Raw genomic sequence first — 213,776 nt, forward strand, 5'->3', positions numbered from 1 at the left:
CCTTCAGGCCGAAGCGGCTGCCCGCCCACACGCCCGTGACCATCTTGAAGGCCGAGTGGCCGCCTGTAGTCGAACCCAGCGACGTCGAACTCGACTGATAGCCGATGCCGTTATCGATAATGCCGTATAGCGTCACGCTGCTCTGTGCGAATGCGGGCGCCGCGGTCGCCAGCGTCGCGCCGATTGCCAGCACCGCCTTGACGCCTGTGTAGTACTTCTTCTCCATCTGTATCCCCTCCTGGGCGTGGTTATTGATGTTGATGCGTGGTGGCTTCGCGTCGCGCTCCGATGGCAGCGCGGCGTATTCGTTCATTCAATCGATCACGCGTTCACCGTGGCCGCGAACTCGCGCTCGAACACGAGCAGTTCGCGCGCTGCCGCCGCGACGGCAGCGTGATGCTCGACCGGCGTCGCGCTAAGCAGCGGCAGCATCGAACCCATGTCGGCAATGCCCGTGAACGTGACGGCATCGTGCAACACGCGGATCAGCGAGATGTTGTCGCGCAGCGTTTCGAGCGGCATGAATGCGTCGTAGAGACGTTGTGCATCGGCGGCACGGCCTTCTTTCGCGGCGGCAAGCAGACCCATTACGGCATGCGAAGCGATACACCCGCTGCCGGTTGTCCACGCAGCAAGGCCGAAGTCGCGCACATGCGTAAGCGCGGGACGCTCGCCCATGCCGGAGATCACGCGCGACGGGCTCACGCTTTCGAGCAGTCGGCGCAGATAAGGATCGTTCGACGGGTTCTCGCGCACGATTGCGTACTTGACGGCGATCAGCGTGCCGCGATCGACGAGTCGCGCCAGTGTGTCGACGTCCACGTAGTCTTCGCTCTTGATATAGAGCGTGAGCGGGATGCCCGCTGTGTCGGCGATACGCGTGAGACCCGCTTCGACGCCCGCCGGCGTCGTGAAGCCCGACAAGGGCAACACCATCGCCGTGCGGTACGACGTTTGCGCGAGGATGCGCGCCTCGTCGAGCATCTTGCCGTAGTCGGGGCCGATAGCAGGAATCACGCGCGTGCCGGGCGCGGCGCTCGCGGCGAGCATGTCGAGCAGTTCGCGGTACTCGCTGACAGCCACGTGATAGAAGTTCGCGTTCCCGCCGTACAGCAGCGTGCGCACGCCACCCGCTTCGATATGGCGGATCAGCGTCTGGTTGGCTTCGACATCGAGCGACAGGTCGGCGCGGCGCGCGAGCGGCGGGACTGCCATCACGGTCGACGCGAACTCGCGCTCGACGATCTGCGACTCGTTCATAAGATCTCGTGGGTCGGATGGGTGGCTGACAAGCCAGAAAGCTAGCACCCGCGTCGCGATGTTGTCAAACAACCTTTTGACGACTTAGTGTTTTCCATGAAATCGTTTGACAACAGTTCGGGCATACCCCGACTTGCATCGCCACCAAAGGTCACATCCGGGTAAATTGGAAGACCGGCAGCAAGCCGCATCGAAAGGAGACAGATGATGATCAAGTACGCACTGTTCGCGCGATTCGAAGCGAAGCCCGGCAAGGAAGCCGACGTCGAAGCCTTCCTGCAGAAGGGACTGGAACTGGCGAACCAGGAAACCACCACGCCGATCTGGTTCGCGTTGAAGATTGCCGAGCGCACCTACGGCGTGTTCGACGCGTTCCCCGACGAGGCCGGCCGCCAGGCGCATCTGGACGGACCGATCGCGACGGCGCTGATGGGCGTTGCAAACGACCTGTTCACGGGTCCGCCGCAGATTGGCCGCATCGACGTGCTCGGCATGAAGAACACCCTCGGCTGACCATCAACACAAATAAAAGGAGACCAACCGATGGCCATACGCATCGTTCTACTCGGATCGGAACGCGCGCCAGATGAAGGCGTGCGCATCGGCACCGTGCGGCGTCCGCCGCGCGGCGTGCCGAAAGCCGAATTCGGCAGCCGCAATTACTACGACGTCTGGCTGCCGACGCTATCGCCCACGCCGGAGCTCGTCAGCGAAGCGCTATCCGCTCAAACCGATGCCGAGTGGAAAGCGTTCGTGCGCAAATTTCGCGCGGAGATGAATCACGGCGACGCGCCGAAAGTGCTCGACACGCTCGCCGCGTTGTCCGCCACCGCGAACTTCTCGGTGGGCTGCTATTGCGAGCATGAGAACCGCTGCCATCGCAGCGTATTGCGCGAACTGCTCGCCGAGCGCGGCGCGACGATCACATAACGCGTGATCGTTGAGAAAGGCGCTCAGGCAATCGCCCCGCCGCCGTCGACCAGCACCGTCGAGCCCGTCGCATAAGGCGTCGTCGCCAGATAGACGATCGCGTTCGCGACGTCTTCGGGCTGGCCGACGCGCCGTGCGGGCAAGCGGTTGGCGGCGCCTTCGAACATGCTGTCGCGCGCTTCGTCGGAGAGCTTCGACCAGAGCGGCGTTGCGATCAGTCCCGGCGACACCGTGTTCACGCGCACGGGCGACAGTTCCAGTGCAAGACCGCGTGCCAGCGCTTCGAGCGCGGCGTTGATCGCGCCTTGCAGCACGGACGTCTTGCTTGGCCGCACGGAGAGGAAGCCCGAGACGAAAGTCAGCGAGCCGCCATCGGCGATCTTCGCGGCGCGCGCCACGCGGTATGCGCCCCAGAACTTGCTGTCCATCGCCTTCTGCGCGTCTTCGAGCGGCAACTGGCGCACCGGGCCCGACGGCGTCTGCGCAGCCGAAATCACCACGTGATCGAACGCCTGCTGCGCGGCGAAGAATGCGTCGACGGCTGCGGCATCCGTCGTGTCGAGTTCAGCCGTCAACACGCCGTGACCGATTTCCTGCGCCGCCGCCGACAGCTTCTGCGCATTGCGCGACGCAATCGTCACCTGCGCGCCGAGCGCGGCGAACGCCTGCGCCGCCGCGGCGCCAATACCCGAACTGCCGCCGACGATCAGCACGCGTTTCGATTGAAGCGAATTCATGTCCATCTCCTTGCCAGAAGTGAGTGAAGAGACTGCGCCGTTACTTCGCAACGACGCCAAGTTGCTGCAGGAACGTCAGGTTGTCTTCGAGGTGCCAGTTATCGGCAATCCGGCCGTTTGCGACGCGGTAGATATCCGTCGCGATGAAATCGACCGTCTGGCCTTGCCCCTGCACGCCCTTGAACTGGCCCGTGAAGTGGCCGTGAAAGCGCAGATGCACGACAACGCGATCGCCCGCCACCACCATCTGCTCGATGTCCGCCTGCAGGTCGGGCACGGCGCCGCGCACGAACTTCGACGCGGCAAGCGGCCCTTCGATGCCCTGCGCGCGGCCCGGCGGCAGCGTGCGGTCAGTGAAGTCCGGCGCGAGCGCGGCGCGGGCCAGCGCTTCGTCGCCCGTGCTCCAGAACGTGTCGTAACGGCGCGCCGCGAGAATCTGCGCGTCGCGCTGCTGCTTCGGCAGGCCCGGATCGACGGTGATGTGCTGCGGCTGGACGAGCGAACCGGCTGTCGCGGCAGCAAAGACCGGCGTGGCCGCAATCGACACGACAGCCAGCGCGGCGGACAGCGCACGGCGCAACAGGGAAGCGAGACGAAACGACATGATGGGCTCCTTGAAGAAAAACAAAGCATTGATTGATGTGTATGCTAGTCTTCGCGCTACGGAAGAAATACCGCTTCCAGACTGATGAATCCTTTCCTTTTTGAGAAGAATGAGCGACACCCGGATCGACAACCTGCCCGCGCTGATTGCGTTCTCCCGCGTGGTATCGGCGGGCAGTCTGTCGGCGGCTGCGCGAGAAATGGACCTGCCGCTGTCCGTGATCAGCAAGCGGCTCGCGCATCTGGAGAAAAGCGTCGGCGTGCGGCTGATCCAGCGCACCACGCGCCGCCAGACGCTGACGGAAGAAGGCGCGCTGTTTCATGCGCGCGTCGTGCGGATACTCGATGAGATCGAACAGGCGGAATCGCTGCTGTCGCAACGCCGCCAGGAAGTGAGCGGCCTGTTGCGCGTGACGGCGCCCGGCCAGCTCGGGCGCCAGAAAATCGCGCCGCTGATCGCCGGTTTCCAGCGGCTGCATCCGCAACTCACCGTGCAACTGGAACTGACGGACGCCGTTGTCGATCTGGTCGAAAGCGGCTTCGATCTCGCGATCCGCTTCGGCAGTCTCGCGGATTCCTCGCTGATTGCCCGCTCGCTCGCGCCGAACTTTCGCGTGCTGTGCGCGTCGCCCGCGTATCTGAAAGCGCATGGCACACCAAAGCATCCGAACGATCTGACCGCGCACCGCTGCATCCTGATCGGCGACCAGCGGCGCGCCGAATGGCGTTTCGAAGGCGATGAAAGCATCGCCGTGCGCGTCGATGCCGCGATCGTCACGAACGACGGCGAAGCCGCGCATCAGTTCGCGCTGGCCGACGCGGGCATCGCCGTGAAATCTATCTGGGACGTTGGCGACGACATCCTCGCCGGCAGACTGCGCCGCGTGCTGCCACAGCATTCGATGTCGGCCGCGCCGCTGCATGCGATCTATCCGCATAGCCAGCATCTCGCGCCGCGCGTGCGCGCGTTCGTCGACTATCTGCGCGAGCGGCTTGTACAGGCGTGGCGGTGGGAGGCGCTGTAGGCCGCGCAGGTCGACGCCACACAGCGCCGCTGCTTGATGATTTCTTCATGATCCGTCGATAGCGCGAACCTCGTGCGGCTCGCACCATGTCAGCAGCGAATCCCGCCACGCACCGCCGCCAGGCTCAGAGCGATGCGCCGCCTCCGGCTTCGCCTTCCGGCCAGTCACCGCTGACCGTCCCCGCACCGTTTCGAAGGAGTCAGATCATGAAGACGCTTCGCATCGCGGCGACCTGCGCGGTCGCTCTGTCAGTGGGATACGTTGGACACGCGTGGGCTCAGGATCAGCCCGCGACCGCGCCGGGCGCGCAAACGACGCAGGATGTCGGCGGCATGCCCGATGCGTCGGTAAGCCAGTCCGGGCGCGCGATGGGCGAGACTCGCGCCGACGTGTATCAGGATCTGCAGCGGTTCAGGCAGTCGGGCGACCAGCAGCGCCTGAACAGCAGCCTCTATCACGGGAAGTAAGCGTTGCGTACGGCGCGCCGCAACTGAAACGCGGCGCGCTTCAATAGCCGATCCGCTTCTCGACACTCCTGAATTTTCCCAGCGACCGATAGCGGCTGAACCACGGATTCGTACGCAGCTCGCACATGCGCGGCGAGCGCTCGGCCAGCGACACCTCGAGCCAGCGGAACATTTCGTCGGCCTGTCCCAGCCTTGCGTAAAGCTCCGCGAACAGCAGCGGCGACGTATAACGCGTCTGGCGCCGCGCCTGCAGATCCTGCAGATACCATTGCAACACCTTGTCGTAACCACCCTCGTCCCAGGCCGCGCGCACGCTTTGCGCACGCGTGAATTCGTTGCAGCGCGTGAGGGCGTCGACGGTGGCCTCGATGGCGCGCGGATAATCGCCGCGCACCTCGAACGCAATGGCGAGCAACTGATACACGAGCGGCGAACGGTTGCCATGCCCCGCGCTCAGATAATCCCGCGTGACTTCGTCGTAACGTCCCGACTGCACCAGACCAAAAATGCGCGAGCCTTCGAAACCGAGCGGATCGGCCCGTTCCGCGCGTTCGAACTGCGCGCGCCCTTCGGCTTCACGACCAAGCACGAGCAGCAGCCGCGCATACAGGCGACTCGTTTCCGCATGCTCGGGGTTCAGACGCAGCGCTTCCAGAAACTCTTCCTCCGCGCGCCGCCAGTCCCAGTCGTAGAAGTAATGCACGCCGGCCAGCGCCTGATGCGCTTCAGGCAGGCTGCTGTCGAGTTCGAGCGCGCGCAGCGCCGTTTCACGCGCGCGCGGATAGCCTTGCGACGAAGCATAGAACCCATGTGCAGCCGTGCCGCCGAACACGTTCGACAGCCCGACATAGCCGAGCGCATAACCCGGATCGTGCTCGACCGCCTCTTCGAAGTAGCCGCGCGCGCGAATGAAATCCTCGTCGCTCAGCGCGTGATGCGCGGCGAAGCCCGCGTCGAAATGCACGCGGCGCGTCCAGAAATAGCGGCCACGCAGATACGCATCGTGCGCACGCGGATCGATGGGCAGACGGCGCGCAAGCTTCAGTTGCAACTGCTCGCCCAGTGCCGGCGACACTTCGCGTGCAAGCGCCGCGCCTACTTCCATTTGAATATCGAGCGCACCCTTCGCGACAGGCTCATATGCGTGCCGCCACACCTGCACCTGATCGAAACAGCGGATCAGTTGCACGAGAATGCGCAGGCGCCCGCCATCGCGCGTGAGCGAGCCTTCCAGCACGTAATCGACCGAAAGCTCGAAAGCGATCTCCGCAATGCTCTTCTTCGCGCTCCGGTAGTGCGCCGCCGTCGTGCGCGCCACGACGAGGACACGATTCGCGCCGTGCGTGCCGATGTTGGCCGAGGTCTCGTCGGCGAGTGCATCGCAGAAGCCGTCGAGCGCGGGGTCGCCCGTCTGGTTGCCGAATGGCAGCACCAGCAGCCGGGCCGCCACGGACGGTTCGGGCGATGCCTCCACCGCCGCCGTCCGGATGCCTTCCAGCCGGTAGCCCTTGCCTTTGACGGTCAGCAGATAGCGCGGTTCGTCCGGGTTCTCGCCCAGCGCGATGCGGATCTTGCGAATCGCCGTGTTGATGCTGTTGTCGGTCTGCCGGTACGCGTTGCCGCCCCACAGCGCGCGCACGATATCGGCGCGCGTCACCAGTTGGCCCTTGCGCGACACCATCAGGATCAGCAGTTCCATCGGCAGGCGTTCGAGACGGATCGGCTCGCCGCCGCGGCGCAACGCATAGCGCCCGATGTCGAGTTCGACGTCCGCGATCCATACGGAATCTGAGGGTTCCATGTCCGCTCCTGCCACCACATGCCGGGATCCCTGCCTGCCGCGCTACCGCACGCGCTTCATGCCGAAGGTCGATGCCAATGCGATCAGTGCGCCCGCCAGCATCGCAAGCGCGGGCGCGAGCGTCCAGTGCAGGTCGGCGACGAGAAAGCTCACGGTGAGCGGCGTCAGGCCCATCGTCACGGCGAGGCCGACGTTCATCGCGGCCGCGACGCCGCTAAAGCGCACATCGACAGGAAACAGTTCGGCGATCGCGCAACCAAACGTCCCGTTGATCAACGAGGCAATCGCCCCCGCGATGAAGAACAGCAACACGAGATTGGCGTGCGCGTGCGCAATGGCGATGAAAAACACCGGCGCAAACAGGGCTGTCAGCACAGCACCCGCACGGAACACACGGCGGCGGGAGAAGCGGTCGCCCGCTGCCGCCGTCAACGGAATACAGGCGGCGATCGCGACCACATAGAGCGTCTGCGCCCATGCCACATCGCTGGCACTGCGGCCGAGCGCCTGCAGCCAGCTCGGCATGTACGCGATGAACAGTCCGCCCGTGACGCCTGTCATCACGCCCGCGCCGGTACCCGTGACGACGGCCGCAAGGTGATGACGGAACAGCACGGCAAGCGGCTCGCGGTGCCGCCGCGCGATCGCACGCGCGTATTCCGCCGATTCGTCGAGCCTGCGGCGCAGCGCGAAGATGCCCAGACCGCAGATTCCGCCCAGCAAAAACGCGATCCGCCATCCGAACGCATCGATCTGCGTCATATCGAGCAGCAGATGCACTGCGAGATTCACGCCCGACGCGAGCAACAGCGACAGGTTGACAGCCACGAACACGAAGCCGCACATCAGCCCCGGATGCGCGGCTCCCGTCTCAATCGCATAGACGAGCGCGCCCGGCAACTCGCCGCCGAGGCACAGGCCCTGCACAAGACGCAATGCAAGCAGCGCGACGGGCGCGGCAACGCCAAGCGCGGCATATGAAGGAAGCATTCCAATGGCGAGCGTCGCGAGCGCGGCAACGAGCGCGGACGACATGAAGACAACGCGCCGGCCGTACTTGTCGCCGAGCCGGCCGAGAAACAGGCCGCCCAGCGGACGCGACAGATGACCGATGGCGAGCACGGCAAACGACAGCGTGGCCGGCGCGAGCCCGATGCCGGGCGGAAAGAACGCACGCCCGATGTGCTGCGCAAAGAAACCGTAGATGACGAAATCGAACACTTCGAGCGCGCCGCCCGTGCTGGCGACGAAGATCGTCCAGCGTTGGCGTGCGCCCAATGACGCCGACGGCAGCGAAAGCGTATCGTCGAGCATGACAACTCCAGATATCGCCGTGCACATCGGCTACGCCCGTTCCGCGCAGATCGACGGGGCGGCATTTCGCGGTCGACACCCGGCCAGAGTGTGTTTCCGACGGCGCATGCAGTGTTACGAAACATTCTGGGCGACAAAACCGCCCGCGCATAGCCTTCTTATGCAATTTGCAACAGCGCTGCGGCGGCCTGGGCATTTTCCCGCAGATCACGCGCAAAGCTCGCGAGCCCGCGTCGGCCATAGCCTGACAAGCTGCAGCGTGTCCAGTCCGTCGAAACCCTGATCGCCCTTTACTGGTAACCACCTGGCCTCGCTTTCAAAACGACGATCTGGCACAGGTTTCGCAAGCTTTTTGGGATAATGCAACGCCCGGGAATCAATTAAATTCCAGCTAGTGTCGGCGCAGACCGTCCGGATGCTCGTCATCCGCTGCGCCGCCTCACACCATCCACACCGGAAGAGTCATCGACAATGGCCACAGCGACGCCCCGCACCAGCGACACCACCCTGCTCGACCCGAAGCACGCGGCCCGATTCACGCTCGGCAACCGCATCATGCTGAGCTTCGGCGCGCTGTTCGTGCTGATGCTGGTGATGGCCGCGATCTCCTGGTCGCGGCTGCACGTGATGGACGACGAAGCGCTCAGCATGGGCCGCGACTCAGTGCCCGGTCTCTATCTCGCGACGACCTTGCGCGCGTCGGCCAACGAAGGCTACGCGACGCTCGAACGGGCGCTCTTCGTCGATAGCACCGATACCGCGATCCGCCACGATCTGGAACGCATGCCGCAGGCGCTGCAAAAGTTCGATCAGGTGTCGGCCGAATATCAGGCGACGCTCTATCGCGACGCGGACCGCGAGCACTTCCGCGCCTTCCGCGCCGCCTGGGACCAATACCTGCCGCAACTGAACGAAGCGATGCGCCTCGCGCCGACCTCGAAGGCCGACGCGCAGACCCTGTTCGTCAAGCTCACGCCCGCATGGGACAACGTGATCCGCTCGGCCAACGAACTCGTCAACGAGAACCGCACGCAGGCCGACGAATCCGCGAAATCGATCCGCGATTCGGTGACGGGCACCGAGATCACGCTGGCGGCGGCGCTCGGCGTCACGCTGCTGGTCGCGCTCTACACCGGTTTCTCGCTGTATCGCGCGATCACGGTGCCGATGGCGAGCCTCGTCGACGTGCACAACGTGATGCGCACGGGCAATCTGACGCAGCGCCTGAAGCTCGGTCGACGCGACGAATTCGGCACGCTCGAAGACGGCTTCAACCGGATGGCCGAGGAACTCAACAGCCTCGTCGCGCAGGCGCAGAAGTCGTCGCTGCAGGTGACGACCTCCGTGGCCGAAATCGCGGCGACGTCGAAGGAACAGCAGGCGACCGCCACCGAAACGGCCGCCACCACGACGGAAATCGGCGCGACTTCGCGCGAGATTTTCGCGACCTCGCGCGATCTGCTGCGCACGATGAACGAAGTGTCGAGCGTGGCCGAGCAGTCGGCGACGCTCGCGGGCGCAAGCCAGAGCGGCCTCACGCGCATGGAAGACACGATGCGCAGCGTGATGGAAGCAGCCGGTTCCGTGAATGCGAAACTCGCGATCCTCAACGAGAAGGCGGTCAACATCAATCAGGTGGTCGCAACCATCACGAAGGTTGCCGACCAGACCAATCTGCTGTCGCTGAATGCGGCGATCGAAGCCGAAAAAGCGGGTGAATATGGCCGCGGCTTTGCTGTCGTCGCGACGGAAATCCGCCGTCTCGCGGACCAGACAGCCGTGGCGACTTTCGATATCGAACAGACCGTGAAGGAGATCCAGTCGGCCGTGTCGGCGGGCGTGATGGGCATGGACAAGTTCTCCGAGGAAGTGCGGCGCGGCATGCGCGACGTGCAGCAGGTCGGCGGCCAGCTGTCGGAGATCATTCACGAAGTGCAGACGCTCGCACCGCGCTTCCAGCTCGTCAACGAAGGCATGCACACGCAGGCGACCAGCGCCGAGCAGATCACGCAGGCGCTGTCGCAACTGTCGGAGGCCGCGCAGCAGACGGCGGAATCGTTGCGCCAGTCGTCGCAGGCCATCGACGACCTCACGCTCGTCGCGAACCAGCTTCGCACGGGTGTGTCGCGCTTCAAGATCGAAGCGTGATGCCGATGCGCACGCGCGACAGCCACTGATACCGCGATGCTCTTCCTTCTCTTCGAACTCGACCGCGACCGCTATGCGCTCGATGCCGCCGACATCGTCGAGGTGCAGGCGCTGACGGCTGCAAAGACGATACCGGGCGCGCCTGCATGGGTGGCGGGCGTGGTCGAGCGGCACGGCGAGCCCGTGCCCGTGATCGATCTCGCGCAACTGGCGCTGGGCCGTCCTTCGCAGCAATGGCGCTCGACGCGGCTCGTGTTCGTGCGCTACCACGACGCGCGCGAGCGGGTCAGCGGCGACGCGCCGGCGCGGCTGCTCGGCGTGATTGTCGAGCGCGCGACGCAGACGCGCCGCATCGAACGCGCGCAATTCGCCGATAGCGGCATCGCCACGCCGCATGCGCGCTGGCTCGGGCCCGTTGCAAGCGACGAACTGGGCATGATCCAGTGGATCGACGTGCAGCAGATGCTCGACGACGACGTCAAGGCGCTGCTCTTCCCGCAACCCGAACCTCATCCGCGATGAACGCCGCGAACGCTTTCGTACCGCGCTTCGAAGCCTGGCTCCTGCGGGAGACGGGTATCGACGCGTCGTCGCTCGGCGTCAATGCGCTGGAGCGCGCCGTGCTCGAACGCGTGCGCGTGACGCGACTGAACGCGTCGGCGCACGACACCAGCGTTGCCGTCGATCCCGCCGACATCGAAGCGTACTGGCAGCAACTCAATCTGGCGCGCGACGAGCGGCAGGCGCTGATCGAAACGCTTGTCGTGCCCGAAACATGGTTCTATCGCGACCGCGAGGCGTATGTCGCGCTGGCGCGGCTTGCGAACGAGCGGCTCGTGCGCGATCCGATGCATGTGCTGCGCGTGCTGAGCCTGCCCTGTTCGACGGGCGAGGAACCGTACACGGTCGCGATGACGTTGCTCGACGACGGCATCGGCGAAAACCGCTTTACCGTCGATGCATTCGATATCAGCGCACGCGTGATCGAACATGCGCGCGCGGGCATCTACGGGCGTAATTCGTTTCGCGGCCATCCGCTCACGTTTCGCGACCGGCATTTCACGGCGCGGCAAGACGGCTGGCAATTGAGCGAGCGCGTGCGCGGAACAGTTCGCTTTTCGCAGGCGAATCTGTTCGATTTGCAGGCGGGCGCGCAGGCGCCGTATGACTTCATTTTCTGCCGCAACGTGCTGATCTATTTCGACCGCGAAGCCCAGGACCGCGCGATCCGGCTGCTCGACGCGAATCTCGCTGACGGCGGCACGATTTTCGTCGGCCCCGCCGAAACCGGCCTGATGATGCGCCACGCGATGACCTCGGCGCGCATTCCGCTCGCGTTTGCCTTTCGCCGCAGCACGGCCGAAGAAACGTACGCAGCGCGCGCGGTCAGGCCGCTGTCGGCCAGCACGGCAAGCGTCACAACGCTAAGCATGAGTTCGCCTGCTTTCGCAGCGGCGTCGCGCGAACCCGCCAAACCGGCGCCGGCGCCTGCCGCCCGCCGCGCATTCGCGCCGCCAGCGCCGCCCACGCGCGCGCAACACGCCGCACGACCGGTCATCGAGCAGGCGCCGCCATCGCAACCCGCCGCTGCAAAATCGCTCGATACCGCGCGCCGTCACGCCGATGCCGGCGAATTCGACGAAGCCGAGCGCCTCGCGCACCAGCATGCGATCGTGCATGGCCCGAACGTCGACGCGTTCTATCTGCTCGGCCTGATTGCCGATGCGCGCGGCCGCAGCGCCGATGCTGCCGATTTCTATCGCAAGGCGCTCTATCTCGATCCGGCGCATTACGAAGCGCTCACGCATCTGGCAGCGCTGCTCGACATCGGCGGCGACCGCGCGGGCGCGCAGAACCTGATGCAGCGCGCGCAACGCTCCGCAGCGCGCGCGGCGCCTGCATCGACGGAAGAGTCGCAACGTTCACGAGGCTTCCATGCTGCACGACGCTCCTGATTCTCCAAGCGTGTCCGTGCGCGTCGACGACTGCTGGAACCGCATCGGCACGCGCGGCGACAACACGTGTCCGCGTCTTGTCGAACATTTTCGCTGCCTGAACTGTCCCGTCTTCGCGGAAGGCGCGGCGCGGCTTCTGGACCGCCCATTGAGCGATGTAGATCTTGCGCGTCGCACGGATTCAGGCGCAACGAGCGCGACCACGCGTGAAGCGTCCGCTGCGATGCAATCGGCCCTCGCCTTTCGCGTCGCGGGCGAATGGCTTGCGCTGCCGACGCGCGTGCTGCGCGAAGTCGACGATATCCGCGCGATCCATTCGCTGCCGCATCAGCGCTCGCGCGCGGTGCTCGGCGTCGTCAATGTGCGCGGTGCGCTGACCGTCGCGGTGTCGCTCGGCGAACTGCTGAACATGGACCGCGCCGCCGACACGACGCAGGCCGCGCGCAACGGCTACGCGCGCATGCTGGTCGCCGCGCACGACAGCGAGCCCGTCGCGTTGCCCGTCGATGAAGTCGAAGGCGTGGTCCGTTACGCTGAAAGCGATCTGCTGCCCGTGCCCGCCACGCTCGCGCATGCCACCGCGTCGCATGCGCGTGGCGTGCTCGCATGGCACGGCGGCACCATCGGCCTGCTCGATCCCGCGCGGCTATTCGACTCGATTGCACGGAGCCTGCGATGACAGACGACGATCTGAGCCGCCTGTCGCTGCTCGAGCTGTTCCGCGAGGAAGCCGCTGCGCAAACGCGCGTGCTGTCCGACGGGCTGCTCGCGCTGGAACATCGTCCAACCGATGCCGCCGCGCTCGAAGCGTGCATGCGTGCCGCGCATTCGCTCAAGGGCGCGGCGCGCATCATCGGCTTGCAGGACGGCGTGGATATCGCACATGTGATGGAAGAGTGCTTCGTCGGCGCGCAGCGCGGCGAACTGAACTTGACGCCGGCGCATATCGACGTGCTGTTGCGCGGCGTCGATCTGTTGTTGCGCGTGGGCGAAGCAAAACCGGATGCGCCCGTCACGCGCGCCGATATCGATGAGTTTGTGCGGCGGATGTCATCGCCCGTGAGCGCCACGCGCGAGCCGGGCGTTCGCGACGCAGCGCCCCTCGATCCGGATGTAGACGTGTATGCGCAACTGCAGGCGCAGTTGCAGGCCGAAGCGCTCGAGCAACGCCAGGAAGCGCCTGCAATCGAACCGCCCGACGCGGTCTTGCAAACTGAAGCTCATGCGGGCACACAAGCCGCCGCGCGACACCCCGACCGCATGCTGCGCGTGCGTGCCGCCAATCTCGACCGCGTGCTGAGCCTGTCGGGCGAAGTGCTCGTCGAATCGCGCTGGCTCAAGCCGTTCGCGACGTCGATGCTGCGCATCAAGCGCACGCATCGCGATACGTCGCGTGCGCTCGACGCGCTCTACGACACGCTCACCGGGCATCTCGACGACGCCGCGCTGTCGGCGCTCGCGGACGTGCGCACCGCGCTCAACGCGATGCAGCACACGCTCGGCGCACGCATCGACGAACTGGATCACTACGACCGCAGCAGCTCGAACCTCGCGCAGCTGCTGTACGACGAAGCGCTGCAATGCCGGATGCGTCCGTTCGGCGATGCGACGCATGCGTATCCGCGTGTCGTGCGCGATCTGGCGCGCTCGCTCGGCAAGCGCGTGAAGTTCGAAATCGTCGGTACGTCGACGCAGGTGGACCGCGACATTCTCGATATGCTCGATGCACCGCTCGGCCACCTGCTGCGCAACGCAATCGATCACGGTATCGAAACGCCCGACGAACGTATCGCGCGCGGCAAGTCCGCCGAAGCGCAGGTCACGCTCGAAGCGCGCCATAGCGCAGGCAAGCTGCTGATCAGCGTGAGCGACGACGGCGCGGGCATCGATCTCGAACGCGTGCGCGCGTCGGTGATCCGCCGCAAGCTCGCCGACGAAGACACGGCCGCGCGTCTGTCGGAACAGGAACTGCTCGATTTTCTGCTGCTGCCGGGCTTCTCGATGCGCGAGCAGGTCACCGATGTATCGGGGCGCGGTGTCGGCCTCGATGCCGTGCATGAAATGGTCAAGGCCGTGCGCGGCGCGGTGCGCATCTTCAGCGAACCGGGCCGCGGCTCGCGCTTCGTGATGCAGTTGCCGCTGACGCTCTCAGTGGTGCGCAGCCTGCTCGTCGAAGTGGGCGGCGAAGCGTACGCGTTCCCGCTCGCGCACGTGCGCCGCACGCTCGAACTCGCGCGTGCCGATATCGACATGCTCGAAGGCCAGCAGCATTTTGCGTTCGACGGCAAACCCGTTGGCCTCGTCACCGCGCATCAGCTGCTCGGCGCAGCGGCAGGCGCTGAGCAACGGATACGCGAATCGGTGTCCGTCGTCGTGATCGGCGATGAACGCGAAACGTATGGAATCGCCGTCGACCGCTTTCTCGGCGAGCGCATGCTCGTCGTGCAGCCGCTCGACGCGCGCCTCGGCAAGATTCGCGATATCGCGGCGGGCGCGCTGATGGAAAACGGCGACGCCCTGCTGATCGTCGATGTGGACGACCTGCTGCGTTCCGTCGACAAGCTCGTGCGCGGCGGCCAGCTTGACCGGATCGGCCGCGCGCAGGGTGTGGCCGCGCGGCAGCGCAAGCATGTGCTCGTCGTCGAAGATTCGTTGACGGTGCGCGAACTCGAACGCAAGCTGCTGGAAAAGCGCGGTTACGCAGTGACGGTCGCCGTCGACGGCATGGACGGATGGAACGCACTACGCGGCGGCAGTTTCGATCTCGTGGTCACGGATATCGACATGCCGCGCATGGATGGCATCGAACTCGTCACGCTCATCAAGCGCGACCCGCTGTTCAAGCCCGTGCCCGTGATGATCGTGTCGTACAAGGATCGCGACGAAGACCGCCGGCGCGGTCTCGAAGCGGGCGCGGACTACTATCTCGCGAAGGGCAGCTTCCATGACGAAGCGCTGCTCGATGCCGTACGCGACCTGATCGGAGAGGCATCAGCATGAACATCGGCATCGCCAACGACCTGCCGCTCGCCGTCGAAGCGCTGCGCCGCGTGATCGCGCTGCGCCCCGAGCATCGCGTGCTGTGGGTCGCCGCCAATGGCGAAGAAGCCGTCGATTTCTGCGCCGCGCAGACGCCCGACGTGGTGCTGATGGATCTGATCATGCCGAAGATCGACGGCGTGGAAGCGACGCGCCGCATCATGGCGCGCACGCCCTGCCCGATCCTGATCGTGACGAGCAGCGTCGGCGCGAATACGTGGCGTGTGTACGAAGCGATGGGCGCGGGCGCGCTCGACGCCGTCGATACGCCGACGCTCGGCGGGCGCGGCATCGGTGAGGCCGCGCAGTTGATGCTGCAGAAGATCGACCAGATCGGCCGGTTAGGCGACAAGCCGTTAGCGCCGCGCCAGACAGCCGTTGCGCCGCTCACGCGACATGCGCAAAGGCTGGTGGCAATCGGTGCATCGGCGGGAGGACCGGCCGCGCTCGCGACCGTGCTGGGCGGCCTGCCCGCGGGCTTTGCCGCGCCCATCGTGATCGTCCAGCATGTCGACAAGGTGTTTGCCGACGGCATGGCCGAGTGGCTCGACGGACAGACGCCGCTGAAGGTACGCACGGCGCGCGAAGGCGAACAGCCGGACGCGGGCGTCGCGCTGCTCGCGGCCACCAACGATCACATGCTGATGACACAAAACGGCACACTGCACTACACTCGCGAACCGGCGGAATTGCCCTACCGTCCTTCCGTCGATGTGTTCTTTCACAGTGTTGTCGAGCATTGGCCCGGCGAAGCACTCGGCGTACTGTTGACGGGCATGGGCCGCGACGGCGCGATCGGCCTGAAAGCGATGCGCGCGAAAGGCTACGACACGATCGCGCAGGACGAAGCGACAAGCGCCGTCTACGGCATGCCGAAGGCAGCCGCGACGCTTGGCGCCGCGCGCCGGATTCTGCCGCTGGGCGGTATCGCGGATCAACTCGCCGCTTTCGCGCGGCGCTGAGCTATCACGCGACGACACGTTCAACGGCAAACGGAGCATTCGATGCAAGGGTGGCACGCAGTCAAACATAGAGACAACGCATGACCAGCATTTCCGACAGGGGTACGCACATGGACTTCGATCAAATCGGGGCACGGGACCAGGGGGGTTCCACATCGACGTCGGCCGACCGCGCGAACGCCGCGCTCGACGCTGCACGCGCCGCGCTGGAAACGGCCGCGCTGTCGGATGTGCCGATCATGGTGTTGCTGGTCGACGACCAGGCGATCGTGGCGGAAGCCGTGCGGCGCGCGCTCGCGAATGAAGACGGCATCGACCTGCACTACTGCGCGAGCGCCGACGAGGCGATCCACGCGGCGACCCACACGCGTCCCACGGTGATCCTGCAGGATCTCGTGATGCCCGGCATCGACGGCCTCACGCTCGTCAAGGCGTACCGCGCGAATGCGAATCTGCGCGACGTGCCCATCCTCGTGCTGTCGACGAAGGAAGAGCCGACTATCAAGAGCGCGGCCTTCGCGGCGGGCGCGAACGACTATCTCGTCAAGCTGCCTGACCGGATCGAACTGGTCGCGCGGATCCGCTATCACTCGCGCTCGTATGTGAACCTGCTGCAACGGGACGAGGCGTATCGCGCGCTGCGAGAATCGCAGCAGCAACTGCTCGAAGCGAATCTGGAACTGCGCAAGCTCACGCAGTCGGACGGGCTGACGGGCCTGTCGAACCGCCGCTATCTCGACGAATATCTGAACGCCGAATGGCGGCGCGGCATGCGCGCGCAAACGGAAGTGTCGATGCTGATGATCGACGTCGACAACTTCAAGCCGTACAACGATACCTACGGCCACGTTGCGGGCGATGAAGTGCTCAAGACGATCGCGTCGACGGTGGAAGGTTGCCTCGGGCGGCCTGGCGATCTCGCTGCGCGCTTTGGCGGCGAGGAGTTCGCGGTCGTGCTGCCGGGCACGTCGGCGGGCGGCACGCGGCTGCTCGCGGAAAAGATCCGCCTCGAAGTGGAGGCGCTGCGCATTCCGCATGCGGGCTCGTCGTCGGGACAGTATGTGACGATCAGCATTGGCTGCGCGACCCAGGTGCCGGCGCCCGATGCGCCGATGACGACACTGATCGAAGCCGCCGACCTTGCGCTGTATCGCGCGAAACGTGACGGGAAAAACCGCGTGGCGGCGACGGAAGGCGGCAGAAGCGAGGCGCGCGCGACGACCGGATAATGTGCCCGGTTAGCGTGAACGCGCTAGCCAGGTTTGCCGTCCGCGCGTGGCCGCAGCAACGGCAACGCGTAGGCGCCGGCATAGATCGCGAACGCGGCGATCCAGCAAGCGCCCGCACTCCAGATCCACAGTTGATAGTGGCCCGGCGCAACGAGCGGGCCGAGTATCCGCAACGCGGAGCCGAGCGTGACGAGCGCATAGCTGGCTACATCGCGTGTATCGGCGACGAGCGGCCTGCCTGTGTGACCGCGCGCCGTGCGCGTAATCATTGCGATGATCGCGCCGCCTATAACGCCCGCTGTGAATGCATGCATCGCGACGGAGTGGGCAACCCAACCGAGCGCATTGAAGGCCATCAACGCGAAGCCAACCGGCATCCACGCGTAGGCGATGTGAAGAATCAGCAAAATCGCCGGGCCGCGCACCTTGTACGAACGCCAGCCGATCAACCGCGCGCAATGAATCGCGCATGCCGCGAATGCGAGTGTCGCAACGATGGCGTGCGGCAACGCGGCTGCATCGGCGAATAGCGCGGCTAGCGTCAACGGCGCCGCGCTCCATTCCACCAGCTTCCAGCGTCGCGTGACAAAACCCGGAATTGCATTCGACGTGAACATCGGAATCACACGCGCACCAATCACGCTGACCAGCAGTACGACCATGCCCGCTGCCGCGTATAGACAGCGCAGCGCGAGATCGGGACGTCCTGTCTGCACCAACGCATGAAACGCGATATTGAACGCGGCGAACGTCAACAACACAGGCACCAGAAAATAATTGCGCCGATTGCCCGCCTTGATCAGCACGCGCAGCAGCACGAACGCGACGGCAGGCAGAAACGCGCTATCGATCAGCGCAGCGGGTACGGCTGGGCCGCTCCATACCATCACGCGTGCAGCGAGCCATAGCAGCGCGAGCGCGGCGAGCGTGCGTGGGCTTGTCGTCTGCATGCCTGTCCACGCGCGCACTGCCGTCAGCAGAAAACCCGCGACGATCGATGCCGCAAAACCGAACACCATTTCATGCGCGTGCCAGGCGATGGGATCGAGCTTGAGCAGATAGTTGCCCGTCAGCGGCACGCCGGCGAGCACGAGCAGCCATACGCTCAGTGCGAGCGCGGCGAAGGCAGCGCCTGCCAGGTAGAACGGACGGAAGCCGAGGTTGAGCAGCGCGAAGCGTTGTGCTGGGCGGTAGCGTCCGGGTGGCGGTACGAAGGTCGCGCGGGGTTCGGCGGGTTTCATGAGTGGCTCGGCTGATGCGACATTGGTCTAGTCATGCCAATGCAGGGTCTGTGCCAATGCCGAATCCGTTGAGGGACGGCCGTTCGATGGCCGCGTGAGTCGATTTCACCAGAGTCGATTTGACTGGCAATGGAGTCAAAGCAACCCATAAAAAAACCCGCCGAAGCGGGTTTTTTTATTCATCACCGAGCATTGATCAAAGACTTAAGGACCGAGCGTCGCAATCACCTGACTCTGCACGATACCTTCCTCGACAACAACCGTAACCTTCTGCGGCTGCGCGTTCGATGAATGCGCATTGGCCGCGATCAGCGCAGCCGTCAACACGAGCTGCCACCAGGGCACCGACTTTTGCATGACATCCTCCAAAAGGGCAAAAGCCCAAAATAGCGAGATGTCGTTTGCCGCTCTATCGGCCCATTCCTAATCGGCCGCGCACAGCGTGCGATGAATTGTCGCGCGTGCCCACATAACACCAGTCACGCCGACTCGCGCTCCACCACACTGAACCCGACATCGACGAATGCGCGTTCATGCTCGCCGTTCAATCTGTCGAGCAGCGCTCGTGCGGCACTCACACCAATGCGCGTACCGTCGACGCGCACCGTCGTCAGTTGCGGCGTCGTTTCCGTCGCGAAGTCGAGATCGCCGAAACCGCAGATCGCGAGCCGCGACGGCACATCGAGGCCCATGCGCTTCGCCGCGCCGAGTGCGCCGATGGCAAGCAGATCCGAGCCGCAAAACACGGCATCGACATCGGGCGCTTCGTGCAGCAGTTGCGGCAATGCGGCCTTGCCTGTCGCCACCGAGCTAGGCGGCGCGACGATCGTCTCCGCCACATTCGTGATGCCCGCCTGCGCGAGCCGCTCGCGAAAACCCGCACGGCGCGCGAGCGCGCGCACGTCGCTCGCCGACATCAGCGCAGGCCTTTTCGCGCCGCGCGCCAGAAAACGCTCGGCCACCGCGACGCCAATCTCGTAGTGGGAAAAACCGACCAGCATATCGATGGGCGTCTGTGTCATATCCCAGGTCTCGACGACGGGAATACCGACGTTGCGCAAGCGCTCGCGCAACGAATCCGTATGCGCGACACCCGTCAGCAGCACGCCCTCGGGACGCCGGCTCAGCACCGTATCGAGCAGCGTCTCTTCGTTCGTATCGCTATAGCCGCTCAACGCGAGCAACACTTCATAGCCCGCGCGCGACATGGTTTCGCTGAACACCTGAATGGTCTCGGAGAACAGCGAGTGCGCGATGGTCGGCACAATCGCCGCGATCAACCTCGAGCGCGCCGACGACAAGCCGCCCGCAAGTTTGTTCGGCACATAGCCGAGTTTTTGCACGACCTGGCGCACGCGCTCGAGCGTTTCGGGCGCAACGGAAGCGGGATTGTTGAAGACGCGCGACACCGTGATCGGCGACACACCCGCCTGCGCTGCAACGTCCGTGATGCGCAAGCCCTTCGGACCGCCTCGCGTGCGACGCGCGGGCGTGGCGCTGCCCGGTAGATCGATCGGTGCGTCGGTGGGTTTGGCGGTTGGCATAGGTAAATGGACGGGTGACGTTGCGCGGCTATTGTAGCCAAAGGCTACTCGGTGACTGGCGCGCCGTTCACGCCCTGCGCGATGCGGCCGCTGCGGCGCAGAACGAACGTCGTCACGAGCGCGAAAATCAGCATGCACGCCGCGGGTATCAGCATCGGCGCCTGCGTGCTGCCCGTTGCCTGCTTGACGAACGGCACGAGATTCTGCGCGATAAAGCCGCCGATATTCCCCAGCGAGTTGATCGCAGCGATTCCCGCCGCGGCGCGCGCGCCGAACAGGAACTTCGGCGGCAGCGTCCAGAAGCATGGAATCAGCAAATACATGCACGGCGCGCCAAAGCACAAGGCAACGAAACGCAACGTATTGGTCGGCATGAATACCGACGACAGAAAGAACACCATGCCGAGCAGCGCCGACGCCAGCATCGCGATGATCGCGCGATTGCCCGCACGCAGTTTCGACGGCAGCCACGCGAGCACGATCGTCGCCATCAGCCACGGAATGATGTTGAGAAAGCCGTTGGTCGTGTTGCTGACGCCGAAGCCTTTGACCAGCGTCGGCAGCCAGTAGCTCACGCCGTAGACGGAGATCGACAGCATCATGTAGTAGAGCGCCATGCCGATCACGCGCGGCTCCGTGAGCACGCTCAGCAAGGTCGAGTGAGTCGCGGCGCTTTTGCGTGCCTGCGCGCTTTCGCTGTCCAGCGTGCGTGCGAGCCAGTTCTTTTCTTCATCGGAAAGAAACGTCGCGGCGCGCGGTGACGCGGGCAAACAGAACAGCACGACGAGCGTCAGCAGCACGGACGGAATGCCCGTCACGACAAACACGAGCTGCCAGCCTTGCAGTCCGAACAGACCGCCTTTGTCGAGCAGCCACCCGCAGATCGGCGCGCCGACCATGTTGCCCAGACTGCTGCCGACCGTGAAGTAACCGAGCATCCGCACGCGATGCCGCTGCGGAAACCACAGCGTCAGGTAATAGATCACACCGGGATACAGCCCCGCTTCCGACGCACCCAGCAGAAACCGCAGCACATAAAACATCGTCGCGTTCTGCGTGAACGCGAGCAGGATCGTCACGACGCCCCACGTGAACATGATGCGCGCCATCCACTTCGGCGCGCCGTACTTGTGCAGCAGTACGTTGCTCGGCACTTCGAAAATCAGATAGCCGATAAAGAACAAGGAAGCACCGAGCCCATACGCCACTTCCGACAGCCCGAGGCTGCCCAGCATCTGCAGCTTCGCGAAGCTGATGTTCGAGCGGTCGATATACGCGACCAGATACAGCACGCCGAGCAGCGGCATGAGCCGCAACGCGAGGCGATTGATGAGGCGCGATTCGTCGATCGCGGAAGTGACGGTGTTCACGGTGTCTCCCGGGCCCGGCTGCGTGCGCGCGGGCCTCGTTGTGCTGGTTGCGGTCGTGACGTTTCGGACAACGCGGCGCGCGTTCGCGTTACTTCTTCTGCGCTTCGCGCCACGCCTTGTAGGCAGCCAGCGTTTCCTCGTTCGGCGGATACGTGCCGCGCAGCGGACTGCCTTCGGCGACACGCTGCTGGATGAACACTTCGAGCTGCTCCTGCTCGGTCGCATCGCGCGCGACTTCTTCGGCCATTTCCTGCGGCACGATCACCACGCCGTCCACGTCCGCAACGACGATATCGCCCGGATACACGGGCACGCCGCCGCAAGCGATGGGCACGTTCATATCGACGGCATGATGCTTCGCGAGATTCAAAGGCGCGCTCGCGCCCGCACACCAGATCGGCAGACCGAGCTCGGAGATCGTGCCGCTGTCGCGCACGGCACCGTCCGACACCATGCCCGCCACACCGCGCTTCGCGAGCCGCAGCGCGAGAATCGAGCCCACCGATGCCACCGTGCGGTCGCCACGGCAATCCTGCACGAGCACACTGCCGGGCGGCGCCGTTTCGACCGCCTTGCGTTGCGGATGATCCGGGTTCTGGAACACGCCGACATGATCGAGATCTTCACGCGCCGGAATATTGCGCAGCGTGAACGCGGGGCCGACCAGATTCGGCGCGCCCGGAGCAGGCTTCACGAGCGGCGCGACGCCTTGCAGGAACACGTTGCGCAGGCCGCGCTTGAAGAGTTGCGTGGTCAGCGTCGCGGTGCTCACGTGACGCAGTTGTTCGAGCGCTGCGGCGCTCACGGTCGTTTCGGATGCGGTCATTTTCGGTTGGCTGTGTCGTGCTACGCGTTAATGGATTTCCGGCTCGTTGCTGTCCGCTTCGCTGGCAACGGACGTCGTCAGTTTTTCTTCGAGGAAATCGAAGTCGCAACCCTTGTTCGCCTGAGTCACGTGCAGTTGATGCATCACGCCGAAGCCGCGTTCGAACGGACGCTTCGGCGGTTTCCACGCTTCCTTGCGCGCGGCGAGTTCCTGATCGCTGATCTCGAGATGCAGACGGCGCGACGCCACATCGAGTTCGATGATGTCGCCGTCCTTCACCAGTGCGAGTGGCCCGCCGACGAACGATTCAGGCGCGACGTGCAGCACACACGCGCCGTAGCTGGTGCCGCTCATGCGCGCATCGGAAATGCGCAGCATGTCGCGCACGCCCTGCTTCAGCAGTTTCTGCGGAATCGGCAATTGGCCCCATTCGGGCATGCCGGGCGCGCCGACAGGACCGGCATGCTGCAGCACGATCACCGAATCGGCGGTCACATCGAGTTCTTCGCTATCGATACGCGCCGCCATGTCGTTGTAGTCCTTGAACACGACGGCGGGACCGCGATGCTTCAGCAGATGCGATTCCATCGCGGCGGGCTTGATGACCGCGCCATCCGGCGCGAGATTGCCCGTCAGCACCGCGAGACCATCGCGTTCGACGAGCGGATTGCCGCGCTTGCGGATCACGTCGTCGTTGAAAATCTCAGCGCCTGCGATGTTGTCGCCAAGCGTCGAACCGTTCACCGTCATCTGCGTGCCGTCGATCAGTTCGCCCAGTTCGACCAGCAGCGCGCGCAGACCGCCCGCGTAATAGAAGTCCTCCATCAGATACTGGCCGGCCGGACGAATGTTGCCGAGCACGGGCGTCACGCGCGCCAGTTCGTCGAAGCGCGCCGTCGTCAGATCGATGCCCGCGCGGCGCGCGACGGCCACGAGATGCACGATCGCGTTGGTCGAACCGGACATCGCGAGCACGGTGGTGACGGCGTTATCGAAGGACTTCGCGGTGAGAATGTCCGACGGTTTCTGGTCGGTCCACACCATCTCGACGATGCGCTGGCCGGTCAGAGACGCGTACTGCGCGTGACGCGAATCGGCGGCGGGAATCGACGAGAAACCGGGCAGCGTGAGGCCAAGCGATTCCGTTGCGCTCGTCATCGTCGAGGCGGTGCCCATCGTCATGCAATGTCCCGGCGAGCGCGCGATGCCGCTCTCGATGCCCTTCCATTCGTCCTCGGTGATCTTGCCCGCGCGCAGTTCAGCCCAGTATTTCCACGTGTCCGAACCGCTGCCGAGCGTGCGGCCGTTCCAGTTGCCGCGCAGCATCGGCCCGGCGGGCAGATAGATGGCCGGCAGGTCCATGCTGATCGCGCCCATCAGGAGGCCCGGCGTGGTCTTGTCGCAGCCGCCCATCAGCACGCAGCCGTCGAACGGATACGACTTCAGCAGTTCTTCCGTCTCCATCGCGAGGAAGTTGCGGTAGAGCATCGTGGTCGGCTTCTGGAAAGGCTCGGCGAGCGTCATCACGGGCATTTCGACGGGAAAGCCGCCCGCCTGCCAGATGCCGCGCTTCACTTCCTCGACGCGCTGCTTGAAGTGCGTGTGGCACGAATTGATTTCGCTCCACGTATTCACGACGGCGATCACCGGCTTGCCCATGTAATCCGACGAGTGATAGCCCATCTGCGCGGTGCGCGAACGATGGCCGAACGAGCGCAGATCGTTGACGCCGTACCAGCGGTAGCTGCGCAACTCTTCGGGCTTCTTGCGATTCGAGGACAAATCCGTCTCCTTTGGTAACGCTATCATTTCCGGCCGCAAAGACCCGCGGCGGGACGTGTCGATTGGGTCTCGCCATGACGAAACAGCGATGGGATGAACGGATGGTAGCGTTATCATCGCGCCGCGTGTGCCAGGGATAGTACGGAGACGCAGCGGGAAAACCGAGTGAAAAGACGCGCCGGGCGGCGTCAGACTTCTTTGGTATCGAAGACGAGCAGTTCGACGCCCGCCTGCGCGAAATTCTGCAGATCGGCGGTCGTGGCGGCCGCTTCGGGCGTGCCCATTGCCTGCTGCAGCGAGTCGAAGCTGTCGAAGCTGAGAATGGCGGCGAGCGCATAAGGCGACTCGCCCTTCGCGCTCGCTACCGGCCCGACACTCACTTCATAGCGGCGCAAGCCGGGGATCGACTTGGCGAGCGGCACATGTTTATCGAAGTAATGGGCGTCGAATGCGGTGCGGTCGGCTGGGGTCTTGTAGAGCGCGATGAGCTTTGCCATGTCAAACCTCCTCTAACGGACGTTCAATGCAATGCGGCCTGATGCGGATTCAACAGCCCAAGGATTCTACGCTCGACATGTGCAACCGCTGTGTCGAAGGGACGCGTTTCACGTGGCGCTGTCTGCTAGCTCGACGGCCTTCGGCGCAATGCCCACCAGCCCGCCAGCACCGTAAAGCTGACGACCAGCAGCACCATCACCCAGAAGCCGTGCTTGTTCTCCGCGAGCGGCACGCCGCCCACGTTCATCCCGAACAGACCCGCGATGATGTTGATCGGCAGCGCCAGCACCGTGACGATGGTCAGCGTGAACAGCGTGCGGTTGGTCTGCTCGTTCAGGCGCGCGGCGATCTCTTCCTGCAGCAGCTTGATGCGTTCCGCGAGACCCGACAGGTCGCCGAGCACCAGCGAGAACTCTTCGGTCGAATCGCGCAAGCCTTGCACGTCGGCGGGCGCGAGCCAGGCGGGCGGCCGCACCAGCAGACGGAAAATCGAGCCCGGCTCCGGCGCGAGCAGCCTTTGCAGCCGCACCAGCACGCGGCGCATCGCGCCCAGATCGCGGCGGCTCTGATACGCGCGCTGCGACAGAAAATGATCTTCGATGCGGTCCACTTCGACGCTCGTGCGTCGCACGATCTCGACCAGCAGATCGGCCTGATCGCGCAGCAGATGAATCAGCAGCTCGGCCACGCTATCGAAGCTCTCGCCGTTGCGCACCGACGCGCGCAGCCGGTCGACCGAGCGCAACTGCTTCAGGCGCGCGGTGATCATGATCCGCTTGTGCGTGTAGACCCACAGCGTCGCGATTTCGGAAGGCGTCTGCTCGAAGTCGTACATGACGTCGTTGACGACGGCGAACAGCGCGCCGTGCTGATGTTCGATCCGCGTGGAATGCGAGCCTTCGCGCAGGCCTTCGAAAAAGGTTTCGGGCAGATCGAGGTGCGTGCGGATCCAACGCTCGCTCGATACATGCGCGAGGTTGAAATGCAGCCAGAGGAATTCACCCTGATGCGCGGCCGACGTCTTCGTCTCGTTGTGACATTCGGCGAGCCACTCGGCTGCCGAGTCGGTATCGACGGGCGAGCCGGGCTTGTCGGGTGCAAAACGGAATCCGCAAACGAGGCCGGAGCGGTCGGCCCCATACGTGGCGGGCGCCAGGTTCAGAGTCATGTGCGTTTCGAGGTCAAATCCACGAAAGCGCCATTCTGACATGCGTAAGCGGCAGAAGCGTTACGTGACAGCCGCTTGACGTTTATTTGTCGATGCTTTGACGGCTTTTTGACAGGTTCATGCGCGAGCTTCGACTCCAGCTTCGCGATGAACCTGTCGGCGTGCACCGTTACTTATGCAGCAAATCCGCCGTCGATCGTGAGGCTTGCGCCCGTCACGAAACCCGCTTCGGGGCTGGCGACGTACGCGACCATACCGGCGATTTCATCCGGCGTGCCGTGACGCGGAATCGCCATCAGACCATGCAGCGACGCCGCGAAGTCGCCCGCTTCCGGGTTCATGTCGGTATTGGTCGGGCCGGGCTGCACGTTGTTCACGGTGATGCCCTTCGGACCCAGATCACGTGCAAGACCTTGCACGAGACCCAGCAGCGCCGACTTGCTCATCGCATACACGCCGCCGCCCGCGAACGGCATGCGGTCCGCGTTCGTGCTGCCGATGTTGATGATCCGGCCGCCTTGTCCCATATGCGCCAGCACTGCCTTGGCCGCGACGAACACGGCGCGCACGTTGACCTGTACCGTCGCGTCGAAGTCTTCGAGCGAGAACGTGTCGATCGTGCCGAGGCGCAAGACGCCCGCGTTGTTCACCAGAATGTCGATCTTGCCGAGTTGACGCGCGGTTTCGTTGATCGCGTTCGTCAGTGCTGCTGCATCCGCGACATCTGCTTTCACGGCAATCGCACGGCCGCCCGCCTTTTCGACGCTCGCAACCAGTTCGTTCGCGCCTGCCGCCGAGCTGTTGTACGTGAAAGCGACCGTTGCGCCTTCGCTTGCCAGCCGGCGAACCACCGCCGCGCCGATGCCGCGTGCGCCGCCCGTTACGAAAGCAACCTTGCCTTGCAGATTCGAGTTCATGTTGTGCTCCAGTGGGTTTGTGTTGATCAGGTGATGCCAGTATGGCGGGCGGATTACATCACCGGTAGTATCGAATCATGATCAACAGTTTCAACCATTGGTATAAGCTGAGCGCTTCGACAACGGCCGTCCCGGACACTAAATGGAAGCGCTGAACCTCATCGAATCGTTTATCCAGACGGCCGAAACGGGCAGTTTCTCGGCGGCGGCGCGGCGTCTCGGCCTCACGCCTGCCGCCGTCAGCAAGAACGTCGCGCGGCTCGAGGCGCAGCTTGGCGTGCGGCTCTTTCACCGCAGCACGCGCAAGCTCACGATGACGCCCGGCGGCGAGCAGTTCTGGGCCGATGCGAGCGGCCCGTTCACGGGTCTGCAGGACGCGTTCGCGCGCGCCGCGCAGCATGACGGCAAACCGTCGGGCGTGCTGAAGGTCAGCATGGCCGTCGCGTTCGGGCGCGAGTATCTGGTGCCGCTGCTCGGCGACTTTCTGGCGCGCTATCCCGACATCGTGCCCGACTGGCATTTCGACAACCGCGCCGTCGACCTGATCGCGGGCGGCTTCGATGCGGCTATCGGCGGCGGGATCGAACTGACGCAAGGCGTGGTCGCGCGCAATCTGGCGCGGCCCTGCGTGATCGTCGCCGCGGCGCCCGACTACATGGCGGGCCGGCCGCTGCCCGCACATCCGTCCGATCTCGCCGAACTGGACGGCATTGCGCGCCGTTCGGGCAACACAGGACGCCTGCGCGCGTGGACGCTGCGCAATCAGGTCGGCGAAGAAGCGCTCGCCGAATGCCGTACGCGGATGATTTTCGACGATCCCGAAGCAATGGCCCATGCAGCGCTGCAAGGTCTCGGCATCGCCTTCCTGCCGACGCCGCACGCGGCGCCGCACCTCGAAAGCGGCAAACTGATGCGGCTGTTGCCCGGCTGGCATGCGGAAGTCAGCCCGATCACGATCTACTACCCGAACCGCACGCTGCTGCCCGCGAAGACCCGCGTTTTCATCGATTTCATCGTCGAAGCTTTTCGCGACGCCCGCCTCGCGTCGCGCCTGAACGCGCGCTGAGCCGCCTGCTCCGCACAATCCATGACAGGGTTTCCCTGTACGCAAGCCCACGCGACATTGGTCGATATATCAGGTGGAGACATGCGCGCCGCATCCACGGACGGCGTGCCCACATTTCAAATATCGCCCACGTAGCGAGGCGTCCGAATGGTGAAGCTGAGTTTTACCCAGAAGCTGTGGCTGCCGCTCGTCATCAGTCTGTTGGCGTTGTTGATGGTATCGGTGTCGGCGGCGTATCTGTCGCGCGAGACACGGATCGAGGAACGCAAGAACGACCTCGTGAATGTCGCGCATGTCGGGTTGTCGCTGGTGCAGGAGTATGCGGCGCTCGCGCAGAGCGGCAAGCTCAGCGATGCGGACGCGCGCAAGGAAGCGCTCGCCAGGCTGCGCGATATCCGCTACGGCGAAGACGGCTACTTTCTGGTGATCGATTCGACGCCGCGCATGATCATGCATCCGATCAAGCCCGCGACGAACGGCAAGGATCTCGCCGGCACCGCCGATGCGGACGGCCGCCATCACTACGTGACCTTCGCGAAGGTCGCGCAATCGGCCGAAGGCGGTTTTGTCGATTACGTGTTTCCGCATTCGCGCCCGGCGTCCGCTTCCGGACCGGCTGAAGCCGTCGACAAGATCGGCTACGTGGTGCGCTACGCACCGTGGGACTGGATCATCGCGACAGGCGCGTATGTCGACGATATCGACGCGGCGTTCATGCGCTCGCTGTATCTGATCGGCGGGGTGTTCGCGGGCATTGCCCTGCTGCTGGCCGCGCTCGTCGCCGTGACCAATCGCAGCATCCAGCGCACGATAGGCGGCGATCCCGGCTACGCGGCAGACGTTGCGAATGCGATTGCCGTCGGCGATCTCACCGTGTCGATCGATACGCGCCGCGACGACGAGCGCAGCCTGCTGCGCGAAATGCGCCGCATGCGCGACACGCTGACGGACACGATCCGCGCCATCAAGCAGGCCGCCGATCACGTCGCGACCGGCGCGCGCGAAATCGCGAGCGGCAATGCGAATTTGTCCTCGCGTACCGAAAATCAGGCCGCGTCATTGCAGGAAACGGCGGCGAGCATGGAGCAGATGACGTCGATGGTGCGGCAAACGGCCGAGAATGCGCGCACCGCGAGCGAGCTTGCCGAAAGCGCCGCGCAGATTGCAAATCATGGCAGCGAAATGGTCGGCGAAGCCGTTTCGACGATGCGCGATATCTCGACGGAATCGCAGAAGATGGTCGAGGTGATTGCGGTGATCGAGAGCATCGCGTTCCAGACCAATATCCTCGCGTTGAACGCCGCCGTCGAAGCAGCACGCGCGGGCGAACAGGGACGCGGTTTCGCCGTCGTCGCGGGCGAAGTGCGCACGCTCGCGCATCGTAGCGCGGGCGCCGCCAAGGAAGTGCGGCAACTGATCAGCCGCGCCGTCGACAAGGTCGGCAATGGCGCGGGCCTCGTCGAACGCACGGGTTCGACGATCCAGCAGGCGCGCGACGCGATTGCGAGCGTCACGGGCGTGATGCAGGAAATCGCCGCGGCGGCCGCCGAGCAGAGCGCGGGTATCGATCAGGTGAATCTCGCCGTCACGCAGATGGACAGCCTCACGCAGGAAAACGCCGCGCTGGTCGAACAGGCGGCGGCTGCCGCGCATTCGCTGACCGAGCAGGCCGGGCGATTGCAGACTTCTGTCGACGCGTTCCAGGTCGCTGAAACCGTCTGATGTGTTGCGTGTCTTTCCCGCGCGGATCTGGTTTGACCAGTTTGGGCTAAACCGCCTGGACTCAGGCCTGACGGTCGCGAATACTGCGCACGAAGTCGATGTGCGTGTGCATCGCCGTGCGCGCTTCTTCGGGACGTCGCGTGCAGATGGCGTCGGCCACCGCGCGATGCTGGATCAGTAGTTGCCCTGATTCGGCCGGACCTTGCAAACGCACGTCCGTGCCACTGATCGTGATGTGTTCGCGCAGCATGCCGAGCACGCTCGTATGCAGGTGCAGGAACATCGTGTTGTGTGAAGCGAGTGCGATTGCATCGTGCAGCTGCGCGTCGGCGACGGCTTCACTGTCCTTGTCGTCGCATGCGTGCGAGCGCTCCAGCTCGCGCATCAACGAACGAATCCGCTTGATGTCCGCCTGCGTTGCGCGCATGGCCGCGAAATACGCAGTTGCCCCTTCCAGCACGCGGCGAAATTCGAGAATGTCGTCGCGCAATACCGGGTGATCCGCAACCAGTTGCCCCCACGGCGACGCAATGCCCGCGCGCAACTGCTCCGTTGCGAATACGCCTGCACCTCGCCTGCTCTGCAGCAGACCTCGCGCCGCGAGCCGCTGGATCGCTTCGCGCACCGTGTTGCGCGACACGTCGTACTGTTCGGCGAGCGCGCGCTCGGCGGGCAGGCGTGACGCCGGCGGCCACGTGCCGTCGAGCAACGCCGTTTCCATCTGGCGCATCACGCGCTCGACTGCGCCCCGCTCTCTCGTCCCTGTCGCCATGTCCGTCACCTCGTGCGTCGGTTCTACCGTAGTGGTCCAACCAATTTGTATTGTCGCGCACATTTCGGAATCATGCGTCAACGATTCAAGCGATCCGCGCAGCCGCTTCCATAGCGGGCGGCGCACAAAGCGGACGCATTCTGGAGCGAGATATGAAGGAAAGGCAATATCCGGCGGCCCCACGCGATGTCTATCTGTTCGCGACCTGCCTCGTCGATCTGTTCGTGCCCGAGGCCGGGCTCGATGCGGTGAAGCTGCTCGAACGCGAAGGCGTGGTTGTCCACTTTCCTCAGGAGCAAAGCTGCTGCGGCCAGCCCGCATATAGCAGCGGCAATCCCGAACAGGCCCGCGACGTTGCGCGCGCTCAACTCGATCTCTTTTCCAACCCCTGGCCGGTGATCGTGCCGTCGGGGTCATGCGCAGGCATGATGCGCCACCACTGGCCGAAGCTCTTCGCCGATGATCCCGTCATGGCGGAAAAAGCGCATGCGCTCGCCGGGCGCATCTACGAACTGAGCGAATTCCTGCTGCGCGTGTTGCACATCGATTTGCCCGCCGTGAGCGATGCACCTGATGAGCGCGTCGTGCTGCACACGTCGTGTGGCGCGCGGCGTGAAATGGGTACGCGCGTGCATGGCGTCGAACTGGTCGATGCGTTGCCGGGCGTCACACGCATCGAGCATGAGCGCGAATCGGAATGCTGCGGTTTTGGCGGCACGTTTTCGCTGAAGCACCCGGATATCTCCGGCGCAATGGTGCGTGACAAGATTGCGTCGGCGTGTGCGACGGGCTGCGAGCGCATCGTATCGGCCGATTGCGGCTGCCTGCTGAATATTGGACATGCGGCGCGTCATCAGGGCGCGCCGATCGAAGTCGAACATATCGCGAGTTTCCTGTGGCGCCGCACGCAAGGCACCGGCGCGCAGAACAAGGGAGGCAAGCGATGAACGCGCGCGAACGCATGCTCGGACGCCTGCGCGCTGCCGCGCCTGCTGCTGTTTCCAGCGACGCCCTGAAGCAGCTCGATGACAGCATCGATCTGCATTACGACAGCCGCCGCGTCACGCAGCCTGCGCAGGCGCTGATCGAATCGATGCAATCGGCGCTCACCGCGTCGCATGCGGAAGTATTTCGCGCGTCGGAGCGCACGTGGGCCGCCTTGATCGCGCAACGCTTGCGCGAGTCGAACGTGAAGCGCCTGCTGCTCGATACCTCGCTCGCTGAAGGCGCCGCCTTGCAACAGGCACTGCCCTCTTCCGTGACCGCTCGCAACTACGATCAGCCGATCGAAAACTGGAAGGCCGAACTGTTCGAAACGATCGACGCCGGTTTCACCGTCGCGCGCTCGGGTCTCGCCGCAACGGGTACGCTGATCGTCACGCCCGACGCCGGCTCGCCACGCACGATGTCGCTGGTGCCGCCGCTGCATATCGCGCTCGTCTACGCGCATTCGCTGCACGCGGATCTGCACGCCGCGATGCGTGCGGAGCACTGGCAAGCGGGCATGCCGACGAATCTCGTGATGATCTCCGGCCCGTCGAAGACGTCCGATATCCAGCAGACACTCGCCTATGGCGCGCACGGTCCGCGCGAACTGTGGGTCGTGATCGTCGAACCTCAGACGGATGAAAGCGCGGCCACGCACGGAGACGCAGCATGAACGCCACACCGATGCACTTCGTGCCATCGCAAGACTTCAAGGCACGCGCCCGCGCCGCGCTCGATGATCCAAAACTGCGCAGCAGCTTTCGTGGCGCGATGGACTTCCTGCAGACCAAGCGACGTTCGCAGTTTCCCGACGACGACGAATTGCAGCATCTGCGCGATCTCGGCGAAGCGGTGCGCCGTCATGCGCTGTCGCGTCTGCCAGACCTGCTCGTGCAACTCGAAGAAAAACTCACGGCACGCGGCGTACACGTGCATTGGGCCGAAACGGCTGCCGACGCAAACGCGATCATTCATGGCATCGCGCAATCGCATGACGCGAAGCGCGTGATCAAAGGCAAGTCGATGGCGAGCGAGGAGATCGAGCTCAACCATTACCTCGAAGCACGCGGCATCGACTGCATCGAATCGGATATGGGCGAGTACATCGTTCAACTGGCGCACGAAAAACCCTCGCATATCGTGATGCCCGCGATTCACAAGACAAAGGCCGATATCGCTGAACTCTTCGAGCAGCACATTCCCGATACGCGCTATACCGAAGACGTCGACGAACTGATCCAGACAGGACGCCGTGCGTTGCGCCGTGCGTTCGTCGATGTAAACATCGGACTGTCGGGCGTCAACTTCGCAGCCGCCGATACAGGCACGCTGTGGCTCGTCGAAAACGAAGGCAATGGACGCCTCTCCACCACCGTACCCGATGTGCACATCGCGATCATGGGCATGGAGAAAGTGGTCGAAAAGCTGTCGCATATCGTGCCGCTGTCGAGCCTCTTGACACGTTCCGCTACGGGACAGGCGATCACAACATACTTCAATCTGATCACCGGACCACGCTGCGAAGGCGAACGCGACGGTCCGCGTGAAATGCACGTGGTGCTGCTCGACAACGGCCGTACGCAAGCCTACGCGGACGAACAGTTGCGCGCGACGCTGCAATGCATCCGCTGCGGCGCGTGCATGAATCACTGTCCTGTGTACACGCGTATCGGTGGACACGCGTATGGCACGACGTATCCTGGGCCGATCGGCAAGATCATTTCGCCGCATCTGCTCGGCCTCGACGAAACGGCCGACCTGCCGACAGCATCGAGCCTGTGCGGCGCATGCGGCGAGGTGTGCCCGGTGCGCATTCCAATTCCCGAACTGCTAGTGCGTCTTCGCACCGAAGCGAACCGCGATCCGCATGAAGTCGTCGCGCATCCGCTGCGTGGACAGGGCGCGAAGTTCAGCCGCGAGGAACAGTTCGTGTGGCGCTTCTGGAGCGGCGCGTTCGCGCATCCGCGCGCTTACCGGATGCTGAGGTGGGCCGCGACTCGTTTGCGTGCATTCGCGCCGAAGAACCAGATGGGCTGGACACGCCATCGCGAGCCGCTAAAGCCCGCAGCGCGCAGTCTGCATGACTTGATGCGCGAACGCGGCCAGCCCGAGTAACGCGCTTTTATTCCCGGAACACACACGTGCATCGCCGTCAGCGGCGATGCACCGGGTGCGGCTGCGCGCCGCCTACAAGAATTCATTTCACGCATTTTCGGAGGAGACCGACATGCACCCGTGGTATCAGACCTATCTGCCCCTCGGCAGCCTCTGGCTATCCGCGCTCGCGGCCAGCATCCCCATCATCTTTTTCTTCGTCGCGCTGGCGGGACTGCGTTTGAAGGGGCATGTCGCGGCAGCGGGGACGCTTGCGCTGTCGCTCGCGGTTGCAATCTTCGCGTATCGCATGCCGGTTCCACAGGCGTTCGCAGCGGCGGGCTTCGGCTTCGCGTACGGCATCTGGCCGATTGCGTGGATCATCATCACGGCCGTGTTCCTGTACAAGCTGGTCGTGAAGACGGGCCAGTTCGACATCATCCGCGCATCGGTGCTTGCGCTGACGGATGACCAGCGTCTGCAAATGCTGCTGATCGGCTTTTCGTTCGGCGCGTTTCTCGAAGGCGCCGCGGGCTTCGGCGCGCCCGTCGCGATCACGGCGGCATTGCTCGTTGGTCTCGGCTTCGATCCGCTGAAGGCGGCAGGAATGTGCCTGATCGCGAACACGGCACCCGTGGCGTTCGGCGCGATGGGCATTCCCATTATCGTCGCGGGCCAGGTGACGGGCATCGACCCGTTCCTGATCGGCGCGACGGCGGGCCGTCAGTTGCCGCTGCTCTCGCTCGCGGTGCCGTTCTGGCTCGTGTTCATGATGGACGGCAAGCGCGGCCTCAAGGAAACGTGGCCGGCTGCGCTCGTCGCGGGCGGCAGCTTCGCCGTCACGCAATACTTCACGTCGAATCACATCGGACCTGAACTGCCGGATATCACGTCGGCGCTCGTCAGCCTCCTCGCACTCGCGTCGTTCCTGAAAGTCTGGCAACCGCGCCGTGCCAATGATGCGGCACGCGGCACCGTCAGCGGCGGCGCTGCAGCGTTGTCGGGCTTCGGCGGCGGCTTCGGCGGCGGTTCGAATGGCGCTGGTGGCGTGAGCCGCCGTGCTTCGCCATATACGCTTGCGCAGACCATCCGCGCGTGGGCGCCGTTCGGCATTCTGACGGCCGTCGTCACGGTATGGAGCCTGCAACCGTTCAAGGCGCTGTTTGCGGCCAAGGGCGCGCTCGCGTGGACCATCCTCAAGTTCAAGGTGCCCGCGCTCGATCAGCTCGTGATGAAGACGGCGCCCATCGTCGCGACGCCGAAAGCCTATGAAGCCGTGCTCAAGATCGATCTGCTTTCCGCGGTCGGCACCGCCATCCTGGCAACAGCACTGATCTCGATGGTGCTGCTGCGCGTGAAGCCGCGCGACGCGCTGGTGACATTCGGCGAAACGGTGAAGGAACTGCGCCGCCCGGTACTGTCGATCGGTCTCGTACTGTCGTTCGCGTTCGTGGCGAACTACTCGGGCATGTCGTCGACGCTTGCGTTGCTGCTCGCCGGAACGGGCGCGGCCTTCCCGTTCTTCTCGCCGGTGCTCGGCTGGCTCGGCGTGTTTCTGACGGGTTCGGATACGTCGTCGAATGCGCTCTTCTGCTCGCTTCAACATACGACCGCGCATCAGATCGGCGTGTCGGACACCTTGCTCGTCGCGGCCAATACGACGGGCGGTGTGACGGGAAAGATGATCTCGCCGCAGTCGATCGCGGTTGCCTGCGCTGCGACAGGTCTGGTCGGACGCGAGTCGGAACTGTTCCGCTTTACCGTGCGGCATAGCCTGCTGTTCGCGGTGATCGTCGGTTTCATCACGTTGCTGCAGGCTTATGTGCTGACTGGCATGTTGCCTGGCTGACGCGCTGTTTGCACGACGACTGATGAACGCCCGCTTTTTCAGCGGGCGTTCTTGTTTATTCGCCCACGAACCACGTCTTCAACGTCGCCGCGCCCGGCTTCAGCTCGATCGACTTCGGATGCACGACGTAGTACGCGGTCTTCAAAGGTAGCGTCAATCCAAACGGATCGATCAGCGATTTCGCCGCTGTTTCAGCCTCTGTTAAGACTGCGCTCGTCAGCACGACGCCCTGCCCGCGCACGGCGGCTTCGATGGCCATCAGCGACTGATCGAAATGAATCCCCGCGATCGCATCGATCTGTCGCGCGGACAGCTTGCCGAACTTTCTGAGCCACGTGGTCCAATGCGGATGCAGCGTGTTGTGCAGCAGCGTCGCACGCTGCAGATCGTCGGGGCTTTTCAGCTTCAGGCGCTTCGCGTACGACGGGCTGCAATAGACGCGCGCCTCGTCGGGATGCAGCAGTTGCACGTCGAGTTCGGGCGCATTGCCGTCGAAGTAGCGCACGGCCAGATCGATCGACTGCAATTCGAAATCGACCATCGCGGTGGTCGTATTCAGTTCGAGCGCGATGTCTGGATGCACGATCAGAAATTCCGTCATGCGTGGCGCGAACCATTTGGCGGCGAAACTGGGCGGCATCGATACGCGCACGCCCTTGCTCTGGTTCTCGCGCATGCGACGGCTCGCGTGGATGATCTGCGCGAGCGCGGGTTGAATCTGCGCATAGTAGGTGCGCGCTTCATCCGTCGGCACGATCTGCCGAACCTGGCGCGCGAATAGCGCAATGCCTAGCCATGCTTCCAGTTTCTGGATCTGCTGGCCGACTGCGCCGGGCGTCACGTTCAGCTCGTCGGCGGCTGCAGAAAAACTGTTCAATCGCATCGCGGATTCGAACGCAACTAGCGCTTTGAGAGGTGGCATGGCGGACATGAAATAGTTTTTCTGCACTATCGACGAGAACAAATCGTTTGTACCGCATCTGTGCGCGCCGCACAATCGGCGCATCGTTCTCGCACCGGATAGTGTTTGCCATGAATCCCGCTTATCTCGCGTTCGCGCTGCTCGGCCTGATCTGGGGCAGCAATTTCCTCTTCATGAAATGGGCCAGCGTGCTGATCTCGCCCTCGCAGATCGTGTTCTTGCGCGTGCTGTTCGGGTTTTTGCCGTTGCTCGTGTATGCACTGGCCACGAAGGCCTTGTCGTGGAAGCACTTGCGCCACGCGCATCATTTCGTCGTGATGTCGCTGCTCGCGACGACTGTCTACTACTATGCGTTCGCCAAAGGCGCGTCGTTGTTGCTGTCGAGCGTCGCTGGCATGCTGAGCGGCGCGATTCCGCTGTTCTCGTTCGTCTGCGCATGGGCGCTGTTGCGCGCAGAGCGGCCGAGCGGTCGCATGATTGTCGGCGTCGTGTGTGGCTTTATTGGCGTGCTGATGATCGCGCGCCCATGGCATGGCGCGGTTGCGAGCGTGAATCTGAGCGGGGTTGCGTATATGGTGGCAGGTTCGTTGAGCGTGGGCTGCTCATTCGTCTACGCGAGGCGCTTTCTATCGAAGCTCGACATGTCGCCTGTCGCGCTGTCGACCTGGCAGATTGGCTTTGCGTTGTTGACGATTGCCTGCGTGACACCATTTGGCGGCATCACGCAGATCACGCACGAAGCACGCGCGGCTATCGGCATCGTGCTCGGACTGGGACTGCTCGGCACGGGCCTGGCGTATATCCTGTACTACTTCATCGTGCAGCGGCTCGGCGCGCTGGCGGCGTCGAGCGTCACGTATATTCCGCCCGTCGTCGCGTTGAGCATCGGTGTGCTGTTTGCGCATGAGCCGATCCGTCCGCTCGATCTGCTCGCGATGCTCTGCATTCTCGGCGGTGTGTTCCTGCTGCAAAGCGGCCGCAATCCGCAAAAGACTGCGACCGTCGCGCGACGCACTGCGTAACGCGTCAGCGACCGCTCAGGTCTCGCTCCACATACGCAGCAGGTTGTGATAACAGCCCACCAGCGTGCGGCGCGCCGCTTCATCGCCGTTCGACGCATTGAGCCGCTGGATCGCGCCGTCGAGATCGAACAGCATCGCGCGTTGCGTATCGTCGCGCACGAGGCTCTGCGCCCAGAAGAAACTCGACACGCGCGCACCGCGCGTCACGGGCCGCACCTGATGCAGGCTCGTGCCCGGATAGACGATCGCGTGCCCGGCGGGCAGCTTCACTTCCTGCATGCCGAAGGTGTCTTCGATCAGCAGTTCGCCGCCGTCGTATTCGTCGGGCGGCGTGAGAAACAGCGTGATCGAAATATCGGTGCGCACGCGCACGCCGCTGCCCGGCACGAGGCGGATCGCGCCATCGACATGACTGCCGAAATGCATCCCGCCTTCGTAACGGTTGAAGATGGGCGGATACACCTTGTTCGGCAGCGCAGCGCTGATGAACAGCGGATGACGCTCCAGCAACGCGATGATCCGGTCGCCAAGGTCCAGCGCGATCTGCGAGCCTTCCGCGATCTGCTGGTTGTGCTTGACGGGCGCGCCCTGGTAGCCGGCCGTCGCGCGGCCATCCACCCATGCGTCGCTGGCTTCGAGCGCCGCGCGCATCGCGGCGGCTTCGGCGGGACTCAGTACGTCCGGAATCGAGACAATCATCGTTCAACGTTCCTGCATAAGCGGCAGCGCCGCGCGCCTTCCCCGCTTCATGCGGGAAGGCGCGCGGCGTGCCGTGGGCTATCGCTTCAGGCGATCAGAAGAAACGATAGTTTACCGTCGCGAGGAACGTACGGCCGTAACCCGGCACCGCGCGTCCGCCGTCGGACGGAATCAACGCGTCGTAGTAGTTCTTGTCGGTCAGGTTCAGCACGTTGATCTGAACGTCGTAACGCTTCGCGTGATACGCAGCCATTGCATCCCAGCGCGTGTAACCGCCGACCTGCACGAAGTTGTTGTTCGCCGCATAACGCGAGGACATATAGGTCGGACCGCCGCCGATCTGCCAGTGCGGCGTGAAGTCATACGTCGTCCACAACGTGAGCGTGTTGCGCGGCGTATTGGCGGGCGTTTTGCCTTGCGTGCCGTCGAAGGCTTGCAGGATCACGCCATCCATATACGTATAGCCGCCGAACACCTGCCACTTGTTCGTGATGTGACCGGCAAGACCCAACTGATAGCCGCGCACGCGGATATCGCCGTCGAGCGTGTAGCTGCCGTCCGGGTTCGCGGTACGCGCATTCGTCTTCTCGATGTTGAAGAGCGATTGCGTAACCGACAGCCCGCCGCCGAGCAGATCCCACTTCGAGCCCACTTCATACGACTTGTTGTGCTCCGGCGGCAGGTTCTGCTGGCCGTTCGTGAGCGTCAATGCTTCGAGCGACGGATCGAACGAGGTGCCATACGACACGTAGTACGACTGCCAGTCGGTCGGTTGCCAGATGACGCCGCCGCGCACGCTGGTGAAGAAATTCGTCTGCGTTGCGTAGCTGGGCAGGTTGATCGAGTTGTGGATCGACGCTTCGTAGCGGTCCCAGCGCACGCCGCCCACCACCTTCCAGTGCTGGCCGATCGACACCGTATCGTTCAAATACACGCCCACGCCGTTCGCGCTCGATTCAGCGAGATTGGTCGCCACTTCCTTCACGTTCGCGGGACGCGTCGTGTACGGCGGGTCGATCAGCGGCACCACGCCGATCGTATTCGACGTCATGCCCGGCGAAGTCGCCGTGAAGCTCTGGTTGCTGTACGTTTCGTGGCTCAGATCGACGCCGGCCAGCAGGTCGTGTTTGATCGGCCCGGTGTTGACTTTCCATTCGACATCCGTCGAGTTGTAGACGGAGTGGTCGTTGATGTTGCGGTCTTTACCCTGCAGCTTCACGAACAGTTTCGACGGATCGATGTTCGTGAAGTTGCCGTTGGTGAGCGCAGTCGACGTCGACAGCGGGCCCGTCAGCACCGAGGCCGCGTTGGTCGCGCGTGCTTCCGTGCTGTAGTGGCTGAACTGCGTCTGGTTGCGCAGCGTCAGGTCGTCGTTGAAGCGATGCTTGATGCGCGCGTTGAACGTCTGCACGTCCTGGATCGTGCGGTCGTCGGTGTAGCCGTAGAACGTGCCGCGATTCACAGGCGCCGGATGGCCATTCAGCGGCGGAACGCCGTAGTCGGGCTGATCGCGGTTGTGCTGGATCAGCGCGGACAGCGTGATTTCCGTCGGCGTGCCGATGCCGAACTTCACTTCCGGCGCAACGCCGTAGTCCTTGTTCTTCATCACGTCGCGCGACGAGCCGAGGCTCTGGCCGAACGCGTTGATACGGAACGCGGAAGTGTCGGTGATCGGCGTGTCGAGGTCGACCGTGGTGCGGTAGCGATCATGCGTGCCGGCCTGCACGGAGACATCGGCGCGCTTTTTCAGCTCCGGTTCCTTGCTGACCTGGTTGATCACGCCGCCCGTCGAGCCGCGTCCGAAGTACAGCGACGACGGGCCGTACAGCACGTCGATCGACTGGAGGTTGAACGTGTCGCGATAGTACTGGCCGCGATCGCGGAAACCGTCGAGGTAAATGTCCGTGCGCGCCGAGAAGCCGCGCAAGTTGATGTTGTTGCCGATCTGGCCGCCTTCGGCTGCGCCGATCGTAATGCCGGGCACGTTGCGCAGCGCGTCGGAGAACGAGCTGGCAGCCTGCGATTCCAGCACGGCCTTCGGAATAACGGTGACGGCTTGCGGAATATCGCGCAACGCGGTCGGCACCTTGGCGCCGACGCTGGACGTGTCCGCCTGGAAGTCGGTTGAATTATCGGCCTGGCCCGTCACCTTGACGGTCGGCAACGTGCTGCTGGGCTGGCTGGCGGAGGGCTGGCTGGCGGGAGAACTGGACGGATCGGCTTGTGCAACCTGTGCTGCCGGTGCGGCTGGCGTCGTCGTTTGAGCGTAGAGCGGCGTCGCAAAGACGGCCATGACGGCCGCTGCGAGTGGCGTTGTTCGAAGCATCGCGATTCCCTGTCGTTGTAACTGATCTTTTTCTTGGTGCAACGGGCGCAACCTGCCCGTCCGGTACGCGCTGTGACGCGAACCGCCCCGCCGTGCCTGCGTCCCCGGCTGGCCCCTTCTAAATGAGAATCGGTATCATTACATGAACGGTAATGGTTCGCAATCATGCGTAAGGCATGTGTGGTCTTTGCGCGTCATTCTTTTAAATGACGATTGGCTTTCTATAAATGCATTAACGACGCCTGTTTATTGGCTTTTACGGATTTAACTCAGTCGAATAAAAAAACGGGCGGCGTCTTTCGACACCGCCCGCTTCAACTTCCCGCTGTTTCAGTCGACCGCTTAGCGCACCTTGCCTGCCTTCCACGCTGCGAGCAGCTGGTCGTATTTGACCGTTTCGCCCTTCGGCTTTTCATTCGCGAGCTTCTTCCACGGAGCATGTTGATCCGACAGCCATTTAGCCGGATCGCTTTCCGGATTCAACTCTGGCGCGCACACTTTCATGCCCGCGCGCTGCAAGCGGCCCATCACCTGATCCATTTCCTTCGCGAGATTATCCATTGCGGCTTGCGGCGTCTTTTCGCCGGCCGCTGCCGTCGCGACGTTCTTCCACCACAGTTGCGCCATCTTCGGATAGTCAGGCACGTTGCCGCCCGTCGGCGTCCACGCAACGCGCGCAGGACTGCGATAGAACTCGATCAGACCACCGTATTTGTCGGCGTTCTTCGTGAAGTAATCGCTATGAATGTCGGAATCGCGAATGAACGTAAGACCGACAATCGACTTCTTCAGCGATACCGTTTTCGATGTCACGAATTGCGCGTAAAGCCATGCGGCAGCACGCTGATTCGCGGGCGTCGACTTGAAGAAGGTCCACGAGCCAACGTCCTGATAGCCGTTCTGCATGCCGTCTTTCCAGTACGGGCCATGCGGCGACGGCGCCATGCGCCATTTCGGCGTGCCGTCCGCGTTCGTCACGTTGCCGGGCTTGAGCATCGACGCCGTGAACGCCGTGTACCAGAAGATCTGCTGCGCGATCTTGCCTTGCGCGGGAACAGGGCCGGCCTCACTGAAGGTCATGCCGGACGCTTCCGGTGGCGCATATTTCTTCATCCAGTCGACGTATTTCGTGGTCGCGAACACGGCGGCCGGACTGTTCGTGCCGCCGCCGCGCGACACGGATGCGCCGACAGGATGACAGCCGTCCGGCGTCACGCGAATGCCCCATTCGTCGACGGGCAAGCCGTTCGGAATGCCTTTGTCGGCTTCGCCAGCCATGGAGAGCCATGCATCGGTAAAGCGCCATCCGAGCGACGGATCTTTCTTGCCGTAATCCATGTGACCATAGACTTTCTCACCGTCGATGGTCTTCACTTCATTCGTGAAGAAGTCGGCGATATCTTCATACGCCGACCAGTTCACCGGCACGCCGAGATCGTAGCCGTACTTCGCCTTGAACTTGTCCTGCAGATCCTTGCGAGCAAACCAGTCCGCGCGGAACCAGTACAGATTGGCGAACTGCTGGTCGGGCAACTGATAGAGCTTTTTATCCGGCGCGGTCGTGAAGCTAGTGCCGATAAAGTCCTTGATATCGAGGCCTGGATTCGTGTACTGCTTGCCCTCGCCCGACATGTAATCCGACAGCGGCATGATCACACCATAGCGATAGTGCGTACCGATCAGATCCGAGTCGGAAATCCAGCCGTCATAGATGCTTTGACCGGATTGCATCGACGTTTGCAGTTTTTCGACGACATCGCCTTCCTGAATGATGTCGTGCTTGACCTGAATGCCCGTGATTTCCGTGAATGCCTTGGCAAGCGTCTTCGATTCATACATGTGCGTGTCGATCGTTTCCGACACCACGTGAATTTCCTTGACGCCTTGTCCCTTGAGTGTCGCAGCCGTATCGATGAACCATTTCATTTCGTCCATCTGTTGCTGCTTGGACAGCGTGCTCGGCTGGAATTCGCTATCCACCCACTTCTGCGCTTCGGGCGTGCCCGCCAAAGCAGCGTGATTCGCACAAGCCCCCGCGACCACTCCTGCCACTGCGAGCGCGACGATCCGTCTCCTGTGTTGCATGGTCTTCTCCTGTGTCTCCACACCCCTTTGGATCATCAGCCGGTTTCCGCCCGGGGTATCAACGGAACCGGTTTGTTCTATTGCCTTATCCCTTCCACATGATCGCGAGCAGCACGAGGACGGAGGCTGCGAAACCCGGCCACGCGCTCGCGCCTTCGCCGCTGACTGCAATCCATGCGAGATTCACATACGCAGCCGTCAATAGCCCGATAAAGAGCCTGTCGCCGCGCGTCGTCGCAATCGGCAGAAAACCCTTGCGTTCGATGGTCGGCGTGCGCAATTCCCACAGCGTCATGCCTGCCAGCATCATGACGACGCAGCCAAAGAAAATCGCGACTTCGGGTGTCCAGTACATCCACGTGAACATCACACTCTCCCCATCGCAAAGCCCTTCGCGATGTAGTTGCGCACGAAGTAGATGACGAGCGCGCCGGGAATGATCGTCAGCACGCCTGCCGCCGACAGCACGCCCCAATCCATGCCCGCCGCCGATACCGTGCGCGTCATCACGGCGGCGATCGGCTTCGCATTCACGGTAGTCAGCGTGCGCGCGAGCAGCAGTTCGACCCAACTGAACATGAAACAGAAGAACGCCGTCACACCGACGCCCGCCTTGATCAACGGCAGAAAGATCTTGATAAAGAACGCGGGAAACGAATAACCGTCGATATAAGCGGTCTCGTCGATTTCACGCGAGACACCCGACATGAAGCCTTCGAGAATCCACACCGCAAGCGGCACGTTGAACAGCATGTGCGCGAGCGCCACGGCGACATACGTGTCCATCAGTCCGACACTCGAATAGAGCTGGAAAAACGGCAGCAGAAACACGGCGGGCGGCGTCATCCGGTTGGTAAGCAACCAGAAGAACATGTGCTTGTCGCCGAGAAAGCGATAGCGTGAGAACGCATAGGCCGCCGGTAACGCGACGAGTACCGACATCACCGTATTCATCAATACATAGACAATCGAATTGATGTAGCCCCAGTACCACGACGGGTCGGTGAAAATGATCTTGAAGTTATCGAAGGTGACGTGCTTCGGCCAGATCGAAAACGCCGACATCGTTTCTTCGTTCGTGCGCAGTGAAATCGACAACATCCAGTACAACGGAATCAGCGCAAACGCGATATAGACGAGCAATACGAGTGCGCGTATCCAGCGGCGGTCATCACGCATTGTCGTCTCCCATCGTTGCAGCACCGCCTTTGCCGACACGTTCCATCCAGTTGTAAAGAATGAAACACAGCAACAGGATGATCAGGAAGTAGATCAGCGAAAACGCCGCCGCAGGTCCGAGATCGAATTGACCGACTGCTTTCTGCGTCAGGTACTGGCTGAGAAAAGTAGTCGAGTCGCCGGGGCCGCCGCCGGTCAGCACAAACGGCTCCGTATAGATCATGAAGCTGTCCATGAAGCGCAGCAGCACGGCAATCATCAGCACGCCACGCATCTTCGGCAACTGGATATAGCGGAACACCGCAAAGCGGCTTGCACCGTCGATCTCCGCTGCCTGATAAAACGCGTCGGGAATCGCGCGCAGACCCGCATAACAGAGCAATGCAACGAGCGGAGTCCAGTGCCAGATATCCATCACGAGCACAGTCACCCATGCATCCGTCGGACTTGCCGTGTAGTTGTACTCGACGCCAATGCTATTGAGCGCGTAGCCGAGCAGGCCGATATCCGGACGGCCGAAGATCTGCCAGATCGTGCCAACCACGTTCCATGGAATCAGCAGCGGCATTGCCAGCACCACGAGTGCCGCCGATGCACGCCAGCCCGAAGCGGGCATCGCGAGTGCAAGCCCGACGCCAAGCGGAATTTCAAACAGCAGCACACACGCCGAGAAAATGATCTGACGGCCCAATGCGCCGCGCAGATCGGGGTCAGTCATGATGTTGCGAAACCACTCGGTGCCGACAAACACATGCTGAGTCGGGCTGATGATGTCCTGCACCGAGTAATTGACGACCGTCATCAGCGGCAGGATTGCGGAGAACGCAACGCAGATGAACACGGGCACGACAAGCAGCCACGCCTTCTGATTGAGCGGCTTCATCGCGCGCCCCCTGCGGCCCGCACTGCGACGCGTTCGTCGTTGCTGAAATAGACGGTTTCAGGCGCGGCAACGCGCAACCACACAGGGCCATCTTCGACGCGCAAGTTCGGCTCCATCTTTGCGTTGAATACATGACCTTCGCAGTTCGCGGTCACGAGCTGATAGTTGCCGAGCTGCTGCGCGCGCGTGACTTGCGCGCGTACCGCGCCCGCCTCGCCATCGCTTGCGAGCCGCACGAACTCGGGACGAATGCCCAGCTTCAGATCGCCTTGCGTGCTCTTGAGCGTCGCGAGCGTATTTGCATCGACGGCGACGCGTTGCGAACCCAGTCTGATCGCGCTGTCGTCGAGACTCACCGGGCACAGATTCATCCCCGGACTGCCGATGAAATACCCCACAAATGCGTGATCGGGCCGCAAAAACAGCGCTTCCGGACCGCCCTTCTGCACCACGCGCCCATTGGTCATCACGACCACTTCATCGGCGAATGTCAGTGCTTCCACCTGATCGTGCGTCACGTAGATCAGCGTGAGCTTCAATTGCTGATGGATCTTCTTCAGCTGACGCCGCAGCATCCACTTCATGTGCGGGTCGATAACGGTCAGCGGCTCGTCGAACAGAATGGCGGCGACGTCCTTGCGCACGAGTCCGCGTCCGAGTGAAATCTTCTGCTTCGCATCCGCCGACAGGTTGCTCGCCTTGCGCGGCAAATCGCGCGCCATATCGAGGATGTCGGCCACTTCATGCACGCGGGTACGCACTTCTGCCGCGGGCAGGCCGCGATTGCGCAGCGGAAACGCGAGATTGTCGAACACGCTCATCGTGTCGTAGATCACGGGGAACTGGAACACCTGCGCGATGTTGCGTTCGCGCGCACCTTGCGTGGTCACGTCGCGCCCATTGAAAAGGACTTTGCCTTCGGATGGCGTCAACAGGCCCGACACGATATTGAGCAAGGTGGACTTGCCGCAACCCGACGGCCCGAGCAACGCGTAAGCGCCGCCGTCTTCCCACACCATGCTCATCGGCTGCAGCGCGTAATCGTCGAGCGATGCAGGATTCGGACGATAGGCATGCCCGAGGTTCTGAAACTCAATGCGCGCCATACGCCACCTCCTGCACCTTCGGCCGCGCGACCAGATTGGCGTCCGCGCCGAACACGAACAGTTCGTCGGGATCGATATAGACATCGAGCTGGGTGCCCAGCTCGATCTGATGCACGCCTTGCAACTGCGCGACGAGATCGATGCCACCATTGCGCGTGTGCAGATGCAGATAGGTTTCCGAGCCGCTCAGCTCGGCGAGTTCGAGCAGACACGGCACGGCGATCGAATGCGCGTTGCGCGGCGCGAGACGCAAATGGCCAGGCCGGATTCCGATCCTGCAACTGCCTGTGCCGACCGCTGCCTGCGCGGCGCGGCGCACAGGCACATCGATGCCGATGGGCAGACGCGCGTCGCCGTTCTCGAGCAGCTCGCTCGTCAGCATGTTCATGGGCGGATCGTTGAACACAGCGGCAACATCGACGTTCACGGGTGCGTTGTAGACGTCGAGCGTCGGTCCGAACTGCAGCACGCGGCCCTTGTCGACGACCGCCGTATAGCCGCCCAGCAGCAGCGCTTCGAGCGGTTCTGTAGTCGCGTAGACGACCGTGGTCTTGCCATCGGAAAAGAGCGTCGTGAGTTCGGCGCGCAATTCTTCACGCAGCTTGTAGTCGAGGTTCACGAGCGGTTCGTCGAGCAACACGAGCGACGTGCGTTTGACGAGCGCGCGCGCCAGCGCGCAGCGCTGCTGCTGACCGCCCGACAGTTCTCCGGGCCGCCGGTCCAGCAGATGCTCGATATGCAGCTTCGACGCGACCTCGTTCACGCGGCGGCGTATTTCGTCCGCGTCTGTCTTTTGCAGCTTGAGCGGCGACGCGATGTTGTCGAACACCGTCATCGCGGGATAGTTGATGAACTGCTGATAGACCATGGCGAGGTTGCGCTGACGCACGCTCACGCCCGTCACATCCTGGCCGTCGGCGAGCACGCGTCCCGTCGTCGGCCTGTCGAGTCCTGCCATCACACGCATCAACGTGGTCTTGCCTGCCTGGGTCGGACCCAGCAGCACATTGATCGCCCCCGGTACGAGCCGCAGGTCGACGCCGTACAGATGCGTCAGCCCGCCCGAAACGACGGTGACCCGTTCCAGTTCCAAAACCAAATTGCTCTCCTTTGTTCGATGCTTCTGATGCAGCTTGCTTTTGTTCTGCTTGTTCTTTATTCAACTGCGGCTTCGACGCAAATTCAGATGCTTTGGTACGGCTACAGCAATGCTGCCGTTAGTGCGCTCGTGGCGCTAACAGGCACCGGGCGGCGCGAATGCGCGGTCCGGTTTGCTGACGAGAGGCAGGGCAAGGGATAGCGCCGCAAGGGCGCGGGAGAAACTGTTGTCGATCCATTGTCCCGTTGGTTTTTATTCGGGTACTTCAAAAACAGGCCATACGGCCGATGTTCAAAAATGAAATCAAAACAACAGCAACAATGTTCTCTTTTGTTCGTTTACGTTTAAATCGGGGTTAACCATACAAAACACGAACAACTGCCATCTACTGTACTTACGAACAGTAGAACAATCTATTACGCATTCACCCGTCTTTACTTACGCAACGCAAGTTGGCGGTCAGCGTAACAGAAGAAACGAACATGCCGATTCGTCCGGCACCAGCCTGTACAAGCCGGAACACCGTGCCATTGATGCGCGCAATTTAATCGCATGCGTTTTATCTGTTGCCCAACGAAAAAAGCACCTTGCTTATGATCTGGCTCACGCGTGTATGTCGCGAACGCGTTGGCAGATCATGTGAACTTCGCTAACCATGCCGTTCGTTAAACGACGCTATTCGCGAAGCACTCCATCCGTGAATGCGTTCAGAAAATGCCTTGTTTCATGGGCTTTTCTCACGCTTCGCTTTGTCGCCAAAGGAACTTTGAATAAACCCGCATGCATGCGGGTATACGTTAATTTGTACGCGACGATCATCCCCGTTTACTGAATTGAAAAACCAGGTCGTCCGAACTACTTTGATCAGACATGATCAAGGGGTTCGGACGTTGTTTGTCCGTACCGGAGGTGTAGCATGGCGAATCTGTCCAGCAGTGCAATCGACGAACTCAAAGCTCTCACACGAGGCCAGGTCGTATTGCCCGGCGACCCGACGTTCGATGAAGCACGCAGCATCTGGAACGCGATGATCGACCGCCGCCCCGCGATCATCGTTCGCTGCGCGGGCACAGCCGATGTCCGGCGCGCCGTCAATTTCGCGCGAGACAACCAGTTGCTGCTCGCCGTGCGCGGCGGCGGCCACAATATCGCGGGCAGCGGCGTGTGCGAAGGCGGCATGCTGCTGGATCTATCCCAGATGAAATCCGCGCGCATCGATCCCATTGCGCGCCGCGCCTATGTCGAGCCGGGCTGTCTGCTGCGCGACTTCGACCATGAGGCGCAAGCGTTCGGCCTCGCGACGCCGCTCGGCATCAACTCGACGACGGGCGTTGCGGGCCTCACGCTCGGCGGCGGGTTCGGGTGGATCAGCCGGCGTTTCGGCATGACCGTCGACAACCTCATTTCCGCCGACGTCGTCACGGCCGACGGCAACCTGATCCGCTGCAGCGCCGAATCGCATGAAGATCTGTTCTGGGCAATCCGCGGCGGCGGCGGCAACTTCGGCGTCGTTACGATGTTCGAGTTCCAGTTGCACGAACTCGGCCCCGAAGTCTTTGGCGGCCTCGTCGTGTTGCCAATGGAACAGGCGCGCGACGCACTCGTCAAATACCGCGCCGCGGTCGAAACCTGGCCCGACGAACTGACGGTATGGGCCGTCGCGCGTTTCGCGCCGCCGCTGCCCTTCCTGCCCGCCGACGTGCACGGCAAGCCGATCATCGCCTTCGCCGTCTGCTATACCGGGCCTGTCGCGAACGGTCCCGCCGTGGTCGAAGAAGTACGCAAGTTCGGCACGCCCTACGGCGAACATCTCGGGCCGATGCCGTTCACCGCGTGGCAACAGGCCTTCGATCCGCTGCTCACGCCTGGCGCGCGCAACTACTGGAAGTCGCACAACCTCGCGACCCTCGAAGACGGCCTGATCGACGCGTTCGTCGATGCCATCGGCAAGTTGCCGTCGCCGCAGTGCGAAATCTTCTTCGGCGCCATCGGCGGGCAGACGATGCGCGTTGCGCCCGACGCAATGGCTTATTCGAACCGCGACGCGAAGTACGTGATGAACGTGCACGGGCGCTGGACGGAAGCCGCCGACGACGAGCGTTGCATTGGCTGGTCGCGCGCGTTCTTCGACGCATCGGCGCCGTTCGCGCTCGGCAGCGTGTATGTGAACTTCATGACGGAAGAAGAATCCGCGCGCGTCGGCGCCGCTTACGGCCCGAACTACGCGCGGCTCGTCGCGGTGAAAGACCGTTACGATCCGCAGAACCTGTTCCGGCATAACCAGAACATCAAGCCTTCCGCGATGGCCTGAGCGCTACAACCAGCGTGCCGGATAGCAACCGCCAACGCGTTGCTATCCGGCACGGCCGTTTCAATGCCCGCCTCACCCATCCTGCGCTGCACTGCGTCACGCAGGAAATCCGGTATCGTGCACGCTAACGACATCACCCTTCCCGCACGACACACCATGCCGCGCATGCGCATCGCCTTGCTGACGATCGTTGCCATGTTCGCCTTCGCAGGCAACTCGTTGCTGTGTCGCGTCGCGTTGAAGGGCACATCGATCGATCCCGCGACGTTTACCAGCGTGCGCATCGCGTCGGCCGCCATCGTGTTGTGGCTGATTCTGCGCAGCCGCCGCGCGTCGCAGCCGGTCGCCGGAAACTGGCTCTCCGCCTTCGCGCTGTTCGCCTACGCGGCAGCGTTTTCATTTGCGTACGTGTCGCTCGCGGCAGGCACGGGCGCGCTGCTGCTGTTCGGCGCAGTGCAGGCGACGATGATCGGCTATGGGTTCTCACGCGGCGAACGTCTGCATCTGCTGCAATGGACAGGCCTCGCCTGCGCGCTCGCGGGTCTCGTTGGTCTCGTATTGCCTGGCGTGAGCGCGCCGCCTCTTCTCCCGTCGCTGCTGATGCTGGGCGCGGGCGTCGCGTGGGGCGTGTATTCGCTGCGCGGCAAGCGCGCTGCCGATCCCACGGCAACCACAGCCGGCAACTTCCTGCGCGCGATTCCGTTCGCGGCGGCCGTCAGCCTCGCGATGGTTGCGCATACATCGATCGACAGAATGGGGCTGATTTTCGCGGCGATTTCAGGTGCGCTGACCTCGGGCGTCGGCTATGTAATCTGGTATGCCGCGCTGAAAGACCTGAAGGCTGCCACAGCCGCCAGCGTGCAACTGAGCGTGCCGCTGATCGCCGCCGCCGGCGGCATCGTGCTGCTCGGCGAGCCGCTGACGGCGCGCCTCGCGCTGAGTTCCGTCGCGATACTCGGCGGCATCGCGCTCGTGATCGCGCGCCGTTAAGCGCTCCTTATAGGGCTAATCCCAGTTTCGCCGCACCACCGATATATCCGGTAGAATACATCGATCGTTCGAATCGCAGGAGATACGGGGTGGCCAGCACACGTCGCCATGCGCAAACGGATGCGCTATCCGGGAAAATCAGCACGCTCAAGCCGCTGTCGGGCGACGTGCGCGCACAGCAGATCCGCGATGTGGTCGATGCGTTCAGACGTCTGCGCAGCAGCGTCACGCGCTTCGTACAAATGTTTGCGGCTGCGCGGGACGCCGCGCTGGCGGCAGACGATCTGTCCGCCGCTTCGCTGCGCGAATTGCTGTCGATGCTGGCAAGCGAGGCGCAGGCTGCCCGCTTTGCAAGGCTGCGCGAACTGAAAATCGCAATCCGCCAGGCTCGGGTGCTCGAACGCACGCGCGACGCGGTGTTTTCCGAATCGTTCAGCACCGACCCGAACGCGATGCGCGAGACAGTGACCGCGCTTGAGCGCGTCGACGCGATTCTCGTCGGGCTGTGCGTCGAACACGTGCTGGAGCGGCATAAGCCCGCGCCGCCGCGCACGGTGACGCTCAAACCCGCGCCGCTGCCCGCGCGACGACGCCAACCCGAACCGGTGCACTGATTCTGGCGCCAGTCCGCATTCGATATATTCGATGGTATATTTCGATTATCCGTTCGCGCATCCACCCCGGTCCGTCGTCATGTCCGGATAGAGGTCATCATGCACGCTCCGCCCTTTCGTCTCGCCCGCACGGGCATCGATACGTCCCTTAGTTCCGCTGGCCGCGCCGATCCCTGCTGCGCGCCGTCGAAAGCGCAACTCGCCGATCTGAAGCGACGCACACGGCTTGCCGAACTCGACGCGCACCTGCATTGCTCGATCATCGGCACCTGTCTGAGCACGCACGAATTGCGCAAGCTCGTGCCGAAGTTCACCGACCTCGACCGTCAGCGCGCCACCGACCTCGAAATTCACCACACGGCTGTGGAACTCGCGATCGAAGGCGGCGCCGGCGGCAAGGCACTGCAAAAAGCGCTGGATGAGCGCTTTTCAGGCGCGATCCGTCTTTTCGACAAGGCGAAAGATCCCGACGCTGTGCTCGCGCTGTGGAAAGACGCGCTCAAGAACGGCGACATTCCGCCCGCCTACTGGGCGTTGATGACCCATCCGCAAACGACGATGAGCGTGCGTCAGGCCGCGTTCGGCGACCTGCACATGCTGTCGCATCTGGTCGGCGCCGCGAATCGCGCGGACATTCGCCGGCTCGTCGCGCTGGAAGAAGAAAACGCATCGTTGCGCGCGAAGATCGATCGCCAGCAAGGCCGTCTGCAGGAGATGAGCCTGCAGCGAGACGCCGCCGCGCATGAACTGGAAGCGCACGCCGCGCACGCAAAGGCGCAGGATGCCGACAGCGACGCCGAGCTGCGCGCCGAAGTCCATCAACTGCGAGAAGCACTGACGGCGCGCGACGAACGTCTCGCGCTGCACACGAATCGCCGCGAGGCAGCCGAACAGCGCGCCGCCGCCGAACAGGAAAGCACACGCGCGCTGCGCGCACGGCTCGACGACATGGATGCGCTGGTGAAGACGCTGCAAGCGGAAGCCAGCGCGCTGGAACGCACGCTGCAGGCCACCGCGGGCGACGATCCGTCCGAACGTTCGGCATCGCTCGCCATTCTGGAGCGCATGCGCATCGTCTATGTGGGTGGACGGCCTGGATCGAACGCTGCGATCAAACGCATCGTCGAAACGGCGGGCGGCGAGATGACCGTGCACGACGGCGGTATCGAAGATCGCAAGGGCATGCTGGCGGCGGCATTGCCGGGCGCGGACATGGTCGTGTTTCCCGTCGATTGCATCGACCACGACTCGATGAACATGCTCAAGCGCGTTTGCGAGCGCGGCCACATTGCATGGTATCCGCTGCGCACGGCGAGCGTCGCGAGTTTCGTCGAACTGATCGGGCGGCTCAACGCGGATGCGCAGACCAACACGCAATCAGGCGGCGCCCCGCGCTTCTGCCTGCGTCACGGCTAGCCGCACTTCAATCACGACCCGAACTAACGCCGCACCATTTTTGTGAGCGCGGCGATATCGTCGGCGCAGGCGGCATACGCCTGCGCCTCGATGCCGCGATAGAGCCGGATAATTTCCTCGCCGACAGGCGTCAGCGCGCTGCCGCCGCCACTCTGGCCGCCATGCTCGGACACCGTCGCGGGCGACTTCAGCGACCGGTTCAGCTCATCCATCAATAGCCACGCGCGCCGGTACGACATGTTCAGACTGCGCGCCGCCGCCGAAATCGAACCGTGCTCGCGCACCGCTTCGAGCAGCGCGACCTTTCCCGGTCCGAGCGCGATCGTGCCTTCCTGCTGAATGCGCATTCTGAAGCGCACCTCGGGCTTGGGATGTGCCGATGTCTTCATGTTGTTTGCCGGTTGACTCATGCGCGCAAGCATACACGATGCCATACGCGGTATTTCAATCGGCACTTGCACCAGTACGACGCAACTCAACGCAGCGCGAACGCACAAAGCCCCTTCGTCAAAGCTCCAGTACGCGCGCCACGATGCCTGCCAGCCGCTTCACATGGCGCGGCGCGGGCAGGATATCGGCGGCCGAGAACAGAATGGGCGCGCCTTCGTCGACGGAAATCGGTTGATCGCCGCGCTCGAACGCGACCAGCACGCGTTCGCCGATGGGCGTATTGAACAGTTCATGCCACGAAAACGTCACGGCATAACCGTCGTGCGCATGCGCGATGAAAATGGTCCGCTTGAAATCGCCGGGACTGTCGTTGCGCAGGCCCGCCATGTCGATCAGGTCCTTCAGCAGCACACCGCGATACTGATCGACCTTGCGGATGAAGCGGTTGGTCGTGTAGCAGCGCAGGTCGAAGGGATCGGCCGTGACGCTCGCGTGCTGCCGCAGATCGTCGAGCGTCACTTGCATGGGGCGCAGGAAAGCGCCCGCCAGCATGACGGCGCCCGCCGTCGTCTCCTGCAGCGGCAGCGCCGCCGAGCCAGTCAGTCCCATCTTCCATCTCCTTGCGTTGCGGCGGCCCGCACGATGTATCGGTGGATATATTACGCTGCTCGCGAGCCGGCTGCCGAAGGGAAACGCTGCATAAACGGCATACTGGACGGCTTATGACACACGCGACTGGCAAGCGCGTTGCGCGCCTGCAGCACGGGTTGTCCCTGGTGGATTGCGCGGTCTGGCACTGCAGTTGCTCGACTCCATGAGGAGCAAGCACATAAAACAGGGAGCCGCCATGAACATGAACACGATCGGATTGTCGCAGCGCATCGAGGAAATCGAACTGGCCCTCATCGGCACCTTCGAGTCGCCGAAAGCACCGACCGTCAGCGCTTACCAGGAAGGCGACACGACGTATCTGACGCTCTCGTGGGTGGTCGAAACAGGCCGCGAAACCGGGAACGATGCAACACTCGACGCGCGCTGCATCGCGACACTCAGGCTGGGCGAGGCGCAGATAAACCGCTACTCGGCGCTGGACACGGACAAACGTCACGTCGTGCAGGACCGGCTGCGAGATCTCGTGCGGCAGCACGTCGTCGCATCCCGGGCGCAAGCCCATTCCACCGACAACTGTTCGATCGAACTCGACGTTGCGGACGCGATCTTCGACGTACCCGACGAACCGTACGGCATGCCTTGAGCCGTCAAGGCGTCAAGGTAAAGCCCCGCACGCCACGCCGCTTCCGGTCCCGCCGGCGGGACAATAGACTATGCTAACGCGCGAGCCTGTGCGCTCGCGCCGTTCCATCCAGGTCTATTGCCCATGAATTCGACTCCCGACGATACCCCGCGTCCCGCCATGCGCGCGCTCACGCCCCTCGAAGCCCGCGTGCTGGGCGTGCTGTTCGAAAAGCAGCACACCGTACCCGACACGTATCCGCTGTCGCTCAATTCGCTTGCGTCGGGCTGCAATCAGAAAACCTCCCGCTCGCCCGTGATGAACGCCAGCGAAGCCGAGATTCTCGATGCGATCAACAATCTCAAGCGGCTTTCCCTCGTGTTCGAGGCGAGCAGCAGCCGCGTGCCGCGTTTCGAGCACAACATGGAGCGGGTGCTCGGCCTGCCGCGCCAGTCGGCGGCACTGCTGACGGCGCTGCTGCTGCGCGGCCCGCAGACGGCCGCCGAATTGCGTCTGGCCACGTCCCGCCTGCATAGCTTCGCCGATACCTCGTCCGTCGAGGCGTTTCTCGACGAACTCGCCGCCAACGACCCGCCGCGCGTCGTCAAGCTGCCGCGCACGCCGGGCGAACGCGAGAGCCGCTGGATGCATCTGCTGTGCGGCGAGCCGTCGCCCGAACAGTTGCGCGGCGCCGCACTCTCCGACGAGCCGCTGCCGCCCGGCGAACTCGAAGCGCTGCGCGCACAGCAGCGCGAGTTGAGCGAACGTGTCGAGCGGCTCGAAGCGCTCGTCACGCATCTGGCGGGCGAACTCGGCGTTTCGCTCGACGATCTGAAGGGACGCCTGTAGCCACACCTGTCGGGCGGCTAGCTTGCGCTTTCTTTGGCGCCAACCCCGTTCCCACCCGCATGCTCAAGCGCCGCGTGTCCTTGCGACACGCGGCGCCCGGGCAGACAATCCATCGCCGGAAGGTTGCTAAGCGCCCGCAACGAATGCGACGATGCGGTTTGCGCGCGAGCCGGCGCCATGGCGCGCCACGCTTTGCCATGCATCTCGCAACGCCTTCCGCGCGTTACCGCTGTGCCTCTTACGCGTTTCACTGTGCCAGGAGACTGACCGATGAACGAGCACGACGACCCCAATCTGCCCACTTCTGCCGACCTCCCGGCCGACGACCGTCCCGACGATCCCGAACGCCGCCGCGTCCTCACCGGCATTGCGGCCGCGGGCCTCGGCCTTGCGCTGGCAGGCTGCCAGTCGGTGGACTCGACCGCAAACGCGGCGCCGCGCAGTGCAGCCGACGCGCGCCTCGACGCCGCCTTGCATGATCAGGTCAAACGCATCGTCGTGATCTACGCGGAGAACCGCAGCTTCGCGAACCTGTATGGCAACTACCCCGGCGTGCAGTATCCGCTGTCCGCCGTCACGCCCGAACGCTTCGTGCAACTGGATCGCGACGGCACGACGCCGCTCGCCACGCTGCCGAAAATCTGGGGCGGGCTCGTCCCGCAGGCGCAGGAAGTGGACGGCACGCGCTATATGATTGCCGAGCGCGATATCGTCGGCTTGCGCAACCAGCCGTTCCATCTGACGGACGCGCATGGCGCGCCGCTGCCGAACAGCGTGATCACGCGCGATCTCGTGCATCGCTTCTATCAGAACCAGATGCAGATCAACGCGGGCCGCAACAACCAGTTCGCCGCCTGGGGCGATTCGGGCGGCCTCGTGATGGGCCATTACCGCAGCAGCGGCGAGTCGCTGAAGCTGTGGGCACTCGCCCAGCAGTACACGCTGTGCGACAACTTCTTCATGGCCGCGTTCGGCGGTTCGTGGCTGAACCACATCTTCCTGATTTCGGCCCAGGCGCCGCTCGTGCCGGGCATCGGCAACGGTCCGGGCAAGAAGCTTGTCTCCGTGGTCGACGGCGACGACCCGGCGGGCACGCGGCTGAAGCAGGCGCCCGACTCGCCGAAAACCGCGCTAGAAGGGCCGCCCAAGTTCGTCAACGACGGCCTCTTCACGCCCGACGGCTACGCGGTCAACACGATGGCGCCGCCCTATCAGCCGAGCATGATCCGGCCCGCCGAGGGCGGCGACCCCGCGCTCGCCAATCCCGCCGACCCGAAGGTGCTGCCGCCGCAACACTATGCGACCATCGGCGACCGGCTGAGCGACAAGGGCGTCGACTGGGCGTGGTATTCGGGCGCATGGCAGTACGCGCTCGATCATCGCGACACAGGCGCCGTGCCCGACTTCCAGTATCACCATCAGCCGTTCAACTACTTCGCGAATTTCGCGCCTGGCACCGCGGCGCGCACGCGGCATCTGCGCGACGGCGGCGTCGGCGACGATGCGTCGACCAACCGCTTCATCGCCGATATCGATGCGGGTCGCCTGCCCGCCGTCACGTTCTACAAGCCGCAGGGCAATCTGAACATGCACGCGGGGTACGCGGACGTCGAATCCGGCGACCGGCACATCGCGAATGTCATCGAGCATATCCAGCGCGGGCCGCAGTGGCAGAACACCGTGATCGTCATCACGCATGACGAGAACGGCGGCTGGTGGGATCACGTCGCGCCGCCCAAAGGCGACCGCTGGGGACCGGGCTCGCGTATTCCCGCGCTCGTCATTTCGCCGCTTGCGAAGAAAGGTTATGTCGATCACACGGTGTACGACACGAACTCGATCCTGCGCCTGATCAGCCGCGTGCATGGGCTGGCGCCGCTCGATGGCATCGTCGTGCGCGACCGCGCGTTCACGCAGAACGGGCTCACGCCGATCGGCGATCTGACAGGCACGCTCGATCTCGCCTGATCCGACGGGCGATCAGGCATCAAAGGAAACCCATGTTTGTCGTGTACTGGCTGGAAGAAGGATCGTCGCCGGCAACCGCTCGTTTCGAGCGGTTTGCCGACGACGCAATGACCGAGGCGCTCGCGTTCACCGAAACGCTGCGCAAGCAGCAGGCTGCCGGCGACGACGTGAGCTTCGTCACGCTGTGCAGTGAAAATCCGCGTTCTGTCGGCCGCGCGGGTGCAGCCGATCCACCCGCCGATTACGCGTGGAAAAAGCGCCGTCCGTGATGGCGAAAAGTACAAACGGCCGCGCGCTTGCGAAAACACTTCGCCACAACACATGAACAAAGAGTCATAGCGCGAAACATTCAGGATTCCAGAGCCATTCGTTTCCGCGATAGGCACGCTGCCCATCGCGGCTCATGCATCACAGCACGCTCGCTTCGCTTAATTCAGCGCGTTGGCTTCCAGCAGCGGGTCCAGACGCCCTGCCGTTTCAAGCGCGTTCAGATCGTCGAAGCCACCCACATGCGTTTCGCCGATGAAGATCTGCGGCACGGTACGACGCCCCGTGCGCTCCATCAACGCAACAGCCGTGGCGCGATCGTTCTGCACGTTGATTTCCTTGTACGACAGCCCCTTGTTCGTGAGCAGCGCTTTGGCAGCGTGACAGTACGGGCAAGTCGGTGTCGTATAGATCGTGATGGCGGACATGGTTATCTCCTTGAGCGTTATCGGTTGAGGTGAGTTACTGACCGCGGTAGACGTCGTCGAACGACGACGAAACGTTGGACAGCGAACGGTCACGTGCCACGCGGAAGCCCGCATCGGCGCTACCGTTCGTCGACGGACCATATGAAGCGGCGATCACGTCATGCGACCGGTGGAACACGTGCGGCGCAGCGGCGGAGTAATTGGCCGGCTCCGGATAGCTCGTATCGCTTTGCGGATACTGGCCGGATTGCTCTGCGGCGATCAGTTCGGCGCGAACCTGCGCGCGCGTCGCCGACGATTGCGCCTGAGCGTGGCTGGCAAGCGGCAAACCCAGTGCCGCCGCGAGAACGAGAGCTTGATAAACGCGTGTCATGTTGAGCACCTTCGAGAAGAGTTGCCGTCGTCGACGGGTTGGCTCAACTGTAGGCGCGCATCCCGCGACCGTTAATGTCGGCGCGTCTCATGAAGATGCTCGATCGGCTCACCGGGCGGTGGCGCAATCACGGCGCGAGCGTAGGTGGGATCTCGGCGCGATGGCCGGAAGCCTTGTGAGGCAAGGCATTGCGCACGACGCACGCGGCCTCGCCGTGAAGCGCGGCAGTGTGCTGTGCGGATTCTGAAATTCTCTATTGCTCTGCGTCGGCAGGCGTTTCGTCCTCGGACGCATCCTGTGCAGTCTGCATATGACCGCCCGATGCGCGCCAGCGCGCGGGCGTCACGCCGATCTGCTTCTTGAACACGCGCTGGAACGCCGCTTCCGACTGATATCCGACCGTTTCGCCGATATCGCCCACGGGCGTCGTCGATTCGAGCAGCATGCGGCCCGCGATCGTCATGCGGACTTCCGTCAGCACGTCGGTTGCCGAGCGCCCGATCGCTTCCTGGAACTGCCGCACGAAGGTCGCACGCGACATGTTGCACAGCGCGGCGAACTGATCGAGCGTCCACGGCTTGCCGGGCGTTTCGAACATCGCCGACACCGCCGCCTGCAGGCGCGGACGGCCGGCCAGCGCGAGCAGCCCGTGCGGCGGCTGGGTAGCCTCGCTGGCAAAGCGCAGCGTCAGCGCGAACAGTGCCGCCGACAGATGATTGACGAGCGTCTCGCTGCCGGGGCATTCGTCGGCGGCTTCCTCGCGCATCAACTGGATCAGGCGGGCCAGCCGCGAGCCCGCGACGCTTGGCGCGCCGTCGATGCCTTCGCTGCTCACCGGCGGCTCGCCGTTCGCGCTCGTGCGCGCGCCGCTGCGCACGACCAGCCGCGACGGCAAGTGATCGCGCAAAAGCCGGTCGGGCACGGCGCCGAGCAGAAAGCGGCCACACAGGATATCGACCGAATCGCCCGTGCCGCTGTTCTCCGCGACCGTCAGCATGATGTTGCGCCGCTCCGTGACGGGCACCGGTTGCGCGCCGCTGCCGTCGTGGATGCGATGCGGGCTGCCCGTCGGGAACACGATGATGTCGCCCGCCGCCAGCTGCTCGGGCGGCCCGTTGCCGTCTTCGAGCACCGCGCGCCCGGACAGCAGCACGTGATACGGAATTTCACGCACGCCCGCGGGGCCCTCTTCGATTGCCCACGGTGCGCCGAAGTGGCAGCGAACATCGACGCGGCCACTGACGGGCATCAGCGACAGGAAACGGCTTAGAAGATCCATGTGAGCCGCCGGTTGAGGCGCGGGTTGAGCCGATTAAGCATGTTTTTGAATCGTTCGAGGATTAGCAACGGGAAGCCGAAACCGTACATTGGAACCGTGCAATGCAAACCGATTCTACTGGACGGCAGCGGCACGCGCGGCACAGCACGCTGATTCCGCCGCCCGCCCGTCCGAACGAGGAAGATCATGAAGACGCTTCATATCGATGTTGCAGTGATTGGCTCGGGCAGCGCGGGCCTACCCGCCTTTCGCGCCGCGAAGGCTGCGGGCGCGAGCGTGGTGCTGATCGAGGGCGGCGCTTACGGGACGACCTGTGCGCGCGTCGGCTGTATGCCGTCGAAGCTGCTGATCGCCGCTGCCGAAGCCGCGCATGCCGCGCGCAGCAGTGCGCCGTTTGGCGTGCATGTCGATGGCGCCGTGCGGATCGACGGACGCGAGGTGATGGCGCGTTTGAAGCGCGAGCGTGACCGCTTTGTCGGCTTCGTAGTGGAATCGACGGAGAACATTCCTGCGGAAGAACGGCTGATCGGCTACGCGCAGTTTATCGACGACAACGTGCTGCAGGTTGGCGAGCACACCCGCGTGCATGCGAAGCGGATCGTGATCGCGACGGGTTCGTCGCCGTATGTGCCGGCGATGTACCAGGCACTCGGCGACCGCGCGATCGTCAACGACGACGTGTTCGCATGGGACGACCTGCCGCGCAAGGTGGCGGTGATCGGCGCGGGCGTGATCGGGCTGGAGCTGGGTCAGGCGCTGGCATGGCTCGGCGTCGACGTGACGATGCTTGGCGCGCGTGGCCGCGTCGGCCCGTTGAGCGATCCTGCGATCAAGGCATACGCACAGAACGTGTTCAAGGACGTATTCCACTTCGAGCCGCATGCGCAGGTGGAAGCCGCGACGCGTGACGGCGACAGTGTGCATCTGCGCTATCGGGACAGCGCCGGCGAGTTGCGTGAAGACACGTTCGACTATGTGCTGGTGACCGCGGGACGTCGTCCGAACATGGACAGGCTGGCGCTGCACAACACGACGCTGGAAGTCGATGCGCGCGGCGTGCCGGTGTTCGATCCGCTGACGTTGCAGGCGGGCAAGCACCCGGTGTTCATCGCGGGCGATGCGAACGATGTATTGCCGCTGCTGCATGAAGCTGCTGACGAGGGCCGTAGTGCGGGCGAGAATGCCGCGCGGTATCCCGATGTGAAGCCGCTGGTGCGTCGTGCGGCGATTTCGGTGGTGTTCTCGGAGCCGGGAATTGCGATGGTGGGTGCGCGGCATGCGGATCTTGCTGCCGGGTCGTCTGTGACGGGCGAGGTCAGCTTCGAGGATCAGGGCCGCAGTCGCGTGATGTTGCGCAATCGCGGGCTCATGCATGTTTATGTGGATCGCGGTACGCGGCGGTTTCTGGGTGCTGAGTGGATTGGGCCGGATGCTGAGCATATTGCGCATTTGCTGGCCTGGGCGTTGCAGATGGGGCTTACGGTTGATGCGATGCTTGCTATGCCTTTTTATCATCCTGTAGTTGAGGAGGGTTTGCGGACCGCGTTGAGGGATGCTTTGGGGGCGCTGGCGCGTGGGTGAATTTCGGGTCTTGTGTGTCTTGCGACGCTTTAAGTGGTTTGCTTTTGGTTTCGCTGGCATCCGCGATATGTCTTGCCTGCTTCAAGCGTCGCCCCTGTGCGGGGCGGCACCTACTTTTCTTTGCCGCGGCAAAGAAAAGTAGGCAAAAGAAAGCCGCTGAACACCGCTAATTCTTGACCTTTACCCACGGGCCCCCAACGGCCCCGTCCTGTTCGCGGCATCGCTCTTATCAATGCCCGGTGTACGCGCTTCACTCCGGACTGAAAAACACGGTCGGTGTCGTAAGAGCGCTGAGGTGTGAAGCACTACGGCCTACACACAGTTTGCCACCTGGGCGGCGCAAACCATTCGCTGCCGTTGGCTGCGCTACGGGTGATTGAAGTGGGTGAGGCGCCTAGCCGAAGCGCTGGCAACGGGCATTGAACGGAGCGGTTGCCATGTGAAGTGGAGGAACTGTTGGGGGCCCTCAGGCGGTGGTCAAGAACGGGCGGTGTTAGCCCGCTTTCTTTGCTTACTTTCTTTGCGGCGGCAAAGAAAGTAAGTGCCGCCCCGCACAGGGGCAACGCCTGAAGCACCAATAACAAAACGCGGATGCCAGCAAAAACACAAGCAAACCACCCCAAAGCGTCGCAGACAACAAACCCGAGAGGTTTACACATACTCGCCCCCTGCGCTAAGGTGAACAAAAGCCCACCGCGCCCTCGCCCCGAGACCTCAAATGGCTGACACCGACAACGACCTCCAGCAAAAAAGACCGATCGCACCGCAACAATTCTCCCTCGACGTGCTACTGGAAAAATACGCCAAAGGCGACGAAGTCACTGCCGACGACGTCTACCGCCGCGTAGCCCGAGGCGTCGCCATGGCAGAGCCAGAAGCGCTACGAACAGCCATCGAAGCCCGCTTCACCGAAAACCTGCAAAACGGCGCACTCGGCGCCGGCCGAATCATGAGCGCTGCCGGCGCAGGCATCGCCGCAACCCTGATCAACTGTTTCGTGCAACCCGTCGGCGACAGCATCCAGGATGTCGATGAACAAGGCCTGCCCGGCATCTACGTCGCGCTGCTGCAATCGGCTGAAACCATGCGCCGCGGCGGCGGGGTCGGTTACAACTTTTCGGCCATCCGCCCGCGCGGCGCGCGAGTGAAAACCACCAGTTCGTCGGCTTCGGGACCCTGCAGCTATATCGACGTGTTCGATGCGTCATGCCGCACCGTCGAAAGCGCCGGTTCGCGGCGCGGCGCGCAGATGGCCGTGCTCGACTGCACGCACCCCGACCTGCTCGAATTCATCGAGGCCAAACATTCGAAAGGCCGATGGAATAACTTCAACGTGTCGGTGGCCGTCACCGACGAGTTCATGCGCGCCGTCGAAAACGACGACATGTGGCAACTCGTGCATCGCGCGGAACCGACGCCAGCCATGCGCGCAGCCAACGACATGCACCAGCGCGAAGACGGCATGTGGATCTACAGCGAACGGCGCGCAAAGGAAATCTTCGATCGCATCATGCGTTCGACCTATGACATCGCGGAACCGGGTGTCGTGTTCATCTCGCGCATGAACGACGACAACAATCTGCGCGCCGTCGAAACGATACGCGCCACCAATCCCTGCGGCGAGCAGCCGCTGCCGCCCTACGGCTGCTGCAATCTCGGCCCGCTGAACCTGACGCGCTTCGTGATCGATCCATTCGCGCAACGTCACGGCAGCACGCCGTCGTTCGACTGGGACGCGCTCGCGCAACGCACGCGCACCCACGTGCGCTTTCTCGACGACGTGCTCGACGTCACGCTCTGGCCGCTGCCGCAGCAATACGACGAATCGCGCGCGAAGCGCCGTATCGGCGTCGGCTTCACCGGGCTCGGCGATACCCTCGTGATGATGGGCCTGCGCTACAACTCGCAGGAAGGCCGCGACTTTGCCGTGCGCATCGCGCGCCTGATGCGCGACGAAGCGTATCGCGCATCCGTCGAACTCGCGCGCGAACGCGGCGCGTTCACGCTCTTCAACGCGAAGCATTATCTGGAAGAAGGCACGTTCGCGTCGCGTCTTCCCGATGACATCAAGGACGCCATTCGCACGCATGGCATCCGCAATAGTCACCTGCTCTCCATCGCGCCGACCGGCACCGTCAGTCTGGCCTTCGCGGACAACGCGTCGAACGGCATCGAACCCGCGTTCTCGTGGACCTACACGCGCATGAAGGTCATGGCGGACGGCAGCCGCGAACAGTTCGCCGTCGAAGATCATGCGTACCGGCTGTATCGGGAGCTGGGTGGCGATGTCAGTCATCTGCCCGATTATTTCGTCAGCGCGCTCGAAATGTCCGCGCGCGATCATCTGGACATGATGGCGGCCGTGCAGCCGTATATCGACACGTCGATTTCGAAGACCGTCAATGTGCCCGCCGACTATCCGTTCGATGCCTTCGAAAGCCTCTATTTCGATGCATGGAAAGGCGGCCTCAAAGGGCTTGCCACCTACCGGCCGAACGACACGCTCGGCGCCGTGCTCAGCGTGAGCCCGGAGCCCGCCGCCACGCCCGACGACGCGCTCACGGAAGCCGATCTCGACCCGCTGCGCATTGCAATCGATCATCGCCCGAAAGGCGAACTGCCCGCGATCATCGAGAAGGTCGAGTATTTGACGGCTGCGGGAAAGAAGTCGCTGTATCTGGCCGTATCGTTCATCGAGGTGACGGGACGCGTCGGCGGCGAGGAGGTGACGATCGAGCGGCCGATCGAGTTCTTCATTCCCGCCGGCCAGCGCGACGAATCGCAGCAATGGATCACCGCGACGATGCGTTCGCTGTCGCTTGCGGCGCGCGGTGGTTTCGTCGCGCGCAATCTGCAGGATCTGCGCAAGGTGTCGTGGGATCGCGGACAGGTCAGGCTCGGCGAAGTGCAGCGCATGGACGGTCATCATTCGCCGCGCTGGCACGATTCGGAAGTCGCCGCGCTCGCTTATGCGCTGCAGCAGATACTGCATCGGCGCGGCTTTCTCGACGCGGAAGGCAACCAGGTGCCGTCGCGTCTGCTGGCACGGCTACCGCGCGGTCTGACCAATCCCAATGCATCGACGGCAGACCATGCGCTCTCGGCTATCGAAGACAGCGGGTCGGAACAGCACGGCGCGCAGGAATTGCGCACCATGCATGGCCGAAAATGCGGCAATTGCGGCGCAAACGCGGTGATACGCAAGGACGGCTGCGATTTCTGCACCGCGTGCGGGGAAATCGGCGCGTGCGGCTAAGCGTCCCCTGAACCCGCAGCTGACTGATTCAACGCCCTTCTGCCGTTTCGCCTCGCAGCGTCATCACCGCGCTGGTGACGCTTGCGACCAGCTTGCCGTCTTCGCGCTGGATATCGCACTGGTAATGGCTGAGCGTGCGTCCGCGATGCGTGGGCCACGCGTGCGCGCGCAGTCTCGCCTGCCACACGGGACGCAGGAACGTCGCCTTCAGATCGATACTGGTGAAGCTCTCACCGGGCTCCATCAGCGTCGAATGCGCGGTGCCGATGGCGGCGTCGCCTAGCTCGCATAGCATCCCGCCGTGCACGGTGCCTTGCTGGTTGCCGTGCATCGCGGCATCGGCGTCGAATTCCAGCACCGCCCGAGCCGCCCCGATCTCGACGATACGAAAACCCAACAGCTTCGAAATGGCGGTCGGATAGCGCATATGCGTGACGTCTGCCGTCGTCAGCCGGCCATCGAGTTGACGTTGCAGATAGTCCAATACGGGTAAATGCCGCGGCACTTTGTCGGTCATACCGGTGTCTCGCTCTGGTGAATGACCGCAGCGTAGTCCCGTACACTAGGACGATCAAAAAATTGTCCCAGGTACAGTCGATGCCCCGCTCTCCCGTCGCCGCAATCGCCGAAACCCTTGCCGCCGGGATCCGCAGCGGCAAGCTGGCGCCGGGCACGGCGTTGCCCACGCATCGGCAGCTCGCCGCACGTCATGGTGTGGCGATCGCGTCCGCCAGCAAGGTCTACGCGCAACTCAAGTCGATGGGCCTCGTGATCGGCGAGACGGGACGCGGCACCTTCGTGCGCGACCGCCCGCAGCAGCGCGAGTGGGACAGCGGCGACGAGGCGAGGCTGAGCGCCAGTGCCGTCGATCTGTCCTTCAACCATCCCACGTGGCCCGGGCAGGCGGACCTGTTGCGTTCGATGCTGCGCGAGCTGGCGGCATCGGGCGATCTCGCCGCGCTGATGCACCAGCAGCCGCCCGGCGGCCGGCTGCACGAACGGCGCATCGTGGCCGCCTTCCTCGCGAAGCAGCGCGGCATACAGGCGGAGGCCGATCGCGTGTTTCTCGTCAGCGGCGCACAGCAAGGACTCGACATCGCCACGCGCGCGTTGCTGGCTCCGCATGACGCCGTCGCCGTCGATGCCTTGACGTACCCCGGTTTCAGGATGCTGGCCAGCTTGCAGCGACTGACGCTGCGTCCCGTGCCATGCCTCGACAACGGCCCGGACCTGGACGCGCTCGACGCGCTGTGCCGCCGCCACCCGGTTCGCGCGATCTATACGATGCCGACGCTGCACAATCCGCTCGGCTGGGTGTTGACGAATCGACAACGCGGGCGTCTCGTCGACATCGCGCGCCGTTACGACTGCCTGCTGATCGAAGATGCGGCGTATGCGTACCTCGATCCGAAAGCGCCGCCCGCACTGGCCGCGCTCGCGCCCGAGCGCACGATCCACGTCTCCAGTCTGTCCAAGAGCCTCGCGAGCGGTTTGCGCTTCGGCTATGTCGTCGTCCCCGATCACTGCGCGGGACGCATCAAGGCAGCGATACGCGCCAGCTACTGGAGCCTGCCCGGCATCGTGACGGCGATGGCCACGCGGTGGATGACGAACGGCACCGTGGCGCGTCACGAAACGCGGCTGCGACGCGAGGCGCGCAACAGGCAGACGATCGCGCGCGAAGCATTCGACGGCATGCGGATCGTCGCGCATCCCACGTCGATGTTTCTCTGGTTGCCGCTGCCCGAAGACCTGCGCATGGACGCGATCGCCACTGCGCTGGCGCAGCGCGGCATTGCGGTATCGAAAGCCGAGGCCTACGCGGCGACCCGTCACGCTCCACATGCTTTGCGACTCGGTCTGAGTTCGGTGCCGTTGGAGCAGCTTCGGTCCGTGTTGATGCAGGTGCGCGAAACCATCGAGCGGTTTCCGATCTAGCGCGCCATCGCGCGCAACAGGCACGCGCATGGGTGCAGGAACAGGGCTTGCGCGGCGTCAGCCCAGCGTCTTTACGGGCGTGCCCACGCGCAGCCACAGGCCCATGAACGCGTCCCTTCCATCGCAATCGCCAGCCGCCATCACCGACGAACCGCGCATGCCGTCCGCGCGGAGCCCGCGCAGCACCGCATGCCTGAAACGGGCGGCCCGATTACTGAGGCTGGTGTAATACCTGATATGCCAGCGCCGACGGTTGAATAGACTACAGGCGACTGTGTTTTTCCCATATGTTTGCCTGCCCACCATATCGGGCAATCGTCAGAACTAAAATAATTTATTCATGCCTTAATCGATAAGGCTTCTAACAATCAGGGTGGCCGGTGGTGTGATCAGATTTGACGTCGGTTGGATAACGCATAAGACGCGCCGCAATCCGGTGAAATGGATTGCCGGTGTGTTATTGCTTCTGTCGGCCGGCATGTCGTTCGCGAATGACCATCTGCATATCGCGCCAGAAAGGCACTCTCCGTTTGTTCTCTTTTATTCCTATCCCGTCATCACGACAGTGGCTTATGCGCCACAGCGGCACGTGCACCGTTATGTCGTGAAGAACACCAGTCAGTTGGGTAATTCCGCCTATGCCGGCGCCGATAACGACAGGATCACGCCCGGCAAGCAGCGGTATCGGGTTGGACATGCGCCGGGCAATCCGTATCTCGCGCCGCTGGAAGGTGTGCAGGTCGGGCAGGCGCCCGCATTACCCGCATACGGCTTCGGTCTTCCGTCCGACCCACAGAGTGTCCCGCCCGTCGCTGCCAGCGACGACGACTGGAGTTTCAGGGCCAATCCGCTGCTGAACCTGAATCACGCGCATGAGCGAGGCGCGACGTTTTCGATTCGGCACGATTTCTAAACGCCCACTCCAATGAAAAAAATGCTGCGTTCCTAACGAGAGGAAACGCAGCATTGTCCACAACAGCGACAGAGGAGACTTCGACCTGCTACCTGCTCGATGCGAACCACCCGTTTCGCATCACGCAGCCTTCAGCAATCCATGCGGATCGAGAACGAATTTGCGCGGCGCGCCGCCGTCGAACTGACGATAACCCTCCGGCGCGTTATCCAGCGAAATCACCGTCACGTTGACGATATCCGCGATCGGCAAACGGTCCCACAAAATCGCCTGCATCAGATTGCGGTTGTACTTCATCACGGGCGTTTGCCCCGTGTGGAGCGAGTGCGACTTCGCCCAGCCAAGGCCGAAACGAATCGACAGACTGCCCTTGCGCGCCGCCGCATCGACTGCGCCCGGATCGTCGGTGACATAAAGACCAGGAATGCCGATTGCGCCAGCCACCTTCGTGATATCCATCAGCGAATTGAGCACCGTGGCGGGCGCTTCCTCGCGCGAACCGCTGCTGCCGTGGCCGTGCGCTTCGAAGCCCACGCAGTCCACTGCGCAATCCACTTCGGGCTTGCCGAGAATCTGCGCGATCTGCTCGCCGAGCGTTGCGTCCTTCGACAGATTGACCGTCTCGAAGCCGACCGCGCGCGCGTGCGCAAGCCGCTCTTCATTCATGTCGCCGACGATCGTGCACGCCGCGCCGAGCAACCGTGCCGATGCAGCCGCTGCCATGCCGACAGGGCCAGCGCCTGCGATATACACCGTCGATCCCGGCTTCACACCCGCCATCACGGCACCGTGATAGCCCGTCGGCAGAATGTCGGACAGACACGTGAGGTCGCGAATCTTTTCCATCGCGCGATCGCGGTCGGGGAACGCCAGCAGATTGAAGTCGGCATACGGCACCATCACGTATTCGGCCTGACCGCCGATCCAGCCGCCCATATCGACGTAACCATAAGCGCCGCCCGCGCGCGAAGGATTCACATTCAGGCACACGCCCGTATGCTGCTCCTTGCACGTCTGGCAGCGGCCGCATGCGACGTTAAATGGCACGGACACGAGATCGCCGATCTTCAGCGTTTCCACGTCGCGGCCCACTTCGATCACTTCACCCGTGATTTCGTGCCCTAAAACAAGGCCGACTTCCGCTGTCGTGCGGCCGCGCACCATATGCTGGTCCGAGCCGCAGATATTGGTCGACACCACTTTCAGCACCACGCCGTGGCCGATCGCGCGTCCGCGCGGATCGACCATCTTCGGGTAATCGATCGGCCGCACTTCGACCTTGCCTTGTCCCAGATACACGACACCGCGATTGCTGCTCATCGTCTCGTCTCCATGTTGGTCTGAATGCGCAAAAAGGCGCTGAGTCGAGGTTAGTCCCTTTGCCCCGTGGCCCAATGTTCAAAAACCGACACGTGTTTTCCCCAAACCGACACGACCGGTTCGAGCGGTTTTTGTTGATTGATCGTTCAATAAAAAAAGACTAGAGTGACGGCTTTCGGGAGCATTGCGAGCCACCATGCCCAAAGTCGGAATGCGCGAAGTGCGTCGCGCGCAGCTGATCGACGCCACGCTTCTCACCATCGACCAGGCCGGTCTGTCGGGCACGACGCTCGCCTCCGTGGCGCAGCGCGCGAACATTTCGACGGGCATCGTCAGCCACTATTTCGGCGACAAGGACGGCCTGCTCGAAGCGACCATGCGCCATATCCTGCGCGACCTGTGGGCCGCCACCACGCGCCGCCGCATTGCAGCGAAACCCCAGCCGCGCGCGCGTTTGCGCGCCATCGTCGCGGCGAATTTCGATGTCTCGCAGGTCAGCGGCCCGGTGATGAAAACGTGGCTCGCGTTCTGGTCCGAGAGCATGCACGAGCCGTCGCTGCGCCGTTTGCAGCACGTCAACACGCGGCGCCTCTATTCGAATCTGTGCGCCGAGTTCGCGAAAGAACTGCCGCGTGCTGCGGCGCGGCGGGCCGCGAGTGGCCTCGCCGCAATGATCGATGGTTTGTGGCTGCGTGGCGCGCTGTCCGGCGATCCATTCGACACCAAAGCGGCACTGCGCCTCGCCAACGATTACATCGACCTGTTGCTCGCGCAAAGCGCGTCATAACACGCCACACCCGCATTTCAAGGAGAAACCCGGATGCCTGCCTACGGCCTGCAACGTCTCTACATCGGCGGTGAATACGTCGACGCCACCAGCGGCGCCACGTTCGACACCTTCGATCCCGCCACGGGCGAGCCGCTCGCCACCGTCCAGCAAGCCAGCGAAGCCGACATCGACCGTGCCGTGCAATCGGCGCGCGAAGGCCAGCGCGCGTGGGCCGCGATGACCGCGATGCAGCGCTCGCGCATCCTGCGCCGCGCGGTCGAACTGCTGCGCGAGCGTAACGACGAACTCGCCGAACTCGAAATGCGCGATACAGGCAAGCCGATTGCCGAAACGCGCGCCGTCGATATCGTCACGGGTGCGGACGTGATCGAGTATTACGCGGGCCTTGCGACGGCCATCGAAGGCCAGCAGATTCCGCTGCGCGCCGAGTCGTTCGTCTACACGCGGCGCGAGCCGCTGGGCGTGACGGCAGGCATCGGCGCATGGAACTACCCGATCCAGATCGCTTGCTGGAAGTCCGCTCCCGCGCTCGCCACCGGCAACGCGATGATCTTCAAGCCGAGCGAAGTCACGCCGCTGTCGGCGTCGAAACTCGCGGAAATCTATATCGAAGCAGGCGTGCCGCCCGGCGTGTTCAACGTCGTGCAAGGCGACGGACGCGTTGGCGCAATGCTTAGCGCGCATCCGGGCATTGCGAAGATTTCGTTCACGGGCGGTGTCGACACGGGCAAGAAAGTGATGTCGATGGCGGGCGGTTCGTCGCTGAAGGAAGTGACGATGGAACTCGGCGGCAAGTCGCCGCTGATCGTATTCGACGACGCCGATCTCGACCGCGCCGCCGATATCGCCGTCACCGCCAACTTCTTCAGCGCGGGACAGGTCTGCACGAACGGCACGCGTGTGTTCGTGCATCAAGCGGTGTTGAAGGCGTTCGAAGACCGCGTGCTCGAGCGCGTGAAGCGCATTCGTATCGGCAAGCCGTCCGATCCGTCGACCAATTTCGGCCCGCTCGCCAGCGCCGCGCAACTGGACAAGGTGCTTGGCTACATCGAAAGCGGCAAACAGCAAGGCGCGCGACTCGTGCATGGCGGCGCGCGCATCAACGAAGGCGATTACGCGCGCGGCCAGTACGTGCAGCCCACGGTGTTCGCCGATTGCCGCGACGACATGAAGATCGTGCGCGAAGAAATCTTCGGCCCGGTGATGAGCATTCTCAGTTTCGCCGATGAAGACGAAGTCGTCGCGCGCGCGAACGACACGATTTACGGCCTCGCGGCAGGCGTCGTGACGGAGAACCTGTCGCGCGCGCATCGCGTGATTCACCGGCTCGAAGCGGGCATCTGCTGGATCAACACCTGGGGCGAGTCGCCTGCCGAAATGCCCGTGGGCGGCTACAAGCAGTCGGGCGTGGGCCGCGAGAACGGCATCACCACACTCGAGCACTACACGCGCATCAAGTCCGTCCAGGTCGAACTGGGTCAATACCAGCCCGTGTTTTGAGGGAGCGCAGCATGGCAGCCAAAGAGTACGACTACATCATCATCGGCGCGGGTTCGGCGGGAAACGTGCTCGCCACGCGTCTGACGGAAGACCGCGACGTAACCGTGCTACTGCTCGAAGCAGGCGGCCCCGACTACCGCTTCGATTTTCGCACGCAGATGCCTGCCGCGCTCGCGTATCCGCTGCAAGGTCGCCGCTATAACTGGGCCTACGAAACGGACCCCGAGCCCTTCATGAACAACCGCCGCATGGAATGCGGGCGCGGCAAGGGTCTGGGCGGTTCGTCGCTGATCAATGGCATGTGCTATATCCGCGGCAATGCGCTGGACTACGACGGCTGGGCCGAACGAAAAGGCCTTGAAAACTGGACCTATCTGGATTGCCTGCCGTATTTCCGCAAAGCCGAAACGCGCGATGCCGGCGCGAACGATTATCACGGCGGCGACGGCCCCGTGCATGTGACGACCAGCAAGCCCGGCGTCAATCCCCTTTTCGAAGCGATGGTCGAAGCGGGCGTGCAGGCAGGCTATCCGCGTACCGACGACCTCAACGGCTACCAGCAGGAAGGCTTCGGTCCGATGGACCGCACGGTCACGGCGAACGGCCGCCGTGCGAGCACCGCGCGCGGCTACCTGGATCAGGCGAAACCGCGTCCCAATCTCACCATCGTCACGCATGCGACCACGGATCGCATCCTCTTCAGCGGCAAGCGCGCGCAAGGCGCGGTCTATCTGGACGGCGACGCGCGCATCACCGTGCATGCGCGCCGCGAAGTGCTGCTGTGCAGCGGCGCGATCGCGTCGCCGCAAATCCTGCAACGCTCGGGCGTCGGCCCCGGCGCATGGCTGCGCGAACTCGACATTCCCGTGGTGCTCGATCTGCCCGGCGTCGGACAGAACCTGCAGGATCACCTCGAAATGTACATGCAGTACGAGTGCAAGGAGCCCGTGTCGCTCTACCCTGCACTGCTGCTGCGCAATCAGCCTGCCATCGGTCTCGAATGGATGCTGAAGGGCACGGGCATCGGCGCGAGCAATCATTTCGAGGCAGGCGGCTTCATCCGCACGCGCGACGACGACCCGTGGCCGAACATCCAGTATCACTTCCTGCCCGTTGCGATCAACTACAACGGCACGAATGCGATCAAGATGCACGGCTTCCAGGCGCACGTCGGCTCGATGCGCTCGCCGAGCCGCGGCCGCGTGAAGCTGCGTTCGCGCGACCCGCGCAAGCATCCGTCGATTCTCTTCAACTACATGGCCGAAGCGCTCGACTGGCGCGAGTTCCGCGACGCGATCCGTATCACGCGCGAGATCATCGCGCAGCCTGCGCTCGATCGTTTCCGTGGACGCGAACTGAGCCCCGGCGCCGAATTGCAGAGCGATGCGCAGATCGATGCGTTCGTGCGGGCGCGCGCGGAAACCGCCTACCATCCGTCGTGCTCGTGTGCGATGGGTTACGACGACATGGCTGTGGTGGATGGCGAAGGCCGCGTGCATGGTCTCGAAGGACTGCGCGTGGTCGATGCATCGATCATGCCGCGCATCACGACGGGCAATCTGAACGCGCCGACCATCATGCTGGCCGAGAAAATCGCCGACCGCATTCGCGGACGCACGGCGCTCGCGCGCTCCACCGCGCCCTACTATGTGGCGAACGGCGCACCGGCGCGCGGCGCGAAGCACGTTGCGCACGCACCGGTACAGAGCATGGCGGCACACACGCATTAAGGGAGGCTGTGCGCCATCCGTCGATGGCGCACACGTTCCATCCCAATGCCGAATCTGTTCTATGTGACCGATTAATGGCGGCGTCTACTGGAACGAGCCGGACCGCGAAGCGCTCACGCTTCGCGGACACAACCGGTCTCTTCCAACATCCATCTGAGGATGCCATGCCGACCACTGCTACGCCGTCCGCTTCTTCATCCGCCAAACGGCCCAGCGCCGCCGCGCGACTCGAACGCCTGCCGTTTTCGGGGTATCACCGCACCATCTTTCTCATCATCGCGATTGCGTTCTTCTTCGATTCCGTCGATCTCGGCACGATGACCTTCGTGCTCGGCTCGATCAAGACGGAGTTCGGTTTATCGAGCGCAATGGCGGGCCTCGTTGCGAGCGCCAGCTTCTTCGGCATGGTGGTCGGCGCGGCCGTCGCGGGTCTGTTCGCGGATCGTTTCGGAAGGCGCCCGGTGTTTCAGTGGAGCATGGTGCTGTGGGGCGTCGCGTCGTATCTGTGCTCGACGGCGCAAACCGTCGATGCGCTGATCGTCTATCGCGTGCTGCTCGGCATCGGCATGGGGATGGAGTTTCCGATCGCGCAGACGCTGCTGTCCGAATTCGTGCCGACCGCTTCGCGCGGACGGCTCGTCGCGCTGATGGACGGCTTCTGGCCGCTCGGCTTCATTACGGCCGGTGTCGTGTCGTTCTTCGTGCTGCCGCATTTCGGCTGGCGCACCGTGTTCGCGCTGCTCGCCATTCCAGCCGTGTTCGTGCTGATCGTGCGGCGCATCGTGCCCGAATCGCCGCGCTGGCTCGAACATCGCGGACGTCTGGCGCAGGCCGATGCCGTGCTCGGCCAGATCGAAGCAAAGGTCATGAAGTCCAAAGGTCTCGGTGCGCTGCCCGCGCCGTCACTGCTCGCCGATCCCGTCGCGCCGTCGAAGCACGGCGCGTTCCGTGAAATCTGGAGCACGGCGTATCGTCAGCGCACGATCATGGTGTGGGCGCTGTGGTTCTTCGCGCTGCTCGGCTTCTACGGCCTGACATCGTGGCTCGGCGCCCTGATGCAGCAGGCGGGCTTTGCTGTCACGAAGTCGGTGTTCTATACCGTGCTCATTTCCCTTGGTGGCGTGCCGGGCTTTCTGTGCGCCGCGTGGCTCGTCGAGCGCTGGGGTCGCAAGCCGACATGCATTGCGTCGCTGGTCGGCGGCGGTGTGATGGCGTATGCGTACGGTCAGACAGCTTTGCACGCTGACAGCGTGACGCTGCTGATCTGCACGGGCCTCGCGATGCAGTTCTTCCTGTTCGGCATGTGGGCCGTACTCTACACGTACACGCCTGAACTCTACGGCACGGGCGCGCGCGCCACGGGCTCCGGCTTCGCGTCGGCGATTGGCCGCGTCGGCTCGCTGATCGGCCCGTACGCGGTCGGCGTGGTGCTGCCAATCTTTGGACAAGGCGGCGTGTTCACGCTCGGCGCGCTGTCGTTCGGCGTGGCCGCGCTGGCCGTGTGGGTGATGGGCATCGAAACGAAAGGCCTGTCGCTTGAAACGCTCGTTTCGCATGCCGATGACGAAACGCCCGCATGGCGCGTCGCCGCCGACGACGCGCGTTGACGCCTCACTGCCACGCGCTTTCCAGATGCTGTAGCGGGCTTACCCGCGCGTAAGCCTGTTACAGCCGCACATCGCATCAGCACGGCATGTTTTCGCGCCTTGTGCAGCACGCGCCGCGCTCGCCACCGCCTTTCGCTACTGTCAGACCTGTAACCGCGTAACGTGATGAAACACACCCGTAGTCAAACTGTCGCGTCATCCCATTAGCATGACCGGACTGATCGCTCACTTGTCCACGGAGGTGTCCTGATGTTGAGCCCTCACGAACTCGCGACGCTCATGCTGTTGCATAGCAGTGAACGCCGTATCGAATCGCTCGACCCGGATGTACTTGCATTGCGCCACTACGAGCTCGTCGAAGTGCACGAGCTGCGCGGCGGCATTGCCGCATTGCAGATCAGCGCGCGCGGGCGCGATCTGCTCAAGCGGCTAGGAAGGGATACCGCGCGCTGAGTAGCAGCGCGCGCTGGATGGGTTTATCGCCGGCGCGTGGCGACTGTGTCGACGGCAGGTTGCCGCTCGCTGACCACGTTGTACATGCTCATGCGCACCGTGATGTGCATGCCGTTCGCGACGAATTTCGACAAGGGCTCCGGCCTGGGTCGCGCTTCGGGTGCGATATGCGGCACGTCGTCGTACGGGGTGCGAGCAGGTTCTACCTGCGCAGCAGGCTGGGCTACCGTGACAGGCCGTTCGGCCAGCGCCACATCACGCTCATCGCGTTCGTCGCGTTCGTCGTGCAGGTCGGCGGCGCTATCGTCGCAGCTGTCGCTCACGATTCTGTCGTTGACCACGGGCAGTTCCGCGTCCGCCAGACTGTGCGCCAATGCTGGTTCGCGCCACATCGGCTCGGCATTCACGTCCGCCTCCGTCGAATGACGCGGCGACATGTCGATCCATTTGGGCAGATCGGCGAGATCCATGATTGTCAGCTTGCCGCCATAGACCGCGCCCGTGTCGACGTTGATCACGTTGTCTTTCGCGGTGACGACGGATACCGGCGTATGGCCGACGATCACCGCCGTCACGTTGTCGATCCGTCCCGGCGCGTGCGTCTCGCCACGGACACTGTGGCGCGCCTTGTCCAGCAGGCTGCGCAGCGTATTGCGCGACGGCGCGGGATGCGGCTGATACGTCTTCCAGCGTGTGCGCGACCAGATGGCCTTGCGGCGCGTCTTGCCGTCCGCCCGTTCTCTTTCGATATCGGCAACCAGCCGGTTCCAGTCCGACACGGGCGAATCCGCGTGGACGATGCCGACCAGCCCGTGCTCCGTTTCGATCTCGATCAGATATGGCAGCGATGCCATGTAGGCAGCAATCGCGCCGACCCATTGCCGGTCCTCGGCTCTGTCGAGCAGCCAGTCCGCGCCGTTGCCCAGCAGCGCAAGCGCCTGCTCCTCACCCGCATGCCAGCGCACGATCGAGTCTTCGTGATTGCCTTTCACCGACTTGATGCCGTATTGCTCCACGGCCTCCAGCACGCTATCCGATTGCGGGCCGCGATCGACGAGATCGCCGACGGCGAACAACCGGTCACGTTGCGGATCGAAGTGACGCGCCTCCAGCTCCGTGCGCAGTTGCGCGAAGCAGCCGTGGAGGTCGCCAACGACGAAGTCACGTCCCAGGTCGTTGCGCGGATAACGGTGAACGGCGCGATAGGGCTCTGTCATGGTTCAGGCAACACAAAAAAACTGCATGGACGGAAAAAAATAATCCGCAAAAAAATCGAAAATAAATCAGTGAAAGAAATCGGGGCAGATAAGCGTTTGTGTTTAAAACGCGCGCGCCTGTATCGCTGACGGCAAGCATAGCGCGCCGAAGTGTGACAAGGTGCTACACAAAAAAGGTTTGTGTAACCATTCGTGAGACGAATTCAGCGCCGCGCTTCAAACAGGAAGCCGGCGACCATTTCCGCGCTTACGCGGAATCCACGCGTAACGCTGCGGGGGGATCCAGCGGCCGCCTGACGGGTGACGCCAGCATCCGCGCCAGCAGTACCTTCGAGATGCCCAGCTCCAGCGCGGCGGCTTCAAGACTGCCCTGATTTCGCGCGACGGCCAGTTCCACCGCGTGCCAGTCCGGGATGTCGTCGGTGTCGTCGGCCGCTCTCATCAGCGGAATGCTTTCCATCTGGTCGAAACCCAGATCGTTGGCCGTAATCAATGGACCTTCGCTCGCAACGATCGCGTGCCGGATGCGATTGATCATCTCTCGCACGTTCCCGGGCCAGATGTGCGCGTCGAATGCTTCCCACGCACAGACGGAGAAACCCTGAACGCCATGACGCGAATCGGAGCGAAAGCTTTTCAACAGATGCGCCGCCAGCAGACGGATATCCGGACCGCGCTCGCGCAGCGGCGGAATGGTGATCGTATCGGGCGACAGCCACGAGAAAAGACGCGCATGCAGACGATGCTCGTCTGCCGCGCGCTGCAAGTCGATATGTGTCGAGCAGATGATGCGCACATTGCGGATGCCTTTGTCGAGCACATCCGCGAGACGCTGCTGGGTGGACAGCGGCAGTTCGCAGATGCCATCGATATACAGTGAGCCGCCTTCCGCCATCTCGAGACGGGAACGCTGATTGCCCTCTTCGACTTTCTTCTCCTCACCGCCCAATGCCCCGAACAATTCAGCCTCTACGCGCTCCGGTGCGTAAGCCGCGCAATCGATCGACACGAACGGTCCTTCGCGGCGCGACGAACCCAGATGGATCGACGATGCAGTCAGTGCCTTGCCACTGCCCGATTCGCCGATCACCGTCACCGGCCGTTCATGCTCCGACGCATTGCGTATTGCCGCGCGCACGTCGCCCATCGCTGCGCAAGCACCGATCATCGCAAGCGAACCCGTGCTCGCGCTCATGTATTCGCTCGTCTCGCCCGCCGACATGTCGTACGCACGATCGAGTTCCTGCGCGATTGCCTCGGCAGCAGCAGGCAGCCGGATGTAGCTGACACACCGCGTACGCACGATGCGGCCGATCTCCGGATCGCTCAGATGCGCGTTCGTCACGACGGCCACCCAGCTGACGGCTGCGCTCGCCCGCGTCAGCTCATCGACTTCGTTCAGATCTGCAGGAATGTTCAGTGACGGAAATTCAATCAGACCTGCGGCCCGATCGTTCGCGAGCATTGCCGCGCCCTGCCGTTCGCGAATATCGATGCAGCGGATGCGCCATTGCAGCGACGGCAGATTGCCATCGAGACATGCGCGCTCGGGGTTGCATACGTGATAGAGCCGTTTCAGATTGACGTTCATCGTGTGACCGGTTGACCCGCCTCGAATGATCGAACAAGTACCGACTGCTTCACGCCCCCCGTACAACGTCCGCGATCGGTTACCGAAAAAGTAATCGCATCATCTCTCCATCGACCCGTCGGGTTGTTACCGTTTGAAAACATCCACACCCGGCCGTTGGTAGGCGATCAGTTGTAGAAGTTGAGTGAAGATATCGCGCGAGCCGCGCTGCTGATTGCGATGGAAGGGTAACAACAGGGAACCTGGGGGGCGTTGCATCGTTACGCGAGTAACGATCCTTTACATTCGACATGATTGACTGTGGCGTGCGGAACACATCGGTAATTTACGGCACTACGTGCCGACTTGATTTTCCCTGTTCTCACGATGAATAACGACAAAAGTACCTTATTTTAAGGGGCCATTTCCAAAAGAACCGGAAACGACGGACAGGCCATGATGAATAGCGACAGCATTACCGAGGCCGTCAGCAGACAGAAGGCGTACATCACGGGATGCAATGCTTAAGGAAAGCTGATGCGAAGCGTGCGGCTACGTGTAGATGAAAGAACCCAGTCAAGTTTTCTACCCAGACGTTTGCATCGGGGCGGTTCCCAATTCCGAAATCACCACGACTCATCAGGTTGCGCATTCAATGATTGTTCGATTGCATGGCGGTCAGAGCACGCAGCAGCCGAACGGGACTCACGGGCTTGTGCAATACAGAGAAATCCTTCAATGCCGTGGCCTCGGGCTCAGGCGGCCCACCTTTATTCGTCACGAGCACGACCACCGCGGAACGGCCGCTGCGTCGTATCAGCGTGTCGCGGATGGCATGCAGATTCCGCACATCGGCGTGTGCGATCGTTGAAGCGTATTCGCACAGCACGGCGTCGAATGCAGGGTCGTGCTCGATCACACGCACTGCATCTTCCACAGTCTGCACACGCTGCATCACCCATCCGAGGCGGTTCACGCAGTCATCGGGAATGAAGGCGCCTTCGCCGGCCAGCAAAATGCGCCGCCCTACGCTTGCCGCACGCGCAACAACGACATGGCGCGCGCTTCCGACGCCGTTGGTCGCCTGACTCGCATCGCCAATGCGCACCCAGAAGCGAAATGTCGTTCCGCGTCCTGGCGCCGAGCGCATCTTCAGTTCGCCACCCATCAGCCCAACGAGCCGGCGCACCGTCGCAAGACCCAGTTCCCGGTGCAGAAGCGCATCACCTTCGGCACTCGCGTCACGATTCAATCCGCTACGGATGCACGCCTGTTCACCGGGCGAAAAACCGGCGCCTGAATCGCGGACTTCAATGTATCCCCCTTCGCGCTGCCCGGCCCGCCTGAAGCCGATCCACACGCCGCCCGCGTCCGTATAACGAATCGCATTCGAAGCTAGATTGTCGAGGATCCGTTCGAGCAGCAAAGGATCGTGATAGATGACGACGTTCGTCGGTGCAATACGCAGCGAAAGCCCCTTCGCTGCCGCAAGCGGCCGCCAGGCGCGGTCGATCTGGTCGAACAGTTCGGATACGCGGAAATGCACTCGCGCCACCGAAGTACGTGCGCTTTCGACCTGGGCGAGATCCAGCAGTTGATCGAACAGGCGGTTCGCGGTTTCGACGCGCTGCGCAATATGTCTGGCCACATGCGCGCGCAACGCGGGCGTAGCAGGCGCGCCGTTCAATGTCGCCGCGAGCAGTCCTACGGCGTGCAGCGGCTCGCGCAGATCCCGGCAAGCCGTGCTGATGGACTGGCTTCTCGCTGCGCTGACCTGATCGACGATCTGCATCTGCTGCGCCAGCAGCGTTGCCATATGCTGCTGGTCCACCCTTGCTTTCATGACGCGCGAATAGATCCTCCGATAGCCCCACGCGTATAGCCCCACAAGTACGCCGACGACGCCGCACACGAGCCCGAGTGTTTCCCAGTCGACACCCGGAATGTGCAGGTACAGGCGCATGGTGGGCAATAGCACCCATGGAATCGCGCTGAGGAAGTTGAGCATGTCGAACCCCGTCGACATGAGCAGCACCATCGCGATCACGGACAGCAGTACCGTGTGCACCAGCGGAAACCCAGCACCCGGCGCACCGAACGCAAAGCCAACGGATAGGCCCGATGCCCCCGCGAGCATCGCGCTGCCGATTGCGTGGACTACGATCCAGCCACGAGGCGACAACCGCGCGGGAGCGTGGCCATGCCAGAGCCAGAACGAAGCAGCAGCACAGATCGCGATTGCGTAGAAGACCACCCACACTACGAATAACCGCGGATCGGGCGTGTTCGCCCAGTAAAGACTGGCAAGTACCGCCACTGCCAGCAAATGGGTCATGACGTTGAGACGATCCAGCGTGAACAGGTCGCGTGCGCGATCGTCGTCGATGGCATGCTGGATGGAGTCGTACGGCATCATGCTGCCCCTTTCACCCCCTCGATGGAAACCGACGAATCACCAGTTTCCATCGAGCATCTTCTGACTATTGCTGATGATGACCGTCCAGCCCGGCTCTGCCGTACTGCTGCGCGTGGCCTCAGAGAGCCCCGGTTGCGGCTCCGCTCCAGCACCATGCGCGCGCGTGATCGACTCCAGCAGGCTCAGCGCACTATAGAAGCTGCGATCCACCTGCAGGGTCCAGCCATTCGTCTCGCTTGCCTTGCGCGCCTGTTCCAGCGCGTCATAGATCTGCACGGGAAACTTCACCCCCGTCGATTCGATCCTGATCATCAACGTGCGCGCCCGCAGAATCTCCTCGTGCACGGGCGCCTCCATAACCGCCCCGGGTTCGCGAATCCGCTCCACGCGCCCTGCCTGTGCTTCGTCTCGCGGAGTCAGGCTCAGCACCTTGTGCAGGCGTGACAGATCGGGGAACAGAGCGCGCATGATCATGGACCTCGTCGTGTGATTGGCACGACTCCATGCTGCTCGCCCGGGACTTTCGAAAAAACCGGCTATGCCGGGGGAAATTCACGTCCAGACGACGGTACCCAATGAGTCCCCCACTAATGGGGGATAGTAAACCTTGCCGCTACGCGTACCATGGTCATCACGGGAGACATTGCCATGGATATTCAGTACTTTCAGCACGTGCTGCTCGTCGAAGACGAAGGCCTCACGCGCACCGCGATGAAGAGCCTCATTCTGTCGTCGCAGCCGACACTCGACATCGATGAAGCAGGCGGTTTCGAGAATGCGGTCGAGCGGCTGCAGAGCAAGGCATATGACCTGATCTTTCTCGACTTTCACCTGGGGCCAAATCACACCGGTATGGATCTGCTGCACTGGTTGCAGGAAAACGAAATGGCCCTGCACGTCGTCATGCTGTCCGCGCAGGACGACCGCGAAACGGTGCTGGACTGCATCAAAAACGGCGCGGGCGGTTTCATTTCGAAGGCCAGCGAAGGCGGCAGCGCGGTATTCCGCGAAGCAATCGAAACCATCCTCGGCGGCCGGGTCTATCTGCCCAACAGTGTGCTCGGCAAGGGCGGCCATACGCCACAGCCAGCCGCACCGAGCAAGGGCGTCCCCATCGATTCGCTCAACCTGCCGCCGCGGCTCGCGCAAACCCTGCGTTTCGTGCTGCAAGGCCTGTCGAACAAAGCGATCGCGAGAAAGATGGACATCTCGGAGAACACCGCGAAGGAGTACATCAGCGACCTTCTGAGCCGCTTCAATGTCGCCCGGCGCACGTTTCTGATCGTCGAAATGGCGCGCCGCGGTATCGAGATTTCTCCGCCGCAAAATGCCGTGGCCTAAACACCCATCCGGCGCCCTTCTGTCAATTCCAGCATGCGCGCGGCCAATTCGTCTGCGGAAATCGGTTTGCTGAGCACGTAGCGTTCGGGCAACGTGCCCGCGGCCGTCGCCGTCGTCTCGCCGGTGATCACGAGACATGGCACGGGCCGCGTCAAGCGCGTGCTCAACATCCGCACCACGTCATGCGCAGTCGAAAACTCCGGCAGGCGGTAATCGCTGATCACCAGGTCGGGCAAACGCTCGACCGTGTCCAGCAGCGCATCGAACTCCGCGAGTGAACGCGCCGACTCGCACAGCACACCCCACTGCACGAACAACGCATTCATCGAAGCCCTCACCAGGCCGTCGTCCTCGACCAGTATCACGTACAGGCCGCGCAGCAATGCCCGCGACGGCACGAGTTCGACGAGCGGCGCAACGGCGTCGCATCCCGCAGGCGATTCGACGGCCGGCAGACGCACCGAGAAACGCGAACCATGTCCCACGACTGACTTCAATTCGATCCGATGTCCCTCCAGCAACGACACCACCGCGTTGACGATCGACAATCCCAGTCCGAGCCCCTTCTCGCGGTCGCGCTCCGGATTGCCGATTTGCACGAACGGTTGAAAGATCGCGTCCCAATGCTGCGAAGCAATGCCGATACCGTTATCGACGACGTCGACGCGCACGTAATTGGGCGTGCGCACCACGCCGACAATGACCGTGCAGCGGCCGGTTTTCAAAGGGTCCGAATATTTGATGCCGTTCGAGATCAGATTGCTCAGCACGCGCGGCGCCCAATCGGCATCGCTGCGCACTAGCGCTCTCTTCTGGTCGATGCGGCGTGGTCTGTACCGCAGCTTCACGCCGCAACTTTCGGCGAAGGGCGCCAATTGCTCGATGCTTTCTTGCGCAACGGCGTCCAGATCAATGCAGGAGTAGTTCGGCTTGACGTGACCCGATTCGAGCTTGGACAGGTCGAGCACGGCGTTGAACAGTCTGGCCATGAGCACGGACGCCTTGCGTGCTTCGCCGATCAGCTTGACCGACTCGTCGAGATCGCGCTTGTCGAGCGCCTCCCCGGCCGCTGCGAGAAAGAGGTTCAACGCATGCATCGGCTGTCGCAGATCGTGGGCGGCCGCTGCGAGAAAACGCGATTTCGCCTGACTCGACCGCTCCGCATCTTCGCGCTGCTGTTCACGCAGTGTGATCAATGCATCCGACCTGTCCTGCTGGTCTCGCCTCGCCCGCTCGAGATCCTGGTGCTTTTTCGCCAGTTCTGCGTTGGCGCCTTGCAAGGCATCGTTGCTGTTCGCAAGCAGACGCACGGCGACGAAGCGATCTCGTACGTGCCGCTCCTCACTGACGTTGACGCTGTAGCCGAGTAGAGCGACGTTCAACAGATAGAACATTCCCGCAACGAAGTTGTCGGCTTCGAGCGACTGGGTAATGAGTTGCGCGGCAACGATCAGGCAGATGACGACCGTCGTGAGCAAGAATGTCGCTTTGGCACGCAAGCGAAGAAAGCCGAACAGGTAGAAGAAAATCAGATAGAAGCCAACAAAGAAGTGCGTGAAGTTCACCGGTCGCGGCGCAAGTATGGTCTGCACCAGAAGGCACATGCACATGCCCGCGAGACCCGTCAGCAAGATCCGGTGTGCGATCGCATCCTTGTCGAACTGAAGCCTGAAGGCCAGCACAATGCCGACGCCGGCGACGAGCACGCCGAGGCATCGAAACGCAAATATCTCTGGAAAATACGGGCGAAACACTTCGTTCGACTGCGCGAGATTGATTTCCCACCAGCCAAAGCATGCCCAGATGAGCGTGCCGAGCACGAGCGCCGCGCGGCGAAACTCGGCGAACCGTCGACCGTAGTCGATGGTGAATTCGCGTTCGACTTGCGGATCGTCGAAGCGAGCCGGCCAGAACATCAGTTCGGCAAGCATCGCGCCCGCTGCGCGAAGTGCGGGCCAACGCTCGATGACCTTTGACCGGGACGCTGACGGCAACTTGAACATGTTCATCGCATTCCGCCGTTGCAGGCTGGCGGCCCTTGGTTTCAAGGCACGCGAGCCGGATCAATCGAGGTTCATTCTAGGCTTCGTTTAATGTCTAAACAATCGGCTTGCACGCCGGGCTTTTCCGAACCGAAACAATGACCGCGATTGACAACAAAGTCGGTTCAATGACTATGTTTTCCTCAAACGCTTCACGCCGGTTCGGCGGCGGGCTTTCTCTTTCGCGCGAAGCTCGACCACAATCGGTTGCATGTTGAAAAGGCGGTCGCTGTGGCCGTCCAATGCAGAAATGCAATAGAAGGTTTTTTCCGCAGCGGTCGTGAACGTCCCCGAGCCAAGGAGAAACAGGAATGCCAGAGCATGCACCTAAACGCGTTGCCGTCGCCGTGCAAGGCGGCGGAGCACATGGCGCCTTCAGTTGGGGCGCGCTCGACCGGCTGCTCGAGTATGTCGAACAGGGAAAATTGATCATCACGGCACTCAGCGGCACGAGCGCGGGCGGATTCAATGCCGCGTTGTGCGCGTACGCCCTCGGCTTTGACAAGAACCAGGCATCGCTAGCCAAGAACGCGAGGCAATTGCTTAGAGAATACTGGATGGCCGACGCTGCAGATGCACCGTTTAGCGCTTACTCGGCGACAGCGAAACTATGGCACGACACATTCAACAGCTGGAATATCGACAGCTCACCCACCAGCATTCTTTCCGCGGTGAACAATCAGATCTGGTCGCCTATCTTCTATCTGCAATACGACTGGCTCGCCCAGGTTCTCGGCAACAAGATCGACTTCGATAAACTCCAAAGGCAGACAGAACCACCCGAGTTGTACATTGCAACAACCAATATCACGGCAGGTCGACGCGACATCTTCGCAAAGAGTGCGGTGACACTCGATGTACTCAAGGCATCCGCGTGCATTCCCCAATTATTCCTGCCCGCAAAGTACGAGAACAATTACTACTGGGATGGCGGATTCATGGGCAACCCCGCTATCACGCCTCTGATTAATCATTCGAGCGACGTGGTTCTCATCCAGCTCAATCCCTTCTCCCGCGACACGCCGCCATACACCGCAATGGAGATCAATAACCGCGTCAATGAAATCACGTTCAATTCGTCACTGGTCCACGAGATCAACGCTATTTGCGCGGTCAACAAACTGATCGACTACTTCGATGCTCTGGCGAAGACCAGCGACGCGGCAGCGCAAGCGGCGAAACTGTTGCCCGTCAACCGGGTCCGTCTCACGCGGATCACCAACGAGCCATTTATGCGCAGACTCGGCTATGCATCGAAATCGGTGATCGTGAAAGACTTTCTGCTTGATCTCTACAAGGAAGGATGGACGGAGGCAGGAAAGTGGTTCGACGCTTCGTATTCATCGCTCGCAGACACCGAGCCTGCGCCGCGTCCGGCTATGCCCGCGGCAACCGACACGAAAAAGCCCGGCTTCCCGGCCGATATCCTCGATACGCTTCTGAGCCGGAAGAACATTATCCGAAAGCGTCACACGGCAAATTGAGTGACGTTCTTTGCCGAAGCTCGACGTCAAAAGCGATAGCCCACACGCAGATAGGTGACGATAGGATCGAGCGTAAGCTTCGACTCGGCGCGCCGTGTCAACGTGCCGATCGGCGTCTGCGACTGGGTCGTGAAGGTTCCGGTCGTGCTCATCGGAATGTACGAAACCGAAAAGCCCGCGAACCAGTGTTCGGAAAATGCATACGTGAACCCGACGTTGAACACGGGCGCCCAGACTGTGCTCGCTTCAACCGTGGTCGGTCCGCCGAGCACCGTGGACTCGAATGTCGCGTTCGTGATTTGACCATCGCTGAACGATGTTCGCGTGACGCCAATGCCGAGATACGGCCTGAATCTGGCTTGGGGTTCAAGGAAAAAGTATTTAAAGAGCAGCGTCGGGCTCCACTGCTTCACCGTGCCGACCTTGCCGAATCGCGCGAATGATCCTGTACCGCTGACGTCGAAATCAGGTGGAACCCCGATTTCGAATTCCGCAGCGATATGGCCCGTGAAGAAGTACCCGGCAGTAAAGCCGATGGTGTCCGAACTGGAAATCCCCGCACCCGTGTTCGGAACCGTAATATTGACCGGATTCCCGCCTACGGATGTGATCTTCAGCGGCGTGCTGCTGTCTTGCGGCGCGAAATGAAACCAGCCTGTCGTCACGTAGATGCTGCCAGCTGTTTGAGCATGGCTTGCGGTCGATAAGGTAATCGCAAGCACACATGCAGCGGCGATTCGAGATGCCTGCATGCTGTACTCCTCCAGAACGTGTAACGCCTCTTTTTCACTTCTTCTACGCAGGCTTGATGTGGCCTCTCTGATTGTGAGTGTCTTGCGTCGCGGTGAAGATCTTCACCATCTGGAATTGCTTTCTCTGTCACGAACTCCTTTACAGGATATGCGACAGAAAGGACATCAAAAAGGAAAATAGCCTCGACATGCATCATCTGATTTTTATGTCGATTTCGACACTTATTGACGTGGCTTTTTCAATTCAACGAGGCAGTCCTCGTTCTCGGCATCGCCTTTGTGCGCTACCGCGCAGAAAGTAATTCGCGGCCACAACCATTCACTATATTTACCTGATGGAGGAGCAAACCACGTTCCTTCTCCGCGAGAGACGCAACACTGATCAGGAGGACGTATCGTGAGCAAGACGATCATATTCTGCTCTGATGGAACCTGGAACGGTCCCGGTGGCGACAAGGACGACACCTCGCCGCCGAGCAATGTCTGGAAGCTCTTCCTGCACCTGAAAGGAGAACTCGACCACGACAGCCTGCTGCAAGCGTCCGAGCAGGAAAAGACGCTCGCGGGCGAAGGCGGGCAAGTCGCGAAATATATCCATGGTGTCGGCAGTTCGATCGGCCCGCTCGACAAGATCTTCGGCGGCGTATTCGGAAGCGGAACAATCGAGCGCATTGTTCGCGGTTATACGTTCGTGTCGCGGAACTACCAACCGGGCGACAGGATCGTCCTCGTCGGTTTCAGCCGCGGCGCGTATACAGCGCGAGCGCTGGGCGGCCTGATCACCGACATGGGACTGTTGAACCCGGCGGCGCATGACCTCACCGACAAGGCGCTCGCTTACCGCCTTGGATCGATGGCGTGGAGCGAACATCGCGCGAAGCGTGTGGACGATCGGGTGGCGGCACAGAACGGAAACAGATCGCTTGTCGACAAGCTGTCGGACGTGCTCGATGGACTGCCCCGTTTCATGTCCGGCAAGCTGTCGCAAAACGAACTCGTTCCTGCCCAGGACGGCATTCTCGCGATAGCCGTGTGGGACACGGTTGGCTCATTGGGGATTCCGCTTTATGTCGACCATGACGACGACCGCGTCGACGTATTCCGGTTCGCCGATACGAATCTGAGTGAGAAAGTCCAGTTCGGCTTCCATGCGATCAGCCTCGACGAACAGCGCGGCGACTTCGTGCCGACGCTGTGGACGCCTCGCGACAATGTGCGCCAGGTGGTGTTCCCAGGCGCGCACTCGGACGTGGGCGGCGGCTATGAAGCCAGTGGGCTCAGCAACGGCGCCCTGCGCTGGATGGTGTCCTCTCTGAGCAAAATCGGGGTGCTATTCGACGATTCACAGGCGCTTGCCGCGGACAATCCTGCCGATGTGGGACATCGGCCTTGGGCCAAAGGCGTTTTCGAGTTCCGTCCGCGTGGCCCGCGGACAATTCTCGAAGACCCCGCCTATGCCGGCAAGCTGCTATTTCATAGTTCGGTGAAGTCGCGGCTCGCGGCCAGGCCATCGACGTGGGATCCCACTGACGGGTCATCGGAGTACGTGCCCACCGTGCTGGGCACCGTCATCGGTACAAATACGGCGTGGGAAGCCTGAGCACACGCATGCTCAATCCCTGACGGGCGCATGCGCCCGTCGGCCATTCACTGCGCCGGTTCGAAACTCCAGCTCCCCTCCACGTCGATCACCGTCTTCACCGAGTTCGCGAGAAAACAGGCATCGTGCGCGAGATGGTGCAGATGCGCGAGCGCTTCATCGCCCGGCGCTTTCGTCCCTGCAAACGCAACGGCGGGTTTCAGCACCACACGCGTGACGACTTCCTTGCCCGCGTCGTTCTTCGCCATCGTGCCTTCGGCCTCGTCGCGATACGACGCGACGACATAACCTTCTTCAGCCGCAATCGACAGAAACCACAGCATATGGCAGCTCGACAGTGCCGCGACATAGGCCTCTTCGGGGTCCACACCTGCAGGATCGGAAAACGGCACGCGCACGACATGCGGCGAACTCGACGCGGGCACGACCGCGCCGCCGTCGAATGTCCATCGATGTGCGCGGCTATAGCGGTTGTCGGTGAACTTGCTGCCGTTGCCGCTCCATTCGATCAGCGCCGTATGCTTTGCCATGCGCGAGAGTCCTCGTGATGTAAGAGATCAGATAGGCGTCAACACGTCTTCGCCAGCGAAGTACCGTGTCGCATTCGTGATGAAGTTCCCGACGGACGCCGCGATCGCTTCCGGCGACGTGCCCGCCACATGCGGCGTGAGCACGACGTTGGTCAGATGCAGCAGCGCCGCGGGCGGCGTCGGCTCGCCTTCATACACGTCGAGACCTGCGCCTGCAATCGTGCCTTTTTCAAGCGCTTGCGCAAGCGCCGCCGTATCGACGACGCTGCCGCGCGACACGTTCACCAGAAAGCCCTTCGGCCCCAATGCCTCGAGCACGGCGTGATCGATCAGATGCTGCGTGCCCGGACCACCCGGCGTTGCAACGACCAGATAGTCGCTCCAGCGCGCAAGTTCTTGCAGATCGCCGAAGTAGCGCAACGCGACGCCTTCGCGCGGCTTGCGGTTGTGATAACCGACTTCGATATCGAAGCCGGCCGCGCGCCGCGCAACCTTGTGCCCGATATTGCCGAGTCCCACCACGCCGAGCCGCTTGCCCGAAACAGAAGGCCGCATGGGCAATGCGTCACGCCAGATGCCTTCGCGTGTCGCGCGATCGCGCTGCGGCACGTCGCGCACGACGGCGAGCAGCAAGGCCAACGCGTGATCGGCGACGCAATCGTCGTTGGTGCCGGCGCCGTTTGCGAGTACGATGCCGCGCGCTTTCGCATGCGATGCCGCAATGTTTTCATAGCCTGCGCCAAGCGCGCTGACGAATTCGAGCGCGGGCATCTGATCGATCTCACTGGCCGTGAGACCTGTGGTGCCATTGGTGAGCACGGCACGGATCGTCGAGCCTTGCGTTGCGATGGTTTGAGTGCGTGTTTCGTGAGTGGGAGCGTAGTGAATATCGAACGATGCTGCGACACGCGCGCGACTGTCGTCGCCAAGTGGAATCAGTACGAGCAGGGAAGGTTTCATGACATCGACGCAAGCGGAGGATGGGAATGCTGCAATGAAGTACCGAACGCGCAGTGTAGCAACAAGCCCGCATTGCCGCAGCGCCGATCGTCATGATTGCGCAGCCCACTGCGCGAGTGTCGCGATCGTGTTGATGTTGCGCGCGGTACCCGTCTTCGCGGCAGGTATTTTCAGCTTCGTCTTCGCCATGCCGTCGCCGTAGTGAACGTAAATTTCGTGCTTGCCGAGCGCGACCTGTTCGTTCTGCTGCCCCGTCACGTGCGCGAGCGTATCGGCGGGCGGCGCCGCGTCGAGAAAGATCGCCACCGTGCGATTGGGCGCCTCGCCGCGAAACGGATTCGCATCCAGTACCGCAGCCATTTCCTTGCCGGTGCGGATCAGCACGCCCACCGTTTTGCCTGCATAGGCCTCGAGGCAGCTTTCGAGCGCCTTCTGCACAGCGCGTTTCGCAAGCGTGCTGTCAAACACGACGTTGCCGCTCGCGATATACGTACGCACATTCGTGAAGCCCGCGGCTTCGCACATGCTGCGAAGCTCGGCCATAGGAAGCTTGCCTGTGCCGCCGACATTGACGGCACGCAACAACGCAACATAAGTGGTCATGTGCGGATTGAAGAGTCGCAATGGTTCGATGCTACCGCATCGACATTGCAGCGATCACGCCGGGCGCCTCTTGTACTGCGATACGGCCCGGCGTCGAAACGCATCAGTGCGCGCCGCCCCGCTCGCTGTCGAGATTCGCCATCTGCGCCGCCGCATACCGGTCACCCGCTGCTGCGCCCTTCGGCACCGCCTGTTCGATCGCGGCAAGCTCACGCGCATCGAGCGTCACATCGAGCGCGCCGAGCGCTTCCGTGAGCCGGTCGCGCCGCCGCGCGCCGACCAGCGGCACGATGTCGTCGCCCTGCGCTGCGACCCACGCAATCGCAATCTGTGCAACCGAGACGCCCTTGTCGTCGGCGACCTTACGGAGTGCTTCGACGAGCGCGAGATTGCGTTCGACGTTATCCCCCTGAAAGCGCGGGCTCACGCCACGGAAATCGCCCTTGCCCGCCGAGTCTTTCTGCCAGTGTCCGCTGATCAGTCCGCGCGACAGCACGCCGTAAGCCGTGACGCCGATGCCGAGTTCGCGCAACGTCGGCAGGATGTCGTCTTCGATGCCGCGCGAAATCAGCGAGTACTCGATCTGCAGATCGCAGATCGGCGTAACGGCCGCCGCCTTGCGGATCGTCTTCGCGCCGACTTCCGACAGGCCGACATGCCGCACATAGCCCACCTTCACCATCTCCGCGATTGCGCCGACCGTCTCTTCGATCGGCACGTTCGGATCGAGCCGGGCCGGACGATAGATATCGATATGTTCGACGCCCAGACGTTGCAGCGAGTACGCGAGAAAATTCTTCACGGCGGCTGGCCGCGCGTCATAGCCCATCCAGCCACCCGCCGCATCACGCATCGCGCCAAACTTCACGCTGATGAGCGCGTTGTCGCGCCGCGACGCCGGCGCGCTCCTGAGCGCTTCGCCGAGCAGGATCTCGTTGTGGCCCATGCCGTAGAAGTCGCCCGTATCGAACAGCGTAATGCCCGCTTCCAGCGCCGCGTGGATCGTCGCGATGCTCTCGGCGCGATCGGCCGGACCGTACATGCCCGACATGCCCATACAGCCAAGGCCGATTGCCGAGATCGCCGGGCCTGTCTTGCCGAGTTGCAGTTGCTTCATCTGAGTGCTCTCCGTGGATTCGTTGAACCGGTTGGTCCGTCGCGTTGCGCGACGCTTGAGACGCAGTATCCGCGCAAAGCGACCGTGCGATAATCCCGTTCAATCCGAATGCCCTGTGCGGAATATCGAACAATGGTCGAACCCGATCTGGCCGATCTGAAAGCCTTCGTCGCTGTCACCGCCGCGCGCGGCTTCCGCCTTGCGGCGTCCACGGGCGGGCTGTCGGCGTCGTCGCTGAGCGAAGCGGTCAGGCGTCTCGAACAGCAACTGGGCGTGCGCCTGCTGAACCGCACCACCCGCAGCGTCACGCCGACGGAAGCCGGCCAGCGCCTGTTCGAGCGGCTCGCGCCCGCGTTCGGCGAAATATCGACCGCACTCGATGCGATCAACGTGTTCCGCGACAGCCCGACAGGCACGCTGCGCCTGAACGTGCCGTCAATCGCCGCGCGCAAGATCCTGCCCGCGTTGATGTCGCGTTTTCTGGCCGGGCATCCCGGCATCACCGTCGAGGTTGCGTCGGACGACACCTTCGTCGATATCCTGGCGGCCGGTTTCGACGCGGGCATCCGCTACGACGAGCGGCTCGAGCGCGACATGATCGCGATCCCGATCGGCCCGCCGATGCAGCGCTTCGTCGCCGCCGCCTCGCCCGCCTATCTGAAGCAGCACGGCGAACCGAAGCATCCCGATGAACTGGTGCGCCACGCGTGCATCGGCCACCGCTTCACCAGCGGCGTGCTGGCCGTGTGGGAATTCAGGCGCGGCGACGAGACTGTGCGGATCGTGCCGAACGGGCCGCTGATTGCGTCGGTGGTCGACATGCAGCGGCGCGCGGCCATCGACGGTCTCGGCATCGTCTATTCGTTCGACGAGTTCATCCGCCCGGCGCTGGACGACGGCACGCTCGTGCCGATCCTGCGCGACTGGTGGCAGTCGTTCACCGGGCCGCGCCTCTACTACGCGAGCCGCGAACACATGCCCGCGCCGCTGCGCGCGTTCGTCGACTTCGTGCTGCGCGACAATCGCAGCCGCGAGGCGCCGTGAATCGCTTCGGGTGAAAGAAGGCTCAACGCCGCTTGCCGTACTTTTTCCAGTATCCGAACGTGTCCTCGTGACATTCGATATCGAGTTCCGACACGCGCGCATGCAGCCGCTCCTGCGCGTCCTGCACGGCGAGGTTATAGATTACCGGCCCGATTTCCTCGACGAAGAAGCTGAGCAGCGCGCCCGCCTGGATGTTGCCGATCGGCTCGTCCATGTTCTCCGCGAAATAGCGTTGCAGCGAAGCGATCGCTTCGCTGCGCACGTCCTTGTCCAGTTCAATTGCCATGCCTGTTCATCCCAACGTGGTCTGCACCGGTTGATGCAGCATTGCGGATGAAACAGCAAAGCGGCGCATCCCGCAAGGGCGCGCCGCTTTCGAACCCTTCTCCGGACTTCAGCTATTGATGAACGCAAGCAGGTCGGCGTTGACCTTGTCGGCTTCCGTCACGCACATGCCGTGCGGCGCGCCTTCATAGATCTTGAGCGTTGCATTCTTGACGATCTTCGCCGACAGCTTGCCTGCTGCGTCGATCGGCACGATCTGGTCGTCGTCGCCGTGCAGGATCAGCGTCGGCACGTCAATCTTCTTTAGGTCTTCCGTGTAGTCGACCTCGGAGAACTCGCGGATGCACAGATACTGGCCGTGGATGCCGCCTGCCATGCCCTGCGCCCAGAACGCGTCGATGGTGCCCTGCGCGACCTTCGCATCCGGCCGGTTGAAGCCGAAGAACGGCACCGCGAGGTCCTTGTAGAACTGCGAGCGGTTATCGGCGACGCCCTTGCGGATGCCGTCGAATACGTCCATCGGCAGGCCACCGGGGTTTGCTTCCGTCTTCAGCATGATGGGCGGCACCGCGCCGATCAGCACCGCCTTCGCGACGCGCTTCGTGCCATGCCGGCCGATGTAATGCGCGACTTCGCCGCCGCCCGTCGAGTGGCCGACCAGCGTCGCACCCTGGATATCGAGCGCATCGAGCAGCGCGGCGAGATCGTCGGCGTAGGTGTCCATGTCGTTGCCCGCCGACGGTTGGTCCGAGCGGCCATGTCCGCGGCGATCATGCGCGATCACGCGAAAGCCGTTCTGCAACAGGAACAGCATCTGCGCGTCCCACGCGTCCGCGTTGAGCGGCCAGCCGTGAGAAAAGACGACGGGACGGCCCGAGCCCCAGTCCTTGTAGTAAATCTGCGTGCCATCCTTCGTGGTGATCGTGCTCATTCAGTTTTGCTCCTTTTGGGTGGTAACGCATGAAGCCGCCGTTGCGGCGGCCGGATCAACGGACTACGAGTGGGGCATGGAGCGACTGCCTGACGGCTCACTGCACGGGCAACCGTCGCTTCGAGAATCGACAGGCATGGTACAGCGCGATTAAACATCCTTCAGATGAGGGGGCCCCATCACGAACGTGCGGACGAACGGACGCGCAGCGCGATCCGTCAGGATGCGCTGCGCTTCATGTTCCCGGACTTCGGGATGCCCGCAACGGATCTGCGCGGTGCGCCGCTTCAATGCGCTTCGCGCGGCTGCGCAGCGGCGACGGGCGTTTCCTGCGCGACGAGCGTCGGTGTGGCAGCCGCGTCGCCCGTTTCCATATCGTTGTGGTGGGAAATGACAGCCTTGACGCCCGCCTCCGCCGCTGGCGTCGCGACATAGGGAATAAAGGCCGAAACGGCGACGACGATGATGTAGGCAAACATGACGATCCCCTGCTTCGTAGCATGGAGAGAACGCACCGGCAGGCCGGCGCGCTGCAGACTGATCGTCGCCCGCTTCACGGCGAAGCGCGTCGAACGCCTCGCCGGAAAACACGTCTTCCTCGTATTGCACTGGCCGCCCGCGTGTCGTGCCGCGATGCGTGCTCACATGGCCAATCCGCGAATTGCGTGTACCCTCCGAACAGAATTCAGTGACTTGTATGAAGCTTCGCACCGATATAACCGACGACCGGTTAATTCGATTCGTAGGGCATGGAAATGCGAAAGTCAACTTGTCGGGCGGATCGCATGTGGCGCCCGCTATGTGATGGCGGATTCGATCGATGACAGCGCATCCATTACCCGTCGTGCTGTTCGGTGCATTCGACCGGCACAACTTCGGCGACATGCTGTTTGCCCATGTTGCCGGGCGGATGCTTGCGGGGCGCGACGTGCATGTCGCGGGACTGGCGGCGCGCGATCTGCGTGCCTATGGCGGGCATGACGTGCAGGCGCTCGAGCACTTGCACGAACGTGCGGTCGACCTGTTGCACGTCGGCGGAGAGATTCTGACCTGCGATGCGTGGGAAGCCGCCGTGATGCTGCAATCGAATGATGACGCACAGCGGATCATCGCAACGCAGCAACACGACCGGTATGGATGGGCCCAACACACGCTCGGCACGCGTGAGCTCGCGCCGTACGTGCTGTCGAAGGATCGCTGGCCGCACGCCGCGCGCGTGCTGTTCCATGCGATCGGCGGCGTGAACCTCAATGAACGCGACAGCGCCATGCGCGACGAAGTGCTCGCCAAACTCGCCCATGCGGACGCGATCAGCGTGCGCGATCTCCACACGCAGGCGCTGCTCGCGCAGTCGGGCATCGAAGCATCGCTTGCGCCCGATTGCGCGGTAATGGTCGCCGAACTGTTCGGCGACACGATCCGCAGACACGCCACGCAGCAGGCCGTCGCCCGCATCCGCGATGCCGCGCCGGACGGCTATCTCGCCGTGCAATTCAGCGCCGACTTCGGCGACGACGCGACGCTTGCGCAGATTGCCGCGCAACTCGACGAGGCCGCCCACGCCCATCGATTCGCAATCGTGTTCTTCCGCGCGGGTGCCGCGCCATGGCACGACGATCTGGCGTGCTTTGCTCGCACGGCTTCAATGATGCGCGCCCCGTCCGTTCATCTGTTCAATTCGCTGAATATCTGGGACATCTGCGCGCTGCTTGCGTATAGCTGCGGTTATATCGGCAGCAGCCTGCATGGCCGGATCGTCGCGATGGCGTACGCCCTGCCGCGCGTCAATCTGCTGCACGACGACGATTTCGTGCGGCCCTGCAAGCAGACCGCCTTCGCGCAAACTTGGGAAGACACGAACACGCCCGTTGCCGTGCGCGTGCGGGAAATTGCGGCAGGCATAGACGCCGCCTTATCCGTCGAACGGGCCGCGCTGAAGCAGACTGCCACGCGGCTCGTCGCGCAATGCCGGGCCGCGTTTCAAACAACTGTTTCAGCGCTCGACTGACGCCGTGCCGCGATACGCGCAGCAGCTTTGCTCGCCATGCCTGCAGAATCGCGGCGAGTTGCCGTTATAACGGTTGCGACCGCATCCGTCGCGACGCTGCCGGGCGCCCGGGATTTTCTCCAGGCGCGAACGGCACCGTAGAATAGCGAGAAATTCGACTCTGGACCCGTCATGCCCAATCAGCCTCGCCCGCGCACCACAGCCGACGACGACTCGGAAATGTTCGATCTCGCGCCCGTTGCGCTCTGGCTCGAAGACTTCAGCGGCGTGAAGGCGCTGTTCGAAGACTGGCGCGCGCAAGGCGTGACGGATCTGCGCGCGCATATCGGCGACGACATCAAACGCGTGGCCGAATGCGCAAGCCGTATCCGCGTGATCAAGGTCAACCGGAAAACGCTGTCGCTGTTCGAAGCCGCGGATTTCAGCGCGCTGACGGACAACCTGTCGGCCGTCTTTCGCGACGACATGCTCAAGACACACCTCGAAGAACTGTGCCAGCTGTGGTCCGGCCAGCCGCACTTCACGAGCCAGACAGTGAACTACACGCTGGGCGGCCGGCGCCTCGACGTGCTGCTCAAGGGCCAGGTGCTGCCCGGCCATGAAGAACGCTGGGACCGCGTGCTGGTATCGACGGAAGACATCACGGAACTGGAAGGCGCGCGCCATCGCGTGACGGCCGCCGAGCAATACGTGCGCGGGCTGTTCGAGTATTCGCCCGTGTCGCTGTGGGTCGAAGACTTCAGCGCCGTCAAGCGCCTGCTCGACGACGCGCGTGCGGCGGGCATCTCCGATTTCCGCACCTTCACCGATGTGCACCCCGAGTTCGTCGACCGCTGCATGGCCGAGATTCACGTGCTCGACGTCAACCAGCACACGCTCGACATGTTCGGCGCGCCCGACAAAAAGACGCTGCTGTCGCGCCTGCCCGAAGTGTTCCGCGACGACATGCGCCCGCATTTTCGCGAGCAGCTGATCGATCTGTGGGACGGCAAGCTGTTCCAGCAGCGCGAAGTGCTGAACTATTCGCTCGACGCGAGCGAAGTGCACGTGCATCTGCAGTTCTCCGTGCTGCCCGGCCACGAGCGCACGTGGGATCTCGTGCTCGTCGCGCTCACCGACATCACCGCGCGCAAGAAGGCCGAGGCGTATCTGGAGTTTCTCGGCAAGCATGACGTGCTGACCAAGCTGCGCAACCGCTCGTTCTATGTCGACGAACTGAACCGGCTCGAACGCAAGGGGCCGTTCCCCGTCACCGTCATCATGGCCGACCTCAATGGCCTGAAGCGCGTCAATGACCAGCTCGGCCACGCCGCGGGCGACGCACTGCTGCGCCGCGCCGGCGAAGTGCTCGCGAAGGCGATGGAAACGCCCTTCAACGCAGCGCGGATCGGCGGCGACGAGTTCGCGATCCTGCTGCCCGGCACCGACGAACGCGGCGGCGCCACGATGATGGAGACGATCCGTCAACTCGTCGATCTGAACAACCAGTTCTATCCGGGCTCGCCGATCAGCTTCTCGATGGGCATGGCGACCGTGCAGCGCGGCGAGCGGATCGAAGCGGGCGTGCAGCGTGCGGATTTGCTGATGTACGAGGAAAAGCGCGCGCACTACACGTCGCAGGAAGCGAACGGCGTGCAGAAATAAGCGCGTTCAGTTTTTGACGGGCACGCCGTAAGCACTGACGATGCGGCGGTCCTGCTCGGCTGCGGAAAACAGCTCCCATTCGAGTCCGTTCACATCGACATTGCTCGAATAGCCTTCGACATCGTCGTCTTCGAAGCCGACGTGACGCAACTGCCCTGCTTTTTCAGGCTTTTCGTTGATCGAGAAGTTGAGCAGATCCGTGCGCCACATCGCGTACTGGCCAGCCACAATGGCCGTGGGCTGCTGCCCGAGCCGACGGCTATAGTCTTCAATCGATTCATCGAGATTCGCAACGGCCAGCGCGATGTGAAAACGCTTCATGATGGTGGGCTCCGCAAGTTGTTTTTACAGACTGCGCAGCCATCGTAATCACTGCGCGCTGACGTAGCCAGATCAGCAATTATGCTGGTATCGGCGTTACCTGCCTCTACGGATTTCGATCTGCAAGGAGCCGCTTCTGATGCTTTCCCACGTATTTATCGGCGTCAACGATTTCGAGCGGGCATTTGCTTTCTATTCGGCTGTACTCGGCGAGCTAGGCCTCACGCTGAAGTTTCGCGAGGACGAGAGGCTGTGGGCCGGATGGATGACGCCGGGCGTCGCGCGCCCGCTGTTTCTGGTCGGCAAGCCGTTCGACGGCGCGCCGGCCGTGGCAGGCAATGGACACATGATCGCGCTGCTGGCGGCGGACCGCGCGAGCGTCGACCGCGTGCATGCAACAGCACTTGCGCACGGCGCCACGTGCGACGGGCCGCCCGGGCTGCGGCCCGAATATCACGCGAATTACTATGGCGCGTACTTTCGCGACATCGACGGTAACAAGCTGTGCGTGTGCTGCCACGACCCGGCGTGAGGCCGTTCTAGTTCGTCGTCACGTACTTGCGCGCGATCGCGGCGGCCCGCTGCGGCTGCGGCAGCACGACGGGGTCGAACGTGCCGCGCATGCGCTTCACTTCATCGACGGGACTCAATCCGAACAGACGCTTGAATTCGCGGCTGAACTGCGACGCGCTTTCATAACCGACGCGCGCCGCCGCCGCGCTCGCGTTCAATCCGTCCTGCACCATCAGCAGACGCGCGTGATGCAGGCGCGTCGTCTTCACGTACTGCATCGGCGAAGTCGACGTGACGCTCTTGAACTGCGCGTGAAAGACCGCGAGGCTCATGCCCGATTCGCGCGCGAGCGTTTCGACGTCGAGATCGCCGTTGTACTCGGTGTGAATGCGCCGCAAGGCCTTCGCGATTCGCCCAAAATGGTGCTGATGCGTGAGCGCCGCGCGAATCGCGTCGCCCTGCACGCCCGTCAGCACGCGGTAGCAGATTTCACGCACGATGGACGGCGCGAGAATGCGTGCGTCGAAGGGCGAGACCAGCGCTTCGAGCAGACGCAGCACGGCATCGCCGAGCGGCTGGTCGAGCGGCGTCGAATAGATGCCGCGCGGTTCGCTATCGACTGCGCCGTGCGTTTCGTTGAGCAGCATCAGCAACTCGGCGACCATCGTCAGATCGACGCGAATCGAGATGCCAAGGAACGGCTCGTCGATGCTCGCTTCCGTCTCGCATTCGAACGGCAATGGCACGGACAGCACGAGATACTGCTGCGCGTCGTAGATATACGCGTGATCGCCCAGATAACCGCGCTTGCGCCCCTGGCAGACGATCACGATGCTCGGCTCGTACATCACAGGGCGCCGTGGCATCGGATGATTCGCGCGCAGGAACTTGACGCCGTCGAGCGCTGCGTCCGTCATGCCTTCGGCGGGCGCGAGCGTGCGCAGCAATTCGACCATGCGCTGTTGCGGCGTGCTTGCTGCGAGCGATGCGTCTGATGAAAGTTTTGTGTCTGACATGATGAAATCCAGTCGGCGAAAACATGCATCGCCAGAGAATATGGCTTGAAATCTAGCATTAAATGGCCTATAGCGGACGCCGCCAGGAGAATTAGGCAAGCCTTCAAGACGTTCAGGTATTCCCTGGGGCGCGCTCGCTCCCTAACATGGGAACCCTGTCGCAAAGCCCGCTTCCTGTCCGCGACCCACCGTCCACCGCCTCGCACGAGATTGGCGAACCACGCGTTGCCGCTTGCAAGCGGCTTTCACGCTTTTCGGACGGACCACACGCCGGACATTCCGCGCGCCACGGCGCACGACAGATTCATCCGCCGCGCAGGCTCGCCGCGCGGCGCCTCGCGCAATTGCATCTACAAGCTGGAGCACCCATGTCCACGACCTACGCCTATGCCGCAACCGACGCGCAATCGAAACTCGCGCCGTTCGAATTTCAGCGTCGCGAACTGCGCGAACACGATGTACAGATGGAAGTCCTGTTTTGCGGAGTCTGTCACTCGGACCTGCATCAGGCGCGCAACGAATGGAAGAACACGATTTTCCCGGTCGTGCCGGGCCATGAAATCGTCGCCCGCGTAACGGACGTTGGGCCGGATGTGACCAAGTACAAGGTCGGCGATCTCGTCGGCGTCGGTTGCCTGGTCGATTCGTGCCGCACCTGCGCAAGCTGCCAGGAAGGCCTCGAACAGTATTGCGAAAACGGCTTCGTCGGCACGTACAACGGCAACGACAAGCAGACGGGCGCGGTCACGTACGGCGGCTACTCGACGCAACTCGTGGTCGATGAAGAATTCGTGCTGCGCGTGCCGGAAAATCTCGACCCTGCTGGCGTCGCACCGCTGCTGTGCGCGGGCATCACGCTGTATTCGCCGCTGCGCACGTGGGGCGCGGGGCCGGGCAAGAAGGTCGGCATCGTCGGCCTGGGCGGCCTGGGTCACATGGGCGTGAAGATCGCACACGCGATGGGCGCGCATGTCGTGCTGTTCACGACGTCGGCCTCGAAGATCGAAGACGCGAAGCGCCTCGGCGCGGACGAAGTGGTGATCTCGAAGAACCCGGCGGAGATGGAAGCACATGTGAACAGCTTCGATCTGATCGTCAACACGGTCGCGGCGCAACACGATCTGAATCCGTTCATCAATCTGCTCAAGCGTGACGGCACGCTGACGCTGGTAGGTGCACCAGAGCACGATCATCCGTCGCCGCAGGTGTTCAACCTGATCATGAAACGCCGTCGTCTGGCGGGCTCGCTGATCGGCGGCATTGCTGAAACGCAGGAGATGCTGGACTTCTGCGGCAAGCACGGCATCACCTCGGAGATCGAGATGATCAAGATGCAGCAGATCAACGAAGCGTATGAGCGCATGTTGAAGAGCGATGTGAAGTACCGCTTCGTCATCGATCTCGACTCGCTGCGCAAGTAACACCGGGCAGCAGGACCCAAACCGCTTTACCCCTTCCTTCCAGGCCGCGCAGCACGGCGGCCTGTCCCTGCTCCCCGCCTTGCATCACTCGCTGTATGTGCCATACCGGCGCGCCTTCCTAACGGGACGAGGTGTGCCGGCGTGTTTTCCGCTGGTTCGTCTTTTTCAGGAATGTCCCGTCTTCTGGAGAGTTCCGTGATCGATCGTATCCAGGCGATGCGCACGTTCATGCGTATCGTCGATACCAATAGTTTTACCCGTGCGGCCGAGTCGCTGGAGATTCCGCGCGCGACTGCAACGACCATTGTTCAGAATCTTGAAGCGCTGCTTGGCACGACATTGCTGGTGCGCACGACGCGGCGTCTGAGCCTGACAGCCGAAGGCGCGGCGTATTACGACCGCTGCGCGCAGATACTGGCCGACATCGACGAGATGGAAGCGAGCCTGCGGCAGACGCTCGACAATCCAAGCGGGCGTTTGCGGGTGGAAATGCCTGGCGCGGTGGCGACTTCAATCGTGCTGCCGGCGCTCGATGATTTTCATGAGCGGTATCCGGCGATCGATCTCGCGATTGGCGTGAGTCATCGCAATGTCGACCTTGTCGGCGAGGCTGTGGATTGCAGTATTCAGCTTGGTGAGTTGCCGGATTCAGGTTTGGCCGCTAAACGGCTCGGGACGTTGGAGCATGTGACGTGTGCCAGTCCGGCTTATCTGGAGCGCTATGGGATGCCTGAGAGTCTCGATGATCTGTCAGGGCATGTGGCCGTGAATTGCATGTCGATGATTACCGGGCGCGCTGTTGACTTTGATTTTGATGTTGCGGGGAGTCCGTTGACCGTCAAGGTCAATGGGTTTATCAAGGTCAGCGATGAACATGCTTATCTGACTTGCGGGTTGCAGGGGCTTGGCTTGATTCAACCTGCGAGGATTGCTGCTCAGGCTTTGCTGGATCAAGGTTCGTTGCGGGAAGTGCTGCCCGAATGGAAGCCTGTGCCTATGCCGGTTTCTGTTGCTTATGTGAAGGGGCGGCGCGTTTCGCCCAGAGTTCGGGCGTTTGTTGATTGGCTTTCAGAGTTGTTTGAGCATCAAGGGCATGTGCAGGCGGATATTTCTCGGATACGCCAATTGATGCGGGGAGACTTGCATGCCGCGTGATGGCGCTTCACATTTCACGACATTTTTTTTCAATCTGCTCCTGACTCGATGCTAAAAGCCAAATCTCCAGGCAACAGAAGGAGACTGGCTTTATGGCAATCCCATTGCATCTATGGCTGAAAGACGAAAGCGGTGCCGAAATCCGCGGATCAAGTCAGGTAGCGGAACGTGAAGGAAGTATCGAAGTACTGAGCCTCACGCACGGCATACACGCTGATACAGACCACTCAACCGGCAAACTGATGGGCGGGAGGTCGCACCGCCCGCTAACCATCGAGAAGGAGCTTGATCGTTCTTCACCGCTGCTTTACATGGCAATCGCGCGTGGTACGACCTTGCAATCTGCCGAGCTCAAGTGGTATCGCATCAATGATTCGGGACGCGAAGAAGAGTACTTCAACATACTATTACGCCACGTGAAGATCGTCTCGGTCACTCCAAAGGTTCTTAATATCAAGGAGCAGGCGTCAGTCCATCGCAATCACTTTGAAGTTGTCGAGTTCCGTTACGGGGAAATCACGTGGTGCTATCTCGACGGAAATCTGAAATTCAAAGACGCATGGAACCTGGTTTGAGGGAGACAACACAATGCCCGTACGCTGTACGTTCTCACTCAATAATCAGGAAACATCGGATCTGTACTGCTCTGGATACGGCACAGTCAAAGCATTTTCTGGCACGGGGCGCGGGCGCGACAATCCAGAAGCCACTGCGACGCCTGATGTCGGACCTTTGCCTCGCGGAACCTATTACATCGTCGACCGGCAGTCGGGCGGGATGATGGGATGGTTGTACGATTGGGCCGGTGAACACGGAATCGGCACGGCGGACCGCTCTAGATGGTTCATGCTCTGGAATCCGAACGGTGGTGACACGACCAACATCAACGGAGTCAAACGAGGTTCGTTCCGGCTGCATCCGCGGGGGCCGCTTGGTCTGAGTCACGGTTGCATTACAGTGGTGTATCCGCCCGATTACGAATCATTAGCGCGATATATTCGCGCGCGACCGCCCGAGCTTCCCGTACCGGGCTCGGCATTCCGTGCGTACGGCACGCTGGAGGTCTGGTGAGACGACTGTTGTTCCCTGCAGTTTTTTTGGCTTGCAGCTGCGGCGGTGGCTGGTTGCTGGCGTGCATCGTGACATCGTTTCCGTTTGAAATGCCGGTACCGCTTTACTACTTGATCCGTCGCTCGATCGCTATCACTGGCTTTGATGCGCTTGATAATCCCGAGGACATTCAAACTCTTGGACTGTTGTGGCTTATCGTCTCGTGCTGGGTATTTGTTGCTCTGGTCGGGTGGCTTTTTTTGCTGCTCGTTCGGTGTTGGCGAAGGCGGTGAATTTGACGTCAGCGTTGCGGGGTTTTTGGTTTTGGGTTTTGGGTTTTGGGTTTTGGGTTTTGGGTTTTGGGTTTTGGGTTTTGGGTTTTGGGTTTTGGGTTTTGGGTTTTGGGTTTTGGGTTTTGGGTTTTGTGCTGGCATCCGCGTGATGTTTTGCCTGCTTCACGCGTTGCCCCTGTGCGGGGCGGCACTTACTTTCTTTGCCGCCGCAAAGAAAGTAAGCAAAGAAAGCGGGCTAACACCGCCCGTTCTTGACCTCCGCCTGAGGGCCCCCAAAGGGTCCTCTCCTTCAAACGGCGTCCTGCCATTCACTGCCCGTTGCCAACGCCTTGAATGGGCGCCTCACCCACTTCAATCACCCGTAGCGCAGCCAGCGGCAGCGAATGGTTGATGCCGCCCAGGTGGCAAACTGTGTGTCGGTCGTAGTGCCTCACGCGTCAGCGCTCCTACGACACCGATCGTGCTTATCAGTCTGGAGTAGTGCGTGTACGGCGCGACAGCCGACACACAGTTTGCCGCTATAGAACGTGGGCAATTTGATCGCGCTCGCCGAGACGCGGGAGTGTGAAGCGGGTGATGAGCCAATCCGAAGCGTTGGCAGCGGGCATCGAGAAGAGCGCTGGCGGGGACAGGACGGGGCAGTTGGGGGCCCGCGGGCAAGAAGAAGAACTGGCGGTGTTCAGCGGCTTTCTTTTGCCTACTTTTCTTTGCCGCGGCAAAGAAAAGTAGGTGCCGCCCCGCACAGGGGCGACGCGTGAAGAACCGATAACAAAACGCGGATGCCAGCAACAGCCCAAGCAAACCAAACCTACCCTCGCCCATACCTCCCAACCCGAGCGCGAGCCTCGCCAACTACTCTAGCGAGAGCATCCGAACTCATCCGCGCAGCAACACCCCGCACATACTCATGATGGCGAACATCAAGCACAGCCTCAAGATACTGCGCCTGCAAATAGCGAATCAAAGCAATCCGCCGATGCCCAAGCGCGATACTCTGATCAAGCAATGCAACGGCAGCGGCCGGATCGCCAGCCACATAAGCCTGCTTGACCAGTTCAGCCGTACGCGTCCGCGACATAGCGACAATTCAGCCCAAAAAAGAACCCACACGATGCGCTTCAAAATCGCCCCGCGTCCACTCCAGCTCAATTCCGATGCGTCGAGTGCCCTCACGAATCTTCGGCTTATACAAAGCCAGCGTAATAGCATCGAGTGCCGGCCACTCTTCAAACGATAAACAGGCAATCTCGACCGCTAACGTCTCCAGCAATCGCGTATGCGGCTTCCCGGAAAGAAACTCACTCACGCGATTGCAATACCGCTCGTAATCGATCATCGCATGCGAACCCTCTTCCGAAGGCTCGCACCGATATGCAAGACTCGCGTCGATCACAACCGGCTGCGGCGCAAGATGCTCATGCGCATGAATCCCGATGCGCGTCGACACCACAAGCTCATCGATAAACACACGCCAGCCTTTCCCTCGCAACGAAGAAGGCCGCACATACGCCGCTAATGGCGCCTCGAACGGCTTCACGACATCAGCGGCTCAGCCGCGTCGAGCATGATGCGAACGAAGTAGTCGGCAAAGCTGCGCCGCACGACGATCTCGTACGTATCGTCGGAAACGGGCACCAGCACGATCGACGCCTTGAAATAATGGCTCTGCGCGCATTGCCCCGGCGCGAACATGCGCGGATGCAGATCGAGCGGACAACCACGCGCAATCACGTCGCGCACCTTCTCGCCGCTCACTTCGAGCACCGTCCAGCCGCTGCCGATATCCACGGCGGAAGCAAACTGGCCATTTAAAGCCGCGACCAGCTTGTCTTCAGCGACAGGCGCCTGGCCCTGCTGCGAGCGCACCAGCCATTCATCGGGGCCAAGCCACAGCACGTCATAACCATTGCCGCGCGCAACCGTATTCGGCTTTGCGGGCGGACGGCAACCCGTCACGCTTTCGACGGCACCGGCAAACGCCGCATCACGCACATCGCCACGCAGATTCACGAGATCGCAAAACGCCTTCTCGCGCAGATGAAACTTCTTCGACGGCGCAGCCGCGTGCTTCTTCACCAGATCGCCGACGCCGACGAGGGGCGATTCCTGCCACGGTTGACCCGCCACCCGGTTAGCGACAGCCGACGTTGCGCCCGGTGCATTGTTCCTTGCTTCATTCCACATGTTGACGCACTCCTTCGGTGTCGTAGAAAACGGGGCTGGCGATCTTCGCGACGATCTGTTTGCCGCTCGACAGCGGAATCGTCACGCTCTGCCCCATCTTGTTCAGGCCGCCCTTGACCACGGCTAGCGCAATCGAACGATTCAGAATCGGGCTGTAGTAGCTCGACGTCACATGCCCGAGCATCGGTGCCGTGTCGCCCTGGAACGGTCCAGCGACGATCTGGCTGCCCTCGGGCAGCACGAAGTTCGGATCATCGGTGAGCAGGCCGACGAACTGCTTGCGGCCTTCCTTCGCGGTATCCGAACGCGTCAGAGAACGGCGTCCAAGGAAGTCCTTCGACTTCGCGACCAGCCCGCCCATGCCGAGATCGTGCGGCGTGACCGAGCCGTCCGTATCCTGGCCAACGATGATGTAGCCCTTCTCCGCGCGCAGCACGTGCATCGTTTCCGTGCCGTACGGCGTGATGTCGAACTCCGCGCCCGCAGCCATCAGCGCTTCCCACACCGCGCGGCCCATGTTCGCGGGCACGTTCACTTCGTAGGCCAGTTCGCCCGAGAAGCTGATGCGCATCACGCGCGATTTCACGCCGGCCACCGTGCCGTTGCGATACGACATGAACGGGAACGCTTCGTTGGCGAAGTCGATGTCGCTGCACACCTTTTGCAGAACCTTGCGGCTCTTCGGGCCAACCACGGCGAAGGTCGCCCAGTGATCGGTGACGGACGCGAGACGCACCTTCATGTCCGGCCATTCCGTCTGCAGCCAGCGTTCCATCCACGTCAGCACGCGCGCCGCGCCGCCCGTCGTGGTCGTCATCATGTAGTGCTGGTCGGCGAGGCGCACCGTCACACCGTCGTCGAACACCATGCCGTTCTCGTCGAGCATCAGGCCATAGCGGCACTTGCCGACTTCGAGCTTGCTCCACGGGTTCGTGTACATCCAGTTCAGCAGTTTCGCCGCATCCGGGCCCTGAATGTCGATCTTGCCGAGCGTCGATGCATCGAGAATGCCAACGCTGTTGCGCACCGCGAGAGATTCGCGCTTCACCGCCGCGTGCAGATCTTCACCGCTCTTCGGGAAGTACCAGGGGCGCTTCCAGTTGCCGACGTCCTCGAACATCGCGCCGTTCTCGACGTGCCATTCGTGCACCGCCGTCTTGCGGATCGGGTCGAGCAGATCGCCCAGTTCGCGGCCCGCGAATGTGCCGAAGGTCACAGGCGTGTAGTTCGGGCGGAACGTCGTCGTGCCCGTTTCGGGAATCGTCTTGCCGAGCGCGTCGGCGAGAATTGCCATGCCGTTGATGTTGCCGAGCTTGCCTTGATCCGTGCCGAAGCCCATCGCCGTATAGCGCTTCACGTGCTCGACGGATTCGAAGCCTTCACGTGCAGCCAGCAGAATGTCCGCTGCCGACACATCGTTCTGGAAGTCGACGAACTGCTTCGGACCGCGCGACGCTTCCGTGCGGCTGCCAACCAGCCACAGCGGCTGCAACGGCGACTCGACGACTTCCGCGACCTGCGGCACTTGCGGACGCGTCACCGCATAACCAATCGATTTCACCGCTTCGACGCCCGCATCGACTGCGAGACGCAGACCGCGCGCCAGGCTGAATTCGCCCGCTGCCGCGCCGATGCTCGTTTCCGGCTGCATGCCCTTGCCCGGCACGAAGCACGACTTCGAGTCGTTCCAGTGCGCCTTGCCGCCCGATTGCGCGAACAGGTGCAGCACGGGGCTGAAACCGCCCGACATCGCGACGAGATCGCACGGCAGATCAGCCTGCTTCGCGCCCGTCTTGCCGTTCGCATACCCGACCACTTCGACCGAACTCACGCGCTGCTTGCCGTGCGCCGTCATCACGGCTGCGTTGTTGATGACCTTGACGCCATGACGCAGCGCCGCTGCCTGCAATGCGCCACTGCCCTTCGCACGCGGATCGACGACAGTAACCGTCGCGCCGCATGCCTTCATATCGAGCGCGCATTGATAGCCCGCGTCGTTGTTCGTGAACACGACGGCATTACGGCCCGGCAGCACGCCAAAGCGATGGATATACGTCGACACAGCCGACGCCATCATCACGCCCGGCAGATCGTTGTTGCCGAATACGATGGGACGCTCGTGCGCGCCCGTCGCGAGAATCACGCGTTTGGCGCGGATCTTCCACAGCAGTTCGCGCGTGCCCTTGCGCATCGACACGGGCAGATGCTCCGTCAGACGCTGCGTCACCGTGACGAGGTTGTGATCCTGATAACCGAACGCCGTGCTGCGCGACAGAATCTTCACGTCGGGCATGCGCGAGAGTTCGGCTTCCATCTTCTCAACCCAGCTCAGCGCCGCACGTCCGTCGATCTCGCTCTTGCACGACAGCAGGCTGCCGCCCAGTTCGCGCTGATCGTCGACGAGAATCACACGGGCGCCGCTCACGGCTGCCGCGTGTGCTGCCGCGAGGCCCGTCGGCCCGCCGCCGACCACCAGCACGTCGCAATGCGCGAAGCACTTGTCGTAGCGGTCGGCATCGCGCACTTCAGGCGATTTGCCGAGACCCGCTGCTTCGCGGATCTTCTCTTCGTACTTCGGCCAGAACTTCGCCGGCCACATGAAGGTCTTGTAGTAGAAGCCCGCGGGCATGAAGCGCGAGAACTTCTGGTTGATCGCCATGCGGTCGTTCTCGAGGCTCGGCTCGGCGTTCACGCTCGTGGCAACCAGCCCCTGATACAGCTCGATTTCCGTCGCGCGTGCATTCGGCACCGTGTACGCGCCGCGCTCCAGCTGCACGACGGCATTCGGTTCCGCGACGTCAGCCGTGACGATGCCGCGCGGACGGTGATACTTGAAGCTGCGCGCAACGAAGTGCACGCCGTTCGCGAGTAACGCGGACGCAAGCGTGTCGCCCTGAAAGCCCTGATACGTGCGGCCGTTGAACGTGAAGGTCAGCGGAATCGCGCGGTTGATGCGCCCACCGGCGCCGAGTCGGTTCTTCTGGCTCATTGCTTGTTGCCCTCGTTGACGTCGCCGGACGTGAGACCGTTCTTGAAGGTCTCGTAACCCTGAATCTGATAGCTAACGGTATCGCGCGTCGCCATGAACCAGCGGCGGCAGCCCTGCGTGTGCAGCCATTGCTCCTTGTGCACGCCGCGCGGGTTCTTGCGCATGAACAGGTAGTCGCCCCACTCTTTGTCGGTGAGCGCGTCGGTGTCGAGCGGACGTGCGATGTCGGCCTCACCACCGCAGTTGAATTCGGATTCGGCGCGCGGCCCGCACCACGGGCATTCGATCAGCAGCATGTTGAGTCTCCCTGTGGATTTAATGGGCCACGGCAGCAGCGCCGTGTTCGTCGATCAGATGGCCGGTGTAGAAGCGGTCCAGCGAGAACGGCGCATTCAGCGGATGCGGTTCGTCCTTCGCGATGGTGTGCGCGAACACCCAGCCCGAGCCCGGCGTCGCCTTGAAGCCGCCCGTGCCCCAGCCGCAGTTGAAGTACAGACCCTTCACATCCGTCTTGCTGATGATCGGGCAGGCATCCGGCGATACATCGACGATGCCGCCCCACTGACGGTTCATGCGCACGCGCGAGAACACCGGGAACATTTCGACGATCGCTTCCAGCGTGCCTTCGATAATGTTGAAGCTGCCGCGCTGGCCAAAACCCGTGTACTGATCGACGCCCGCGCCGATCACGAGATCGCCCTTGTCGGACTGGCTGATGTAAGCGTGCACCGCGTTCGACATGATCACCGTGTTGACCACCGGCTTGATCGGCTCGGACACCAGCGCCTGCAGCGGATGGCTTTCGAGCGGCAGGCGCACACCGGCCATGTCGGCGAGCGTGCTCGTGTTGCCCGCTGCGACGACGGCGACTTTCTTCGCCTTGATGAAACCCTTCACGGTATCGACGCCCGTCACGCGGCCGCCATCGCGGCGAATGCCCGTGACCTGGCAGTTCTGGATGATGTCGACACCTGCCTGGTCCGCGCCGCGCGCGAAGCCCCATGCCACCGCATCATGTCGCGCCACGCCGGCACGACGTTGAATCGACGCACCCAGCACCGGGTAACGGCTATTCAGATTGATCGTCGGCTCGATTTCCTTGATCTGCTCGGGCGTCAGGAACTCGGCATCGACACCATTCAGGCGGTTCGCATTCACGCGACGCTCGGTGTCGCGCACGTCCTGCAGCGTGTGCGCGAGGTTCAGCACGCCGCGCTGCGAGAACATCACGTTGTAGTTGAGGTCTTGCGACAGACCTTCCCACAATTTCATCGCCTTCTCATACAGCGCCGCCGACTCGTCCCACAGATAGTTCGAACGCACGATCGTCGTATTACGCGCCGTATTGCCGCCGCCAATCCAGCCCTTCTCCAGGATCGCGACGTTCTTCACGCCGTGTTCCTTCGCCAGGTAGTACGCGGTCGCAAGACCATGCCCGCCGCCGCCGACGATCACCACGTCGTATTCCTTCTTCGGTTCCGGGCTTCTCCACTGTCGCTCCCAGTTCTCGTGATACGACAACCCGTTGCGGAACAGACTGAAAATCGAATAGCGGCTCATCTTGCAGACCCCTTCGTCGTTGCCTTGCTGGTTTCCATTAACATTCGATGACGTTCACGGCGAGACCACCGCGTGACGTCTCCTTATATTTCGTTTTCATATCGGCGCCCGTTTCGCGCATCGTCTTGATGACGTTGTCGAGCGTCACGTAGTGCTGGCCGTCGCCCTTGAGCGCCATGCGCGACGCGTTCAGCGCCTTGATCGCGCCCATTGCGTTGCGTTCGATGCAGGGAATCTGCACGAGGCCGCCGACGGGGTCACAGGTCATGCCGAGGTTGTGTTCCATGCCGATTTCGGCGGCGTTCTCGACCTGGCTCGGCGTGCCGCCCATCACGGCGGCGAGTGCCGCTGCCGCCATCGAGCACGCAACGCCGACTTCGCCCTGACAGCCCACTTCCGCGCCCGAGATCGACGCCGTTTCCTTGTAGATGATGCCGATGGCGGCAGCGGTCAGAAGGAAGTCGACGATGCCGTTGTCGTTCGAGCCCGGCACGAACTTCACGTAGTAATGCAACACGGCGGGAATCACGCCGGCTGCGCCGTTGGTCGGCGCCGTCACGACGCGGCCGCCCGCGGCGTTCTCTTCGTTGACGGCCATCGCATAGAGGTTGACCCAGTCGAGCATCGACAGCGGATCGCGCAGCGATTCTTCCGTACGCGAGCGCAGTTGCAGGCAGAGATCGGCGGCACGGCGCTTCACGCGCATCGGGCCGGGCAACTCGCCGTGCATCTTGCAGCCGCGCTCGACACACGCAGCCATCGTGCGCCAGATCGCCAGCAGGCCTTCGCGCACCTCTTCCGCCGAGCGCGACGCGCATTCGTTGGCGAACGTCACCTGCGCGACCGAGAGACCGCTTTCGCGGCACACGCGCATCAGATCGTCGCCGGTGCGGAACGGATACGGCACTTCGCCACCGGCGCGCACGCCGTTCACGCGGTCGCCCTCGCGGTTCACGACAAAGCCGCCGCCGACCGAGTAATACTCTTTCTCGACCAGCAACTGGCCGTTTTCATCGAATGCCTGGAAGCGCATGCCGTTCGGATGCACGACGCTGCCCGTGCCGCTCATCAGGCGGCGGAAAAAGGCAATGTGCTCTTTTTCTTCAAACGCGACTTCGTGCTTGCCGAGCAGCGACAGGCGCTTGTCCTTGCGGATCTGCGCGAGACGCGGTTCGATCAGATCGGGATCGATGGTGTCGGGCAGATGGCCTTCGAGGCCGAGCAGCACGGCCTTGTCGGTGCCGTGGCCCTTGCCCGTCGCGCCGAGCGAGCCGTACAGTTCGACTTTCACGCGGCGCACGAACGCGAGCAGATTCGCGTCCTCGATGTGCGAGGCAAAGCGGCAGGCGGCGATCATCGGGCCGACCGTGTGCGAGCTCGACGGGCCGATGCCGATCTTGAACAGGTCGAAAACGCTGACGTTCATGGAAACCTTGCTCAGTTGAGTGGGCGGATGCGCTTCTTTTCCGCAGTGACGCCAGTACACCAAAGCGTAAAATTGGCAGATAGAACAAAAACGGCATCGACGTGGGATGGCGACGCCAGATCGCGCCCCAACTGCGTTTCTCCGCAACTCGGTGACGGAAAAACGCAAGTCCGGGCGCAGCACGAGTGGCCCGATCCCAAGCCAGATGGGGGCGAACGCGCTTCGCTTCTGCGACAATCGGTGTCGGAAAAGGACAAGAGGCGCGGGCGCGAATCGGCGACGCTAGGGTTATCCCGCGTGCGCGCGCGTTATCAGCGCTTTCTGTTGCCTGTCGATTGAACTTGCCGGACCACTGCGCCATCGCGCCATGACCATTGTTGATTCGCTACCGCTGACTTCCATCGACGCGCTGCCCAAAGAGCGCATCCGTTTCGGCATCATCCTGCTGCCGAACTTCACGCTGACGGCCTTCTCGGGCTTCGTCGACATGCTGCGTCTGTCCGCCGACGAAGGCGACTACAGCAAGCCGGTGCGCTGCTCGTGGAGCGTGATCGGCGACACGCTCGCACCCGTGCGCGCGAGTTGCGGGATCCAGATCACGCCGTGGGAAACCTACGCCGATGCCGAACCGTTCGACTATGTGGTCGTGGTCGGCGGGCTGCTGCACTCGGGGCCGCAGGCCAGCGACGAGACCTTGCAGTTCATCCGCAAAGCGGCACGCGGAAGCACGACGGTGGTCGGCATCTGCACGGGCGTGTTCGCGCTGATGCGCGCGGGCGTGCTCGACGAGCATCGAATTTGCGTCAGCTGGTTTCACTACTGGGATTTCGTCGAGCGCTTTCCTTCCGTCAATCCGGATGCGCTGGTCGCGGACCGGCTGTTCGTGATCGATCGTCGAAGGATTACCTGCTCGGGTGGACGCGCTTCGATCGATGTGGCGGCGGCGATTCTGTTGCGACACTTCGAGACGGCGACCGTGCAGAAGGCGTTGAGGATTCTGCTGGTTGGGGAAATGCAGAAAGGGAACGCGCCGCAACCGCATCCGCCAGGGCTCGAGCCAGCGACGCATCCGAAGGTCAAGCGCGCGATCCTGCTGATGGAGCAGCATGTCGGGCGGACGTTGCCTCTGGAAGAACTGGCTTGCAAGCTCGATCTTTCGCCGCGGCAACTGGAGCGCCTGTTCAAGGCAGAGACAGGGAAAAGTCCGCAGGCGTTTGCGAAGCAGGTGCGATTGAGGACGGCTGCGTGGCTGCTGACGAGTTCGGATAGAACAGTCGCGGATATTGCTTCGAGTTGCGGGTTTTCGGATGCTTCACATCTTGGGCGTGAATTCAGAAAAGAGTTTGGCATGCCGCCGGTGATGTTCAGGGAGCAACGGGGTGGGACGCCGGTTGAGGGCGATGCGGCGGCTGCGTATGAGGAGACGTTTCCGGGGCGGGTGGATGTGTTTTGAAACGAAACGACGCTACGCTATTAAACCCCGATAATTCGCGCCGTCCGCCAAAGTGGATCATCGGATTCAAAGGGTGAAGAAATTACCCGGATCAATTCGATAATTCCGGCAATTTATTCACCCAATGTTAAATGCGAACTGCATAACGCGTTGACGATTTACCTTGCCGGATTTTTTAATAAATCTTAGATGGTTTATTCATCCGACTTTTTGTAGAATCGCGCGGGTTCACTAGCCGATATACAAAAAAGAGGCGTTATGGGGGCGCACGACATTATTGCGGCCATTTCGAGTGGCCTCGCGCAGAGCAATCGTTTGTTAAAGCTGGATACGCCTTTCGGCAGCAATGGTTTGCTGCCGCAGCGCGTAATTGGCCATTCGCGCATTGGGAGGCACTTCGAATTCACCGTCGACGTGATTTCGACTTCTTCCGGCATCGCACTCAAACAGCTGATTGCGCAATCCGTCACATTGTGGATCCAGCAAGCCGACAAATCGTATTTGCCTCATAACGGTTATGTGCACACAGCACGCCGACTCGGCTCCGATAGCGCGCTGACCAGTTATCAGATCGGCTTTGCGTCGTGGCTGCACTTCCTCAAGTTCAGACGAGACCAGCGTATCTGGCAGGATAAAAGCGTCGACGACATCATCAGCGATGTTTTTAATGCTCATCCACAAGCACAAGGACAATTCCGTTTCGCGCTTTCAAAGGCGCTGCCGACGCGTTCTTATTGCCGTCAGGATGAATACGACTGGAATTTCGTGCATCGCCTCCTTGAATCTGAAGGGCTGTACGGTTTCTGGCAACAGGCTCAAGACGGGAAATCGCACACGTACGTCATCACCGACAGCCTGTCGATGCTCGACACCCTGTCGCCGCAGACAGTAACGTTTTACCGCGCCGGAACGAACAGCGAGACGGATGCACTCACGCAGTGGTCCGGAACGCGCACGCTGCAGAGCACGTTGCTGAGCACCCGCACATTCGACTACAAAAACCCTGCGACGGGATACAACCCGAAGAGCACCAGCACACCGACGATGCCCAATCAGGGTGCGTTGCCCGCGCAGGCGGAAGTCTACGAATACACGGGCGCCTACACCTACGGCGAACAGGATCGCGGCGAAGCGCTGTCGCGTATCCGGATGGAAGAGTGGGAGTCGCGCGCCAGGCGCTTTCATGGCACAGGCGGCGTGCGCGGCATCGATACGGGGCGGCGCTTCGCGCTCACAGGACATCCGGATCATGATCACGACGCGGCCGGTCAGCGCGAATTCGCCGTACTCGAGACCATGTGGACCATCGAAAACAATCTGCCCGCTGGCACTGAGGCGCCCGTGTTTCCGCACAGTCTCCAGGACGCTATCGAAGCCACCCGGGCGAAGCACGAAGACGCGAGCCCGTTCATCGTGGCATCCAGTGACGGATCGGAAGGGTTCTATCGCATCGACATCGAAGCGCAACGCACGAACGTGCCCTATCGCAGCCCGTTCGACCATCACAAGCCTGACGTGCAGATGGAATCGGCCATCGTGGTTGGGCCACAGAACGAAGAGGTCTTTACGGACGCGTTGAACCGCATCAAGGTGCGCTTCGTCTGGGACCGGCTCAACAGCGGCGATGAACGCGCGTCGTGCTGGGTGCGCGTCGCCCAGTCGGATGCGGGCGACGGATATGGCGGCGTGCATCTGCCACGCGCCGGCGAGGAAGTGCTGATCGATTACATCGATGGCGATTGTGACCGGCCCATCGCGGTCGGGCGCGTCTATAACGGCGCGAACACGCCGCAATGGCATTCGAATGGTCTGCTGTCCGGTTATCGCTCGAAGGAGTTCGCCGGCAGCGGCTACAACCAGTTGGTCATGGACGACGCAACAGCTCAAAACCGCGTGCAACTCTATAGCATCAGCGCGAATTCATCGCTACATCTTGGCTATCTGATCGCGCAGAACGGCAACACGCGTGGAGCATATCTCGGCAAAGGTTTCGATCTTGGCACCGACGATTACGGCACAGTTCGCGCCGCGAAAGGTCTTTATCTGAGTACGTATCCGAAGGCGGCAACCAGCCAGCAAATGGATGCGACGGAAGCTCACCAGCAACTCGTGAATGCCGCAAGTGTGATCGACGCGATGTCGAGCGCGAGTCAGACGCATCAGGCGGAGAGTCTGAAAGACGGCTCTGCTGCGTTGAAGGCATTCACCGACGCGACACAGGATACCGTGGCTGGATCTTCATCAGGCGGACAGACCGCAGGCGGCGGCACCGGCAATGCGATCGCGTTCAAGCACCCCGTGATGGTGCTGGCGAGCCCGGCGGGAATCGGCATGTCGACACAGCAGTCGGTGCATGTTTCGACGCAGCAACAGATCAATCTGGTGAGTGGGCAGAGTACGCATCTGGCAAGTGGCAAGTCGCTGATCGCGAGCGTATCGCAAAAAATCAGTCTGTTTGCGCAGAATGCCGGCGCGAAACTGTTCGCGGCGAAGGGAAAGATTGACATGCAGGCGCATACAGACAACATCGAAGTGACGGCGCAAAAAAGCCTCAAACTGCTCGCCGCGACAGAGAACATCGAGGCCGCTGCAAAGCAGGAGATTCTGCTTACATCAGGTGGCGCGTATGTGCGCATCAAGAATGGCAGCATCGAAATCCATGCACCGGGCACGATCGATATCAAAGGCAGCCAGCATTCATTCGCGGGCCCGGCAGACACCGCTTACCCGCTTCCAGCATTGCCCGTTTCCCGCTATGCAGCCTCCATGCAGTACCTCTATCACGACAATGAGCCCGTGCAAGGCGCAAAGTACATCGCTACGCTTGCGGACGGCAGCACGCAGGAGGGCTTGCTGGACAGCACAGGCCGTATGAATCTGCATGACACGCCCGCCGGCCCCGTCAGTGTCACGCTTGGCCCGGATGCGCGCGCCTACAGCCGCAAGGACGCGACGCAAAACCCCGATTTCAAGGGTACGCAGCTGACCGACGCGGATATCGATTCGCTACTCAGCAAGCACGGGGGAGCCTGACCATGAGCTGGACACTCGAAGATTTCAAGCGTACCTCGCTGGAAGTCGGTCAATGGTGCTGGGGTACGCTCGAAGGCGCGTTCAACGAAAAGCAAACCATCAGCCAGGTCATCGTCGACGCCGTGATCGGCATGGTTCCCTTGCTCGGCGATGTCACGGCGACGCGCGATCTGCTCGCGGTCAGTATCGGCATGAGCACGGATGCCAGAAAGCGACAGGAAGTGATGCAATGGGTCCTGCTCGTCATTCTGCTGTTTGCGTTGATTCCTGTCGTGGGTGGCGTAATCAAGGGTGTCGGCCGGCTGGCATTGCGCGTGGCGGGTGACGTCGCCAAAGATACGGAACTGCTCGCCGAGATCGTCCAGTTTTTGAACCGGATGGGGCATGGCAATGCGCCGCAGTGGCTCAAGGCCCTCGATGTCGCCAGGTACCAGGCGCAGCTTCTGGATAAGTGCAGGGATTTCTGCTCGACGGTTCGACTGGCCATTCGCAAATCACTCGATGCGCGCGTCGGGAAGCTACTCCCGGATGTGTGGCGAACCAGGCTGGAGCAGGTGCGCGATGGTTTTGCCGTGTTGCAGGATCTCGCGGACAAGATGATCCCGCAAGCACTCAAGGAACTTGATGCCAGGCTCAAGGCATTGCAAAACCTGGTCTATCGCGGTGAGATTCATGAGATCGCGACCGGCGGTGTGCCGAGGATCAAGCGTGAAGCCGAGGCCTATCTTGAAGAGCGCAAACTCGCACGACAGATTCGTCAGGGGCGCTTTCCTTCTTCGGAATGTCAGGCGGACAAGGGTGCCATCGAAGCGAGATTGCGGTCGAAGTATCAGCCCAACATCGACCAGGGTTGGCCAGATATCCTCAAGACACAAACGAGAACCAGTCCGTCCTTTCCAGGCACGCCGGTTTTTCAAACCGTCGCGTCCTTTCATGGTGAAATCCAGGCTGTGGACGCCAGTCATCTGGCAGGAAAGACACTGTTTCGCGTGTTTGGCGTAAAACGCGCACCCGCGCCCGAAACGTACGCAGGCGGCATGTTTTGGGGCTTCGGCAAGGTACCCGAAAGCGCCGAAGAATGGCGCTCGCTCTCCGCTGTGCTCGACGAATGGAATGGAAACGGCTTCATCGCAATTCTGCATTTCCCTTCTGACCTTGCTCATCAAATGCCCGAGGCAAAAGGATGGGTCGGTCAGATTGCAGAGCAGTTCGGCAACGAAGTTCCGGCACAGTATCTGGAGGGCGGCGGCCAGCAACTTTTTATCAACCTGGGCGAGCTCAGCAAGGACATCTCGACGATGGGCAATAACCTGAAAGCCGGAGATGCGATCGCACCCATTGAAAAAAACGGCGTCAAGGTTGAATTCCATGCGACCAACTGGACTAACGTCAGCGGCGTCGTGGGCTATAGCAAGTTCTCTGACGACATCAAAGGTGCAGTACGAACCCGGCGGCTTGCCAGTGACGAAATTCGAACCAAGGTGACGAACAGCAAAGTGACGGCTGCCGCACGAACCGACACTTCGAATAATCAAAGCGCGGATTGAGCCTCGATGAAACAGTACGACATGAATGACGATGTGACGCGGCGTCAGGTGTTCTGGTTGCTCCAGCGACTGACGAGCTACACACTGTGGGAACGAAAGCGCGACGCATGGGAGGCATTCACGCGCGCCTATGAGACCGCCATTAGAACGTGGCCAAAAAGCCAGCCCGAACAGATGGAAGCGGACAAGCTGCCGCGCATTTACGATGTCCTGAGCCTTTATAACAAGGGCCTCGAAGATCTGGCAAAGGGTAATCGCATTGTCTGGAACTTCGGACAAGCGTTGTATGAAGCGGAACGCAGCGCCGCAACGATCCAGAGCAACTTCTATCGCGACCCTGAATACTGGGAGCGTGGGATGCAACTACAGCCCTATCCACCTAAAGTCGAAGCGCTCAATCAATTGATGATTGCCGCGCAGTATCAGGGCGACCAGGCACCACTGGAAATCGACTATGGCGCATCGCATCTGGGCGCCCAATGGTCCAGCCCCGGCCTGCTACTGAATCCGGACGCGTACGACTATGGTTTCTTTGTGTTGCCCTACCCGGTCTTTCCAGAGCCGCTACCCGAGGTTCCGGAACCGGGGGATGTGATTATCCAGTCAGGTGAAAGCGTGCCAGTCGATGGCATATGGGAGCCGGTCGATGTCCGTCAGGATCGCCTGCTAGGCATCATTCCGTTCGGCGAGAAGGTCATGGCAAACAATGGCTGCTTTAACTATCTGGTGAAGGGGGTCAAGGCACCCAGGATAACGGGCCAATATAACGAGGCCACGTCGCGCACGGAGCAGGTGGAAACGCACTGGCAATTGCTATGGGAAGATCGTCGCTACAAGGATGGCACGCTCCCCGACGAATCACAGTACTTTCTTCAGGCGCAGGCAAGCAGGCCCGTCGATGCGACCAGCAATCCTGGCGAAGTCAGCACGGGAGAGCGTTGCCCTGTATCCGGGCTGTGGGCGGCGAAGGAGTATGACGTGGCCCCCGTGCGCGTGCTGGCAGGCTCGACGATGCCGGACCTGCTCGTACGGGACAATCTCGGCGAACGCAAGGTGCATTGGGTTACCTGGCGATTGATCAAAGCGGACTGAGAGGTGCCCGTGCTGCGCGAGCAATTCGCTTACGGGCTTTGCTTAACATGCCAGTAGTCAAGGATGTGATGGACATATCCCGATACGCGATCGTCGAGCTCACCCAGAACGGCGATTGGGGAAGCACGTGATTCGATCGCCTCTGGTAGTTGCACTATCAACCGTCATTCTGTTCTCGTCATTGCCGGCTTGCACTAGCCGTCAGGATTCCATCATAGGTCAATCTCACACCGCCTCGGGTAACGAGCCCGCCAGGACCCTATGCGTCGGCCGATATACGATCGACCTTCCGCAATCCGCGACGGATGTGCATCTCGCACAAAGCTTCCAGGGCGTCGATATCGACGTCACTTACCCTGCAACGAGCGCAGCGCTCGACGAGGCGCTGAAGCGCAAACTGGCCGATGATGCGAAACAGGTCGGTTCTGCGCCGACCCTCGTGCCAGCTCAAACAGGCGACAGGGACGAGGTCGTTCAGGTCTGGCAAGGCGGTGACAATCTCTATTCGGTACACGGCGTGCTGCTCAGGAATGACACCGGTTTTGTGTTCAGCGCTGGCGTCACAGGTGAATCGCTTCAGGAAGCCAAAGCGGTGATCGGCAAACTCGCGCAGACTATCCAGTTGCGCGACACGCTGGCCGTTCCTGCTCAGCAAGGATTTTGCATCGAACGAGGATTCATTCCTGGCGGATATGCCGGAGGGGAAACCGCCACGCTATCCGCCAATATTCCGGCGCGCGAAGCGTCGCTGCTGGTGTCGACAAATTCCGAGGCTCAGAACACAGGCGGCGGTTTGCTCACGCGTTTGATCAGCCTGCCCGTTCCGCTTGCGAATCTGATGTCCAGCGACACCGAAATCTTGCGCCGTGGCGAAAAGACGGTAGCGGGAAGAACAGGCGACGAATATGCGTACGTCGTCAAAGAATCGAAAGACGTATCGTTCGAGTGGAATGCGTTGACGGGAAACAATCACGCCAGTGAGCCTGCGATGAAAATCGCCATGGATACCGGCTCGGCTGTTTCTCCCGATGGCCGGGGCGCACTGATGAATCTCTGGGAAGACCTGCTGACGTCCGTGAAACTGCGTTGAGCGGCGCTGGAAAAGAAGGCGAAGAAGTCACCTTCTTCGCCTCCTGGATCGATTTCTCGGCATCCTGACCCATATAGCGCATGCGCCTGCCGCACATCACGCCGATCCCCCTTCCCCCCTACTGCCCCGTATACCCCACAGGCCCCGTGTACTTCCCCGAAAACACATTCGCATTCGTCGACACGACGTAAATCGGTGATTCAGTCAGCGTGAGGTTCACCACACCATTCATATAAGCAACCGACACAGGATTGCCCATCATATCGATCACCGTGACGTTGCCGCTCGTGCCGGGCGAATCCACTGTCAGCGCATAGCTGGTGCTATACGTCGAACTGTAGATACCCGATGACGTCGGCCAGTTCGCGTTGCTATGCGTCCATAGCGCAGTGATGATGCGTCCGTTGTTCAGTTGCTGGAACGCATAGCCATACACCATCGATGGCAAGCCGTTCAAACGCCCCAATGTCTGCGTGCCGTCGATCACGCGCGTCAGCGCAGCGAATGCGAGTGCCACCGGCTTCGGACTCACATTGCTCACGCCATACTGCCCCTGCGGATTGACGATGTCGAAGAACGTGCCTTCGCCGACATCGGCGGGATAATCCGCGCCATAGAAAAAGTACGTAACCTGCACGCCCTCGCCGAGCATGATCAGATGCGCTCGCAGCGCAACAGCTGCTTGCCCGTACAACTGGTTTGCTGGCGGATAGCTCGCGCCATACGCTGCGCCGGCATCGTAGCTGATGCCGAGTTCCGTCACCCACAAGCGCATATTCGGCTTGACCGTCTGCATTTGCGCCCGCAACGAACGCATCTGCTGATCGAGTGCATTGGCGACATTGGACGGATTCGGATCGGTGTCGTACAGCTCCGGCGGATGCGCGGCATAGGTGCCCGCGTTGTAATACCCGTGCGTCGTCACGCCATCGATGTAATTACCGATACCGAGCGGCCCATAAGTCGACAGATAGCCTTGCGTGCACTGCGTCTGGCAATTGGCGGGGAAGACATTCGTCGTGCCCATCACGACGGCATTGGGATCAGTCGAATGCAATCCTTTGTACACGGCCGCATACATGGCGATGAAGTTGGCCGTGGAATCGACCCATTGTGGCTCCCATGTCACCTGGTAGTAGTTGTTCTGCTGATTCGGGAAATACGCTTTTCGAATTGCATCGCTGTCGCTGCCGACACGCGCCATGTAGTTCTGGTAGTAGGTCAGATTGGCCGGCGCATTGGTATCGTCCTGGAAGCCGCCTGTCGAGCTGGCCCACGCTGGAATACCGTCGAGCCGGATAAGACGCATGATCTTTCCATTCGTATAGAACGGGTCGAGACCCGATAGCGACGGCGTCCATGTGTTCGCGCCATTGGGTTCCATCGCTGACAACTCGCGATCGTCGATCGTCTGCGAGATGCCGAGTGCGGTGAGCATCGCTGCGTTGTCGTTGAACCCTTGCATGCCGAAGCGATGCTGCTCCTGGTGCGCATAGCTCACTGCGGGAATGGTGCTGGACAGATTGGGCAGGATGCCGAACGTTGCGATGCCTGCGGGACGCGTGCCCGCTTGAGGCAATGTGCCGCCTGCGTGCGAGAGCGTCGCCGTCATCGCGAAGTAGCCCGCGATGGAGGATGTACAAGACAGCGTGTTTGTCTGCTTCCCACTCGATACCGCAAACGAGCCGCTGCCCTTGATGTTGCCCAGTTGATCCTGCATCGACCAGACAACGGTATCGGCGGAAGTCGCCGCCGTCACGAACGATAGCTGGAATGCACTGCCTTGCGCGAACAGGCGCGTGCCGTTGCTGCTCGGCGTATCGGCGGCAATCAGGCCATTGGTCGTTCCGCCCGCTGTTGCAGTCGGGTTGCCGCAGGAGATGGCGCCTGTCGGTGTCGGTGTCGGTGTCGGTGTCGGTGTCGGTGTCGGTGTCGGCGTTGGTGTTGGTGTTGGTGTTGGCGTTGGCGTTGGCGTTGGCGTTGGCGTTGGAGTCGGCGTGCCCGAAGTTGTCCCCGACGGAATCCAGCAGTACTTGCCGTATCCGTAATCGGGATCGGTGCCGAAAGCGGCGTTCGAACAGGCCGTGCCGTTCGTAAAGACCTTCGACACGTTGTGCGAAGTCGTGCTGCCGCCATACAACACGGTCATCGTGCCGGAGAACGCGCAATAGCCATTTTCGGCGGCGCATTGTGCCCACGAACCAGATGGAGATGGAGATGGAGACGGTGCCGGTGCAGGTGTCGGCGTAGGCGTAGGCGTAGGCGACGCAGCATTACTCGCGTACCAGCAACTCTTCGCGTACCCGAATGCGGGATCCGTTTGCGACACGGCTCCCGTCGAGCACTGCACGCCATTCGTGAACGGGCCGTTGATGTCGTATTGAAGCGTCGGCGAGGTCGTGCCGTAAACGACCCGCGCGGTGCCGCTGAACGCGCAGTACTGGTTTTCGGTCGCGCAATACGTGTATGTCGTCCCGCTGATCGTCAACGAGCTTTGTGCGTGGGCGGCACCGGCCAGCATACCGCCCACGCGCGCGAACATGAGTAGCGCACGTTTCATGACAGACTCCGCGACGGATTCGTCGGAACCCTCTCGCGCGATAAATCGCACTGAGGTTCGAGGCGTGATCACTGCCGATCTGCTCGTAAAACTACGTGCTATTAGATTCGCGTTATCTCCCTGCTATCGGACAACAAAAAGCAAAAATCGGAAAAAATGTCTTAAACGTGCACCTATTAAGTAAAGTTTGCTGACACGTCGCTTTCAGACGATAGAAAAGAAAAAGGCGAAGAGGTTGCCCTCTTCGCCCTTTACCGACGGAGTGTCCTTCCGGCTTATGACTCTTCCGACCAGACCATATTCTCTCTGGCCATCATCGCCGTCGAAGCGCCCGGCCCGAAGGTCCCGGCCGTATAACCGCGCGGCTTGTCGCCGTTGCGCTTCCACGCCTCGATGATCGGATCGACCCACGTCCACGCCGCTTCCAGTTCGTCGCGACGCATGAAGTGAGTGAGCCTGCCGCGCACGACGTCGATCAGCAGACGCTCATACGCTTCCGCGCGACGGCTCGTAAATGCCTGTTCCAGATCGAGATTCAGATTGACCGGCAACGTGCGCATGCCGCTACCCGGTTCTTTTGCCAGCATCTGCAACTGGATCGCCTCGTTCGGCTGCAACTGGATCACGAGACGATTACCGCAATTACGCGGACCACACGGACTATTCGGCATGATCGAAAACGGCATGTCCGCGAACTCGATCACGATCTCCGACAGTTTCTTCGCCATCCGCTTGCCCGTGCGCAGATAGAACGGCACGTTCGCCCAGCGCCAGTTGTTGATATGCGCGCGCAACGCGACGAAAGTTTCCGCGCGGCTATCGGGCGGCACGTTCGCTTCTTCCAGATAACCCTTCACCGGCTCGCCGTTGACCGCGCCCGCCGTGTACTGCCCGCGCACCGTATCGCGCGAAATGTCTTCGGCCGTCATCGGACGCAGCGAGCGCAGCACCTTCAGCTTTTCGTCGCGCACGGCGTCCGCGTCGAGCGAAACAGGCGGCTCCATCGCGACGATGCACAGCAATTGCAGCAGATGGTTCTGCACCATGTCGCGCATCGCGCCCGTGTGATCGTAGAAGCCCGCGCGCGTACCCACGCCGACCGACTCCGCCACCGTGATCTGCACGCTGCGGATATACGGCGCCTGCCACAGCGGCCCGAAGATCGCGTTGCCGAAGCGCAGCACCATCAGGTTCTGCACGGTTTCCTTGCCCAGATAGTGGTCGATCCGGTAGATCTGATGCTCCGCGAAATGCTTGCCGACGGAATCGTTGATCGCCTTCGCCGATTGCAGATCGTGACCGAGCGGCTTCTCCAGCACGACACGCGAGTATTCGTCGAGCAGACCATGCTGCGAGAGGTTGTCGCAGATCGTCGTGAACAGTTCGGGCGACGTCGACAGATAGAACACGCGCAGCGCATTCGGACGCGATGCTTCGGCAAGACGTTGATAGTCGCTTGCCTGATCGACGTCGACGCGCACGTATTCGAACAGCGACAGAAAGCGGTCCCAGGCGGCCGATTCGAACGCGCCGGATTCGATGAACGGACGGCTCTGCTCGTCCATCCATTTCAGATAATCGTCACGCTGCCATTCGCGGCGGCCGATCGCGAGAATGCGCGTTTCGGCGGGCAGATTGCCGTGCGTGTGCGCCATATAGAGCGCGGGCAGCAGCTTGCGGGCTGACAGGTCGCCGGCGCCGCCGAAGATGATCATGTCGAGCGGGCGGTCCGGCGAAACAGGAGCGGAGGAAGTCGTCATAGCGCGATCGCAAAAATTAACTGCTGGGAAATACGCAAGCCTGTCCGTGCTGCCCCGTTAAACCCCATCAAGGCAGCGCTGAAAGCAGGCAGGTTTGCGCGAGACGACTATGTTGCAACGTTTTGCGATTGTTTGCACGCTTACTGACGTGATTACTGACGTGACACGGCACGGACGTTCGTTCCGCTTCCTCTTTGCTTCGAGCCTCGCAGCCTTGCACGCGAGGCGCGACTGACGGCTTAACTGACGGCTTAACTCGTGCCCAATGCCGCGCGCGCAACGCGCCCCGCCGCCAGATCCCACGCTGCGCAGCCGACGGTCTTGAAGACGATCGGTGTATCGAACGACGGCGCACTGACCAGCGCGTCCTTGATGCCCGTCACCGTCGACCAGTCGATATTCGCCTGGATGAAATCGCCCGCTTCATGCTTCGCGCCCGCCAGATCGTCGACAAAAAGCGCGCTGCCCGCGAGCGTGCGCGCGCCGATCTCGCACATCTGCGGCGTGAACGCGCCGACGCCGATCACGAGCCGCCCCGCGCGCGGCGCTTCGTCATAGACGGCCTGCCGGCTGGTTGTCAGTGCGATGACGGTATCGACGGAATCGGGAGTCGTTGCGTCGCTCAACGGCTGCAGGTCGCGCACCGTAGCGCGCTGCGCGTCGCAGAACGCCTGCGCGCGCGCTGTTGAGGTGCCCCGTACACGCACGCGTGCATCCGGATACAACTCGCCGATCGCCTGAAGATGGCTCGCGGCCTGCGTACCGCTGCCGATCAGCAGAATATCGCGGGGCGCACGGGGTGACAGCGTCTCGATGCCGAGCATCGTCATCGCGGCCGTGCGGCGCCCTGTGACGGTCGGACCGTCGAGAATGAACAGCGTCTTGCCCGTATCGGGATCGAAGGCCATCACCTGGCCGTGGATGGTCGGCAACGCGCGTTCGCCGTTGCGCGGGCAGACGTTGACGAGTTTGTGGATCGCGAGATCGGCGGCCGCGGCGGGCATTGACAGCATGATGCCATTGTCGTTCAGCGGCACGACGAGCCGCTCGGGGCTCGCGACGCGTCCTGCTGCGTAATCGCCGGCGGCCGTCTTGAGCGCATCGACGAGCGCGCGAAACGGGATCAGGCGGGCCGTGCCGGCGGCGTCGAAAATCGGCGTGCTGCTCATCTCGGGGTTGCTCCTTTGCGCGCTCAGCGCACCAGAAAACCGTAAGTCAGCGGATCGCGTTCATCGACGATCCAGTTCGCGAAACCACAAATATGCGCGTCGCCTTCGATCTCGGGAATCACCGCGTCGAAGTGCTCGAGCTTCGTCTCCGACAGCACGCGTCCACGAAACACCGTGCCGATGATCGATTCGTTGACCAGCGTGTCGTCCTTGCCCAACTGCCCGCGCAGATACAGTTGCGCGACGCGCCCGGCCGTGCCGGAACCTGTCGGCGAGCGGTCGACTTCGCGATCGGCGAACACACAGCAGTTGGCCTGCGTCGAACCCGCGTGACGCGGCGCGTTATCGATGATCGTGCCGTAGATGTGATTGATCTCGGGAATGTGCGGATGCTGGACCTTGAAGGCTTCGTTGGCCGCGCGCTTCACTTCGGCGCCGAACTGGATCAGCCGGTCGACCTGATCTTCGCGCACGGCGAGCCCGAACGGCTCGCCCGACGTGTAGAAGTAAAACGCGCCGCCGAACGCGATATCGCCGCGCACCGTGCCGAAGCTTTCTGTCTCGACGCTCACGTCGCGCTGCCAGATGAACGACGGCACGTTGACGAAACGCACGCTGCCCGCGTGATCGCCGTCCCATTTGACGAACGCTTCGATGAAGCCGCACGGCGCATCGATGCCCACGCGCGTCTCCGGCTCCGTGCGTTCGACCCAGCCAAGCGCGACGGCCGCCGTCGCAAGTGCGATCACGCCGTGGCCGCAGTGGTCGCTGTAGCCCTCGTTGTGGACGAAGATGATGCCGAAGTCCGCGCCTTCCGTGACGGGATCGGTCAGATAGCCGCCGTACATGTCGGCGTGGCCGCGCGGTTCGAGCATCAGCGCGCGGCGCAGATGATCGGCGTGTTCTTTCAGCCATGCGCGCCGCTCGACGATGGACTTGCCGGGAATCTTCGGCAGCCCGCTCGTGACGATCCGGAACGGTTCGCCGCCCGTATGCACTTCAACCGTGCTGATGACGCGGTTCAACTTCATGATGCGTTCGTTCCTCGCTCGGCGCGTTGCATGTCCAGCATAGTGTCTCGCTCCATTGTCTTTGTCTTATACTGGATCGAAATGTAGACCAGCTTTGGTCGACGATCAACCAGTTTCAAAATTGTCGGGTTAAACTGGTCTGAAACCGGTCCACATTACGCAGTTTCCGCCTATCGGTATGCATCCAATGGCCTCGACCTCATTCGCACTCGAACGCGCGTTTCGCCCGAAGCAGATTTACGAGCAGGTGGCGGAGCGCATGCGCGGCGACATTCGCAGCGGGCAGTTCGCGCCTGAAGCACGGTTGCCGTCGGAGCGCGATCTGGCGGCACGGTTTGGGGTCGGCAGGCCCGCCGTGCGGGAGGCGCTGGGCGCCTTGCAGAACGAAGGGCTAGTCGTCACGCGGCGCAATTCCGGGACTTATGTATGTGCGGACGCGTTGCAGCGGTTGTCGTCTGCGCCTGCGGCCGGTGAGATGTCCGGCGACGCCGATATCAGTCCTACTTCCGCGCTCGATGTGCGTCTGATTCTGGAGCCGGCGATCGCGCGGCGGGCGGCGGCGCATGCGAAGCGCGACGAGCTCGCCGAGCATTACCTGGCGCAGATGGATTCGATCACCGACGTTGCCGATCCTGTGCAGCGGACGCTATGGAACGATAGCGATCGTTTGTTTCATCGGCAGCTTGCTGTGATGACGGGTGATGCCCTGCTTGTCAAGATCGCTGATGAAGTGGCTGCGGCTATGGATCAGCCTTTGTGGAAACGGCTCAAGGATGATGGGATTCATGATCCTGGGCGGATCAGGCTTTATGTCTCGGAGCATCGGCTCATTTATGAAGCCATTGTGAATGGTGATGCTGATGTGGCTGCTTTTTATGTTGAGCAGCATATTGTTCGGGTTCGGCGGGATATTGCTCCTAAGTGAGGTTTTGTTTAGGTTTGCTGATGGGTTTTTTGTCTGCTTGCGCTTTGTGTGGTTTGCTTGGGTTTTTGCTGGCATCCGCGTTTTGTCTTGCCTGCTTCAAGCGTTGCCCCTGTGCGGGGCGGCACTTACTTTCTTTGCCGCCGCAAAGAAAGTAAGCAAAGAAAGCGGGCTAACACCGCCCGTGCTTGACCTCCGCCTGAGGGCCCCCAACGGTTCCTCCACTTCACACGGCAACTTCTCAGTCACCGCCCGTTGCCAACGCTCTAATCGAGCGCCTCACCCACTTCAATCACCCGTAGCACAGCCAGCGGCAGCGAATGGTTACGGCCGCCCAGGTGGCAAACTGTGTGTAGGTTGTAGTGCTTCACACCTCAGCGCTCTTACGACACCGATCGTGCTTTTCAGTCCGCAGTGAAGCGTGTGCGGCGCGAAAGCTTACACACAGTTTGCCGCCATAGAACGCGGGCGATTTGATCGCGCGTGAAGCGATGCGGGAGCATGAAGCGGGTGATGAGCCAGTTCAAGGCGTTGGCAACGGGTGGTGACTGAGAAGTTGCCGTGTGAAGCGGAGGACCCGTTGGGGGCCCTCAGGCGGGAACAAGAATTGGCGGTGTTCAGCGGCTTTCTTTTGCCTACTTTTCTTTGCCGCGGCAAAGAAAAGTAGGTGCCGCCCCGCACAGGGGCGACGCATGAAGCAGGCAAAACAAAACGCGGATGCCAGCGACATCAAAACCAAAACCAAACCCAAACCCAGCGTCGCAAGACAAAACAAAAAAAACCTGTCACAACATACTACGAGGCCTCTGCATACTCCCATCAAAAAAGCGTCGCAGACGAAAAGCAGAAAGATCCAGCGACGGCTGCCCATCGACAATCCACTCAGCCATAAGACGCCCAACAATCGGCCCCATGGCAAAGCCATGCCCACAAAACCCGGTAGCGACCAAAAGGCCCTGCGCCTGCGAAGGCGCATCGAGCACGGGAATCCCATCGGGCAACACATCAATCAACCCGGCCCACGACTCGACGATCCGCGCATCCTTCAGTGCAGGAAACAGCGCGCGCAACTTCCGCAATGCCCGCGGCTCGTGCGACCGGTTCGGCTGCGGATTCGGATCCCGCGGATGCAACACCCGCTCGCCCGAAGGCACAACCCCAGGCAACCGGTCCCGCAGATCCCGAACCAGCGCACCGTTCAGATGAAAACTGAACTTCTCACGCTGTGCCCACAGTTCCGGCAAGAACCACTTCAAAGCCCGGAAATGCCCAAAGGTCATATCGACATCGACCTGCATATCGTCGGCAAGATTGATCGCGCCGTTCGCACGCTGGCGTATTCCAAGCCCGTGCCCCCAGAAGGTAGAAGCCGTCACGGCAGGCAGCGGATTCGTCCGCATGCACGTGCCACGCACCGCCTGCTGCGGCAACGCAATGCCTAGCGTATCGAGCAATCGCCAGCTGCTCGCGCCCGCCGCGCAGATCACCTGACGCGTGCGGATCGTGCCGCGCTCGGTGACCACGCCCGTCACGGCACCCGCCGCCCGTTCGATGCCGATCACGCCGCAGCCTTCGAAAAAACGCGCGCCCGCTTCGACCGCACGCGCCGCGAACGCGGCTGCCGCGCGACGCGGTTCGGCCTGGCCATCGGTTGCCGTGTACAGGCCGGCTAGCGCCTTGCCGTGCATGCCCCGCACATGCTGGTCGATCTGCGCGCGATCGAGCACGCGCGTGTCCAGCCCGTACTGCTTCGCGACGTCCATCCATTGCTGGAACGATGCCCAGTCCTCGTCGTTGTCCGCGACGTACAGGCAGCCGCCTTGCCGCCATTCGAGATCGAAATCCAGCTCGCGCTCGAGCTGCTCCCAGATCCGCATGCCCGCCATCATCAGCGGCACTTCTGCCGCCTCGCGACCCTGCTGGCGCACGAAACCCCACGCGCGCGTCGATTGCTGGCCCGCGATGCGCGACTTGTCGAGCACCACCGCCTTCACGCCGCGTCGCGCAAGGTAGTACGCCGCCGCGCAGCCCATGATGCCCGCGCCCGCGATAACGACGTCGGCTTGATCGGGAAACGGCGCGTCGGCCGGGCTCAGGTTCGCGTGCAGCGGATAAGTGGTCGTCATCGGGAAAGCGGTCAAGGATGGACGCCGAGGCGTCGGCGGACACGCATCTTCTCAAGTCAGCCCGCGCGCCGCAATCCTGCCCGGAAAAGCAGCCAGCCATCCCAGAATCCGCAATTGCGCGGACGAAACCCCGAAAAAATCGGCAAACCGGACAGTTTACTGATTCCTGTCATGCTTTTCGCATACATTTCGCCGCTAAAATAGACAGGCTGCGCATCAATCGGACGGGGCTTCAGTCGCATGAGGCGGTCGAACTCATTAGAATCGGCGGGTTCGTCGAAAAAAACTCGATCGATGCGGGTATGGCGCGACACCAGGCGCGCCCGAGGTCTTGCGGTACAGTGGCTGTCCCATGCAGGCGTCACGCCCGCCCGGCGCGACGCGTGACAACGCGCTGCCGCCACGACGGTCCGTCATATACAACTATTTACACAGACACACTTCGCGCATGTCCAACGAAGCCACCTCAACCGACTCGCTCGCCGTCGCCGAACGCGTGCGCGAGTTGATGAGCCGTCACGGCATCGGCAAGCGTCAGCAAACCAGCGAGCTTTGCCGGATCCTCGATTTGAGTTTTTCTCAGGGCCACCGCAAGCTGCGCGGCAACAGCCCGTGGACGCTCTCCCAGATCAAAAAAGTCGCCGAGGTGTTCGGCGAGCCAGCCGCGCAGCTGTTCGGCGCGCAGTCGCTCGACCCCGGCATGGTCGGCGCCACCGCGCAGGAAGCGGTGTTCGCGATCGGCGGCATCGAGCTCGCCTGCACCGCGTGGATCGGCGCGCCGATCGAGGCAGGCAGCCGGCCCGAGTTCATCGCGTGGTCGAAGCTCGATCAGTGGCGCGTCGTGCGGCACGACGGCGCGCTCTATCAGAACGCGTATGAAGTCCACAAGATCGAGATCTATCCGCGCCGTGCCGAAACCGACAAGCCGTTGATCGCCGTCGTCGACGACGATCAGGCATCCGCCGACAATCTGCGCGACTACCTGGAACGCAGCGGCTTCGCGGCGATTGCGATCTACGGCCTCGCGGCGTTTGCCGAGACGCTGCAGACGCAGGTGTTCGACGGCGTGGTGATCGACTGGCTGTTCGGCCCGCAGACGTCGGCGGAGGCGATCCGCGCGGTGCGGGCGTCGGAGAATCCGGACGCGCCCATTTTCGTGCTGACGGGCGAATTGCTGACGGGCAAGGCGAGCGAATCGGAAATCAGCGATATCGTGCGCAACTACGACGTGGCGTGCTACGAGAAGCCAGCGCGCATGGCGATTCTCGTCGCCGATCTGTCCAAGCGCCTGAGCCGGGCTTAACCACGCCGCGCCGCGCGAGCGGCGCTACTCGATGGCGTTCCGGTCAGCCCGCGACGGACGCTCCGTGCCGCGCCGCCAGCGCGCGCTGCACGGCGCCGCGCAGCACTTCGTAGTGAACGGGCTTGGTCAGGCTGTCGAAAAACATCTCCCCTTCCGTGCGCGTCCCCGGCTCGGGTGCGTAAGCGCTCACGGCGATCACGGGCGTGCGCGCCGCCTCGCCTGATTTTTCCGCCTGTTCTTCATACTCGGCCATGAACGCATAGCCGTCCTTGTCCGGCATATGCAGATCGAGCAGCACCAGATCGCAACGGCGCGCGGCGAGCCACGCATGCGCGTCGTCGGCATTGGCAACGGCGGCCGCGTCGCATCCCATATGTTCGAGCATTTCGCACAGCGACTCGCGGATCAGCTGGTTATCGTCGACGATCAGCACCTGCGGGCGCCCCTCGCCATGCGCCGCCTGCGGCGCGGTGGCGACACCGGCCGGCGCGGCTACCGGCTTCACGGGAATTGTCACCTTGAAGCGCGTGCCCTTGCCCACTTCGCTATCGACACCGATCGTCCCGCCAAACAGATCGACGAGACCTTGCACGATTGCAAGGCCCATCCCCGCGCCTTCGAAACGCCGCGTGCGCGATGCATCGAGCTGCGTGAATTCCTTGAAAATCAATGGAATCTGCTTGTCCGGCACGCCCGCGCCCGTGTCCGTGACGATGATCGCCAGCGCGTCGTCGCGTTGGTCGAAATGCAGCGTGACCGTACCGCGCTCCGTGTAGCGAATCCCGTTGGTCACGAGGTTGTTGACGATCTGCCGGATGCGGTGCGGGTCGGAATCGACGAGACCGATCCGCCCGCTCGCGCTGCCCTCGAACACGAGGCCCTTCGCGCGCGCCGCCGGTTCGTGTTCGTCGAGCACCGAACCGAGCAGCTCGCGCGGATCGAAATGTTCGTAGCGCAGTTCGAGCTTGCCGGCGCCGAGGCGCGCGTAGTCGGTCAGATCCTTCATCTGCGCTTCGAGATGGCGCGCGGCCGTGTCGAGCCGCTGGATCACCTTGCGATCCGCCTCGGAGTGAAAGTTGAAGCCGAGCAGTTCGATCGACGAAACGATCGCATGCAGCGGCGTGCGCAGTTCATGGCTGATCATGCCCAGAAACGCGTCTTTCGCGAGACTCGCCTCGCGCGCGGCGCGGCTCGCCTGATGTTCGGCGTCGAGCGCGGCGTGCTGCTGCAAGATGAGATTGGTACGGCGCCGGCCGTTCATCACCAGCAAGGTGGTCGCCGCCGCCGACAGAAGCAGCAACACCAGCCCGCCCGCAAACAGCATCCGGCGTTTCGCGATGAAATCGGAATTCATCGCCTCGCGGTCCTGCAGGTCCACGTTGCGGCGGCTCAGCGCGAGATCGTTGAGTTCCTTCCAGTGGCTGCGCAGTTCTTCGACCATCTGCGACGCGAGCTTTGGGGAATCCGGCAACGCGTCGAGCGAAGGCTGCAGCCCGACCATCATCTCCGAAAGCTGCGCAATCTCCTCCTGCTGACGCTGGACCGTATCCGTCTGCGCGGCGAGCTTCTGCGTCGAGCCCGCCATCACGCGCAGCTTCGATTGCAGCACCTGGAAATGCAGCGTGAGCCGCTGATAGTCGGGATCGACGCCCGTCTGATATTGCAGCAGCTGGCTTTCAAGCCGCGCGTAGGCGATCTGAAGCTGCGCGGCGTCCCAGTAGAAGCCGTCGTAGGTGCCCGTCAGCTGCTGCGTCGCGCGGGGATTGAGCAGGTTCGAGTACAGCAGATAGCTGATCGCCGCGGTCGGCGCCGCGAGCGCGGCGATCCAGATGACGACGAGCACTACGCGGCGCAGCGGGCGCCGTCCTATTTGACGATGAGAGCCTTGATCTGCCATACGAATTTCGCGTCCGCCGACGCTCCCGCCAGTTCGCCGGGAAACGCGTCGCGCGGATAGATGAGAAACAGCGGTCCGAAGTCGCTGACCTGCAGGCGCTTGCCGTTCATGCTGTACGCGACGATCACGCCGTAGCGGCCAGTGTCCGACACGGGAACCGTATACGTATAGTCGTCCAGCGTATGGATTTCGATCTGATCGCCGTATGCGCCCACGGTCTTCAGGATATCCGCGAGCAGCGGCCCCGTGAAGGTGGACTTCGCCGTCCATGTCGTCGACGTCGAAATGCTATGCGCGGGCATCGCCAGCAACTGGGCTTCAGAAAAATGAAAAACGGTGTGATCGGCGTCGTTGGTCTTCGCGATCTTGCCTTTCACGTCGAGCGCGAGCGTGGTCGCGAGCGGCGCGGCGGTCGCGCCGAACGAGCCCAATGCCAGCGCGAAAACGGCTGCCAGCCCCGACATCAGCGCGAGCCCACGCAGCCATCCGTATTTCTTGTAGAGCACTTTCAGGTCCCTCTAGTGTGGTCTTGTTGTTAGTCGTGCCCGCATTGTGCCTGACAACGTTGTCGGACGATAACTACAGCCCCACGCGGCATGCCCCGACACAGAATCTTTACATGGCGTGCATAATATCGGCTCCATCTTAAAAAAAGCCGCTTCGCCGACGCGCGTTCACCCGGCCACCACAAAGCGCAACATCCGCCATGAAAAAGCCGGTTCTACCGTTATCCTACGAACAGCTCGACCACTGGATCGAATCGTTGCAGCCCACCCTGCTCGAAGAGCGATTCGCTGCAGCCGTCGGCATTTTACGAGGCGGCGCACCGCTCGCGCTGATGGCTTCGCATGCGATCGGCGTGCCTGTCGCGTTTCTCAGCTACGACCGCCGCGCGCGCCACGTGACGTGGGATTCGGCCCAGCCGCTGCCGTCGCCCGGTTCGAAAGTGCTGCTGTGCGAGGACATCGCGGGACGCGGCTTCACGCTGGTCGACTGCATTGCGTTTCTCGAGCAGCACGGGCTGATCGTCAAGACGCTGACGGGCGCGTTCGATGAAATCAGCCGCATCCGCCCGGACTACGCGAACGATGCATCGGGTTTCTTCGCGCTGTTTCCGTGGGAGAGGCAGGCTTACACGGACGACTATCGCGAGGACTGGCTGAACGTCGAGTCCGGTTCCGCCGACAAAATGGCGGACGACCACGAGTACGCGACGTACGCGATCGATCTCGACGGCATTCTGCTGCCCGACGTGCCGCTGTCACGGTATGACGAAGATCTCGCCGCCGCTTTGAATGAACGCGACGCGCTGCTGCCATACGAAGTGCTGCCCGATGTCGATCTGCAAAACGTGCGCGCCGTTATCACGGGCCGCCCGCAAGCGGATCTCGCGCGCACCCGCGCCTGGCTCGAACGCCACGGTTTCGGTCATCTGGAACTGGTGATGCGCACGCCCGACACGCACGACGAAACGCCCGAAGGCGCGGCCGCGCACAAGGCGGCTGCCGCGCTGCGCTGCGGCGTCACACATTTCATCGAAAGCGACCCGGTGCAGGCGCTCTATATCGCGAAGATCGCGCCGCTGCTGCGCGTGATCTGGTGGGACGCGCTCAAGCACAAGGGCACGCTGATCAGCGCGGCGGCCTGGGGCTGAGTTTCGCCCACGCGCCTGACCGATGGCGCGTCAGGCCACCTGCTCCTTCGCTTCTCCGAGTTGCAGATGCCGCGCCGCGCGCTGCGATGCGACGACGATCAGCTTCATGGTCGCGCGCGTCGCACCGACGAACAGCTTGCGCGCATTGCGCTCGTCGAACTCGTCGAAATCCACTTCGCTCAGGATCACGCACGGCGCCGACTGCCCTTTGAAGCGGTAAATCGAGTCGAGCAGCACGTCGCCTTCCCGATACGCGGGATTGCCGAACAGATCGTATTTGCCCGTGAAGCTGCGCAGCCGGTGCGGGCCGAGATGATCGAGCGGCCACAGCACGGAACCCTCGCGTCCACGGAACGACAGCACCGCGATGTCCTGCTTGCGAAATCCGAGTGCCAGCGCCTGGGTGATCGCGCGCTTGGTGGCGTCGATGCAGCTGTCGGGCGTCTGGGTTTCGTCGTAGGTGGACAGCGAGATGTCCGAGCCGTCGAACGGGCCGCCCGCCGAGAGGCCCGCCGCCAGCGGCACCGTGGCGCCGACCACGTTGCGCAGATAGTCGAGGATGTCGCGCGGACTGCGGTAATTGGTCGATTCGCGCAGCACCGTCCAGCCTGGCAGCGCCACCGGTTCGCGCATGTACAGGTTCTGCAGCGGGTCTTCGAGCCACCACCACGCGCCGCCCGGCTTCAGCAGCCGTTCGAGCGCAGGCACCCACGGCTGCTGGAAGTCCTGGCCTTCGTCGACGATCAGCACGTCGTATTGCCAGCGCGCGTCGATCGGTGTGTCGGCAAAGGCGTTTTCGAGGCGTTCGAACACGTCGCTGGTCTGGAAATCCGGCGCGCGACCGCTTTCACGCACGATCCAGTCGCATAGCTGGTGATAGTTCGCCACCTTCGCTTCGGGCGGAGCGACGCGCGCGATGTGATCGGCAAGCGGCCGGTTGAAGCACACGTACAGCGGACGCTGGCCGCGCGCGACGGCGTCCTTCATCACCTGCACCGCGAGCTGTGTCTTCCCCGAACCCGCCGTGCCGATCACGCGCAGCCGGAACGGCGCGAATTCGAGCCGCCGCGCCCAGGTCGCGAGCCCGCCTGCAAGGCGCGTGACGAGCGTGCCCGCCTGGCCGACGAGCGCGCTCGTGTCGGGTGTGAGCGCGAGTTCGTCGGCGAGAAAGTGATGGATTTTCGGCGCGCAGGCGAGCTTCGTTTCATCGGCGGGCAGGGCCTCGCGGATGACGCTGACGAGCTTGTCCTTGCGCGTCGCGTCGACGATACGTGCCGGATTGACGCCCGCGATCGCCGCGTCCCTGACGATGTGATCCGGGCAATACAGCAGCTCTTCGATGAAATACGTGCCCGCGCCGAACGCGGCCGTAAAGCGGCGGTGCAGCCCTTCGATCGTGCGCGCCAGCGCGATTGCCACATTGCGCTCGGTCTGCATGTAGACCTTGACGAGGCCTTTCGGCGTCTCGCGCAGAAAGCCCGTTTTCTGCTCGACGATCATCACACGCCCCGCCGGACTGACGATCACGAAGTCCGCTTCGCCGAACACGGAAAAGCCTTCATGCAGCCGCGTCCAGTGCACGCCGTGATAGACCGTGTAGTCGCGCGGCAGCGCTTCTTCGAGCAGCGCCAGGGTTTCGCGCTCGCGCGAGGCGGCGCCCGTCGTGGCGAGGCTCTTCCAGTCGTCGGGGACAATGCGGGCCATGCGCGCCTCGTCAAAATGGGGTGCGCCCATTGTACGCAACGCGTGTAGGGGCATTGGCCGCTGCGGGAAAGAAAAGCCCGCTTCGTGTATGGTTTAGGGTTCCATGCCGGCTTTGACGCCGGGCTGAACGCCGCGCCAGGCGCGGCTTGCCAACCTGAAGAAGACGAAAGAGGATTACCGGATGATTACAATCTGGGGACGCGCCAACTCGGTCAATGTGCAGAAAATCCTGTGGGTGTGCGACGAGCTGGTCTTGCCCTACGAGCGCATCGACGCCGGCCTGCAGTTCGGCCGCAACGACGAGCCCGAGTACCTCGCGATGAACCCGACAGGCAAGGTGCCGACGCTCGTCGACGGCGACTATGTGCTGTGGGAATCGAACTCGATCATCCGCTATCTGGCGATGCAGTACGGTGCGTCCAGCCTGCTGTATCCCGACGACCCGAAGGCGCGCGCGAGCATCGACCGCTGGCTCGACTGGGCACTGTCCACGCTGCAGCCTGCCGAGCGCCCGGTGTTCTGGACCATCATCCGCACGCCGGAAGCCGGGCGCGACACCGTCAAGCTCGCCGCCGACATCGACAACGTCGCGAAACTCTGGAAACTGCTCGACGCGCAATTGCAAGGACGCTTCTTTATTGAAGGCGAGAAATTCACGCTCGCGGACATCGTGCTGGGCGCGTATGCGAAGCGCTGGTTCGGGCTGCCGGGCGTCGAGCGTCCGTCGCTGCCGAATCTCGAACGCTGGTATACGCGGCTTGCCACCCGCTCCGGCTTCAAGCAATACGTCGACTTCGATCTGACCTGAACCTATGACCATCTCGCTTTATGCCTGGGGCACGCCGAACGGCCGCAAGATCAGCGTCGCCCTCGAAGAAATGGAACTGCCCTATAAGGTCACGCCGATCAACATCGGCAAGGACGAGCAGTTCGATCCCGACTTTCTCGCGATCAGCCCGAACAACAAGATTCCAGCGATCGTCGATCCCGGCGGGCCGGACGGCAAACCGATCAGCGTGTTCGAATCGGGCGCGATCCTGCTGTATCTGGGCGAAAAAACGGGCAAGTTCCTGCCCGCAAGTCTGCGCGACCGCGTGCCCGTTCTCGAATGGCTGATGTGGCAGATGGGCGGTTTCGGCCCGATGCCGGGCCAGGTGCATCATTTTGCGGCGCTCGCGTCGGAAGACGACAAGCGCTATGGCCTCAAGCGCTTTTCCACCGAAACGCGACGGCTGTACAAAGTGCTCGACACGCGCCTCGCGAAGGCGGAATACGTCGCGGGCGACCTGTCGATCGCCGATTTCGCGATTCTCGGCTGGGCGTGGCGGCATGAGCGCCACAAGGTCGATCTGGCCGACTTTCCGAACGTGAAGCGCTGGTACGACGCGCTGTTCGAGCGCCCGGGCGTGAAGCGCGGATTCGACGTGAAGCTCGATTGACGCACCGTATAATCAGCGGATGAAAAACGCCAAGCCAATCGCTGCCGATACGGCGCATCACGTGCACGCCACGGGTCATGTCCATTCGCATGAGGGGCATGAAGCGCATGATGCGCACGACCACGCGCACGCCACGCCTGCATCGGCGGAAGCGGCGCTCGCGCTGGCCGAAGAATACTGCCGCGAGCGCGGCGAGAAGCTCACGCCGATCCGCCGCAAGGTGCTGGAACTGCTGCTCACATCGGGCCGCGCGACCAAGGCGTATTCACTGCTCGACGACATGCGTCAGATTCACCCCGGCTCCGCGCCGCCCACCGTGTATCGCGCGCTGGATTTTCTGCTGTCCGCCGGGCTCGTGCATAAGATCGAGTCGATCAACGCGTTCGCCGTCTGCCACGACCTCACGCAATGCCAGCACGGCATTCTCGTGGTGTGCCAGCAATGCGGCAACGTCACCGAACTGCACCAGCCGGCGCTGCGTGAAGCACTGGTCGCGCAAATCGAAAACGCGGGATACCGGCTCGCCGGCGATGGAATCGAGCTGAAAGGGCTATGTTCAGCATGCCAGGCAGCGCAAGCTGCCGGCAGCTGATCAGCCCACGAAAAGCGCCGCGGTTCGAGCGTCAGGTCAAACCGGCGGCGCGCGCGCCTATCGCGTCATGCAATAGCGTCACCAGCGCCTCAGGCGGCGCCGGTTTCGTCATGAAATGCTGGAATCCTTCGCCGATGCTGCGCAGCCGGTAGGCTTCATCGGTATGGCCCGTCAGGGCCACTGCGACCGAAGGGGAATGATCGCCGCGAATCTCGTGATCCCGCACGCGCTGAATCAGATAGAAGCCATCCATTGCGGGCAGGTCCAGATCGCAGACGACCGCATCGGGCAACGCCCGCACAGCCGCTTCGACACCCTCTTCCGCATCCGCCACGGCAATGACGTTGGCGCCTTCCGATTCGAGCAGAATTTTCAACGATTCCCTGTTCTGCGGGTCGTCTTCGACGAGCACGATCGTAGCCTGATCGAGCCTCAATACTCCGTTCATCTTGATGTTATTGCTTGAAAAACTGGTTATGCACTCTGACGTGGCCATGATGTAACGCTTCGCATTGTGTACCGCGCCAGCGCCGGCAGCGGAAAACAGTTCAACGTTTCTACTCTCGTATGGACGTTCTTACCAACGAATGCCGGACGCGCTGTTCGCCCGGCAGTCTCCTCTGTTTCGCGAATTCGCCTCTGCGCGCGGATCGCATCGCGCATATCGTTCATTCGGACTCGATTTTACCGAACGAGTTGCACACGACCGTGCGCTTGTCCGCTCCGGCATACAGGTTGACGGCAAACTGCACCGCGCCATGTTGACGATTGCGCAAGGCGCTTGCGTGAACGGCCGAAGGCAGACTTGCGAAACGCATAGCATGAAGCACGTAGCGTGCCGCATCGGTTCAGGGAGTTGCGCGACGGCAGTATGCGTCGGTTAACTTTGGCTGCGCTTCTGTTATTCCCGTTCCGTTTGCGATTCGCACGTCACGACGCAGCAGGCCGCGCGACGCCGTGCGTCAACAGCGCAACTGCATGGCGCGCGATATCGTCGGCTGTCAGCTTGCGGCGCGCGGGGTCGTTGCGCCACATCGCGGACGTGGCGAGCGGCAGGATGGCGAGACCGATCACCGACAGAAACACCAGCGACGGCTCCAGCGCCGGGTTCAGCTTGCCTTCCTTCTGCCATTTCTCGATGTACGCGATGCCGTTCTTCTGGTTGGTATCGCCGAAACGCTCATGCATGCGCTGCTTGAGCAAGCCGCCCTCGCTGATCACCTCGCGGATCCACAGCGACGGAAACCACGGATAGTCACCCGCCACTTCGACCAACCGCTGAGCGAGCAAGGTGATGGCTGCGATGGGGTCTTCCGGATTCGCCTGAAAAGCGCCGCTGAGCCTGGCGCGCAGCGGCACGAAGCGCTCGTCGATCAGCACGTCGAGCAGTTGATCGCGGGTCTTGAAGTAGTAATGCATCATGGCCGGCGTGAACCCTGCCTCACGCGCGACCTGTCCCAGCGTCGTATCGACGATTCCCTGCCGCGCGAACAGCGCAAGCGCTGCATCCAGCAGACGGGCGCGCTGCTCCGGCCCACGGCCGCTGCCTGTGGGACGTCCCGGCCGGCGCGCCGCGGGCGCTGCGGGCACCTCTGGCGCGTGCCCAATCTGATCCGAACCCAATACCGCTGACGCTTTCCTTGCCATGACAGTGAATTTGACGAACGCTGGAATAAGGCATATATTAATCTGCATGTTAATTAATTTCAAGGCAGCCTGATAGCCATGGAAGCCCAGATGGATAGCCAGACTCTTCCTTCCGACGCGGCGCCCGCTAACGCTGACCGCCCGTCCCTGCGCGTGCTGTTTCCCGCGCTGCTGCTGGTGATGCTGCTCGCGGCGCTCGACCAGACCATCGTGTCGACCGCGCTGCCGACCATCGTCGGCGAACTCGGCGGGCTGGACAGCCTGTCGTGGGTCGTTACCGCGTATCTGCTGACCTCGACCATCGTCGTGCCGCTTTACGGCAAGTTCGGTGACCTGTTCGGCCGCAAGATCGTGTTGCAGACGGCGATCGTGCTGTTTCTGATCGGCTCGGCGCTATGCGGCGTCGCGCAGAACATGACGCAGCTGATCCTGTTGCGCGCGCTGCAAGGACTGGGCGGCGGCGGGCTTCTCGTCATCACGATGGCCGCGATCGGCGACGTGATTCCGCCTGCGGAACGCGGCCGTTATCAGGGCGTGTTCGGCGGCGTGTTCGGTCTGGCGACGGTGATCGGTCCGATGATGGGCGGCTTTCTCGTCGACCATCTGTCGTGGCGCTGGATTTTCTATATCAACGTGCCGCTCGGCATCGTTGCGCTGCTCGTGATCGGCGCCGTGTTCAAGCCGCGCGTCGCGCATGTGAAGCACACCATCGACTACATGGGCGCAGCCTTTCTCGCGGGCGCCCTCACCTGCCTGATCCTGTTCACGAGCCAGGGCGGCACGGTATTGCCGTGGACCTCGATGCAACTCTGGTGCACGCTGCTGCTCGCGTTCATCTGTATCGCAGGATTCATCTATGAAGAGCGTCTCGCCGTCGAGCCGATCATGCCGCTCGAACTCTTTCGCGACCGCACGTTTTTGCTGTCGAGCGCGATCGGTTTTATTGTTGGCGTGTCGCTGTTCGGTTCGGTGACGTTCCTGCCGATGTATCTGCAGGTCGTGAAGAATTCGACGCCATCGGAAGCCGGCATGCAGATGCTGCCGATGATGGGCGGCGTGCTGCTGATGTCGATCATCACGGGCCGCATCATCAGCCGTATCGGCAAGTACCGGATGTTCCCGATCATGGGCACGTTCCTCGTCGGCGTCGCGATGGTGCTGCTGACCACGCTGAAGCTCACGACACCCGTTCATGTGATGTATGCCTACATGGCCATACTCGGTTGCGGGCTCGGCATGGTGATGCAGGTTCTGATTCTCGCCGTGCAGAATGCCGTGCCGTTCAAGCATCTCGGCACGGCGACCTCGGGCGCGACATTGTTTCGTTCGATTGGCGGCTCGGTCGGTGTCGCGGCATTCGGTGCAATCTTTTCGAATGGCCTTGCATCGCGTCTGCAAGCACTGATTCCGCCCGACACCGAATTGCCGCACGCACTCGGTCCGGCTGCGATTCATCATCTGCCGGCCGCATTGCGCGACGACTATCTGCAGGCATTCGCGAGCGCGTTGCATTCGGTGTATATCGTCGCGGCGTGCGTGGTGGTACTCGCGTTCGCACTTGCGTGGCTACTCCGGGATCACCCGCTGCGCAAGCAGTGAAGCACTGGCGAAAAACGACAAACGCTAGCAAACGGAAACACATCACGCACAAAAGCCGTGCGAACCTGTTCGTCAAGCTCTGCAGTTTTCACATATAAAAGGCCGGCGCGTTTTGCGCCGGCCTTTTTCCTTGATCTGAACGATGTGTTTCCTATGATTAATCGCAGAGATGCAGCGTTGTATTCGCGTCTATGCAAAAACCCTGACGCACCCTCGTTTTCCCCCTGAAAACACGAGGCGAAGTGTGCGATAGGTAACAACGTCGATTGACGCGCCGGGCGAAAGAAACCATATTGGCACACACAGCGGCCCCGTAACGAAAGGACTGGGCCGGCCGCTACCCAGCGCATGTGGATCGCGAGTTCCGCTAACTGCGAGTTTGCTTCAACTTCGATCCTGAGCATGCCGAAATGGCATCGCCTACAACTGGTTGGGGTTAAGCATGTCTGCTGAAACATCACCTGCCCAGGGTTTCCCAACGCCGTGCACACGTTGCGGCGGCGTGTTGTACCAACATGTCGATTTCTGCCCGTACTGCGGCGCCGATCATCCTCTCGAGCGCACACCGCCCAGACGCGCGGGCACGCAGTTGAGAGCCGTCGACACGCAAGCGCCCGCTCCCGCTGGAATCCCCACAAACGAACCCGCTGCTGTCGCCGCGCTCGCCGCGCACGACCTTCCTGTTCCGCCGCTCGACGGGCCGCAGCCGTTCTGGCAAACAGCGGGACACTGGCTCATCACGAAGGGCGTCGTGTTGCTGCTCTTCATTCTTGCGCTCGGCTACGCGGGCTATCTGCTGCTCGGCGACAACCACCGGCAGGACACCGGCGCCGATGAAGCGACCAACAGCGCGAGTTCGTCGGGCGGATCGATTTCGCCTTATTCGCCGCCTCAAAATACGCGCAACGCGCCGACGTCCACCGTGACCAACGTACCCGCCGCGAAGACGCCGCCTGCGCCCAATGCACCCATTGCGCCGCCGAGTCCGCGCACGGCGCCGCACTACAAGAATGTGCCCGATGCATTGCGTGCGGCGCGCGACGCACTCGCGCACAGCAATCTGACGGATGCGAAGTCCGCGCTGTCCGACGCACTGTCCGTCGAGGCCAGCAATAAGGAAGCGCTGCAGATGCAAAACGATCTGCAGGATCGCGAGAACAAACGCGACGTCGCGCTTGGCGTTGCGAACACCTGTGCGAAAGACAAGCTCTGGGGTTGCGTGCGCGATCGCGCCGCGCAGGCACTCGCGCTCGACACCAGCAGCGTCGATGCACAGGCGCTGCTCGAACGCGTCATTCTGACGACTGGCTGGAAACCCTTAACAGGCGCAGCCGCGCCGCGCAACGCTACACCGCAAGCAGGCACCGGCGGCAACGCAAACACAATCGCACCCGCGAACAACACGGCCACGGCGAACACCGCCCCCGCGGCTGCGGCGGCGACCCCGCCCGCTGGCAGCGCAGCGAGCGCCGTCGGCAGCATCGACGCGCAGATGCGCGCAATCCGCGAATCTGGATGGAAGCAGGCACCGTCAACGAAAAAACCGTAGAGCACGTCACGCAATCGAGAAAACGAAGCTACTGAACGTATTGCAAGCCTGATGTAACGGAACATGCGCGTCAGCCGTTGGCGCATGCTGTTCAACACACCTAAGGTAGATAGACCATGCTCAAAACAATACTGACGGGATTGACGGCACTGGTGGGCATAGTGATCACGTCGCTGGCGATGGCTGCCGGAGGCACCGCGACAGGCGCGCACTACAAGATCGTCACGGGTCAGGAACGCGGCACCTACATACAGATCGGCGCGGATCTCGCGAAGTATGTCGCGCAGCCCGCGGGCATCGACCTCGAGGTAATGCCGTCCAAAGGCTCGGCGGAGAATGTGCAGCGCATGCGCTTCGAACCGGGCGTCAAGCTCGCGCTGGTGCAATCCGATGTGTACCAGGCGTATATCGACATGGCGAATTCCGGCAACGCAGACGCGGGCACCACGATCCGTCCCTTGCGCCTCATCATGCCGCTCTATAACGAGGAGATCTATTTCGTCGTGCGCAACGACTCGCCAATGACGACGATCAATCAGATCAAGGACAAGGTGATCAGCATCGGCCCGATCGGCAGCGGTACGGCGCAATCGGCGACCACGCTTTACCACCTGATGTTCAATCAGCCGATTCCCGAGCAGAACGTTCAGAGTCTGTCGAATGAAGATGCGATTGCCGCGCTCGTCGTGAAGAAGATCGATGTGGCCGTGATCGTCGCAGGGCAACCGGCCAAGCTCTTCACGGACATGAATCCCGATCTGCTCGCGCAGATCCGCATCTTGCGCGTCGATCCCGGTGCACCTGAAACGGCGCGCGCAAAAGAAACCTATTTTCCCGCGACGATCCGCCAGAGCAGCTATCCGAACTGGCTGAAGGACGACGTGCCGACACTGACCGTGAAGGCGTTTCTCGTCACGTACGACTATGGTCTGCGCGACACGGTGAGCAACCTGAACCGCTTCGCCGATTCATTGTGCGAGAACTTCGATACGCTGCAGGAAAAAGGCCACCCGAAGTGGAAACAGGTGAAGCTCGAACTGCCGCCGCTCACGAAAGGCTGGCAATACTATCCGCCGATCGAACGGCACTTGCGCTCCTGCATCGCGCGTCGCGCGTCGATGCCGGCAGGCGGCACGACGGCAGCAGCGTCGCAACAGCAGCAGGCTGCGCCGAAAGTGAACAAACGTCCGTGCTCCGATCAGGAACGTCTGCTGTTGTTGTGCGGCAAGTGACCACGCATTGATGCGGGCATCATAAGAAAACGCCACGTCGGAAAACGCCACGGCGCGTCATGTGCCGTGGCGTTTTGTCATTTATGCGCCTGCCCGCTCAAGGCATAGCAGCGATGCCTTCCCAGCCCAGACCCAGACTCTTCTGCAACGCGACGTAGTCCTTGATCAGTTGCGCGTCGCTCTGCACGCGATTCTGCTCGGCCGTATAGCGCGTGCGCTCGGCGTCGATCCAGTCGAGCGCCGTCGCCGTGCCCGCGCGGTAACGCTGCTCGGTCAAGGTCGCCGCACGCGTCGCGGAGTCTTCCACCGTGCGCAGGCTCACGACGTTCTCGCGTTCGTGCCCATAGCGAGACAACGCGACATCGGCATCGCGCAGCGCGCCGAGCACGGTGCTCTCGTACTTCGCCTGCGCTTCGTCGAACGACGCGCGCGCCTGATCGACCTTCGCCTTCGTGCGACCGAAGTCGAACGCGTTCCATTGCAGGTACGGCACACCGAGCCACGTGAGGTTGTCCTTGCGCACCAGATGGCCCGGGTCCGCTGCGCTATAGCTCAAGCTGCCGAACAGCGTGACTTTCGGAAACCAGTCCGCTTCGCGCTCGCCGATCTGCGCGCTCTGCGAGGCGAGCCGCCGCTCAGCGGCGCGCACATCGGGACGCCGCCGCAGCAACGTCGCCGGATCGCCGACCGCAATCGTCTGCGGCAGCGCGGGCAATGGCGCGGGCTGGTTCAGCGTGGCGTCGAGCGCGCCCGGTTCGCGGCCCGTCAGCAACGCGAGTTCGTCGAGCGATTCAGCGATCTGCGCATCGAGCGGAATGAGCGCATTGCGCGTGTTCTCGACCTGCGTGCGCACGCGCTCGACATCGACCAGCGATGCCACGCCACGGTCGCGCCGCTGCTCGGTCAGCGACAGCACCGTCGCTTCGAGATCCGCGGATTTGCGCACGATCGCGATGCGCTGCTGCTGATCGCGCAAACCGACATACGCACTGCCGATTTCCGCGGCGAGCTGCACGTGCGCGTCGGCGAGATCTGCTTCCGATGCATCCGCGTCCGCCGATGCCGCCTGAACCGCGCGACGCGTGCCGCCGAACAGATCGAGTTCCCAGCTTGCGTCGAAGCCCGCCAGATACACGCCGAGCGGACCGCGCCCACCCGACGAACTGCCGCCCGTCAGCGAAGACAGATCGGGCTCGCGCATCCGCAGATAAGCCGCGCTCGCGCCGACTTTCGGCAACGCGTTGCTCTTCTGCTGCGAGAGCCCCGCACGCGCCTCGCGCACGCGCGCCTGCGCCGCGCGCAGATCGGGACTGTTGTCGATGCCCGCCTGGATCAGCGCGGTCAGTTGCGGATCGTCGAGCGCGACCCACCATGCGGCGACGCCCGGCGCCGTCGCTACGACGCCATCCGGCGCGCGCTTGAAGCTGCCCGATTTGAGCGTGGACGGCGCGCCCTTGTAATCGGGGCCGACCGTGCAGCCCGCGAGCAATACGGTCAGCGCTACCGCGACGGTGGAAAGCACCGGCGCAACGTGCGAAACGCGACGCGCGGCTATCACGCCGCGTCGAGCGGCAAAATCAAATGGCTTCATCACAGGTATCAATGTCCGGCCGACGGCGTGCCCGGTGCCGGCTTCTTGAGAAGAAAAGCGAGAGGAATGCACAGCAGCAGCGCGACGGCGAGCACATAGAACGTTTCTGAAAACGTGATGACGCTCGCCTGCAACTGCATCTGCGCCGCGAGCTGGCCAAGCGCCTGCATCTTCGCGTACGCCATGTCGCCGTGTTGCGCGAAAAAGCCCGCTGCGCTTTGCGTGACATGCTCCTGGCCGATCAGCGAATTCGCCGTCACCGACTCGCGGATCATGTCGTCATGAAACGTGTTGCGACGGTCGATGAACGTGCCAAGCAAAGCCAGTCCCACCGATCCGCCCAGGTTACGCGCCATGTTGTAAAGACCCGCGGCATCGCCTGCCTGTTCGCGCGGCACGGCTGCCATCGACGCCTGATTCAGCGGCATCATCGCGAGCACCTGGCCGACGCCGCGCAGCAGTTGCGACCACGTGAAGTCATCGCCCGCGCTTTGCGATGTCAGCGCGACGTCGAGCAGGCAACTGCCCGCGAAACATGCGAGGCCACCCATCACGAGCAAACGCGTGTCGACACGGCCCATCAGGCGCGGCAGCACAGGCATCATCAGAAACGCGGGTAGGCCCGACATCAGCATCACGGCGCCCGACTGCTGCGCGTTGTAACCCGCAATGCCCGAAAGAAATTGAGGCAACAGATACGACACGCAATAGAGCCCCGCGCCGACCGTGAAGACGATAAAGATCACGCTCGCATAACGTGCGTTGGTCAGCAGCTTCAGACGCACGATGGGATGCTTCGACACGAACTGCGCAGCCAGCAGCAACGCGATGCCAACCACGGCAACCACGCTCAGCCACACGATCATCGACGATTCGAACCAGCGCTCACGCTGCCCTTCTTCGAGCACGACGGTGAGCGAACTCAACCCCGCCGCCATCCCGACGATGCCAAGCCAGTCCGCGCGCACGAACTGCTGCCAGTTGGTTTTCGCCGTATCCAGCCCGGCGACGAGCAGCACGACGAGCGCCACGCCCACGGGCAGATTCAGAAAGAAGCACCAGCTCCAGTCGATATTCTCCGCCAGCCAGCCGCCCACCACGGGCCCGAGCAGCGGCCCGAGCAGCACGATCAGTCCGAACGCCGTCATGCCGATGGGCATCTGGTGACGCGGCAAGCGCGTCGCAACGATGGTCTGCGCGGTCGGAATCATCGCGCCGCCCGCGAAGCCCTGGCCGATGCGCCCGACGATCATCTGCGGCAGGCTATGCGACATCCCGCACATGATCGAGAACAGCGTGAAAAGTGTTGCGTTGCCGAGCAGGAAGTTACGCAGCCCGAACACGCGCGTGAGCCACGCGGCGAGCGGAATCATCACGATCTCGGACATCAGATAGCCCGTCGATATCCACGTGCCCTCCGTACCCGTTGCGCCGATCTGCCCTTGAATCTGCGGCAAGGCGGAGTTCGTGATGGAGATGTCGAGCGTTGCCATCAGCGCGCCGAGCGCGCCCGCGGCAACGGCGATCCAGTCGGCCGCCGTCGCGTTGGCAGGTTTCGCGGCGGCGTGCTCAGCCACGGCCGTTCTCGCTTTCGATGCGCGCTTCGTTGTCGCGCGCGCCGCGCGTGTCGACATCGACATTCACGGAAAGGCCCGGCAGCAGCACCTTGCGCGTTTCAGGACCGACATCGAGCTTGATGCGCACCGGCACGCGCTGCACGATCTTCGTGAAGTTGCCCGTCGCGTTCTGCGCGGGCAGCAGCGCGAACTGCGAACCCGTGCCCGGCGAGAAGCTGTCGATCGTGCCGTGCAGCTTCGTGCCCGGCAATGCGTCGACGCGCATCGTGACAGGCTGGCCCTTACGCATCATGCCGATCTGCGTTTCCTTGAAGTTCGCGATGAGATACACGTCCTGCACGGGCACGATCGTCATGAAGCGCGTGCCCGGCTGCGCGTACTGACCGATACGCACGCTGCGGTCGCCGACGCGGCCGTCGATGGGACTCTTGAGCACCGTGTCCTGTGTGTCGAGTTGCGCCTGGCGCGCGCTGGCTTCGGCGGCGGTCAACTGCGCGCGCGCCTGTTCGATCGCGGCCTGCGTGGTCGCGATCTGGCGTTCGGCGCTTTGCAGCGCGGCGGCATCCGCGGCACGCGTGGCGCTTGCCTGGCGCTGCGTGTTGCGCAATTCCTCGACGCGTTCGGATGTTTCGGCACCTGTCGCGGCCAGCGGCTCGTAGCGCTTGACCTGGCCGACGGCATGCGCCTCGTTCGCGCTCGCGCCGTCGAGTTGCGCGCGGGCTTGCGCGATGGCCGCCTGCTGCTGCGAGAGTTCCGCCTGGCCGCGCAGGATATCCGCGTGACGTGCGGCGATGGTGGCGTTCGCCTGTTCGAGCACGGCATCGTACTGGCGGCTATCGAGCCGCACGAGCGGCTCGCCGCGCTTGACGGCCTGGTTGTCGCCGACCAGCACTTCGGCCACGTAACCGGAGACTTTCGGCGCGACGGTCATGCCATCGGCCTGCAGATACGCGTCGTCCGTACTTTCGATGAAACGGCCCACCGTCCACCAGTGCGCGCCCCATGCAATTGCGCCGAGCACGGCAACGCCGCCGATGACAAGAAATACGCCCTTCTTTCTGGACCGTTGCGCGTTAGCGGCGCGCCCCGATTCATCGACGGGCAAAGTGGCTGACATGTTGACCTCGAATAATTTATACCGATCGTTATAATTATTCCAGTTGGTACAATTTAGTCAACAATATTGTTTTTACGATCCTTACCTTTTACCTTTCCGCTTATCCCTCATTCACCCTCAAACGACGTGACCACACGCACACCGAGACATCGCCCCGCAGCGGAAGGCGGCTATCAGCGCGGCGAAGAGACCCGCGCGAAGATCATCGAGGCGGCGCTGAGCCTGTTTGGCGAGCGCGGCTTCGAAGGCGCGTCCACGCGCGAGATTGCCGAGCATGCGGGCGTCAACGCGCCTGCGCTGGTGTATTACTTCGACAACAAGGAAGGCGTCTATCAGGCCTGCGTCGAGTACATCATGGCGAACGTGGCGGCCTTCTTCGCGGATGCCGTCGAGGCCGCGCAGAAAGTCCTCGACGCGAATCCTTCCGACGATCAACTGATCGAAGCGTTTCGCTCGATTCAGGCGCGCGTCGCCAGTTATCTGTTCACGACGGAAACGCCCGCTACGTGGCGGCTTTTCATGGCACGCGAACAGGCGGGACTCGGTCCGGCATTCGCCGCCGAACGGTTGAACGAGCGCATGCGCAAGCCATTGCTGAGCGTGAGTTCGGAGATCGTCGGGCGCCTGCTGGGACGGCCCGCCGATGATCCCGAAACGGTGATCCGGCTGCTGGCCATCAACGGTCAGCTCGTGTCGTTCCATCTCACGCGTTGCACGGCATTGGCGGCGCTGCAGTGGAAGTCGATCGACGGCGAGCGGCTCGAGCAGCTCCGCACGATCATCGACGAGCAGAGCGTCGTGCTGTTGCGCGCGATGATCGAGTGGCGCGAGGCGAACAGCAAGCCGCGCAAGAAGAAGTGAAGCGTCGTTGCACGCCTCCGAATGCCTTAACGTCCCTTACAAAGGCAGACAGATCGTGACAGGAGAATTTGTACGTCGACCACGCGCGAAGTCTTGCGCGACAAGCATTGACGCGCATTTACAGCGCATAAGACACGCGCCGTCGCACGCAAACTTCTGTTGATTTTGTAACGCGGATGTCAAGCGCGATTGTCCTTCGATGGGTAAGGTGCGGGCTTCGTACTGCACCGCGTGTTCGCAGCGGTGCAGCGAAACGCACAACTCATAGAAGGAGCAATCGATGCGCAAGCTCGCGATTCTGGCCGTCATGGCCGCATTGACCGCCACGTTGTCCGGATGCTGGTGGGGCCCGCCTCCTGGTGGCGGCGGCTGGGGCGGCGGTGGACCGGGACATGGCGGCGGCGGACCTGGCGGACCGGGAGGCGACGGCCCGCATGGCGCGGTCGTCGTGCCGCATGCAGCGGCCCAAGCCTAAAGCTGCACACAACGCGCGCTGCTCTGCAAACTGCAGCGCGCGCGTCGTTCAACCTCGAGCGGCGGGCTGGCGTGGCGCGTTCGACAGCGTCATCCCGCCTTCCGCCGCGCTCCACTGCACGACCCAGTCGGGCAATGCGGGCGATGCCTGCGTGACGCCCGCCAGCGCCAGGAGTTCATCGGTCGGCACGGTGCCGCCGCTGCGCTTCAGAAAACGCGCGCGCACGACACCGAGCGCAACCTGCACACCATCGCGGACGAATCCCTGTTCGATGAACACATGCTTGTCGTCCCAGCCGATCACGCGCGTCGCGACGTCGTAACGGTCCCACCATTCCAGCGAGCGGTGAAAGCGCATCGTTTCCAGCGTCACGACGGGATACCAGCCTCGCTTCCGGATCTCAGGCCACATGCGCGAGCGAATCATCAGATCGACGCGCGCGAGATCGAGGATCGTGAAATAGCGGCCGTTCGTCATATGACGCAGCACGTCGAGATCGTTGAGCCACACACGAAACGGCGTGATGCAGGTATCGAGCACATGCAGCTGCCCGCGACGCGGACTCAATACGAACGTGAGGAACAGGCGTAACAGCAGGTTCATGGCAAAGCTCGCCTGGGCGATGCGGGTGATCTGAAAGCTCGCATGTTAATCGACAGCTTGCTGCGCCGACGCCCAGTTTTATAGAGCTTCTCTTCGCATCAGGTCGCGTTGGCCGCGACACCGGCCGCCGCCAGATGCTCCGTGTGCATGTCGCTCAACCGGCACAGCAGGATGCCGTAGCCCGCAAGATGCCCGAGATAGACACTGGTGAACACGCCGGGCGCAGGCAGCGTATCGACGATCTCGTGCAGCACCTCCATTTGCAGCGGCTTCACGGCGAGCGCCTCGCGCTCGACGCGCAGATCGGCTACCTGCGCGAGCTTGCCGTGCGCATCGATCAGTCTGGCAAGCCCGGTGCGAAAAGCCTCGCGCCAATGCGGATCGAGTGCGGCGAACTGATCGTGGAAGGTGGCGACCGTTTCCAGGAAGTTGACGAGCGAATCGAACAGTTCGTGATAACACCAGAAAAGCGGCAGCCGCTCGCGATTGCGCTGCAGATGCGGCGACATCCACGCCTGCTGCAGATCCATCTTGAGCAGGCCATGCGCTTCCTTCAGGTCGGTGCTCGCCGTTCTCAGCTTGCCGATGCTCGCCTTCAGTTGCGCCGGATCGTCCGCGCCCGACGCAATCTGGCCAAGCGCCTGCAAGGCCTGTTCGTTGCCGTCGTTGACGAGCCGGTTCGCCCAGAAGCCGTGATCGGGCGGAAACGCGAGCTGCTGGAGGATGAAGCCCAGCAGCATGCCGAGCACCACGCCGATCAGACGCTGTTCCAGCAGCGGCAGATGCTCGCCCGTGTAGAGCACGAGCGTCATCGGAATCGTGATGCTCGTCATCTGGAACAGCGACGGCCGCAGCCGAACGATCGCAAAGATCACGAGCGGCAGCAGCAGCGTGCCGAGCCACAGATGCGGCGCCGTCACCCAGATCACGAGCGTGGCGATCGGCATTGCGACGACGTTCGACATCACGCGCCGATAGAAATAACCGCGCGCCGCCGAGATCGAGCTGCCGAGCGCGAGCGTCAGCATCGTCGAACTGGCGAGCGCAACGGCCGCTTCGGGATAGCCCAGGTTGTAGGGAATCGAAAAGCCGATCCACAGCCCGAGCGTCAGCTTGACGTACTTGGCGTTTTCCGAAAGGGAGAAGCGCGCAAGTGCGCGGCGAAACGGCGTCAGCGGCTTGTGTGCGTACGAAGCGGACGACATGGTTGCTCCTGCAAGCGGGACAGCACTGGATGCGCGGCATCGGCATGGTTGATGGGAATTGTACCGATGCATCGACGACAGCCGTGCGAGTTTCGTTGCTCCTGGATTGGCTCACCCTCCTGGATTGGCTCACCTTGATCGGCTTTGACCGCGCGCGTGTCACCAATTTTGACCCGCTTCATTTCCTCGCACGCCACAGGCATAGTGATAGCTTTCCAGCCTCGACACCGCAACCCGACACAATGAGCGAGACCTCCCCGGCCGCCGCGCCCGTCATCCGCGACGCCACCGACGCCGACTTCCACGCCATCCAGGCCATCTACGCGCACCACGTTTTGACAGGTGTCGCATCGTTCGAAGAAACGCCGCCCTCCGCCGAAGAACTGCAGCAGCGCCGCGCCGCCGTGCTCTCGCACGGTCTGCCGTATATCGTGGCGCTCGTCGACGGCAAGCTTGCGGGCTATGCGTACGCGACGCTCTATCGTCCGCGCGTCGCGTATCGCTTTACGATCGAAGACTCGATCTATATCGACGATGCATGCCGCGGCCGCGGCGTCGGACGCGCGCTGCTCGCCGCGCTGATCGAGCGATGCGAACAGGGACCGTGGCGCCAGATGGTCGCCGTGATCGCGGACGGCGGACGCGGCGGTTCGCTATCGCTGCATCGCGCCGCCGGGTTCGAGCTGGTCGGCACATTGAAGGCGGTTGGTTTCAAGCAAGGCCGCTGGCTCGATTCGACGCTGATGCAGCGCGCGCTCAGCCACGGCAGTGACGCGTTGCCCACCGACGCCCAGGCCATCGACGGGTAATGCGGTAGCGCGCCGCGCTAGAATCACCGCATGCCCAGAACATCCAGACCCGCGCTGGCGAGCGCAGCCTCGCCAGTCGCGCAGCGCAACGAATACACCGTCGACGAACTCGCGCGCGTGACGGACTCGACCGTGCGCAACATTCGCGCGTATCAGGACCGCGGTCTGCTCGCGCCGCCAGAAAAGCGCGGCCGCGTAGGCGTGTACGACGACACGCACGCGTCGCGGCTCAAGCTCATCAACCACCTGCTCGCGCGCGGCTACACGCTCGCGAACATCCAGGACCTGATCAAGGCGATCGACGAAGGCCACGATCTGCGTTCGATCCTCGGCCTTGAAAACGCTATCGGCAGCCGCTGGTCGCATGAGCATCCGAAGCAGTATTCGCTCGTCGAACTTGCGCGGATGTTCGGCGTCAAGGGCACGCCGGCTGCGTTGACGAAGACGGTTTCGAAGGCGATCGAACTCGGGTTGCTCGAGCGCGACGGGCTCTCGTTTGTCGCGCGCAGTCCCGCGACGCTCAACGCCGGCGCGACGATGGCGCAAGCGGGCATTCCGCTTTCCGATCTGCTCGATGCGGTGAACGTATCGCGTCCGCATTTCAATGCGATTGCGAAGGCGCTGGTCGATCTTGTCGTACGGCAACTGGATCGCTACGACGCTGATGCGCTGCCGCCGCCGGCCGATGTTCCTGCTCTCGTCGATGCGGTCTGGCGCGTGCGGCCGCTCGGTATGGTGCTGGTGGAAAGTGAAATGAATCGCGCGCTGGAAGAGGCTTCCGGTGATTATCTTGGTGACCGCGTCGCGGCGATTATGGGGAAGCTTGAACGCAAAGATGCGGGTGGGGGTGGTTCGGTTAATGTCAGTAAGAAGAAGAGATAGTTTGTTTGGTTTGTTTGGTTTGTTTGTCTTGCGACGCTTTTGTGGTCTGCTTTTGGTTTCGCTGGCATCCGCGATTTGCCTTCGTGCTTCATGCGTCGCCCCTGTGCGGGGCGGCACCTACTTTTCTTTGCCGCGGCAAAGAAAAGTAGGCAAAAGAAAGCCGCTGAACACCGCCAGTGCTAGTTCTTGCCTGAGGGCCCCCACAGGGTCTTATCCTTCACGCGGCATCGTTCTTCTCGTTGCCCGCTGCCAACGCTTCGAATTGGCTCATCACCCGCTCCACACTCCCGCGTCGCCACACGCGTGATCAAATCGCCCACGTTCTATAGCGGCAAACTGTGTGTAGGCTGTCGCGGCGTATGCGCTCCACTCCGGACTGAACACCAAGATCACGGCTCGAAAGCACGATCGGTGTCGTAAGAGCGCTGAGATGTGGAGTACTACGACCTACACACAGTTTGCCACCTGGGCGGCCGTAACCAATCGCTGCCGCTTGCTGTGCCACGGGTGATTGGAGTGGGTGAGGCGCCCATTCAAGGCGTTAGCAGCGGGCGTTGGCTCGATGGACGCCGTTTGAAGCGGAGGAACTGTTGGGGGCCCTCAGGCGGTGGTCAGGAAACGGCGGTGTTAGCCCGCTTTCTTTGCTTACTTTCTTTGCGGCGGCAAAGAAAGTAAGTGCCGCCCCGCACAGGGGCAACGCGTGAAGCACCAATAACAAAACGCGGATACCAGCGACACCACAAGCAAACCTCCCACGCGTCGCAAGACAAACCAGCAACAAATCGCGGATGCCAGCGAAACCAAAAGCAGACCACAAAAGCGTCGCAAGACAAAACCAAAACCAAAACCAAAACCAAAACCACAAAACCAACCTCGATCACAACGCAAGCGTTTGAACAAATCGCAAACACGCCCGCCGCGCCGCGCCGCACATCCACACACAGCGTTTAAACGACGCCGTCTTTAAGTCCACATAGAGCCGCCAGTCTAAAAACACGCCTTGCGCAACACCCACACGCCCCCTATCGTTACATCCATCAATGTAACAGTTATCACTGACCACAACAGGTAAAAACAGGGAGACAGAAACGGATGAACGACAAGACGCCACGCGTCGCCCCCTCACGCGACGACACGAGACCCATCGAGACGGATATCGCCATCATCGGCTCGGGCTTCGCGGGGCTCGGCATGGCGATCCGGCTGCGGCAGTCCGGCATCACGGACTTCGTGATCGCGGAGAAAGCAGAATCCGTCGGCGGCACCTGGCGCGACAACCACTACCCCGGCTGCGCGTGCGACGTGCAATCGCATGTCTATTCGTTTTCGTTCGCACCAAATCCGCGCTGGTCCCGCATGTTCGCGCGACAGCCGGAAATCCGCGCGTATCTGGAAAATTGCGTGCAGCACTTTCACATCACGTCGCATCTGCGCTTGCGTCACGAACTCGCAAGCGCGGTCTACGACGAAACGCGGCATCGCTGGCAACTGCGCTTTGCAAATGGGCAGCAATGGTCCGCGCGCGTGCTCGTGTCGGGTATGGGCGGGTTGTCGCGCGCGGCGTTTCCGGACATCGAAGGCCTCGAATCGTTCGAAGGCAAGATGTTCCATTCGCAGCAATGGGACCACACCTATCCGCTCGACGGCAAGCGCGTTGCCGTGATCGGCACCGGTGCGAGCGCGATCCAGTTCGTGCCGCAGATCGCGCCGCGCGTCGCGCATCTCGATCTGTTCCAGCGCACGCCGCCGTGGATCATGCCGAAGGCCGATCGTGCCGTGCGGCCCGTCGAGCAATGGCTGTTCCGTCATCTGCCGTTCACGCAGAAGCTGATGCGCGCGAGCCTCTTCAGCATGCTCGAATCGCGCGCATTCGGCTTTGCCGTGCATCCATCGCTGATGAAGACCGCGCAGAAGGTCGCCGTGCGTCATCTGCACAAACAGGTCAGCGATCCGCAACTGCGCAAGACGCTCACGCCCGACTACACGATGGGCTGCAAGCGCGTCCTCATCTCCAACGATTACTTCCCGGCCGTTGCGCGCGCAAATGTTTCGGTGAAGACGACAGGCATCGCGCGCGTCGAGCCGCATGCAATCGTCACGACCGACGGCGTGCGCCATCCGGCCGATTGCATCATCTTCGGCACGGGCTTTCAGGTCGCCGATCCGTTTCCGCGCGGCGTCGTGAAGGGACGCGGCGGCGTCGATATCGTCGATACATGGCGCAACGGCGCGCATGCGTATCTCGGCACGACGCTGCCGGGCTATCCGAACTTCTTCATGATCGTCGGCCCGAATACGGGGCTTGGACACAACTCGATGGTGTTCATGATCGAGTCGCAGGTCGAGTACATCCTGCGCGCGCTCAAGACGATGCAACGCGAAAACGCGGCGGCGATCGAAGTGCGACCGCACGTGGAGCGCGAATACAACGAACGCATCCAGCAGAAACTCGGGCGCGCGATCTGGTCCGTGGGCGGCTGCAAGAGCTGGTATCTCGATCCGCGCAACGGCAAGAACACGACACTGTGGCCGGGCTTCGCGTATCGCTTCCGCAAAGCGACCCGCACCTTCCGCATCGACGATTACTTCGCGTACACGCATGCATCGCATGACGCGCAATCCGTACAAACGACGCACGCGACACCCGTCGAAGCAGCATGACACAACGATAAAGGCACAAGCTCAGGGAGACGATCAATGAAGCACTTCAACGACCGCGTCGCGGCGATCACAGGCGCAAGCTCCGGCATGGGCCGCGCGCTCGCGATCCAGCTTGCGCGCGAGGGCTGCCATCTCGCACTCGCCGACCGCAATGCAGCGGCGCTCGCCGAAACCGCGCAACTGGCACAGGCCGTTGCGCCGCAACGCATTGGCGCGCCGCTGCGCATCACCACATGCGTGCTCGATGTCGCCGACCGCGCCGCGATGTACGACTGGGCGGCCGACACCGCGCGCCAGCACGGACGCGTGAACCTTGTCTTCAACAATGCGGGCGTCGCGCTGTCGAGCACGATCGACGGGATGGATTATGACGATCTCGAATGGATAGTCGGCATCAATTTCTGGGGCGTCGTGCATGGCACGAAAGCGTTCCTGCCTTTGCTGAAAACATCGGGCGAAGGACATATCGTCAATACGTCGAGCGTATTCGGACTCTTCGCGCAGCCCGGCATGAGCGGCTACAACGCAACCAAATTCGCCGTGCGCGGCTTCACTGAAGCATTGCGCCAGGAACTCGATCTGATGAAGTGTGGTGTTTCGGCGACCTGCGTCCATCCGGGCGGCATTCGCACGGCGATTGCGCAATCCAGCCGCATTGCGTCGAACATGGTCGGCTTCATGATCGAGAACGAACAGCAAGGCAAGGATGACTTCGAGAAGTTCTTCATCACGACGGCCGACGATGCCGCGCGCGTGATTCTCGACGGCGTGCGCCGCAACAAACGGCGTGTGCTGATCGGCCGCGACGCACGCGCCGCCGACTGGCTCGCGCGCACATTGCCCGCTGCTTATCAGGCGCTCGTCGTGCTGCAAACGCGCCGCCTGAAGCGCCTCGCACAAAAGCGCGCACGGCGCGACGCAGCCGTCGAAGGACGGCGCGCATGAGCGCTTTCTTGCCGCCATCGAATCAATCTCGCCAGGGAGACAGGCCATGATGCCCGTACGCCGCGACCTCCGCTTCGCCCTGCCCGCAGATCGCGCCTGCGACTGGCATCGGCTCGGCCCGCACGTCACGCATTTCTTCAACGCACTGTCGTTGCTGTTCCCGGCGGGCGAGCGCTTTTTCATGGACAGCGTGCGCCACTATCGCGACCAGATTACGGACCCGGAGCTTAAAAAGCAGGTGCTCGGCTTCATCGGCCAGGAAGCAATGCACACGCGCGAGCATATCGAGTACAACGATCTGCTCGAATCGGCGGGATTGCCCGCGCATCTGCTCGACAGGCGGCTCACGATGTTCCTCAACCTGAACCGCAAGCTGCTGCCGCCTTCGTATCAACTGGCGATGACAGTCGCGCTCGAACACTACACGGCGATGCTTGCGGGCTTGCTGCTCGAGGACGGCTCGCGCATCGAAGGTTCGGTTGAAGGCTACGCGCAGATGTGGACCTGGCACGCGCTCGAAGAGACGGAGCACAAATCCGTCTCGTACGATGTATGGAATACGGTGATGAAACCGGGCATTGGCCGTTACCTGATCCGCACGGGCACGATGATCGCCGTGACCGTGTTCTTCTGGCTGATCGTGTTCGACTATCACGTGCGTCTGCTGATTCGGGATCGCAAGCGTGGTCACAATCTGCGCGGCTTATGGAGCGTGGTGAAGTTTCTGTACGGTCCGAAACACGGCGTATTCCCCGGCATCGCACGCGAATGGCTGCGGTTTTTCAAGCCCGGTTTTCATCCGTGGGATCACGACAATCGTGTGCATCTTGCGCGTATCGACGGACTCGTCGCCGCGGTCGACGCCGCTAATTCCGCGAACCCCGGCGCGCTGAAAAAAGCGCGGCGTGGCGTGCGCGCGGCAGCGTAACGCGCATGATCCACGACATGCAGGCCGTCGATGCCGACGGCGTTCAGCTCGCCGTCTACGTCAGCGGTCCGCGCGATGCGCCGCCCGTCGTGCTCGTGCACGGCTATCCCGACTCCGCCGCGGTGTGGGAGCCGATCCGCGCGCTGCTGCACACGCGCTATCGCGTGATTGCCTACGACGTGCGCGGTGCAGGCGCGTCCGATGCGCCGCGCGAGCGAACTGCATACCGGCTCGAACGGCTCGCCGCCGACCTGAAAGCCGTCGCCGATGCAACCTGCGGCGCGCGGCCATTCCATCTCGTCGGGCACGACTGGGGCTCGATCCAGTGCTGGGAAGCCGTGACGGACGACGCGCTGCGCGGACGCATCGCCTCGTTCGCGTCGATATCCGGGCCGTGTCTCGATCATGCTTCGCTCGGACTGCGCGGCGATCGCGCGCAAACTGCCGCGCGTCCGTTCGGCGCGGGCGTTCGACAATTGCTGAAGTCCTGGTACATCGTGTTCTTTCATCTGCCGATGCTGCCGGAACTCGTGTGGCGCTGCGGCGGCGCCTATGGCTGGCCGCTGTGGCTGCGCATGACCGAACGCGTGCGTACGCCGCGCGACCCGGCGCAACTGCGCAACGCGTTGAACGGCTTGAAGTTGTACCGCGCGAATTTCATCGACCGATTGCTGCATCCACGCGCGCGGCACGCGCATGCACCTGTGCATTTCATCGTGCCGCTGCGTGACCGCTACGTCGGGCCAGCCCTGTCGCTTGGGTTGGACGCGTGGATCGGCCCGCATTCGCGTGATGAAATCGATGCGGGCCATTGGGTCGTACTGCGCGATCCGGCGCGTGTGGCGGCGAGCATTGACGGATTCGTCACTGCGCGCGAGGCCTCGTGTCAGACGAGCGGCAACGTGCGCGTGAACATCATCGGATAGTCGATCACGAGCGCGTCTTCGTCCACTTTCAACTCCGCCGCAAAGCCGGTGTCGATGCCTTCGTAGCGGTACTCGCTGCCCGGCTCGATGCAGGTGTAAGCCTGCTCGACGCGCGAAACCTGCAGATCGGGCGTCGAAATGAACAGGACCGCAATCGGTTCGCGCGCGCCTTTCGCGAGTTGCAGGCGGCGGATCGGCAGCGTATTGGTGAATGGCGTGGCGGCGATGTCGATATCGATGCAGCCCGCCAGCGACGGCAGCACGAGGCCGTGCCCATCGCGCCAGTTGCCTTCGCCATCGCCGTGCAACTCGAGTTCCGGGCCGCCCATTACTTTCAGCCAGGCATCCAGCGTGCGCCATTGCAGATCGCATTTCACGCGATACATGAGGCCGTAGGCGCGCCCGTCGCGCTCGCCGGCCAGCACGCTTTCGGCATAGAAGCCGTCGGCGCGTGCATCGAACGCGAGATGCTCGATGCCTTCGCCCTCTTCCGGGGTCCATCGCACTTCACGCATGGGTCCGTCTCCTGTGTTCGGGCGCTGAAAATGGCGCGCCCGTCGGTCACATCGTATAGCCAGCGGCGTGCCCGCCAGCGCACGCACGTGCCGCTCAAATAGCCGCTATCAACGCACGCGCATGCCGCGCACGCCTCACCTGCCCTATGCTCGCGTTTCGTCTGCTTCGAATCACGAGCGCCGCGCGAGTTCCGTCTCGCGCGGCTTTGTCACGTCTTCGTCACGTCAGTTCAAACGCTATTGCCGCCATGTCCGCCGCGCTCCATGAAGAATCGTCCGATGCGTCCAGTGCGTTCCATGCATCAGGCACGCTGCTGCGCAGCTTCGGCCAGATCGTCCTGCAAGGCAATGCGGCGACGGGCGCATGCGTGCTGGCGGCGTGGCTCGTCAGCGATCCGCGCCTCGCGTGCGCGGCGCTGACCGGCGCGATTGCCGCCAACGTCGGCGCGGTGCTGCGCGGTTACGACTGCGCCGCGACGCGCGACGGGCTGCACGGGTTCAACGGCGCGCTGGCCGCGCTCGCTGCGTTTTCCTTCATCGCCGACGATGCAACCGCGATGGCCGTCGCGATCCTCGCCGCGACCGCAGCCGCATGGCTGCTCGGCCCGTGGGCGCGCCTGCTGCAGGCGCGCGGCCTCGGTTTCTATTCGAGCCCATGCCTGCTCGTGACATGGGCGTGGCTGCCGCTCGTGCATCTCACGCCCGCGCATGTCACCGTGAGCGATGCAGCATCCTGGCTCGGACCGCTGCATGGCGTGCTGGCGGGCATCGCGCAGACCTCATTTGCGTCCAGTGCGCTGGCGGGCGCGTTGATACTGGGCGGCATTGCACTGTCATCGAAGCGCTCCGCGCTGTTTGCGCTGGCGGGCGCGGCAATCGCGACAGTGGCGCACGGGCTGCTGGGCGCGGACAGTGCGTCGCTCGCTGCGGGCCTGTCGGGATTCAATGGCGCGCTCACCGCGCTCGCGCTGGCCGATTGCGGCGCGCTGGCGGCGCTGGCTGGCGTGGGCGTGTCGGTGGTGCTGCAGCAGGCGGCCGTTTGGTGCGGCGTGCCGGCGATGACGGCGCCCTTCGTCGTCGCGACGTGGACGACACGCTGCGTCATGCGCGATACTCGCCGCAAGCGCACAATCGACCCGACGCGCCCGCCGGCATCCGCGATTGGAAAACGCCTGGAATCCGGGCACCATCAGACAACAACCCGCGCCGCTTCGCCTGAAACCTGAAGGTGACGCGGCCAGCACAGGAGACGTCATGTCGTCGTTCGCCCATAAGCCTGCGGGCCGCATTGCGCAGTCGGAGCAGATGTCCGGAGGAGAGCGGCGCACGCGCGTCGATCTCGCGGCTGCTTACCGGCTGGCGGCGCTGAACGGCTGGGACGATCTCGTCTACACGCACATATCCGCGAGCGTGCCGGACGAGCCCGGCCATTTTCTGATCAACCCGTTCGGCCTCGCGTTCGATGAAGTGTGCGCGTCGAACCTGGTGAAGATCGACATTGCGGGCAACATCATTGGCACGAGCGAGCATCCCGTCAACGCGACGGGTTTCGCGCTGCACGCAGCCGTTCACGCGGCGCGCGCGGACGCGTTCTGCGTGATGCATCTGCACAACACGGCGGGCATCGCGGTATCGTTGCAAAAGGATGGGCTGTTGCCCGGCTCGCAGCATGCGCTGCGTTTTCACGGGTATCTTGCCTATCACGATTACGAGGGACTGGCGTTCACGCCGGCGGAGGGCGAGCGGCTCGTCGCCGATCTGGACGACAAACCGGCGATGCTGCTGCGCAATCACGGCACGCTGACGGCGGGCCGCACGATTGCCGAGGCGTACGTGCTGATGGCGACGCTCATCAAGGCGTGCGAGATCCAGTTGCAGGCGCAGGCGGGCGGCGGCGTGCTGGTGATGCCATCCGAAGCCGTGGCTGAGCGTACGGCCGAACAGCTTTACGACGGCGGCGCGATTGAAGGCGCGCTCGAGTGGCCGGCTTTATTGCGGAAGCTCGATCGGCTGGATGCTTCGTACAAGGACTGATTTTTTGACCTGGCTGGAGGAAATTGGATATGCCTACATTTCGTATCGAGCTTTTTGAAGGACGGACGGTCGAGCAGAAACGTCAATTCGTCGAAGCGATTACCAGGGCGACGTGTGAGTCGCTGAATGTCGAGCCTGGTTCGGTCGATATTATTCTTGTCGATGTAAAGCGGGAGGACTGGGCGACGGGCGGTAAGTTGTGGAGCGACGTTTGACGCTGATTTTGCCGTTTGCTCGCGCGGTCTAAAGTTTTCTGAACTAGTGCCGATGTAGTGCGTGTCTCCAACGACACTATGCATCGACTTTATGGATCGCAAGGAAGCTGGGCTGTTTCGTGAAGCTACGTTTGATGGTTCCTCTTCTACGATCTCCGATCGGGTTATGGAAACTGCTGGGGTTTTGCTCGCGGCAGTTTTTACCGTAATCGCGGGGGTTGGGACTGTTATGCAGCTTATTGCATGTTTTAAGTGAGTTTTCTTTTTGTCTTGCGACGCTTTTGTGGTCTGCTTTTGGTTTCGCTGGCATCCGCGTTTTGTTATCGGTTCTTCATGCGTTGCCCCTGTGCAGGGCGGCACTTACTTTCTTTGCCGCCGCAAAGAAAGTAAGCAAAGAAAGCGGGCTAACACCGCCAGCCCTTGTCCCTGCCTGAGGGCCCCCAACGGGTCCTCTCCTCCACACGGCAACTTCTCAGTCCTCTCCCGTTGCCAACGCATCAAATAGATGCCTCACCCGCTCCACACGCCTGCATCACCGCATGCGCGATCAAATCTCATACGTTCTATAGCGGCAAACTGTGTGTCGGCTGTCGCGCCGTTTGCGCACCACTCCGGACTGAAAAGCAAGGTCGGTGTCGTAAGAGCGCTGACGTTCGAAACACCACGACCTACACATAGTTTTCCACCTGGGCGGCATTAACCAATCGCTGCCGCCGGTCGTGCTACGGGTGATTGAAGTGGGTGAGGCGCTCAATAAGAGCGTTGGCAACGGGTAGTGAATGGCAGGACGCCGTGTGAAGCGGAGGAACTGCTGGGGGCCCTCAGGCGGTGGTCAAGAACGGGCGGTGTTAGCCCGCTTTCTTTGCTTACTTTCTTTGCGGCGGCAAAGAAAGTAAGTGCCGCCCCGCACAGGGGCAACGCGAGAAGCAGGCAAGACAAAACGCGGACGCCAGCGACAACACAAGCAAACCAAAACAAAGCGTCGCAAGACAAAAACCAAAACAAATGCGACAACACACCACACACCCCGCGTCGCGACCAATCAACAACAAACCCACTGCGACGCGGTCGATTGCCGCACTTCCCACGAAAACGCGAGCCTCCCACCTGCCGAACGGCACACAACATTCCTGATCCACATCAACGCTTTACGGCAAAAATCAGAGCCGAAAGAACCCCACACCTGCGCCATATCGCCACATCAGGCGCCGCAGCAAAAGAACCCACCTTCCCCTACTCTTGCGGTCATCGGCAAGCGCCGACACACAGTGTCAATTTCCCGGATTCAGACACATGACCACCGCACTCTCTGCCTTCGACCTGGCGCGCATGCAGTTCGCCTTCACAGTCTCGTTTCACATCATCTTTCCCGCCCTCAGCATCGGGCTCGCCAGCTTCATCGCCGTCCTCGAATGGCGTTGGCTCAAAACCGGTAAGGCCTACTACAAAGATCTTTGTCTGTTCTGGTCGAAGATCTTCGCCGTGGCCTTCGGCATGGGCGTCGTCTCCGGCGTCGTCATGAGTTACGAATTCGGCACCAACTGGTCGGGCTTTTCGTCGTTCGCCGGCCCCGTCACCGGTCCGCTGTTGATGTACGAAGTCATGACCGCGTTCTTCCTCGAAGCCGGCTTTCTCGGCATCATGCTGTTCGGCTGGCAGCGCGTCAGCCCGCGCGCGCACTTCGGCGCGACGCTGATGGTCGCCATCGGCACGCTGATCTCGACGTTCTGGATCCTCGCGTCCAACAGCTGGATGCAAACGCCGCAAGGCTTCGATATCGTCGATAACCATGTCGTCCCCGTCGACTGGTTCAAGATCATCTTCAATCCTTCGTTCCCCTATCGTCTCGCGCACATGGCCATCGCCGCGTTCATCGTCACGGCACTCGTCGTGGCCGCCGTCGGCGCGTGGCATCTGCTCAAGGGTCGGCGCGACAACGCGGTCATGAAGATGTTCTCGATGGCGCTGTGGATGCTGCTGATCCTCGCGCCCGTGCAAGCCTTCGTCGGCGACGCTCACGGTCTCAACACACGCGAACACCAACCCGCCAAGATCGCGGCGATCGAAGGCCTGTGGGACACGGAACAAGGCGGCACGGCGCTGAACCTGTTCGGCATTCCCGACATGCAGGCGGAAACCACGAAGTACGCGGTGTCGATTCCGCACCTCGGCAGCCTGATCCTCACGCATAGCTGGGACGGCGAAATTCGCGGGCTGAAGAGCTTCCCGAAAGAAGACCGCCCGAACTCGACGGTCGTGTTCTGGAGCTTCCGCGTGATGGCGGGCCTCGGCGTCGCGATGATCGGCTTTGCGATCGCCGCGTGGGTGCTGCGCCGGCGCGGCAAACTGTACGACGCGAAGTGGTTCCACCGGCTCGCTATCGCGATGGGACCGACGGGCTTCCTGTCGCTGCTGGCCGGCTGGGTGACGACGGAAGTCGGCCGTCAGCCGTGGGTCGTGTACGGCGTGAAGCGCACCGTCGAAGCCGTGTCGCCGCTGTCCGCGCAACAGGTCGGCATTTCGCTGATGGCGTTCGTCGTCATCTACTTCCTCGTTTTCGGCACGGGCATCTACTACATGTTCAAGCTGATGCGCTCGGGCCCGGCGCTACCAGGCCACACGCCGGATGGCGTTCCGGACGCGCCTGAGCGCACCGCGCACCGCCCGCTGTCCGCCATCGACGCCTGATCCTTCAACCCAAAACCCGCGAGAACACTATGGATGTGACCGTAATCTGGGCCGCGATCATCGCGTTGGGCCTGTTCATTTACGTCGTGCTGGATGGCTTCGATCTGGGCATCGGCATCGTGTTTCCATTCTTCCCCGACGAAAAAGAGCGCGACCTGATGATGAACACCGTCGCGCCCGTCTGGGACGGCAACGAAACGTGGCTCGTGCTCGGCGGCGCGGGCCTGTTCGCGGCGTTCCCGATCGTCTATTCGACGGTGCTGTCGGCGCTTTATCTGCCCCTCGTCTTCATGCTCGTCTGCCTGATTTTTCGCGGCGTGTCGTTCGAGATCCGCGCGAAAGCGAACCGCACGAAGCATCTGTGGGATCTCGCGTTCATCGGCGGATCGACGGGCGCGGCGTTCTTCCAGGGCATCGCGCTGGGCGCCTTCCTGCAAGGCATTCCCGTCGTCGACGGCAGTTTTACGGGCGACGCATTCGGCTGGCTCACGCCGTTCTCGCTGCTGACGGGTCTCGGCCTCGTGGTCACCTACGCGCTGCTCGGCTGCTGCTGGCTCGTCGCGAAGACGGAAGGCGATCTGCAGCGGCGGCTGCACCGCGTCGTGTGGCCGCTGACGATCGTGCTGCTCGGCTTCATCGTCGTGGTCAGCATGTGGACGCCGCTGCAGGAACCCGACATCGCGCAGCGCTGGTTCGACGCCGGCATCTTCTGGCGTCTGCTGCCCGTGCCCTTCCTCGTCGCGATCTGCGCGTTCTTCATGCGGCGCGCAGTGCGCGACCGGCATCACAACACGCCGTTCATGATGGCGCTCGGGCTCGTGCTGCTCGGCTACGTCGGGCTGCTCGTGAGCCTGTGGCCGTACGCGATCCCGTCGAGCCTCACGCTCTGGGAAGCGGCCGCCCCGCGCTCGAGCCAGATGTTCACGCTGGTCGGCGCGGCGGTCATCATCCCCATCATCATCGGCTACACGACGATGGGCTACTGGGTCTTCCGCGGCAAGGTGCGCCATGGCGACGCCCACTACCACTAAGCCAGCGCGCACCCGCCTGCCCGGCTGGCTCTGGTTCGTCGCGCTGTGGTGCGGCGGCGTGGGCAGCGCGATGATCGTCGGCTACGCGTTCAAGGCGCTGATGAACGCGACGCTGTTCGCCATCACCTGAACGGCCGAAACAAACCACGCATGCCCGGGCGTATCCACCGCGCATAATCTGTCGGGCGGCTTGCAACGGGCCGCCCTCTTCCCTTCAAAATCCCGCCGGGAAGCTCGTCTACGTAGCAGGCCGCGAGAGCTGCATGCTTGCCGCCTCCGATGCAGTGCCGTACAGACCAAGGAAGCCATACGCGCGACACCGCGACGACCCAGCCGGGCTTTCCGGCAAGGCCGCAGCGGCTTGCGCGAGCGAGACCAAAGCAAGACCATGGAAGCGTGCCGACACCGTGCATTCCCGGCGGGTGGTGCGAAAAACGGAGCACGGACGCGTGCGGGAGCCGCAAGGCTTGCACAATCGCGCCACAACACGCATGACCAGTCCGACGATCAGGCATATGATCGCGGCTTGGGAAACAAAACAAGCTGTTGCTGCATGGACGGCCCACCGCTGGTCGGGTCGCAGGGAGTGCAGCGGGTTGCGATGCGCAGTGGGCGTTTCACGCCCGGCCGCGTCGCGGCCTTGCGGACGAGCCGCGCGCAACGGGGCGCGCACGGTTTGTCCCCGTCCCGACCGATAACCTGGGCATAACATCGGCAAAGGGGTAAGGCGCGCAAGCGCCGACTCTGGTCGAGGCGCCGTAGGATCCAGATAAGCGCTCAAGCGCTAACCTGAATCGATGCGGCGTGGGACCAGAGTAAGCGCTAAAGCGCTAACTCTGGTCGACTCGCCGTAGGATCCAGATAAGCGCTCAAGCGCTAACCTGAATCGATACGGCGTGGGACCAGAGTAAGCGCTAAAGCGCTAACTCTGGTCGACACGGAGACAACATGAAGTTCCTTGTAGCCGACGATCACGAACTAATCCGCCAGGGCGTCAAAGGTCTGCTGCGCGGACTCGATCCCGACGCGGTATTCGATGAAGCCGACAGCTGGGAAACACTGGCCGCGGCCGCGCGACCCGACGCCGACCACGATCTGGCCATCGTCGATCTGCACATGCCCGGCATGACGGGCGCCTCTTCCTTGCAAACTCTGCTGAAGGCTAATCCGGCGTTGCCCGTGGTGGTGCTGTCGGCGGAAGAATCGCCGGATGAAATGCGCGCCGTGCTAGCCGCTGGCGCGCTCGGCTTCGTGCCGAAGCGTCAGCCCGCCAGCGTCATGCTCAAGGCGATAGAACTCGTGCTTTCCGGCGGCGCCTATGTGCCGATGGAAGCGCTCAGCCTGCTCGGCTCGCGCGAGGCGACCACCGCGACAGCAACAGCGACGGCCCCGGCGGAAACGGCTCTGGCGGCGGGCGCTTCGGCCAGCGCCGCGCAGACGTCGGCGGCCTTGCCAGAAGCGGCGCCCGTCGCGCGCGTCGAAGCGCTGCAGCCGCATCAGCAGCATCTGCTGGAGAATCTGTCGCCGCGTCAGCAGGAAATCATGCGGCTCGTGCATCGCGGCTGGACCAACAAGATGATCGCGCGCGATCTCGGCGTTGCCGAAGGCACGATCAAGGTCCATCTCTCCGTGATCTTCCGCGCGCTCGGCGTGCACAACCGCGCGACCGCGATCGCCGTCATCAACGGCTGGCTCGAAGCGGGCAAGACACTCTGACACTGGTAAAAAAGAAGGCGACAGAACGTCGCCTTCGGTAGAACGCAACGCGGCCCTTGCAGCCGCGCGTGATGCATGCCCGTCAGAGCATTTCGGTCGCCAGCGTGACGCCCAGCGCAAGACCGCCGATCACGCCGATCAGACGGCCGAGCAAGGTCGCATTGAGATCCTCGTCGAGAATGAATTCGCTGCGGCGCTCGCGCAGCACCGTGCGATGCAGCAACGGTACGGGAAACAGCAGCGCGCACGACAGCGCGGCGGGCGCGCCCAGGCGCATTGCCATGTTCGCGTGTTGCTCGCCGGGAATGCCGAGATACAGCATGGCGACCACGAAGATCGTCGTCAGCAGCGCGCCGCCCAGCACGCCGGTGACCAGCCGGTCGGAAGGATGTCCGTTCACTTCAATACCTCATCGTTTCAATTGCCGCGTGAGCCGGATGTGCCCGACGCGGCGGTTGCTGAAAGCGACCACGGCAGCGCATCTGCCGTCGTTATCGCGAATCGGTCTATTTCAGCAGCCAGGCATGGAAGCGGTCGATCAGACGCTTCTCAAAAAGGCCGACACTTGGGTCGCCGGGATGAGAAGCGATGAGGCTACGCAGGGAAAAGGAAAACGAAACGGCGCGTCCTCGCGAAGAGGCAAAGGACGCGCTTGGTTTGGGTGAAATGCAGTTTTTATGAGCTTGAGACGAGCGCGTGCTGCGCGAGCGAGCGTCGATCCGGCGGCAGCCTCGGCCTCAGCCTCAGCCGAACGCCGCGTACGCCAGAAACTGGGAAGGTCAGCCGCGCGTCGTCAGCGGTTGCTCGACCGCCCTATGTTCCACACGCTGACCGGCCGCCTCGGCGGCCACGCCCGGCTGCTGCCATAGCATCTCCAGCGTGCGGCGCAACCGCGCGGGCGTCACCGGCTTGTGCAGCACGGGAATGCCCTGCAGCGCCAGCGCCTCCAGTTCCACCGACGCCATATCGCCCGTTATCAGCAACGTCACGACGCGCTCGCGGCCGCGCCGCCGCAGCGCGTCGCGCACGGCGCCCAGCGCCTGCGCACCCGTGCGATGGTTCGCCAGCTGGTAATCGCACAGCACGGCGTCGGGCATGAAGCCTTCGTCGATCGCCTGCAGCGCGAGACGCTCGTCAGGCACGCCGCGCACCACGCAGCCCCAACGGCCGAGCAGACTCTGAATGCCTTCGAGAATCGCCGGCTCGTCGTCGATGCACAGCACGTGGCGCCCAAGCGCCGCCGCGCTGCTCGCGGCCGAATCGTTCAGCCCGGCGACGATCCGCGCCGGATCGCCCGCCTGCACCGGAAACCGGAACACCGAGCCGCGCCCCGGCACCGAGCGCAATTGCAGCTGCCCGCCCAGCATCTCGACGAGCCGCTTGACGGTCGGCAGCCCGAGGCCGTGGCCTTGTCGCGCGTCACGCTGCGGGTTGGCGACCTGATAAAACTCCTCGAAGATGCGCCCCTGCTCGGCGGGTGGAATGCCGATACCCGAATCGCGCACCTCGATATAGCCGCCACCGCGCCGCCCCGCCCGCCGGAAGCCCATCCAGATCGCGCCGCCTTCCGTGTAGCGCACCGCGTTCGACAGCAGGTTGCTCAAGATCCGCTCCAGCAACACGGGATCGTCGTGAATCACCGCGTCCGTCGGCGCGATACGCAGTGCGAGCCCTTTCGCGGCCGCCTGCGGCCAGTACTGGTTGCCCACACGGTCGAACAGTTCCGAGAGCCGGAAATGCAGCCGGATCACCTGCGTGACGCCACTTTCCAGCCGCGCCAGATCCAGCACCTGGTTGAACAGCTGGTTCAGCGCCTCGACGTTGTTCGCAATGTTGCTGGCCGTCTTCGCATGTTGCACGGGCGTCGCCGACGTGTCGTTCAGCGACGCCGCCAGCAACCCGATCGCGTGCAGCGGCTGGCGCAGATCGTGGCTCGCGGCGGCAAAGAAGCGCGTCTTCGCGAGGCTCGCCTCTTCGGCGACCAGCTTCTGCGCAGCGAGCGATTCAGCAAGCGCCTGCTGGTCGACGCGCGCCTGCACGACGCGCTGGAACAGCTTGCGATAACTCAACGCGTAAACATTGATCGCGCAGAAGAAGAACGCGAGAACGATTGCAAGAATGGTGCGATCGAACGTGTGCGTGCCGAAGTGCAGCACGATGGCGGGCAGCAGCAGAAACGGAATCGCCGTCACGAAATTGGCGACATCGAAACCGTTCGACATGAACACGCCCGCCGCCAGCGTGACGAGCATTACGGTGTGCAGAATCGGCAGATCGGTATGCGGGCTCTGGAACGCGAACCAGATGGCCAGCCCCGGTGCGCTGTAGAGCAGCGCGCCGCGGGCTGCGTGCAGATTGATCCACGTGCGCGGCGACGCGGCCTCGGGCCAGCGCCGGTTGCACATCCACAGCGCGAGGCTCGCGCAATTGGCGAAGCCATAGAAGATAAAGCAGGCCGCGAAAAGATGCGGATGCGGGATGTTATTCCAGTAGATCGCCACCAGCACGGCAATCGAGAACCAGTGCGTAAAGAAGGCAATCGGGTCCTGCGCGTACAGCACGCGCACGAGATCTTCGTCGATCGCGCGCTGGATGGGATCGGCCCGCATCGTGCGGTCTCCTTTGCGGACGCGGCAGAGCGTAAGCGCCTTGCCCGTCCCATGCGGTTTCGTTGTGATCGGCCGGGATGGGCGCACGCGAAACGCAGCGCCATGTTCCGGTCCCGTGCAAACGCCGGCCGCCCGGCCTTTGCAGTTCGATGGTTGTTTCGTTTTCTGTCAAACCGCCGCCGATTGCACCGGATCGGGAATAAAACCCGCGCGTCGCGCGTCCTTAGAAATGCACCGGTACAGTCTAAAGATAGTTTACCCGTCTTACCGGCGGTTTACCCTTCAGCTATGACTTAATCCATATAGGCGGCGCCGAGTGCAAAAAGCATACTGGGTACAACGATTCAAACATCAAGCGCGGCCAACAGCCTCTGAAGGTGCAGCTTCACGCCCTGTTTTACGCCTGTTTGTCGAGGCTCAATTGGCGGTTTCTCCCGCCGCCTCCGCGCTCCTTGCCCCTTACCGATGGAGGCCTTCATGGGCGCAGTTCCGAGCCAGGATTTCGCACGCACTCTCGACGACGCCGTTCTTCCCGACCTGTGGCGCCGCCGCACGCAGCTCACGGACGACGAAATGATGTCGATGTACGACCTCGTGAAGCGCGCGTTGCGCACCTACCACCCGCTCGAATTGCACGCGCTCGGCGAAGACAAGGAAGAGCTCGTGCATCAGTTCATCTACACGAAGGTGCTGCGTCTTGCGCCCGGACATGTCGAATCGAAGGCCACGCCGGAAAGCGCGCCGTCCAACGGCTACGCGATCTGCGCTTACTTCCGCCGCTATCTGATCGACTGCCTGCGCAGTGCCAGCCATCAGCGCAACGTGTCGATGGAACACGAAGGGATGATGCAGGAAATCGATCTGCGTGCGCAGGCGCTCGAAGATCCCGTCGAAAGCGTGTTGCTGCAATACGGTCTGAACGAGCGCTACGTGCGCGAAGCGGCGCGCGCGTTCATTGCGTCGCTCGATTCGCCCGAACGCATCGTGCTGGCTGGCAGCCTCGGCTGGTGCTCGGAAGCCAAAGGCGGTCTGTCGGCGGTGGCCGCGCAGCATCGGGTGCCCTCCTATCACTATCGCGCCGTCAAGCTCGGTGTCACCATGAAGAAGACGGACGACGCCACGCAGTTTTCCAACACGAAGATTGGCCAGTGGCTGCGCGACGATCTCGGCATTGAAATCCATGCTGAAAACCGCGAGGCGATCCTGATTGTCTTCAACCTGCTCGCCGCGGAAGCGACGGAAGCCGCCACCGCGCCCGATAACGACGAACTGATCGAAGCGGCCGCTTAAGCGCTCCGCGCGCGGCCGCTTTACATTTGACATTTGACGTTTAGCGATCAACGCCCTCTTGTCGCATTTGACGTCTGTTTGACACTCCGGCTCGCCTGTTACGAGTCCGCCTCTACGCTTCATCCCGCGTGCACTTCGCGCGACCGCTGCCTGATGGCACCCGTCCGCCCGAACGCCGGACCGCCGGAACCTGTTTCGCGCCTGCAATCACGGCATTTTTTTAAACACGCGGCTAAACGCGCGTTTTCCCTTTGCATTTCTCTGCGCGCCGTCCAGGATAAAGAGGCTGCGAGCGCCAGCCTGCCGTCCCTATCGCCGGAGTTCCCCCAACCCGGCGCACATCCAATATAACGAGGTGGTCGAATGAACCGCTTGTCCAGCGCCCTTGCGGCGATGAAGGACCATTACGAGGTGGTTGTCGTGGGTTCAGGCTATGGCGGCGCGATCGCCGCGAGCCGTATGGCCCGTGCGAAACGCAGCGTGTGCCTGCTCGAACGCGGCCGCGAATTCATGGCGGGCGACTTTCCCGCGACGTCGCTCGAAGGCGTCGCGCAGGTGCAGTACAACACGGGCGTCGCGCAGGTCGGTTCGCCGCTCGCGCTGATCGAAGTGCATGTGAATCCGGATGTGAACGTGGTGGTCGGCTGCGGTCTGGGCGGCACCTCGCTGATCAACGCGAATGTCGCGCTCAAGCCCGACGCGCGCCTGTGGAACGATCCGCGCTGGCCCGCCGCCGTGCGCGATGACCAGGCAAATCTCGAAGTCTGCTACGAGCGCGCGAAAACGATGCTCGGCGCGACGCCCGTTCCCGACGATTACCCCGACTTGCCGAAGCTCGACGCGCTCGAGCTGTCGGCGAAAAAGCTCGGCATGAGCGACCGGTTCTACCGTCCGCCCATCACGGTGACGTTCAAGGACGGCAAGAATGCGGCGGGCGTCGACCAGAACCGCTGCATCGGTTGCGGCGATTGCAACTCGGGCTGCAACCACGGCGCGAAAAACTCGACGCACATGAACTATCTGCCCGACGCCGTTGCGCACGGCGCGCAGATTTTCTCGGAGGCGGCCGTGCATTCGGTGGTACGTGACGAAGCGCGCGGCGTCTGGCGCGTGCTTTACGAGCCCGCCGACTTCAAGCGCGATCTGTACGACGCGCCCGACCTGTTCGTGACCGCCGATGTCGTGATCCTGTCGGCGGGCACGCTTGGCTCGACGGCTATCCTGCTGCGCTCGCAGGAAGGCGGCTTGCCGGTATCGAAGCTGCTTGGCCAGCACTTTACGGGCAACGGCGACGTGCTCGCGTTCGCCTTCAATACCGACAAGGTGATCAACGGCGTCGGCTGGGGCACCCATCCGCCCGGCGACATTCCGCCCGTCGGGCCGTGCATCGCGGGCATCATCGATCATCGCAACACGCCCGATGTCAAAGACGGCTTCGTGATCGAAGAAGGTTCGGTCGCCGCGCCGATCGGCGCCGGCCTGATGGGCGTGCTGGGACTCGCCGCGCCCGCCGAAGGCGTCACCATGCCCGATCCGGAAGGCGACCCGCCGCTCGCCGACGAAGCGCGCATCGCCCAGAGCATTTTGCGCGGCCCGTATCACGGCGCGATGCGCAATACGCAAACCTTTCTCGTGATGGCGCACGACGACGAGAGCGGCCAGATCAGCGTCGAAAATGGGCGGGCGCGCGTGAGCTGGCCAAACGCGGGCAAGCAGCCGATCTACGAAACCGTTGAAAAAACGCTGATCGATGCGACCAGCGCGTTGGGCGGCTCATACGTGCGCAACCCGATTTCCGCCGATCTGTTCCAGAACCGCACCGTCACCGTGCATCCGCTGGGCGGCTGCGGCATGGGCGAAGATGCCGCGCACGGCGTCGTCGATCAGGCGGGCCGCGTGTTTTCCGGCGCGGATGGCAACGCCGTGCACGAAGGGCTATACGTGATGGACGGCGCGGTAATGCCGCTATCGCTCGGCGTGAATCCGTTGCTGACGATCTCGGCGCTGGCCGAGCGCAATTGCGCGCAGCTTGCGCAGTCGCGCGGCTGGCAGATTGACTACGACTCGGTAGGCAAAACCGCCCCGCCGCCCGCACCGAAAATCGGCCTGCGCTTCACCGAGACGATGATCGGCACGTACTTTGTTGGCGACGTCAAACCGGAAGGCCAACAGGACGATCGCGCGGAGGGCACGCCCATCAGCTTTACGGTGACGGTGGTTTCCGACGATCTCGACGACATGCTGGCGAACCCGCAGCATCAGGCGCATATGGTCGGCACACTGACGTGCACCGCACTGTCGCCGCAGCCGATGACCGTCAACGACGGCATTTTCAACCTGTTCGTCGTCGACGAAAACAACGTCGAGCGGCGCAACATGAACTACCGGATGACGCTCGATACCGTCGACGGCAAGCATTTTTACCTGACAGGTCAGAAGATCATCACGCACACGTCTCTGACGGAACTGTGGACGCAGACCAACACGCTCTACGCGAAAGTGCGTGCGTCGGAAGCCGAAAACGCGCCCATTATCGGTCACTCGACGCTCATCATCACGCCGGAGAATTTCCTCAAGCAGCAGCGCACGCTCGAAGTCACGAATGCGCCCGATATCGAAACGCGCCTCGCGTATACGCTGAAATTTGGCCGCTTTTTCGCGGGCGTGCTGTACACGGAATACGGCGGCGTGGCTGCGCCGCTGCAATACTTCGACCCCGACGCGCCGCCGCGCATGCGCCGCGCGTTGCGCGCGCCGGCACCGCAGATCACCTACTTCAATACCGAAGACGGCAAGACGCTGCGGCTTGCGCGCTATCACGGCGGCAACAAGGGGCCGCTGCTGCTGATTCACGGCTCGGGCGTGTCGAGCCGGATCTTCTCGACGGATCTGATCGGCACGAATCTCGTCGAATTCCTGTGCGCCGCGCACTACGACGTGTGGCTCGTCGATTTGCGCGTGAGTATCGAATTGCCGAGCGCAACCGAGCGCACCACCGCCGATGAAATCGCGCGCTACGACATTCCCGCCGCCGTCGCGAAGGTGCGCGAACTGACGGGCGTCGATCAGATCCAGGTGCTTGGGCATTGCCTGGGCGCGCTGGCCTTCAGCATGTCGCTGATGTCGGGGCTCAAGGGCGTGCGCTCCGCGTTGTTGTCGCAGGTGTCGGCGCACCCTGTTCCCGGCCTGTTGCAGCGGATCAAGGCGGGCCTGCACACGCCGCAGATCCTTCAGCATCTCGGCATCAAGGATATGACGGCCTATACGCAGCACGAAAAATGGCCGCACAACCTGCTCGACGAAGCGCTGAAGTTTTTCCCTGTCGAACATGACGAGACGTGCAACAGCCCTGTCTGCCATCGCGCGACGTTCCTGTATGGCCTGCTCTACGAGCATGCGCAACTCGACGAGCAGTTGCACGCGAACCTGCAGGAGCTATTCGGTATTCACGATGTCGAGTTGTTCAACCAGCTTGCGGCGATGGTGCGTGCCGGACACGTGGTCGATGCGAATGGCGACGACGTGTACATGCCGAATATCGATGGGATGAAACTGCCTATCGCATTCATTCACGGCACCGAAAATCTCTGCTATTTGCCGACCAGCACGGAGATGACCTACGATCTGCTAGTCGAGAAATTCGGCCCGGAGAACTACGAGCGGCATTTGATCGAGGGTTATGGACATATCGATTGCGTGTTCGGCAAGCGCGCCGCGCTCGATGTGTTCCCGATCATGGTCAGGTATCTCGACGCGCATTGAACGCTGATGACGGTTCGTCATGCATGGGATCTTATTCATGACGAACCGTCGCAGGCGACATAACTAGAACAACTTGCCCGGATTCAGAATCCCGTTCGGATCGAGCGCACGCTTGATCGCCTTCATCACTGCCAGTTCTTCGTCCGAGCGCGAGACGGGCAAAAACTCACGTTTGAGCAACCCGATGCCGTGCTCGGCCGACACCGAACCGCGCAGCGGCGCAAGCATCTCGTAGACGAGCGCATACACATCGTGATGATCGACGCCCGGCACGGAGTGACCATCCACGGTCACATGCAGATTCGAATCGCCGATATGCCCGAAGAAATATGATTCGTTGCCGGGCCACGCACTATCCAGCGCCACACGGCAACGATCGACGAACGTGCCAATTTCGCCGATCGGCAGGCTCACATCGAAGTTGATCGGATCGAGCTTGATGGGGAATTCCGCAGTGCATTCGCGGATCGCCCACAGCGAGCGCGTGTCGGCAACCGACTGCGCGATCACTGCATCAAGGATCGCGGATTCGTCGAGTGCATCCGTGAGCACACTGGAAAAACGCGAGCCGTCGTCATCTACATCGAAACTCGCATGCTCGATCAACGCGTATAACGGATGCGCGTCGGCAAACGGCGAGCGCGTGCCCGTCAGCTTCACGCCGAAGTCGAAGAAGTCCGGCCACATGATCTCGAACGCGCCGATGTCGTTACCGAAACGCGTCGACAGTCGGCGCAGCAGATTCACTGCCTGCTCATAGCCACTCAGCGCGACGAGCGCCGTATGACGCGATGCGCGCTGCGGCTGCAATTTCAGCACCGCGCGCGTGATGACACCAAGCGTGCCTTCCGAACCGATGAACCAGTGCTTCAGGTCATAGCCGGTATTGTTCTTCACCATCTTGTTCAGCGAACTCAACACCGCGCCGTTCGCGAGCACGACTTCGAGACCGAGCACCTGATCGCGCGCAGTGCCTGATTGAATCACGCGATTGCCGCCCGCGTTCGTCGCGAGATTGCCGCCGATCTGGCACGAGCCGCGCGCGCCAAGATCGAGCGCGAGTTCGAAGCCCGCTTGCGCCGCGGCTTCCTGCGCGGTTTGCAACGTCGTGCCTGCACGCACCGTGATGGTCGCGGCTGCGCTGTCGATTTCCTCGACGCCTGCGAGACGATCCAGCGACAAGGCAATATCCGTCGTTCGCGCAATCGCGCCGCCTGCCAGGCCCGTCATTCCGCCTTGCGGCACGACGGTTTGACGTGCGTCGTTGCAGATCATCAACGCGCGCGCCACCTGCTCCGTCGTGCGCGGCAACAGCAAGGCAGCGGGACGCGTCGGCTCGTGACGCGTCCAGTCCGTCATCGAGCGTTCGCTGATTTCACTGCCGACGCGCACCGCGTCGTCGCCCAACGCTTCGCGTAAAGCGGCCAAAGTTACTGTAAGCGCTGTCCCTTCGCTTGATGTCATGCGATTCCTTATGTCGTACCTTGCGCCGCCGCGAGTTTCTTCCGATAACCCATCGAACTGTTGATGCGGCCCAGAATATAGTCGCCCGCGGCAACGGGTTCATATTTGCATTCAGCGTCCGCTGTGCCCAGATCGCGCGGGTCGACGCTCGACGTATAGGTCGGATCGTAGAACGTCGCGATCGAATAGCGCTCGCGTCCCGACGCATTGATCACGCGATGCAGGGTCGAGCGGAAACGGTCGTTCGTCCAGCGCGCGAGCAGATCACCGACATTCACAACGAAACTGCCTTCGACAGGCGGCGCTTCGATCCATGTTTCGTTTGCGATCTCGCGCACCTGCAGCCCGCCCACGCGATCCTGCCACAACAACGTGATGCAGCCGTAATCGGTATGCGGTGCGACACCGAACTGCTCTTCATCCGATTGCGGCGACTGCGGCGGATAGTAGACCATCTGCGTGCGCTGCATCCGCTTCGTGTAGCGCGGCGCGAAGAAATCCTCGCTTACGCCGAGGCCCGTTGCCACCGCACGCAACAGAGCTGCACCACACGCGCCCACTTCCTCGTAATAGCCGTACAACGCGGGCTGCAACTCGGGCATGAAATCCGGCCAGTTGTTCGGACCGCGCAGCGCCTGACCTGCACGCACGTCGGGATCGTCTTCGGGCAACTCCAGACCGATGCTATAGAACTCCTTGTAATCAGGGCGTTTTGCCTGATACATCGTCGCATCGCCAAGCGCGTTGAAACCGCGATGCCGATGATTCACAGCCGCACGCCGTTTCGTCTCGACGGGAAACGCAAAGAACTGGCGCGCCGCCTGTTCCGCGCGGTCGATCACGGCCTGCGGCACGCCGTGATTGACGATATAGAAGAAGCCGATCGTCGTGCACGCGTCGCGTATCTCGCGGCCCGCGCGCGCGAGCGCGTCGCGGTCGCCGGCGCGCACGCCGGCCAGATCGACAATCGGAATGCGAGTGGCTGCCTGCATCGAGAGACTCCTTCATCACGAAGATTGGACTGACGATTTCGAACCGTGCGCGATCCACGCGTACAGATCATGCGAGAGTTTCACGTTGTATATACCGCCAAAAGCGCAATCGCAAGTTGCGCTGCACGCGTCGCCTTTCATCTGCAGAAGATACGCCAGCGGCATTAGGGTTTGACAGCATGCGATTATTTTTTTCACGCAAAAGCAGCGGTATATACTGCCTCGCATGACTCGCGCCCCGCTATGTCGAGCGCGACACCGCTTTGCCAACGGGAGAATCTCAATGGGTATCTTTGCAGGCTGGAAGTGTCGTGTTGCGATGGTTGCGTTCTGCGCCGCCGCGTCGGTCGCGAGTGTGAGCGCGCACGCGGAAGACCAACTCGCGAAGGTCAAGAAAGCGGGTGAACTCGTCGTCGGCACGGAGATGCAGTTCGCGCCGTTCGACTTCCTCGAAAACGGCCAGCAGGCGGGTTTCAACAAGGACCTGTTCGCCGAAGTTGGTAAAGAACTCGGCGTGAAGGTGCGCTTCATCGATCTGCCGTGGCCAAGCGTGCTGCCTGGCCTCGAAGCCGGCAAGTTCGACATGGTGGGCGGCCCGCTTACGGTGACGAAGGCGCGCATGGAGCGCTACACGTACACGCTGCCCGTCGCCGATGCCACCGACGCTCTCCTCAAGCGTGCAAACGATACATCCCTCAAACAGTCTTCCGATATCGCCGGCAAGATTGTTGGCGCGGGCAAAGGCTCGGCGCAGCTCGATCAGCTGAAGGCCTACATCGCGACGCTGCCGAAGCCGCCTGAAGTACGCGAATACGTCGACAACAATCAGGCGTATGCGGATCTCGCAGCCGGTCGCATCGCCGCAGTCGCTAACTCGATGACGAACATTGCGTACGTCGCGAAGCAGCGTCCCGAAGCGTTCGCCGTCGTCACGCCGCCGTTCGGCGCGAAAGTGTACTTCGCGTACTGCCTGCGCAAGGACGCCGACAGCAAGCCGCTCGCCGATGCGTTCAACGCAGCGCTCGTGAAGATGCACAACGACGGCCGCCTCGCGACGTTGCAGAAGAAATGGTTCGGCGTAGCGATGGACGCACCGACCACGATGCCCACGCCGAACTACTGATGCTCTGACTCACGCGACGCGCCTGCCTGACCTGCCTGACAGGCGCGCCGCCCGCATGTCCTCTCTTGCACGCCACAGGCCATGTTCAGCGTCCACGTTTTCGCTCAAGGTTTTCCGCTGCTATTGCAAGCCGCGCTCGCGACGATCGGCATTTCGCTGACGGGTCTCGTGATCGGCTTCTTCGTCGGCATCGGCGTGTGCTCGGCGCGGCTGTCGTCGAATACGCTCGCACAACGCTTCGGCGGCGCCTACGTGTTCTTCTTTCGCGGCGTGCCGATGCTCGTGCAACTGCTGCTCGTCTATTACCTGCTGCCGTTCGTCGGCATCAACGTGTCGCCCATCGTTGCGGCGATCAGCGCGGTGTCGCTCTGTTCCGCGTCGTATATCGCGGAGATTCTGCGCGGCGGCTTTCTGAACATTCCACCGGGCCAGATTGAAGCGGCACGTATGCTGGGCCTCTCGCCCGTCGACATGCTGCGGCGTATTCAGGTGCCGCAGGCCTTTCGCCTGACGCTGCCATCGCTCGTCAACGAAATGGTGCTGCTGATCAAGGCGTCGTCGCTGATTTCCGTGGTTGGCGTAGCTGAAATCACGCGCACTGCGCAGAACATCGCGGCGAGCACGTACCGGCCGCTCGAAGCGTATGTCGCTGCCGGACTCATCTACTTCGTGATCTGCGGCGCGCTCGCGCTGGTGGCGCACGCCGCAGAGCATCGTTTGATGCACACCTGAGGGCCGAACGATGCAGCAATTCGATCCCACCGTCATCACGCACAACCTGCAACCGATCGCCGCCGGTCTGGCGACAACCCTCGGCACGTGGGTGGTTGGCGTTGCGCTCGGCCTGCTGATCGGCTTCGTAATTGCAGTGCTGCAACTCTTTTGCGGGCGTTGGGTGCGCGGCGTGTTGCGCGTCTATATCGAACTCTTTCGCGGGACGCCGTTTCTCGTGCAACTGTTTTTGCTCTACTACGGCGGCCCGTCCTTCGGCCTCACCCTCGAACCGCTGACAGCGGGCGTGCTCGGTCTTGGTCTCTATGGCAGCGCCTATTTCGCAGAAGCGTTCCGCTCCGGTTTTCAATCGATCCCGCGCGGCCATCTCGAGGCTGCATCGTGTTTAGGCCTCACGCGCTGGCAAGCGGTGCTGCGTATTCAGGTGCCGCAAATGCTGGTGCTGATCGTGCCCGCGCTGACGAATCTGATTATCGTGCTCAGCAAGGAAACGGCCGTGCTGTCGATCGTCACCGTGCCCGAACTGACTTTCGTGCTGACGGGCATCGGCTCAGCAACCTTCGCGTTCGTCGAAACGCTGCTCGTGTTGTGTGTGTGCTATCTCGCGCTCGTCGAACTCACGTCGCGCGCCGGCATGTGGGCGGAAACGCGCGTGGCCCGCTTCATGGCGTAATCGAAAATCAAGGTTCATCATGAATGCACTCGTCGATATGCCTGCTTCTTCTACGCTCGGTTCGATGCAATCCGGCCAGACACCGCTGATCGAAGTACGCGATCTGCGCAAACGCTTCGGTGAAGTCGAAGTGTTGCGCGGCGTCGATCTCGACATCAACCGCTCGGAAGTCGTCTGCATTATCGGGCCGTCGGGTTCGGGCAAGAGCACGCTGCTGCGCTGCCTCGCGGCGCTGGAGACCTACGATCAGGGCGACGTGCGCATCGAAGGCGAACTGCTTGGTTATACGGAGCGCAACGGCAAGCGCGTACGCGCATCGCAGAACGAGATCAACCGTGTGCGCCGCAATGTTGGCATGGTGTTTCAGCAGTTCAATCTATGGCCGCATATGACGGCGCTCGGCAACGTGATGGAAGCACTGCTGCGCGTGCGAAACCTGTCGCGCGACGATGCGAAGAAACGTGCCAACGCGATGCTCGAAACCGTCGGCCTTGCGCACAAGGGCGACGCATATCCGTCGAAGCTTTCGGGTGGTCAGCAGCAGCGCGTCGCGATTGCACGCGCGCTCGCGATGGAGCCGCACATCATGCTGTTCGACGAGCCAACGTCCGCGCTCGATCCTGAACTGGTCGGTGAAGTGTTGCAGGTGATGAAGCAGCTTGCACGCGACGGCATGACGATGGCCGTCGTCACGCACGAAATGGGTTTCGCCGCGCAAGTCGCCGACAAGGTCGTGTTTATCGATCAAGGCCGCATTGCCGTGCAAGGCAAGCCGCAGGATGTCTTCCATGATGCGAATCAACCCCGCCTGCGGCAGTTCCTGCAGAATTACTTCGATCGCAACGCATTCTGGTCGCGCGGGGCGGATAGCGCGGACCCGGTATGAGTGTTTCTTTTAGCCGATAAGGCGCTCTGATGCCCGCCCCTGCCGTCCGCGACAAGCTGCGCACGCGAGGCCTTGCGAAAACGCGCAAGGCGCGTGCGTCGAGCGCGAGTGCGCATCAGGCCGAACCCGCTGCATCGAACGGTGTGCCCGCGGCACGTTACGAGCAGGTCAAGCAATATATCCGCAACACGATCGACTCCGGCGAACGACGCGCGGGCGATCGCATTCCATCGGAACTCGATCTCGTCGAATCGCTCGGTGTGTCGAGGATGACGGTGAACCGCGCGTTGCGTGAACTCACGAATGAAGGGTTGTTGACGCGAGTGTCCGGTGTCGGCACGTTCGTCGCTGAATCCAAGCCGCAGTCGACGCTGCTGATGATCGCGCATATTGGCGATGAAATCCGCTCGCGTGGTCATGAGTACAGTTATCAGACGGTGCTCGTACAACGCGAGGTCGCGCCGGTGCACGTGTCGAACGCGTTGGGTTTGCCGCTGGGGGCGTCGGTGTTTCATGTGATCTGCGTGCATCGGGAAAATGGCCTGCCGGTGCAACTCGAAGACCGATATGTCAATCCGGCGATCGCGCCCGACTTCATCGAACAGGATTTTTCCGCTACGCGGCCTTCCGAGTATCTGTTTAGTGTCGTGCCTGCGCATGATGTCGAACATGTCGTCGATGCAGGGCTGCCTGGGCGCGCTGAGGCTGAGCTATTGGAGATCGCGCCTGAAGAGCCTTGCCTTACCTTGATGCGACGTACGTGGACGAGTGGTGTTGCCGTGACGTTTGCGCGGTTTGTGCATCCTGGCTCGAGGTATAGGCTTGGGTGTAGGTTTGTGCCGGATACTTCGCAGAGGCAAGGATAAGGTTTGGGTTTGGTTTTGGTTTGGTTTTGGTTTGGTTTTGGTTTGGTTTGGTTTGGTTTGGTTTGGTTTGGTTTGGTTTGGTTTGGTTTGGTTTGGTTTGGTTTGGTTTGGTTTGGTTTGGTTTGGTTTGGTTTGGTTTGGTTTGGTTTGGTTTTGTCTTGCGACGCTTTTGTGGTTTGCTTTTGCTTTCGCTGGCATCCGCGAAGCGCCTACGCGGCGCAGGCGTTGCCCCTGTGCGGGGCGGCACTTACTTTCTTTGCCGCCGCAAAGAAAGTAAGCAAAGAAAGCGGGCTAACACCGCCAGCTCTTGACCTCCGCCTGAGGGCCCCCAACGGTTCCTCCGCTTCAAACGGCGTCCATCGAGCCAACGCCCGCTGCTAACGCCTTGAATGGGCGCCTCACCCACTCCAATCACCCGTGGCACAGCAAGCGGCAGCGAATGGTTACGGCCGCCCAGGTGGCAAACTGTGTGTAGGTCGTAGTACTCCACATCTCAGCGCTCTTACGACACCGATCGTGCTTTCGAGCCATGATCTTGGTGTTCAGTCCGGAGTGGAGCGCATACGGCGCGACAGCCTACACACAGTTTGCCGCTATAGAACGTGGGAGATTTGATCACGCGTGGGGTGACGCGGGAGTGTGGAGCGGGTGATGAGCCAATTCGAAGCGTTGGCAGCGGGCAACGAGAAGAACGATGCCGCGTGAAGGATAAGACCCTGTGGGGGCCCTCAGGCAAGAACTAGCACTGGCGGTGTTCAGCGGCTTTCTTTTGCCTACTTTTCTTTGCCGCGGCAAAGAAAAGTAGGTGCCGCCCCGCACAGGGGCGACGCGTGAAGCAGGCAATACAAAACGCGGATGCCAGCGAAAACACCAGCAAACCACCCCAGCGTCGCAAGACAAAACCAAAACCAAACCCAAAACCAACCCCTAAACATTCCCCGCAAGATGAAACCTCGACGCAGGATGCCACAACTGCACCGACGTCGCGACGTGTTCCCCCACCCACGTCCTGCGCCACAACATCAAACAAGGTTCACCAATTTCCATCATCAAATGCCGCCGCACATGCGCATTCGGCTTCTGCGCATAGATCCGAAACTCAGCTCGTTGAATCGGCGCAAGCCTCACCATATAGTGATTGGGAGTCTCAAGCGTAAAGTCCTGATTCAGATAATCCGGAAACACACGCGGATTCACATAGCGATCCTCATACTGAATCGGCTCGCTCTCTTCGTTATGCACGATGCGCGAATGAAAGACCGGACCTTTCCCGAGTACCAAAGACTCAAGCGCAAGAGGATCATCGCTCGCTTCGAGCGTCAACACACGCGCCGAATGACGATGACCACGCGCAGCAATCTCATCGGCGATGTTGCGAATTTCGAGCACCGTCGATTCGTAGCGTTGCGGCGCGACGTACGTACCCGAGCCCTGCACGCGCGTGAGCACCCGCTCCGTGGTCAATTCCCGCAGTGCGCGCGATACCGTCATGCGGGCGACGCCAAACTCCTTCACCAGCTCCGCTTCCGACGGAATCAGACCGCCCGGCTTCCACACGCCCTCCTCGATCCGGGCGATCACGTAGCGCTTGATCTGCTCGTATGCAGGCATCGCCTTTGCGGGCGTTGCGCGCGCGCCGATCGACTGCTCTTCCGCCATCTCCAGTTGCCCGTTCATCGTCATGTTCACGTCGCCCCCGTGCGTTGAACGCATTCTTATGCAGCCGATTGCGGCGCCTGCTGCGCGGCGCCCGTCGGATCATTCGCGGCGTGCGCGGCAAAGGCCGACTGATCGCCATGCGTCGGCGTCGACGGCACATCGCCGGATGCCGGTGGCAGTGGCGGTGCCGCTTCGCCGATCAGGCGGAACGCCACCGCCATGTCGTCGGCCAGCGGACGGTCGTCGCGATACGTCGGCACGATCGCGCGCACCCGGCGCCACAATGCATCGGTGTGCGGCGCACGCGATGCATCGATGGGTTGCAGGTCGTACGCCTGCGCGGCCGCCAGCAGCTCGATTGCGATGATGCGGCCCGTGTTGTCGACGATCTCCAATGCCTTCAGCGCGGCAGGCGTCGCGTGACACAGATGATCCTCCTGCAAGCCCGACGTAATGCCGCCATCGAGACTCGCGGGCGCAGCCAGCCGCCGGTTCTGCGCGACCAGCGAAGCCGCCGTGTACTGCGCAATCATGAAGCCCGAACATGTACCGCCCGGCTCCGCGAGAAACGCGGGCAATCCGCTCACCAAAGGATTCACAAGCCGGTCAAGACGACGCTCGGCCATCGCAGCGACCTGCGCAATCGCGGTGGCAAGACTGTCCATTGCGAGTGCGATCGATGCACCCACCGCATGCGCCTGCGAATACACACGCGGTGAATCAGGCGTGCCCGCGACGATCGGATTGTCGGTGATCGACGCGAGTTCGCGATTCACGACGTCGGCAGTCGCATCGAGCACGTCCCGCGCCGCGCCGTGCACGTGCGGAATCGTGCGCATCGACAGCGGGTCTTGCGTGCGCTGCCCAACCACCGACGCGAGAATGCCGCTCTCGGCCAGCGCATTGCGCATCCGTTCACCCACCAGATTCAATCCCGGCGACACGCGCAGCGCGAGCGAATCGGCATCGAATGCGGCGAGCTGTCCGCGCAGGTTCTCAAAGCTCATCGCGGCAATTGCATCGGTCCAATCGAGCACGCGTTCGGCGCGCGCCAGCGCGAGCGCGGCGAGACCCGTCACGCAAGGCGTGCCGTTGATGAGACTCAAGCCTTCCTTCGCTTCGAGCACGAGCGCTTCGCGTCCTAGCCGCGTGAGCGCCTCGCGGCCGCTGATACGTTCGCCGTCATGCCGCACATGGCCTTCGCCGATACACACCAGCGCGATATGCGCCATGTGGCTCAGATAACCGACCGAGCCGAACGCAGGCACTTCAGGGATATAACCCGCATCCAGCAGTGCGACGAGCTGATCTGCAATCTCCAGCCGGATGCCCGAATGACCGTGTGCGAAATTGTTGATCGCTGCCGCCATGATCGCGCGCGTTTCCGCGACGTCGAGCGGTGCGCCGACGCCCACCGCGTGGCTCATCAGAATGTTGCGCGACAGTGCGCGCTGTTCGGATGGCGACACGATCACATCGCACAGCGCGCCCACACCCGTGTTCACGCCGTAAGCGCGAATGCCGCGCTCGACGATCTGCTCGACAAGCACACGCGCAGCCGCGATACGCGCCCGCGCAGCTTCGGAAAGCACGAGCGGCTCGCCTGCCGCAACCGCGGCCAGCTCACGCCAGTTCAGAGGACGGTCGGTTCGGATGACTGCCATGATGTTGCCTTTCTCAGTACGTGTACTGCTTTTCTGATGTTTCTTGTGTCTCAGGTTCCAGCGCAACCGAACCGGTTTTTAATTCGTCGTGCGCGAATGGTGGCTCGATACGAATTGCCGGAAACGCTCGGACTTCAGTTCGCCGAAAACTTCGTCGGGCGTGCCATCGCATTCCGTCTGCCCTTGATGCAGGAACATCACGCGATTCGACACGTGGCGCGCAAAACCCATTTCGTGCGTGACGACGAGCATCGTGCGGCCTTCTTCCGCGAGCGAACGCATCACGCGCAGCACTTCGCCGACAAGTTCTGGATCGAGTGCGGAAGTCGGTTCGTCGAACAGCATCACTTTCGGATGCATCGCGAGCGCGCGCGCAATCGCCACGCGCTGCTGCTGGCCGCCCGACAGATGCGCCGGGTAATGTCCGCGCTTTTCGGCAAGGCCCACTTTCGCGAGCAACGCCTCCGCTTCTTCAACGGCTTCCGCGCGGCTGCGCTTTTGCACGCGCATCGGCCCTTCGATCAGGTTGTCGAGCACCGTCATGTGCGACCACAGGTTGAAGTTCTGAAACACCATGCCGAGCTGCGAACGAATGCGATCAACCTGTTTGCGATCGTCCGGTTGCAGCTTGCCGTCCTTGCGGCGTTTCATCTTCAGTGTCTCGCCTGCGAGTGCAACGCTGCCGTCGTCGGGCGTTTCCAACAGATTCAGGCAGCGCAAAAACGTGCTCTTGCCCGAGCCGCTCGCACCGAGAATCGAAATGACGTCGCCTTCATGCGCGTCGAGCGAAATGCCCTTCAGGACGTGATGGTCGCCGAACGACTTGTGAATGTTCTTGACCGACAATGCAACGGGCGCCGTAGCGTTCATGAGATTCTCCAGATTGAGCCGTCAGTGAGCGGCACGACGTGCTTCGGTAGCGGGCGGCATCGCGCGCGGTGCGGCGTTCGACGGCATCGCGCGCAGATGGCGCGACAGACGGCGTTCGAGCAGTCCGAGCACACGCACGACAACGAAGTTCAGGAACAGATAGATCAGCGCGGCGCAGATGAACACTTCCGTGGTGCGGTACGTCTGCTGGATGATCTGCTGCGCGACGCCCGTCACTTCCCACACCGTAACGAGGCTTGCGAGCGCCGTCGATTTGACGAGCAGCACGGCTTCCGTCGAATACGCCGGCAGACACTGGCGAATCGCAATCGGACCGATGATGCGGCGCAGAAGCCCGAAGCCCGACAGACCAATCGCATAACCCGCTTCGATCTGCCCGACCGGCACGGCCATCAGACCGCCGCGAATTATTTCAGCCGTGTAGCCTGCCGTGCACAGTGCGAGCGACAGCACCGCGCACACATACGGCTCGCGCAGCACGGGCCACATAAAGCTCTCGCGGATCACGCCGAACTGACCAAGGCCGTAGTACACGAGAAACATCTGGATCAACAGCGGCGAGCCGCGAAACACCAGAATGTACGCACGTGCAAAGCGGTTCGGCAGCCAGTGCGGCGATACGCGCATCGTGACGATCACGAGCGACAGCAATCCGCCCAGCACCAGCGACGCGAAAAACAGGCCCAGCGTAGTCGGCACGGCTGCGAGCAACTGGCGCAGCGTGTCGAACAGAAAGGCGAAATCGAATGACATGTTGGCGCTCCGTCGTCAGTTGCGCGCGAAGTTGCGCCGGAAGGATTTGCCCACGTGCGCTTCGGCACGGTTGAAGACGCGGTTCGAGATACCCGTCATCACCAGATACAGCGCGCCGCCCACGACGAAGAAAAGGAAGTACTGATGCGTCGAACTCGCAGCGATCTGACTTGCGCGCAGCAGTTCAGCAAGACCCGTCACCGAGATCAGCGCGGAGTCCTTGAGGCTCAGCTGCCATACGTTGCCGATGCCCGGCAGCGCGAATCGCAGCACTTGCGGAATGAGAATGCGGCGTGCCATCACCATGGTCGGCATGCCGATCGAACGTGCGGCTTCGAGTTCGCCTTTCGATACCGCGAGCACCGCCGAGCGATACACCTCGGCCTGATACGCGCCCGAGATCATGCCGACAGCCAGCGCGCCGATCACGAACGGCGGCACGCCAACGAAGCCTTCGGCGCCGAACCACTGGCCGACCGTCGTCACCAGCGTCGAGCCGCCGAAGTAGAACAGATAGATGACCAGCAGTTCGGGCACGCCTCGAAACACCGTCGTGTACAGATCGCCCAGCACGCGTGCCGTGCGAAAGCGCGACAGCTTCGCAGCCGCGACGATTGCGCCGAACACGGCGCCTACAGCGAGCGCCGCGAGCGTCAACGCGACAGTCATCAACGCCGCGAGCAACAGCACGCCGCCCCAGCCTTCCTGCCCGAAGCCGAGCGTCTCGATCAGAGCCATGGCTTACTCCTCATCCTGCTTTCGTTGATTGACCTGCTTCACTGAAACAGGTCGTTCCAGCAAACGCGCGCCATCGCAGCGCGCGCAGACAACTGTGGTTTAAGGCGTCACATCCGTCTTGAACCATTTGTCGGAGAGCTTCTTCACGGTGCCGTCTTTCAGCGCGTCGGCGATGGCCGTGTCGAACTTCGCCTTCAGGTCGGCGTCCTGCTTGCGGAACGCGAGGCCTTCGCCCGGACCCCAGATCGGGCCACCGATCTTCGGGCCGGCCATCGAGATCTGCGCGGATTCCTTCTTGTCCGAATTGGCGGCGTAGTACGTCACGTCGTCGAACGACGCGTCGATGCGGCCGTTCGCCAGATCGAGGTCACGTTCCGGCGAGGTCTTGTACACGCGGATGGTCGAGATGTCCTTGAAGCCGTCGTTGATGAACTTCGTGTAGACCGTGCCCGACTGGATGCCGATCGTCTTGCCCTTCAACTGCTTGCGCAGCGCGTCGACGGTCGGCTGGTCAGTCTTCGGGTCGCCTGTCAGCTTGACGACGGCTGCGCCCGGCGACGCCTTCGGCAGAATCTTCGTATCGGAGACAGCGAACGTCGCCGGCGTGGCTGCGTACGGACGCGAGAACGCGATGATCTTTTCGCGCTCCGGCGTGATCGAGATCGCGTCCATCAACACGTCGAACTTGCCTGCCTGCAGGCCCGGGATCATGCCGTCCCAGTCCTGTGCAACCAGGTTGCACTGCAGCTTGATGCGCTGGCACAGGTTCGCCACCAGTTCCGGCTCGAAGCCGCCGAGCTTGCCGCCCGGCAACGTGAGGTTCCACGGTGCGTAGCCGCCTTCCAGCGCGATTGTCACGGACTTCCATTCCTTCGCCTGGGCGGGCGCGCCAGCCAGCGCCACGGCGCCGAGGACCGCGCCCATCACTACTTTCGACAACATTGTGCGGCTTGCCTTGTTCACCTTCACGTCGAATCTCCTTTTGGTCTGAACGGGTCCCTTCGCTTGTCGCGTGCCGGACATGTATAGACAAGTCTGCATGAGGTCAAAAATGATCGCAACTGGATTTCCAAAAAATTATTGAATTGTTCGGGTAAGCCCTTAGGCCAAGGGACTCAGGGGATTCGGGTGGTCGGCGCGCAGACCGTGCAAGCTGCGCCATACTGGTGCGGCTGACTAGACAAGTTGGCGATTGGCGCATCGTTTTTGCACCGCGCTGGCTCCCTGGAGCCATGCACCACGCAATCCTTGCAATGTTGAAAGCCCACCTTCGCCGCCCCCGCTGCGCTCATACGTTGGTATGGCAGACGGGAACCTTCCGCGTGAACCGCTCATCCGCGCAGCGGCATCGCGTCAGACACGCGCATGGCGTGGCAGTGTTTTCACCATCCACAGGTTCAGCCAGCGCAACGAAAGTTGGTCTTCGTTCGTGCGTAGGTACGGCTGGAGTGCGGCGCGGCCTCGCACTACATTGCATGCACTGCTGGCCGATCCGATAGCCAGCTGTTGAAGGGGCAGATTCAGCAAGGCCCCGTGCTTCAAAAGTAAAAAGTTTGGCTTGGCGGGAATGAAATTCGTAGTCGTCGTGTTTGCCCTTATGTAGCAAGCGAAATCGAAACAGGGTTCACCGAAGCACAAGACCAGACAGCCGTACGACAGACAGCAGTTGATGCAGAAGCTTTAACGACGTTTCACGCTCATTCAGCCGGTTCGAGTTGAAATCAGTTCGATCAGGATGCCGAATCATCTGATTCGCCAAATGAATGCACTGAACGTTTAAACACACCCATTCAGGAGTTACATCATGAAGAAGATTTTTGTTTGCCTCGCAGTTGCCGCTGGTGCACTCGCCACCCCCGCTCTGAGCTTCGCGCAATCGAATGCGCCCATCACGCGCGCTGAGGTTCGTGCCGATCTCGTCCGCGTCGAACAGGCTGGCTACCAGCCGGCGCGCGGCGAAGACGTCGACTATCCGGCCGACATCCAGGCCGCCGAAGCAAAGGTCGCCGCGCAGGACAACCAGAAGATGACGAACGAAGCCGTCGGCGGTGTTGCGCAAACGGGCACGTCGTCCTCGGGCAAGTCGTCGCGTGCAGCGTCGGGCAACAACGCATGCGTCGGCCCGGTCAGCTACTGCAACATCTTCTTTGGCAGCTAAATGGCGCGCATGTGACCCTGCGGCCCCACTGTCAGCCGCAGGGTCTCGCCAGCATCCGTCTCTGGTCTGTTTTCTGTTTCCTGTTCTGATTTACGGAGTTTCTTGTGAAAAGTAAGTTGCACGTAGCCGCGGCCCTTGTGTTGTCCACCGGTCTTCTCGCCTCTGCAGGCGCGATGGCGCAGGACGCCCAACCGGCACACGCCCCCGTCAGGAATATCGTTCTGGTTCACGGTGCGTGGGTGGACGGTTCGGGCTGGAAGCCCGTCTACGACATCCTCACCAAAGACGGTTACCACGTCAGCCTCGTGCAGGAACCGTTGACTTCCCTCGACGACGACGTCGCGGCAACGAAGCGCGTGCTCGATCTGCAAGACGGCCCGACGATTCTCGTCGGCCACAGCTACGGCGGCTCGATCATCACGGAAGCCGGCGAGGATTCGCACGTGGTCGGTCTCGTGTACGTCGCCGCGCATGCGCCGAACGTCGGCGAAGATGAAGCCACGCTCGGCAAGGGCAAGCCCAGCTATACGTCGAAGCAGCCGGGCGCCATCGAAAAGACGGACGACGGTTATACGTATCTGAATCCGTCCGTGTTCCCGAAAGATTTTGCTGCGGATCTGCCGCAGCAGCAGGCGAAATTCGAAGCGCAGTCGCAAATGCTGACAGCCGCGAAAGTTTTCTCGCAGCCGCTGACGTCGGCGGCATGGACGACCAAGCCGAGCTGGGGCATCGTTGCGGCCAGCGACAAGATCATCAATCCCGATCTCGAGCGCTGGTACTACGAGCGCGCGCATAGCCATACGACTGTGATTCCGGGCGCGAGCCACTCGGTTTATGAATCACGTCCGCAGCAGGTCGCGGCCGTGATCGAGGATGCCGCGAAGCACGCACAGCAGTAATCGTGCGCACACGCGAAGCACCAGGCATAAGCGGTTGCTGAATGAAAAGCGGCGCGCCCACAAGGCGCGCCGCGTGCATGTTTGTTGCAGGTGTTCAGCTCAGTTGCCGAAGTAGATGTTGCATTCAGGTCCTGTCGAGCATTTGCGCGCATGCATCATCGGCACGCCCGACGAAGTACGCGTATCCATCGAGCCGCCGTACGACATATCGGTCGTCGCCTGGGCCGATGCATTCGCGTTGTTCTGCATCGTGGCCTTGGATGGATCGCTGCTTTGCGCCACATCATCTGCCATTGTCGCGACGGGCATGGCCATCAGCAGTGCGCCCGCCACGGATAACGCCATCATGATCTTCATGTCGAACTCCTTCCATGCAGACGAATCGCCGTGGTCTGCATTGCGATTCGCCGGACGCCCATCAACGCCTGCGGCATCTGCATCGTTTCGAGCGACGCACGCAAACGCGAAATCGCGCGCAGCAGCCATCCGCGCCGCAGCGTGCCTTTGTTGTATATGCGATTGATTGGCTCAAAGCCCCCGAGTCTGTCGGGCGGCGCAGCGCGGCGCGAAAACGCCGGTTTCTATCGTTTGACTGTCGGCCGCGCAAAGAAGGTCCGCACTGCTGCTTCTGTTATAGACCTTTGCAGCGGGACTGCAATAGCCCGTTGCTGCATTGCAATGCAGCGCGCTTCGACTGGCGAGGCGCGCTGTTTTCCTTCTACGTTTGCGCTTCACATGCTCAATGCTTAGCGCAGATTCGTCTTCACCAGTTCGACGATTTCGTCACCGCGTCCATTGAGGATCGCGCGCAGCATGTAGAGGCTGAAGCCCTTGGCCTGCGCGAGTTCGATGGTGGGCGGCATCGCGAGTTCGTGCTTGTCGGTGACGACGTCGACCAGCGCCGGTCCCTGATGCGCGAACGCCTGCTTGAGCGCCCCCTCCAGTTCTTCCGAATCCTCGACGCGGATCGAAAAAATGCCCGCACCTTTCGCGATCTGCGCAAAATCGGTTTTGCTCAGATCGACGTTGGTGTCGAGATAGCCGCCCGCCTTCAACTCCATCGAGACAAACCCAAGCAGGCTGTTGTTGAACACGACGACCTTGATGGGGAGATCGAGCTGCCGCGCGGTGAGCAGATCGCCGAGCAGCATCGACAGGCCGCCGTCGCCCGAGAGCGACACCACCTGCCGCCCCGGATGCGCCGCCTGCGCGCCGAGCGCTTGCGGCATCGCGTTGGCCATCGATCCATGATTGAACGAGCCATGTAATTGCCGCTTGCCGTTCATGGTCAGATAGCGCGCGGCCCAGAGTGTCGGCGTGCCGACGTCGGCCGTGAAGATTGCGTCGTCGCTGGCCGCTTCGTCGATCATGCGCGTCAGGTATTGCGGATGAATCGACGCGCCGGGATCGGACGGCGTGGCGAGATCGTCGAGATCGCGGCGCGCTTCTTCGTAGTGCGCGGTCGCCATATCGACGAACGTGCGGTCGTCCTTGCGCTTGAGCTTCGGCAGCAGCGTGGCGACGGTTTCCTTCACGGTGCCGACGAGGCCCATTGCGAGCGGCGCGCGTTTGCCGAGCTGCGACCCCTTCCAGTCGATCTGCACGACCTTCGCCTCAGGCGGATAGAACGGCCTGTAAGGAAAGTCGCAACCGAGCAATAGCAGCACGTCGCACGACATCATTGCGTGGTAGCCGGAGCTAAAGCCGATCAGCCCCGTCATGCCGACATCGAAAGGATTGTCGTATTCGATGAACTGCTTGCCGCGCAGCGCGTGGACGATGGGCGCGCCGAGCGTGTCGGCGAGCTTCACCACTTCGTCGTGAGCGCCCGCGACGCCGCTGCCGCACATGATCGTCACGGCTTCGCAGTCGTTGAGCATGGTCGCGAGCCGCGTGATTTCGCTATCGGGCGGCAGGATCGCGGACGGCTGGGTCGGATTCCATATGGGCGGCGTTGAAGGCCCTTCGCTCAGGGCGATATCGCCGGGCAGCACGATCACGGCGACGCCGCGCTGCTCGATGGCCGTGCGCATGGCGCGTTCCAGCACGCGCGGGAATTGCGACGCGTTGATGACCAGTTCGGCGAAGTGGCTGCATTCCTTGAAGACTTCCGTCGGATGGGTTTCCTGGAAGTAGCCGAGACCGATTTCCGTCGATGGAATATGTGCGGCGATGGCGAGTACGGGTTGCTGGTTGCGATGGCAGTCGTAGAGACCGTTGATCAGATGCAGGTTGCCGGGGCCGCAACTGCCCGCGCAGACGGCGAGCTGGCCGCTCGAGGCGGCATCGGCGCCGGCAGCGAAGGCGGCGGCTTCTTCGTGGCGGGTGTGCATCCAGCGGATGGAGCCGACCTGGTCCAGGCTGAATGCCAGGCCGTTGAGGCTGTCTCCCGTCACGCCCCAGATGCGTTTTACGCCTGCGGCGGCCAGGGTTTTTGCAAGGTAGTCCGCGATTGTTGGCTTTGCCATGGGGGTTCCTCGAAAAAAGGGGGTTTCGTGTCTGCGACGCTGGTTTGGTTTGCTAGGTGTTTTCGCTGGCATCCGCGTTTTGTTACTGGTGCTTCATGCGTTGCCCCTGTGCGGGGCGGCACTTACTTTCTTTGCCGCCGCAAAGAAAGTAAGCAAAGAAAGCGGGCTAACACCGCCCGTTCTTGACCACCGCCTGAGGGCCCCCAACAGTTCTTCCACTTCAAACGGCACCTTCTCAGTCACCACCCGTTGCCAACGCTTCGAACTGGCTCATCACCCGCTTCACACTCCCGCGTCACCGCACGCGCGATCAATTTGCCCACGTTCTATAGCGGCAAACTGTGTGTAGGCTTTCGCGCCGTATGCGCTTCACTCCGGACTGAAAAGCGAGGTTGGTGTCGTAAGAGCGTTGAGGTGTGGAGTACTACGACCTACACACAGTTTGCCACCTGGGCGGCATCGACGATTCGCTGCCGCTTGCGGCGCTACGGGTGACTGAAGCGGGTGGTGCGTTTATGCAAGGCGTTGGCAACGGGCAATGAACAGGAGTGATGCCGCTTGAAGCATAAGAACGGTTGGGGGCCCTCAGGCGATGATTAGCGCTGGCGGTGTTAGCGGCTTTCTTTTGCCTACTTTTCTTTGCCGCGGCAAAGAAAAGTAGGTGCCGCCCCGCACAGGGGCAACGCTTGAACAACGAAAACATCACGCGGATGCCAGCGCCAAAACCAGCAAACCACCCAAGCGTCGCAGACAACAAAAAAAAACATCACCACACATAAGGCACAAACCGATACCTAACCCGCGCTGCATACTCAGCATACCCCTCAAGCTGCTCGCAGAGCATCCTCTCCTCAAGCACCGCTCGAAAAGCCAACCCGACAACCAGAACCGGCACGCAAGCCAGCCCAAAAAACGACCCCAGCAACAACGGCATCCCAACAAGAAACAAAACCGCCCACGCATACATAGGATGCCGCACATAAGCATACGGCCCGCTGTCACTTACCTTATGCCCACGCTCAGCCATGATCTTCACAACAGGCGCGGCATAACTGTTAGCACGAAACACAGCCCGTATAGCAACCATGCTAACGAGAATAGCAACTGCGCCCACAACCTGCAGCGATGGGTGCATCGACGACCAGTGAAAGCGCCGCGCATCGAATGCCATCAAAACGAGCCACCCGCACCACGCGATAGCAACGCACACCATGAACACCTTGTCCCACATGCCCTGCCCGCGTTGCACAAACGAACCCAGCCGCTCCGCCAGCAAGGCGGGATCATGGTGCGCAAGCCACACACCCACCCACAATCCAAGTGCGCCCATTTCAAGCAGATAACACCACGCGCCCGGCCACGCGAGCGTGCCCGCCGCACCAAACAGCACGGCGCCCATCCCCGCAAGCCATAAAACCGTCTGGACGATGAGCCGCGCAATCATCATGCTCAGCCTATGAAGCCACACCTTGCGACGACACGCGCCGGTAGATGTCAGCCACGTCGATATCGCCCAACTCAATCAGAAACGTGTCGCGCAGGCAGACTTCAAGCTCGTGCGCGCTTTCGATCCGGCGCTCGATCGCTTCGCCATCTTTCGAACGCGCCGTGAGGCAGTCGTTGAATAAAGTAAGCCGCCCTTCCGGCGTCACGCGGCATACGACGAGGCTCGTCGTGAAGAATGAATCGGGATAGGTCGACGTGTACCAGTTCGACACTTCGTAGTCGACCCATTCGGCGCGCTGCAGATCGAAACGGTACGTCTTGAGCCACGTTTCTCCCGACTGCACTTCGAGATCGAACGCGCCGTGCGATGCATCGGCAAGACGGAATGGTTCGTGCGTCGTCTGTTGCGCGACGCCCGCCTGGAGGCGCAACGGCGACGTCAGCGTAACGGCGCCAAAGCCGACATCGGCGATCCAGGGCTGATCGTCGACAGTGACACGCAGCAGCATGTGCGTGCGCGGCGTGATCGCGTCGGGCTCGCGACCCCACAGCACGCGCGCGATCATCGGCGTCACGTCGAAGCCGAGTTGCATCAGCACATGCGCAAATAGCCCGTTCTGCTCGAAACAGTAGCCGCCGCGCCGCCGCTCGATCAGCTTGTCCACCACGGCAGGCAAGTCGAGATTCACCCGGCGGCCCGTCAGCGGATCGAGGTTTTCGAACGGGATCGACAAGGGATGCAGGCGCTGCAGTTCGCGCAGCACGTCGAGCGTCGCGGCCTGCGGCCCCGTGTAGCCGATGCGTCTGAAATAGCGGTCGAGATCGAGAGTGCTGGTCATCCGATGCTCCTGATAAGCGCGTGGCCGACGGCGATCGCGTCGCCCGCGGGTTGTCATGGTTGTATGCGCGACGTAGGGTTGAGCGTCAGCGTACCGTCATTGACGCGCGCCGTGCGCGATGCCCTTTCCGGCAAAAGCCCATTCGCGTGCTGCCAGACGGACGCGCGCGATCATCGCATCGCGCGCCGCCATGCGCTCGGGCATGCAAGGCACTGCAATGCATTGCGCCCCGCGTCAGAAGCCTGTCAGAAGCCTTTGAGCGCCGACGTTGCGATCGACGGCACGCTGATGCCGTGGCTCGACGCGAACTGCACGGCCGCGCTCAGCGTCGACGCCAGCGACTGCAACTGCCCCGGCGCGGACTGCGCGATATACGACGCGGCCTGCGCCGTCTGCGGATTCATGCCCGACTGCAGCAACGACGACGGATTCATCTGTCCGATGCTGCCAAGGCTCGATTGCAGGCTCGAATACTGGCTTACGCCCTGCCCGAGCGATGTGAGACCGTTGGTGAACGCCTGCTTGTCGACGGGCGTCGACGAGTCCGATGCGCGGCTCGTGAACGCCTGCGTCAAGGTCTGCGACAGGGACTGCTGCGTGTTGCCCACCTGCGACAGCTGGCTGACGGAAGGCGTGCCGCCGCTCAACAGCCCCGATGCCTGCTGCGCCTGGCTCGCCGCGCCCGACAGCCCCATTGCCGACGCAAGGCTCGACTGGCCGCTCAGGACCTGCTGGTTTGCGCCGACGTAGTTCTGCAGCAGTTGCCCAACACCGCCCGACGAAGCGGCCGCGCCCGCGTTACCCGAAGCATTGCCGCCGCCGATGCCGAACTGCTGAAGGTTCAGTTGCGCGAAGCTCGCGCTGCTTACGAACAGGCCGGTGGCGAATAGTGTGGCGGAAAGAATGCGTGTTTTCATGGCTGCCCTCCTGTCATGTGTCCGATGGATGACATCGTCTCGATTCGTTCTGACTCCGTTTGTGTCGGTTCGACAAACGGACGCCGCGCGCGTTCGCGCTTTCGTCAGACGCGATATCGCGTGGCAAGACACGGGCCAGCGGCTTCGGCGGTACGCGGCGATCGCTTACGCCCGCGTATCGCAGGATGCGCACGAAGCATCACGCCCTCGCGCGCGCTTCGCGGGCTTCACGGGCTGGCGCACGTATCGACAGATCCTGCACCATTTGCGCGGCAAGATAGTCGCAGGTCGGACGATCCGACTTTGCGCTGCGCGCGACGACGATATCGAGCGGCTCGATCACGGGCAGTCCATGCTCCGCGCCGAGAATCGCGAGGCGCGACGGCACGCTGCAACGCGCGAGCGCAATCACTGACAGGCCAGCATCGACGGTCGCGACGAGCCCGCTCAGGCTCGCGCTGCTGTACGCGGCGCGATACCGGATGCGCGCGCGGTCGAGTGCGGCGAGCGTATTCGAACGCGCAACGCAGCCGGGCTCGTAAAGCCCGACGGGCAAGGGCGACACGTTCAGCACAGACGTATCTTCCGAAGCGCCCACCCACACCATTGGTTCGCTGCGCACGAATTCGCCGCGCAATTTGCGGTCGCGCGTGACGAAGGCGAGATCGATTTTGTTGTCGGCGAGCATGGGCGCGAGCGCGGTGCTCTGCGCGCAGACGATCTCGATCTCCACATGCGGATACAGATTCGAGAAGCGCCGCAACACGGGCGACAGCAGAGACGACACGTAATCGTCCGGCGCGCCCAGCACGACGCGCCCCGTCACTTCAGGCCGCACGATGGCCGACCATGCTTCTTCATGCAGATCAATCACCCGTCGCGCATATTCGAGCAGCGTGTTGCCGGGCCGCGTGAGCGACAGATTGCGTGTATCGCGAGCAAAAAGCGTCGTGCCGAGCATTCGCTCGAGCCGTTTGATCTGCATGCTGACGGCCGCCTGCGAACGATGCACGGTCACGGCCGCCTTCGTGAAGCTACCCGCTTCGACGACAGCGACGAAGGTGCGCAGCAGATCCACATCGAATTCGGGGTGCATGATTTATCAATCCGGCTTATGGAATTTCTCAATTTTATTCGTTTGTCACGTGAAGGCAACGCGTCGATACTCAAAACCATTCAATGCGATTCTGGGATTTACGGTCATGTCTGTGTCGTCGATGTCGCTCAGCCGAAGCCAGCAAGGCGCGCTCACGCTTGCGGGCGGCGGCCTGTTGATGGGCACGATAGGCGTGTTCGTCGAGGAGGCGCGGCTCGGTGCGCTGACGCTGGTGTTTTTCCGTTGCCTGTTTGGGTTTTTGTCGCTTGCTGCGTATTGCGCATTCAAGGGGTACTTTGCACGCCGCCATTTCACGCGACGCACTGTTTTGCTAGCGGCGTTGTCGGGCGTGCTGATGGTTACCCAGTGGGTCGGGTTCTTCGATGCGATTCATCGCACGAGCATTGCGGTGGCGACGGTGGTATTTCATGTGCAGCCGTTCTGGGTCGTGCTGATGGGCGCGGCGCTTTTCAACGAGCGGCTTGGTGTCGACCGGCTGGGATGGATTGCGACGGCGTTCGTCGGGTTGGTGCTCGCGTCGGGCGTCGCGGCGGCGGGGTCATTGCAGGGGCATACAAGTTATCTGATCGGTATCGGTGAAGCGCTTGCTGGCTCGGTTTTGTATGCGAGTGTGACGTTGATTGCCAAGAGTCTTGGCGATCTTCGGCCGCATTTGCTGACGCTTGCTCAGTGTGCTGTTGGGGTTGTGTGTTTGCCTTTTATTGCGCCTTTGGGTGCGGAGCATATTTCTTCTACGCAGTGGTTCTGGCTGGTCGGGATGGGGGTGTTGCATACCGGGCTTTCTTATGTGCTGATCTATGGTGCGCTGCCTAAGCTCACTACGCCTGTGATTGCTGTTTTGCTGTTTGTTTATCCGCTTACCGCGATTTTTGTTGATGCTGTTGTTTATGGGCGTGCGTTGAGTGTTTCTCAAATGAGTGGGATGGTGTTGATCGTTGTGGCTAGTCTTGGGGTGAATCTTGGATGGCCTTTGGTTTCGGTTTTTCGCCTTCGGCGGGTTTAGTTGTTGATTAAGGGATTTTTTTGTCTTGCGACGCTGGGTGGTTTGCTTGTGTTTTCGCTGGCATCCGCGTGATGTTTTGCCTGGTTCAGGCGTTGCCCCTGTGCGGGGCGGCACTTACTTTCTTTGCCGCCGCAAAGAAAGTAAGCAAAGAAAGCGGGCTAACACCGCCCGTTCTTGACCTCCGCCTGAGGGCCCCCAACGGGTCTTCCGCTTCAATTGGCGTTCTGCCTTTCAATGCCCGTTGCCAACGCCTTGAATGGGCGCCTCACCCACTTTGCTCACCCGTAGCGCAGCCAACGGCAGCGAATGATTGCGGCCGCCCAGGTGGCAAACTGTGCGTAGGTCGTAGTGCTTCACACCTCAGCGCCCCTACGACACCGATCGTGTTTTTCAGTCCGGAGTGAAGCGCGTACGGCGCGAAAGCCGACACACAGTTTGCCGCTATAGAACGGGAGCGATTTGATCGCGTATGTGACGACGCGGGGGCGTGAAGCGGGTGATGAGCGAATTCGAAGCGTTGGCAGCGGGTATCGGGAAGGGAGATGCCGTGGACAGGACGGGGCCGTTGGGGGCCCGTGGGCAAACGTCAAGAATTGGCGGTGTTCAGCGGCTTTCTTTTGCCTACTTTTCTTTGCCGCGGCAAAGAAAAGTAGGTGCCGCCCCGCACAGGGGCAACGCGTGAAGCAGGCAAGACATATCGCGGATGCCAGCGACAACAAAAGCAAACCCACCCCCGCGCCCCCCACCGACTACTGTGGCAAAACCTCCCCTTTAGTCTCTTTAGCAAACGGAATAACCAAAAGCCCAACAACAAAAGCAAGCGCCGTCAGCGCAACTGGCACCCCAAGCGTATGCATACTCAACACAGCGGCCCCGAGCAAAAAGTTCACCCCTGCCCCAACAAACCGCCCAAACGAAGTACAGAAAGCAAACGCAGTCGCCCGAACGCGAGTTTCAAAAAGCTCAGGCAACCACAAGCTAAACAACGCAAAGTTCCCACCAAAGAACCCAAGCACAAACAGCCAGGCAATAAACGGCGCCAACCCGTTAGGCAAATAAAATGCCCACCCAAAGCTGCCGATAATCGCTACCGCCATCCCGGCAAAATACACAGCCAGCGTCTTCTTGCGACCAATCCGTTCAGCCAGCGGCGGCAACGCAAGACAACCCAGAATCGTGCCAATCGAAAGCAATCCCGTCGCCATCGAAGCCATCTTGATCGCATCAGGCTTCGCCATCCCCGCACGCGTCGCAAGCTGAATCACAGCGGACGGTTCATACACAGCGCCAGCCCACAATCCAATAATCGCAATCGTCAGCAAGGCACACATCACCCACGTGCGCCGGCGATACGTAGGCCCAAAAATCTCGCGCATCGGCTTAACGCGCGCCACATCTCGCGCTTCCGCCCGTTGCCATTTGTCCGACTCCTTCACCCGCGTGAGAATCATGATCGCGACGAACACCGGCACCGCGCCCGTCAGGAACATCGCGCGCCAGCCGAAGTGCACGCCCACCGTGTAATTGAGCGCAGCCGCCAGGAAGAAGCCCGCGTAATAGCCCGTCTGCAGATAGCCCGCGCCCATCTTGCGGCGATCCTCCGGCCACGACTCGGCCACATAGGTGCCCGCCAGCGCCCATTCCCCGCCGATGCCCACGCCCGCAATGAAGCGATAGATGCCCAACTCCCACACGTTGTGCGCAGTCGCCGACAAACCCGTGAAAATCGCGAACACGAAGATCGTGCCCGCCAGCACGCGCGTGCGGCCGAAGCGGTCCGCAAGCGGCCCCCAGATAAACGACAACCCCCATCCGACAAGGAACAGCGCAAACAGAATCGAACCGGCCAGCCCGATATTCGCGGGTGTCGCCGCATAACCCGAGCGCGGCAGCAGTTCAGTCAGCGCCGGCGTCAGCACCAGTGCATAGATGAACGAATCCATGCCATCCAGCGTCCATCCCGCCCACGCGCCCCAAAAACCGGCAATCTGTGCCCGGTTTAGCGGCGTTTTCTGCCGCACGGCGCCCGCGCGGTCCGATATCGAAGAATTCAACATGCTCCTGCTCCTCCATGTACTACGGTTGGATCGGGTGACCGTCACGGCACAACCGCGTCCTTGCACGCGTTTCAGCGCATGATCGGGAGAGAACCTGCTACGGCGCCGTGCCTTTATGAAAACCCCGGGTTTGTCCGCTGGAAATTGTTCATTTTTATATATAATATTTGATGTCATGAGCAACGCAACCGATGGTTTTCCCCTGGACAGCGCTCCGCGCGTCCCCTTGCTGCCCACGGCGCACGAGCCGCGGCCCAGTACCTCGCGTGTGATCGCGGAGGCACTGCGCACGGCCATCGTCGAAGGCACGCTCGAGCCTGGCGCACCGCTGCGGCAGGACGCGATTGCGCGTCACTTCTCCGTCAGCGCAATTCCCGTGCGCGAAGCGCTGCGGGCGCTGGAAAGCGAAGGCTGGGTGAAGGTCGAGCTGAACAAGGGCGCGACCGTCGCGCGTCTGACGCCCGCCGAAGCGCGCGAGATCTACGAGATCCGCTCGGCGCTCGAAAGCCTAGCGATTTCGCTGGCCATTCCGAATCACACGCCCGAGTCCGTGCGCGAAGCGGCCGCGCTCTGCGTCGCCGCCGAACGCGAGCCGGACCCCGCGCTCTATGTGGCGCGCAACGAAGCGTTCCACACGGCCCTGTACGCGCCCGCCAACCGCCCTCAGCTCGCGGAGATGATCGCGGCGCTGCACCGGCGCGGCGAACGCTATCTGCGGTTGAAATTCGGCTTGCCCGCCTACAAGGGCGAGTCGGATGCCGAACACCTGGCCATCCTTGCCGCAGTCGAACACAAGGACATCGCCACCGCCCAGTCGCTCATCGCCGCTCACCTGCTGGGCACGGGCGAACTGGTCTATCGTTTCTTGACGGAACGCGCGCTGGCGGAAGCCGCCGCGGCCGCGCCGCGCAGAAAGCGCGGTCGGCCGGCACGCACTCCAACCACGATCGGGAGTTGAAGCACCGATGAATCAGCGAGTCGAATCGGCCAAGCTCGAATTGGCACAAGCAACGGGAACGCAGGCGCGCTCCTGGACCACCAGACGCGACGAGAAGCGACGCAGGCTCGCCGCGATCGAGCCCTGGCTCGAAGACGGTATCCTGCCCGCGCACCGCATCGTCGATGCGCTGGAAACGCTGATCCGCCCCGGCGACCGCGTCGCGCTCGAAGGCGACAACCAGAAGCAGGCGGACTTCCTGTCGCGCTCGTTCGCGAAGGTTGATCCGCAGAAAGTGCACGACGTGCATCTGCTGATTTCGAGCATCAGCCGCCCGGAACATCTGACGCTCTTCGAAAAGAACATCGCGCACAAGGTCGATTTCTCGTTTGCGGGCCCGCAGAGTCTGCGCGTTGCGCAACTGCTCGAAGACGGCCAGCTCGAAATCGGCGCGATCTACACATACGTCGAACTGTATGCGCGCATGTTCGTCGACCTGACGCCGAACGTCGCGCTGCTGTGCGCGGAGAAAGCGGACCGCCACGGCAATCTCTACACTGGCCCGAATACGGAAGACACGCCGACCATCGCTGAAGCCGCCGCGTTCCGGCATGGCATCGTGATCGTGCAGGTCAACGAGATCGTCGATGAACTGCCGCGCGTGGACATTCCCGCGTCGTGGGTCGACGTAGTCGTCGAAGCCGATCGCCCGTTCGCCGTCGAGCCGCTCTTTACACGCGATCCGCGCCATATCGGCGATCTGCAGGTGCTCACGGCAATGATGGTCATCAAGGGCATCTACGAGCCGTATGGGATCACGTCGCTGAATCACGGTATTGGTTTCGATACCGCCGCGATCGAACTGCTGCTGCCGACCTACGGCGAATCGCTCGGACTCAAGGGCAAGATCTGCCGCAACTGGACGCTCAATCCGCACCCCACGCTGATTCCCGCGATCGAATCCGGCTGGGTCGACAGCGTGCATTGCTTCGGCAGCGAAGTCGGCATGGAAGCGTATATCGAGGCACGCCCCGACGTGTTCTTCACGGGCAACGACGGCACGCTGCGCTCGAACCGCGTGCTGTGCCAGCTGGCCGGGCAATATGGCGTCGATCTGTTCATCGGCTCGACGCTGCAGATCGACGGCGATGCGAATTCGTCGACGGTGACACGCGGGCGCCTTGCGGGCTTCGGCGGCGCGCCGAACATGGGCCACGATCCGCGCGGCCGCCGTCATTCGAGCGAAGCGTGGCTCAAGCTGCTGAAAGATGAAGGCCCCGTGTCGCGCGGCAAGAAGCTCGTCGTGCAAATGGCCGAAACGTACAAGAAAGGCGGCGAGCCGACGTTCGTCGATGAACTGGATGCGGTTGCCGTCGGCAAGAAGAGCGGCATGCCGATCGCGCCCGTGATGATCTACGGCGACGATGTCAGCCACGTCGTCACGGAAGAAGGCATCGCGCATCTGCACAAAGCCGAAGGCGTCGAAGAACGGCGCGCGGCGGTTGCGGCAGTTGCGGGCGTGACGCCGATCGGCTTGCGCGCGAAACCGGAAAAGACGGCCGAATTGCGCCGGCGCGGCATCGTCGCGTATCCGGAAGATCTCGGCATCCGGCGCGGCGAAGCGAAACGTTCGCTGCTCGCGGCGCGCAGCATCGACGATCTCGTCACGTGGTCGGGCGGGCTTTACGCGCCGCCGGCACGCTTCCGCAGCTGGTGATGCGATGGCCTTGCACTACGCTATCCCGCTCGATGCGGGCACGTTTGGGCGTGCCAACGCCCGGGGCTTTCTTCGTCACGACGGCGCGCTGTCCGATGCGAAGCTCGCGCAATTCGCCGTCGATTCGCTGATCGAAGAAGCGCAACTGACGCCGAAACCCGCGCTCGTCGATGGACGCGGCAGCGGCGCGCATCGCGATCTCGACCTGCCGCTGATGCTGCGTTCCGCACGCGCACTGGAGCCGACTTTCGCCAAGCTGGCGCGTGCATCGCGTGGACGTATGCCGTCGGCGACGCTGCGCGCGGAACTCGCGCAGATCGGACGCGCCGGCGAACAGGACATGATGCGCGCAACGGACGGCAGCAATGCGCATCGCGGTGCGATCTGGATCGTCGGCTTGCTGGTTGCGGGCGCGGCGATCGTTTTCGACGACGAGGTTGCTGAAGCAGAGCCAGCGCAAACGCACTCGCATGCTGCACGCGTCTGCGAACTCGCTGCGCAGATCGCCTGCTTTCCGGACCGCTTCGCAGCGCCCGCCGACAGTCACGGCGAGCGCGTACGTCAACGCTACAACGTCGGCGGCGCACGACAGGAAGCGCAGGACGGCTTCCCGCATGTGATCGGCGTCGGCCTGCCGGCATTGCGCGCGGCGCGTGTCAAAGGCATCGGCGAAAACGAAGCGCGCGTCGATACGCTGCTCGCGATCATGTCCTCGCTGGACGACACCTGTCTGCTGCATCGCGCCGGTCTCGCCGGTCTGCAAGCGGGGCAACGCGGCGCGCGCGCCGTGCTCGAGGCGGGCGGTTCATCTACAGCAGCAGGCCGCGCCGCGCTCGACGCGCTCGAAGCCGAACTGCTGTCGCTCAACGCATCCCCTGGCGGCGCAGCCGATCTGCTCGCCGCCACCCTCTTCATCGACAAGCTGGCGCAACGCGCGTCCAGCGGGAGCTGAACACTGATGGAACAGATGACTTTCGACTATCCGGCGCAACGCGCCATCACGACGCGCGCGCATGTGGGCGTGGTCGGCTCGGGCGATCTCGAAGTGCTGCTCTCGCCCGCTGGCGCGATGAAGGCGACCGTGACGGTGCGCACCAGCGTCGACGGTTACGGACACATCTGGAAGAGCGTGCTCGACCGTTTCTTCACGCGCTACGACGGGGCCGCGCAGATCGAGATCAACGACTTCGGCGCGACACCGGGCGTGGTGGCGCTGCGTCTCGCCGAAGCGATCGAAGCGGCAGACGAAGGAGCCAGCGCATGAGCACCGTACTGACTCAACACGCGCCGTCGACGCCCGTGCTGCGCGACAGTTTCATCGAACTGACGGCACGCGAGCGCGCCCGCGCGCTGCTCGACGAAGGCACGTTCCGCGAACTGCTCGGGCCGTTCGACCGTATCGAATCGCCGTGGCTGCCGTTGCAGGGCATCGTCTGCCAGGCCGATGACGGCGCGGTGATCGCGCGCGGCACGATCGACGGCCAGCCGGCTGTGGTTGCCGCGATCGAATCGGCGTTCCAGGGCGGCAGTATCGGCGAGGTGTCGGGCAGCAAGATTGCCGCGGCGCTCGAACTCGCGCTGCGCGACTGCGAGCGCGGCAAGATCGTGCGGCCGGTCGTGCTGTTCGAAACGGGCGGCGTGAGGCTTCAGGAAGCGAATCTCGGTTTGGCCGTGATCGCGGAAATGCAGGCGGCGATCATCGCGCTGCGTCGTTACGTGCCCGTCGTCGGCGTAATTGCGGGGATGGTCGGCTGCTTTGGCGGCATGTCGCTCGCGGCTGGATTGTGCTCGTATCTGATCGCAACGAAACAGGGACGGCTCGGCATGAACGGCCCTGAAGTGATCGAGCAGGAAGCGGGTATCGAAGAACTCGATTCGAGCGACCGACGCCGCGTGTGGCAGATGATCGGCGGCGAACAGCGCGTGGCAACGGGACTCGCTGACACACTCGTCGACGACGACGCGCACGGCGTGCGCGCCGCTGTGCGCGACACCTTCGCGCGCGGTGTGCCGGCGGCGCATCGCACGGAACAGGTGGGCGCGTATCTGGAGCGCCTCGCGCGCATGGATCCCGCGAACGTCACGCCCGAAACGATGCGCGACGTGTTCAAGTCAAACGAAGCGGCCACGCCGCGCAAGGAGCAATCATGAGCGATACGGCAATGACGCGCGGCATGCGGTGGTTCAAGGCGCTGGCAGGCGATACGTCGACGGCCGCGCCCGTCTGGTCCGGCGAAGCGTCGCTCGGCGGCGAGACCGCGAGCTTCTTCGCGGTCGTCCCCGATCCCGACAATCGCTTTCCGCGTGCGCGCGACAACGTGGTTGGCCTCGAACAAGGGTGGAAGCTTGCGCAAGCGGTGCGTGAAGCTGTGGCGCGCGATGCGTCGTCGGAACACAAGCGCCCTATCGTCGCGATCGTCGATGTAAAAAGCCAGGCGTACGGTTATCGCGAAGAGACGCTCGGCATTCATCTGGCGTGCGCCTCCGCCGTCGATGCGTATGCAACTGCACGCGATGCCGGTCACCCTGTCGTTGCGCTGATCGTCGGCCCGGCGATGTCGGGCGCGTTCCTCGCGCACGGTTATCAGGCGAACCGGATCGTCGCGCTCGACGCGCCCGGCACGATGGTGCACGCGATGGGCAAGGAAGCCGCCGCGCGCGTCACACGCCGCACGGTCGAAGATCTCGACAAGCTCGGCGAAACGATCACGCCGATGTCGTACACGATGGCGTCGTTCGCGAAGTTGGGGCTGCTCGACAAGCTGATCGAAGGCGTCGACGCCGATGCGCCCACTGCGGAGCAGATCGGAAGCGTGCGCGGCGTGCTGGCTGAAGCGGTACAAGGCGCACGCTCGGATACAACGCGCGGCTTGTCGCGGCGGCTCGAGTCGGATACGGCGAAGAAGACGCGCGCTGCATCGATCGAAGTGCGTCGGCGGCTCGCGGAACAGTGGGATGCTGCGTAATGCGTGTCTGCGCCGCCGCGCCGTTTGCATCGGACGATACGCTTGCTGTCGTCGATTCGCGCTGGCAGGCGCATGACATCGTGCGCTTGCGGCGGCTCGAATCGTTCGACAACGAACCGGTGTGGGTTCGCAATGCGTTCGCGCGTGCGCCGTTTGCGGTCGTGCGACGGGCGCAGGCGGCAGAGCGATGGTTAGCCATTGGGTTGCGCGGCGCAGCGCGTAATGAGCGGTACGGAACGTGGGCACGCCATGACGATATCGAGGCCGTGTTCGCACCGGAAGCATTGGACTCGTCGCGTCTCGAAAGCACTCGCGCCACGTTGCCCGTGTTCGTCGCGCTCGAAGCATTGCGCCGCGACACAACGTGCCTTGGTTCGCTCGTCTGGGGACCGACTGGAAGCGTCGGATTCGAACTTGCGACGGGCAAACCGACAGCGACAGCCACGAGCGACCTCGATCTGTTGATACGGATGCCGAATTATTTATCACACGACGAAGCGCGACGTATTCAGGTCATGCTCGACGAGCACGCAACCCACGCAGACATTCGCATCGACGCGCAACTCGAAACGCCCGCAGGCGGCGTCGCGCTCGCCGAATACGCGTCGGGCAAAGCGCGCGTGATGGCGCGGCATGCGAGCGGTCCGCAACTCGTTGCCGATCCCTGGACACGCTGATGCTCGCTTACCTCTTTCCCGGCCAGGGCGCGCAGACGGAAGGCTTTCTTCATCGCCTGGGCACGCATGCCGCGATCCACGCAACGCTCGACGAAGCGTCGCACGTGCTGAATCTCGATGTGCTCACGCTTGATACACAAACTGCGCTCGAATCGACGGTCGCGGTGCAGACGGGCCTGCTGATCGCGGGCGTCGCGATGCAACGCGCGCTCGCGGCGGAAGGTCTTGCGCCGGAGCTGAATGCAGGTTTGTCGGTCGGCGCGTATGCAGCCGCCGTGAGTAGCGGCGCAGTCGCATTCGCCGACGCGCTGCTGATGGTGCGCAAGCGTGCCGAGCTGATGGAAAACGCTTATCCGCATGGTTATGGGCTCGCCGCGATTGCAGGCCTGACCGAACACGAAATCGAACGGCTTGCCGATGCTCAAAACCAAGACAATGCGGCAAAACGCGTCTACGTCGGCAACGTGAACGCGCCGCGTCAGATTGTCGTGGCAGGTTCGGACGCGGCACTCGACGCCTTCAACGAACGCGCGCTGGCGGCAGGCGCACGCAAGGCGACGCGGCTCGCGGTCAGCGTGCCGTCGCATTGCGAACTGCTCGCAGCCGCCGCCGACGAGCTGACGGACTGCGCGCGCAACGTGCCGTTTCGGGCGCCATCTAGCGGCTACATCGGCAATCGAGGCGGCCGCGCGCTGCATACGGCGGATGCCGTGCGCGACGATCTCGCAACGAACATGCGCTTTACAGTGCGCTGGTTCGACGCGCTCACCGTGATGATCGAAATGGGTGCGAAGGTGTTCGTCGAAGCGCCGCCTGGACAGGTGCTGACGGATATTGTCCGTGAGCAGTATCCGGACGTGACTGCGATCGCTGCAAGCACACTGCCCTTCGAACGCCTCGCGCCGACGCTCCAGCGGCGCATCGAATCGGCCGGTTGAAACCGATTCCTTATGCGCATAAATTTTTTAAAACTTTTAGTGCAGATGTAACGCGAGCGTGCCCGGTTAGGGTCGGGGCGTGACGAAACGGAACGTCAGGTTCACACGTTCGCCCTGCACTTTCGGTTCTTTCGGCACGCGATGCCGCCACTCCGCCTGCGTCCGTCCGCGCATCACGAGCAGGCTGCCGCCTTTCAACGGATACGATTGCACGACGCGCGTCTTGTTGTGCTGCAAATCGAAGCGACGCGTTGCGCCCAGGCTCACCGATGCGATCACGGGTTCCTTGCCGAGTTCGGGCTCGCGGTCCGCGTGCCAGCCCATGCTGTCGGCGCCGCTGCGATATCGGTTGAGCAAGACGCTATTGAATGGCACGCCGCAGGTCGTTTCGACGGCGGCTTTCAGTTGCGCGACGGCGGGCGTCCACGCCGACGGCACATTGCGGATACCCGAATACACATAGACGGCATCGGGTTCGCCTTGCCACGCGGTCAGACGCGGCAGCGGCACGCGACCAGCGGGCGTGAACATCTCGTCCTGTTGCCAGGACACTTCCGCGACGACGCGCGTCAGCATGTCAGTTGCGGCATCGGCAGTGAGCCAGTCGGGAAACCATGCGACATCGGGCGTCGGCACATCGTCGAACAGATCAGCGGACATCGGATTACGATCGTGAACGCGGGCGCTCACGAAACCTCTCTTTTATCGGGAACAGCGGTTATTATCGGCCGCACCGCTGCTGCGGGTCATCCGCGCAGCTTGCGGTTTCATTCGACTTTCCGCATTCAGCACATCATCATGATTCTTTCCGACGACGCTCTCGACCAACTCTTTCGCACCGCCCGCACGCACAACGGCTGGCTGGAGAAGCCCGTCGACGACGCGCTTCTCCAGCAACTCATCGATCTCGTGCTGCTCGGCCCGACTTCCGCCAATTCCAGCCCGGCGCGTTTCGTTTTTGTAAAGACGCCGGAAGGCAAGGCGCGGCTGCGTCCCGCGCTGTCCGAAGGCAATCTGGAAAAGACAATGGCCGCGCCGGTCACGGTGATCGTCGGCATGGACATGGCGTTCTATGACCATCTGCCGAAGCTCTTCCCGCATGCCGACGCGCGCAGCTGGTTCGCGGGCAACGACGCCGCCATCGCCGACACCGCGTTTCGCAACTCGACGCTGCAAGGCGGCTATCTGATCATGGCTGCGCGTGCACTCGGTCTCGATACGGGCGCAATGTCCGGCTTCGACAAGTCGAAAGTGGACGCGGAGTTCTTCGCGGGCACGACGGTCCGGTCGAATTTCCTGATCAATCTCGGCTACGGCGACGCGTCGAAGCTGTTCCCGCGCAGCCCGCGTTTCTCGTTCGACGAAGCGGCACGAATCGTCTGACGCTCGTCGCGTCAGGTAGCCATCAACGCGACGTAGAAAACGATCGCGCCGACCAGCGCGCCGACGAAGCAAAAGCCCTCTTCCGCTTCGTCGCCGCGCGAGCGCAGCCAGGCCGCGGCCACGCCGAACAGGCCGGCCACGCCCAGCGCGACGAACACCATCACCACGTAGAAGAGCGCGGTGCGCCCCAGTTCGGAAAAGTCGATGGACTGGACGCCGTAGTAGACGCCGAGCGCCATCAGCGACAGCACGACCATAGGCAGCATCACGTGACTGCCTTCATGGCCGATGTGATGCTCACGATGCGCGAACTTTGTCGTTTTCATGATTCGTCTCCCCCAAACCGCAAGCTAACAGGCGATCAACCGCGCGCAGCTGCCGCTTGCAGAGGAGTGTCTCGCGCGCCCGGGACGCCAGAAGAAACACGGTAAAACGGGACGCGAGGCCTGCCTTCGGCAGTCACGCTCGATTTCAGAATAGTCCGTTCAGGCGCCCAATTCAATAGCCATTTAATAAGCATTTAATCGGCATGACGAACAACTTACAGCGCCTGTTTGCTGCATCGCAATGCGTCGGTCCGCCCGGCTTCGGCAAGCGCGCGGAACTGCTTGTAGAATGACTGGCCGCCGCTTTGCAACCGGCGCACGCTTCTTGCGACTCTCCTTCCACGCGCGATCCGCGCTCCACTTCCGCCTATGCGCCGCTTATCGTTTTTCGTCCGGATCATCGTCATCGGCATTCTGCTGCACGTGTACGTTGGCATCCGGATCATTCCCGAACTGCCCGTCGATACGGCCGTGAAAGGGCTGTGCGCGCTGTGGCTCGTGCTGTCCGTGCTGCTGATTCCCATCGGCATGGTTGCGCGCTCGCTCCAGCGGCAGCCGCTGGGCGACCGGCTCGCGTGGGCGGGGCTGATCGCGCTGGGTCTGTTTTCGTCGCTGCTCGTGCTGACTTTCGCGCGCGAACTGGTGCTGCTCGCCGTGCTGCTCATCCACGCAGCCTCGCCCCAAGCGGTCGATCCGGCGCGCTGGGAGATCAACAGCGCGATTGCCGTGCCGCTGCTCGCGTTGCTGTCGACGGCCATCGGTTTTTTCAACGCGCGGCGCCGCGCGCGTGTCGTATCGATCGACGTGCCGATCAAAAACCTGCCGCATGCGCTCGACGGCTTCACGATCGTGCAGATCAGCGACATTCACGTCGGGCCGACCATCAAGCGCGGTTATGTCGATGCGATCGTCGACGCTGTGAACCGCTTGCAACCGGATCTGATTGCAGTGACGGGCGACGTCGTCGACGGCAGCGTCGAGCATCTCGCGGATCACACGCGTCCGCTGTCGCGCCTGAGCGCGCGGCATGGCGCGTATCTGGTGACGGGGAATCACGAATATTATTCGGGCGCCCATGCGTGGATCGCCGAGTTTCAACGGCTCGGCCTGCATGTGCTGCTCAACGAGCATGTGGTCGTCGAGCACGATGGCGCGCAAGCGGTGATCGCGGGCGTCACCGATTATTCGGCGGGTCATTTCGATCCCGCGCACGAGAGCGATCCTGCCGCAGCGCTGGAAGGCGCGCCCGGCGACGTGCTGATCAAGGTGCTGCTCGCGCATCAGCCGCGCTCGGCGGAAGCCGCCGCCGATGCCGGCTTTACGCTGCAACTGTCCGGCCACACGCATGGCGGCCAGTTCTTTCCGTGGAATTTCGCGGTGCGGCTGCAACAGCCGTTCGTGGCCGGTCTGTCGCGGCTCGACAATCTGTGGGTCTATACGAGCCGCGGGACCGGGTATTGGGGACCACCTAAACGTCTGGGCGCACCGTCGGAAATCACGCGTCTGCGCCTGGTGGGCAGCAGCGCGTGACAGCCTTCATGCAGGTCACGCGGTGACCTGTTTCTCCGGCAGCATCGAGCCGGTTTCCTGAAAACGCGCGTGCCAGGCGAACGCTTCGCGCAACACGTGCGGCGTCTGACCACCGAAGCGCAGTGCATCGCGATAGTAGTCGCGCAGCAGATCGCGATACAGCGGATGCACGCACCTGTCGATGATCACGGAAGCACGCTCGCGCGGCGCGAGTCCGCGCAAATCAGCGAGACCGATTTCCGTCACGACGATATCGACATCGTGCTCGTTATGATCAACGTGCGGCACCATCGGCACGACGCTCGAAATCGCGCCGTCCTTGGCAATCGATTTGGTCGCGAAGATCGCGCACGACGCATTGCGCGCGAAGTCGCCCGAACCGCCGATGCCATTCATCATGTGCGTACCGCCGACGTGCGTCGAATTCACGTTGCCGTAGATATCGAACTCGAGCGCCGTGTTCAGCGCAATCAGACCGAGCCGGCGAATCACTTCCGGATGATTGCTGACTTCCTGCGGACGCAGCACGAGCCGGTCGCGATAACGCGCGAGATCGCCGAATACCTGCGCCTGGCGCTCTTCCGTCAACGTGATCGACGCGCCCGATGCGAACGTGACCTTGCCGGCATCCATCAGATCGAAGGTCGAATCCTGCAGGACTTCCGAGTAGATCGTGAACGGCTCGAACGGCGAATCGGCGAAACCAGCCAGCACCGCGTTCGCAATCGTGCCAATGCCAGCCTGCAACGGCGGCAGCGGCGAAGGCATGCGTCCATGCGACACCTCGTGCTGCATGAACTCGATCAGATGGCCGGCGATCAACGCCGTGTCTTCATCGGCGGGCAATGCCGTCGACGGGCTGTCGGGCTTGTCCGTGATGACGATGGCAGCGATCTTCTCAGGCGGAATCTCGATTGCCGTCGTACCGACGCGATCGCTCGGACGCACGACGGGCAGCGGGTCGCGATGCGGACGGCGGCCAGGAATCCAGATGTCGTGCAGGCCTTCGAGCGCGAGCGGCTGCGCCAGATTGATTTCGACAATCACCTTGTCGGCGAGAATCGCGAAGCTGGCCGAATTGCCGACCGACGTGGTCGGCACGATGCCGCCCGTCTCCGTAATCGCGACGGCTTCGATGATCGCCACATCGAGCTTGCCAAGCTGGCCGGCGCGCAGCATTTCGACCGTTTCGGACAGGTGCTGGTCGACGAACATCACATCGCCGCGATTGATCGCCTTGCGCAACGTGTTGTCGACCTGGAACGGCAGACGGCGCGCGAGCACGCCGGCATCCGTCAGCAGACTATCGACGCCATGACCGAGCGAAGCGCCCGTCATCAGGGTAATGCGCAGCGGCTTGCCTTCGTTGCGCGCGCGCTCGGCCAGCGCAACCGGCACCGCCTTCGCGTCGCCTGCGCGCGTAAAGCCGCTTGCGCCGACGCGCATGCCGTCTTCGATCAAGAGCGCTGCCTGCGCTGCCGTGGTGATCCTGCCGCGCAACGCGGCATGACGAATCCGATCTTCGTACATGATTGAAAGTCTCTCCGATGTCATCCTCGCGAAAGCCGGAGTGCACGTCTTGTTGTCGGTGTGCGTCGTCCGGCTGTCGCTTCGATTTCGCCTGGTCCCGCTCGACTGCTTTACGTGACTGCGCGATGTCGCTCTGATCAGCTACCGAAATAGATCTCGCAGTAGCTCACGGGACCGACACACTCATTGGCCTTCTTTGCCGGTTTCGCGACGGGACGTTGCGCTTCGGGTTGCGCGACGCGCGCGGCGTTCGCTTGAGCCACCTGCTGCGCGCCTGCGTCCGCCGGTGCCGTCTGTGCATGCGCAAGAGCCGCAGCGGACAACGAACAGGCAATCAGGACCAACTTCAGCGCTTTCATTTCAATCTCTCCAGTTGTTTCAACGACTGCGTTTGCAGTGGTTCCAATATATGACTCGGGACGGCGTGGATTAAGAGGGTCGGCTGGAAGGCATTCTTCTTCGTTGCGACAAGATGGCGCGGTCGACTTGTGTGTATGTGTGAATTGCGCACGCGTTGCGATGCGAGCCAGTGCAATTGACTGTTGCGCCGATTGCGTCGATTGCGCTGCTTCGGTGGTGGGAGCGCTAACGCGCGTCGAACGGCGCGTTTTTGTCGAGCAAGGCCGTGCGAATGAAATGCAGGCAGCTGAGGATACGCTGCTGATCGTGACGCTTCTCGCGATCCGCGTGGACGGCTTCCAGCACTTGCTGCACGACTCGCATCGCCGCACGCACCGAGATCTGCGTGCGCTCCGTATGCGCGCGGTCGGGCTGCTCGAAAAGCTGGGCGAGATCGCGCGTGACACGATCGAGCGATGGTTTCCAGCGGGCGTGCTCGTCGTGCGCGTACGTGGCGCGTTCGATTTCGTTACGCAAATCGATGGTCGCGTGGCCCACTTCGAGCGTGACGAGCATCCATCTGAGGGCATTGCGATGCCGCCGTGAGCGCTTCGGCAACAGCATGCGCAACTGATGCATCAGATCATGTGTGCTCGACTGGAAGCGATGCGCGAGGCCCGTCAGCGGCGCCGCGCATGCCAGCGTGACCTGGCTGCGCAAATCGCCTTCGATACGCGCGATCAGCCACGGCATCTGCACCGGGAACACGATCGCCGCGCCGACGGCCGTCACGAGCATCGATACGACAATCGCGATGCCGTTGTTGATCAGCAGATCCGGCGCGTAGACGACGACGTTGTCGGGCGCCGCGAGCAGGCAGAAAAACACCGTGAAGCCGACGCCGTACCCGGCTGTTTTCGCGCGGGACGCAAAGAAGGTTCCTGCCGCGAGCAACGGCGCGAGCATCACGCATAACAGCGGAAAGCCATCGATCGCGGGATACACATAACACGTGACCACATAGCCCGCGATTGTCGCGCACGCCGCACCGACGCTCATTTGCAACGCGAGCTTGACCGGGTTCGGCGCCGACGACGTCAGCGCGCAGGTCAATGCCGCGCCGATCACGGCCATGCCGCCGCTCGGCCAGTTCGTCGCGATCCAGAACCAGCTAACCGCGCCGACGACGGCCGCCGTGCGCGCGAACGTGCAGGCGACGACGAACGCGTTGGTCCGGCTCACGTAGCGCACGGGCGGCCGCTCGCGCGCCGGATTGTGATTCGTTTCCAGCGACGCATACGTATCGATATAGCGAATGAACTCGACGACGAAGCGATACAGCAATTCGCCCGCCGTGTCGAAATCGGGCAGACACTGTGGCTCGTCCGTTTCGAGCGGACGACGTGTCGCGCGCATTCTCGCGGGCAGCGTCGCCTGGAAGCTTTTGAGTCTGATTGCGATGCGAGCGGCGTCAGATGAATCGAAGCGACGTTCACTGCTTGCGCCGAGCAATTGCGAAAGCTCGTGGAAAAATGGCGCAGTCGCTTGCATGGCCTGGACGGACGGGTTGTCGCGTAAACGCTTTCTCAATTGATGCAATGCATGTAGCCGCGCGCAAACATCCATGAACTCGTGATTCAACCTTGCAAGCACCTGACTTCGCGAACGCATGCCGGGATCCTCGAACGCGGCAAACGCCCGCGTCGCCTCGAAGCCCACCACTTCATCGACGAGATCCGAGAAATAGCGCTCGGACATACCCCGCTCGACCGCCCCATCGAGCACTTTGACAGCGAAGGCAGTAAAATTGAGATGCCTCGATTGCAGTGCATTTTGTAGCGCGATACTCGAGCGGCGCGGCACGATCAGCGCGCTGACTGCCGCCGAGCAGAGGATGCCGATCGCCACTTCCGCGGCGCGCGTCAACGCGGCGAGAAAGAGTCCGTTCGGCTCCATCACGGTCGGAATGCCGATCAACGCCGCGGTATAGCCAGCCAGCACGAAGCCGTACCAACGAAAATGCCGATACCGGACCGCCGCCGCCACGCACACGCCCATCCAGGCCGTGATGCCGAGCATGTAGAGCTCGGGCTGCTGCGCGAACAGTGCGCCCAGCAGCAGCGCGGCCAGCATGCCAACGAATGTCCCGACTATCCGATAAAAGCTCTTTGCGAGCACCATCCCGCTGAACGGCTGCATCAGGACGAACACGGTCGTCATTGCCGTGCGCGGCTGCTGCAGTTCGAGCAGCATCGCGATACCCAGCGCGAGCAACGCAGCAGTGACGGTTTTGAAGAGATGGAGCCAGACGAGGCCGTCGGTGGTCGTCCAGTCTTTGCTGGCATCGACGATCGCCCGCAGCATGCCGTTACGCCATCCGAATATCTCGGACGACACTTGCTTGATCGCATGCTGGGGTTTCATGGATTAATACCGCGCCGGGTCGTGGTCGGAGGAATACGCGGGTTTATCCCGCGCATGCCTAAGCTCAAGGCGCCGATTGTAGGAGCCACCGATGCGAGGATTAATGGGAGGCGTCGGGAACGTCCCTTCCAGATCCCTCAACAATGGCGGCCCGCGACAGGCGGACAATAACGGTTTGATGTCGATCAAGAAGGATTGATGGATACGTTACAAAACATGCGCGTGTTCGTACGCGTCGTCGAAGCGGGCAGTTTTACGGGCGCCGCGCAGTCACTCAATACGACGACGGGCGCAATGTCTCGCGCCGTCTCAGAACTCGAGGCGCATTTGCGGACGCGACTGCTGAATCGCTCGACTCGGCGTCTCGCGTTGACGACTGCGGGTGAGAGATATCTGACGCGATGTCAGCAGATTCTTGCCGATATCGATAATGCGGAAGAGGAAGCGAGTGGCGCGCATGAGCGTCCTTCGGGCGTCCTGCGGATGCATAGTTTTGCGAGCATTGGGCAGCATTACGTGTTGCCCGCTGTTTCGCGGTATCGCGCGCTTTATCCCGAGGTCGCCGTCGAGCTGACGCTGTCGCAGCAGATGCCCGATCTGTTCGAGGGCAGCGCGGATGTGGCCGTCGTGGGCGCGTCGACGCTGCCGAACTCTGATCTCGTGTCGCTGCTGCTTGGGACGACGTTTAGCATTTTGTGTGCATCGCCTGCCTATATCCATGCGCACGATGCACCGAAAACGCCTGCCGATCTGTTGCATCACGATTGTCTGCTGCTCAAGACGCCCGCTTTTCCGACCAGTGAATGGACACTGGACGGCCCTAACGGCAGCGAAGTGTTGAATGTGAATGGGCCGGTGCAGGTGAATATCGCCGAGTCTCTGATCGTTGCGATTCGCGAGGGGATGGGGATCGGAATGTTGCCGCTGTATGCGGCCATCGACGGCTTGCGATCGGGCTCGCTCGTGCGAGTTTTGCCGGAGTACACGCTGCAGAAGATGAACGTTTACGCGCTGTATCCGTCGCGCAAATTTATCGATGCAAAGACGAGGACCTGGGTGGAGTTTTTACGCGGGCATTTGCCGCAAGTCATCGCTCGCGACGTCGCGTTGTTGGGTGAAGTCGGACGTGAAACCGTGGTCAGCGATGCGCTACATGCAAACGATGATGGCGTCGCTACGCGTCGCGCCAAGCAATAAGAGGAGGCGTGCGGCCGGCGGTTTGTTGTTAGTTGGATCGCCGGTTGTGATTTGGATGTCGGGTGCGAATGTACCGGGCTGTGAAGCCTGCATCGCCACGCCGTCGGTTAAGAACACCGACATGCGATTAGCAGAATTAAACACTCAACACGGGAATTCAGATACGCCGGCCATTGCAGCCAGCCGTATGTTCTGGGCACGGCCGTTAATTTCCGGCCGTAGAAACGCCAAGACCCCGCTTTTGAGGGCGGGGTCTTGTCTGGGTAAGGAGCCTGACGATTACCTACTTTCACACGGGCAATCCGCACTATCATCGGCGTAG

193 protein-coding genes are annotated in these 213,776 nt (G+C 62.4%); 98 read left to right on the forward strand and 95 right to left on the reverse strand.

The window, feature by feature from the left end:
* Positions 1-226: porin (locus tag G3O01_RS23525; protein WP_205808723.1), on the reverse strand; the 226-nt coding region annotated here is incomplete at its 3' end.
* A 95-nt stretch (positions 227-321) separates the two neighbouring features.
* Positions 322-1,260, reverse strand: a complete 939-nt coding sequence (locus tag G3O01_RS23530) for a dihydrodipicolinate synthase family protein (RefSeq protein ID WP_205808223.1) — start codon at positions 1,258-1,260, stop codon at positions 322-324.
* Positions 1,261-1,467: 207 nt separating this feature from the next.
* Here G3O01_RS23530 and G3O01_RS23535 point away from each other — a divergent pair, with 207 nt between their 5' ends.
* Together G3O01_RS23535 and G3O01_RS23540 are read left to right on the forward strand one after the other, a co-directional pair.
* A complete protein-coding gene (locus tag G3O01_RS23535) occupies positions 1,468-1,773 on the forward strand; it encodes an antibiotic biosynthesis monooxygenase (RefSeq protein ID WP_205808725.1) in 306 nt (101 codons plus the stop codon).
* 30 nt (positions 1,774-1,803) lie between these two features.
* Positions 1,804-2,190, forward strand: a complete 387-nt coding sequence (locus G3O01_RS23540; RefSeq protein ID WP_205808225.1) for a DUF488 family protein — start codon at positions 1,804-1,806, stop codon at positions 2,188-2,190.
* A 23-nt stretch (positions 2,191-2,213) separates the two neighbouring features.
* On the opposite strand, the gene G3O01_RS23545 is transcribed toward G3O01_RS23540, so the two are convergent.
* Positions 2,214-2,927, reverse strand: coding sequence for an SDR family oxidoreductase (locus G3O01_RS23545; protein ID WP_205808227.1), 714 nt, complete (start codon positions 2,925-2,927; stop codon positions 2,214-2,216).
* Between the two features lie 40 nt (positions 2,928-2,967).
* A complete protein-coding gene (locus tag G3O01_RS23550) occupies positions 2,968-3,531 on the reverse strand; it encodes an ester cyclase (protein WP_205808229.1) in 564 nt (187 codons plus the stop codon).
* Between the two features lie 109 nt (positions 3,532-3,640).
* Here G3O01_RS23550 and G3O01_RS23555 point away from each other — a divergent pair, with 109 nt between their 5' ends.
* Together G3O01_RS23555 and G3O01_RS23560 are read left to right on the forward strand one after the other, a co-directional pair.
* Positions 3,641-4,555: a LysR family transcriptional regulator gene (locus G3O01_RS23555; protein WP_205808230.1), complete on the forward strand. Its 915-nt coding sequence runs from the start codon at positions 3,641-3,643 to the stop codon at positions 4,553-4,555.
* Between the two features lie 206 nt (positions 4,556-4,761).
* The gene (locus G3O01_RS23560) at positions 4,762-5,022 is read left to right on the forward strand and encodes a hypothetical protein (RefSeq protein ID WP_205808231.1); all 261 of its coding nucleotides are present in this window, start codon (positions 4,762-4,764) and stop codon (positions 5,020-5,022) included.
* Between the two features lie 40 nt (positions 5,023-5,062).
* On the opposite strand, the gene G3O01_RS23565 is transcribed toward G3O01_RS23560, so the two are convergent.
* Together G3O01_RS23565 and G3O01_RS23570 are read right to left on the reverse strand one after the other, a co-directional pair.
* A complete protein-coding gene (locus tag G3O01_RS23565; RefSeq protein ID WP_205808233.1) occupies positions 5,063-6,823 on the reverse strand; it encodes a winged helix-turn-helix domain-containing protein in 1,761 nt (586 codons plus the stop codon).
* Positions 6,824-6,865: 42 nt separating this feature from the next.
* Positions 6,866-8,137: an MFS transporter gene (locus G3O01_RS23570; protein WP_205808235.1), complete on the reverse strand. Its 1,272-nt coding sequence runs from the start codon at positions 8,135-8,137 to the stop codon at positions 6,866-6,868.
* Between the two features lie 471 nt (positions 8,138-8,608).
* Here G3O01_RS23570 and G3O01_RS23575 point away from each other — a divergent pair, with 471 nt between their 5' ends.
* The 7 genes from G3O01_RS23575 to G3O01_RS23605 all read left to right on the forward strand — a co-directional run bounded on the left by G3O01_RS23575 (position 8,609) and on the right by G3O01_RS23605 (position 17,470).
* A complete protein-coding gene (locus G3O01_RS23575) occupies positions 8,609-10,285 on the forward strand; it encodes a methyl-accepting chemotaxis protein (protein WP_205808237.1) in 1,677 nt (558 codons plus the stop codon).
* A gap of 36 nt (positions 10,286-10,321) precedes the next feature.
* Positions 10,322-10,807: a chemotaxis protein CheW gene (locus tag G3O01_RS23580; protein WP_205808239.1), complete on the forward strand. Its 486-nt coding sequence runs from the start codon at positions 10,322-10,324 to the stop codon at positions 10,805-10,807.
* Complete coding sequence (locus G3O01_RS23585; protein WP_205808241.1) at positions 10,804-12,240, forward strand: CheR family methyltransferase; 1,437 nt, start codon at positions 10,804-10,806, stop codon at positions 12,238-12,240. The genes G3O01_RS23580 and G3O01_RS23585 overlap by 4 nt, the downstream gene beginning before the upstream one ends.
* Entirely contained in the window at positions 12,221-12,919 is a 699-nt protein-coding gene (locus G3O01_RS23590; protein ID WP_205808243.1) for a chemotaxis protein CheW, read from the forward strand. The genes G3O01_RS23585 and G3O01_RS23590 overlap by 20 nt, the downstream gene beginning before the upstream one ends.
* Positions 12,916-15,240, forward strand: coding sequence for a hybrid sensor histidine kinase/response regulator (locus G3O01_RS23595; RefSeq protein ID WP_205808245.1), 2,325 nt, complete (start codon positions 12,916-12,918; stop codon positions 15,238-15,240). Before G3O01_RS23590 ends, G3O01_RS23595 begins: the two co-directional genes overlap by 4 nt.
* Positions 15,237-16,241, forward strand: coding sequence for a chemotaxis response regulator protein-glutamate methylesterase (locus tag G3O01_RS23600; protein WP_205808247.1), 1,005 nt, complete (start codon positions 15,237-15,239; stop codon positions 16,239-16,241). The genes G3O01_RS23595 and G3O01_RS23600 overlap by 4 nt, the downstream gene beginning before the upstream one ends.
* A 110-nt stretch (positions 16,242-16,351) precedes the next feature.
* Complete coding sequence (locus tag G3O01_RS23605; protein WP_277403050.1) at positions 16,352-17,470, forward strand: diguanylate cyclase; 1,119 nt, start codon at positions 16,352-16,354, stop codon at positions 17,468-17,470.
* 23 nt (positions 17,471-17,493) lie between these two features.
* On the opposite strand, the gene G3O01_RS23610 is transcribed toward G3O01_RS23605, so the two are convergent.
* The 9 genes from G3O01_RS23610 to G3O01_RS23650 form a co-directional block, all read right to left on the reverse strand.
* Positions 17,494-18,711: an NnrS family protein gene (locus G3O01_RS23610; protein ID WP_205808249.1), complete on the reverse strand. Its 1,218-nt coding sequence runs from the start codon at positions 18,709-18,711 to the stop codon at positions 17,494-17,496.
* 204 nt (positions 18,712-18,915) lie between these two features.
* The gene (locus G3O01_RS23615; protein ID WP_205808251.1) at positions 18,916-19,068 is read right to left on the reverse strand and encodes a hypothetical protein; all 153 of its coding nucleotides are present in this window, start codon (positions 19,066-19,068) and stop codon (positions 18,916-18,918) included.
* Between the two features lie 122 nt (positions 19,069-19,190).
* Positions 19,191-20,255 carry a LacI family DNA-binding transcriptional regulator gene (locus G3O01_RS23620; protein WP_205808253.1) on the reverse strand — a complete coding sequence of 355 codons (1,065 nt, stop codon included), beginning with the start codon at positions 20,253-20,255 and terminating at the stop codon, positions 19,191-19,193.
* 44 nt (positions 20,256-20,299) lie between these two features.
* Positions 20,300-21,625, reverse strand: coding sequence for an MFS transporter (locus G3O01_RS23625; RefSeq protein ID WP_205808254.1), 1,326 nt, complete (start codon positions 21,623-21,625; stop codon positions 20,300-20,302).
* Between the two features lie 88 nt (positions 21,626-21,713).
* Positions 21,714-22,451 (reverse strand): ribonuclease activity regulator RraA, encoded by a 738-nt coding sequence (locus G3O01_RS23630; RefSeq protein WP_205808256.1) that lies wholly within the window; start codon positions 22,449-22,451, stop codon positions 21,714-21,716.
* A gap of 27 nt (positions 22,452-22,478) precedes the next feature.
* Positions 22,479-24,233, reverse strand: a complete 1,755-nt coding sequence (gene araD / locus G3O01_RS23635) for an L-arabinonate dehydratase (RefSeq protein WP_346779219.1) — start codon at positions 24,231-24,233, stop codon at positions 22,479-22,481.
* A gap of 188 nt (positions 24,234-24,421) precedes the next feature.
* Positions 24,422-24,730: an EthD family reductase gene (locus G3O01_RS23640; protein ID WP_205808260.1), complete on the reverse strand. Its 309-nt coding sequence runs from the start codon at positions 24,728-24,730 to the stop codon at positions 24,422-24,424.
* A gap of 125 nt (positions 24,731-24,855) precedes the next feature.
* Positions 24,856-25,899, reverse strand: coding sequence for a transporter (locus G3O01_RS23645; protein WP_205808262.1), 1,044 nt, complete (start codon positions 25,897-25,899; stop codon positions 24,856-24,858).
* 173 nt (positions 25,900-26,072) lie between these two features.
* Complete coding sequence (locus tag G3O01_RS23650) at positions 26,073-26,816, reverse strand: SDR family oxidoreductase (protein WP_205808264.1); 744 nt, start codon at positions 26,814-26,816, stop codon at positions 26,073-26,075.
* Between the two features lie 142 nt (positions 26,817-26,958).
* Here G3O01_RS23650 and G3O01_RS23655 point away from each other — a divergent pair, with 142 nt between their 5' ends.
* A complete protein-coding gene (locus G3O01_RS23655) occupies positions 26,959-27,882 on the forward strand; it encodes a LysR family transcriptional regulator (protein WP_205808266.1) in 924 nt (307 codons plus the stop codon).
* A 147-nt stretch (positions 27,883-28,029) separates the two neighbouring features.
* Positions 28,030-29,604, forward strand: coding sequence for a methyl-accepting chemotaxis protein (locus G3O01_RS23660; protein ID WP_205808268.1), 1,575 nt, complete (start codon positions 28,030-28,032; stop codon positions 29,602-29,604).
* A gap of 61 nt (positions 29,605-29,665) precedes the next feature.
* Here the strand turns inward: G3O01_RS23660 and G3O01_RS23665 are convergent, their stop codons facing one another.
* On the reverse strand, positions 29,666-30,376 hold the full coding sequence (locus G3O01_RS23665; RefSeq protein WP_205808270.1) for a FadR/GntR family transcriptional regulator: 711 nt from the start codon (positions 30,374-30,376) through the stop codon (positions 29,666-29,668).
* 152 nt (positions 30,377-30,528) lie between these two features.
* Between G3O01_RS23665 and G3O01_RS23670 the strand changes: the two genes are divergently transcribed.
* From G3O01_RS23670 to G3O01_RS23685, 4 genes are all read left to right on the forward strand, one after another.
* The gene (locus G3O01_RS23670) at positions 30,529-31,323 is read left to right on the forward strand and encodes a (Fe-S)-binding protein (protein ID WP_205808272.1); all 795 of its coding nucleotides are present in this window, start codon (positions 30,529-30,531) and stop codon (positions 31,321-31,323) included.
* Positions 31,320-32,036 (forward strand): lactate utilization protein C, encoded by a 717-nt coding sequence (locus G3O01_RS23675; protein WP_205808274.1) that lies wholly within the window; start codon positions 31,320-31,322, stop codon positions 32,034-32,036. Before G3O01_RS23670 ends, G3O01_RS23675 begins: the two co-directional genes overlap by 4 nt.
* On the forward strand, positions 32,033-33,478 hold the full coding sequence (locus tag G3O01_RS23680) for a LutB/LldF family L-lactate oxidation iron-sulfur protein (protein WP_205808276.1): 1,446 nt from the start codon (positions 32,033-32,035) through the stop codon (positions 33,476-33,478). Before G3O01_RS23675 ends, G3O01_RS23680 begins: the two co-directional genes overlap by 4 nt.
* Positions 33,479-33,590: 112 nt before the next feature.
* Entirely contained in the window at positions 33,591-35,306 is a 1,716-nt protein-coding gene (locus tag G3O01_RS23685; protein ID WP_205808278.1) for a lactate permease LctP family transporter, read from the forward strand.
* A 55-nt stretch (positions 35,307-35,361) separates the two neighbouring features.
* Here G3O01_RS23685 and G3O01_RS23690 read toward each other — a convergent pair whose 3' ends face one another.
* On the reverse strand, positions 35,362-36,237 hold the full coding sequence (locus G3O01_RS23690) for a LysR substrate-binding domain-containing protein (RefSeq protein WP_241024221.1): 876 nt from the start codon (positions 36,235-36,237) through the stop codon (positions 35,362-35,364).
* Between the two features lie 101 nt (positions 36,238-36,338).
* On the opposite strand from G3O01_RS23690, the gene G3O01_RS23695 reads away from it, so the two are divergent.
* On the forward strand, positions 36,339-37,250 hold the full coding sequence (locus G3O01_RS23695; RefSeq protein WP_205808280.1) for a DMT family transporter: 912 nt from the start codon (positions 36,339-36,341) through the stop codon (positions 37,248-37,250).
* 15 nt (positions 37,251-37,265) lie between these two features.
* Here G3O01_RS23695 and G3O01_RS23700 read toward each other — a convergent pair whose 3' ends face one another.
* The 8 genes from G3O01_RS23700 to G3O01_RS23735 all read right to left on the reverse strand — a co-directional run bounded on the left by G3O01_RS23700 (position 37,266) and on the right by G3O01_RS23735 (position 46,627).
* A complete protein-coding gene (locus tag G3O01_RS23700; protein ID WP_205808282.1) occupies positions 37,266-37,949 on the reverse strand; it encodes a Fe2+-dependent dioxygenase in 684 nt (227 codons plus the stop codon).
* Between the two features lie 94 nt (positions 37,950-38,043).
* Complete coding sequence (locus G3O01_RS23705) at positions 38,044-40,275, reverse strand: TonB-dependent siderophore receptor (RefSeq protein ID WP_205808292.1); 2,232 nt, start codon at positions 40,273-40,275, stop codon at positions 38,044-38,046.
* 342 nt (positions 40,276-40,617) lie between these two features.
* Positions 40,618-42,360 carry an ABC transporter substrate-binding protein gene (locus tag G3O01_RS23710; RefSeq protein ID WP_205808294.1) on the reverse strand — a complete coding sequence of 581 codons (1,743 nt, stop codon included), beginning with the start codon at positions 42,358-42,360 and terminating at the stop codon, positions 40,618-40,620.
* Between the two features lie 85 nt (positions 42,361-42,445).
* Complete coding sequence (locus G3O01_RS23715) at positions 42,446-42,727, reverse strand: DUF2160 domain-containing protein (RefSeq protein WP_205808296.1); 282 nt, start codon at positions 42,725-42,727, stop codon at positions 42,446-42,448.
* Positions 42,727-43,539: a carbohydrate ABC transporter permease gene (locus G3O01_RS23720; protein ID WP_205808298.1), complete on the reverse strand. Its 813-nt coding sequence runs from the start codon at positions 43,537-43,539 to the stop codon at positions 42,727-42,729. Before G3O01_RS23720 ends, G3O01_RS23715 begins: the two co-directional genes overlap by 1 nt.
* Positions 43,532-44,422 (reverse strand): sugar ABC transporter permease, encoded by an 891-nt coding sequence (locus G3O01_RS23725; protein ID WP_205808300.1) that lies wholly within the window; start codon positions 44,420-44,422, stop codon positions 43,532-43,534. The genes G3O01_RS23720 and G3O01_RS23725 overlap by 8 nt, the downstream gene beginning before the upstream one ends.
* Positions 44,419-45,528: an ABC transporter ATP-binding protein gene (locus tag G3O01_RS23730; RefSeq protein ID WP_205808302.1), complete on the reverse strand. Its 1,110-nt coding sequence runs from the start codon at positions 45,526-45,528 to the stop codon at positions 44,419-44,421. Before G3O01_RS23730 ends, G3O01_RS23725 begins: the two co-directional genes overlap by 4 nt.
* Positions 45,515-46,627, reverse strand: a complete 1,113-nt coding sequence (locus tag G3O01_RS23735; RefSeq protein WP_205808304.1) for an ABC transporter ATP-binding protein — start codon at positions 46,625-46,627, stop codon at positions 45,515-45,517. The genes G3O01_RS23730 and G3O01_RS23735 overlap by 14 nt, the downstream gene beginning before the upstream one ends.
* Before the next feature lie 916 nt (positions 46,628-47,543).
* Here G3O01_RS23735 and G3O01_RS23740 point away from each other — a divergent pair.
* The 4 genes from G3O01_RS23740 (at position 47,544) to G3O01_RS23755 (ending at position 51,958) form a co-directional block, all read left to right on the forward strand.
* A complete protein-coding gene (locus tag G3O01_RS23740; protein ID WP_205808306.1) occupies positions 47,544-48,938 on the forward strand; it encodes an FAD-binding oxidoreductase in 1,395 nt (464 codons plus the stop codon).
* A gap of 156 nt (positions 48,939-49,094) precedes the next feature.
* Positions 49,095-49,928, forward strand: coding sequence for a DMT family transporter (locus G3O01_RS23745; protein WP_205808308.1), 834 nt, complete (start codon positions 49,095-49,097; stop codon positions 49,926-49,928).
* A gap of 89 nt (positions 49,929-50,017) precedes the next feature.
* Entirely contained in the window at positions 50,018-50,542 is a 525-nt protein-coding gene (locus G3O01_RS23750; protein WP_205808310.1) for a hypothetical protein, read from the forward strand.
* Between the two features lie 99 nt (positions 50,543-50,641).
* A complete protein-coding gene (locus G3O01_RS23755; protein ID WP_205808312.1) occupies positions 50,642-51,958 on the forward strand; it encodes a DUF2325 domain-containing protein in 1,317 nt (438 codons plus the stop codon).
* Between the two features lie 23 nt (positions 51,959-51,981).
* Here the strand turns inward: G3O01_RS23755 and G3O01_RS23760 are convergent, their stop codons facing one another.
* Together G3O01_RS23760 and G3O01_RS23765 are read right to left on the reverse strand one after the other, a co-directional pair.
* Entirely contained in the window at positions 51,982-52,305 is a 324-nt protein-coding gene (locus G3O01_RS23760; RefSeq protein WP_042308297.1) for a LysR family transcriptional regulator, read from the reverse strand.
* 160 nt (positions 52,306-52,465) lie between these two features.
* Complete coding sequence (locus G3O01_RS23765; RefSeq protein WP_205808319.1) at positions 52,466-52,957, reverse strand: molybdopterin-dependent oxidoreductase; 492 nt, start codon at positions 52,955-52,957, stop codon at positions 52,466-52,468.
* Between the two features lie 238 nt (positions 52,958-53,195).
* Between G3O01_RS23765 and G3O01_RS23770 the strand changes: the two genes are divergently transcribed.
* The 4 genes from G3O01_RS23770 (at position 53,196) to G3O01_RS23785 (ending at position 56,668) form a co-directional block, all read left to right on the forward strand.
* On the forward strand, positions 53,196-53,603 hold the full coding sequence (locus G3O01_RS23770) for a hypothetical protein (protein WP_241024223.1): 408 nt from the start codon (positions 53,196-53,198) through the stop codon (positions 53,601-53,603).
* 123 nt (positions 53,604-53,726) lie between these two features.
* Positions 53,727-54,431: a YceH family protein gene (locus G3O01_RS23775; RefSeq protein ID WP_205808321.1), complete on the forward strand. Its 705-nt coding sequence runs from the start codon at positions 53,727-53,729 to the stop codon at positions 54,429-54,431.
* 270 nt (positions 54,432-54,701) lie between these two features.
* Positions 54,702-56,399, forward strand: a complete 1,698-nt coding sequence (locus tag G3O01_RS23780) for an acid phosphatase (protein ID WP_205808323.1) — start codon at positions 54,702-54,704, stop codon at positions 56,397-56,399.
* Positions 56,400-56,431: 32 nt separating this feature from the next.
* Positions 56,432-56,668: a hypothetical protein gene (locus G3O01_RS23785; protein ID WP_205808325.1), complete on the forward strand. Its 237-nt coding sequence runs from the start codon at positions 56,432-56,434 to the stop codon at positions 56,666-56,668.
* A 159-nt stretch (positions 56,669-56,827) separates the two neighbouring features.
* Here the strand turns inward: G3O01_RS23785 and grxC are convergent, their stop codons facing one another.
* The 3 genes from grxC to G3O01_RS23800 form a co-directional block, all read right to left on the reverse strand.
* A complete protein-coding gene (gene grxC, locus G3O01_RS23790) occupies positions 56,828-57,094 on the reverse strand; it encodes a glutaredoxin 3 (protein ID WP_205808334.1) in 267 nt (88 codons plus the stop codon).
* Between the two features lie 34 nt (positions 57,095-57,128).
* Positions 57,129-57,467, reverse strand: a complete 339-nt coding sequence (locus tag G3O01_RS23795; protein WP_205808336.1) for a DUF4148 domain-containing protein — start codon at positions 57,465-57,467, stop codon at positions 57,129-57,131.
* Between the two features lie 253 nt (positions 57,468-57,720).
* Positions 57,721-58,746, reverse strand: a complete 1,026-nt coding sequence (locus G3O01_RS23800) for an AraC family transcriptional regulator (RefSeq protein WP_205808338.1) — start codon at positions 58,744-58,746, stop codon at positions 57,721-57,723.
* Between the two features lie 186 nt (positions 58,747-58,932).
* Between G3O01_RS23800 and G3O01_RS23805 the strand changes: the two genes are divergently transcribed.
* The gene (locus tag G3O01_RS23805) at positions 58,933-60,327 is read left to right on the forward strand and encodes a dihydrolipoyl dehydrogenase (protein ID WP_205808340.1); all 1,395 of its coding nucleotides are present in this window, start codon (positions 58,933-58,935) and stop codon (positions 60,325-60,327) included.
* Between the two features lie 718 nt (positions 60,328-61,045).
* Positions 61,046-63,583 (forward strand): adenosylcobalamin-dependent ribonucleoside-diphosphate reductase, encoded by a 2,538-nt coding sequence (locus G3O01_RS23810; protein ID WP_205808348.1) that lies wholly within the window; start codon positions 61,046-61,048, stop codon positions 63,581-63,583.
* A 28-nt stretch (positions 63,584-63,611) separates the two neighbouring features.
* On the opposite strand, the gene G3O01_RS23815 is transcribed toward G3O01_RS23810, so the two are convergent.
* Positions 63,612-64,100 (reverse strand): PaaI family thioesterase, encoded by a 489-nt coding sequence (locus tag G3O01_RS23815; RefSeq protein WP_205808349.1) that lies wholly within the window; start codon positions 64,098-64,100, stop codon positions 63,612-63,614.
* An 80-nt stretch (positions 64,101-64,180) separates the two neighbouring features.
* On the opposite strand from G3O01_RS23815, the gene G3O01_RS23820 reads away from it, so the two are divergent.
* Positions 64,181-65,521, forward strand: coding sequence for a PLP-dependent aminotransferase family protein (locus G3O01_RS23820; protein WP_205808350.1), 1,341 nt, complete (start codon positions 64,181-64,183; stop codon positions 65,519-65,521).
* A 57-nt stretch (positions 65,522-65,578) separates the two neighbouring features.
* Here the strand turns inward: G3O01_RS23820 and G3O01_RS45585 are convergent, their stop codons facing one another.
* Positions 65,579-65,707, reverse strand: a complete 129-nt coding sequence (locus tag G3O01_RS45585) for a hypothetical protein (protein WP_277403051.1) — start codon at positions 65,705-65,707, stop codon at positions 65,579-65,581.
* A 268-nt stretch (positions 65,708-65,975) separates the two neighbouring features.
* Between G3O01_RS45585 and G3O01_RS23825 the strand changes: the two genes are divergently transcribed.
* A complete protein-coding gene (locus G3O01_RS23825) occupies positions 65,976-66,434 on the forward strand; it encodes a hypothetical protein (protein WP_346779220.1) in 459 nt (152 codons plus the stop codon).
* A 120-nt stretch (positions 66,435-66,554) separates the two neighbouring features.
* Here the strand turns inward: G3O01_RS23825 and fdhA are convergent, their stop codons facing one another.
* Positions 66,555-67,754, reverse strand: coding sequence for a formaldehyde dehydrogenase, glutathione-independent (fdhA, locus tag G3O01_RS23830; RefSeq protein WP_205808356.1), 1,200 nt, complete (start codon positions 67,752-67,754; stop codon positions 66,555-66,557).
* Positions 67,755-67,950: 196 nt separating this feature from the next.
* Here fdhA and betI point away from each other — a divergent pair, with 196 nt between their 5' ends.
* From betI to G3O01_RS23855, 5 genes are all read left to right on the forward strand, one after another.
* Positions 67,951-68,541, forward strand: coding sequence for a transcriptional regulator BetI (gene betI, locus G3O01_RS23835; protein ID WP_205808358.1), 591 nt, complete (start codon positions 67,951-67,953; stop codon positions 68,539-68,541).
* 33 nt (positions 68,542-68,574) lie between these two features.
* Complete coding sequence (betB, locus tag G3O01_RS23840) at positions 68,575-70,044, forward strand: betaine-aldehyde dehydrogenase (RefSeq protein WP_205808360.1); 1,470 nt, start codon at positions 68,575-68,577, stop codon at positions 70,042-70,044.
* 11 nt (positions 70,045-70,055) lie between these two features.
* Complete coding sequence (betA, locus tag G3O01_RS23845; RefSeq protein ID WP_205808370.1) at positions 70,056-71,774, forward strand: choline dehydrogenase; 1,719 nt, start codon at positions 70,056-70,058, stop codon at positions 71,772-71,774.
* A gap of 164 nt (positions 71,775-71,938) precedes the next feature.
* On the forward strand, positions 71,939-73,381 hold the full coding sequence (locus tag G3O01_RS23850; protein ID WP_205808372.1) for an MFS transporter: 1,443 nt from the start codon (positions 71,939-71,941) through the stop codon (positions 73,379-73,381).
* 249 nt (positions 73,382-73,630) lie between these two features.
* Positions 73,631-73,834: a hypothetical protein gene (locus tag G3O01_RS23855; RefSeq protein WP_205808374.1), complete on the forward strand. Its 204-nt coding sequence runs from the start codon at positions 73,631-73,633 to the stop codon at positions 73,832-73,834.
* A 23-nt stretch (positions 73,835-73,857) separates the two neighbouring features.
* Here the strand turns inward: G3O01_RS23855 and G3O01_RS23860 are convergent, their stop codons facing one another.
* From G3O01_RS23860 to G3O01_RS23875, 4 genes are all read right to left on the reverse strand, one after another.
* On the reverse strand, positions 73,858-75,051 hold the full coding sequence (locus G3O01_RS23860) for a metallophosphoesterase (RefSeq protein WP_205808377.1): 1,194 nt from the start codon (positions 75,049-75,051) through the stop codon (positions 73,858-73,860).
* 247 nt (positions 75,052-75,298) lie between these two features.
* Entirely contained in the window at positions 75,299-76,642 is a 1,344-nt protein-coding gene (locus tag G3O01_RS23865; protein WP_205808379.1) for a sigma 54-interacting transcriptional regulator, read from the reverse strand.
* Between the two features lie 631 nt (positions 76,643-77,273).
* Complete coding sequence (locus G3O01_RS23870; RefSeq protein ID WP_205808381.1) at positions 77,274-79,037, reverse strand: hybrid sensor histidine kinase/response regulator; 1,764 nt, start codon at positions 79,035-79,037, stop codon at positions 77,274-77,276.
* 36 nt (positions 79,038-79,073) lie between these two features.
* On the reverse strand, positions 79,074-79,505 hold the full coding sequence (locus G3O01_RS23875; RefSeq protein ID WP_205808383.1) for a hypothetical protein: 432 nt from the start codon (positions 79,503-79,505) through the stop codon (positions 79,074-79,076).
* 180 nt (positions 79,506-79,685) lie between these two features.
* Here G3O01_RS23875 and G3O01_RS23880 point away from each other — a divergent pair, with 180 nt between their 5' ends.
* Positions 79,686-80,378, forward strand: a complete 693-nt coding sequence (locus tag G3O01_RS23880) for a response regulator transcription factor (protein WP_205808385.1) — start codon at positions 79,686-79,688, stop codon at positions 80,376-80,378.
* Here the strand turns inward: G3O01_RS23880 and G3O01_RS23885 are convergent.
* Positions 80,375-82,387 (reverse strand): hybrid sensor histidine kinase/response regulator, encoded by a 2,013-nt coding sequence (locus tag G3O01_RS23885; protein ID WP_205808387.1) that lies wholly within the window; start codon positions 82,385-82,387, stop codon positions 80,375-80,377. The two genes, G3O01_RS23880 and G3O01_RS23885, sit on opposite strands and share 4 nt — an antisense overlap.
* Positions 82,388-82,731: 344 nt before the next feature.
* On the opposite strand from G3O01_RS23885, the gene G3O01_RS23890 reads away from it, so the two are divergent.
* Positions 82,732-83,904, forward strand: a complete 1,173-nt coding sequence (locus G3O01_RS23890) for a patatin-like phospholipase family protein (RefSeq protein WP_205808389.1) — start codon at positions 82,732-82,734, stop codon at positions 83,902-83,904.
* A 26-nt stretch (positions 83,905-83,930) separates the two neighbouring features.
* Here G3O01_RS23890 and G3O01_RS23895 read toward each other — a convergent pair whose 3' ends face one another.
* The gene (locus tag G3O01_RS23895) at positions 83,931-84,656 is read right to left on the reverse strand and encodes an OmpW family outer membrane protein (RefSeq protein WP_205808391.1); all 726 of its coding nucleotides are present in this window, start codon (positions 84,654-84,656) and stop codon (positions 83,931-83,933) included.
* A 397-nt stretch (positions 84,657-85,053) separates the two neighbouring features.
* Between G3O01_RS23895 and G3O01_RS23900 the strand changes: the two genes are divergently transcribed.
* Positions 85,054-86,256, forward strand: coding sequence for a DUF2235 domain-containing protein (locus G3O01_RS23900; protein WP_205808399.1), 1,203 nt, complete (start codon positions 85,054-85,056; stop codon positions 86,254-86,256).
* A gap of 47 nt (positions 86,257-86,303) precedes the next feature.
* Here the strand turns inward: G3O01_RS23900 and G3O01_RS23905 are convergent, their stop codons facing one another.
* From G3O01_RS23905 to G3O01_RS23920, 4 genes are all read right to left on the reverse strand, one after another.
* Positions 86,304-86,786, reverse strand: a complete 483-nt coding sequence (locus G3O01_RS23905; protein ID WP_205808401.1) for an OsmC family protein — start codon at positions 86,784-86,786, stop codon at positions 86,304-86,306.
* 27 nt (positions 86,787-86,813) lie between these two features.
* Entirely contained in the window at positions 86,814-87,746 is a 933-nt protein-coding gene (locus G3O01_RS23910; protein WP_205808403.1) for a 2-hydroxyacid dehydrogenase, read from the reverse strand.
* A gap of 90 nt (positions 87,747-87,836) precedes the next feature.
* Complete coding sequence (locus G3O01_RS23915; RefSeq protein ID WP_205808404.1) at positions 87,837-88,349, reverse strand: DUF1697 domain-containing protein; 513 nt, start codon at positions 88,347-88,349, stop codon at positions 87,837-87,839.
* A 103-nt stretch (positions 88,350-88,452) separates the two neighbouring features.
* Positions 88,453-89,466 (reverse strand): aldo/keto reductase, encoded by a 1,014-nt coding sequence (locus G3O01_RS23920; protein WP_205808408.1) that lies wholly within the window; start codon positions 89,464-89,466, stop codon positions 88,453-88,455.
* 132 nt (positions 89,467-89,598) lie between these two features.
* On the opposite strand from G3O01_RS23920, the gene G3O01_RS23925 reads away from it, so the two are divergent.
* Entirely contained in the window at positions 89,599-90,510 is a 912-nt protein-coding gene (locus G3O01_RS23925) for a LysR family transcriptional regulator (protein WP_205808410.1), read from the forward strand.
* Between the two features lie 22 nt (positions 90,511-90,532).
* On the opposite strand, the gene G3O01_RS23930 is transcribed toward G3O01_RS23925, so the two are convergent.
* The 3 genes from G3O01_RS23930 to G3O01_RS23940 form a co-directional block, all read right to left on the reverse strand.
* Entirely contained in the window at positions 90,533-90,796 is a 264-nt protein-coding gene (locus G3O01_RS23930; RefSeq protein ID WP_205808412.1) for a DUF2164 domain-containing protein, read from the reverse strand.
* A gap of 108 nt (positions 90,797-90,904) precedes the next feature.
* Positions 90,905-91,726 (reverse strand): alpha/beta hydrolase, encoded by an 822-nt coding sequence (locus G3O01_RS23935; RefSeq protein WP_205808414.1) that lies wholly within the window; start codon positions 91,724-91,726, stop codon positions 90,905-90,907.
* A gap of 287 nt (positions 91,727-92,013) precedes the next feature.
* Entirely contained in the window at positions 92,014-92,205 is a 192-nt protein-coding gene (locus G3O01_RS23940) for a hypothetical protein (protein WP_205808416.1), read from the reverse strand.
* 341 nt (positions 92,206-92,546) lie between these two features.
* Between G3O01_RS23940 and G3O01_RS23945 the strand changes: the two genes are divergently transcribed.
* Both G3O01_RS23945 and G3O01_RS23950 read left to right on the forward strand, forming a co-directional pair.
* Positions 92,547-93,734 carry a polysaccharide pyruvyl transferase family protein gene (locus G3O01_RS23945; protein WP_205808419.1) on the forward strand — a complete coding sequence of 396 codons (1,188 nt, stop codon included), beginning with the start codon at positions 92,547-92,549 and terminating at the stop codon, positions 93,732-93,734.
* Between the two features lie 171 nt (positions 93,735-93,905).
* Entirely contained in the window at positions 93,906-95,378 is a 1,473-nt protein-coding gene (locus tag G3O01_RS23950) for a sensor domain-containing diguanylate cyclase (protein WP_205808428.1), read from the forward strand.
* 6 nt (positions 95,379-95,384) lie between these two features.
* Here G3O01_RS23950 and G3O01_RS23955 read toward each other — a convergent pair whose 3' ends face one another.
* Positions 95,385-95,699 carry a hypothetical protein gene (locus G3O01_RS23955; RefSeq protein ID WP_205808430.1) on the reverse strand — a complete coding sequence of 105 codons (315 nt, stop codon included), beginning with the start codon at positions 95,697-95,699 and terminating at the stop codon, positions 95,385-95,387.
* A gap of 139 nt (positions 95,700-95,838) precedes the next feature.
* On the opposite strand from G3O01_RS23955, the gene G3O01_RS23960 reads away from it, so the two are divergent.
* Complete coding sequence (locus G3O01_RS23960; RefSeq protein WP_205808432.1) at positions 95,839-96,231, forward strand: VOC family protein; 393 nt, start codon at positions 95,839-95,841, stop codon at positions 96,229-96,231.
* 7 nt (positions 96,232-96,238) lie between these two features.
* Here the strand turns inward: G3O01_RS23960 and G3O01_RS23965 are convergent, their stop codons facing one another.
* Entirely contained in the window at positions 96,239-97,228 is a 990-nt protein-coding gene (locus G3O01_RS23965; RefSeq protein WP_205808434.1) for an AraC family transcriptional regulator, read from the reverse strand.
* Between the two features lie 368 nt (positions 97,229-97,596).
* Between G3O01_RS23965 and G3O01_RS23970 the strand changes: the two genes are divergently transcribed.
* The 4 genes from G3O01_RS23970 (at position 97,597) to G3O01_RS23985 (ending at position 100,875) form a co-directional block, all read left to right on the forward strand.
* A complete protein-coding gene (locus G3O01_RS23970) occupies positions 97,597-98,649 on the forward strand; it encodes an NAD(P)-dependent alcohol dehydrogenase (RefSeq protein WP_205808436.1) in 1,053 nt (350 codons plus the stop codon).
* Between the two features lie 195 nt (positions 98,650-98,844).
* Entirely contained in the window at positions 98,845-99,804 is a 960-nt protein-coding gene (locus tag G3O01_RS23975; RefSeq protein WP_205808438.1) for a LysR family transcriptional regulator, read from the forward strand.
* Positions 99,805-99,896: 92 nt separating this feature from the next.
* Complete coding sequence (gene tssD, locus G3O01_RS23980) at positions 99,897-100,379, forward strand: type VI secretion system tube protein TssD (RefSeq protein ID WP_205808440.1); 483 nt, start codon at positions 99,897-99,899, stop codon at positions 100,377-100,379.
* A 13-nt stretch (positions 100,380-100,392) separates the two neighbouring features.
* A complete protein-coding gene (locus G3O01_RS23985) occupies positions 100,393-100,875 on the forward strand; it encodes a DUF2778 domain-containing protein (protein WP_205808442.1) in 483 nt (160 codons plus the stop codon).
* Positions 100,876-101,067: 192 nt separating this feature from the next.
* Here the strand turns inward: G3O01_RS23985 and G3O01_RS23990 are convergent, their stop codons facing one another.
* Positions 101,068-101,313 (reverse strand): hypothetical protein, encoded by a 246-nt coding sequence (locus G3O01_RS23990; RefSeq protein ID WP_205808445.1) that lies wholly within the window; start codon positions 101,311-101,313, stop codon positions 101,068-101,070.
* 410 nt (positions 101,314-101,723) lie between these two features.
* Between G3O01_RS23990 and G3O01_RS23995 the strand changes: the two genes are divergently transcribed.
* Positions 101,724-101,876, forward strand: a complete 153-nt coding sequence (locus tag G3O01_RS23995) for a hypothetical protein (protein ID WP_205808447.1) — start codon at positions 101,724-101,726, stop codon at positions 101,874-101,876.
* A 79-nt stretch (positions 101,877-101,955) separates the two neighbouring features.
* On the opposite strand, the gene G3O01_RS45395 is transcribed toward G3O01_RS23995, so the two are convergent.
* The 7 genes from G3O01_RS45395 to G3O01_RS24025 are packed head-to-tail and all read right to left on the reverse strand — an operon-like array spanning position 101,956 to position 109,306.
* Entirely contained in the window at positions 101,956-102,225 is a 270-nt protein-coding gene (locus tag G3O01_RS45395; RefSeq protein ID WP_241024225.1) for a hypothetical protein, read from the reverse strand.
* Between the two features lie 9 nt (positions 102,226-102,234).
* Positions 102,235-102,684, reverse strand: coding sequence for a dihydroneopterin aldolase (locus G3O01_RS24000; protein WP_205808449.1), 450 nt, complete (start codon positions 102,682-102,684; stop codon positions 102,235-102,237).
* Positions 102,681-103,331 carry a sarcosine oxidase subunit gamma gene (locus tag G3O01_RS24005; protein WP_205808451.1) on the reverse strand — a complete coding sequence of 217 codons (651 nt, stop codon included), beginning with the start codon at positions 103,329-103,331 and terminating at the stop codon, positions 102,681-102,683. Before G3O01_RS24005 ends, G3O01_RS24000 begins: the two co-directional genes overlap by 4 nt.
* A complete protein-coding gene (locus G3O01_RS24010) occupies positions 103,321-106,320 on the reverse strand; it encodes a sarcosine oxidase subunit alpha family protein (protein ID WP_205808453.1) in 3,000 nt (999 codons plus the stop codon). The genes G3O01_RS24005 and G3O01_RS24010 overlap by 11 nt, the downstream gene beginning before the upstream one ends.
* The gene (locus G3O01_RS24015; protein ID WP_205808454.1) at positions 106,317-106,616 is read right to left on the reverse strand and encodes a sarcosine oxidase subunit delta; all 300 of its coding nucleotides are present in this window, start codon (positions 106,614-106,616) and stop codon (positions 106,317-106,319) included. Before G3O01_RS24015 ends, G3O01_RS24010 begins: the two co-directional genes overlap by 4 nt.
* A gap of 19 nt (positions 106,617-106,635) precedes the next feature.
* Positions 106,636-107,880, reverse strand: a complete 1,245-nt coding sequence (locus tag G3O01_RS24020) for a sarcosine oxidase subunit beta family protein (protein ID WP_205808456.1) — start codon at positions 107,878-107,880, stop codon at positions 106,636-106,638.
* Between the two features lie 37 nt (positions 107,881-107,917).
* A complete protein-coding gene (locus tag G3O01_RS24025) occupies positions 107,918-109,306 on the reverse strand; it encodes an L-serine ammonia-lyase (protein WP_205808467.1) in 1,389 nt (462 codons plus the stop codon).
* 367 nt (positions 109,307-109,673) lie between these two features.
* Between G3O01_RS24025 and G3O01_RS24030 the strand changes: the two genes are divergently transcribed.
* The 5 genes from G3O01_RS24030 (at position 109,674) to G3O01_RS45785 (ending at position 117,521) form a co-directional block, all read left to right on the forward strand.
* Positions 109,674-110,759, forward strand: a complete 1,086-nt coding sequence (locus G3O01_RS24030) for a GlxA family transcriptional regulator (RefSeq protein WP_205808469.1) — start codon at positions 109,674-109,676, stop codon at positions 110,757-110,759.
* A 258-nt stretch (positions 110,760-111,017) separates the two neighbouring features.
* A complete protein-coding gene (locus tag G3O01_RS24035; RefSeq protein ID WP_205808471.1) occupies positions 111,018-113,792 on the forward strand; it encodes a type VI secretion system Vgr family protein in 2,775 nt (924 codons plus the stop codon).
* 2 nt (positions 113,793-113,794) lie between these two features.
* Entirely contained in the window at positions 113,795-115,339 is a 1,545-nt protein-coding gene (locus G3O01_RS24040; protein ID WP_205808473.1) for a hypothetical protein, read from the forward strand.
* A gap of 6 nt (positions 115,340-115,345) precedes the next feature.
* On the forward strand, positions 115,346-116,431 hold the full coding sequence (locus tag G3O01_RS24045) for an Imm72 family immunity protein (RefSeq protein WP_205808474.1): 1,086 nt from the start codon (positions 115,346-115,348) through the stop codon (positions 116,429-116,431).
* Between the two features lie 127 nt (positions 116,432-116,558).
* Positions 116,559-117,521: a T6SS immunity protein Tli4 family protein gene (locus G3O01_RS45785; protein WP_205808476.1), complete on the forward strand. Its 963-nt coding sequence runs from the start codon at positions 116,559-116,561 to the stop codon at positions 117,519-117,521.
* A 118-nt stretch (positions 117,522-117,639) separates the two neighbouring features.
* On the opposite strand, the gene G3O01_RS24055 is transcribed toward G3O01_RS45785, so the two are convergent.
* From G3O01_RS24055 to lhpH, 4 genes are all read right to left on the reverse strand, one after another.
* The gene (locus tag G3O01_RS24055) at positions 117,640-120,081 is read right to left on the reverse strand and encodes a hypothetical protein (protein ID WP_241024226.1); all 2,442 of its coding nucleotides are present in this window, start codon (positions 120,079-120,081) and stop codon (positions 117,640-117,642) included.
* 275 nt (positions 120,082-120,356) lie between these two features.
* Complete coding sequence (gene zwf / locus G3O01_RS24060) at positions 120,357-121,841, reverse strand: glucose-6-phosphate dehydrogenase (RefSeq protein ID WP_205808479.1); 1,485 nt, start codon at positions 121,839-121,841, stop codon at positions 120,357-120,359.
* A gap of 251 nt (positions 121,842-122,092) precedes the next feature.
* Positions 122,093-123,010: a bifunctional Delta(1)-pyrroline-2-carboxylate/Delta(1)-piperideine-2-carboxylate reductase gene (gene lhpI / locus G3O01_RS24065; protein WP_205808481.1), complete on the reverse strand. Its 918-nt coding sequence runs from the start codon at positions 123,008-123,010 to the stop codon at positions 122,093-122,095.
* Positions 123,011-123,033: 23 nt separating this feature from the next.
* Positions 123,034-124,041, reverse strand: coding sequence for a trans-3-hydroxy-L-proline dehydratase (gene lhpH / locus G3O01_RS24070; protein WP_205808491.1), 1,008 nt, complete (start codon positions 124,039-124,041; stop codon positions 123,034-123,036).
* Between the two features lie 187 nt (positions 124,042-124,228).
* Here lhpH and G3O01_RS24075 point away from each other — a divergent pair, with 187 nt between their 5' ends.
* The gene (locus G3O01_RS24075; protein ID WP_205808493.1) at positions 124,229-124,966 is read left to right on the forward strand and encodes a GntR family transcriptional regulator; all 738 of its coding nucleotides are present in this window, start codon (positions 124,229-124,231) and stop codon (positions 124,964-124,966) included.
* A gap of 782 nt (positions 124,967-125,748) precedes the next feature.
* Here the strand turns inward: G3O01_RS24075 and G3O01_RS24080 are convergent.
* Together G3O01_RS24080 and G3O01_RS24085 are read right to left on the reverse strand one after the other, a co-directional pair.
* Positions 125,749-127,089, reverse strand: a complete 1,341-nt coding sequence (locus G3O01_RS24080) for an FAD-binding oxidoreductase (RefSeq protein WP_205808495.1) — start codon at positions 127,087-127,089, stop codon at positions 125,749-125,751.
* A gap of 56 nt (positions 127,090-127,145) precedes the next feature.
* A complete protein-coding gene (locus G3O01_RS24085) occupies positions 127,146-127,403 on the reverse strand; it encodes a hypothetical protein (RefSeq protein WP_205808497.1) in 258 nt (85 codons plus the stop codon).
* 134 nt (positions 127,404-127,537) lie between these two features.
* Here G3O01_RS24085 and G3O01_RS24090 point away from each other — a divergent pair, with 134 nt between their 5' ends.
* Positions 127,538-128,392 carry a helix-turn-helix domain-containing protein gene (locus tag G3O01_RS24090; RefSeq protein ID WP_007588675.1) on the forward strand — a complete coding sequence of 285 codons (855 nt, stop codon included), beginning with the start codon at positions 127,538-127,540 and terminating at the stop codon, positions 128,390-128,392.
* Between the two features lie 43 nt (positions 128,393-128,435).
* On the opposite strand, the gene G3O01_RS24095 is transcribed toward G3O01_RS24090, so the two are convergent.
* A complete protein-coding gene (locus G3O01_RS24095) occupies positions 128,436-130,289 on the reverse strand; it encodes an ATP-binding protein (protein WP_205808499.1) in 1,854 nt (617 codons plus the stop codon).
* Complete coding sequence (locus G3O01_RS24100) at positions 130,259-130,795, reverse strand: molybdopterin-dependent oxidoreductase (RefSeq protein ID WP_205808510.1); 537 nt, start codon at positions 130,793-130,795, stop codon at positions 130,259-130,261. The genes G3O01_RS24095 and G3O01_RS24100 overlap by 31 nt, the downstream gene beginning before the upstream one ends.
* Positions 130,796-130,995: 200 nt before the next feature.
* Here G3O01_RS24100 and G3O01_RS24105 point away from each other — a divergent pair, with 200 nt between their 5' ends.
* Entirely contained in the window at positions 130,996-131,943 is a 948-nt protein-coding gene (locus G3O01_RS24105) for a phosphoribosyltransferase (RefSeq protein WP_205808512.1), read from the forward strand.
* Positions 131,944-131,973: 30 nt separating this feature from the next.
* Here G3O01_RS24105 and G3O01_RS24110 read toward each other — a convergent pair whose 3' ends face one another.
* Positions 131,974-133,647 (reverse strand): ATP-binding domain-containing protein, encoded by a 1,674-nt coding sequence (locus G3O01_RS24110; RefSeq protein WP_205808528.1) that lies wholly within the window; start codon positions 133,645-133,647, stop codon positions 131,974-131,976.
* A gap of 181 nt (positions 133,648-133,828) precedes the next feature.
* Between G3O01_RS24110 and G3O01_RS24115 the strand changes: the two genes are divergently transcribed.
* The 3 genes from G3O01_RS24115 to G3O01_RS24125 are packed head-to-tail and all read left to right on the forward strand — an operon-like array spanning position 133,829 to position 135,678.
* Positions 133,829-134,455, forward strand: a complete 627-nt coding sequence (locus tag G3O01_RS24115; RefSeq protein WP_205808530.1) for a glutathione S-transferase — start codon at positions 133,829-133,831, stop codon at positions 134,453-134,455.
* A gap of 4 nt (positions 134,456-134,459) precedes the next feature.
* On the forward strand, positions 134,460-135,086 hold the full coding sequence (locus G3O01_RS24120; RefSeq protein ID WP_205808531.1) for a glutathione binding-like protein: 627 nt from the start codon (positions 134,460-134,462) through the stop codon (positions 135,084-135,086).
* Between the two features lie 19 nt (positions 135,087-135,105).
* A complete protein-coding gene (locus G3O01_RS24125; protein WP_205808533.1) occupies positions 135,106-135,678 on the forward strand; it encodes a Fur family transcriptional regulator in 573 nt (190 codons plus the stop codon).
* Between the two features lie 31 nt (positions 135,679-135,709).
* On the opposite strand, the gene G3O01_RS24130 is transcribed toward G3O01_RS24125, so the two are convergent.
* Together G3O01_RS24130 and G3O01_RS24135 are read right to left on the reverse strand one after the other, a co-directional pair.
* The gene (locus G3O01_RS24130) at positions 135,710-136,174 is read right to left on the reverse strand and encodes a response regulator (protein ID WP_205808542.1); all 465 of its coding nucleotides are present in this window, start codon (positions 136,172-136,174) and stop codon (positions 135,710-135,712) included.
* 434 nt (positions 136,175-136,608) lie between these two features.
* Positions 136,609-137,325, reverse strand: a complete 717-nt coding sequence (locus tag G3O01_RS24135) for a TetR/AcrR family transcriptional regulator (protein WP_241024227.1) — start codon at positions 137,323-137,325, stop codon at positions 136,609-136,611.
* 90 nt (positions 137,326-137,415) lie between these two features.
* On the opposite strand from G3O01_RS24135, the gene G3O01_RS24140 reads away from it, so the two are divergent.
* The 3 genes from G3O01_RS24140 (at position 137,416) to G3O01_RS24150 (ending at position 141,705) form a co-directional block, all read left to right on the forward strand.
* On the forward strand, positions 137,416-138,924 hold the full coding sequence (locus tag G3O01_RS24140) for an MDR family MFS transporter (RefSeq protein WP_205808544.1): 1,509 nt from the start codon (positions 137,416-137,418) through the stop codon (positions 138,922-138,924).
* Positions 138,925-139,426: 502 nt separating this feature from the next.
* Positions 139,427-140,473, forward strand: a complete 1,047-nt coding sequence (locus tag G3O01_RS24145) for a zinc ribbon domain-containing protein (protein WP_346779221.1) — start codon at positions 139,427-139,429, stop codon at positions 140,471-140,473.
* Positions 140,474-140,589: 116 nt separating this feature from the next.
* The gene (locus G3O01_RS24150; protein WP_205808548.1) at positions 140,590-141,705 is read left to right on the forward strand and encodes a TAXI family TRAP transporter solute-binding subunit; all 1,116 of its coding nucleotides are present in this window, start codon (positions 140,590-140,592) and stop codon (positions 141,703-141,705) included.
* A gap of 97 nt (positions 141,706-141,802) precedes the next feature.
* Here G3O01_RS24150 and G3O01_RS24155 read toward each other — a convergent pair whose 3' ends face one another.
* The 3 genes from G3O01_RS24155 to G3O01_RS24165 are packed head-to-tail and all read right to left on the reverse strand — an operon-like array spanning position 141,803 to position 145,990.
* Complete coding sequence (locus G3O01_RS24155; protein ID WP_241024228.1) at positions 141,803-143,296, reverse strand: efflux transporter outer membrane subunit; 1,494 nt, start codon at positions 143,294-143,296, stop codon at positions 141,803-141,805.
* 8 nt (positions 143,297-143,304) lie between these two features.
* On the reverse strand, positions 143,305-144,873 hold the full coding sequence (locus tag G3O01_RS24160; protein ID WP_205808550.1) for an MDR family MFS transporter: 1,569 nt from the start codon (positions 144,871-144,873) through the stop codon (positions 143,305-143,307).
* Positions 144,866-145,990, reverse strand: a complete 1,125-nt coding sequence (locus tag G3O01_RS24165; protein WP_205808552.1) for an HlyD family secretion protein — start codon at positions 145,988-145,990, stop codon at positions 144,866-144,868. The genes G3O01_RS24160 and G3O01_RS24165 overlap by 8 nt, the downstream gene beginning before the upstream one ends.
* 126 nt (positions 145,991-146,116) lie before the next feature.
* Here G3O01_RS24165 and G3O01_RS24170 point away from each other — a divergent pair, with 126 nt between their 5' ends.
* Together G3O01_RS24170 and G3O01_RS24175 are read left to right on the forward strand one after the other, a co-directional pair.
* Positions 146,117-146,851, forward strand: coding sequence for a CerR family C-terminal domain-containing protein (locus G3O01_RS24170; protein ID WP_205808554.1), 735 nt, complete (start codon positions 146,117-146,119; stop codon positions 146,849-146,851).
* Positions 146,852-147,131: 280 nt separating this feature from the next.
* Entirely contained in the window at positions 147,132-147,326 is a 195-nt protein-coding gene (locus tag G3O01_RS24175; RefSeq protein ID WP_205808555.1) for a hypothetical protein, read from the forward strand.
* Between the two features lie 48 nt (positions 147,327-147,374).
* On the opposite strand, the gene G3O01_RS24180 is transcribed toward G3O01_RS24175, so the two are convergent.
* Together G3O01_RS24180 and G3O01_RS24185 are read right to left on the reverse strand one after the other, a co-directional pair.
* Positions 147,375-147,929 carry a thioesterase family protein gene (locus tag G3O01_RS24180; RefSeq protein WP_205808557.1) on the reverse strand — a complete coding sequence of 185 codons (555 nt, stop codon included), beginning with the start codon at positions 147,927-147,929 and terminating at the stop codon, positions 147,375-147,377.
* Positions 147,930-148,027: 98 nt separating this feature from the next.
* On the reverse strand, positions 148,028-149,134 hold the full coding sequence (locus G3O01_RS24185; protein WP_205808559.1) for an aromatic acid exporter family protein: 1,107 nt from the start codon (positions 149,132-149,134) through the stop codon (positions 148,028-148,030).
* A 242-nt stretch (positions 149,135-149,376) separates the two neighbouring features.
* On the opposite strand from G3O01_RS24185, the gene G3O01_RS24190 reads away from it, so the two are divergent.
* The 6 genes from G3O01_RS24190 to G3O01_RS24215 all read left to right on the forward strand — a co-directional run bounded on the left by G3O01_RS24190 (position 149,377) and on the right by G3O01_RS24215 (position 156,285).
* Positions 149,377-149,943 carry a GNAT family N-acetyltransferase gene (locus tag G3O01_RS24190; RefSeq protein ID WP_205808560.1) on the forward strand — a complete coding sequence of 189 codons (567 nt, stop codon included), beginning with the start codon at positions 149,377-149,379 and terminating at the stop codon, positions 149,941-149,943.
* A gap of 30 nt (positions 149,944-149,973) precedes the next feature.
* Positions 149,974-150,825 carry a MerR family transcriptional regulator gene (locus G3O01_RS24195; RefSeq protein WP_205808562.1) on the forward strand — a complete coding sequence of 284 codons (852 nt, stop codon included), beginning with the start codon at positions 149,974-149,976 and terminating at the stop codon, positions 150,823-150,825.
* A gap of 1,092 nt (positions 150,826-151,917) precedes the next feature.
* Complete coding sequence (locus G3O01_RS24200) at positions 151,918-153,486, forward strand: NAD(P)/FAD-dependent oxidoreductase (protein WP_205808564.1); 1,569 nt, start codon at positions 151,918-151,920, stop codon at positions 153,484-153,486.
* 36 nt (positions 153,487-153,522) lie between these two features.
* Complete coding sequence (locus G3O01_RS24205) at positions 153,523-154,431, forward strand: SDR family NAD(P)-dependent oxidoreductase (protein WP_205808579.1); 909 nt, start codon at positions 153,523-153,525, stop codon at positions 154,429-154,431.
* Between the two features lie 46 nt (positions 154,432-154,477).
* Entirely contained in the window at positions 154,478-155,359 is an 882-nt protein-coding gene (locus G3O01_RS24210) for a metal-dependent hydrolase (RefSeq protein ID WP_205808581.1), read from the forward strand.
* A 5-nt stretch (positions 155,360-155,364) separates the two neighbouring features.
* Positions 155,365-156,285 (forward strand): alpha/beta fold hydrolase, encoded by a 921-nt coding sequence (locus tag G3O01_RS24215; protein ID WP_205808590.1) that lies wholly within the window; start codon positions 155,365-155,367, stop codon positions 156,283-156,285.
* Here the strand turns inward: G3O01_RS24215 and G3O01_RS24220 are convergent.
* Positions 156,246-156,800 carry a putative glycolipid-binding domain-containing protein gene (locus tag G3O01_RS24220; RefSeq protein WP_205808592.1) on the reverse strand — a complete coding sequence of 185 codons (555 nt, stop codon included), beginning with the start codon at positions 156,798-156,800 and terminating at the stop codon, positions 156,246-156,248. The genes G3O01_RS24215 and G3O01_RS24220 overlap by 40 nt on opposite strands.
* 248 nt (positions 156,801-157,048) lie before the next feature.
* Between G3O01_RS24220 and G3O01_RS24225 the strand changes: the two genes are divergently transcribed.
* The 7 genes from G3O01_RS24225 to G3O01_RS24255 all read left to right on the forward strand — a co-directional run bounded on the left by G3O01_RS24225 (position 157,049) and on the right by G3O01_RS24255 (position 164,484).
* Positions 157,049-158,026: an urea transporter gene (locus G3O01_RS24225; RefSeq protein ID WP_205808594.1), complete on the forward strand. Its 978-nt coding sequence runs from the start codon at positions 157,049-157,051 to the stop codon at positions 158,024-158,026.
* A 28-nt stretch (positions 158,027-158,054) separates the two neighbouring features.
* On the forward strand, positions 158,055-158,834 hold the full coding sequence (locus G3O01_RS24230; RefSeq protein WP_205808595.1) for a class II aldolase/adducin family protein: 780 nt from the start codon (positions 158,055-158,057) through the stop codon (positions 158,832-158,834).
* A gap of 29 nt (positions 158,835-158,863) precedes the next feature.
* Entirely contained in the window at positions 158,864-159,049 is a 186-nt protein-coding gene (locus G3O01_RS24235; protein ID WP_205808597.1) for a 4-oxalocrotonate tautomerase, read from the forward strand.
* A gap of 1,293 nt (positions 159,050-160,342) precedes the next feature.
* The gene (locus tag G3O01_RS24240) at positions 160,343-161,737 is read left to right on the forward strand and encodes a cytochrome ubiquinol oxidase subunit I (RefSeq protein WP_205808599.1); all 1,395 of its coding nucleotides are present in this window, start codon (positions 160,343-160,345) and stop codon (positions 161,735-161,737) included.
* 29 nt (positions 161,738-161,766) lie between these two features.
* Positions 161,767-162,768, forward strand: a complete 1,002-nt coding sequence (gene cydB / locus G3O01_RS24245) for a cytochrome d ubiquinol oxidase subunit II (RefSeq protein ID WP_205808601.1) — start codon at positions 161,767-161,769, stop codon at positions 162,766-162,768.
* Complete coding sequence (locus G3O01_RS24250; RefSeq protein WP_205808603.1) at positions 162,746-162,898, forward strand: hypothetical protein; 153 nt, start codon at positions 162,746-162,748, stop codon at positions 162,896-162,898. Before cydB ends, G3O01_RS24250 begins: the two co-directional genes overlap by 23 nt.
* A gap of 818 nt (positions 162,899-163,716) precedes the next feature.
* A complete protein-coding gene (locus G3O01_RS24255; RefSeq protein ID WP_205808605.1) occupies positions 163,717-164,484 on the forward strand; it encodes a response regulator transcription factor in 768 nt (255 codons plus the stop codon).
* Positions 164,485-164,566: 82 nt separating this feature from the next.
* On the opposite strand, the gene G3O01_RS24260 is transcribed toward G3O01_RS24255, so the two are convergent.
* Together G3O01_RS24260 and G3O01_RS24265 are read right to left on the reverse strand one after the other, a co-directional pair.
* Positions 164,567-164,884 (reverse strand): hypothetical protein, encoded by a 318-nt coding sequence (locus tag G3O01_RS24260; protein WP_205808607.1) that lies wholly within the window; start codon positions 164,882-164,884, stop codon positions 164,567-164,569.
* Positions 164,885-165,263: 379 nt separating this feature from the next.
* Positions 165,264-167,093, reverse strand: a complete 1,830-nt coding sequence (locus G3O01_RS24265) for a hybrid sensor histidine kinase/response regulator (RefSeq protein WP_205808609.1) — start codon at positions 167,091-167,093, stop codon at positions 165,264-165,266.
* Positions 167,094-167,570: 477 nt separating this feature from the next.
* Between G3O01_RS24265 and G3O01_RS24270 the strand changes: the two genes are divergently transcribed.
* Together G3O01_RS24270 and G3O01_RS24275 are read left to right on the forward strand one after the other, a co-directional pair.
* Complete coding sequence (locus G3O01_RS24270; protein WP_205808611.1) at positions 167,571-168,383, forward strand: hypothetical protein; 813 nt, start codon at positions 167,571-167,573, stop codon at positions 168,381-168,383.
* Positions 168,384-168,746: 363 nt separating this feature from the next.
* Positions 168,747-172,145: an alpha/beta fold hydrolase gene (locus G3O01_RS24275; RefSeq protein WP_205808619.1), complete on the forward strand. Its 3,399-nt coding sequence runs from the start codon at positions 168,747-168,749 to the stop codon at positions 172,143-172,145.
* A gap of 63 nt (positions 172,146-172,208) precedes the next feature.
* Here G3O01_RS24275 and G3O01_RS24280 read toward each other — a convergent pair whose 3' ends face one another.
* Complete coding sequence (locus G3O01_RS24280) at positions 172,209-173,609, reverse strand: FAD-binding oxidoreductase (protein ID WP_205808621.1); 1,401 nt, start codon at positions 173,607-173,609, stop codon at positions 172,209-172,211.
* An 8-nt stretch (positions 173,610-173,617) separates the two neighbouring features.
* Positions 173,618-174,601, reverse strand: coding sequence for an isopenicillin N synthase family oxygenase (locus tag G3O01_RS24285; protein WP_205808623.1), 984 nt, complete (start codon positions 174,599-174,601; stop codon positions 173,618-173,620).
* Between the two features lie 283 nt (positions 174,602-174,884).
* Between G3O01_RS24285 and G3O01_RS24290 the strand changes: the two genes are divergently transcribed.
* The 6 genes from G3O01_RS24290 (at position 174,885) to G3O01_RS24315 (ending at position 179,262) form a co-directional block, all read left to right on the forward strand.
* Positions 174,885-175,724: a transporter substrate-binding domain-containing protein gene (locus G3O01_RS24290; RefSeq protein ID WP_205808625.1), complete on the forward strand. Its 840-nt coding sequence runs from the start codon at positions 174,885-174,887 to the stop codon at positions 175,722-175,724.
* Positions 175,725-175,805: 81 nt separating this feature from the next.
* Positions 175,806-176,456 carry an amino acid ABC transporter permease gene (locus tag G3O01_RS24295; protein WP_205808627.1) on the forward strand — a complete coding sequence of 217 codons (651 nt, stop codon included), beginning with the start codon at positions 175,806-175,808 and terminating at the stop codon, positions 176,454-176,456.
* A gap of 10 nt (positions 176,457-176,466) precedes the next feature.
* On the forward strand, positions 176,467-177,129 hold the full coding sequence (locus tag G3O01_RS24300) for an amino acid ABC transporter permease (protein ID WP_205808629.1): 663 nt from the start codon (positions 176,467-176,469) through the stop codon (positions 177,127-177,129).
* Positions 177,130-177,148: 19 nt separating this feature from the next.
* On the forward strand, positions 177,149-178,015 hold the full coding sequence (locus G3O01_RS24305) for an amino acid ABC transporter ATP-binding protein (RefSeq protein WP_277403052.1): 867 nt from the start codon (positions 177,149-177,151) through the stop codon (positions 178,013-178,015).
* Positions 178,016-178,044: 29 nt separating this feature from the next.
* Positions 178,045-178,881 carry a histidine utilization repressor gene (hutC, locus tag G3O01_RS24310; RefSeq protein WP_205808631.1) on the forward strand — a complete coding sequence of 279 codons (837 nt, stop codon included), beginning with the start codon at positions 178,045-178,047 and terminating at the stop codon, positions 178,879-178,881.
* Positions 178,882-178,884: 3 nt separating this feature from the next.
* Entirely contained in the window at positions 178,885-179,262 is a 378-nt protein-coding gene (locus G3O01_RS24315) for a hypothetical protein (protein ID WP_205808633.1), read from the forward strand.
* 546 nt (positions 179,263-179,808) lie between these two features.
* Here the strand turns inward: G3O01_RS24315 and hutC (G3O01_RS24320) are convergent.
* The 6 genes from hutC (G3O01_RS24320) to G3O01_RS24345 form a co-directional block, all read right to left on the reverse strand.
* Positions 179,809-180,564: a histidine utilization repressor gene (gene hutC, locus G3O01_RS24320; protein WP_205808635.1), complete on the reverse strand. Its 756-nt coding sequence runs from the start codon at positions 180,562-180,564 to the stop codon at positions 179,809-179,811.
* Between the two features lie 32 nt (positions 180,565-180,596).
* On the reverse strand, positions 180,597-182,204 hold the full coding sequence (hutH, locus tag G3O01_RS24325) for a histidine ammonia-lyase (protein ID WP_205808636.1): 1,608 nt from the start codon (positions 182,202-182,204) through the stop codon (positions 180,597-180,599).
* A gap of 78 nt (positions 182,205-182,282) precedes the next feature.
* Positions 182,283-183,074 carry an ATP-binding cassette domain-containing protein gene (locus tag G3O01_RS24330; RefSeq protein ID WP_205808648.1) on the reverse strand — a complete coding sequence of 264 codons (792 nt, stop codon included), beginning with the start codon at positions 183,072-183,074 and terminating at the stop codon, positions 182,283-182,285.
* A gap of 21 nt (positions 183,075-183,095) precedes the next feature.
* Positions 183,096-183,848: an ABC transporter permease subunit gene (locus G3O01_RS24335; protein ID WP_205808650.1), complete on the reverse strand. Its 753-nt coding sequence runs from the start codon at positions 183,846-183,848 to the stop codon at positions 183,096-183,098.
* A gap of 15 nt (positions 183,849-183,863) precedes the next feature.
* On the reverse strand, positions 183,864-184,586 hold the full coding sequence (locus tag G3O01_RS24340; protein WP_205808652.1) for an ABC transporter permease subunit: 723 nt from the start codon (positions 184,584-184,586) through the stop codon (positions 183,864-183,866).
* Between the two features lie 99 nt (positions 184,587-184,685).
* On the reverse strand, positions 184,686-185,528 hold the full coding sequence (locus G3O01_RS24345) for a transporter substrate-binding domain-containing protein (protein ID WP_205808747.1): 843 nt from the start codon (positions 185,526-185,528) through the stop codon (positions 184,686-184,688).
* Positions 185,529-186,390: 862 nt separating this feature from the next.
* Here G3O01_RS24345 and G3O01_RS24350 point away from each other — a divergent pair.
* Both G3O01_RS24350 and G3O01_RS24355 read left to right on the forward strand, forming a co-directional pair.
* A complete protein-coding gene (locus G3O01_RS24350) occupies positions 186,391-186,744 on the forward strand; it encodes a DUF4148 domain-containing protein (protein WP_205808653.1) in 354 nt (117 codons plus the stop codon).
* A 104-nt stretch (positions 186,745-186,848) separates the two neighbouring features.
* Positions 186,849-187,643, forward strand: a complete 795-nt coding sequence (locus tag G3O01_RS24355) for an alpha/beta hydrolase (RefSeq protein WP_205808655.1) — start codon at positions 186,849-186,851, stop codon at positions 187,641-187,643.
* Between the two features lie 99 nt (positions 187,644-187,742).
* Here G3O01_RS24355 and G3O01_RS24360 read toward each other — a convergent pair whose 3' ends face one another.
* The 6 genes from G3O01_RS24360 to G3O01_RS24385 all read right to left on the reverse strand — a co-directional run bounded on the left by G3O01_RS24360 (position 187,743) and on the right by G3O01_RS24385 (position 194,409).
* The gene (locus G3O01_RS24360) at positions 187,743-188,000 is read right to left on the reverse strand and encodes a hypothetical protein (RefSeq protein WP_205808657.1); all 258 of its coding nucleotides are present in this window, start codon (positions 187,998-188,000) and stop codon (positions 187,743-187,745) included.
* 389 nt (positions 188,001-188,389) lie between these two features.
* Positions 188,390-190,111: a ubiquinone-dependent pyruvate dehydrogenase gene (poxB, locus tag G3O01_RS24365; protein WP_205808659.1), complete on the reverse strand. Its 1,722-nt coding sequence runs from the start codon at positions 190,109-190,111 to the stop codon at positions 188,390-188,392.
* Positions 190,112-190,877: 766 nt separating this feature from the next.
* Complete coding sequence (locus G3O01_RS24370; protein WP_205808749.1) at positions 190,878-191,555, reverse strand: isoprenylcysteine carboxylmethyltransferase family protein; 678 nt, start codon at positions 191,553-191,555, stop codon at positions 190,878-190,880.
* A gap of 10 nt (positions 191,556-191,565) precedes the next feature.
* Positions 191,566-192,396 carry an arylamine N-acetyltransferase gene (locus G3O01_RS24375; RefSeq protein WP_205808661.1) on the reverse strand — a complete coding sequence of 277 codons (831 nt, stop codon included), beginning with the start codon at positions 192,394-192,396 and terminating at the stop codon, positions 191,566-191,568.
* Between the two features lie 245 nt (positions 192,397-192,641).
* Positions 192,642-193,313 carry a hypothetical protein gene (locus G3O01_RS24380; RefSeq protein ID WP_205808663.1) on the reverse strand — a complete coding sequence of 224 codons (672 nt, stop codon included), beginning with the start codon at positions 193,311-193,313 and terminating at the stop codon, positions 192,642-192,644.
* Positions 193,314-193,512: 199 nt separating this feature from the next.
* Entirely contained in the window at positions 193,513-194,409 is an 897-nt protein-coding gene (locus G3O01_RS24385) for a LysR family transcriptional regulator (RefSeq protein ID WP_205808665.1), read from the reverse strand.
* 121 nt (positions 194,410-194,530) lie between these two features.
* Between G3O01_RS24385 and G3O01_RS24390 the strand changes: the two genes are divergently transcribed.
* On the forward strand, positions 194,531-195,433 hold the full coding sequence (locus G3O01_RS24390) for a DMT family transporter (RefSeq protein ID WP_205808752.1): 903 nt from the start codon (positions 194,531-194,533) through the stop codon (positions 195,431-195,433).
* 749 nt (positions 195,434-196,182) lie between these two features.
* Here G3O01_RS24390 and G3O01_RS24395 read toward each other — a convergent pair.
* Positions 196,183-197,490, reverse strand: coding sequence for an MFS transporter (locus G3O01_RS24395; protein WP_205808754.1), 1,308 nt, complete (start codon positions 197,488-197,490; stop codon positions 196,183-196,185).
* Between the two features lie 175 nt (positions 197,491-197,665).
* Between G3O01_RS24395 and G3O01_RS24400 the strand changes: the two genes are divergently transcribed.
* From G3O01_RS24400 to mdcH, 8 genes are read left to right on the forward strand one after another with little or no spacing between them, the layout of a single operon-like run.
* Entirely contained in the window at positions 197,666-198,448 is a 783-nt protein-coding gene (locus G3O01_RS24400) for a GntR family transcriptional regulator (RefSeq protein WP_205808667.1), read from the forward strand.
* 7 nt (positions 198,449-198,455) lie between these two features.
* Positions 198,456-200,144: a malonate decarboxylase subunit alpha gene (gene mdcA / locus G3O01_RS24405; RefSeq protein WP_205808669.1), complete on the forward strand. Its 1,689-nt coding sequence runs from the start codon at positions 198,456-198,458 to the stop codon at positions 200,142-200,144.
* 4 nt (positions 200,145-200,148) lie between these two features.
* Positions 200,149-201,096, forward strand: coding sequence for a triphosphoribosyl-dephospho-CoA synthase (locus tag G3O01_RS24410; protein ID WP_205808671.1), 948 nt, complete (start codon positions 200,149-200,151; stop codon positions 201,094-201,096).
* A gap of 6 nt (positions 201,097-201,102) precedes the next feature.
* Positions 201,103-201,408 (forward strand): malonate decarboxylase subunit delta, encoded by a 306-nt coding sequence (locus G3O01_RS24415; protein ID WP_205808673.1) that lies wholly within the window; start codon positions 201,103-201,105, stop codon positions 201,406-201,408.
* Positions 201,405-202,295 carry a biotin-independent malonate decarboxylase subunit beta gene (locus tag G3O01_RS24420; RefSeq protein ID WP_205808689.1) on the forward strand — a complete coding sequence of 297 codons (891 nt, stop codon included), beginning with the start codon at positions 201,405-201,407 and terminating at the stop codon, positions 202,293-202,295. Before G3O01_RS24415 ends, G3O01_RS24420 begins: the two co-directional genes overlap by 4 nt.
* A complete protein-coding gene (mdcE, locus tag G3O01_RS24425) occupies positions 202,292-203,110 on the forward strand; it encodes a biotin-independent malonate decarboxylase subunit gamma (RefSeq protein ID WP_205808691.1) in 819 nt (272 codons plus the stop codon). Before G3O01_RS24420 ends, mdcE begins: the two co-directional genes overlap by 4 nt.
* Complete coding sequence (locus tag G3O01_RS24430; protein WP_205808693.1) at positions 203,110-203,787, forward strand: malonate decarboxylase holo-ACP synthase; 678 nt, start codon at positions 203,110-203,112, stop codon at positions 203,785-203,787. Before mdcE ends, G3O01_RS24430 begins: the two co-directional genes overlap by 1 nt.
* The gene (gene mdcH / locus G3O01_RS24435) at positions 203,787-204,725 is read left to right on the forward strand and encodes a malonate decarboxylase subunit epsilon (RefSeq protein WP_205808702.1); all 939 of its coding nucleotides are present in this window, start codon (positions 203,787-203,789) and stop codon (positions 204,723-204,725) included. The genes G3O01_RS24430 and mdcH overlap by 1 nt, the downstream gene beginning before the upstream one ends.
* A gap of 66 nt (positions 204,726-204,791) precedes the next feature.
* Here mdcH and G3O01_RS24440 read toward each other — a convergent pair whose 3' ends face one another.
* Positions 204,792-205,385 (reverse strand): alpha-ketoglutarate-dependent dioxygenase AlkB, encoded by a 594-nt coding sequence (locus tag G3O01_RS24440; RefSeq protein ID WP_205808755.1) that lies wholly within the window; start codon positions 205,383-205,385, stop codon positions 204,792-204,794.
* A gap of 138 nt (positions 205,386-205,523) precedes the next feature.
* Here G3O01_RS24440 and G3O01_RS24445 point away from each other — a divergent pair, with 138 nt between their 5' ends.
* Positions 205,524-206,108, forward strand: coding sequence for a malonic semialdehyde reductase (locus tag G3O01_RS24445; protein ID WP_205808704.1), 585 nt, complete (start codon positions 205,524-205,526; stop codon positions 206,106-206,108).
* An 11-nt stretch (positions 206,109-206,119) separates the two neighbouring features.
* Here the strand turns inward: G3O01_RS24445 and G3O01_RS24450 are convergent, their stop codons facing one another.
* Positions 206,120-206,434 (reverse strand): hypothetical protein, encoded by a 315-nt coding sequence (locus G3O01_RS24450; RefSeq protein ID WP_205808712.1) that lies wholly within the window; start codon positions 206,432-206,434, stop codon positions 206,120-206,122.
* Between the two features lie 369 nt (positions 206,435-206,803).
* On the opposite strand from G3O01_RS24450, the gene G3O01_RS24455 reads away from it, so the two are divergent.
* The gene (locus tag G3O01_RS24455) at positions 206,804-207,964 is read left to right on the forward strand and encodes a metallophosphoesterase (protein ID WP_205808714.1); all 1,161 of its coding nucleotides are present in this window, start codon (positions 206,804-206,806) and stop codon (positions 207,962-207,964) included.
* 15 nt (positions 207,965-207,979) lie between these two features.
* On the opposite strand, the gene G3O01_RS24460 is transcribed toward G3O01_RS24455, so the two are convergent.
* The 3 genes from G3O01_RS24460 to G3O01_RS24470 all read right to left on the reverse strand — a co-directional run bounded on the left by G3O01_RS24460 (position 207,980) and on the right by G3O01_RS24470 (position 212,257).
* The gene (locus tag G3O01_RS24460; protein ID WP_205808716.1) at positions 207,980-209,494 is read right to left on the reverse strand and encodes an acetyl-CoA hydrolase/transferase family protein; all 1,515 of its coding nucleotides are present in this window, start codon (positions 209,492-209,494) and stop codon (positions 207,980-207,982) included.
* 137 nt (positions 209,495-209,631) lie between these two features.
* Positions 209,632-209,853: a hypothetical protein gene (locus G3O01_RS24465; RefSeq protein WP_205808718.1), complete on the reverse strand. Its 222-nt coding sequence runs from the start codon at positions 209,851-209,853 to the stop codon at positions 209,632-209,634.
* A 226-nt stretch (positions 209,854-210,079) separates the two neighbouring features.
* A complete protein-coding gene (locus tag G3O01_RS24470; RefSeq protein WP_205808720.1) occupies positions 210,080-212,257 on the reverse strand; it encodes an FUSC family protein in 2,178 nt (725 codons plus the stop codon).
* A gap of 198 nt (positions 212,258-212,455) precedes the next feature.
* Between G3O01_RS24470 and G3O01_RS24475 the strand changes: the two genes are divergently transcribed.
* Positions 212,456-213,454: a LysR family transcriptional regulator gene (locus G3O01_RS24475; protein WP_205808722.1), complete on the forward strand. Its 999-nt coding sequence runs from the start codon at positions 212,456-212,458 to the stop codon at positions 213,452-213,454.
* Positions 213,455-213,776: the final 322 nt, after the last annotated feature.

This window comes from Burkholderia sp. Ac-20365 (assembly GCF_017104715.1).
In the GTDB taxonomy this organism is placed as follows: Bacteria; Pseudomonadota; Gammaproteobacteria; order Burkholderiales; family Burkholderiaceae; genus Paraburkholderia.

Coding starts and splice junctions, on each gene's coding strand:
- G3O01_RS23860 (WP_205808377.1), bottom strand. CDS start 75,051: ATGACAGAGCCCTATCGCGCCGTTCACCGTTATCCGCGCAACGACCTG.
- G3O01_RS24090 (WP_007588675.1), top strand. CDS start 127,538: ATGTCCAACGAAGCCACCTCAACCGACTCGCTCGCCGTCGCCGAACGC.
- G3O01_RS23905 (WP_205808401.1), bottom strand. CDS start 86,786: ATGGCAAAGCATACGGCGCTGATCGAATGGAGCGGCAACGGCAGCAAG.
- G3O01_RS24385 (WP_205808665.1), bottom strand. CDS start 194,409: ATGCACCCCGAATTCGATGTGGATCTGCTGCGCACCTTCGTCGCTGTC.
- G3O01_RS24215 (WP_205808590.1), top strand. CDS start 155,365: ATGATCCACGACATGCAGGCCGTCGATGCCGACGGCGTTCAGCTCGCC.
- G3O01_RS24250 (WP_205808603.1), top strand. CDS start 162,746: ATGGCGACGCCCACTACCACTAAGCCAGCGCGCACCCGCCTGCCCGGC.
- G3O01_RS24175 (WP_205808555.1), top strand. CDS start 147,132: ATGCGCAAGCTCGCGATTCTGGCCGTCATGGCCGCATTGACCGCCACG.
- G3O01_RS24430 (WP_205808693.1), top strand. CDS start 203,110: ATGCGTGTCTGCGCCGCCGCGCCGTTTGCATCGGACGATACGCTTGCT.
- G3O01_RS23960 (WP_205808432.1), top strand. CDS start 95,839: ATGCTTTCCCACGTATTTATCGGCGTCAACGATTTCGAGCGGGCATTT.
- G3O01_RS23700 (WP_205808282.1), bottom strand. CDS start 37,949: ATGATTGTCTCGATTCCGGACGTACTGAGTCCCGCCGAAGCCGCCGCG.
- G3O01_RS24020 (WP_205808456.1), bottom strand. CDS start 107,880: ATGAGCCGCTATTCGATTTTCAGTCTGTTCCGCAACGGGTTGTCGTAT.
- G3O01_RS23870 (WP_205808381.1), bottom strand. CDS start 79,037: ATGATGCCGTACGACTCCATCCAGCATGCCATCGACGACGATCGCGCA.
- G3O01_RS23555 (WP_205808230.1), top strand. CDS start 3,641: ATGAGCGACACCCGGATCGACAACCTGCCCGCGCTGATTGCGTTCTCC.
- G3O01_RS24180 (WP_205808557.1), bottom strand. CDS start 147,929: ATGAACCTGCTGTTACGCCTGTTCCTCACGTTCGTATTGAGTCCGCGT.
- G3O01_RS23770 (WP_241024223.1), top strand. CDS start 53,196: ATGAACATGAACACGATCGGATTGTCGCAGCGCATCGAGGAAATCGAA.
- G3O01_RS23715 (WP_205808296.1), bottom strand. CDS start 42,727: ATGTTCACGTGGATGTACTGGACACCCGAAGTCGCGATTTTCTTTGGC.
- G3O01_RS24155 (WP_241024228.1), bottom strand. CDS start 143,296: ATGAAGCCATTTGATTTTGCCGCTCGACGCGGCGTGATAGCCGCGCGT.
- G3O01_RS23580 (WP_205808239.1), top strand. CDS start 10,322: ATGCTCTTCCTTCTCTTCGAACTCGACCGCGACCGCTATGCGCTCGAT.
- G3O01_RS24410 (WP_205808671.1), top strand. CDS start 200,149: ATGGCCTTGCACTACGCTATCCCGCTCGATGCGGGCACGTTTGGGCGT.
- G3O01_RS23615 (WP_205808251.1), bottom strand. CDS start 19,068: ATGCAAAAGTCGGTGCCCTGGTGGCAGCTCGTGTTGACGGCTGCGCTG.
- G3O01_RS24210 (WP_205808581.1), top strand. CDS start 154,478: ATGATGCCCGTACGCCGCGACCTCCGCTTCGCCCTGCCCGCAGATCGC.
- G3O01_RS45395 (WP_241024225.1), bottom strand. CDS start 102,225: ATGTCGCGGACGCGTACGGCTGAACTGGTCAAGCAGGCTTATGTGGCT.
- G3O01_RS23805 (WP_205808340.1), top strand. CDS start 58,933: ATGAAGACGCTTCATATCGATGTTGCAGTGATTGGCTCGGGCAGCGCG.
- G3O01_RS24040 (WP_205808473.1), top strand. CDS start 113,795: ATGAGCTGGACACTCGAAGATTTCAAGCGTACCTCGCTGGAAGTCGGT.
- G3O01_RS23685 (WP_205808278.1), top strand. CDS start 33,591: ATGCACCCGTGGTATCAGACCTATCTGCCCCTCGGCAGCCTCTGGCTA.
- G3O01_RS24330 (WP_205808648.1), bottom strand. CDS start 183,074: ATGAACGCTACGGCGCCCGTTGCATTGTCGGTCAAGAACATTCACAAG.
- tssD (WP_205808440.1), top strand. CDS start 99,897: ATGGCAATCCCATTGCATCTATGGCTGAAAGACGAAAGCGGTGCCGAA.
- G3O01_RS23820 (WP_205808350.1), top strand. CDS start 64,181: ATGCCCCGCTCTCCCGTCGCCGCAATCGCCGAAACCCTTGCCGCCGGG.
- G3O01_RS24350 (WP_205808653.1), top strand. CDS start 186,391: ATGAAGAAGATTTTTGTTTGCCTCGCAGTTGCCGCTGGTGCACTCGCC.
- G3O01_RS23705 (WP_205808292.1), bottom strand. CDS start 40,275: ATGCTTCGAACAACGCCACTCGCAGCGGCCGTCATGGCCGTCTTTGCG.
- G3O01_RS23745 (WP_205808308.1), top strand. CDS start 49,095: ATGCCGCGCATGCGCATCGCCTTGCTGACGATCGTTGCCATGTTCGCC.
- G3O01_RS24395 (WP_205808754.1), bottom strand. CDS start 197,490: ATGTTGAATTCTTCGATATCGGACCGCGCGGGCGCCGTGCGGCAGAAA.
- G3O01_RS24105 (WP_205808512.1), top strand. CDS start 130,996: ATGAAAAAGCCGGTTCTACCGTTATCCTACGAACAGCTCGACCACTGG.
- G3O01_RS24460 (WP_205808716.1), bottom strand. CDS start 209,494: ATGTACGAAGATCGGATTCGTCATGCCGCGTTGCGCGGCAGGATCACC.
- mdcA (WP_205808669.1), top strand. CDS start 198,456: ATGAATCAGCGAGTCGAATCGGCCAAGCTCGAATTGGCACAAGCAACG.
- G3O01_RS24130 (WP_205808542.1), bottom strand. CDS start 136,174: ATGGCCACGTCAGAGTGCATAACCAGTTTTTCAAGCAATAACATCAAG.
- G3O01_RS24110 (WP_205808528.1), bottom strand. CDS start 133,647: ATGGCCCGCATTGTCCCCGACGACTGGAAGAGCCTCGCCACGACGGGC.
- G3O01_RS24080 (WP_205808495.1), bottom strand. CDS start 127,089: ATGACGACCACTTATCCGCTGCACGCGAACCTGAGCCCGGCCGACGCG.
- G3O01_RS23730 (WP_205808302.1), bottom strand. CDS start 45,528: ATGGCGCGCATTGAGTTTCAGAACCTCGGGCATGCCTATCGTCCGAAT.
- G3O01_RS23970 (WP_205808436.1), top strand. CDS start 97,597: ATGTCCACGACCTACGCCTATGCCGCAACCGACGCGCAATCGAAACTC.
- G3O01_RS24205 (WP_205808579.1), top strand. CDS start 153,523: ATGAAGCACTTCAACGACCGCGTCGCGGCGATCACAGGCGCAAGCTCC.
- G3O01_RS23545 (WP_205808227.1), bottom strand. CDS start 2,927: ATGAATTCGCTTCAATCGAAACGCGTGCTGATCGTCGGCGGCAGTTCG.
- G3O01_RS23740 (WP_205808306.1), top strand. CDS start 47,544: ATGGCGAATCTGTCCAGCAGTGCAATCGACGAACTCAAAGCTCTCACA.
- lhpI (WP_205808481.1), bottom strand. CDS start 123,010: ATGAGCAGCACGCCGATTTTCGACGCCGCCGGCACGGCCCGCCTGATC.
- G3O01_RS23610 (WP_205808249.1), bottom strand. CDS start 18,711: ATGAAACCCGCCGAACCCCGCGCGACCTTCGTACCGCCACCCGGACGC.
- G3O01_RS23815 (WP_205808349.1), bottom strand. CDS start 64,100: ATGACCGACAAAGTGCCGCGGCATTTACCCGTATTGGACTATCTGCAA.
- G3O01_RS24010 (WP_205808453.1), bottom strand. CDS start 106,320: ATGAGCCAGAAGAACCGACTCGGCGCCGGTGGGCGCATCAACCGCGCG.
- G3O01_RS24270 (WP_205808611.1), top strand. CDS start 167,571: ATGGGCGCAGTTCCGAGCCAGGATTTCGCACGCACTCTCGACGACGCC.
- G3O01_RS23600 (WP_205808247.1), top strand. CDS start 15,237: ATGAACATCGGCATCGCCAACGACCTGCCGCTCGCCGTCGAAGCGCTG.
- G3O01_RS23880 (WP_205808385.1), top strand. CDS start 79,686: ATGGATATTCAGTACTTTCAGCACGTGCTGCTCGTCGAAGACGAAGGC.
- G3O01_RS23945 (WP_205808419.1), top strand. CDS start 92,547: ATGACAGCGCATCCATTACCCGTCGTGCTGTTCGGTGCATTCGACCGG.
- G3O01_RS23540 (WP_205808225.1), top strand. CDS start 1,804: ATGGCCATACGCATCGTTCTACTCGGATCGGAACGCGCGCCAGATGAA.
- lhpH (WP_205808491.1), bottom strand. CDS start 124,041: ATGAAGTTGAACCGCGTCATCAGCACGGTTGAAGTGCATACGGGCGGC.
- G3O01_RS23720 (WP_205808298.1), bottom strand. CDS start 43,539: ATGCGTGATGACCGCCGCTGGATACGCGCACTCGTATTGCTCGTCTAT.
- G3O01_RS23875 (WP_205808383.1), bottom strand. CDS start 79,505: ATGCGCGCTCTGTTCCCCGATCTGTCACGCCTGCACAAGGTGCTGAGC.
- hutH (WP_205808636.1), bottom strand. CDS start 182,204: ATGGCAGTCATCCGAACCGACCGTCCTCTGAACTGGCGTGAGCTGGCC.
- poxB (WP_205808659.1), bottom strand. CDS start 190,111: ATGGCAAAGCCAACAATCGCGGACTACCTTGCAAAAACCCTGGCCGCC.
- G3O01_RS23535 (WP_205808725.1), top strand. CDS start 1,468: ATGATCAAGTACGCACTGTTCGCGCGATTCGAAGCGAAGCCCGGCAAG.
- G3O01_RS23920 (WP_205808408.1), bottom strand. CDS start 89,466: ATGAAGCAACTGCAACTCGGCAAGACAGGCCCGGCGATCTCGGCAATC.
- G3O01_RS24230 (WP_205808595.1), top strand. CDS start 158,055: ATGTCGTCGTTCGCCCATAAGCCTGCGGGCCGCATTGCGCAGTCGGAG.
- G3O01_RS24165 (WP_205808552.1), bottom strand. CDS start 145,990: ATGTCAGCCACTTTGCCCGTCGATGAATCGGGGCGCGCCGCTAACGCG.
- betB (WP_205808360.1), top strand. CDS start 68,575: ATGCCTGCCTACGGCCTGCAACGTCTCTACATCGGCGGTGAATACGTC.
- G3O01_RS23650 (WP_205808264.1), bottom strand. CDS start 26,816: ATGAACTCGAATCTGCAAGGCAAGGTTGCTTTCGTAACGGGCGGCGCA.
- G3O01_RS23570 (WP_205808235.1), bottom strand. CDS start 8,137: ATGCTCGACGATACGCTTTCGCTGCCGTCGGCGTCATTGGGCGCACGC.
- G3O01_RS24235 (WP_205808597.1), top strand. CDS start 158,864: ATGCCTACATTTCGTATCGAGCTTTTTGAAGGACGGACGGTCGAGCAG.
- G3O01_RS23640 (WP_205808260.1), bottom strand. CDS start 24,730: ATGGCAAAGCTCATCGCGCTCTACAAGACCCCAGCCGACCGCACCGCA.
- G3O01_RS23760 (WP_042308297.1), bottom strand. CDS start 52,305: ATGCGCATTCAGCAGGAAGGCACGATCGCGCTCGGACCGGGAAAGGTC.
- hutC (WP_205808635.1), bottom strand. CDS start 180,564: ATGACGATGAACGGGCAACTGGAGATGGCGGAAGAGCAGTCGATCGGC.
- G3O01_RS23780 (WP_205808323.1), top strand. CDS start 54,702: ATGAACGAGCACGACGACCCCAATCTGCCCACTTCTGCCGACCTCCCG.
- G3O01_RS23575 (WP_205808237.1), top strand. CDS start 8,609: ATGGCCACAGCGACGCCCCGCACCAGCGACACCACCCTGCTCGACCCG.
- G3O01_RS24030 (WP_205808469.1), top strand. CDS start 109,674: ATGACCATTGTTGATTCGCTACCGCTGACTTCCATCGACGCGCTGCCC.
- betA (WP_205808370.1), top strand. CDS start 70,056: ATGGCAGCCAAAGAGTACGACTACATCATCATCGGCGCGGGTTCGGCG.
- G3O01_RS24290 (WP_205808625.1), top strand. CDS start 174,885: ATGGGTATCTTTGCAGGCTGGAAGTGTCGTGTTGCGATGGTTGCGTTC.
- G3O01_RS23890 (WP_205808389.1), top strand. CDS start 82,732: ATGCCAGAGCATGCACCTAAACGCGTTGCCGTCGCCGTGCAAGGCGGC.
- G3O01_RS24150 (WP_205808548.1), top strand. CDS start 140,590: ATGCTCAAAACAATACTGACGGGATTGACGGCACTGGTGGGCATAGTG.
- G3O01_RS24035 (WP_205808471.1), top strand. CDS start 111,018: ATGGGGGCGCACGACATTATTGCGGCCATTTCGAGTGGCCTCGCGCAG.
- G3O01_RS23665 (WP_205808270.1), bottom strand. CDS start 30,376: ATGGCGACAGGGACGAGAGAGCGGGGCGCAGTCGAGCGCGTGATGCGC.
- G3O01_RS23885 (WP_205808387.1), bottom strand. CDS start 82,387: ATGAACATGTTCAAGTTGCCGTCAGCGTCCCGGTCAAAGGTCATCGAG.
- G3O01_RS23775 (WP_205808321.1), top strand. CDS start 53,727: ATGAATTCGACTCCCGACGATACCCCGCGTCCCGCCATGCGCGCGCTC.
- G3O01_RS23550 (WP_205808229.1), bottom strand. CDS start 3,531: ATGTCGTTTCGTCTCGCTTCCCTGTTGCGCCGTGCGCTGTCCGCCGCG.
- G3O01_RS24400 (WP_205808667.1), top strand. CDS start 197,666: ATGAGCAACGCAACCGATGGTTTTCCCCTGGACAGCGCTCCGCGCGTC.
- G3O01_RS24185 (WP_205808559.1), bottom strand. CDS start 149,134: ATGTCGTCCGCTTCGTACGCACACAAGCCGCTGACGCCGTTTCGCCGC.
- G3O01_RS24255 (WP_205808605.1), top strand. CDS start 163,717: ATGAAGTTCCTTGTAGCCGACGATCACGAACTAATCCGCCAGGGCGTC.
- G3O01_RS23590 (WP_205808243.1), top strand. CDS start 12,221: ATGCTGCACGACGCTCCTGATTCTCCAAGCGTGTCCGTGCGCGTCGAC.
- G3O01_RS23955 (WP_205808430.1), bottom strand. CDS start 95,699: ATGAAGCGTTTTCACATCGCGCTGGCCGTTGCGAATCTCGATGAATCG.
- G3O01_RS23895 (WP_205808391.1), bottom strand. CDS start 84,656: ATGCAGGCATCTCGAATCGCCGCTGCATGTGTGCTTGCGATTACCTTA.
- G3O01_RS24450 (WP_205808712.1), bottom strand. CDS start 206,434: ATGAAAACGACAAAGTTCGCGCATCGTGAGCATCACATCGGCCATGAA.
- hutC (WP_205808631.1), top strand. CDS start 178,045: ATGCCCGCCCCTGCCGTCCGCGACAAGCTGCGCACGCGAGGCCTTGCG.
- G3O01_RS23645 (WP_205808262.1), bottom strand. CDS start 25,899: ATGACTCTGAACCTGGCGCCCGCCACGTATGGGGCCGACCGCTCCGGC.
- G3O01_RS24135 (WP_241024227.1), bottom strand. CDS start 137,325: ATGGCAAGGAAAGCGTCAGCGGTATTGGGTTCGGATCAGATTGGGCAC.
- G3O01_RS24115 (WP_205808530.1), top strand. CDS start 133,829: ATGATTACAATCTGGGGACGCGCCAACTCGGTCAATGTGCAGAAAATC.
- G3O01_RS24340 (WP_205808652.1), bottom strand. CDS start 184,586: ATGGCTCTGATCGAGACGCTCGGCTTCGGGCAGGAAGGCTGGGGCGGC.
- G3O01_RS24055 (WP_241024226.1), bottom strand. CDS start 120,081: ATGAAACGTGCGCTACTCATGTTCGCGCGCGTGGGCGGTATGCTGGCC.
- G3O01_RS24240 (WP_205808599.1), top strand. CDS start 160,343: ATGACCACCGCACTCTCTGCCTTCGACCTGGCGCGCATGCAGTTCGCC.
- G3O01_RS23925 (WP_205808410.1), top strand. CDS start 89,599: ATGGTCGAACCCGATCTGGCCGATCTGAAAGCCTTCGTCGCTGTCACC.
- G3O01_RS24005 (WP_205808451.1), bottom strand. CDS start 103,331: ATGTGGAATGAAGCAAGGAACAATGCACCGGGCGCAACGTCGGCTGTC.
- G3O01_RS23965 (WP_205808434.1), bottom strand. CDS start 97,228: ATGTCAGACACAAAACTTTCATCAGACGCATCGCTCGCAGCAAGCACG.
- G3O01_RS24345 (WP_205808747.1), bottom strand. CDS start 185,528: ATGTTGTCGAAAGTAGTGATGGGCGCGGTCCTCGGCGCCGTGGCGCTG.
- G3O01_RS23595 (WP_205808245.1), top strand. CDS start 12,916: ATGACAGACGACGATCTGAGCCGCCTGTCGCTGCTCGAGCTGTTCCGC.
- G3O01_RS23995 (WP_205808447.1), top strand. CDS start 101,724: ATGAGCCAATCCGAAGCGTTGGCAGCGGGCATCGAGAAGAGCGCTGGC.
- G3O01_RS23940 (WP_205808416.1), bottom strand. CDS start 92,205: ATGTTTGCCTACATCATCGTCGTCGCCGTTTCGGCCTTTATTCCCTAT.
- G3O01_RS23935 (WP_205808414.1), bottom strand. CDS start 91,726: ATGAGCACGATCACCACGAAGGATGGCACGCAGATTTACTACAAGGAC.
- G3O01_RS23655 (WP_205808266.1), top strand. CDS start 26,959: ATGGAAGCGCTGAACCTCATCGAATCGTTTATCCAGACGGCCGAAACG.
- G3O01_RS23800 (WP_205808338.1), bottom strand. CDS start 58,746: ATGGATCTTCTAAGCCGTTTCCTGTCGCTGATGCCCGTCAGTGGCCGC.
- G3O01_RS23785 (WP_205808325.1), top strand. CDS start 56,432: ATGTTTGTCGTGTACTGGCTGGAAGAAGGATCGTCGCCGGCAACCGCT.
- G3O01_RS24390 (WP_205808752.1), top strand. CDS start 194,531: ATGTCGCTCAGCCGAAGCCAGCAAGGCGCGCTCACGCTTGCGGGCGGC.
- G3O01_RS24190 (WP_205808560.1), top strand. CDS start 149,377: ATGAGCGAGACCTCCCCGGCCGCCGCGCCCGTCATCCGCGACGCCACC.
- G3O01_RS24380 (WP_205808663.1), bottom strand. CDS start 193,313: ATGAAAACACGCATTCTTTCCGCCACACTATTCGCCACCGGCCTGTTC.
- G3O01_RS24375 (WP_205808661.1), bottom strand. CDS start 192,396: ATGACCAGCACTCTCGATCTCGACCGCTATTTCAGACGCATCGGCTAC.
- G3O01_RS24465 (WP_205808718.1), bottom strand. CDS start 209,853: ATGAAAGCGCTGAAGTTGGTCCTGATTGCCTGTTCGTTGTCCGCTGCG.
- G3O01_RS23670 (WP_205808272.1), top strand. CDS start 30,529: ATGAAGGAAAGGCAATATCCGGCGGCCCCACGCGATGTCTATCTGTTC.
- G3O01_RS24475 (WP_205808722.1), top strand. CDS start 212,456: ATGGATACGTTACAAAACATGCGCGTGTTCGTACGCGTCGTCGAAGCG.
- G3O01_RS23690 (WP_241024221.1), bottom strand. CDS start 36,237: ATGTCCGCCATGCCACCTCTCAAAGCGCTAGTTGCGTTCGAATCCGCG.
- G3O01_RS23695 (WP_205808280.1), top strand. CDS start 36,339: ATGAATCCCGCTTATCTCGCGTTCGCGCTGCTCGGCCTGATCTGGGGC.
- G3O01_RS23915 (WP_205808404.1), bottom strand. CDS start 88,349: ATGACCACTTATGTTGCGTTGTTGCGTGCCGTCAATGTCGGCGGCACA.
- G3O01_RS24295 (WP_205808627.1), top strand. CDS start 175,806: ATGTTCAGCGTCCACGTTTTCGCTCAAGGTTTTCCGCTGCTATTGCAA.
- G3O01_RS23710 (WP_205808294.1), bottom strand. CDS start 42,360: ATGCAACACAGGAGACGGATCGTCGCGCTCGCAGTGGCAGGAGTGGTC.
- G3O01_RS23930 (WP_205808412.1), bottom strand. CDS start 90,796: ATGGCAATTGAACTGGACAAGGACGTGCGCAGCGAAGCGATCGCTTCG.
- mdcE (WP_205808691.1), top strand. CDS start 202,292: ATGAGCGATACGGCAATGACGCGCGGCATGCGGTGGTTCAAGGCGCTG.
- G3O01_RS24415 (WP_205808673.1), top strand. CDS start 201,103: ATGGAACAGATGACTTTCGACTATCCGGCGCAACGCGCCATCACGACG.
- G3O01_RS24265 (WP_205808609.1), bottom strand. CDS start 167,093: ATGCGGGCCGATCCCATCCAGCGCGCGATCGACGAAGATCTCGTGCGC.
- G3O01_RS24470 (WP_205808720.1), bottom strand. CDS start 212,257: ATGAAACCCCAGCATGCGATCAAGCAAGTGTCGTCCGAGATATTCGGA.
- G3O01_RS23560 (WP_205808231.1), top strand. CDS start 4,762: ATGAAGACGCTTCGCATCGCGGCGACCTGCGCGGTCGCTCTGTCAGTG.
- G3O01_RS24370 (WP_205808749.1), bottom strand. CDS start 191,555: ATGATTGCGCGGCTCATCGTCCAGACGGTTTTATGGCTTGCGGGGATG.
- G3O01_RS24335 (WP_205808650.1), bottom strand. CDS start 183,848: ATGTCATTCGATTTCGCCTTTCTGTTCGACACGCTGCGCCAGTTGCTC.
- G3O01_RS23565 (WP_205808233.1), bottom strand. CDS start 6,823: ATGGAACCCTCAGATTCCGTATGGATCGCGGACGTCGAACTCGACATC.
- G3O01_RS24120 (WP_205808531.1), top strand. CDS start 134,460: ATGACCATCTCGCTTTATGCCTGGGGCACGCCGAACGGCCGCAAGATC.
- G3O01_RS24220 (WP_205808592.1), bottom strand. CDS start 156,800: ATGCGTGAAGTGCGATGGACCCCGGAAGAGGGCGAAGGCATCGAGCAT.
- G3O01_RS24045 (WP_205808474.1), top strand. CDS start 115,346: ATGAAACAGTACGACATGAATGACGATGTGACGCGGCGTCAGGTGTTC.
- G3O01_RS24200 (WP_205808564.1), top strand. CDS start 151,918: ATGAACGACAAGACGCCACGCGTCGCCCCCTCACGCGACGACACGAGA.
- cydB (WP_205808601.1), top strand. CDS start 161,767: ATGGATGTGACCGTAATCTGGGCCGCGATCATCGCGTTGGGCCTGTTC.
- G3O01_RS24195 (WP_205808562.1), top strand. CDS start 149,974: ATGCCCAGAACATCCAGACCCGCGCTGGCGAGCGCAGCCTCGCCAGTC.
- G3O01_RS23765 (WP_205808319.1), bottom strand. CDS start 52,957: ATGGGACTGACTGGCTCGGCGGCGCTGCCGCTGCAGGAGACGACGGCG.
- G3O01_RS24445 (WP_205808704.1), top strand. CDS start 205,524: ATGATTCTTTCCGACGACGCTCTCGACCAACTCTTTCGCACCGCCCGC.
- G3O01_RS23660 (WP_205808268.1), top strand. CDS start 28,030: ATGGTGAAGCTGAGTTTTACCCAGAAGCTGTGGCTGCCGCTCGTCATC.
- G3O01_RS24015 (WP_205808454.1), bottom strand. CDS start 106,616: ATGCTGCTGATCGAATGCCCGTGGTGCGGGCCGCGCGCCGAATCCGAA.
- G3O01_RS23855 (WP_205808374.1), top strand. CDS start 73,631: ATGTTGAGCCCTCACGAACTCGCGACGCTCATGCTGTTGCATAGCAGT.
- G3O01_RS23605 (WP_277403050.1), top strand. CDS start 16,352: ATGGACTTCGATCAAATCGGGGCACGGGACCAGGGGGGTTCCACATCG.
- G3O01_RS23950 (WP_205808428.1), top strand. CDS start 93,906: ATGCCCAATCAGCCTCGCCCGCGCACCACAGCCGACGACGACTCGGAA.
- G3O01_RS24300 (WP_205808629.1), top strand. CDS start 176,467: ATGCAGCAATTCGATCCCACCGTCATCACGCACAACCTGCAACCGATC.
- G3O01_RS23985 (WP_205808442.1), top strand. CDS start 100,393: ATGCCCGTACGCTGTACGTTCTCACTCAATAATCAGGAAACATCGGAT.
- G3O01_RS23620 (WP_205808253.1), bottom strand. CDS start 20,255: ATGCCAACCGCCAAACCCACCGACGCACCGATCGATCTACCGGGCAGC.
- G3O01_RS23680 (WP_205808276.1), top strand. CDS start 32,033: ATGAACGCCACACCGATGCACTTCGTGCCATCGCAAGACTTCAAGGCA.
- G3O01_RS24285 (WP_205808623.1), bottom strand. CDS start 174,601: ATGCAGGCAGCCACTCGCATTCCGATTGTCGATCTGGCCGGCGTGCGC.
- grxC (WP_205808334.1), bottom strand. CDS start 57,094: ATGTCCGCCATCACGATCTATACGACACCGACTTGCCCGTACTGTCAC.
- mdcH (WP_205808702.1), top strand. CDS start 203,787: ATGCTCGCTTACCTCTTTCCCGGCCAGGGCGCGCAGACGGAAGGCTTT.
- G3O01_RS23585 (WP_205808241.1), top strand. CDS start 10,804: ATGAACGCCGCGAACGCTTTCGTACCGCGCTTCGAAGCCTGGCTCCTG.
- G3O01_RS24275 (WP_205808619.1), top strand. CDS start 168,747: ATGAACCGCTTGTCCAGCGCCCTTGCGGCGATGAAGGACCATTACGAG.
- G3O01_RS23865 (WP_205808379.1), bottom strand. CDS start 76,642: ATGAACGTCAATCTGAAACGGCTCTATCACGTATGCAACCCCGAGCGC.
- G3O01_RS23795 (WP_205808336.1), bottom strand. CDS start 57,467: ATGACACGCGTTTATCAAGCTCTCGTTCTCGCGGCGGCACTGGGTTTG.
- betI (WP_205808358.1), top strand. CDS start 67,951: ATGCCCAAAGTCGGAATGCGCGAAGTGCGTCGCGCGCAGCTGATCGAC.
- G3O01_RS24225 (WP_205808594.1), top strand. CDS start 157,049: ATGTCCGCCGCGCTCCATGAAGAATCGTCCGATGCGTCCAGTGCGTTC.
- G3O01_RS24420 (WP_205808689.1), top strand. CDS start 201,405: ATGAGCACCGTACTGACTCAACACGCGCCGTCGACGCCCGTGCTGCGC.
- fdhA (WP_205808356.1), bottom strand. CDS start 67,754: ATGAGCAGCAATCGCGGTGTCGTGTATCTGGGACAAGGCAAGGTCGAA.
- G3O01_RS23675 (WP_205808274.1), top strand. CDS start 31,320: ATGAACGCGCGCGAACGCATGCTCGGACGCCTGCGCGCTGCCGCGCCT.
- G3O01_RS23850 (WP_205808372.1), top strand. CDS start 71,939: ATGCCGACCACTGCTACGCCGTCCGCTTCTTCATCCGCCAAACGGCCC.
- G3O01_RS23755 (WP_205808312.1), top strand. CDS start 50,642: ATGCACGCTCCGCCCTTTCGTCTCGCCCGCACGGGCATCGATACGTCC.
- G3O01_RS24440 (WP_205808755.1), bottom strand. CDS start 205,385: ATGTCCGCTGATCTGTTCGACGATGTGCCGACGCCCGATGTCGCATGG.
- G3O01_RS24305 (WP_277403052.1), top strand. CDS start 177,149: ATGAATGCACTCGTCGATATGCCTGCTTCTTCTACGCTCGGTTCGATG.
- G3O01_RS24455 (WP_205808714.1), top strand. CDS start 206,804: ATGCGCCGCTTATCGTTTTTCGTCCGGATCATCGTCATCGGCATTCTG.
- G3O01_RS24125 (WP_205808533.1), top strand. CDS start 135,106: ATGAAAAACGCCAAGCCAATCGCTGCCGATACGGCGCATCACGTGCAC.
- G3O01_RS24075 (WP_205808493.1), top strand. CDS start 124,229: ATGGCCTCGACCTCATTCGCACTCGAACGCGCGTTTCGCCCGAAGCAG.
- G3O01_RS23810 (WP_205808348.1), top strand. CDS start 61,046: ATGGCTGACACCGACAACGACCTCCAGCAAAAAAGACCGATCGCACCG.
- G3O01_RS24280 (WP_205808621.1), bottom strand. CDS start 173,609: ATGACATCAAGCGAAGGGACAGCGCTTACAGTAACTTTGGCCGCTTTA.
- G3O01_RS24360 (WP_205808657.1), bottom strand. CDS start 188,000: ATGAAGATCATGATGGCGTTATCCGTGGCGGGCGCACTGCTGATGGCC.
- G3O01_RS23630 (WP_205808256.1), bottom strand. CDS start 22,451: ATGACCGCATCCGAAACGACCGTGAGCGCCGCAGCGCTCGAACAACTG.
- zwf (WP_205808479.1), bottom strand. CDS start 121,841: ATGACGACTTCCTCCGCTCCTGTTTCGCCGGACCGCCCGCTCGACATG.
- G3O01_RS23530 (WP_205808223.1), bottom strand. CDS start 1,260: ATGAACGAGTCGCAGATCGTCGAGCGCGAGTTCGCGTCGACCGTGATG.
- G3O01_RS24140 (WP_205808544.1), top strand. CDS start 137,416: ATGGATAGCCAGACTCTTCCTTCCGACGCGGCGCCCGCTAACGCTGAC.
- G3O01_RS23725 (WP_205808300.1), bottom strand. CDS start 44,422: ATGAAGCCGCTCAATCAGAAGGCGTGGCTGCTTGTCGTGCCCGTGTTC.
- G3O01_RS24025 (WP_205808467.1), bottom strand. CDS start 109,306: ATGAACGTCAGCGTTTTCGACCTGTTCAAGATCGGCATCGGCCCGTCG.
- G3O01_RS24095 (WP_205808499.1), bottom strand. CDS start 130,289: ATGGCAGATCAAGGCTCTCATCGTCAAATAGGACGGCGCCCGCTGCGC.
- G3O01_RS23910 (WP_205808403.1), bottom strand. CDS start 87,746: ATGAAACCTTCCCTGCTCGTACTGATTCCACTTGGCGACGACAGTCGC.